Consider the following 227,373-nt stretch of genomic DNA (forward strand, 5'->3'; position numbering starts at 1 on the left):
GGCAATCCCCCGCGCCGATCAGATGCGGAATTGCTGGAGGCTTGGGCCAATAGGAACGAATATATGCGGATCAGCGCGATGGCGCCGGAGGATATTGACGTGTCCGATCTCGATCCGGCCGAGAGCGATAGCTGGGGCGATATGGACTGGGAGCGGGCATCGCGCAGCGGTCTGCTGAAAAGCAGCGGGATGCTGGACGCGGCGGATGCAGAAATGGAGGCGGATTTTCAGGCGTGGCAGAAGGGGCAAGGGCTGTGATTTGTGTGAATTTTGAACGGCCAATCGCCTGTCGCTTGAAGGTCACGGCCTTCGCCGGGATGACGAGGGTTTGAGCGGCCATTGCCAGCATCTGATCCACTAGCTAAGACATTGCTATGAAATGGCTCCTCACATTCGGGATAGTGGCGATTGCGGTCGCTGGCTTTGCCTATTGGTTTTTCCAGCAGCCCGGCCCGCGCCAGCTCGATATGGTCAATAATATCATCCCCGGTGACAGCAATGCAAAACTATTGCTCAGCAATCAGGTTTATGACGAAGAATATGGCCTTGGTCTTAACATCTGGACGCCGAAGCAGGTGTCGGAAAAGCCTTTGCCAGTGGTGATATTTATCTATGGCGGGGGGTGGCGAACGGGCTCAAAGGATGATTATGCCTTTGCCGGACGCGCCCTTGCCAGTCGGGGCTATGTGACGGTCTTGGCAGATTACCGGCTCTACCCCAAAACGAAATTTCCGGGTTTTCTGGAGGATAGCGCGAAAGCCGTCGCGTGGGTGCATGATAATATTGAAACCATGGGCGGTGATCCGGACCGGATATTCCTGTCGGGCCAATCGGCCGGGGCCTATAATGTCATGATGCTGGCGCTCGACCGGCAATGGTTGGGGCGGCTCGGCAAGACCCCCGATTTGATCAGGGGCGTTGCCGCCTTGGCTGGTCCCTATGATTTCTATCCCTTTGATACCGACATGACCAAGAACAGCTTTGGTTCCTACCATGATCCGAAAATGACCCAGCCCGTCAATTTTGTCCGCGCCGATGCGCCGCCGCTCTGGCTATCGACGGGCCTTGCCGATACGCAGGTCAAACCGCGCAACAGCCAGACATTGCGCGACAGGATATTAGAGGCAGGCGGCGATGCGGAATATACCGAATATAGCGAACTGGGCCATCTCGACATCATGATGGCCGTCGCCAAACCGTTCCGTTACAAAGGTCCGGTACTGGACGATATGATCGCCTTTTTTGAAAGTCACCAGTAACCGTGAATCAGACAAGTGGTGATAAGGCGGCGGCGTCGACGGACGCGATTATATTGGCGGGAAGCCGTCCGGACGGCGATGCCATGGCGGACAGCCGCGGCATAGCGGTGAAGGCGCTGATCCCCGTCGCTGACAAGGCGATGCTGGCCCATGTTGCGGAGGCTTTGTTACACCATAAAGCGATCAACAATCTGCATTTGCTGGCGCAGGATTTTAAGCCCTTTTGGAAGCATTTCGATACCAAGTTTCTGGAATCCGATGAGCGCGTGAAAACGCACAAAAGTTCGGCCACGATTGCCGCATCGATGAATGATGTTTTGAGCGAGGATGATGCGCGTTTTCCCGTGCTCATAACCACCGCCGATAATGTCTTGCTCAACGAGGCGATGATTGGCGAGTTTCTGGACGCAGCCGGATCATCCGATATTGCCATTGCGGTGGTCGAAAAACAGGTGCTGCTGAAAAGCTATCCCGCGTCACAGCGGACGTGGCTCACATTGCGGGGCGGCCAATATAGCGGGGCGAACCTCTTCTATTTCGGTTCGCCGCAAGCGCGTCAGATTTTGGATTATTGGGCAGAGGTCGAACAGGACCGGAAAAAGGGCTGGAAGATATTGACCATTTTCGGTCCGTGGCTGTTGTTTCTTGCGGTCACGCGGATGCTAACGGTGGACCAAATCGCGGCGCGGATCGGCAAGAGGCTCGGGCTGACCATAAAGATCGTCCGCATGTCTCAGGCCGAAGCCTGTATTGACGTCGACAAGGAAAGCGACCTTGTGATGGTCGAACAGATACTCGCCGCGCGGGGGTGATGATCCGCGCTTTTAACCTCTCGCCAAATTCCGGCGGGCGGCGATGCCGAACAAGGTTAGCCGGACGATAGCCGCGATCACCATCGCCCCTGCCGCGCCGGTTGCTCCAAAAAAGTGCAGGCCAAGGAGCAGCATCGTGATGAATAAGGACGCAATACAGGCTTGCAGGATTAACGCGGTGCGGGCGCCGCTGCCGGACAAGAGGGTGGGCTCATATATCGCGCCCGCAAGGTCGATAGACGCCGCGGTCGCGAGCAGGATGAGCAACGGATAGGCGGGAAGGAATTCGGGCCCTGACATATAAAACAGTGCGGGCTTCCCGATCACCAGCACGATCAGGATCACAGTGCCGCCGGTGATGAACAACATGCGGCTGGCCTTGCGGAACAAGACCCGCATCGCCTCTGCCCCTTGATGGGCGCGGACCAGATTGACTTCCGCAAATATCGCGCGGGATAATAAGGTGGATATTTTGGTCATCGCCACGCTCAATTGGCTCGCCAGCCGGTACAGACCGGCCGCTGTCGGCCCGACAAAATAGCCGACAATAAGCAGCGCAAAATTCTGCGACATTCCGGCAAAGGTCGACCCCAGATTGGTGATGAGCAAAAACTCGCCAATGCCTACGTTTTCACGCACCGCCTGTTTCGCGCGGGGCAGGTTGCGCAGCGACAAAATGTCACGGGCCTGCCACGCGGCAAACAGCCAATAGCCGATGGCATGGATGACTTCGGAAAGCGCCCAGACGATAAGGAAATTGATCAAGCTGGGCTCTGTGAGCCAAACAATCAGCGTTCCGATGAGCCGGACGATCGGAATAACAGCCTCGGCATAGGCGGCAAGATCAAAGCGGTTTTCGACACGTAATATGCCGGTCGGCGTGGATTTGATCGATAGCAGCATGACCAGTGCAAAGAGCAAAGCATTATGCGCCAATTCCTGATCCCAGCCAAAAAAGGGCGCAAGCCAGCGGATCGCAAAAAAGGCCAATATGCAGCCTGCCAGTGACCCTGCAATGTCGAGCAACGTGCAAAGCCCGACGAGGCGGCCAAAGCTATGCCGGTTTTCAGAGCCTGTGAGATAGCGCGAGCCGAACCGAATGACGACTTGCCACGTCTGAAAGGTAACGATGAGCGCAACAGCTTGCGCGGTTCCGGTAATCAGCGCGAATTGGCCAAATCCTGAAACGCCCAGAGTTCTGGTCAATATGGCAAGATAGAAGAGGCTCAAAAGCCCGCCGAAACCCTTGCCGCCCAATAACCAGCCGGTGTTGGCAACGATCCGCCCTATGCCGGTTTTCGTCGCTTTGGCGTCTTCAGATGCGATGCTAGCCTCCTCAGCCATGATTAATATTGCATCCGATAATGCCGCTGCGACCGGCGGTAACAGGATTGAGCTTTCTGGGCCATCGTTCTAAGTGTCTCCCCACAAAAGTTTCCTATCCCGATAAAGGCCAATTGCCAACATGATCGATAAAGTAATAATATTGAGCGCCGGTCAAGGCTCCCGGCTTTTACCGCTGACGGCAGAACGCCCTAAATGTTTGATCGATTTTTCGGGTAAAAGCCTGATCGCGTGGCAGATTGAAATGCTAGCTGCTGGCGGGGTGAGCGAGTTTCATATTGTGACCGGTTTTATGACGGATATGGTGGAAGCCGAGCTGGAACAGCTGAAGCAGGCTGGCGCTAATATTACCGTACATTTCAATCCATTCTATAAGGTTGCCGATAATCTGGGCAGCTGCTGGATTGTCCGCGATGTGATGGACGGCGATTTCATGATCCTGAACGGCGATACGCTAATCTCGCCGGAAATTATCGAAACGGCGCAAAAAGGCGGTGCTTGGCCGATTACAGTCACGGTCGATATCAAAGATCATTATGATAGCGACGATATGAAAGTCTCGCTTAGCGGTGAGCGTTTAATTGCGATTGGCAAGACTTTAACGGCAGAGCAGAGCAACGCGGAATCTATCGGATTCCTAGCGTTTCGCGGCGAAGGCGGGGTGCTATTCCGGGAGAAGGTGCGCGAATTCATGCGCACGCCAGCAGGCGTTGAAAACTGGTATCTCAAGATTATTGATGCGCTCGCCCCTAGCAAGAAGGTCGGCACGGTGTCGATCGAGGGTCATGACTGGGCCGAGGTCGATTTTCTGAATGATGTGGAAAGTGCCACAGCTCTTACCGATCAGTGGCTGGCCAAAGCGGATTAAGTTGGAAAGCCCGACTTTAACCATGTGCCCATGGCGGAAATTTGATCATCCGATAGTTTGATGGCCTCGCCAAGAGCTGGCGGGCCCGGCCATGATCCATCCGCAAAAATCTGTCCCATCCATTCGCGTGTTCCCTCATAGCGGGGAATGAGATGGAAATGGACATGCGGGTCAACCATCATCAACATCAGCCAATTGAGCTTCTCATGCGAAACCAAGCCTTCCAGCGCTGAGGAAACATCAGCGGTTACTGTCTTGAGTTCAGAGAAATGGTCAGGGGAAAGGTCACCAAAATCTTGCGCTTCGGATTTTGCCGCAACGATGAGGGAACCCAATGTTACTTGGGCGGGGCGGAGCAAGACGACCCAATGATCATATTCCCTTATCAATGTAGCAGGATAGCCGAATTTGGTGATGGTATCGTTGATCATCTGTCTATCCTTGTTCCTGTTCCAGCCATGAGACAATTTGACCGCCACGTATTCTGACCAAAACGGCTTGAAGAATCTGGACCATATGAACGGCGAGCGAGATTAAGGTCCACCAAGCCACCGCGATCAACCCGATATCTGGCCGACCAAATATCATCGACACAAATAACAATACCATATTGGGATTGCGCCTTGCCGTAATCAGGCGGAACCAGGAATCCATCGGGCGCCAGACATGGATATGCTGGCCGAAAGCGCGCATGAAAATTCCCTCGATAATGCGCTGCAAGACATAGCCGCCCAAAATGACGATCATAACCAACCGCAATTGATCTTCGGGCAGAGCCAAGCCTGCGGTGCCAAGGCCAAAGGCCCAAGCCACCCACCAGAACGGTGGGTGAACCAGATCGAGGCCATGGTCGAAAATATTGCCCCAAAAAGAGGACGTGATGGTGCAGCGGGCGAGCTTCCCATCAACCGTATCAAGGACCATGAAAACAAAGCCAGCGGCCATTCCGGTCCAGAAATAGCCATAATAGAACAGGAATATCGCCGAAATACAACCGATCGCCCCGATGCTAGTGACCATATTCGGGGTCATGCCAATACGTGCTGCAAAGCGGGTTAGAACCAATGCAAGTTCCGGCCAAAGATATTTGGTTAGAATGTCGGTTACACCCTTATAGGCGCCGAAATAGCTTTGCCGCTCAATGTCTTTCACCGTTGTCGGGGTGAGTTCGCGGACAAACGGCGTCTCCAACTTGCGCAATGAGCGATTGTAGATGCGAGGCTTGTCTTGATATTCCATCGCGTGGGCACCAGCTGGAATACGCAGTTCTGCAAGTGCCTCTGTATCTTCTTTGGCGTGAAGACTAGCGAGCACAGGTACGCCGCCTATTGTGAGCACTGTTCCCGGATTATCCTGAACATGGCGCATCCATTGCGGATCGAAGACATAGGCGAGGTTGACCCATAGGGTGCCATTCGCTCCGTCCGGCAATTTCTCCACCAACCGGCGGTTCCGTTCCGCATTGGTCATACCCCATATCAGCGTGCTATTTCCACCATGCAGCAAAAGAGTCACACTGTTCTTGGTCTGCATATATTTCATCCTGTAGTGATTTGGAATGAGAGGGTTTGTTTAATTATTAGTGAGCTAGCAGCGTTAGCAGGGAAATAGGGCATTTTAGAATCGAAAAAGAGGCAAATCGTACAAATCATATCGGAAGAGCGGCCCTGTAAAATTGCTTGCGTCACTTGTCCTGCCAGTTTTAATAGGCTTGAACGTCGCTAGACTGCTTATTTCAGGCATTGAGTTTGATGAGAAACTGGCTATGAACGGCCCCACATGATTGATAATCAACGCGACTCCTATTTTTTCGTCACAGCAAGAGAATATTGATGGCAACTTTTACGCTCCCGAAAAACAGTAAAATCCGCAAGACGGGTGAAGTGCATGAAGCGCTGAGCACCGGAACGACGCGTGCGTTTAAAGTTTATCGATATGACCCGGACAGCGGTGAGAATCCGCGCTATGACACATTTAAAATCGATACAGACGATTGTGGGCCGATGGTTCTTGATGCGCTCATCAAAATGAAAAGCGATCAGGATTCTACGCTGACCTTCCGCCGTTCTTGCCGTGAAGGTATTTGCGGGTCCTGCGCGATGAATATTGACGGTAAAAACGGCCTTGCCTGCACAACCGCGATTGAAGATTGCAGCAAGGAAGTAAAAATTACGCCATTGCCGCATATGGAAGTGATCAAGGATCTTGTTCCTGATTTTACCCATTTCTATGCACAATATGCATCGATCCAGCCTTGGTTGAAAACGGTCACTCCGACCCCATCGGGCAAAGAGCGGCTGCAGTCTCCGGAAGACCGTTCCAAGCTTGATGGACTTTACGAGTGCATATTATGCGCCTGTTGCCAGACCAGCTGCCCAAGCTATTGGTGGAATTCTGACAAATTCCTTGGCCCTGCTATCCTGTTGCAAGCCTATCGCTGGCTTGCGGATAGCCGTGATGAAATGACCGGTGAGCGGCTCGACGAACTGGAAGATCCGTTTCGTCTCTATCGTTGCCACACGATCATGAATTGTGCCAATGCCTGTCCCAAGGGCCTGTCGCCAGCAAAAGCGATTGCGGAGATCAAGAAGATGACCGCAGCCCGAGAGGTTTGATTTCTCGCCGATGCTGACAGTTAGGCAATAAGCATATGGCCGATACCGAATCTGTTTTTTCTATCAATGAACCGGACCCGGACCATCCGGGTTGGTATCAATGGAAATTGAGCGACCCGGATTGCTATAATAGCTTCTTGGGGGCCATGATCATTCGTCGCGGCGGTGATGGCATTGCTGATAATATCGCCCGGATCCGGATGTTTCCCGAGCGGCGACATCGCAATTTGACCGATGCTGTCCATGGTGGAACCATGCTGGGATTTATCGACTGTTCGTTATTTGCAGCAATGCGAGTATTGGAACTCGGACCTGCCGGTTTTGCCGTTACGATGGAATTGCAGACCCATTTTGTCGGCGCGGCGCGGCTTTACGAGCCGCTCGAAGCGCAGGTGGAGGTGGTGCGCGAAACGGGACGCTTCTTGTTCCTGCGCGGTCTGGCGGTGCAGGGTGATCAGGAAAATATGGCTTCTTATTCGGCGATTGTTAAAAAGCCTCCACCGCAAAAATCAGGACAGAAATGACAGATTTTTATGCGCGCTATCAGGCGTTGATTGCAAATGGTGAGTTAAGGCCTGACGCTGATCAGGAAGCTTGTGCGCAACGTCTGGCCCAATTGCAGACGGACCTTGAAGCTGTTCCGCCAAAGGGCAGCGTCTTATGGCGGATGTTTTCCAAGAAACCGAACGCGCCCCGCGGCATTTATATGTGGGGCGGGGTTGGCCGCGGCAAATCCATGTTGATGGATTTATTCTATGAAACGCTCCAAATTAATCGCAAGAAACGCGCGCATTTTCATGAGTTTATGCTGGATGTGCATGCACGGTTGAATGAAGAGCGCAAGAAGGAGCAAGGCGATCCGATCCTTCCAGTGGTCGAAGCGCTAGCCAGTGAAGCCCGCTTTCTCGCCTTTGACGAGATGGTCGTCAATAATAGCGCCGATGCCATGATTATGTCTCGGCTGTTTACCGGGTTGGTCGAAGCGGGTGTTACCTTGATCGCAACGTCGAATCGTCCGCCGGTTGATCTGTATAAAGACGGCCTTAACCGCGAACATTTTTTGCCTTTCATTGACCTGCTGCAAAGCCGCCTAGATGTTATTTCGCTTAACGGCCCTACCGATTATCGCCGGGAACGACTGGGGGGTGTGGAACTATGGCATTCTCCGAATGGAGAGGCCGCAACCAAGGCGCTGAGCGAAGCGTTTTTCCGTCTGACCGATTATCCGCCAGAAGATCGCGCCCATGTGCCGTCCGAAGAACTGCCAGTGCAAGGCGCGCGGTCGATACATGTGCCAAAGGCGTTAAAAGGCGTAGCGGTATTTTCGTTTAAACGGCTTTGTGCAGAAGCGCGCGGCGCGGCGGATTATCTGGCTATCGCGCGGCATTTTCATAGTGTGATCATTGTCGGCATTCCGATCCTCTCCAAGGAGAACCGCAACGAAGCCGCGCGTTTTGTGACACTGATCGATGCGCTCTACGAATATCGGGTCAAGCTGCTGGCAAGTGCTGACGCTGATCCCGACGCGCTCTATCCAGAGGGCGATGGCAGCTTTGAATTTGAACGCACCGCATCGCGTCTCTTGGAAATGCAGTCCGATGATTATCTGGGGCTCGGCCATGGCGAGACGGAAGGCGCTTGATCTAAAGTTCACACAAATCACAGGGTCTTTAGCTCTTTCTCCTGTCCTCTCGCCACGTTCAGCATGAACGGAGAGTGGGGTTTGTTGTGAGGCGACAGACAACCCAAAGTTCACACAAATCACACTTGCTTTTGCGGATTATTGTGACATTTTCGGTCGCGCTATTTTGGCGTGAAAATATATCGTGGTGATATGCAGGGCTGAGAAAGAACGGGTTGTGGTTTATCGCATATTTTATGAGCGGGTTTTTACCATAGCGTTCCTTCTGTAGGAAAGCGCTTTGCATCCGTTCAGTATTTCTAAAGACTGTGCGCGCCATATGGAAGAAATGGAGGCGAACGATAGCTTTAGTTAAATTCGCTCAATATGGCGGGTTTCACCCTTAAACCATGATGTTTCCATCCTTCTGCCCATCCCGCTAATGCTATTGCAAACCATTTGCATAAAAAGCCTGTAAAATGGTGCTTTATGCGGTTGAAATTGCGTTTGGATAGGCCTAATCCAACAGGCACGTTTTTCTACGAATCTGATTTCAGGAGATTTTTCCCAATGGCCCGTAATAAAATTGCGCTGATCGGCGCAGGCATGATTGGCGGCACGCTCGCCCACCTCGCCGCTTCCAAGGAAATGGGCGATGTCGTCCTGTTTGATATTGCCGAAGGCATGCCCTCTGGTAAGGCGCTCGACCTTTCTCAGGCGGCTCCCGTCGACGGTTTTGATTCCAATCTGAAAGGCACCAGCGATTATGCTGATATTGCCGGTGCTGACGTTGTTATCGTAACGGCCGGCATTCCGCGCAAGCCCGGCATGAGCCGCGACGATCTGCTCGGCATCAACCTGAAAGTTATGAAGGCTGTGGGCGAGGGCATTAAAGCCAATGCACCGGATGCTTTTGTTATCTGCATCACCAACCCGCTTGATGCGATGGTTTGGGCATTGCGTGAATTTTCCGGTCTGCCGCATAACAAGGTCGTCGGCATGGCTGGCGTTTTGGATAGCGCCCGCTTCCGCCACTTCCTTGCTGACGAATTTAAAGTGTCGGTTGAAGATGTCACCGCCTTCGTTCTGGGTGGCCACGGCGATACGATGGTTCCGGTTCCAGCTTACTCTACGGTTGCTGGTATCCCGATCCCTGATCTCATCAAAATGGGCTGGACCACACAGGAAAATATCGACGCAATTGTTCAGCGCACCCGTTCTGGCGGCGGCGAAATTGTTCAGCTGCTCGGCAATGGCTCGGCTTATTATGCGCCAGCAACCAGCGCGATCATGATGGCGGAAAGCTATTTAAAAGATAAGCGCCGCGTGCTTCCAGCCGCTGCGCATCTCACCGGCCAATATGGTGTTGATAATCTTTACGTTGGCGTGCCGTGCATCATCGGCAAAGACGGTGTCGAGAAGATCATCGAGATCGAACTGAGCGAAGAAGCGCAGGGCAATTTCGATGTATCGGTTGATGCAGTGAAAGAATTATTGGCAGCGTGTAAGGCGTTGGATAGCTCGCTGGCCTAAACGTGGACATCAGCTTTATACTTATCGGGCTGTCCGGATTGATGCTCGCAGGCTGTGGGATAGTGGCGGTGTTATGGATAATGTTTGTCGTTACCCGTCTTGCTTATCAATTTTCAGGAAATGAAGTGCCAAAAGCGGGAGTAGCGGCTGTCATACTGATTTTTGCAATGCCAGTGCTTACCTTCGCTGTTTTTTTCTTATCACTGGAAATCGTCAAAGACGGTCCGGGTCCTGCGCTTCTGGGCTTAATACCAGCTGCTATGCTATGGGTCCCACTAGCAATAACAAGTGTGGGTGTTTTTCGAAACGGACTTAATGAATTACCAGATAAAATATCCTAAATTGAGGAAATAGAATGAGCATATTAATCGACAAAAATACCAAAGTTATCACCCAGGGCATGACCGGTAATACCGGCACGTTCCACACCGAACAGGCAATCGCATATGGCACGCAAATGGTCGCCGGTGTGACTCCTGGCAAAGGCGGTACGACCCATATCGGCTTGCCCAACTATAATACGGTAGAAGAAGCTAAGCATGCAACCGGCGCGACTGCTTCTGTTGTGTATGTCCCGCCTCCGTTCGCAGCGGATTCAATCCTCGAAGCCATTGATGCCGAGATTGAACTGATCATCGCGATTACCGAAGGCGTTCCGGTGCTCGACATGGTTCGCGTGAAGCGCGCCCTGCAAGGCAGCAAGTCCCGCCTAATCGGTCCAAACTGCCCCGGTGTTTTGACCCCCGATGAATGCAAAATCGGCATCATGCCCGGCAGCATTTTCCAAAAGGGTTCGGTCGGCGTTGTCTCACGCTCCGGTACGCTGACTTATGAAGCCGTGCACCAGACCACAGCGGTTGGCCTTGGCCAGACCACAGCGGTTGGCATTGGCGGTGATCCGGTTAACGGCACCAACTTTATCGACATACTCGAACTCTTCCTTGCCGATGATGAAACCAAGTCGATTATCATGATCGGTGAAATCGGCGGTAGCGCAGAAGAAGAAGCGGCGCAGTTCATTGCCGACGAAGCCAAACGCGGACGTAGCAAGCCAATGGTTGGCTTTATCGCTGGTCTCACGGCTCCTCCGGGACGCCGCATGGGCCATGCTGGCGCGATTGTTTCTGGCGGCCAAGGCGGCGCAGAAGACAAGATCGCAGCGATGGAAGCCGCTGGTATTCGCGTTTCTCCAAGTCCGTCCGAACTCGGCACGACATTGGATGCGATGTTGAAAGAATTGGTCTAGATTATTTGGCCTTCTGCGCGAGCAGGGGGCCAACACCCTCCCCAAGGAAAAAATCATGGGACTAGAAGGTCAGGAATTTGGTATCGGCTCTGAACCAGAGCAAGGCCCGAGCTGGAAAAAGAAGCATTGGCCGATTGATGACGTCGATGAGCTGAACAGCGCTCTTGACCCCACGCAAATGGGCGTCGAGATCAAGGCGGCGGCGGAAAAATCCGGCAAGTCGATGTCTGATGCTGAAGTGGGCGTCGCGGCAGAAAAATCCATTCGCGCGATGATGCTAATCCGCACCTATCGGGTGCGCGGCCATCTGGGTGCCAATCTTGATCCATTGGGATTGTCCAAGCTGGAACAACCGGCCGATCTGACTCCCGAATTTCATGGATTCACCGCCGAGGAGATGAATAAGCCCATTTTTCTGGGCGGCGTTCTAGGATTTGATACCGCGTCTATTCGTGAAATCGAAGCCGTGCTGCGCGCCAATTATTGCGGCCCCGTGGGTCTGGAATATATGCATATTGCCGATATCGAGGAACGGCGTTTTCTGCAGGACCGGATGGAGGGCAAGGACGCCGAAATCCTCTTCACGCCAGAAGGCAAGAAGGCGATCCTCAACAAGGTGATCGAGGGCGAGGAATATGAAAATTTCCTCGGCAAGAAATATGTCGGCACCAAACGATTCGGCCTTGATGGCGGTGAATCGATGCTGCCCGCGCTTGAAAATATCATTAAATATGGCGGTCAGGCCGGTGTGCGTGACATTGTCTATGGCATGGCCCATCGCGGCCGTTTGAATATTTTGGCCAATGTGATGGCCAAGCCTTATAAAGTTATCTTCCACGAATTTCATGGTGGATCGGCGAACCCCGAAGATGTTGGCGGTTCCGGCGATGTGAAATATCATTTGGGCACCTCCTCTGACCGTGAATTTGACGGCATAAATGTTCATATGAGCTTAGTGCCCAATCCATCGCATTTGGAAGCGGTCGACCCCGTCGTTCTTGGCAAGGTTCGCGCCCAGCAAGTGGCGCGCGATGATCTTGAAAACCATGATCAGGTCTTGCCTGTGCTTATCCACGGCGATGCCGCGTTTGCAGGACAGGGAATCGTTTGGGAATGTCTCGGCTTCTCTGGCATTCGCGGTTATAATACCGGCGGCTGTATCCATTTTGTGATCAACAACCAGATTGGTTTTACCACCAGTCCGCAATTTGCGCGTTCTTCGCCTTATCCATCCGACGTGGCCAAAGGTGTGCAAGCGCCGATTTTCCACGTTAATGGGGATGATCCTGAAGCAGTGACTTTCGCTTGTAAGATAGCGATTGAATTTCGTCAGCGTTTTGGCCGTGATATCGTTATCGACATGTGGTGCTATCGCCGCTTTGGCCATAATGAAGGCGACGAACCAAGTTTCACCCAACCCATCATGTATGCGGCGATCAAAAACCATCCCAAAGTCAGCAAGCTTTATGAAACGCGGCTAGTTGAAGAAGGCGTGATTGATGCGGATTGGGGCAGGGCGACCCGTGACAATTTCGCAGCGCATTTGGAAACCGAATTTCAGGCTGCTGCCAATTATAAAGCTGACAAAGCCGACTGGTTCGGCGGTCGCTGGCAGGGGCTTCACATTCCTGCTGATCCGGAAACGGCGCGGCGCAATGTCGAAACGGCGATTGATACAAAATTATTCGATAGTCTTGGCCGTACGCTAACCAAGGTTCCGGACGGACTGAAAATACATAAAACCTTGGGCCGCGTTCTCGATGCCAAGGCAAAAATGTTTGAAACCGGTGAAAATTTCGACTGGGCGACCGGTGAAGCGCTGGCTTATGGATCACTGGTTTCTGAAGGGTACAACGTGCGCCTGTCCGGTCAGGACAGTGGGCGCGGAACCTTTTCCCAGCGTCATGCGGTCTGGGTCGATCAGAATACGGAAGCAAAATATGTGCCGTTGAGCACTGTCCCACATGGCCGGTTTGAGGTGCTTGATAGCCCGCTCAGCGAATATGGCGTGCTCGGCTTTGAATATGGCTATGCTGCTGCCGATCCGAAGACGCTGGTGCTATGGGAAGGGCAATTTGGCGATTTCGCCAATGGCGCGCAGATTATCATTGACCAGTTTATTGCATCGGGCGAGGCCAAATGGCTGCGTGCCAATGGTCTCGTGATGCTGCTTCCTCATGGTTATGAAGGTCAGGGTCCGGAGCATAGTTCGGCGCGGCTGGAACGTTTTCTGCAACTTTGTGCGCAGGATAATATCCAGGTTGCGAATATCACGACACCGGCGAATTATTTCCATATTTTGCGCCGTCAGATGTTGCGCAGTTTCCGTAAACCCCTTGTCATCATGACGCCAAAATCATTGCTGCGTCATAAATCGGCTGTGTCGAGCGCCGATGAGTTTCAGGGCGAACATCATTTCATGCGGATCAAGTCGGATACCAATCCGCCCGCTGACAAAGATGTGAAACGGCTGGTGCTTTGTTCGGGTAAGGTTGCTTATGACCTGATCGACGCGCGCGATGCAGCAAAAGACAAGAACACATCGATTGTCCGAATTGAACAGCTTTATCCCTTCCCGTCGGAACCATTGGTTGTGCGCCTGAAACGGATGAAAAATCTGGAAACGCTGGTCTGGGCACAAGAAGAGCCCCGCAATAATGGCAGCTGGCATTTTGTCCGCGCGTATCTGGAAGAATGTCTGAAAGAGGCGGGCGTTGGACCTGTTGATCCTGTTTATGCGGGACGTGATGCGTCGGCGTCGCCTGCAACCGGATTGGCATCACGGCACAAACAGCAGCAAGAGCAGCTGGTTGCCGAAGCTTTGGGCCATCCGATAAAAAATTGATTTGGTGCGGAACGATCCGCCGATGAAAGTGAGCGTAAGACTATGGCAACAGATGTAAAAGTCCCCGCATTGGGCGAATCGATTACCGAAGCAACTGTGGGTGAATGGCTCAAACAGCCCGGTGACACGGTTGCAGCCGATGAACCCATAGCCAGTCTGGAAACCGACAAAGTGGCGCTGGAAGTACCTGCACCGGTAGCAGGAATTATGGGCGCCCATCTGGTCGCTGTGGGCGATACGGTCGAAGTGGGTGCGATCATTACACAGATTGAAGCCGGTAGCGGCGCATCGGCATCAACTGCTGCGAAAGCGGCTCCCGCACCGGCGGCCACGCAATCAGAACCTGTTGCAGGCGACGATACAGCCTCCTCCATCACCCTGTCACCAGCGGTCCGCCGCCTGGTGCTGGAACATGGCGTGGACCCTAGCAAGATCAAAGGCTCCGGCAAAGATGGCCGCTTGACCAAAGATGATGTCGAACAATATGTGAAAACCGGCGCTGCCGCACCATCGACTGAAAAAGGCCAGACTTCCAGCGCGGAAATTCAGCCTGCAGTCGCATCAACAGCGGGCAGCCGCAATGAAGAGCGGGTGCGCATGACGCGCCTGCGTCAGACAGTCGCGAAGCGTTTGAAAGAAGCGCAGGATACTGCGGCTTTGCTGACCACTTTCAACGATGTCGATATGACGGCGGTGATGGAAACGCGCAGCAAATATAAAGATTTATTCGCCAAGAAGCATGGCGTGAAGCTCGGCTTTATGGGCTTTTTCGCCAAGGCTGCCTGTATGGCGCTGAAAGATGTGCCATCGGTCAATGCACAAATTGACGGTGATGAAATTGTCTATCATGACTATGTCGATATTTCGGTTGCGGTGAGCGCGCCCAACGGGCTCGTCGTACCGGTGATCCGCAATGCTGAAACGATGAGCTTTGCCGATGTAGAAAATACCATTGGTGATTTTGGCAAGCGCGCGACGGATGGTACGTTGACCATGGCGGATATGAAAGGCGGCACGTTCACGATTTCGAACGGCGGCGTATTTGGATCGCTTATGTCCACCCCGATTATCAACCCGCCGCAGTCGGCTGTTCTCGGTCTTCACCGGATTGAACAACGTCCCGTGGTGATGCCGGATGGTTCCATACAGGCGCGGCCGATGATGTATCTTGCGCTTAGCTATGACCACCGGTTGATTGATGGCCGCGAAGCAGTGACCTTCCTGGTGCGGATCAAAGAAGCGATTGAAGATCCGACCCGGCTTTTGATTGATTTGTAAGATACCCCCAACGTCTCGTCATGCTGAACTTGTTTCAGCATCTCGGGAGATCCTGAAACAAGTTCAGGATGACGATGAGAGAAAAGATAATGACCGATAATTTCGACTATGATGTTCTGATAATCGGCTCCGGCCCTGGTGGTTATGTGGCTGCGATCCGTGCGGCACAGCTGGGTTTGAAAACTGCTTGCGTGGAAAGCCGCGAGACATTGGGCGGCACTTGCCTGAATGTCGGGTGCATCCCTTCGAAGGCGATGCTGCACGCGTCGGAATTATTTCATGAAGCGCATAGCGGCGGTTTAGAGAAATTCGGCATCAAACTGACCGGAACCAAGCTTGACCTGAACCAGATGCTTGCGGAGAAATCCAAAGCGGTTGGAGAATTGACCGGCGGGATTGAAGGGCTGTTCAAGAAAAACAAGGTCGATTGGATTAAAGGCCGCGGCGCATTTGAAAGCGCGAATACAGTCAAAATTGGTGACAAGACCGTCACTGCGAAAAATATCGTCATCGCTACCGGCTCTTCGGTCACGCCGCTACCGGGTGTAGAGATAGACAATAGCAAGCATATCGTTGTCGACAGCACCGGCGCGCTGGAATTCCCGAAAGTGCCGAACCATCTGGTTGTCATTGGCGGCGGTGTCATCGGGCTGGAACTCGGCAGCGTATGGCTGCGCCTTGGTGCGAAAGTCACGGTCGTGGAATATCTCGACCAGATTTTGCCCGGCATGGACGGCGATATCCGCAAAGATAGCGCGCGCATCTTCAAGAAACAGGGCTTTGACATTAAAACCGGCACCAAAGTGACGGGTGTGACGGTCAAGGGCAAGAAAGCCACATTGACGGTTGAACCGGCCAAGGGCGGCGATGCTGAAACCATAGAGGCGGATGCGGTTCTGGTAGCCATTGGCCGTCGGCCCAATATTGACGGCTTGGCGCTCGAAAATTCCGGCGTGAAGACCAATGATCGTGGGCAGATCGAAGTCGGCCATGATTTCCAGACACCGGTTAAAGGTGTGTACGCGATTGGTGATGTCACCCCCGGCCCCATGCTGGCGCATAAGGCTGAGGATGAAGGTATCGCAGTGGCGGAATTTATCGCTGGTCAGCAAGGTATTGTGAACCATGACCTGATCCCCGGCGTCGTTTATACCTACCCCGAAATCGCTAGCATTGGTAAGACCGAGGAAGAGGTCAAGGAAAGCGGTGTCGCTTATAAGGTCGGGAAATTCCCGTTCTTGGCCAATAGCCGCGCAAAGACAAATCGCGATACAGAGGGCTATGTGAAAGTGATCGCGGAGGCCGATAGCGACCGCGTGCTGGGAGCGCATATCATCTCGTCATTGGCCGGAACATTAGTGTCCCAAATTACCCAAGCCATGGAATTTGGTGCGACCAGTGAGGATATTGCGTATACTTGTCACCCCCACCCAACGCACAGCGAAGCGATTAAGGAAGCGGCAATGGCGGTACAGGGCAAGCCGATCCATATGTAAGGCTTTACTATAAGCCCGGGATGTCAAATTCAGGAGACGCGTATATGTCCCAATTTATCGTTCCGCTTAAAAAATCGCTGATCTATTCACGGGCATTTGTGGTTCGTTTGGTCCTATGAATAGCGCGATGCTCTATAACGCCCTAGGCTTTTTGGACCTGTTCGGTATCGGTGTCTTTGCAATTTCAGGCGCACTCATGGCTGCGCGCAATGGCCAGACTTTGGTCACCTTTGCATTTTTCGCGCTTGTGACAGGTGTCGGCGGCGGTACGGTTCGGGATTTGTTGATCGGCGCCCCCGTATTTTGGGTGCAGGACAGCCGTGTACCGGTTTTATGTCTGGGCATAGCGCTGTTGGTCTGGGTCACGCCGGTGCGGTGGTGGAAAGAAGGCGCGGTGGATTGGTTTGATGCCATTGGCCTCGCCGCCTATTCGGTTTTTGGCGCGGCCAAAGCTTTGCAATTGGGCATAGAACCCGTCCCCGCTGCGATCATGGGGGTTATCACGGCCAGCGTTGGCGGCGTGATCCGCGATCTGATCGCCGGTGAACCATCGATCATTATTCGGCCAGAACTTTATGTGACCGCCGGCGCTCTCGCCGCCTTTACTTTCGTTGGCCTTTCCCAAACCGGCATGACTGGAATCGTCGCTGCTTCTATCGCTTTTACCGCTGGCTTTGCTTTACGCGCCTTGGCGATTGTAAAGGGCCTGTCGTTGCCCAGTTACCGCGGCGCAGAGGACAGCGAATAGCTTCTCAACAGGTCGAAAATATCCGGCGTTCCGGTTTTTATCGAACGGCCTTCGACGCCGCATTCCAGACAAAGAGCCTGCACATCTTCGCGTGCCATCAATCCGCGTGCTGTATTAAGCGCGTCGGCAAAAACGGCCTTTTGCTGTCGTGCGACCCAACCGACCATGCCGGTAACCGGCGCTTGTTCGGCTTTCGCAAATGGCAGCCCGCCTATGGGAAGCCAGTTGAAGGCCGCTTCCGCTTCCAGATATTTCGCATGATAGTCGCCTTTTTTCAGACCCGCGCGCTTAGCCGCCTCTGCCAAGGCTTCGTTCATGCCGCCAAATCCGTCAACCAGACCCAATTGCCGCGCGGTTCCGCCATCCCAGACACGGCCCTGACCAATAGTGTCGACCTCTGCATTGGTTTTGCTACGGGACTTGCCGACCAGAGATAGAAAATTCCGGTAGCTATGTTCCACGCCCGATTGCAGGACGGTGCCGAGATCTTCGCTAAATCCGCCAACAAAATCGGGCTCACCGGACAGCGGTGTTGTTTGTACGCCATCTGTGGTGACGCCCCATTTGCTCAGCGCCTTTTCAAAGCTTGGCAAGACAGCAAATACACCGATAGAACCGGTTATCGTATCGGGCTCTGCCATAATATGATCGCCCGCTGCGGCAACCCAATAGCCGCCACTGGCCGCAACATCGCCCATAGAAATGACAATCGGAATACCGGCCTTTTTAACATCCGCTAGCGCAAGCCGGATTTCTTCGCTCGCAAAGGCTGATCCGCCGGGAGAATCGACCCGTACGACCAATGCCTTGATGTCATCTTCTTCCAGCGCTTTGTAGATTTCTTCAGCGATGCGGCCACTGGCCGCGATGCCGGGACCAGCTTTGCCGCTAACAATTTCGCCCGCGACGGTAATCACGCCGATGGCTTTTCCGGATTTATCCGCCGGATGGGCAGCAACAAAATCATCATATTCAATGGCTTTGAAACTATCCGGCGATGGCCGTGTGTCTTCACCGACCTTGCTAGCAATATAGCGGCCAAAGGCGACCCGATCACCAATTTTATCGACAAGCTTCTGTTCGGTCGCGATCTTGGCATAATCGCCGCCTGCTGCTTTTACCAACGCGGCAGGATCATTCGCATAGGGTTCAATCACCGCCTGCGGCCGTGCCTTTTGGGCTTCGGAAAGCCAGTTGTCCCACAGTACTGCATAAAGCGCTTGTGACGCTTCTCTGGCTGCGGGCGACTGGTCAGCGCGCATATAGGGTTCGACGGCACTTTTATAGGTGCCGACGCGGTAAATATGGGCGGTAATGCCAAGCTGTTCGATCAGGTTCTTATAGTAAAGCCTACTGCCGCCCGGTCCGGCAAAGACTATGCCGCCCATCGGGTCCATCCAGATTTCATTGGCGTGCGCTGCCAGTTGATAGCTGTCATCGCTATAGAAATTGGCAAAGGCATAAATAGGTTTGCCGGATTTTTTGACCCGATCGAGCGCATCGCCAACGGTGGTGAGACTTGTTTGCCCGCCGCCCATAAATGCGCTCAAATCCAGTACCACTGCCTTGACACGATCATCCTCAGCGGATGCGTCAATGGCGCGGACAAGATCGCGCAGCCTATATTCGCGGGGCGTATCCTCACTACTGGTGAGCAGCGCGGTAATATCCTGTGTCGCTGGCTGTTCGACAATCACACCGTTAAGGTCGAGCAGCAATGCGCCGTCATGAATCGCGGCGACATTGGGACGAGCGGATAAAGCAGCATATAGCGCGGCAAAAAACAGCAGCATGGCGATCAGCACCAGACCGTCTTTAATCGCTACCAGAAATTTCCATGCTCCACGCGCAAATTGCATTTTCATCATTCTCCATAAACGGCGCGCTAATCGTAGCTGAACGCCCCGACCGATATGGTTATCCGTTTAGGAAATTACCAGCGGATAAGATGCGGTACGATGATACGTCCGGCGATGGCGCTCGCCAATACCGACAGAGAATACCATGTTCCGATATAATAAATGTCGTTAAACGGGCAGAATAAATTGTAAGCTGCTCCCCCCAAAGCGCCGGATGCGATGCCGACAAGCCATCCCGCACGTTCCGGAGAAGTCGGTGCCCCTTGCCGCAGCCATAGGGTCAGGCCGCCGCCAATAAGGGTCGCTGACAGGACGCTGGTCGCCAGACAGTGCAGACCCTCTGTGGGACGAAAGGCTTCTACCGGCGGCGTGTTGATCACGCTCATAATTGCTGCTGTTATCGGAAACAGGGAGGCCGTAACCAGCGCCCAAATCCATCCGCGGTTGAGATTGCCGACACCGGGCCGCGCCATATTGGCGGCGGCAAAAGCCGTCGCGACGCCCAGCATCAACAGAACGCCGCAGCGCAGGAAGAACATTGCATGCGCTATGCCCATGGAAAGATCGCTGCGTATATCCTGAAATAAAGCAATGGCAGATATGCAAACCAGTGTCAGGATTGCTGCAATACCAACCCCAATAGAAGGCTTTAACGTGCGCACCGGCGCCATGTCTTCGACCAGATCATCGATCAAGCTATTTGCTGCTTTACTCATTTCATTCGCTCTCGATTAGGGCGCTCATTTTCTTGAGCCCCCGATGAATATTGACTTTGACCAGCGATTCCGACTGGCCTGTTTGGGCAGCCGCTTCGGCAATGCTCAAGCCTTTGATTTTTACCATGGCGATGACATTGGCTTGTCGGCCGGGGATCATGCCCAGCAAGCGTTCCAGACTCACCTTTGTGGTCACATCCTCATCTTGGGGGTCCGCGACCATTTCTTCGTGCAGTTCGCCATGTTCGTGACGATAAATTTTGCGCAGACCGTCTATCCAGCGATAACGGCCAATCGCGGCAAGCCATGGCAGAAAAGCTCTGGCCGGATCATAGCTCGCCCGCTTTTTATGGAGCGAGATCAGGGTTTCCTGCACCAGATCATCGACCTCTGAGGGGTTAATCTTGCGCGCATAATAACGTCGCAACCATTTCTCGCACTCGGTCAACAGGCTGGCGTAGCAGAGCTTGTCACCGCCTTGCGCCTTGACCATTAAATGACGCAATGTCTCTTCATTGGCGATCATGGCTATTCTCCCCGATCATCTCACTTAACCCAATTTCCCGCCAAGCAGCTTGTCGATGGAAAACAAGCCGCCGCCACGGGTGATCAGGACCAGAGCAAGGGCGACCCAGATGATGTGGACCGACCACCATGCGTCAGGATAAACGAAAAACTGGATAACCAGCGTCATGACCAATAGCCCCGCTGCGCCAAAGCGGGTTGCGAGGCCTAATATCAACAAGATCGGGAAAAAATGTTCGGCATAGGTTGCGATTAATCCGGTAATTTCGGGAAAAGGCATACCATATTCATCGCGGAACAGATCAACAGTCAGGTCTTTCATAGTCAATAAGCTGCCATCCTCCACCTTGGTGCGGGCGGAGCGCCAGAATATTCCGGCCAACGCGACGCGGGCAAAGAGCAAGGCTATGGCTTCGGGAAATTTCCCGCTAACAAGTCTAGTCGCCTTTTTTATCAGTTTCGCCATGGCACTTGCCCCCGTTTGATTTCGTCATCACGCCTGTCTGTATCAGCTTTATGAGCCGTTCCATTGCAGCGTCTTCTCCACCCAGTTCGATGGCACTGGCCAAAAGGTTACCCATGGTCGCGATATATGCGATTTTTTCCGCAATATCATGTTCGACCTGCGTCAACGGGTGGAATAAAATATCGGCGTCTGGCCGTGCGACCAGCAAGGCCTCCGGGGTATCTTGGCCCAATTCTGCCAGCTCCGGTGATAGCGGGCCGGTTAGATTAATAAGCCGCATGGCCGGATGGGCGCCTATTTCGAGGCCGAGCAGGCTTGCTTCGTCCAAAGTCGCAATATCGCCCAGCGCAAGGGGTTGCGCCTCTGCGCTATGATAGCTTTTAATCCATGCCCATTCGATCCGCGCCAGATCGACTTCACTTGCCCCGACGCCTTGGCTCACCAGAAAATCGGCAAAATCAGCAGCGATATTATTCATATCGCAGGTCAGGATATGGGCCTGATCGATATAGTCCCGCGAAATCGCATGAAATGGTTCGTGCCCGATATGCGCATGTAATTTGGGATAGGAATTTTCCAGCGCGACTAGCCGCGCATGGGAAATGGTATTGGCATGGGCCTTCAGACCCAGAAGCGCACGGTCCGAACCTTGTTCAAATAGATCATCCGGGAAATGCGCCGGACCTTTTTGCAGACAGGCAATGAAGCGCAATTGGCTGTCAGCTAGCGAGGGCATTTTGCGTTCCGTTCAGCACCGCTTCGACTTTGGCAACTTCGGCCATCAGCACATCATAGGCAGGAATATCTGTATCCCATTCGATCAATGTCGGTTTGGCACCAGCCCGTTTGATGAACCGGTCATAAAGCCGCCAAGTCACGTCACTCACGATGGAGCCATGGTCGTCGATCAACAAAGGGCCGCTGTCATGTTCTTCGCGGGCATGACCGGCGAGATGTATTTCTCCGACAATATCGGGGTCAATCGCGTCAATATAGGCTTCCATATCCAGCCCGACATTCGTGGCGGTCACCTCGACGTTGTTAATGTCGAATAATAGACCGCAGCCTGATTGCTTGCACAGAGCCGAGATGAATTCGGTCTCGCTCATCTCGTCATCGCGATAGCTAAGATAGCGTGACGGGTTTTCGATCAGGATGGGCCGTTTCAACCGGTCCTGCACTTTCGCAATTTGTTCCGAGAAATGATCAAGCGCTTCGACTGTATAGGGAATGGGGAGAAGATCGGGATAGCGGTCATGGGCATTGCCGCTCCAGCTCAGATGGTCAGAAACCATGGCTGGTTCATAGCGTTCGCATAATGCGGCTATTTGTTCTAGATCATCGATATTCAAGCCTTCCGCCGAGCCGAGGGACAGGCCTACGCTGTGAAAGCTTAAAGGATAAACCCCGGCGATGGCGGTCAGCCAACGATGTAGCGGACCACCATCACCGAAGTAATTCTGCGGATGCACCTCTACCCATCCGGGTTTGTTTGATCCAGCTTCATCGGACAATATATCACTATAATGAACCGACTTCAGACCTATGCCGCCTGATGGAGGGAGGGAGTGAGGCATGGGTGCTTTCATAATGAGCAGATCAAAATTTGAGGCGTGAGAAGGGGCAACATCCGCAAAACTTAAACGATTTTGTTAGTGAAAGGAATAGAATGCCGTCTGCTCGCTTTTTCAGGGTGAGGACGGCACACTAGTTCTTAGCCTTTTTGTGGGACCGGCTTCACATTGCCTGTTTTTGCAGTCAGCGAACCACCGGCTTTAACACACGCCCCTTTGGCGGTATATTTCCAGGCGCTGCCCTGATAATCGGCAGTTGATGTTCCGGCACAGCTGGTACCGGGGCCAGCGGCGCAATCATTTTTTCCGGTCAATGCGATGCCGAAACATTTTTCTTTCGCACCGGTTGCGGCAGCGGTGGAAGGGGACATGGCAATTGTGGCAGCGGCGGCAAGGGCCGCAGCAGCGGCCGTGGCTTTGATTATGGAGTTAGACATTCGGTTTTCCTCTTTGGGTAATTTTAATGGAGGTGAACCTGTCTGGAAGGTTCATAAGGAGTTTCGAACCGCTCGCTCGCCCGGTTACATTTATTTTCAGACCAATTGAAAAAATGCGGAGCAAGATTCAGAAATGGCTTTTTTCCAGTAGGTATAGGCAGTAAAAAAGATTCAGATTTTTTTTGTCCGAAACCTTGATCCGTAATAAATATAGCCCATATGACCCCTGTTGGCACTCGACTCGATAGAGTGCTAATTCTCCATCGAAATATTCTTGATGGCTCGCGCTAAAGGAGCAGGGCCGCAGGTATCTAAGTTTGGACAAGAAAGGGAAACATATGAAATTTCGTCCATTACATGACCGTGTACTGGTTCGCCGGGTTGAGGCTGACTCAAAGACCGCTGGCGGGATTATCATTCCAGATAGCGCGCAAGAAAAGCCATCCGAAGGCGAAGTTGTCGCTGCTGGTAAAGGCCTGAAAGACGACAATGGCAAGGTAGTTGCTCTTGACGTTAAAAAAGGCGACCGCATTTTGTTCGGCAAATGGTCGGGCACAGAAGTCACCGTTGAAGGTGAAGAGCTGATCATCATGAAGGAAAGCGATATTCTCGGCATCGTCGAGAAATAAGCGCTTTTCTCCATTATAATTTCAATCATTTAAGCAGAGGAAAACAACATGGCTGCTAAAGACGTAAAATTTGGCCGCGACGCCCGCGAACGCATCCTTAAAGGTGTAAACACGCTGGCCGACGCCGTAAAAGTCACCTTGGGTCCTAAAGGGCGCAATGTGGTTCTCGACAAATCTTTCGGCGCACCGCGCATCACCAAAGACGGTGTATCGGTTGCCAAAGAAATCGAACTGAAAGACAAGTTCGAAAATATGGGCGCACAGATGCTCCGTGAAGTTGCATCAAAAACCAATGATGTTGCTGGCGACGGCACCACCACGGCGACTGTATTGGCGCAGGCGATTGTTAAGGAAGGCATGAAGTCCGTGTCTGCCGGCATGAACCCAATGGATCTGAAACGCGGTATCGACCAGGCGGTCCTAGCTGTGGTTGCAGACCTCAAGAAGCGTTCGAAAGACGTCAAGGGCAGCGAAGAAATCGCACAAGTTGGCATTATTTCTGCCAATGGCGATGTAGAAGTCGGTCAGAAAATCGCAGAAGCGATGGAAAAAGTCGGCAAAGAAGGCGTTATCACGGTTGAAGAAGCCAAAGGTCTCGACTTTGAACTCGACGTTGTTGAAGGCATGCAGTTTGACCGCGGTTACCTGTCTCCTTACTTTATCACCAACCCGGATAAGATGATTGCGGACCTCGAAAATCCTTACATTCTGATCCATGAGAAAAAGCTGACCAACTTGCAGCCTATGCTCCCAATTTTGGAAGCTGTTGTGCAAGCCGGACGTCCGCTTTTGATCATTGCTGAAGATATTGAAGGCGAAGCGCTAGCTACTCTCGTAGTGAACAAACTACGCGGCGGCCTGAAAATTGCAGCGGTGAAAGCACCTGGTTTCGGTGATCGCCGTAAAGCAATGCTGGAAGATATCGCGATCCTTACCAAAGGTGAAATGATCTCCGAAGATCTCGGCATCAAGCTGGAAAGCGTTACGCTGAACATGCTCGGTGAAGCGAAAAATGTCACGATCGACAAAGACAACACCATCATTGTTGACGGTGCTGGCAAGTCGAAAGACATTAAGGCGCGTGTTGAAGCGATCCGTGCGCAGATCGAAAACACGACTTCCGACTACGACAAAGAAAAACTGCAAGAACGTCTGGCGAAACTCGCTGGCGGTGTTGCTGTGATCAAAGTTGGCGGCGCATCTGAAGTGGAAGTGAAAGAAAAGAAAGACCGTGTCGACGACGCGCTGCACGCAACCCGTGCTGCTGTTGAAGAAGGCATTGTCCCAGGCGGCGGTGCTGCGCTTCTTTATGCTACTTCGGCTCTCAAAGGCCTTGAAGGCATCAACGACGACCAGACCCGCGGCATCGACATTGTTCGTAAAGCGCTGCAGGCTCCAGTTCGTCAGATTGCTGAAAATGCTGGTTTTGACGGCGCGGTTGTTGCTGGCAAAATGCTTGACCAGAAGAGCAAGGAATTCGGCTTCAACGCATCGACCGATGTTTATGAAGACCTTGTTAAAGCTGGTGTGATCGATCCTACTAAAGTTGTTCGCGCAGCTTTGCAGGACGCCTCATCGGTTGCTGGTCTGTTGATCACCACCGAAGCTGCTGTTGCTGAAACACCATCAGACGATAAAGCTGGTGGCGGCATGCCCGACATGGGCGGCATGGGCGGCGGCATGGGCGGAATGGGTTTCTAAATCTAAACGCTCGGCTCACGCTGAAACAATCAAGAGGGGCTGGAAGGAAACTTCCGGCCCTTTTTTGTGCCCCGCATTTAGGGCTGTTACACAGCATATTTCCAAACCAGGTCGACTATGCCATGCAGAGAAAAGCGCAGGTGGCATTAAGAATGCCGAGCGTAAAGGTGGTTCAGGAGAACAGATCATATGGTCGCCAGCACGTTTGAATTGTTTAAAATTGGCGTCGGACCATCCAGTTCCCACACAATGGGACCGATGCTTGCGGCCGCAACGTTTGTGGAGCGCCTCGCCGATCAAGGTCTTTTGCAGCGGGTGACCCGCATGGAGACCAAATTATTTGGCTCGCTTGCGCTCACTGGCAAAGGCCACGCGTCTGATCGTGCAATATTGCTGGGTTTATCTGGCGAGCGACCCGAAAATATCGAACCAGATGCCGCCGATATGTTGGTGGAGCAGATCAGACATAATTCTCGTATCGGTCTCAACGGGTTGCAGGATATCAGTTTTGATGAGGCGACTGATCTCATTTTCGACCAACGTAAACGGCTCGACTTTCACTCTAATGCCATGCGCTTCACCGCCTTTAACGGCGATGATGAGCTGGCAACCCGCGTCTATTATTCGGTGGGCGGCGGCGCGGTATTGGATGAGGACCAAATTGGTGCCAATGATCCGGAAAGCGGCCTGTGGGATGTTCCCCATCCCTTTTGTTCCGGTAACGATCTGCTCGAAATAGCGGCGACCAAGGGCCTGTCTATCGCGGATATTATGCGCAATAATGAACGCGCAGCAAAAACCGATGCAGAAATTGGTGCTGGTATCCGCCAGATTGCCGACGCGATGTCGGCCTGTATTGATCGCGGTATCAAATCGGGCGGAATATTACCCGGCGGATTGGGCGTGAAACGCCGCGCGCCGCTGATCCACGCCCGGTTGATGGAGCGGCAGGAACGGGCGTTGTCCGATCCGCTGACCGTTTTGGATTGGGTGAACCTTTGGGCGCTCGCAGTGAATGAGGAAAATGCGGCAGGCGGCAAAGTGGTCACTGCACCGACCAACGGCGCTGCCGGAATTGTCCCTTCTGTGCTGCGCTTTTATGAGAGATTCTCGCCCAAAGCCGACGATGCCGGGGTCGAGATATTCCTGCTAACAGCCGCTGCCATTGGGTCATTGTTCAAGGAAAATGCTTCTATTTCCGGTGCAGAAGTCGGTTGTCAGGGGGAAGTGGGTGTCGCTTGTTCGATGGCAGCGGCCGGTCTGACGGCAGCTTGGGGCGGGACGCCTTTGCAAGTTGAGAATGCAGCCGAAATAGGGATGGAACATAATCTTGGCCTGACCTGCGATCCGGTCGCGGGGCTGGTCCAAGTGCCCTGTATAGAGCGTAATGCGGTGGGCGCGGTAAAAGCGATAGAGGCCGCACGGCTGGCGATCATGGGGGATGGTACCCACCGCGTCAGCCTGGATGAAGTGATTGAAACAATGCGCAAAACCGGCTTGGATATGAGCGAGCGTTATAAAGAAACATCGCAGGGAGGACTGGCGGTTAATCTGGTCGAATGCTGATTTTTCCGTTCCCTGCCAACAAGAATAATATCATCAAGGACGGCTTGTTCTAGATTGCTTTCTTATCCACGAAGAGACGAGCAATGACCCCTAACCCCGTGTAACAAGCTGTTAACCGGCGGCAATATAGGCAAGCTATAGGTAAAGCTTTAGGCCGCCCCCTAGAAAGGCGGGCGGCCATCACGACATTGTGCTGATCTTGTTACCCGCAAATGAGAGGGTGACTGCCGTTTTATTTACGGCCTAATCCTATTTTGGTAGCCAATCCACTGCGAACCTTGGAATAGTTTGAGGAAACCATTGGATAATCTGCCGGCAACCCCCATTTTGCGCGATATTCCTCTGGCGTCATATTATAGCGGGTCATCAAATGGCGTTTCAGCATCTTGAATTTTTTGCCATCTTCCAGACAGACAAGATGGTCCGGCTTGATCGAATCTTTGATAGAAACAGCGGGCTCTTGTTGCGTGACGGTTGAAGCGGATTTGCCGACCAGTTCCGCCAAAGCGCTGTGAATGCTGTTAATAAGCAACGGCAGGTCTGAAACAGCCACGTTATTATTGTTAACATGTGCCACCACAATTTGTGACGTCAAAGCAATTAGTGTTTCGTCCATATCATTATCGATTTCTGCCATCTGGTCCCCCGACTAAATTTTTTCAAACATCATGTCGTGTTTGAAAAAGTAGAAATTACATCCATTATGGATATAAAAATCTGATGTGCTTCATATCACCATAAATCAAGTGATTTTCGATTATTATATTGAATACGGGATCGGCGAATGCCGATTTTGCCGTTGTTTGACAATATTCTTATATCTAAGAAGCTTTTATACGATCAGGACTAATGTTCATTACGTCGCTTTAAATATAGGAGGCAGTAGTTTTTTCCGCTACTTCATCTGCTGTTACGCCGGGCGCCAATTCTATGAGCTGGAATGGACTGTTATGATCTGAACGGCGGAACACACAGAGATCGGTTATGATCATATCGACAACATTCTTACCCGTTAGCGGCAATGTGCATTCCGGAATAAATTTGGCGCTGCCGTCCTTGGCGCAATGATCCATCACGACGATGATCTTCTTGACGCCTGCAACCAGATCCATGGCACCGCCCATGCCCTTGATCATTTTTCCGGGAATCATCCAGTTGGCAATATCACCATTTTCAGCCACTTCCATGGCCCCCAGAACGGTCAGGTCGATATGCCCACCGCGGATCATGGCAAAGCTATCCGCGCTGCCGAAATAGCTGGTAGATGGCAGCTCGCTTATCGTTTGCTTGCCAGCATTGATTAGGTCGGCGTCAATATCTTCTTCATAGGGAAACGGGCCTATGCCAAGCATACCGTTTTCCGATTGCAACGTCACCTCAACACCTTCGGGAATATTATTGGCGACTAATGTTGGGATTCCGATTCCCAAATTAACATAATAGCCGTCTTTTAGTTCTTTCGCTGCGCGTGCAGCCATTTGATTGCGATCCCAACTCATGCTGCATTCTCCCGTTCCCGCGTCATTCGGGATTCGATTTTTTTGTCATATGGTGAGCCGCAGATGAGCCGCTTCACATAGATGCTCGGCAAGTGGATCGCATCGGGTTCTAATTCCCCGACCTCGACGATTTCTTCCACTTCGGCGATGCAGATTTTTCCTGCTGTTGCCATCGGAGCGTTAAAATTGCGCGCGGTCTTACGGAAAATTAGATTGCCCGCCTTATCGGCTTTCCATCCTTTGATCAGGCATATATCTGCAAATATCCCCCGTTCGAGGATATAATCTTCGCCGTTGAATTCCTTGACTTCTTTGCCCTCGGCTACTTGTGTGCCGACACCGGTTTTGGTGTAGAATCCCGGAATGCCGGCCCCACCAGCGCGGCACCGCTCTGCCAAAGTGCCTTGCGGACAAAATTCGACTTCCAACTCACCAGCCAGATATTGCCGTTCAAATTCCTTATTTTCTCCAACATAGGAAGAGATCATTTTTTTCACTTGCCGGGACCGAAGCAGCTTACCGAGCCCTTCATTGTCTATACCGGCATTGTTCGAGGCTATGGTAAGATCTTTGACACCTGCTTCCTGCAAGGCATCAATCAACCGTTCGGGAATACCGCACAGGCCGAATCCACCCACACATAGGTGCATGCCATCAAATAATATGCCTTCCAGTGCCGACGCGGCATCGGGATAAATCTTCTTCATAAGGAGCCTTTCGGGAGTGATCGGATTTTTTCTAGCGCAACTGCATAGAAGCTGTCTAGAATAGAATATATTTGCCCATATTTATCGGTTATGTCGCGGGATATGATCAGAATATTGGCCAGTCTCTCACTATTTTTCTTCCTGGTTCCGGTAACCTATTTGCACGGCCCGGTGCCCGCGAAGAACGACAGCCAATATATCCGGTGGGAGGCGATCAGTTTTAACTCCGAAGATCCGGCGCGAACGAAAACGGGTCGCCTTGAATTTTTGCAAGGATGGAAACTGACCAGCAAAAATGCTGACTTTGGCGGGGTTTCATCCATGCTAGCCTTGCCGGATGACCGGTTTCTCATGTTAAGCGACGCGGGCGTTCTGATCGGTTTCACGCTTGATCAGAAAAAGGGGCTCGCCAAGCGGCCTTTCATCGCGCCTTTGCCGGATGGGCCGCTGGCCGAGAATAAATATGCCAAGAAAAACTGGGATTCAGAATCGCTCACCCATGATCCCGAGACAGGCCAATATTGGGTGGGGTTTGAGCATCAGCATAGCATATGGCGCTATGGCACCTCCTTTGCGCGCAAAGAGGCAGACCACAAGGTGGCGGCTATGCAGAAATGGCCAATGAACGGAGGTGCTGAGGCGCTGTTGCGTTTGCCAGGGAAGGATGATGAATCCGATCATTTTCTGGTGTTCTCAGAATCTGCTGCATTTGAAAAGGGCGGCAATCAGTTATTGATATTTGATGGTGATCCAACGGAAGCGGATGCGCAGCCCCGGCTGTCCGGATATCGCCCGCCAAAGGGATATGAGATTACCGATGCGACTTTATTGCCCGATGGCAGGGCATTGCTGCTGCATCGCCGATTCACGCCGCTTGAGGGTTTTTCTGCAATCGTCTCAATCGGTGATCTTTCAGAAATTGCGGTGGGTGATGTGTGGACATCCCAGCGGATAGCCTCGTTCAAGCCGCCGATGAAGGTCGATAATATGGAGGCTCTAACGGTCACCGTGGAAGGTGATGATATCATCATCTGGATGGCTTCAGACGATAATTTTAACGTGTTTCAAGAAACAATATTTATGAAGTTCCGATTGCTGCCGGGGCGGCAGAAACGCAAGAAGGTCACGGCAGATAAACCAAATAGCTTGTTACCGAATACAATGGTCCCAAAAGTGACGGCAGCCCCAAAAGCAAAAGCCGAGGCAAGCCCCGGCTTTTCGTCCATTCCAAATTAAAATTACCGTGTTTGCGGTATTTTAAGCAGCAACCTGCTTTTTGGAGATTTCTTTTTTGAGGCGGCGTACACGCAGGCTCAATTTTTCGTCGGATGTTTTCAGCAGCCAGTTATCCAGCCCGCCGACATGTTCGACCGAACGCAAACCATGTGTGGAAACGCGCAATTTCACACCTTTGCCGAGAGCATCGGACAACAGGGTCACGTTTTGCAGGTTCGGCAAAAAGGTTTTCTTGGTACGGTTTTTGGCGTGCGATACGTTATTGCCTACCAGCCGAGTCTTTCCTGTCAGTTCGCAAATCCGCGACATCTTTTCTGTCCAATTTCTTATTAATGAGTGATTCCCGTAGGAAAGACAGCGCAACTAACCGCAAATCGTCTGTCCGTCAAGCGCCGCGCCAAGTTTTACGCGTCCTTTTATCCCAAAAAGCATATCCGCGAATATAAATGGCGTGGCTTGCCGGTTGATCTGGTCATGATTGCCGCTTCGCGCTAATCCCTTGTTCTATGGCCCATAACCCCTTCCATTCCTATATGCCACAGGCATTGCAACTGGCCCGGCAGGCGGCAGAAGCGGGCGAAGTGCCCGTGGGAGCCATTGTCGTTCGGGGCGGAGAGATTATTGGTCGTGGTTATAATCAAACACGTACCGGCAATGATCCCAGCGCCCATGCTGAAATTGTCGCGATTCGCGAAGCGTGCACGGCGTTAAACACAGACCGGCTGGAAGATTGCGATTTGTGGGTGACGCTGGAACCGTGCACCATGTGCGCCGGTGCCATTGCCCATGCGCGAATCAAAAGGCTCTATTATGGGGCAGCAGACCCCAAAGGCGGCGCGGTGGACAGCGGCGTGAATTTCTTCACCGCCGCCACCTGCCACCATGCGCCAGAGGTCTATGCGGGGTTCGACGAAGCCGAATCCGCATTGTTGCTCCGAGATTTTTTCAAAAACCGCCGTGATTAATATATGCCGCGATTAATGGACAAAGCGGGCAACAACATCACGGTAACTGCGGCTCACCTTCACTTGTGCGCCTGACCCAAGCACCAGAAAACATTCTCCATTGGTATGGGGTTTGACTTCGCGGACCTGTCCCAAGTTTACGATGGTCGACCGGTGTACCCGCTGAAAATTGCGGGGATCCAAGCGTTTTTCGAGATCTTTCATCGTTTCGCGCAGGATCAGGCTATTATCGGCGGTATAGATGCACATATAATCGCCGGCCGCGTCGATCCGCTCTATCGTATCCACATCGACCCGGAAAATCTGGCCGCGATCCTTAACGTTGATCAGCTTTTCATAGCGGCTTGCAGCGGCCGGCTCTTCGGCATTTTCCAGATCAGCCATCGCGGCGGGCGCGACTTCGCTGAGCACATGTTTGAGTTTTTCAATTTCTTCTGCCCCGCGTTTTTCAGTGAGGCGGTTGCGTACGCGTTCAATAGCGTCGGCTAATCGGTCGATTTCTACTGGCTTCACCAGATAATCAATAGCTTCGGCTTCAAAAGCCCGGACGGCGTGGTCGGCATAGGCGGTCACGAAAATAAACAATGGGGGCTCAATTTCCATTATACCCTGAACGACGGAAAAACCGTCAAAACCTGGCATCTGGATGTCGAGAAACACCAGATCGGGCTTCAGCGTCTTGATTTTGCGAATCGCTTCGCGGCCGTTGCTGCAGGTATCGATAATTTCGATATCTTCGAATTTTTCGAGACGTATCTGAAGGCCCTGAATGGCGAGTTTTTCGTCGTCGACTAATATCGTTTTTATCGTCATGGATTCATATCCTCTTGGTGCGATGATACCACAGACGGGGCGGTGACGAGACCCCTATGGCTTTTATCGGATGCATGCTCCCCAAATATGGCTTCATTCCTGATTTGGTCTTCTGATGCGCTATCTTGCGCCGCTTCTTTCTCTATCTGTTCGCGTGTTTCAAATGGCAATGCGATGACCACAGAAAAACCGCCTCCTGCTGATGACTTAATCTCAAACTCATGCGCTTCTCCATAAGCTTGGTTTAATCGCTCCTGAATATTTCCCAAACCAACACCGGTAGAATAAGTATTTTTCGGGATCGGACCATTTTTTCCGGGTCCGGTATCTGACACGACAATCTTGACCTTATCATTTTCCAATCGGGCGGACACGGCAATATCGGCGCCCTCTTCCATCGGCGTTACCGCATATTTAATCGCGTTTTCGACCAATGGTTGCAGCAACAGCGACGGCAACAAAGCGTCGCGGACCGCCGGATCAATATCAAAGCTTGGCCGCAATCGTTCTTCGAAGCGCATTTTTTCGATATCGAGATACAGATGTAGCGTTTCAACCTCTTGCGCCAATGTTACCCTGCTATGCACTTCGTTGACCAAGGTATGGCGCAGGAACGACGACAGGCGCGATAACATGGCATTGGCTGGCTCTGTCTGCTTCAGCAGCACCAAGGTGGAAATACTGTTCAGGGTGTTGAACAGGAAATGCGGATTGAGCTGGTAACGCAGCATCGCGAGCTGCGCACGGGTTGCCTGAGTTTCGAGCCGTAATAGCTGATCATTTTGTTCCTGCACCCGCAGGAAAAAATTAATAGCATAATAGAGCGCCGACCATGCGCCGAGCATCGTGAAATCTACGAAGACATAGCCGACAAAAAGGCTGGCAAACCCGCTCTCGATCGTCGGATTTTGGATGATAAAAACCCATGCGTCGATAAATGCAAATATCGCGGTCGCTGCGGACAGGACAATAGTGGTCGTGACCCAGGTAACAATCGGCTTCTGGTGGATAATATTTTTATAGAAAACTGACAAAAGCAGGGAAATCGAATAGCCGGTAATTGTCGAGATGATGATCGGCAAAAGAAAGCTGAGCGGTTGTCCATTGGCGATGCCGGAAATGCCGCGCAGGGCCAATGCACCCGCCCAACCCGCGGATTGCAGGTTCCAGAATGCGCGGTTTTTATTACCAAAAAAAGGTTGTGGGCGAATATCCATGACAGCCATAACCTTGTCTATAGCCTGCCGTTGCCGTTTGGGAAAGAATCGCATATTGTTCGGTCCAGAGAGACGCACATCTAATAAGTGCGAACGAGGAGAGTGATATGGGCGGGCCCACCGAAATACGAGCAAAATTTTCGTCTATGGAAGAGGGCACCCAAGAGGATTGGAACATTATCGGCGGGCATTATATGCCGTTCGCCTCTAAGGTCGCCGACCGGGTGCTTGATCATTTGCGTTTGTTGGATGGGGATTATGGCGGTTTTCCTGTAGATCGGCTCCAACATAGCCTGCAGACGGCAACCCGTGCCCATCGCGACGGACGTCCCGATGATTATGTCGTCATGGCTTTATTGCATGATATTGGCGACACATTATGTACGTTTAATCATCCAGATGTTGCCGCTGCGATTCTAAAACCCTTTGTGAGCGAGAAATTGCGCTGGATCACTGAGCAGCACGGGATTTTCCAAGGTTATTATTTTTTCCACTATCTCGGCCAAGATCGCGACCTGCGGGAGCAATATCGCGGGCATGAACATTTTGAAGATTGTGCCGAATTTTGTGAAAAATATGATCAGACGGCGTTTGACGTAGATTATGACACGGCACCGCTAGAATTTTTCGAACCGATTGTCCGCAAAGTCATGACACAGCCGATAAACAGCATTTATGTAAACGAATAAGTGGAGATTTTCGCTTCAGGCCGCTGAAGATTCTCCAATTTCCTTTAGATTGCGGACCACCATATCGCCGCGGTCAGAACAGCCTTCGCCAGCCGTAGTTTCATGGTTCCGCAGTTCCGTTTCATCAATCCAGCACAGGTCGGCAAGGCCCAATATTCTGTCATCATGCGCGCGTAGTGCGATTCGGCTGATCGGTTGACGATCTCTGGCATCTGCCAATACCGGATTTGACGGCACACCCGTTTCCCATTTTTCGCCCCATTGGCGAATGGCGACGATGACGGGCAACAAATCTGTACCCTTATCGGTCAGGCGATATTCGACTTTGCGCTTGTCATGGTCACAGGGACGGCGGGACATGATGCCGGCTTCCACAAGTCTGGTCAGGCGGTTTGCCAATATATTGCGCGCAATTCCGATTTCCGAAAGAAAATCCTCAAAATGGCGGACGCCATTAAAGGAGCCGCGCAAGATCATGAAGCACCAGCGTTCTCCGATTACTTCCAAAGAAATGGGCAAGGAACAGCCCGATCCGAGTTCTGCAAGGTTTTCCGTCAATTTATCCATTCACTTTACCTAGACCAGTTTTGAGCAATCCCAAAAAAAAATATAAGTTTTAGGTTGCAACTTAAAACCCATTAAATTAAGTACCGTTTTGCAACCTAAATTGCAAGCCGATTCTTCCTCCCCGGGACGTCGGCGCAAACAAAGGTCAGATTGACCCGAAAGGAAAAGAAGATGATTATCTCCGAAAGTCCATTGCGCAACATATTCCTGCTATTCGTTGCCATTTTTACGACCGCAGTTATTTTTACCGCCAGCGGTGCTAATGCGCGAAGCGTACCCGTCGCCTATTCGGTTAAATTACAACAACCGGTAGAGCCATCCAAACATATTATCAAAGGCACGGTGATGCACTGCGCTGGAACTGAATGCAAAGGCGGTAAAAGTGGTTCATCCGTCAAAACAATATGCGCCAAATTATCTCGCGAAGTTGGTCCGATCGCTTCGTTTTCTTACAAAGGCGAAGCGATGGATGATGATGCACTGGCCAAGTGCAACGGATGAAGATGTGCCGATAAATTATTATTAAGACCGGCCTTTCTATCCCCGTACGGCCACGCAAATGGCCCGGCCGGTCACACTCAGGCGTTGGAGTCTTGCTTTCCACCCTCGAAGGCATTGGCTTCAACGCTATTTTTTTGTTGCTCCTGCACGGAAAGCCAGACAGTTTGGGTCGGTGTTAAGGCAATATGAACTTGTGGAGCGGGTGCGCAGCTATGATCCGGAGGCGGATGAGGATCTGATCAACCGTGCTTATGTGTTTTCTGTGCAGAGGCACGGAAGTCAGAAGCGCGCTAGCGGGGATCCTTATTTTAGCCATCCGATCGAGGTCGCAGGGCTCATGACCGACCTGAAGCTGGATCAGCAGACCATTGTGACGGCCCTGCTGCATGATACGGTAGAAGACACGCTGACCACCATTGAAGAGATTGAAAAGCTGTTCGGGGCCGATGTCGCCCGGCTGGTCGATGGCGTGACCAAGCTGTCCAAGATCGAAGCGCAGACCGATAATGAGCGTGCGGCGGAGAATCTACGCAAATTTCTCCTCGCTATGTCGGATGATATCCGGGTGCTTTTGGTTAAATTGGCCGACCGTTTGCATAATATGCGAACGCTGCACTTCATCAAAAGCGAAGAAAAGCGTCAACGCATCGCCCATGAGACGATGGATATTTATGCGCCGCTGGCCGAGCGAATCGGCATGTATGAATATATGCGCGAGATGCAGCTATTGGCCTTCAAGCATCTGGAGCCGGAAGCTTATGAAACAATCAACCGGCGATTAGAGGCGATCAAGGCCGGTGATGAGGGGCAGGTGGACAAAATCGCCCGGTCTCTGGAAAAGGCACTGGCATCCGGCGGGCTGGCCGCAGAGGTTAGCGGACGGGAAAAACATCCCTATTCGATCTGGCGCAAAATGCAGGAGCGCCATGTCAGTTTTGAGCAGCTGACTGACATTATGGCGTTTCGGGTGATCACCGATAATAGCGCGGAATGTTATCGCGCGCTGGGCATATTGCATCAAAAGTGGAAAATGGTGCCGGGCCGGTTCAAAGATTATATCTCGACGCCCAAACGCAACGGCTATCAATCTCTCCACAGTACGATCATGCACGGCAATAATATGCGGGTGGAGGTGCAGATTCGGTCCGAACGCATGCACCGCGACAATGAGCATGGTCTGGCTGCCCACTGGGCCTATAAACAAGGCGGCGGTCCGGATGGACAGGCAGGGTGGATCCGTGATCTTATCGAAATTCTCGAACATGCTGAAGATGCCGAAGAATTGCTCGAAAATACGCGGCTCGCCATGTATCAGGACCGGATATTTGCGTTCACGCCCAAGGGCACTTTGTTACAAATGCCGAGGGGATCAACAACGATCGACTTTGCCTATGCAGTGCATACCGATCTGGGAAATCAGGCCGTCGGGGCCAAGGTTAATGGTCGCCATGTTCCGCTCCGTACACAGCTCAACAATGGCGATGTTGTAGAGATATTGAAATCAGATGGGCAGGAACCCCAGTCGGGTTGGCTGTCCTTTGTCATATCGGGCAAGGCCCGCGCTGCGATCCGCCGCTTCGTGCGCCACAAGGAGCGCGACGAGATTGTCGAGATCGGTACGAAGCTTTTTGACGAGATTGTAGAGCGTTTGCCCGGCAAGATCGGAAAAAAAGCCATGAAGGCCGCGTTAAAACGTCTTGATATGGAAGATGATGACGCGTTGATGATCGCCATTGGTACGCGGGCGCTCAGTGACCGCGAACTGATGGAAGCGCTGATGCCCGGCAGCGTCCACGATAATGATGATGACCGCCAATGGCCGGAACAGGACCGCGCAGTCTCGATCAAGGGCCTGACACCTGGTGTCGCCTTTGACCTTGCCGACTGTTGCCATCCGGTTCCCGGCGACCGCATCGTCGGACTACGCCGCAGCGGGGCGAATGTCGAAGTGCATGCCATTGACTGCTTGAAACTGGCCGATGGTATTGACGCTGACTGGGTAGACCTCAGCTGGGGCACAGAAACCGATGGCGCGGCGGCGCGTCTAATGGTGGTGGTTCACAACAAGCCGGGTACTTTGGCGGAAATGGCGGGGATTTTTGGTTTTCACAATGCCAATATCTTACGTCTGCGCATGACCAATCGCGATGCGCCTTTTCACACCTATGAGGTTGATCTGGAAGTACATAACGTCCACCACCTGATGCGGATATTATCCGCACTCAGGGCTTCAGAAGCAGTGGCGCAAGCCGAACGGCTCTAATATTGAGATTGGCAAAGCTGCGGCATAGTTGATGCAACGCATGTTTTTACCGAGTGGAGATTATTGACCCGGAGCGCCGGCAGGTGGTCCGCCGGGTATGCCGCCTTGTTGCTGCATTTGTTGTTGCAGCGCCTGCATCTGCTCCTCGGAGATAAAGTCGAGCAGGGTGACATCAAAAATCAATATCGAATTGGCAGGCAGCTCAGGGCTGGGAGATTGTTCGCCATAGCCCAGTTCAGAAGGTATCCAAATCCGGTATTCGCCGCCTTTTTGCATCAACTGCAGGGCTTCGGAAAAACCGGGGACAACGCCGCCGACCGGCATTGGTGTTTGTTCGTTTTCGTCAAACACATTGCCGTCACGGGTTTGGCCAACATATTTGACCAGAGCTGTATCCGTGGCGGTTGGTGACGGGCCTTCACCCGGCTTCAGCACTTTAATCTGAAGTCCGGAGGCTTTTGTTTCAACGCCATCTGCCGAGGCATTGACCGCTAGAAAATCCTCGTTCGAAGCGCCCGTGGTTACTGCATCATGCGTACCGGCAAAAGCCAGCGCAGCCGCTACGGCCAATATCAAAGCAAGTCCGACCCATAATTTGGTCAGAGATCCTTTTTTGATTGGCCGGATGGGAACAGAGGTTACGGACATATCGGACTACCTATTCAGTGAAAGCCTGTATTGATCCCAAAGGGGACCAGAACCGGAAAGCAGGCGGACTTAAATCGTTCCGTCGCGTTCCATGCGCTTACGCTCCATCTTGCGGGCGCGGCGAACAGCAGCAGCTTTTTCACGAGCACGCTTTTCAGAAGGCTTTTCGTAATGCCGGCGCAATTTCATTTCGCGATAAACGCCTTCACGCTGCAATTTCTTTTTGAGCGCCCGAAGGGCTTGATCAACATTATTGTCGCGAACCATGATTTGCATAAGACTGAGTAACTCCGTTCAAAATTCTATATCTATATTCAGCGGAAAAACCGCCTTGGACCGGGTAAATTCATAACCGGCCGAAATATCATTAAGCCATAAAAAAGGGTTTGCAGATGATTCGTTCAGCTGCAGTTGAAGCGCGCCTAACAGGCTAATGCACCGATTTCAAGCATTTCCGACTCAACTATGGGGCTTTTTTACCCTTATGCGAGCCTTAATAAGCGCCGGATTCACGGGATGAAAGCCTTTTGATTATCATTCTGGCTTGTGGCATATCGGTTTCAAAGTGCAATTGAACCGAATCAGGAGAGATGGAATGGCAACTGCGATCAATGTCCAATCGAGCTGTAGTGCAGAGGAATGGAAGGTGCGGCAACGGCTTGCTGCCTGCTATCGGATATTTGCATATCTTGGCTGGGATGAAATGATTTTCAATCATATCACATTGAAAATACCAGGTGAGGATGATGCCTTTCTAATTAACCCCTATGGTCTGCATTTTAGCGAAGTGACCGCCTCGAATTTGGTGAAAATCGATATTGAAGGTAATACGCTGGATGGCTCGACCTTTCCCGTGAACAAAGCCGGCTTTACGCAGCATAGCCTGTTCCATCGTGAGCTGCCGGATGTGCATGCGATCATTCATACCCATACAACAGCGACTATGGCGGTGGCATCGCTAGAGGGCGGATTGCGACCGATAAATTTCTACGCGGCGGCAGTTGTACCGCGGCTTGCTTATCATAAATTTGAAGGCGTCACGGTACATGCCGAAGAAGGCCCCCGGTTCTTAGCCAGCCTGGGCAAGAAACGTATGATGCTGCTGGAAAATCATGGCCCGGTGGTGATGGGCCGGACCTTGGAGGAAGCGTTCCTCAACCACTGGGTGTTGCAACGCGCCTGTGAAATCCAGATGCAGACGCTGGCCATGGGCAAGCCGGTGATGATTGATGAAGAGGTGATCAAAAAGCATTTGGCAAATTTGTCGCAGACGTCGATTGATCCTGCCATTCAGGGCATTCCCGAATTTGATGCGATGGTGCGTTTGATCGACCGGGAAGACAAAAGCTGGCGGGAATAGAAAAAGGCCGTTAGGTGATGGACAAAGCTGACCACCAACGGAATTGCTGATGGCTACGATAAAATGACCAAATTTACTGTCAATAACCGCCCGGTGCACTATCGGATGGATCCGGAAACCCCGCTGTTATGGGCGTTGCGCGACGCATCAAACCTGACCGGCACCAAATATGGCTGCGGCACTGGTGATTGCGGAGCTTGCATGGTCGAAGTTGACGGAGAAGCTATTCGCAGTTGTCTGGTCACTATCGGTGAAATGGAAGGCCGGTTTATCACCACGATAGAGGCACTGTCGCGTGACCGTAGCCACCCTGTGCAACAAGCATGGGCGGCGGAAAATGTTCCCCAATGCGGATTTTGCCAGTCGGGCATGATCATGGCGGCGGCCGTGCTGCTGAAGAAAAATTCTAGCCCGTCCAATGACGAAATTGACGCGGCGATTACCAATATCTGCCGCTGCGGAACTTATCCGCGCATTAGGGAGGCCATCCAGCGCGCGGCGCGGCTTGCACGCGGGGACGACGTGTTGAGCGCGGCCCCGCCGCCCGGCATTGACTATGAGGATGCAGCCAGAGCTGTCCCTGCTCTAACGCCCAAATAATAGGCCAGAAATGATCGGCTCACTAAATTAGGGAACAATGTAATGGGCGCTTGGAGCTATTTGGCAGCTGCCATAGTTTTGGAGATATTGGCAACCACCTTGCTGAAAATGTCGGACGGCTTTGCCAAATGGCATTGGGGAATATTGTCGATTATTTTTTATTCGGCTTGCTTTTGGGTACTTGCACCCGCGCTCAAAATGTTACCCGTCGGCATTGTATATGCGATTTGGTCAGGTGCCGGAATTGTTGCGATCACGGTGATTGGCGCATTTTTTTTCGACGAGCGGCTCGCGTTGCTGCAATTCCTGTTCATAGCGATGATATTGATCGGTGCAGTCGGGCTTCAGCTAACTACCAAGGTTTAAGGTTGCCTCCGTTAGTAAAACCAAATGCGCTTAATAGCGTCTGGTTCATGCTGGAACAGTCGACGGGGTGGGGTCGGGGTTATCGACCGCACCAGCATGATAAGGTTTCCGCCACCGTTAAAAACCGAATGTGGCAGTCAGTCGGCTGAGTAATTGGTTTGCCGGTAGCGGTAATCTTATTTGTGTATAAATGCAAATAATTATCAATATCAAATTGATCACTAATTATAGTTATCATAGGCAAAGGGATTCTCCGCTATTCATAAATTTTCTTTGAAACATGTTATGAGATCGTGTTTATGGATCGTGATATTCCAAATATTCCCCCCAATTTCGGAGACGGACATGAAAGCAACGATCTGGCACAATCCTAAATGTGGCACTTCCCGCAAGACTCTGGCTTTGCTGGAGGAAACGCCAGACATCGAGGTGACGGTTGTGGAATATCTTAAAACCCCGCCTAGCCGTGCCAAGCTGGAACAGCTTTACCGTGATGCTGGCATCACACCCCAGGAGGGCTTAAGAGTCCGTGGCTCGCCCGCCGAAGAGTTGGGGCTGACAGATGATAGTGTTACTGCCGATCAGATATTGGATGCTATGGCTTCCGAACCGACGCTGATTGAACGCCCGCTGGTTGAGACCGAAAAAGGCGTTCGCCTGTGCCGGCCACAAGAACGGGTACAGGAGATTATCTGAACGCCCTGCCGTTTTTGACTATCCTTTTGGCGATCCTGTCCATTGATCATATAGGATTACTAATATGGCCGTAATCGCAATATATAGTATGAAGGGCGGCGTGGGTAAAAGCTGTACTGCAGTCAATCTTGCCTGGAATAGCGCGGTCAGATCGTCGCGGCGAACTTTGGTCTGGGATATTGATCCGCAAGGGGCGTCGTCATTCATTCTCAATGGCGACCGGCGTGAAAAAGACCGGGCCCGGGCGATGATCGCCGGGGATGTAAAGCCATCCAAGCTGATTAAGCCGACAGAAATAGAGAATATTGATTTATTAGCGGCTGACGTGTCGCTGCGCGGCATTGACCGGTTTTTTTTCGAGTTGAACAAGAAAAAGCATATCGGCAAGATCCTGCGGCAGTTGAACAAAGACTATGATCGCATCATTCTTGATTGCCCGCCGGGACTGACAGAAACCAGTGAACAGATTTTGCGCAATGCCGATCTCGTCATTGTGCCGGTCATTCCCTCACCATTATCGGAACGTGCGTTGACGGAAGTGCAGATGTTTCTAGATTCCCGGGGCCAAAAACATGCGCCGCTTTTGCCGGTCTATAATATGGTCGACCGACGCCGAAAGATCCATAACGAGATGCTTGCTAAAAACCCGGATTGGCCCGTCATACCAATGTCCAGTGATGTGGAGCGGATGACCCACATTAAAACGCCGGTTGGCGCATTTGCCCCCCGCAGTCCTGCAGCAATAGCTTATGCCCGGATTTGGCGCGGGATAGAAAAAAAACTGTCCAAACTATAGGCCGCTACATTGTAGATGGCTATATTACAGACTAAGCTGCCCGTCCCTCGATCACGGCAGCGTCAGCATTAAAATTCTTAAACAGGTCCAGCGCATCGTGCGCAGCCATGGGGCGACCGAAATAATAGCCCTGAATTTTGCTGCAACCCAGTTTCTGGATCATTTTGACTTCTTCTTCGGTCTCTGCACCTTCGGCGGTGGTTGACATGCCCAGACTATCGGCCATGGCCACCACGGCGCGGATAATCGCCAGACTTTCTGGCACATTTTTCGCTGCCCCTTGCACAAAGCTGCGATCCACTTTGATGGTAGAAAAGCGCGTCTTGCGTAAATAGCCGAGCGAAGAATAGCCGGTGCCGAAATCATCAAGCGACAGGTTGATGCCCAGTCCGATAATCTGGTCGAGTACTTGGGTTGCGCCAGTACCTTCGCGCATGAAGATGCTCTCGGTCACTTCAATTTCGAGACGTTGTGCGGGCAGATTGCTGACCTGTAGCGCGGATACGACCATATCTAGGAAATTGGGATCGGTTAGCTGATCAGCCGAGACGTTGACAGCAACCTTGATAGTCGAAGGCCATTTCATGGCTTCCTTACAGGCGGTGCGCAATACCCATTCGCCGATCGGCACAATGAGCCGCGCATCCTCGGCCAGAGGAATAAATTTTGCTGGCGAAACGACCCCAAAATCCGGATTGGTCCAGCGCAGCAGCGCTTCGAAACCCATGACACCGCCGGTATCAGCACTTACGACGGGTTGGTAGTTAAGCGTAAATTCGTCATTTCCCAACGCCTTGCGCAGGGCAATTTCCATGACCCGGCGTTCTTCGGCATGGACATGGAGTTTCGGTTCATATTGATTATGTGCGCCGCCGCCTTGGTCTTTTGAACGGTAGAGTGCAAGATCGGCGCTGCGCATCAGCATTTCGACAGTGCGGCCGTCGCGAGGACCGATGGCGGTGCCGACACTGGCGCCGATATACAGTGTATGCTGATCAACCTCATAAGGCCGTGAAATAGTGTTGATAATCTTGTCGCCCAACATGTCCATATATTGCGAATCACTGGCATCCTTGATGACGATGGCAAATTCATCACCGCCCAAGCGACCGCACAGCTCATTATCGGTCATGATAGAGCGCAAACGTTCGGACACGCGCGCGAGCAAGCGGTCGCCGACCGGATGTCCCAATGTATCGTTGACCGCCTTGAAGCGGTCGAGATCAATCATCATAAACCCGCAGCGGCCATTCCACTTGTCGGAATAATTCTGGGCTTTGCCAAGTGCTTCGGTCAGTTGCAATCGGTTGGGCAAACCTGTCAACGTATCAAAACGCGCCATATGCGAGATTTTATCGGCAGATTCGCGCTGTTCGGTCACATCGGACCCGACACCGCGAAACCCATGAAAAATGCCATTTTCGTCCAGCTTTGGCGACGCGGATATTTCCCACCAGCGGGTGACATCGTTAATCAATACCGGAACCAGCATATTGCTGAAACTATCCCGGCGCTTCAGTTTTTCTGCCAATTCATGCAGGGCAGGCGAGAATTTCCCCGAATCCCAGGATTGGCCCGCGACGAGTTGTAGGAATGGCTTGCCTTCAATATCTTCCGGCGCCCGCCCCACCGCATGGGCAAAACGCGGCGAAACATGAGACAAGCGGCGCGACGTATCCGTCTGCCACAACCAGTCGGCACCAGTATCTTCAAATTCGCGTAAGAGAAGGCTGACGACCTCTTTCTTCTCATTCAAATTTGCTTCTGCGATTTTCCGATTTATGAACGAGCGTCCGTTCATCAGGCACGATGCGATTAGCAATATCGCTATAGCGCCGGCCGCCAGCGCCAATTTATATTCATTGAGTGAATACCAGCTATAAGCCGACGAAATACCGCATAGGCCAATAAAAACGATACTGGCCAGCGGCACAGCAGACAACAACATTGCTGATCCCACCATTAAGCATAGAACTAGCGCCCATATACTGATCATGGAGGCCATGTCCGTCGTTGGGCCAAATGTTATCATCGCTATCGACCATAAAAGGCCGCCAGCTGCCGAGAATAACAGGACATTGATATTCTCGCGTCGGGAAATGCTTTTCCGTTCCCAAATCGCGTTTTTGCGGGCTTTAATGTAGGAAAAAATATATAGGCCGGAAATCGCTAGAGCCCAGCCACTTAACAGCCACCCGTTGACTTGGCCGATGGCAGACTGAACGACCAATATGGCACTTAGAATAGAGCCGATCATCTTGAACAAGCCGTGCTGGTGCATCCCCTCAAACTGGAGCACGCGGATACGGCCCCAAGCGACTCCCTCGGGATCGGTTAACCCGAGCAGTACGCTCAACGGAATTTCCTGCGGTAACCCGGACGATGATGATAATTTTTCTTCCACGCATTTCCCTTACGCGGAAAGTCTTATCGAATAGTAAGCGTCTGCTTATTTTTTTCGCTTTATGGTTAACTCATATTAACGCTCAGAAGCATTGATGTTCGGCCGTTATGTCATGCGGCAATGGCGTAAGGTCGGATGTCTCCCGAAAGATAAAGGTTGCGCGCTTTGGCCCGGCTTAATTTGCCGGAACTGGTACGCGGCAATGTGCGGGGCGGCACGAGTTCAATCACACAGTTCATGCCGGTGATCGCCCGCACTTTCTCGCGAATCTCGTCGCGCAGCCGTGATCTTTCGCTTTCGTCGGAGGTTCGGCACTGGACCAGCACGGCTGGCGTTTCATCGCCGCCCGGTGTGGTGATCGCAAAGGCGGCAATATCGCCAGCCTTGAATCCGGGCAATTGTTCAACTGCCCATTCAATGTCCTGAGGCCAATGGTTTTTGCCATTGATGATGATCATATCCTTGGCGCGGCCAACAATATATAAATAACCGTCTGACAAATATCCCATGTCACCGGTATCAAGCCAGCCATTGACCAGACAGGCATCGGTCGCCTCTTGATCCCGATAATAGCATTCCATGATCGAAGGGCTGTTCATCCATACTTTGCCAACGGCCTTATCGGGTAGGAGACTGCCATTTTCTTCGCGGATTTCCAGCAGAGTATCCCGAACCGGTTTGCCGCAATTGACAATCGCGCGATAGCGTTTGGGACGGCTACCGTCGGCTTGCTTTTCACCGGCCAGTTCGGTTTCCTCAACCAGTTCGACTTCCATACCTTCGCCCGGCGGCATGATGGTTACGGCCAAAGTCGCCTCGGCGAGACCATAGCTTGGCAAAAAGGCCTTTGCGTTGAATTTGGCGGGCGCGAAGGCATCGGTAAAGCGTTGCATGACATCGGGCCGGATCATGTCGGCACCATTGCCGGCCAGCCGCCAGCGTGACAGATCGAACCGTTCCGCCACGTTAGATTGGCTACCGATGCGTCGTGCGCAAATCTCATAGCCAAATGTCGGGGAAAAGCTGCATGATGTTCCCGGATTGCGGGAAATCAGGTCCAGCCAGGACAGGGGACGGCGGGCAAAATCGGATGTTTTCAGATAGTCGGTGGAAACCTGATTACAGACCATCGAAATGAAGCACCCAACAAGGCCCATATCATGGTAAAAAGGTAGCCAGGATACACAGCGGTCTTCTTCATTGACGTTCATGCCATAGGAATGTGATCCGACATTATGAAGCAGAGCTTTGTGCGACACAGCGACACCGTGGGGGAAGCGTGTCGAACCACTAGAATATTGCAAATAGGCAATATCGCTGCTGTTTGCTTTCGGCAATTCACAATCCAGAACATCGCGTTCGGCAAATTTATCCCAACCGAAGACGGGGATTTTCCGTGACTGCCCAGCAGCAGAAGCGAGTTCCTCAATTTCATCGGGGTAAAGCAATATCGCCGGGTCACAGCTATCAAGCTGGACGCCAATTTGATCAATATAGCTGTCTTTTCCGCCAAAAGATGTCGGTAGCGGTAGAGGCACCGGCCAGGCCCCGGCATAGATTGCGCCAAAGAATAAGGCGCAAAATTGCGGTTCCGTATCGGCAATAAGAGCAACGCGATCACCCGGCTTTACACCGAAACCGATTAGGCGGCGCGCGGCAGCCATCGCGTCGACCTGCAGTTCTTTAAACGGGTAAACGCGCGCCAATGATGCGCGCGCGTCGTAGAAATTAAAGCCTCTTTGGCCCTGCGCAGCATAATCCAGCGCTTCGCCTACAGTTTCAAAGTCGGCGAATCGACGGGGTAGTTCGTCAGCGGTTGGGGTTGGTGTCAGCTCAGTCATACAAAATCCATTTCCTAGAAGGTCCAGCCTTCTTACAAATCGTCTTTTTCCACAAATTCAGCCGAATATCGAGAAAGATTCAGCTGTCATAACCCTAATCAAACCTTAATGGTCGTAAGTGGCGTTTAAATTTCGGCTCTACTGTGGCACAAAAAGGGCAGCGCTTCTTAATGAGGGTCGAAACGTTGAAAAATAGCGGTAAAGCGTTGGATCAGAAAGGTTTGCAAGAAATCGCACTCCGCTATGTTAGTCGATATGCGACCACGCGGCACAAATTAAAATCCTATCTTTTCCGTAAATTACGGGAACGCGATTGGTCCGGCGATCCGCCATCATCCGAAGAAGCAATGGTCAATACTATGGTTGAGCGTTTTGTCGAGCTTGGTTATATCGATGATGCATTATTTGCCAAAAACCGGGCGTCGGCGCTGATTAACCGGGGCTATGGTAAGAGACGGGTCAGTCAGGCGCTCTATCAGGCGGGGATTGAAGAAGGCGATGACACGCAGGCGCTGGACCTGAGTGATGCAAATAAATGGAAGGCCGCACGGACCCATGCGCGCAAGAAATCTATTGGCCCTTTTGCGCAGGAACAAGCCGATCAGGATAAAACCCGAAAACAGCTTCAGGCCTTTTTAAGAGCCGGTCATGATTTCGATATTGCTTCCCGTTTTGTTTTTGCAAAACCTGGAGAAGAAATCGAGGCGGACAGCTAAAAAGTCGTTTCGGATAGTAAAAAATATCCCGACGATAACAAGAATCGCCAGTTTACAATAAATATGCTACATTCGTCTTACCGAGTCTTATGGGTGTTTTACATGATGATTCGGATGATGCGTTCGGAGATTTGTTGTGGCAAGCTTATATGCGGAACCCGCGAGAACTGATGATGGTTCGGATAGAGAGCGTTTGGGCGTTGATCCTTCCGTTGATGGTCGTGCGGGCGATTCTGTAGATGACGGAAAAATTCCAGCAGCACGAATTTTGCAAACAGCCGGCTATGTCAAATGGTTCGACTCCCATCGCGGTTTCGGATTCATCATTCCTGACGCGGACGATAATCCGATCGATGGTCATGATCGGCACCTATCGAAACCGGGTCAGGATATATTGGTCCACTGGACGATTTTGGAACCTTTGGGCCGCCGGGATCTCCCTGAAATGGCGCGGGTCACTTGTGAATATGTCGATGCTGCCAAAGGGTTGCAGGCAACCAAAATTATTGATTTGGATATGTCCGATTGCGATCAGCGGGTTCACCCGCAAGCCCCCGAAGTAAAGCGTAAATCTATCCACGTAGTGGATGATGACGCTGCTTTTGTTGAGGCTGAGGTAAAATGGTTTAACCGGGCTAAGGGCTATGGTTTTTTGGTCGTCGAGGGCATTGAAGGTGATATTTTTGTCCATATGGAAACGCTGCGCAATGCGGGCCTTGGGGAAATTATGCCGGGCCAATATTTGCTCGCACGGATTGACGCTGGCGAGCGCGGTCATATGGCGGTACAAGTCAGCAACCCGCAAGCGTAACAACAACGGAACTTCATTCATGACAAGTATATTCAAACAGGCTGTGATGCCCGTAATGCTGCTTTCTTGTGTTGGCATGACCGGTTGTAATGCACAGGCCAGCGATACTGAAAATAAACCTGCACAGGCACAAGCACAGCAAGATGCCGGCCTTTCTGAAGCCGGTTTACGCGTCGCCCCGCTAACTATTTCTGTGGATGGAAAAACGCATAAATTCACGGTCGAACTGGCTGTTACCAGAGAGGAACAATCGCAGGGTCTGATGTTCCGTAAGGAAATGGCACCGGATAAAGGGATGATATTTCCTTTTGAGCGCGAACGGATGGCAAGTTTCTGGATGAAAAATACGGTAATCCCTCTCGATATTATTTTCGTCCGCAGCGATGGTACTATCGAATCGATCGCTGCCAATACGACCCCTTATTCGCTTGATCCGGTCGAATCTGGCGAACCGGTTGCGGCGGTGCTCGAACTGGCTGGCGGACGGGCCGCAGAACTGGCAATCGGACCCGGCGACGTAGTGAAATGGCAGCAATAAAAACGAGCAAGGATCAGCCGCTATGTTTTCGCCGCATTTTTTAATTGCGAACCCCCCACTCGTGACGCTAAGCGGACAAACATGGGAATATTAGGCAAAATTTTTACTTGGTGGGATGGCGCAACCATTGGCACCTCTTTGTATAGCGCACGTAATGGCGCATCCGTTGGCGAGGATATTTTCGGTAATAAATATTATCAGAGCAAAAATATTCCAAAAAATGGTGATCGGCGCTGGGTGATCTACGCAGGTCCAAATGATGCCAGTCTTGTGCCGCCCGAATGGCATGGCTGGCTGCACAAAAGCTATGATGAAATTCCGGAAAGTCATTTGCCCCAGCCCCGAATTTGGGAAAAAGAACCCACCGGAAATCTGACCGGCACTGCCGCAGCCTATCGTCCAGCCGGTGCGTTGGAAGCGGGCGGCGTAAGGGCGCGCGCAACCGGCGATTATGAACCATGGAATCCGGCCGAAGCCGAATGATGGCGGTGCACGGTTTCTTTCAGGCAAATATGATACGGTTGCTGCCAGTTTTTCTTGGCGCATTATGTCTGTCTGGCTGCGGCCTGTTTGGCGATGATGTTGATGAAGAAAATACCGGACAAGCAGCAGAAAAGGCTGAAATAAAAGCTACTAATGACGAAGGATCGATACACTCGGTTGGTGAGCAGATCGGCACGCCTATGGCCGAACGGGTGGCGACACTGGGCTTTTTGAACAAGCGCAACGGTTTGACCCGTGATCTGGAACTAAAGCCGGGACAATCGATACGCATCGGCCGCGCAATTGTCCGTTTACGTGCTTGCGAACGCACGGCGCCATGGGAACTGAGACCTGAGCAGGGCGCTTTCGTGCAGCTTCTGGTCAATGATCGACCGGCAACGCGGCAAGGTGAAGATAAATGGAATAAAGTCTTTTCCGGCTGGCTATTCCGTGAATCCCCCTCGCTTAATGTCGTCGAACATCCGATTTATGATGTCTGGGTTAAAAGCTGCGCGATGAGCTTCCCTGGTGAAGAAGATCCGCCAGAGGATTCGGTTAATCCGACTGCGCCGCGTGCTTCGTCATCGAATCCTGCCAATAGCGGGTCGAGCGCCGTAAATGACGGTGGTGCAGCCGGTGCGGATGACGCAACATCAGCGCCTGCACGGCCCGCTGAACCCGTTGCAGTGCGGCCAGTCCCGCGGACGCCGCGCGCACCGGAATCTTCGGACCCGATTGGTGGTTTAATTTCGGAAAATGCCCGCGGGGAATGATTCTGCGCCGCCCGCAGTTGTTCCAGATATTCGGCCTGACTAATTTCGACCGCGCCTAGCGACGCTAGGTGATCGGTCATGAATTGGCAGTCGAGTAATTTGAAACGCCCGACAATGAGCCGGGCGACTAACCAGGCAAGGGCCACTTTGGACGCATCGCTAGCACGGGAAAACATGCTCTCTCCGCAAAAAGCCCCGCCAATAGCTAAGCCGTACAGCCCGCCGACCAATGATTTTTGTCCTTGTTCATCGACGAGCCAACATTCGACACTATGGGCACGACCCTGTTCGTGGAGGAGGCAAAATGCCTCTTCAATGTCGGCATTTATCCATGTTTCGCGTCGGTCATCGGCGGCTTCCGCGCAGATCGCGATGACGTCTGAAAATGCGGTATCTGCTGTCACGTGAAAGCGGTCGGACCGAATGGTCTTGCGCAAAGAGCGCGACATGCGAAATCCGTCAAGCGGCAGAACCGCCCGTTTTTCGGGTTCCACCCAAAAAGTTTCAGGATCGTCGCGTGCATCCGCCATAGGAAAAATGCCCGAGGCATAGGCCCTCATCAACAAGTCAATTTCGATAGTCATTAACGCGCCTGATCAACCGCTGTTGCAAGCAGCACATTGGCTTCATCGGCAATCCGCCGCGCCACGGCCATATATTCATCGGCAAAGCCCGCGCCGGTTCGCCATGCAATGCCGATGCTACGTGATGCTTTCCATCCCTCCACTTCCAGCAAGGCAATATCGCCGCCATGCGTCAGTTCGGAGCGGACATAGAGCGCAGGCAATATGCCCAGACCCAGACCAGAGGCGACCATTTGGCGGACACTGTCGAGGCTCGTGCCCTCATAATCCTGCAGGAGATGCATCCCGTGTAAGCGGCATTGTTCCGCAACATCGCGGTGCAAATGATGCCTGCGATCAAGGCTGAGAACCTGCGCGTTACGCAGATCGGATTTAGAGACGATCTTCTTGGTAGCTAACGGATGATCTGGAGGCGCTACCAGCATAAGCGGTTCGCGAAATAGCGGTTCGATGGTTAGATTCTCGCCTTCAATCGGCAGCGGGCCGAGCAGCATGTCAATCGCGCCTTTGACCAGCTCCATGGCTTGGAGGTCGGGAATGCCTTCGCGCATATAGAAGCGCAGATCGGGTTGGGCGCGGTGCAGGGCGGCAATGACAGGCGGCATCAGATAGGGGCCGAGTGTCGGGGACACACCGAATCGCAATGTCCCGGCGAGGCTATCGCTGGCGCGCTCGGCCAAATCGCGGATATCCTTGACTTGCACGAGAACCTGTCTGGCCCTTTCGGCTATCTCGCGGCCTATCGGTGAGAGCTCTGCACCATGGGTCCGCCGCTCGACCAGTGTCACACCAAGCCGCGTTTCCAGCGCGCGCAGCTGGTGACTCAAGGTCGGCTGGGACGCTCCCGCATCCTGCGCTGCGCGGCCAAAATGCCGGTGATCAGCGACGGCGACTAGATATTGGAACTGGCGTAAAGTCGGCATTATTTACCCTTTGATGTAATAGATATAAGCTATTGATACTCTACCTCTTGTTAGATTGAATATATCACCAGCCTTTGCCGATATCAAGCTCAAGCCGACCGAAAATAATATTCAATAACGAAACAAGCAAATGCCAATATCGGGGTGCTCGGGAACGTCCGCTATGCTTTGCGCGGCCTATATATCAACCGCTCCAACAACAGGCTCGGTTGAATTACATTGCTCTGCGAGGCCGCTTATATAATATCGCCTGTCCATGACACGGCATCTATATCTTTTAGGCGGTTTTATAGCACTGGCTTTGGGCAGCATAGGCGTTGTCCTGCCGCTGTTGCCAACTGTACCCTTTGTCATATTGGCCGCTTTCTGTTTTGCGCGCAGCAGCCCGCGGCTGGAGGCGTGGTTGCTCGACCACCATGTTTTCGGGTCGCATATCCGCAATTGGCGCGACCGCCGGGCGATTACCAAGCGCGGCAAGCGGGCGGCGCTCGCAGCCTTTGCGGTGAGCATAGCAATTGCGCTGATATTCCTGAAGCTTCCGTGGAATTTAATTCCGGTCGCTGCGGCGTTGATAAGCGGTTCGTGGATATGGACTCGCAACGAACCGCATCCTGAGGCGGCACTTGCTCCTGACACGCAGGTCGACGAAGAGTCTTCGCATAAAGGATAGTGTGATTCCTTTAGCATTTGGGATTCAAAGCATGGCACTTGATTGATCAGCGGCTGCTGAGTTGGACGCTATGTTTGCGCCGTGATTACAGGCTTCAGTATAGCTAAGCGTTACGATAATTGCGACTGGGCGGGAGCGCTTCCCGCCATTTGGGTCGTTCGTTCCGTAATTTTTCCAGCATTTGTTCCCAATAGGTTTCGGTTGTGCCTTTAAACTCGATGTTGAAATCTTCCGCCGTTCGAAACTCCAGAATCTCGACGCCTTTTTCGCCAATATAATAAGTATAGGGCGTATCGGCTGGCAGGAAAAATCCGTCACCCGATCCCATATGCTCTGTGCCCATGCGGATATCGCCAGCGACGATATAATAGAGGCAATCGCTGTCATGGCTGTGCAGGGGTAGCGGATATCCGGGCTTGAACCAGAAGTGGTGGAGCGAAAAGCCAAAGCCGCTGAACAGGCAGGTGCCTTTATAGCCATCGGCCATGCCTGCTTCATCCATCTTGGTCAGGCCATTCAAAATAACCGGCGCATCATCATCATAGGACATATGTCCGGCCTCGCCAAAATCCTGCGCATCTTCTTTACGGAAAATACGCAGGACTTTCAGCGGCGGGGGTTTTGCGCTTGCATTTTTGGTGCCTTTTTCTGTGGGGGAGGCATCAGTCATATCATTCTCCGGACCAAATAGGAGCCTTGATATAGCATTGCAGGCGCGCCGGGGAAACGGTTAGGCGGGAATGGGTGCGCGGGCCGGGAAGTTCGCAATAAAACGGTCCAACACAGCGGGGTTTAACATCGATTGGAACGCACAGCCGAGACCCATATTGTTGAGATGAATAACTTCGGCCTCCAACGGCGCAAGGCCGGGCAGGGTGAGCCAACATCTCGTCCCGGGATGCGCCTGTAGCAGCGCGTCACAGGCGAATCCTGCCAGCGATATATTCGCAATCTCCACCGAAAAGCTGGTCGAACCGGAAAAGCGGAGCTTTGCAGGTATCGCCACTTTATGCCGCAAGGCACAGCGATCTTCCTCTGCTGCAAAGGCATAAGGTGCGATTTTAGGCATGGTTCTGGTGGTTGGGTTTATCGTATCTTGATCAGTGAAATATGTCATAGGATATTCCTTCGTGGTGAGGGCCGCGTATCAATGCTTGGGTGTGCATCGATGGACTGCTTTTCTCATAGCCAAGTAAACCACCCCTTGTTTCGCTGGGTAAACAGAGATTCGGGAAAAATTAACTAAGTTGGTGGTTGGGAAGGCAAAGGCGGAAATGTTGGAGGCATGGAGAACAATGGCGCTTGCCCTTGGCCGCACATAACGCTAATGCGCGCGCATTGGCTTAATCAATCTCGTTGATTAGCCTGTGCAGGAGTGTAGCTCAGTTGGTAGAGCATCGGTCTCCAAAACCGAGGGCCCACGGTTCGAGTCCGTGCACTCCTGCCATTTTTTCCTTTTAAAAATGGCGATTTAGAAAATGCCCCAATTTATCTCCGCTATTTCTCTTATCGTACCCGATTATGATCAGGCGATAGAATTTTATGTCGGACTGATGGGCTTTGACCTTATCGAAGATACCGAGATTTCGGAAGATAAGCGCTGGGTATTGGTGGCCCCGCCCGGCAGCACGGAAACCCGTCTATTGCTCGCCAAGGCGACGAACGAGGCACAGGAAGAGGTGATTGGCGAGCAAGCTGGCAATCGGGTATTCCTGTTTCTCGAAACCTATGATTTTGATGGCGATATCGCGCTGATGGAACGTGCCGGTGTTGATATTATGGATGCACCCCGAGTCGAAAGCTATGGCAAAGTGGTCGTCTTTCGTGATCCTTTCGGGAATAAATGGGATTTGATTGAACGCCACTAATAAAGCCGTGCGGTAACGTCATCGCCATTAGTGGCCCTACTATCGAACAGCAGATAGCTGCGGCAGATGAGGCTATATTGGAACCTTTTATGGTTTATGCTGATGACATGCATCCGGGTACGGTGTTGACGGCTTAAACGCTCGGCAGGGTTTCGACTCGCGGTCTAACCGTTGATGTTCCAGCCCCTTCGGACCAGTAAAATCCCACTCTTTTCTTGCGGAATCAGGAATCAGGGGTTAAAGGGCTGGTTCTTTCCTAAATCGTGCATATATCCGATCCCAGTCAACAGACTGACCCCCGGAGTTTATGCCGGGCTTAGGGAAATAATTTTAGGAATCGAACCATGGCGAAAGTCAATCCCGGCGAATTTATGCGGCAAGTCCGCGCCGAAAACAGTAAGGTTGTCTGGCCGACATGGCCCGATACAGTCCGCACCGCGATTATGGTGTTGATTATGACCACGATTTTGGCGCTGTTTTTTCTGGGTGTTGATTCGCTGTTTAACGGTGTCGTTGGATGGCTTCTCGGTCTCGCCAAAGGTGGCTAGAAGCTCTCGAAACGCAATTTAGAACAGGTTATTTACATGGCACGCTGGTATATTATTCACGCTTATTCAGGCTTTGAGCATAAGGTCAAAGAAGCCATTGAGGCGGATGCCAAGCGTCTGGGCCTGACCCAGTTGGTTGAGGAAATTGAAGTCCCGACCGAAACTATCACCGAAGTGCGGCGCGGCAAAAAAGTGCAATCGGAGCGGAAATTCTTTCCCGGCTATGTACTCGCGAAGCTGACGATGAACGATGATGTCTATCACCTTGTGAAAGACCAGCCGAAAGTAACCGGCTTTCTGGGCACCACCAAGCCGCAGCCGATTAGCGAAGCCGAAGCAGCGCGTATCCTCAACACCAAAGAGGAAGCCGCCAACGCTCCGAAACAACGGATTACGGTCAATTACGAAATTGGCGACCAGATCAAGGTTCTGGATGGCCCGTTCGCAAGTTTCAACGGCATTGTCGAAGAATTGGATTTCGAGAAAAACCGCGTCAAAGTATCCGTATCGATCTTTGGCCGCGCCACTCCTGTCGAGCTTGATTTTGAGCAGGTAGAAGTCGCGAAGTAAGAAATATATCGTCATGCTGAACGTGTCTCAGCATCTCGGCGAGTCTAGACGGCTCGCGACCAGATCCTGAAACAAGTTCAGGATGACGAAGACAGAATTTGGTAGCCAGTCTCAAACGGTTGGCTACCGGATAAACCCCGATGGCTTTGAGCCACCGGATCACCAATGCGGGAGGATGGTTTTCGGACCATCTGTTTGACCGCTTAATTTGATCCGCTTTGCATTTTGCTGGCGGAGATAGAATGAAAGGACAGCCAAATGGCTAAAAAAATTGATGGCTATATCAATTTGCAAGTACCTGCCGGTATTGCAAACCCATCCCCGCCAATCGGACCTGCACTGGGTCAACGCGGCGTAAACATCATGGAATTCTGTAAGGCGTTTAACGCGGCTACAGACAAGTTGGAAAAAGGCGCGCCGATCCCGACCAAGATTACGGTTTATGCGGATCGCAGCTTTACCTTTATCACCAAATCACCACCAGCCAGCTATTTCATCAAAAAAATAGCGAAGCTGAAAAAAGGTTCGAGTGAGCCTGGCAAAGTTTCTGGCGGCACGATTAAAACATCGCAGCTGAAAGAAATTGCAGAGCTGAAAATGGCCGATCTCAACGCGAATACGCCTGAGCAAGCCATTAAAATCATCGCGGGCAGCGCCCGTTCGATGGGTATCGACGTGGTGGAGGGATAAGACATGGCTAAACTTACCAAACGCTCAAAAATTGCATCAGAAGCCGTTGATCGCGAAAAACTTTACAGCATTGATGAAGCCATCAACACGCTGAAAAAACTCGCTTCTTCTTCGAAATTTGATGAAACGCTCGACGTTGTGATCAATCTTGGTGTTGATCCTCGCCATGCAGACCAAATGGTTCGCGGCGTGGTTTCTCTTCCAGCGGGCACGGGTAAAGAAACCCGCGTTGCTGTGTTTGCCAAAGATGCAAAAGCTGACGAAGCAAAAGCAGCAGGCGCAGATGTCGTTGGTGCAGAAGATCTGATGGAATCCATGCAAAATGGCGACCTCAACTATGATCGCATCATCGCAACTCCTGACATGATGGGCCTTGTTGGCCGTCTCGGTAAGGTACTTGGTCCTAAAGGCCTGATGCCTAACCCGAAACTCGGCACGGTTACCCCTAATGTTGGGCAAGCGGTCAAGGATGCCAAAGGCGGACAGATTGAATATCGCGTTGAAAAAGCGGGTATCATTCATAACGGTCTTGGCAAGGTAAGCTTCAAAGAAGCTGATCTTCGCAAGAATTTCGATGCTCTGGTAAATGCCGTTGTACGGGCTAAACCAGCTGGCGCGAAAGGCAAATATGTCCGGAAAGTCGGTCTTAGCTCGACCATGGGCCCTGGCCTGAAAATCGACCTGAGCGAGATTGAAGGCGCTTAATAGCTGCTTTCTGTTCGACAATAAGTTAATAAAAGGCCGGGAGCGATCCCGGCCTTTTTTATTGGAAACATAATATTATCCGCCGCGTGCAGCCGTGAATTGCATTTATATTGCACTGCAACATTGAACATCCCGCCAGAAGCTTTATGACGCTGTCTATGTATGATCTGGCAATTATTGGCGGCGGTATCAACGGCGTCGGCATAGCGCGCGATGCTGTAGGCAGGGGATTGAAAGTCCTGCTGGTCGAACGGGATGATCTGGCGGCGCATACGTCGTCGGCCAGTACCAAGCTGGTCCATGGCGGTTTACGCTATCTAGAACATTATGAATTTAGTCTGGTGCGTAAAGCGCTCAAGGAACGCGAAGTGCTGTTGCGCAATGCACCCCATATCATTTGGCCAATGCGCTTTGTCCTGCCGGTCGATGAGGGTATGCGTCCTGCTTGGTTCCTTCGCCTTGGTCTATTTTTATACGATCATCTTGGTGCGCGATCGATATTGCCGGGGACAAAAAGCCTCAACCTGCTGAAGGATGTACGCGGTGCGCCCCTGCAAAAGCGGTTGAGAAAGGGATTCGCCTATTCGGATTGCTGGGTAGAGGATGCGCGGCTGGTGTCGTTGACGGCGCGCGATGCCAAAGAACGCGGCGCGGATATTCGTGTGCAGACAGAATGTGGCGGGATAGATCGCAGCGCCGACCATTGGACTTTGCAATTGCAAGGTCAGGACGGGGAAGCGACGGAACAGGCTAAAGTCCTGATTAACGCCGCTGGCCCGTGGGTTGACCCCGTGACCGCGCTTTATGATCATAGCAGCCACGCCGCGAAACTGCGCCTCGTCAAAGGCAGCCATATTGTCATTGCCCGTAAATTTGAGGGCGATCATAGCTATATTTTCCAGAATAAGGATGGCCGGATCGTCTTCGCCATTCCCTATGAAGGCACGCACACCTTGATCGGCACGACCGACCAGCCTTGGAGCTATGAGGAAGGTCCTGCGAAAATTAGCGATGGCGAAATCGACTATCTGTGCGCAGCGGCGAGCGAATATTTTACCGATCCCGTGACCCGCGAAGATATCCAATGGACCTATTCCGGTGTGCGGCCGCTATTTGACGACCATAGTCAATCTGCATCGACCGTAACGCGTGACTATGTGTTCGACTATAATGACGATGGCGGAGCGCCAGTATTGTCGGTCTTTGGCGGCAAGATTACCACCTATCGTGTGCTGGCGCGTCAGGCGATGAAGACATTAAAAACCGCTTTGCACGTCGAAACGGACGACTGGACCAAAGATGCCCCGCTTCCCGGCGGTGATTTTCCGCCTGATGGTTTCGATGCGTTGGTTGCGCAATATAAGCAAAACTGGGCATTTGTGGACCAGCCAGTGATGGTTCGGTTGGTGCGGGCCTATGGCACGAGTGTGGCGACAATATTGGCCGATGTGCCCGATAAGGCTACTTTGGGCCGCTATTTCGGTGCCGGTCTTTACGAGATAGAGCTGCGCTGGCTGATCACCCATGAATTTGCAACAACCGCCGAAGATGTGCTGTGGCGCCGCTCTAAGCTGGGCCTCCATATGAGTGAAGCGGAGAAGTCAGCGGTGGCGGCTTGGTTCACTGATCAGGCGGCAGAAAGAAAAACGGCCAAAACAATAGCTGCAACCACCGTTTCCTGATTGACGCGCCGCGATAGCAATGGCAATAGCGGCGCTTGGAAACAGGCGGGTGTAGCTCAATGGTAGAGCAGAAGCCTTCCAAGCTTACGACGAGGGTTCGATTCCCTTCACCCGCTCCACCGCTCTTCTTAAGAAATAACAGGCAGATTAAAAGGCCATGTGGCTTTTGAATATTGCAGAAACTTTGTAGTTTCAAGTACATGTTTCTCGTGCTTTTGCAGCAAGCTGTTCATTTTGCTGACAGTTTGCAGCTCTGTTGGGAATATATTGGTAAAAATATTTCGTGGATTATTACGATTGATAATATCCGGGTTTACTTCCCGTCATTGCGTCTTTCATCAAACCATCGGCGCATAATATCTGCCTGACATCCACTAAACCCGAAGCTGCCATTGACCGAACAGCTATTCGGACGTCCCGCTCTCGCCGCATCTTCATGCGATGCGACAACCGAAGTCCAGCTCTGTTCGCCCGTTTTCTCATTTTCCGTTTCGCGAAGCTCTTCGGGAATGCGATAGCGTTCGGATTCCGGCTTTTGCGCACAGACAACAATTTCATCCGCCTCTGCTACCGGACATTCATCATCACCATAGGTTATCAGGATATTGATCCGCTCAGGCCTATTATTTTGATCCGTATTTTCTGCACGCGCGGCGAAACACCAGAAACAGCCGACTAGCCCGGTTGCGAGAATTTTCAGCATATTGGCAAGCGGCATGTTGTTAAGGGGCATGGGCCTATTCTTTCAAATTATCATAAGTTCTGGCGAGATAGAAATATAATATTAGCCTCCTATTCGCGTGCCCGTTTAGGCTTCCTGAACGCTGGCCGCTTTCGCCTGAATAATATTCAACGCCTTATTAAGAATTTTTGAATGATCCGTTACTAACTGTAATGTTAGTATCAAATCCCTTGAAGTTATGGTTCCGCCAGCTTGCTGAACCTTCGTTACGGAACAAGATGCTGCTTCTTGCATGCGGCGTCTCATTATTCACCGCCTTTATCATGGTGATCTCAGCCACGGTGCGCATGGAAACTACCGTTCGTGATTTCACTGAAGGCAATGTTGCCCATGAAACGCGTCTGATGGCACAGCAGGTCAAGGGTGCTTATGACGAACTGGAAAATGATGCATTCGTCATTTCCAGAACACCGCCTATCGAAGGAATTATCCGAAGCAAAAAAAATAGCGGTATTGATCCTTTGGAGGGATCGACTGCTAAGCAATGGAACTCACGGCTAGAGACAATTTTTTCATCGATCATGGAAGAGCGTCCGAACTACACCCAGATCCGTTATATTGGCGTTGCGGATGGCGGACGCGAGTTGGTTCGCGTTAACCGCACCGAGGAAGGTATCGAGCGCGTACCTTTGGCGTCGCTACAGCAAAAAGACCAAGAGCATTATTTTCAGCGTGCTCGCACTTTGAAACGCGATGAGGCCTACTTCTCCGAAGTAAATTATAATCGGGAATTCGGCCAAGTCCAAGGCCATCTTCTTCCAACAATTCGCGTTGTTGTGCCAGTGTTTGATATGCACGATTCATTATATGGCATGATCATAATCAACGCTGACTATGGGAAAATCCTGAAAGGATATTTTGAACAACTCAACGTCGGACGGGACGTTGTGATCGCCAATGAAGCAGGCGACTATATGCGTCGTTTCGCAGATGGTTCTGTTTCGAAATTCTATTTTCACGATGCTGAAAATTATAGCTTTCCAAAATTTCTTTCTCGGCCTGACGATTCAATCAAAGAGGAGTGGGTGTCCACCAATTCCGAGGCGTTAGCATATTCGGTTCGTTTACCTATCAAGCGAGGTCTGGACGATTCCCACAATGTTATTACCATTCGTGTCCCGCAAAAGGACTTAGCTGCTTCGGTGCGCAAGACGTTGTTCGAGGGCCTATTGCTGTCGGGCATACTTGTGATCCTCGTTATAGGAGTCACAGTCTATTGGACAACCAAGATGACGATGCCCCTCAGCAATATGACCAGAACAATCGACGCGGCTATGCGCGGCGGCACTGAATTAATATTGCCGATCGAGCAAAAGGACGAAGTCGGCAAACTGGCCATAGCGTTTCAGCAACTTATCGACAGCCGTATTGAACATGATGCACTGTTCAGTGCCATTATCGACAATGTTGTCGATGCCATTATTTCCATAGACCCCTATGGTAATGTCTTGTCCTATAACAGGGCGTCGGAAACGCTTTTTGGCTATACTGCGGATGAAGTGATCAGCAAGAACGTCAAGCTGCTGATGCCGCAGGAAATCGCCGATGCGCATGATGGATTTCTTTCTACCTATAGAGAAACTAATGAGAAGCACATCATCGGAAAGACGCGCGAACTAAAAGCACGGCGCAAAGATGGCACATTTTTTCCAATGGAACTATCGGTCAGCCGAGTCGACCTAAGCGGGGGTTCTTATGTGTTTACCGGGATCGTCAGGGACATCACCGAACGGAAACAGGTCGCGGTGATGCAGAATGAATTTGTTTCGACTGTAAACCACGAACTGCGCACGCCACTCACATCAATCCGGGCTTCGCTGGGTATCTTGCAACGCAGGATCGCTGGAAATGTCGATGAAAAATCGGAACATCTGGTCAATATTTCCCTGCAGGGATGCGAGCGTCTGAGCCAGCTGGTGAACGACATTCTTGATCTGGAAAAAATCGCTGCCGGAAAAATGGATTTCCATGCAGAGGTTTGTGATATTGGCAAGCTTACCGAAGAGGTGGTTGAACGCCATCAAAGTCTTGCTGAAATCCATAATATCCACTTTGATTTACACGTGGGCCCAAAGGAACATTACTGCAGGGTGGATCCTTCGCGTTTCAACCAGGCATTGGTCAATCTCCTGTCGAACGCGGCGAAATTTTCTCCGGTCGATGGATCGGTGAAAATTGATCTTGCGACTTGCGGCGCTGATAGCGTTGTCATTTCGGTCACCGACGAGGGACCGGGCGTACCCGAAGCTTTCCGTAAAAAGATATTCCAGCGCTTTGCCCAAGCAGATGGTTCTGCAACCCGGGCCAAGGGCGGTTCCGGGCTGGGCCTCAACATCACCAAATCGATCATTGAAGCCTTTGATGGCACCATCGATTTTGAAAGTGAGGAAGGCGAAGGAGCTACCTTTATCATCACCCTGCCGATCTGCGCCGGGCCGGAGCAACAGGAAAAAATATTATGCAAGATGGCCTGAACAGAATCCTCTATGTTGAGGATGATGCGATTATCTCCGAATTGGCGATCATGGCGATGGAGGATTTCGGCGACTTCACAGTCCATCATTGCTCTTCCGGGCCTGAAGCACTGGAAGCAGTGGCCGGATTTGGTCCGGAACTTATCGTGCTGGATGTCATGATGCCTGGAATGGATGGCCTTGAAACATTGCGTTGTCTCCGCGAACTGCCCGAAAGCGAAAACATCCCTGCCATTTTTATGAGCGCAAGGGCCCAGACGCACGAACGGGAATCCTATCTCGCCACCGGTGCATGCGGGGTCATTGCTAAGCCGTTTGATCCGATCGCGCTGCCGGACATGCTTAGGGAGTTTTGGGCGGAAGCAAAAGGAGCTGAGCCAGATGCTATCGCGTTTCGCAAACTGTCAGCAAAATGAACGGTTTGCTGCATCTGATACAATTTGCGACAATTTTATCCTGTTCTGACAAACTTGCGGGACATATCACCCTTAGAACAATATTCATGACGGCCATTCAGGATCGTCTCCTACAATGAGTGGATAAGGATGAATAATATGAAAAAGACAATTTTGATTTCTAGCACAGCGGCTCTTTTGCTCGCAGGTGGTATTGCTATTGCAGCGCCCGGCGGCGGAAAAGGCATGATGCAGGCTGATGCCAATAACGACAATCAGATTACCCGTGCAGAAATGACGGCTGCGCTGGAACAGCATTGGACGAAAATGGACGTCAATAAAGACGGACAGCTTTCGCAAGCCGATCGTGACGCCCGTAAAGCAGAGCGTTTTGCGGCAATGGATGCCAATGGCGACGGCGAAGTTTCTCAAGCAGAAATGGATGCTCACCGCGCGGACCGTAAAGCGGAACGCTTTGCTCGCGCCGATGCGGACGGCAATGGCAGCCTGAGCCAGGATGAAATGCAAAAGATGCATGGTAAGCGCGGCGGCAAAGGTGGCCATGAAGGTCGCGGTAAACGCGGCGGAAGAGGCCATGATGGCGGTATGATGATGATGAAGGCCGATACCAACGGCGACAAAATGATCAGCAAAGCTGAATTCACCGCCGCCGCAACTGCGCGTTTTGATAAAGCCGACGCCAATGGCGACGGAACAGTAACCGCCGAAGAACGGAAGGCTGCACATGAAGCCCACCGCGGCGAACGGAATAAAAGAGGCGGTTAAACCCTGAGCCACTCTTTTTTAGCGAACGGATCACCGGGGAAATATCCCTCCCTTAAGCCCGGTGGTCCGTTCGTTTTCGAAACGCTCTCTTTTGGGCAAAGCTGTGCTAGGTAAGCTGCATGTCAGGACAGACACATATACTTTTGGTTGATGATGAAGCCACCTTGCGCGAGCCACTGGCTGAGTATCTCGTAAAACAGGGCTTTCGGGTCCAGCAAGCCAGCGACGCCAGCCAAGCGCGTTCAGTGATGAACGCCTTTAATTTTGACATTATATTGCTCGATATCATGATGCCCGGCGAAGATGGCCTTAGCTTCTGCCGCCATGTGCGCGAGAAAACCGAAACGCCGGTAATTTTCATCAGCGCAAAGGGTGAGGAGCTGGATCGTATTGTCGGTCTGGAACTGGGCGCGGATGATTATGTCACCAAGCCGTTTAGCCCCAGAGAATTGGTCGCGAGAATCAAAGTCGTGTTGCGGCGCGCGCAAAATGGCAACGGCAATGGCATCCGTCCCGGAAGCGGTTCTATTTACCAGTTTTCTGGCTGGACGCTGAAAACCGACCAGCGCAGTTTGATTGATCAGGAAGGCGTAGCCGTTCCGCTTTCGAGCGGCGAATATCAGATGTTGCTGGCGCTGTTATCGCGTGCGGGTCAGGTGCTTAACCGTGACCAATTGCTCGATATTACCCAAGGCCGCGAAGCCCATGCTTTTGACCGCGCTGTCGACAATCAAATCAGCCGTTTACGCCGCAAAATAGAGGTTGATGCTAAAAATCCCGAAATTATCAAAACCGTTTGGGGCGGCGGCTATGTTTTGGCTGGAGCCGTCAAAACCTTATGAAGCGCTTTCTTCCTAACAGCTTAATCGGTCAGCTTCTGGCACTGGTCGCGTTTACTTTGCTCATTGCCCAAACGATCAACGTCGTATTGCTATATCGCGGTGCGCAAAACCAGAAAATAGCAGAAGCGGCTGTGTCGGCGGTGGGCCGGATTACCGGAGAAGTCGAACGGATAAATGATCGGGGCTTTCGAGAGCGTCGCTTCCCGCCGGATGGCAATCCGCGCATGCGCAAAAGCCGTCCCAATATTTCAGCCCAAAGCATGATTGAAACGGGGCAAGTGCGATTGCCGACGGTGGAAGGCCGTGCTGCTGTCGCCTTTGAAAATATGGGCGTTGATTTGCGGGCAGTGGAAGTCGCGCGCGTAGATTTTTTGCCAACCACAATGGTGAATAGTGTGATTGGTCTCGGTCGTGGACGCGAACGGGTGCACGCCGTTGGCTATCGTGACCTTTCGGATAAAGTTGATGGATATATCATCATGTCCGCGCAAATTTCTGACGGACAATGGTTGAGCATTGCATCCGCCATTCGGGACAGAAACCCCCTGTTTGTTAGAACGCTGATCTTCCAGACTTTGGTCATCTATCTGATATTGCTGATCCCGCTTATCTGGCTTGGACGCTATATTTCGCGGCCGTTAAAGGCGTTGACCAAAGGCGCGCGGAATTTCAGTCCGGGTAACAACGACCCGATAGAAGAAAGCGGCCCTCCCGATACCCGCCAATTAATCGCGGCCTTTAATGATATGAATAGCCGCGTCGGCGCAATGCTGGACCAAAAAGATGTGATGTTGGGCGCAATAGGACATGATCTGCGCACACCGCTGGCCGCGCTGCGCGTGCGGGTGGAAAGTGTCGAGGATGATATCGAGCGCGAACGGATGATCGCCGGAATAGATGATATGGACCGGACGCTGGATGATATATTGTCGCTGGCCCGGTTGGGACGATCCCAAGGAATGGCCGAACAGACCGATATCAGTGCGCTCATCGAAACGGTAGCTGACGAATATACCGACATGGGGGAGGAGGTTTCCTTCACCCGCAGTGGCCGGATTACAGCCAACATCCGCGCCACGCTAATCCGGCGGGCTTTGCGCAACTTGATCGGCAATGCCGTCAAATATGGAAAACAAGCGGCGGTTTCTGTGGATAAAGACGGTGATAAACTGTTCATTCATATCGACGATCAAGGCCCCGGTATTCCGGCCGACACCATAGCAGCCATGTTCGAACCCTTTGCGCGCGCCGAAATTTCGCGCAATCGTGAAACGGGCGGATCGGGGTTGGGACTGACACTGGCCCGCGCGATTGTCCGTGACCATGGCGGTGATGTGGTGCTGAAAAATCGTGCGGAAGGTGGACTGCGGGCTTCGATAATCCTCAACTTGGTGTAGCCGGAGTTTGCCATCCCAAGGTAATGGAAATCCTGCGGTTGCGGGGATCGTAAATATCATCCGGGGTATAGGGCTCACGGTCGGCCACACCTTCTATCCGAAAAAATGACAGCGGGCTGATGCCATTTTGTTGCAGGGTTTTGCGCGTCGCCTCTGCTCGTGCTGTGGAAAGCATCCAGTTATTCATCGTCCGTCCCGCCGAAAAGGGCAGGGCATCGGTATGTCCCCGCACCATGAGCGGGTTAGGGGCGGGTTGTATCGCCTGAGCTACTTCGCTCAGCAATAGCCGCGCCTTGGGCAGTAATTCGTCGGTTGCCAGCGCAAACATCGAAAAATCGGCTTCATCGATAAGCTCGATCCGCAAACCTTCCCGTGTTTCGGTAAAGCGGATATTTTTGTGGAGTTTTCTGAGCTCTTCATCTTGGTTAAGCCGTTCTTCTACCCGCCGTTTGATTGCTTCAAATTGTTTGCGGTCCGCCTGTTTCGACGCGATTGTTCCTGTTTCATTGGAACTGCTACTATCTCTCGGAATGGCTATTGACCGTTCTCCCGTTTGGGCGGCGCGGCTGCGATAGTCTTTGTCGGACGTGAGGGAATCTCCGCCGAAAAAACTATCTGCGCCGGCATTGCTATCCCGCATTTCTACCAAAGTCGGCGTGAAATATTCCGCCAGTGCCTTGCGCTCTTGTTCATCGGTTGAACTGAGCAGCCACATGAGCAGGAAAAATGCCATCATCGCGGTGACAAAATCCGCATAGGCAACTTTCCATGCGCCGCCATGATGAACCGCCGCCTTGCCCGCGACTATTTTCTTGACGATAATCGGTCTAGGGTTTGGATTATTTCTACCACGCGCCATATTTAGTTCCCGCGGATGCCGTCAAAAACATCGGCAAAGGCCGGTTGGTTGACCCGGATTAAACCGGACCGCGCGGCTTCGATCACTAAGGGCTGCGGGTGACCATGGAGGGAGGCAATGATAATCTGTTTGACGATATGATAGATGGCGCCGTCCGCCTCTATAACTTGTCGCGCGCGGCCGGCCATCGGGCCGACAAATCCATAAGCGAGCAGTACGCCCAGAAACGTGCCGACCAGCGCCGACCCTATCATAGCCCCCAATATTTCGGGCGGCTGATCTATCGCGCCCATGGTTTTGACCACACCCAATACCGCCGCGACAATGCCGAGCGCGGGCAGCGCATCGGCTAGGTTTTGAAGATTATCGGCGGGCGCAATCGCTTCGTCATGGTGGGTTTTGAGGCTGTTATCCATCACCTCCTCAACCGCATGCGGGTCGAGCGTACCGGATGAGACCACCACAAGCCTGAGCGTGTCGCAGATCAGCGATATCAGCGTGTCGTCTGCCAGCAGTTTCGGATATTCAGCGAAGATCAACGACGCCTGCGGGTCTTCAATATGAGGCTCTAGCACCAGCGGCCCATCGGTTCGCCATATTTTCATCAATTTGGACAGCAGAAAGATGCAATCCAGAAAGTCGGCCTTGTTATATTTTGGTCCCTTGAAAACCTTTGCCACGCTGCCGAGCAACGCCTTGATCCCCGAGATATTATTCCCGATGATGAGACCGCCAACGGCAGCGCCGCCGATAATGCCCATTTCCACGGGAAGAGCGTGCAATACAGCTATCAAGTCTCCGCCCGACAGTGTGAAGATGCCGAACACCATGATTAAGAGAATGACGATACCAATCGCTGCAAACATTGTTATTTCCCGTCCTGAATCCACGGCCGGAATAGTCGCTATGCAGCGGTCCGCCCCTCTTGGTAAAACGACCTGTCAGGCCCGAATTTTAGCGAAGTAGATCAAAAAACGATGTCTGCTCGATCCGGGCATAGGCCGCCTGTGCTGCCTCAAGACTGATGAGCAACTTTTGTGTTTCCGTGATTGCCTGTGTGAGGTCGGTTTCTTCCAGCGACGCGCGATATTCACTGACATCAATTTGACGGTCTTCCAGACGCGCGGCACCTTGTAGCAGCCTGTCAGTCTCTATTCCGTGATTGCCCAATATATTGGCCGCTATATTGCTTTGCAGTTGCAAGGGATCGAGCAGGGCGCTGCGTTGATTGGCATCGCCCGTCCGGATCATATTTACGATATCGGCAAGCAGCGGGGCCAGGCCGTTAAACCCGTCCCGTGACGGCGCTGTGATGACGGTGATATTATCATCAACCGGCATTTTCAATGGCAGCCCGACACGGAATAAGGGACGTCCAAATCCGTTATCCTGATCAAGAATGTCTGCAATTGTTCCGGCAATATTTTCAATTTCCTGGGCTATGGTTTCGCGGTCGACGAGCGCCAATGTGTCATTGCTCGCCTGCACGAGCAGTTCGGTCGTTCGCGCCAGTTGCGTGTTAATTTCAGCCATTGCGCCGTCGGCCTGTGCCGCGATGGCAAGGCCGCGATCAATATTGCGCAACCACGCGCCCATATCGGCCTGAACTTTCGCAATATTTGAAATTTGCGACCATGCGGCAGGATCTTCCGATGCCCTGTCTATCCGGCGGCGGGTGGCGATTTGCTGTTGGCGATCCGCGATATTTTGCGCGAGCTGGCTCTGCAACATGATTTCAGGGCGCGGGCGGGTACGGTTGACAGATTGCATCGGGTTTTCCCTTATCTTTTAAAATATGGCGAGGATGGCCTGCATGGTTTCGCGGGCGACCTGAATGACGCGGGCGGCGGCATTATAGGCTTCTTGAAAACGCAGCAGGTCGGCGGCTTCCTTGTCGAGATCTACGGAGGACAGATTGTCCCGTGCCTCCCGTGCGGCTTGGTACTGGGTGGTTGCTGCGGCTTTCTCACTCTGCGCGGAAGCGGTTATAATCGCTTGGGCGCCGATGATATTTGTCCATGCCTGTTCGACGCCGCTCGCGCCCCTGAGCGCCGAGAAATTCAGGATATTACCATTGGGAGCACCGGCTGGCGTGGCCAATGCAAGGTCGGCAGCATCATGCGTCAGCATGACCAGCGCTGCAGCACCGCCCGTTGCATCGAGCAGAGGCGGCCCGGCTGCAGCGCCATCGGTTTCCCCTGCCGCTTGCCAGCCGTTTATATCGGCCGCAAATTGGGTGGCGAGATTATCCAGTTCGCTTCGCCGGTCAATCACCGTAGCGGCGCTAGATACCAAGGCAGCAAGCGATCCGCGAGACGGGGCCGTCAGGTTGATGCTGTTCGCACTATATCCGATACTGTCATTAGCGCCGACATTGACCGATAGAGGATTGACCTGCCCGATATCGACCAAAACCTGACCATCAAAGCTGATATTGGCAACGCCCTTGTCTGCAAAGCTGATCTTAACATCCATACGCTCGCTGAGCACGGCAAGCGCGGTATCGCGCTGATCCAGCAAGACGGCCTGTTGGGGGGAGCCATCGGCCGCGATACGCAGGCCGAGATTGGTTTTTGCGAGATTGTTCAAAGCCTCGTTAAAGGCCGCGACCTCTTGTTCCGCCGCTCTGATAAGCTGGCCGGAAAGATTGTTCAGGTCATTGGCGGTCCGGTTGATGGCGGTGACAGCGGACTCCATATCGTTGAGAAACTGATTGCGTAATATATCGCTATAGGGTGCCCCCGCCAGTTCCTCGCCCATTGCAAATAAGGTGGTTAGCCGGGCACCCACACCATGTTCGGTGTCGGCAAGGGTGGTTTCCAAATTGGCCATCCAGCGCGCGCGGGTTTCTGCGCCGTAAAGAGAAGCACCGGTTAACCGGACATTCGCCTCCAGAAACGGATCAGTGGCCCGCGCCACGCCATCAACCTCGACACCGGAAAAATTCATCTGATAGGTGAAATAGGGGTTTACCGCACCTGTGGCGTTAAGCTCGCTAAGGCGCAGATCACGGCGTACATAATTGGGATTTTCAGCATTGCCGATATTCGTGGAAACCGTTGCCAGAGCGCGCTGATAGGATCGGATACCCGACAGGCCAATGGAATAAAGATCAGTCATAATTTATCCTTCCATGCTGCGACCAACAGGTCGGCAATACCCAGCCCTTCATGGACCGCCATTTCGTCGGCGATATGATCGTCCATCATATCGCGAAATTGCTGCGTGCCGCTGTTGCCCATCAGGTCTTCGCCCAGACTAGGCTTCCGCATGGCGGCGATCATATTACGCATAAAAATAGCCTCGAAAGCCTGAGCGGCCTGTTCCAGTTTTTGCTGGTTCGTTGAAATAGTGGGTGAAGGGCCAGCTTGGGCTGGAAGGGGGGATATCATTGGATCAATAACTCCGCTTTCATCGCTCCTGCCTGTTTCAGGGCTTCCAATATGGCGACCAGATCGCCCGGTGTTGCACCGATGGCGTTAATCGTTTCGACGATTTCCGCGAGCGAAGCGCCGCGCTTGATATGGAACATGGGGGATTCTCGCTCTTCGATCGTGATGGTGCTGGCGGGTTCCACAGCGGTTTCGCCGCGTCCGAACGGTGCAGGCTGGACCACCCTCGGGTCTTCCTCGATTTTAACCGTCAGCTTGCCGTGGCTCACCGCCGCCGGTGTGATGCGAACCATGTCGTTAATGACAACGGTGCCTGTGCGGGCATTGACGATGACCCGCGCGGCAGCTTTTGCAGGCGTGACTTCGATATTCTCGATCAACCCCATTTGCATGATGCGGCTGGATGCGCCCGTATCGCTGCGAATTTGAATGGATATAGCATCAATGGCTTCGGCAATTCCGGTTCCGGTCTTGCTGTTAATGGCATCAGCCACTCGTAAGGCGGTCGTGAGATCGGGCTCTGCAAGATTAAATATAAGATGGGGCGTTCCAGCAAAGCCGGTCTCTACACTGCGTTCCACCGTCGCGCCGCCCGGGATGCGTCCGGCGCTGGGAATATTGACCAAGGTTTGCGAACCATCTGCTGCATCAGCGCCCAGACCGCCGACGGCCATATTGCCCTGTGCCATGGCATAAATCTGGCCATCCGCGCCGCGTAATGGCATCATTACCAGGGTTCCGCCGCGCAGGGATTTTGCTTTGCCTAGGGCGGATACCGTAATATCGAGCCGTTGCCCCGGTTTGGCAAAGGGCGGTAGTTCTGCGGTGACGATAACGGCTGCCGCATTTTTGAGAGACGGATTGACGCCCGGCGGCAAGGTCAGGCCAAATCGTGAAACCGTTCCCTTAATCCCTTGCGTGGCATAGGCCAGATTATCATCGCCGGTCCCTGCCAAACCAACAACTACGCCATAGCCTGTAAGCTGGTTGGTTCGCAGTCCTTGAAACGTTCCGATATCCTTGATGCGTGTGGCCTCAACCGGCGCAGGCCATAGCAATGCCGCGCCCATGCCCATCACAAAGAGGGTTTTGAGGACCGAAGATATTATGCTGGTTTTCATCGTCATCAGTCGCTCAGAACGGCGAGATGGTGGAGAAAAATTTCTGCAACCATCCCTGTTTGCTGGCCTGCGCGATTTCACCTGTTCCGGAATAGCTGATCTTTGCGTCGGCTACCCGCGACGATAAGATGCGGTTATCACTGCTGATATCCGCCGCTCTGATGATGCCGGTCATCTGGATATATTCCTCCCCGCGGTTCAGTTTGAGCAATTTCTCGCCTTTCACTTTCATGGTGCCATTGGGATAGACTTCCGCAATCGTGACACTGATTTCACCGAACAGACTGTTGGTTTGTGCTGCTTGTCCTGATCCAGAGAACGACTGATTGCCGCCCATATTTATGTCGCTGTTATCAAAAAACGACAGCGGGCCGGATGTCGGCGGGTTCAGGCCAAAATTTCCGCTTTTACTGGTCGAGGCACTATTGCGTTTGGTCGCGGCGGTTTGCTCGACGAGCTGGATCGTGATGAGATCACCCACCATCGACGCACGTGCGCCGCTGGTAAGTGCCGCATAGCCGTTTGCCGCCTGATATATTGCGCCATTGCTGTGTTGTAGGACGGCCATTTCTGGTGCCAGAACAGGCTCAAATCCTGGACGAGGTCCATCATCATGGCCCCCGCCGAGACAGCCGGACAAGGCGCAGCCATAGAGCAAAACGGGAACAAATTTCACCACCCGTCCGGTCACAATTGCTGGTTCACAAATTGCAGCATCTCGTCCGTGGCAGAGATCATTTTGCTATTCACCTCATAGGCGCGCTGGGTCTCGATCATGTCGACCAGTTCCTCGACAATATTGACGTTGGATTGTTCCAGTGCCTCAGCCCGCAAGCTGCCGCGCCCGTCTTGACCTGCCGCGCCCACTTGGGGGGCTCCGCTGGCTCCGCTTTCGACCAGCAAATTGTCGCCCAGCGGTTTAAGACCGGCCGGATTGACGAAAGATGCTGTTTCTATCTGTCCCAAAATCGCGATTTCGGTTTCACCGGGTAGGGCCGCGGAAACAGTACCATCGCTGCCAATTGTTATGCCGCTTGCGCCTTCGGGTATCTGGATTTCGGGGATCAGGGGCAGGCCGCCAGCGGTGACAATATTGCCTTCCGACGTCCGGCTGAAATTCCCTGCTCTGGTATAGCCGATCTGGCCATCGGGCATTTCCACCTGAAAATAGCCCGCCCCTTCAATGGCTATGTCCAGCGCGTTGCCAGTGGTTTGAAGCGGGCCCTGCGTCTCGATCTGTGCGGTGCCCTGTAAGGCAACGCCGGTGCCGAGGGACAAGCCAATGGCATATTGATTCTGTGCATCGGAAGGCGCACCCGGAGTAATATTATGTTGATAGACCAATGTTTCAAAACTGGCGCGTTGGCGTTTAAATCCGGTGGTGTTCACATTGGCCAGATTATTGGCAATGACACGCATTTTTGTATTTTGTGCATCCAGTCCGGTGCGTGCGACTTGCAGGGCTCCATTACTCATTATCTATTCCTTTCTAACTATTGGGTAATTGCATCAGGCTGGCCCCGCTGCTGTCGAGATCCTTGGCCGTGGTCAGCAATTTGACCTGTGTTTCCCACGCGCGGCTGGCCTCGATCATATCGACCAGCGATGCGGTCATATTGACGTTGGACCCTTCCAGAGATCCGGTGGTCAGCCGTGCATCGGCATCGGCTGGCAAAGCGCCGCCAGCGCGCACCCGAAACAGATTGTCATTGCCTTTGACCACATCGCTGCCAGTGAAAGACACAAGGGCTAGCCGGTCAATTTGCTGTATCTCATCGGCGGCTGCGCCTCGTGGGATGATCCAGACGCCGCCGTCTTTCGCAATGCTAATCTGGTCAGCAGGAGGGATGATAAGTGGCCCGCCTTCGCCCAGAACGGGATCGCCCGCACCGGTTGTGACCAAGCCGCTGTCGCTCAGTTGCAGATCGCCGCGTCTAGTATAGGCGGGTTCTCCGTCTGGTCCTTGGACGGTCAGCATCGCATCGCCATTGAGCGCAATGTCTAACGACCGTCCGGTTGCAATAACTGACGCAGCGGTCATATCGGCGGACATTACTCGCTCGACGGCAAGGGCGCGGCTGTCGAGTTGTTCGCTGTCCAGATGTTTTGCCTTGGCGTTGACAATTTCCGCTCGAAAGCCGGTGGTTGCAGCATTGGCCATATTATTCGCAATGGCGGTCTGCCGCGCCATGATGCCCTGCATGGCCGACAGGCTGCTATGGATCATTTTATCCATCATTCAGGCCTTTCTAATGGGATCAGACCTGCAGGTTGATGATCGTTTGGGTCAGCGTATTGGCCGTTTCAATCGCCTGCGCATTGGCCTGAAAATTACGCTGCGCCCCGATCAAAGAGACCAGTTCTTCGGTAAGGTCGACATTAGACCGCTCCACCATGCCCGACCGGACTTGACCGAGCGAGCCAGTGGCGGCAGCGTTAATCTGCGGATTGCCGCTATCGCCGGTCGCTTGCCAATGGGCATCACCAATGGGGCGCAGGCCCTCTACATTGGTGAAGGACGACATCGCAATCGATCCAACATTTTGCGTGTTGCCGTTAGCAAAAGTTGCGGTGACAAGACCAAAATTGTTGATGGATACATTGGCCAACACGGCGGTGGGGTCTAACGGATCAAATTCGGGTAGTGTGAAATCGATCATGTCGGCAATGGCGGTGGAGGTTACCATGCCGGCGGCATCGACCGGAAGCAGCTGCACTTTGCTGCCCAGCGTATCGATCACTTCGCGGTTGACGTTGATGTTAAATGCACCGTTGCGGGTGAAGCTAAGTTCTTCGCGCGGCGGTTGTCCGCGAACCACGAAAAATCCGTCGCCCGCTATGGCAAGGTCCAATGTCTTGCCGGTCTGTTCCAGCGTGCCGCCCAGAAATTGCTGGGTGATGCCATTTAACCGGACGCCTTGCCCAGCGATTGTTTTGGTCGATTGGGTCGGTGAAGCGGCAAACAGGTCGCCGAATATCGCACGGCTGCGCTTGAAGCCGATGGACCCCGCATTGGCGATATTGTTGGAAATGGTTGAAAGTTCGGTTTGCGCGCCTTTAAGGCCCGACAGGGATGTATAGAAAGACAATGAAATTCTCCTTGAGTTGAAGGGATTGAGGGCATTGCGGATTATTATTTAGCTGAGACGAAGGGCATCAGAGACTGCGAACGCGCCGCGCTCGGTCAAAAGACGGGCGTTGACGGGATCTGTGGGGGATTGCACGGCGTCCACTCTGGTCCAGGATGACAGGCCCGAAACGACACCGCCATTGACCCTGATTCTGAGCATGCCCAAATCAAGCGGTTTGCCGTCGCCGTCGAAGGCATCCCAGTCATACGCGATGGTTCCCGCTTCCTGCGGGCCCAGTTCAATAGCTTGCACAATCTCGCCGCTATCGTTGAGAAAATCGATTGAAAGTCCAGTCGAGGGAGCATCAAGAGTAAACTCTCCGGCATATTGGCCCGCGGCATTTGGCACTGCTCTGTCGCCGGGTAACAAGACATTGCGCCCCAGCCAGCTGGACACATCGCCGATCTGATTGGAATCAGCCAATTCCTTAAGCGATACGTTCATTTCCGCGATACCGGCAACCGTCGAAAATTGTGCCATTTGCGCGACCATATCGTTGCTATCCAATGGCTTGAACGGGTCCTGCATTTTAAGCTGCGCGGTCATCAGGCGCAGAAACGCGGTTTGATCGAGATTATTACTCGCCGCATTCGCCGCCGTAGTCGTTGCAGTGGCTGATAGTGTGTCAGTTATCATGGTCATTATTTACCCATCCTCACGGTTTCAAGAATTAGTGATTTCGCGGTTTGAAGGACCTGCACGACATTTTGATATTGGCGGGCAGTTTCGATCATTTCGATCATCTCGGTCGGTTCATCGACACCGGCTTCCCAGACATAGCCATCGTCATCGGCCATGGGATTGGTCGGATCATGCCGTTTTTTCGGCTGGGTATCGGATTGGACGATCCGCTCGACATCGACGGTGGCCATATCTGGACTGTCCGAATACGTCCGAAACACCGGCTTGAGCGCGCGAAAAGCTTCGGTTTCGCTGCTTGCCACCGATCTGGCATTCGCCAGATTAGATGCCGTGGTATTGAGCCGCGTCAGCTGGGCCGCCATGGCCCGTCCGGCAACATCGAAAATATTCATGGAATCCGCCATTATTCGCCCCTGATCGCGCGGCGCATGGTGCCAATATGGTCATCGAGAAAAGATAATGTCGTGCGATATTGCACCGCATTTTCCGCGAATAATGTCTGTTCGGTGGAAAGCTCTACCGTATTGCCATCCATCGCGGGTTGGAGCGGGACGCGAAAGCCGATGTGCTGCCGGGCGCTGTCACTTGGTGATCCTCCGTCCGCTATGGCAGCAATGGCCTTATCAAAATCGAGATCGCGCGCCTTGTAATGGGGCGTCGCGGCATTGGCGATATTGGATGCCAGCATATTCATCCGCTGTGCACGCAGCGCCAACGCATCACCATATATGCCGAAAATCTTGTCCATAGCCCGAACCGATGCTCCGTTTTTGCAAGGTTAAAAATGCTTCTGTGCCAACCGTTTTGAAGGACAGAGAGTCTGTTCCCTGTATCTCTCTTCGATACTCAGCAAAGGGTGTGCCAAAATCAAAATGTCCTGTAATTCAGCCAAATTTCCACCAATAGTGATGCCGAGCGTCAAAATAGCGCGCCAATTTTATGGCATCGCGCGCCATATTTTTGGCGCTACAGCGATCCAGAAATTCGCAGCACAATGTGCGGCAGATGGTTGAGCTTTTTGATCCGCTGGTTCTCGCGATGGTTTGGCTGTCTGCTATCGCTGTCGTCGGTTTACAGGAAGGCTATGCCGGTTTGCTGCGCAGCTTTTCGGCATGGAAAATTTTGCTCCGCGCTGATCCCGTGCGCGACGCCCAATTGGCGCGGCAGGCGCTCAGCCGCGTGGAATCCATGTTGGATGTAAAAGGGCTGCAATGCATTGATCAGGTCCAGTGCGATAGCGGCTATGTGTCACGCGCCGCGGCTTATCTGGCCTGCGAAAGGGATATAGGAAAATTTTCCAGGTGGGCGAGTGCCGATCTCGATGACCGGGAGATGCGCCATAACAGCGCCATTCGTTTCTGGATGGCCGTCGCTGATATTGCGCCAGCCATTGGCATGGTCGGCACGATTATCGGGCTGATCCGGCTATTTTCCGATCTTGATGATCCGCAAAATATGGGCGGGGCGATGGCGTTGGCGCTGCTCACAACGCTCTATGGATTGATATTGTCCAATCTTGTCGCCGCGCCGATAGCCGCCCGTTTATTGCGGCTTTCGTCAGAAGAGCTGAAGTGGCAGAGAATTTTGACGGACAAGCTATTGGCGCTGGCGCGGCGGGGCGAAAAGCCATGATGCAGGTGCTACGCACCAATCGCTGGGCATTGGCTTTAGCGGACCTCAGCCTGTTGATGCTGGGCTTTGTGATATTGTCCTTCGCCCATCCGGAGCCGCCAGAGGACAGACAATCGGCGAACAATCAGGAGGCTATACCGCCAACGGAGCAAGACGCTAGAAATTATGACTGGCCCGTCTCCGCGTTATTCGAACCGCGAGAGGCCATGTTGACACCTGCTGGACAGGAACAGGCCAAGCTGGTCGCGGCGGCATCAGCGAAGCGTGCGGGGCGGATAAATCTGTCGATCAGAGGCAAAGCGAACGGATCGGCGCGTCTTGACCATTGGGAATTATCCGCTGCGCGCATGGCCGCCTTTGCGCGTGCCTTAACCCACAGGGGCGTGGAGGAAGCGGCGATAATATTTGGCCGCCAATATGATGCGGAGGATGAAGGCGCACAGCGTCTGATCGTTGCGATTACCGATCATTCCCGTTCCGTTGTTTCGGCCAATGGCACAAGACTTGCTGCGAAAAGACAGGACATAAATTGAGGAGTGAATATGAAAATCTGGAAATATATATATGCCTCTGGTGCGGCGTTTTGCTGGTTGGCCGCTTGCCCCGCGCAGGCGCAGAGCGTGGAATCGCTACCGGCGCTTGAAGAACAATTGGCGCAATTTCTGGGAAAATCGCAAGGCGAGGTTGGCGGCGCGCGGCAGGCGATTGATGGGCGGCTGCGGTTAAAAAAATGCCCCCAATTGCCTGAGATCGAAAAGCGGGATGAGGGGATGGCCGTCATTCGCTGCGAGCCTTTGAACTGGCGGATTTCCATTGCGTTGGTGAAACAGGCTGCTAGCGGCTCTAGCTCTGCAAAATCACAGGTTGTGATAAAGCGCGGGCAGCCCGTTTTACTGATTGTGCGGAAAGACGGTTTCCTGGTCTCTCGGCAAATGGAGGCGGATCGCAACGGCGGTCTGGGCGATATCATCCCCGTTCGTGCAAACCGAAAGTCGCCGCCGATCATGGCCGAGATTATCGGAGAGGGGCGGGTATCCCTACCATCCACATAAATTTCGTTAACTTCGCTAAATCCAGTGACCCGATATCCGTATTCTAAGCCATATTCCAAACCCTATTTTGCGGCGAACATGCCGAACAAAGGAAGTCATGATGATAGACAAGATAAACGCGGCCCATGGCCGGTCAATCGATAGCGGATATATTGATAATATTGGGGCGTTACGCAAAACAAGTCAGCCGGACCTGTCACGCGGCGCCCCACAATTCAAAACTATGGATGGCCCCGTGGCCGGTGCCATTGCCGATATGATGCAACAGCCCATGCCGGTTGATAGGGACCATGTCACTGCGATCCGCCGGGCTATCGCCGAGGGTGAATATCCCATCAATTCGGCACTGATCGCGGAAAAAATGATCGATTTTGACCGGTCAGGCAGCCAACATCCGTGACTTCCGATTTGGTTAGCCGTTTGGAACAAGGCATAGAGGATTTGGTTAGCGCCTTGGACGGACATGATCCCGACCGTATTGTCGTGGCTGCGTCGGCCCTTCAACCGATCATTGCCGAGATGACCAAGGCGGGTGTCTGGCATGAGAGTACTGCACTTCGGAACCAGTTGCTTGTTATTGCCAAACGCATTGAGGGCGCGCGGTTCCGGGTCAATAAATTGACGGATTTAAACCAGCTACGCGCCATTAATTTGTCGCATGCCTTGGGTTCGACTAAATCTACTATCTATAAAAAATAGAGAATATCTAGCGGTTTTTCGGAGAATTTCGGGCAGTCCCAAATTATTTTAGACTGGTTGGCACGGGCTTTGCTCATCCTATCCTGAAACTCATTCGGGATTTTTTATGCCGCAAAGCCAATTCATTCATCGTCATCGGGAAATAGCCGCGTGCTAATGTTTCTGTCCTCCCGCCGCGCGCAATGGGGTGATACCGCCAAGGCCGGTATATTGCCTATGGCGACCCTGCTGCTGGTGATATTCATGATATTGCCGGTGCCGGTAACATTGCTGGATATCGGGTTTATTGCGAATATCACTATTGCGCTGGCTGTTTTAATGGTTGCGCTCAATGCCGAAAAGCCTCTCGATTTTTCCAGCTTCCCAACGGTGCTATTATTCGCGACGCTTTTGCGTCTGGCCCTCAACGTGGCTTCGACCCGCGTAGTGTTGGTCGAGGGGCATAACGGGTCCCATGCTGCTGGCCAAGTGATCGAGGCATTCGGGAATTTCCTGATTGGCGGCGATTATGTTGTTGGCATATTTGTGTTCGCCATTCTGATGATTATCAATCTGGTGGTCATTACAAAAGGCGCGGGGCGCGTATCGGAAGTGACGGCGCGTTTTACGCTCGATGCGATGCCCGGCAAGCAAATGGCGATTGATGCGGATTTAAACGCCGGATTATTATCGCCCGAAGAGGCCAAAGAGCGCCGCCGGGAAGTCGCGACCGAAGCGGATTTTTACGGGTCAATGGACGGGGCCTCCAAATTTGTGAAGGGCGACGCGGTCGCGGGCGTGCTCATATTGGTCATCAATATTATTGGCGGCATCATATTGGGCATTGTCAGCCATGACATGGCGGTTGGTGACGCGGCGCAAACTTATATATTGCTCGCCGTTGGCGATGCGCTGGTGGCACAGGTTCCCGCCTTGCTGCTGTCGATCGCCGCCGCTGCCATCGTCACCCGCGTGGCATCGCCCTTGGACCTACCCGGACAGATTGGCAGCCAATTTGGCAATCCCAAAGCATGGATACCGGTCACTGCGATTCTGACTGTCATGGGATTATTGCCGGGCATGCCGCATATCATCATCTTGCCAATCGCGGCGCTGGCGGGATTTTTCTCGTGGCGTATGTTGCGCCGCGCGGCTCAAGAAAATGCCCCCGCGCCGCCATCACAAACGCCGGAACAGAAAAACTATATTGCGTGGAATGACGTGACCGACGGCGCGGTGCTGAGCATAGAAATTGGCTATGCGCTGGTGCCGCTTGTCGATGACCGCAAGGGCGCGCCGCTGATGCAGCGGCTGACGGGGATCAGACGGCAATTGTCGCGCGAGCTGGGTTTTGTCATTCCGCTCGTCCGGCTGAAAGATAATATGGCGCTGGCCCCCAATGCCTATCAGATCAGAATTAGCGGCGTGACGCTGGGCGAGGATCAGGCTTGGCCGGATGATTTGCTGGCGCTGGATAGCGGGGATATTGACGGGGATGTCGATGGGCTGGGCTGTAAAGACCCGACCTTTGGTCTGGATGCCCTTTGGATTTCACCGGCCAAGCGCAGCGAGGCAGTGGTGGCTGGCTATACGGTGGTCGATGCCTCCACGGTCATCGCAACGCATTTCAATCATCTGGTCCGGTTACAGGCCGCGCAATTATTCGGCATGGATGAGGCGCAGGGCTTGCTCGATAATCTCAAAGAAACCGCTCCGCATCTGGTCGACGGATTGACGCCAAAGCCGCTCGGCCTGTTCCAGATCACAACCGTTTGCCGCGCGCTGCTGAATGAGGGCGTGCCGCTGAAAGACTTCCGCCGGTTAAGCGAAGCGATGGTGCAGGCGGCGGCCGAGGATGCGGCGCGTGATACGCCTTCGCTCGATAATATTGTGGACGGCGTGCGCAAGCGGATCGGGTCGCTCATCATCCAGTCGCTCGTACCGATTAACATGCCGCTGCCGGTGATTACGCTGGATGCGGAGCTGGAAAGCCTGCTCGCGCAGGCGATTGAAAGCAGCGGCGGCGCATCGCATCCGGTTGAGCCGGGGCTGGCCCAGAAAATTGTCACTGCGGTGGAGGAAGCCGCGCGCCCGATCATGGCGCAGGCGCGGCGCTTTGCGATTGTCACCTCCCCCACGGCGCGCCGGACGTTGCTGAAATTACTGAAGCCCCGCTTCCCCGAAGCGCCGGTGCTGTCGTTTGAGGAATTGCCCGATGACAAGGCGGTTGAAGTTGTTGCGGTGGTTGGCGGCCGGTCTGCGAAACGCCCCGCTCCCGATCAGATTCCACAACCCGTCACCCCCGAAACCGCGAACCATAAAAAGGACCTTGCATGACCTATCATGACCCCAATCTTGCCGAGCTGACCTATTGCGCCAGCCCGGCGGCGGTGAATCAGGAGCATCTGGTGGAGAGCCACCTGCCGCTGGTCCGCAAGCTGGCGTGGCACGTCCATGCGCGGCTTTCGAGCGCGATCGAGGTGGAGGATCTGCTGCAAATCGGCATGGTCGCGCTGGTCGAGGCCGCGCAAAGCTATCAGGATCGCGGACTGGGCTTTACCAACTATGCCAAGCTGCGCGTGCGCGGCGCGATGATTGATGAGCTGCGCAAAGCCAGTTCGGTCAGCCGCTCGGCAATGGGCTTTCAAAAGCGGTTGCGCGCGGCGAAAAAAACGCTGTCGCAACAGCTCGGCACTGCGCCCGATGAAACCGCACTGGCCGCCGCGATGGACATGGACCTGCACAGCTTTCGCGCCGCGATGGACCAAGCCCAAGCGGTCGACCTGCAATCCATCGACGAGGCTTATTCCGACCAGAATATCTGGTTTGCCGACCAAAGCGAACAGGCCGATACCGCCGTGGAGCGCCGTCAGATGCTCGAACAGCTCACCGGCGCAATAGACAGCCTGCCCGCGCGGGAGGCGATGATATTGCAGCTTTATTTTATCGAGGAAATGAATCTGGACGAGATCGGCCAGACGCTCGACATCGGGGCGTCGCGGGTGTGTCAGATTAAAAAGGCCGCGCTCGCCAAATTGCACAAACAGCTCGCCCCGCTATAGCTCCGCTGCGCCCGCTCATTGGCGCTCTGGCGGAGCGCCTTCGGGATGCTCGGCCAGAAATTCCGCCTTGGCCTGTGCAAGCTCTTCGTCGTCCTTCCATTGAAACTTTGCGGGCAGCATCACCCGTCCACCCGCGACAAAGCGCTGCACCGCATCGATAATTTCGTCGGTTATGCCCTGATTTGTGCGAATATTAAAGCTGCGTGAGCCGCCCTGGACTATCCGCACGTGAAGCTTTTGGAGCTTGTCGTCCAGTGTATCCGGCGGCTCACCCGGTCCCGGATCGTCCAGCGGTCTGGCAAGCGACCCTAATTTTGCGACCCGCCCCGCCTCTTCCGCGGCCACTTGGTCGGCCACCATTTTTGCAGCAAAACGCCCCGCTTCATCGCGGCCCGCGCCATTATCATCGCGGTTGATGAGCAGCCGCAGCATGTCATTGGCGTATTTTTTGCGTTTGCCGACAATTTTGCCATGATACCAGACATCCTCCTCCTCCCCCTCTACCGCGCGCTTCCACGCGACTTCGCCCAGCGTGACCTGTGACCGGCGCAGCGCGAGTTCCCAGCGTTCGCAAAAGCCGTCATCGCGGCGGCGATAGCGATAGGCGCTGGTCGAGCTGATCCCCACCACGCGGCACGCATCGCGCACACAGCCCGTGCGGGTCAGCGCGTCAATAAACGCGTTCTTGCGCTCCGCCGTCCAGCCATCATAGCGGACGCGATAGGGATGGAGGCTGTTGCCGCCCGAAACGGGGGCAGGGAGGTTGGGGGTGTGATTGTCTGACATGAGAATTGCCCTTTGTTGTTAAATCTCTGGTCCCCGATTCGGACAGAATTATCAAAGGGTAGGGGGTGTAGGAAAGAGCTTACTTTTTCCTCTCGATATTTATCATTCCTGCTGTATTTAATCCTTGTTGCCAAGAACGTTTGGTCCAGTAGGGGCCATCTAGCTTATTCGGTACATCCGTATTGAATGTCAAAATAGCGGCGCCAGCATGATCACTTTCATCTGTTTTTAGCGGCAAGGGTGTCGTTTGATTGTAAACATATACTAGTTGAAAATTATCTGTCTGATGATTTTTATTCAAATTAATCGATATGGGATGTGAGGAGGAGCCTGTTCGTTTCAAATTACTTTCAAACGTAATTTTAAAAAGGCTCTGCTTTATTTTCATCTCAACTTCATCAATTTGAAGTTGAGTTTCCTCAATTTCATCCAGTTTCATTTTTTCTTTTGACTCGGCAAATTCATTCAAAACTTTAATTCTCGGCCAGTTGGAGCTAGTTGTTCCCACCCAATTACCGTTTAAATCAGGCACAACTACCTTGTTTAAAATTGGTACAATTTTCCAAATAAATCGCCATGGCGCCCATGGCGCCGATGATCCCCCGATAGCTAAAAGTAAGACAAACAGCAGCAATGAGCATCCTGAAATAACCCTGAATCCCTGTAGAGCATTGTCGGGCACTCCCAAAAAATATAAGTATGTTAAGAAAATTAACATAAATGGCCATACAACTATATTGATGAGCATCTTTAGAGGTAAGTAAAAATACATAAGAATCTTTCAGTGGTGCTTGAAAATTTTTATTTTTTAACTATTTCTTGGAGATAGCAGGGCGGAGATGAAAAATGTACGATACATCAAAAATGATCAAGCAGTTTCTTAAAGACCATGTTTCTTTAAGTCAGTCAGAGTTGGACGATATTAAAAGTAAACGTGACAGAAATTTGAAACGAGTTGAAGATGGATTGGCCGAAAATGGAAAGCCATCAATAGTTCAAAGTATTAATCAAGGTAGTTATGCCATGCAGACCATGGTTCAAACGCCGGAACAAGATGACTCTCGGTATGATATTGATTTGGGAGTATCGTTCGATTCCGAAGAGTCTAAAACTCCAAAAACCACTCGTGGTTGGGTGAAAGACGCACTCGCGGCCAAGGCCTCGAATATGAAGAATGAACCAGAAGACAAAGGTAAGTGCATACGTATAGTCTATGCGGATGGGTACCAATGTGATTTTCCCGTATTTCGGAAAATAACAAATGCTGACAATACGTCGTCATATGAAGTTGCTTTGAATGATGACTGGGAGCCATCTGATCCTAACGCAATAAACAAGTGGTTTAACGATCGTGTCAGCACGCTTAGTCCCGAAATTGAGGGCCCCTATCAGTTGCGACGTGTGGTCAAATTGATTAAATTCTATTCGAAAACGTGGCAGGGTTCATCAAATACCCATTATCCTAGTGGATTGCTTCTAACCGCGATCACGGTCCAGTGTTTTAAAGCTTGTGCTGATCGTGATGATGAGGCTTTGTATGGGACGTTAAAGTCCATTTCTTTGATAAATGAAAACCTTCCGGTATTCGCAAATGGAATCCAAATCTCCCGAGAGAAGGATGTTGTAAGAATTAAGCGTCTTAAAGATCGTGCGGTTAAGGCGATTGAACATCTGGATGGCCTTCATAACGATGCCGATATGGATAATGATGAAGCCAGAAAATGTTGGAAAAAAGTTTACAAACATAGCTTTTTTGATCCGGTCGTAAATTCGTCCGAAACTTCTAAGAGCGCGAGATTTGAGAGCGCCACTAAATCATCAACCTTGCTCGGTATCGGTATAGCTGAATCCACAGCGCGCGCGGAAGCGCTCGCTAAAGCTAATCCTTCGCCCACTAAACCGTGGGGTACACAATCTTAAATTGTTTGAGAGTAAGCTGTGGAAAGAAATTAATGAAGTTGTTAGTAAGCGAAAAACATTGGAAATTATCGATTTCGATGATGACTCTGTGTTGATTGAGGGTGTGTTTGAGCTTTCTGATTCAGCTGGTGTTTTTGATGCTTTTGACACAACGATTAAGGTTTCCAGTTCATTCCCATGGAAATACCCGCGAGTATTTGAAACTTCTGGACGTGTAATTCGTGATGCTCATCACCATTGCATGCCGGAAGGTTTTGCATGTCTGTCCTCTTGGCCGGTTTGGTTGGCGGCTAATGACAACCTTTCTTTTGAAGCCGTTATTAATGGGCCGATAGCAGACTGGTTTTTGTCTCAGAGTATTTTTGAACGTAAGGGTGAATGGATATATGGTGAACTTGAACACGGAATCTATGGTCAATTACAGGCCATGGGTGATTTACTAAAAATTGAAGCTCCTATTGATATTAAGAATAAACTTGAGTTGTTAGGCTTTTCATTAAAGATCAATAGTGGACTTGTGGTCTTTCTAGAGGGGCAGAAAGGACATATTAAATGTTTTTGCGAGAGTGGTAGTCGGTATCGTGATTGTCATCGAGAACACATCAAAAAATTGAAATCTGATATCACTTTTTCACGTCGAAAATTTCTAATGGATCATGCGGTTTGGCTTTCGAAACAAGTGAATAAGCTTCCTTAGTACTATTAGAAACATTTTGTCGGTTTCTATTCTTCGTCATCCTGAACTTGTTTCAGGATCTCTATAGGTTGTGCGCGCGTCTGGATGGATCCTGAAACAAGTTCAGGATGACGGCCGGACAGTTCAGGATGACAGTCGGACAGTTCAGGATGACGGTCGGATGGTTCACGGTGACGGTCGGACGGTTCGGGGTGATGGTTGGTTAGTTCAGGATAGCGGCCGGATAATTGAGGATGGCGGTCGGGTATTTTGGGATGGCGTTGCGTGGTTCAGGATGAGGAGGCACGCATGGCGAGGCCGGTAAACATCTCGCCCCATTGCACCCTTGACAAGCTTGGTCTAAAGCGCTCCCGAACATCGATTCATTCGCTGGTTTGCGCCTTGTTGGCGGCTTTCCCAAACCGGCAAAAAATATTTTTTGACGAAGGAACCACCTCCTATGACCACCACCGGACAAGATTCACTCGGCACGCGCTCGACCCTTTCGGTTAATGGCAGCGATTATGCTTATTACAGCCTCGCGAAAGCGGCGGAAAAGCTCGGGAATATTGACAAGCTGCCTTATACGCTGAAAGTCTTGCTCGAAAATATGCTGCGTTTTGAAGATGGCGGTTTCACGGTGGATGCCAAGGACGCACAGGCGGTGGTCGATTGGCAGAAGGAAGCAAAAAGCCCGGCGGAGATTCAATATCGTCCCGCCCGCGTGCTGATGCAGGATTTTACCGGCGTGCCTGCCGTGGTCGATCTGGCCGCGATGCGCGACGGGATCAAGGCTTTGGGCGGCGACGCACAGAAAATTAACCCGCAGGTGCCGGTGCATCTGGTTATCGATCACTCGGTCATGGTGGACGAATTCGGTACGCCGCAGGCTTTTGAACATAATGTCGCGCTGGAATATCAGCGGAACATGGAACGCTATGAATTTCTGAAATGGGGATCGAAGGCGTTTGACAATTTCTCGGTTGTTCCTCCCGGAACCGGCATTTGCCATCAGGTGAACTTGGAAAATATCGCGCGCGCAGTCTGGTCTTCGAAAGATGCCGACGGCGTCGAAGTCGCCTATCCCGATACATGTGTCGGCACCGACAGCCACACGACGATGATTAACGGTCTGGGCGTGCTCGGCTGGGGCGTGGGCGGCATTGAAGCGGAAGCGGCGATGCTCGGCCAGCCGGTATCGATGTTGATCCCCGAAGTGGTCGGCTTTAAACTGACCGGCGAACTGGCCGAAGGTATTACGGCGACCGATCTGGTGCTGACCTGTGTGCAGATGCTGCGCGAAGTGGGCGTTGTGGGCCGCTTTGTTGAATTTTACGGTCCGGGCGTGGCGGCATTGTCGCTGGCGGATCGCGCGACCATCGCCAATATGGCGCCGGAATATGGCGCGACTTGCGGCTATTTCCCGATTGATGACAAAACGCTCGACTATCTGCGCCTGACAGGCCGCAGCGAAGCCGACATTGCGCTGACGGAAGCATATGCCAAGGAACAGGGTTTCTGGCGTCATGACGACGCACCAGAGGCGATTTACACGAAAACGCTGTCGCTCGACATGACCAGCGTTGTGCCATCGCTTTCCGGACCAAAATTGCCGCAGCAACGCGTGTCTATGGCCGATCTGGATGAAAGCTTTAACCGCGATATTACCGAAGTATTCGGCAGCAGCGAACCCAACAAGCGGGTTGCGGTTGATGGGTCGGACTATGATCTGGGCCACGGCGATGTGACCATTGCCGCGATTACCAGCTGCACCAACACTTCCAACCCCAGCGTGCTGATTGCCGCCGGTCTGGTTGCGCGCAAAGCGCGGGCATTTGGTTTGCAGCGGAAACCTTGGGTGAAAAGCTCGCTCGCACCGGGGTCACAGGTTGTGACCGATTATCTCGACAAAGCGGGATTGAGCGAGGATCTCAATTATCTGGGCTTTAATCTGGTCGGCTATGGCTGCACCACCTGCATCGGGAATAGCGGGCCTTTGCCGGCGCCCATTTCCAAGGCGATTAATGACAATAATCTGGTCGCGGCGTCCGTGCTTTCGGGCAACCGCAACTTTGAAGGCCGCGTGTCGCAGGATGTGCGCGCCAATTATCTTGCGTCGCCTCCGCTGGTTGTGGCCTATGCGCTGAAAGGCACGGTCCGCGAAGATATGTATGAAACGCCAATCGGGCAGGGCAAGGACGGTCAGGACGTCTATTTGAAGGATATCTGGCCCACCAATGACGAAGTGAACGAAGTCATGGGCGGCGCGGTCAACCGCGAAATGTTCATGAGCCGCTATGCCGATGTGTATAAGGGCGATGCCGCGTGGCAGGATATCGACGTGACCGGCGGCGATACCTATCAGTGGCGCGCTGGCAGCACTTATGTGGCCAATCCGCCCTACTTTGACGGCATGACCATGACACCCGTTCCGGTGGGCGATATCATCGATGCGAAGACTTTGGCTGTGCTGGGCGACAGCATCACCACCGACCATATTTCGCCAGCCGGTGCGATTAAAGAGGACTCACCCGCCGGTGAATATCTCCGCGACCATCAGGTGGCCAAGCAGGATTTCAACAGCTACGGCAGCCGCCGCGGAAACCACGAAGTTATGATGCGCGGCACTTTCGCCAATATCCGCATCAAGAACGAAATGGCAGACGGCCAAGAAGGCGGCCTAACAAAATATAACGGCGAGATCATGCCAATATATGACGCAGCCATGCGCCACAAAGCCGACGGCAATGACCTGGTCGTCATCGGCGGCGAACAATATGGCACCGGCTCTTCGCGCGACTGGGCAGCGAAAGGCACGAACCTATTGGGCGTGCGCGCTGTGATCGTGGAAAGCTACGAACGTATTCACCGCAGCAATCTGGTCGGCATGGGCGTATTGCCGCTGCAATTTGCAGAAGGTACGGACCGCGAGACACTTAGCCTCGATGGCAGCGAAAGCTTCACCATCAAGGGCGTTGCGACATTGAAACCGCTTCAGGAACTCGAAGTAGAGATGACCCGCGCCGATGGGACAACGGCGACGTTCAACACGGTCTGCCGGATCGATACGGCCAACGAGATGGAATATTTCCTCAATGGCGGTATTTTGCACTACGTACTGCGCAATCTTGCCAGTTAAACGACTGAATTAATTGGGCATAGTCGGGGCATGGGAAATACCCGTGTCCCGTCTGCGCGAAATATCTCGTTCAGAGGCCGTGATTTTTTCGTCCTAGCTCGCGATGTGCAAGGCGGCTTTCATTGGGGGCACTTTCTCGCGGGCTTTTAAGCCGGTCAGGATCGTGTCGATAACTTCCTGCAAGCGCTTTTCATCAGCCAGATGCATCATATCCATCATCAGGCTTGGGTTGCAAAAGGGTTGAACCATCGTATTCACTAGAGACACGATGTGGTCGAGTTCTAACCCCTGAAAATAGCCCTCTTCCATAGCTTCGGCGAGGATGATGGCCATATAATGATCCGTTAGATCAACATAGCCGCGAACGACTTCAAAATGTTGGTGCCCCAATTCCATGTAAGAACGGAACAGATCGGGATCTTCGTTAAAACGTGCCCGTTTGATAATTAGTCGGCGGGCAAAAAACTCGTATAGTTTTTGCCTAGCGGGCATATTTTCCTGTACCAGATTTTCGATAATTGTGATTAATTCCGCGAACCAGCGGCCGGCCATAGCTTCGGCAAGTGCATCCTTATTTTCAAAGAAGCGATAGACATTGGATTGCGACATTCCGGCCTCGACTGCCAGGTCGGTAATTGTGAAACTTATCGCACCACGCTCACGGATAAGGGTTTCTGCGATTTGGATCAGTTTTTCGCGGCCAGCATCAATATCGGTCTCGGGACGCGCCATGGCGTTGCTCCTGCTTTGGTTTACGGCTAGGTGATATATATACATCATACGGTTTTATGATAAAAGGCATGTTTTATCTTTGGAATTTGATCGGACCTAATTGTCACATCACTGTTTCCATATTGTCGTTACAGTGTTTCAGCGGCTAAAGGAGGCTATGACCGATAACTCGCAAGCGGAGACAAATGCTCCGATACCAAAGCCTGAAAAGGAAGCTGGCCCGTTTCAACCTGTAGCGGGCAGCATCCTGTTATTCCAACGCTGGTGGCGTGTCGTGGTGCGTTCCGGCGTGGACCAGCAAGCGGTTATCCAGAAAGTGAAGGAAGATAGCGACTTTAGTCCGCGTTATGCTTTCATGACCTGTATGTCGGCAGGTATCGCGATATTGGGGCTGCTGCTATCATCGCCTGCCGTGGTAATCGGCGCAATGCTGCTTTCGCCTCTTATGGGCCCGATTATGGGCGCGGGTTTCGCGTTGGCCATTGGTGATTCGGTTTGGCTTAAAGAGAGCGCGAAGGCTTTGGTTCTGGGGACTTTGGTGGCAGTGCTGTTTTCCGCATTAGTGGTAGCACTTTCGCCGTTGCAGACCGTGACGACAGAAATTGCCGCCCGGACCCGGCCCAATTTATTCGATCTGGTTGTGGCTCTATTTTCTGCTTTGGCTGGCGGCTATGCAATGATCCGGGGACGCATGGGCACGATTGTTGGAGTAGCCATCGCAACGGCGTTAATGCCGCCGCTGGCTGTCGTTGGCTTTGGTCTTGCAACAATGAATATGTCAGTCTTTGGCGGATCATTATTGCTGTTTTTCACTAACCTTATGACCATTGCTTTGACCGCCGCTGGAATGGCGCGGCTCTATGGCTTTCGCTCCAGTCTTTCAGAGCGACAGTCACAAGTACAAATTGCTATAATGGTTCTCGTGTTTATTGGTCTTGCCATTCCGCTCGGCTATTCGTTGCAGCAAATTGCTTGGGAAGCAAATGTCTCACGCCAGGCCAACGGGTATATCAAAGATCAATTTGGGAATCGGGCCCGGGTATCACAGATCGAGATCGATTTTGATGCGGATCCGATTTTGATTAGTGCTTCCGTGTTCACACCAAAAATAATCGGTGATGTTGAGCAGCAAAGTGCCCGCGTTTTGAGCCGCGCTTTTAATCGTCCGTTTTCCGTCGCGATCGAACAATATCGGGTGGATACAGGCAGTGATGCGGCCAGCGCAGAATTGGCTGCAGCGCGCGTGCAGGAACAGGTACAGGAAGCTGAAATTCGGGTAGTCAAACTGCGCGAAAGCCTAGCGTTGGTGGCAGGCGTCTCTCCGGATGATGTGACAATTGATACAACCAAGCGCAGAGCGGTTGTTTCTGCAAAGCCTTTGCAGGGCGCTACGCTTGATACCTATTATGCACTGGAAAAGCGTATCGCCGATCAGGCGAAAGGCTGGATCATCCAGATAAAACCCCCCGCGGTGGATTTACCGTCACTGGAGGTTGCAAACGGAGAAATTGCTGAAAAATCTATTGAACAGCTCCCCCTGATTGGTTGGGCTGCGGCCCGCCTGGAGCTGCCATTAGGTGCTTATGGATCGCCAGAAGATGTCGAAATTGCCCGAGAAAAGCTATTCAATGCAAGCGGAACTACAATTAGTGCTGCTGGGTCAAATGCCCCCGCTGGCACGGTGCGCCTACGCTGGCTATCGCCGCAAGATGCCGGACAAACCTCGAAATGAGTGCGGCCATGACAACGTCTTTTTCATGGCTGCACCTTTTCGCGTCCTAAACGGACCAAATCCTTATTCCCGTTTGATATCGGCAATTGTGGGATGTTATCCGGCGAGAATTGGTACCGGTGCATTGCTGGCATCCGCCATACTGAAATAAGGGATGGCAATAGCATAGGCACCCAAGCCGAGGATTACGAGCAAGGACAGCATAGTCCCGATCATCCGGCCTTTGCCAAGCTTTCCGCCATCCATGCCAATACCGTGAGCGAGCCTACCAAGCATGAATGCGCCGCCGACAATCCAGAGCCATGTTGGGGAACCGCTAGCGAGTTCTATCGCCGCGATCAAGATTAGAACGATGGGCACGCTTTCTCCGAAATTTGAATGCGCGCGCATCCGGCGGATAACCTTTTCATTCCCGCCATCACCAACGCTTACTTTCTCGGATGAGCGCACTTGCCCGACACGGATCATAAGCCAAATATTGATCAGCGCAGCAGCGCCAGCAAGGGTCAGTGTAATCGGTAAAATCATGGTTTCTCCTGATGTATATATATTTATCACACCTCTATAGAAGCAGAATGCTTGCAACGAACAGGAAAAACGTTATACGCGCCTCTTCGCGTGCAGTTGGCTGATTGCATGGGTCGACCGATTCTCTATCTTATATAGAGGTTGGCTTGCCCAAATTTCGCAATTGGTCTATTGTGCACATATATTAAATTTGAAATCTAACGAACAGGTTTAGCAATGGCTGTCCCTAAAAGAAAAACTACGCCGTCCAAGCGCGGAATGCGCCGTTCTCATGATGCTTTGAAAGTCGAAGCTTATCAGGAATGTTCCAATTGCGGTGAATTGAAGCGCCCCCACCATATGTGTGGATCTTGCGGTCATTATAATGGCCGTGAAGTAATGGCTGTTGATCTCTAGTCTTTTCGGCTTCGATCGACTAACTTCACGACTATTACACAGCTAATCAAGGGGAATAACCGGTGGGGATGAGGCCGCGAATCGCAATTGACGCGATGGGCGGCGACGTCGGCCCGCGGGTTATGGTCGCTGGCGCGGCTCTCGCCCGTCACCGGCATGAAGGCTTTCAGTTTCTTTTCGTCGGCGATGAAACGCAGATCAAGGAGGCCCTGAAAAGCCACCCGAATCTGAGCGCTGCTTCCGAGATTTTGCACACTGATGAGATCGTCTCTAGCGATGCCAAGCCCAGCCAAGCGCTGCGTGGTTCCAAGAAAACATCAATGGGTTTGGCGGTTGCTGCTGTTAAATCCGGCGAAGTGAGCGCGGCCGTGAGTGCGGGCAATACCGGTGCTCTAATGGCAATATCAAAACTCGCGTTACGCACTTTGCCCGGTATTGATCGGCCAGCGCTGGCAGCTTTGTTACCGACGATGAAAGACAGCGATGTCGTCATGTTGGATCTTGGCGCTAATGCAGAATGTGATAGCCGCAATCTTGTCCAATTTTCGGTCATGGGCGCCGCCTATAGCCGGATCATGCACGGCTTTGAAAAACCTACAGTTAAGTTGCTAAATATTGGTACTGAAGACGGTAAAGGCACGGGCACATTACAAGCCGCCGCAGATGCGCTTAGAAATGCCGACGGGTTGGCGATGAATTTTCAGGGTTTTACCGAAGCCGACAAAATATCTACCGGTGATGTCGATGTGATTGTTACGGATGGGTTTTCGGGCAATATCGCATTGAAAGCTCTTGAGGGAACGGCGCGTTTCGTAACGGATTTGTTGCGGCGCAGTTTTTTAAGTTCTCTGCGGTCCAAAATTGGATTTCTCATCTCCCGGCCCGCGACCGAATTGCTCAAAGAGCATCTTGATCCGAACAATCATAACGGCGCGGTATTTCTGGGTCTGAACGGTGTTGTGGTAAAAAGCCATGGAAGTGCCGATGAAAAAGGCGTAGCCAATGCAGTCGAAGTTGCCGCCCGGTTGGTAGAGGATAGTATCTTGGAACGCATAAGCGAAGATTTAGAGAAGATAAGCAGTTTGGCGCCGCTTGAGGGCGCAGCTAAATGAGTATTGTGGTTGCTCGCCGTGCGGTCATAAAAGGAACCGGTTCTGCACTGCCGCGGACGAAAGTGTCGAACGCAGAGCTCGCAAAAAAAGTTGATACGACGGACGAATGGATCGTTGAGCGCACAGGCATAAAATTTCGTCATATCGCGCAAGATGACGAAACCACTTCTAGTCTCGCAACCGAAGCCGCGCGAAATGCGCTGGAAGCATCGGGAATGTCGGCCAAAGACATTGACCTGATCGTACTGGCAACCGCGACGCCAGATCAAACCTTTCCTGCTACAGCGACAATCGTGCAGGATAATTTGGGCTGTAATGGGTGCGTGGCTTTTGATGTTGCAGCCGTATGTTCCGGCTTTCTTTACGCTTTATCAGTGGCGGAAAGTATGATTCGCGCCGGTAGCGCCCAAAATGCCATTGTGATTGGTGCGGAGACTTTTAGCCGTATATTGGACTGGGAAGATCGTGGGACCTGTGTGTTGTTTGGCGACGGTGCGGGCGCTGTTATATTATCGGGCGAAGAATCCACCAAAGGGGTGCTTGCCACCCGACTACATGCCGATGGAGCGCATAACCAGCTGCTATATGTCGATGGCGGAGCGGGTACGACGGGAACTGTTGGCAAGCTGCGTATGAGGGGCCGGGAGGTTTTTCGCCACGCAGTGGTTAATCTTTCATCGGTTTTGAAAGAAGCACTGGATGCCTCAGGTGAAAATATCGAGGATGTGGATTGGGTTGTGCCGCATCAGGCAAATGCCCGAATATTGGATGCAACGGCAAGAAAGCTGAAGCTATCACCAGATAAAGTCATAAAGACAGTTGATCAGCATGCAAATACATCGGCGGCTTCGGTGCCTTTGGCGCTAGACACAGCGGTACGGGACGGACGCGTGAAACCTGGCGATCTGCTGGTGCTTGAAGCAATGGGCGGCGGCTTCACATGGGGTGCAAGCGTCATCCGCTATTGATGCTTTTTATTAATGCCGGACGAGAAATAACCATTCGAATTCTGATAATGAAATGATCTGATGGAACATTAAGCGACCTGTTCGTCGCCAATTTTTCCCCCTCGTCGAAAGTTGATTGAGTTTCGAAATTCTGTACCCCTAATTATCGAAATGGGGCAGAATATATTTCAAACAACCGGTGTTTCGTCACAATTTTTATTTCAGACTTTTCGGGCCTGTCAGGAACTGGGTGCGCGAAAGCCAGTGCTTCTTTCCGCACTTAACCTTACAGAACGGCAACTGCGTGATCCACAAGCTATATTTGACAGTGAGGCGATAACGGTCCTTTGTCAGGCGACGGCGCAAGAGCTTGGACGAGAGAACATCTATAGAGACATTGGTTATGGAATTGTTCCATCCGGTTTTTCGGACATCGGCTATGGCGCGATGTTTGGAGACACTGTCGGAGATGTTTTAAAGGCTGCGGCTACAGCGATGGATTTTGGTATCAACCGGCCTATGTTCAGATGGGAGCAATCTGAGTCAGCTTGCCGTTTGCTATGGGATTCTGCTTCTCCGGTTAGTCAGCACCTCCTTTCCATAATATTTGCCACTTTATCGCATATCGGCACCGCTGTTACCGGTGAGGACCTGACGCCGGTTAAAGCTGTTTATTTCGCGCGTCGGCAGCATTGGGACGGTGACGACCCTGAGACCGCGGAGAATCACTGGCCACAAGAGACTTGGTTTTTTAATCAGACGGAAACATATCTCGATTTGCATCGGCATGTTGTTGATCTCCCCAACCCATTCCGAAACCCTGTTGTGGTAGGCGCGATGGAGGATCAGTTGAACCGGTTCCAATTTGCGGAGGGGGGACGTAGTTCGTTGGTCAACCGTTGCTATTATTACCTGCTCCCTCTGTTGGATAAGTCGGGATTGGGTATTGATGCGACAGCAGAAACTTTTGGTATGGCAGAGCGGACGTTACGCCGGAAATTCGTATCCGAGGGGACGTCTTTTCGGCGGATATTGGAGCAAGTTCGCCGCGACACCTGCCAATTATATTTTCTGGAAGGGTCGCGATCACTATCGGAAATTGCGACCAAATTGGGATATAGTGAACTCAGTGCCCTAACCCGCGCCTATACAGCGTGGTATGGCCGTGCGCCCAGCCGGGATATGGCCGCGCATATCGCGCTTGCCGCTTAGGCAAAAATAAAAGTTCGGAAAAATGGTGGGCGTAGAGAGAGTTGAACTCCCGACCCCTTCGATGTCAACGAAGTGCTCTACCACTGAGCTATACGCCCACGCTGCAGGCCGTCTAGCTAGCCGCTAGACAGGGTGCAAGACTTAATTCAATTCGCCGATACTATCCGGTTCAAATAACCGTTGCACTTCCAGTACCAGATCCTTCAGATGAAATGGTTTGGACAGGATTTTTGCTTTGGGAACCGATTCTCCCGCCCGCAAGGTTACGCCTGAAAATCCGGTAATAAACATCACTTGGGTATCGGGAGATATCTTGGCACAATGCTGTGCAAGCTCAATTCCGTCCATTTCGGGCATGACAATATCGGTTAGCAGCAGGTCAAATTTTTCTGATTCAAGAAAGGGAAGCGCAGCGGTGCCGCGATCAACTGCGACAACCTCATAGTTAGATTTTTGCAACGCACGCGTAAGATGCTCGCGCATCGACTTTTCATCTTCCGCAAGGAGAATTCTGATCATCTGGTGGGCTATTCCCTATATTAAGTCTGCAGTGTTTATGCCTAAATTTAACTATTGGCGCAAATCTGTTAATATTTTGGTTCAGCAAGTCGCTTTTATAACCTATTGAGACATGTAATGAACGGGGTATCATGGCTGATAAAATTGTTGAAAATGTAGCGCCCGCCCAGTCCCATGAGGGGCCGTTTCTGTCCCATAATATTGATGATTTGAAATTTCCACTGCTTATCAGCGTTCCCCATGCCGGACGCGTCTATCCTGAGGAAATAATGAGCAATCTGGCTGTGCCCGCCGCACATTTATTGCGTTTGGAAGATCGCTATGCCGACCGTCTGGCCAGCACGGCAATTGACAAAGGTTTTTCTGCAATCGTGGCTCATCGACCTAGGGCGTGGGTCGATTTGAACCGCAATCGATCGGAAATCGACGTTGATATGGTGAATGGCCTATCGTTATCTCAACTGCCCGCACCCAGTCTCAAAGTACGCGGTGGTCTAGGCGTTGTTCCGAGTCGTTTATATGGCATTGGTAAGCTATGGCGCCAAAAATGGCAGTGGGAGGATATAAGAAGCCGTCTCGATAGTTGCCATGAGCCCTATCATTGCACCATTGCCGCGGTTTTGGAGCGGATGCGCTTGAAATTTGGCTGTGCGATTTTGCTGGATCTGCACAGCATGCCGCCATTGGATCAACAACGCGGCAATGTGGATATTGTGATTGGTGACCGTTTCGGTCGCAGTGCGGGATCGCGTTATTCAGAGCTTGCCATGTCTTTTTTCGAACAATCCGGCATAGCGGCTCGGCTCAATCACCCTTATGCAGGTGGATATATATTGGAGCGGCACAGCGAGGTTGAGAAAGATGTTCACGCTTTACAACTGGAGGTGGATCGCAGCTACTATCTGGATACGGATTTACGAGAGCCCAGTGACCGCTTACCTGCCATGGCCGATCATATAGCAAATCTTGCAATACGGATGGTTGATCAAATAAACAGCCAGTTTCTACTAGCCGCCGAATAAGCGCTAGCATGGATGGGTTTAAAAAAAACCACCCCGCCAAGAAGGCGAGGTGGCCAAGGTTCAGGGAGGTGGCATTCAAAGAATGCCTGTACAGATCCAAATCGGGGGACGTGGACCCGTACGACTCATAATGTGGTCCTTTGGGGTGCGAGTTGCAAGTCCAAAAAACGAAATTAGTGTGTTGTTTTTGTAATTCGTAGTAAAAACTGACGGTAATCAGTGCGCGCAGGCGTTTAAATGGGCCACATCCGGCGGATCAAATTATCTTTGTCTATAAACTGGTGTTTTGCCACTGCAGCTAAATGGAGAATGACCAGAACGAGCATCGCTTTTCCGCCCAGTTCATGGCCTTCATGGAGGAATTCCCCCAATGGTTTATTGCCCTCGACCGGAAATAGAGGGATTTCGAACAATCCGAAATAGCTAACAGGGGCAGGGTAAGTCGACATCCACAGCCAGCCGCCAATAGGAAGGCCGATCATCAGTGCATAAAAGACAAAATGGCTGACTTTTGATGCCATGATCTGCCACCCGGGCATAGTGGCTGGCAGAGCTGGCGGTTTATGTCCCAGTCGCCAAATGAGCCGACCTAACGACAAAAACAGGATAGTGATGCCAAAGGCTTTGTGGAAATCCATATAGGGCCCACGCGCTTCCCGCGCCATGTCCTCGGTCAGTTCGGCTAGTCCAATATTGGCTATGATGAGGAGAGCGATGATCCAGTGAAGCCAAATTGCCGTTTTGCTATATGTGCTTTTCTGAACCATTACATTCTCCATCACCGTTGATCGTCTCTATGCTGTGGGTGCTTCTGTAACCTGTGGTACTTTTCCTGCTTCAACCTGTTTCGCGAAAACTTCGCGCATGATCTGAAGCGAGAAAAGATGAGCATAAATTAGCGGTAGCATACCATTTTGGTTGATTTTACGCAATTCATCGCCGCGCAGATCCCGCAGTTTTTCTTCATTGATCATCTGAAATCCGCGATAAATAAATGGCTTTTCAACACCTGTCTGTTGAATGGAAACTTCCCCATCCATCAAAAGGTCCAATTTCTTGAGTTCTTCGACAAATTGTCCGGTGCGTTGACCAGCTTGTTCAAAGTGCTCACAAAATTCCAAAATGCTCTTGGTTTTTTCAGATGGCTCGCCATTTTCAAATAGTGGATCGCCTTCTTTAAAGTCGCCAATCGCACCGTTTGTAGGATCAAAGCAGAGCGACAATTCATCGGCATCGGGGCGCAGCTTCGCGAGCATGAACGGATAGCGGCGCACATAGGCGGGAACATAGGCAGGTTGATTAAATCTGCCGTCTTCGCCCATAAACGTATTAACGCCTTCATTTAGCCCCATCAATATCAGCGGTACGCTGTTTTCACCCACCGAAAAAACAATCGGATAATTGCGGGCCGCATTGGGAAATTCTTCGACGGTTACTGGAATCGCATGCTGTTTTTGCATGAATGAGGCGTCATCCAGACCTTTGATTTTCCAGTCGGCATGCTCTTTCGAATTGAGCGGAACAAGATCCTGATAGAACATGGGAAGAGCTTGGGCTTGAGGCGCACTGGCCATAGGGAAATCTCCGACAGTATAACTTTATGGATAGGATAATATATTGTAATGGCTTTAAGAGGCTGGAGTGTCCGACGCAAGAGGAACTAGCTTTCCCGGATTCATTATGTTTTTCGGGTCGATAGCGCTTTTAATAGCTCTAAGGGTCATGATGCGAGCGTCATCGGACAAACGCAGCAGTTCATCGCGTTTATTCTGGCCAATTCCGTGTTCCGCAGAAATCGAGCCACCCATAGCGACAACCAGATCATATACCATTGGTGAGATGGTAGCGGAGCTTTGCACCATCCATTGTAATCCGCCAGACTTTGGGTTCACATCTGCTGGCGCCTTAACGTGAAGGTGAACGTTGCCGTCACCCATATGACCGAAAGCGGCAACTTTGGTGCCGGGGAATGATTTTTCAATCTGCACCTCTGCCTTAGAGATGAAATCCGCCATTTTTGCGACAGGTACGCTAATGTCATGCTGCAGTGCCGGACCGCTGGCGCGTTCCGCATCGGATATCGCATCACGTATTTTCCAGAAAGCCTCTGCCTGTGCTTCGTTGGCTGCGATGGCGGCATCGCTGATCAGGCCATTCTCCAGCGCCTCGGCGAGCAGCGTTTCGCCCAATTCGCGCGGATCGGGTGCCGCGGATTTATCCCGGACAATCTCGATAAGAATATTCCATGAGGCAGGCAGTTCCAGTGGAGGCCGTGTGCCCGGTATATGTTTGAGCACCGCGTCCAGGCAAGATTTGGGTATAATTTCGAAGCCCTCTAGCGACTGGCTTTCGCGGGCATCGAGAAATTTAAACAATGAATAAGCGGCTTGCGGAGTATCGACCCCGGCCCAAGCGACGCAGCGGTCAATTAAAGCCGGCACTGTTTTTAGGGTTGCAGCTGTGACGATACCAAGCGTCCCTTCCCCGCCGATGAGCAGGTGTTTCAGGTCATAACCGCGATTGTCTTTTTTCAGCGCCGATAGGCCGTTATAAATGCTTCCGTCGGGCAATACTGCTTCCACGCCGGCGACTAAGGACCGCATCGTGCCATGACGTAAAACCTGTGTGCCGCCGGCATTGGTGGACACCAGTCCCCCGATCGTTGCCGATCCCTTTCCGCCCAGCGTTAGCGGAAAACGTTGCCCATGTTGATCTAGCGCTTCGTGGAAGGTCTGCAGAATAACACCGGCATCGCAAACAGCCAATTGTTCATCGGCATCTATGCTGCGGATAGCATTCATCCGCCGGAGCGAGACTAATATAGATTGCCCCCCAGTATCCGGCGTCGCCCCGCCAACCATGCCGCTATTGCCGCCTTGCGGGACTAGCGGCACTGAATGGGCATTTGCAATTTTGACGATTGCAGCAACCTCTTCGGTGGAGGCGGGTGAGATTAAAGCGACGGATTGCCCCGTATAACGGCCCCGCCAGTCGGTTAACCACGGCTGCATTTCGTCGGCATCGCGAGTAAAGCCCTTTTGCCCGACAATTTCGGCCATGCTATTCAACCAAGGCGGTATTTCCGGCATTTAATTTCCATGTTGTTGCGAAATTTTTTCAGCATATAGTATGGCTTATACCTAAACGCCAATATGTCAGTGGAAAAGATAGTTCATCAATGGTTCAATCGGCGTTGTTATAGGTATGAAGATGGTAACTAGGGGTATTTGGTGATTCTTTCACTCTCTGCAGCATTGCTACTGGCACTGCCGGTAGCCGACGGCCGGCCTGCCCCCGATATTCCGACAGACACACCTGAACTATTTTCAGGCGGGATATTCATAAGTCCAACCGAACAAAAATTTGCCCAAGTCCGCATTCAAAAGCGCATTATCATCCGGGTGCCGCGGAGGCGACCGAGCATGACTTCTCCGATGGCCGACATCGCGGGACATTCCGAACCTACAACCTATAAAGAAAAGAAAATTGGTAAATGTTTGCCCATGGACAATATCCTTGGGGTGCAGCGATTTGGTGACCGTTATCTCGATCTGGTGACAAAGGACCGTAAGGAGATTCGGGCCCGGCTAGAAAAAAAATGCCAGGCACGCAGTTTTTATTCCGGCTTTTACATGGAAAAATCCCGTGACGGCCGAATCTGCACGGACCGCGATGTTCTGCATTCACGAACGGGTTCCAAATGTGAAATTGATCGGTTTCGTCAACTATTGCCGGAATAATGCTTGTGCCGCGCTCACCTGATAGCGCTAGATAACTTGACAAAAGCGTCGTTTAGCACCATCCCTCGCAACAGCTTTTACAGGCTCGTTGATTGTGCGCCAATGCACCGTAATTATCCGGAAAAACTATGAAATTTGCCGACCTAGGCCTCTCTGTTGAATTGTTAAAAGCGGTAGCTGATGCCGGCTATGATGAACCAACGCCCATTCAGGCGCAGGCTATTCCGTCAGTTTTAATGATGAAAGATATTATCGGGATTGCGCAGACGGGTACGGGTAAAACCGCTAGCTTCGTGCTGCCGATGATCGATATTTTAGCACATGGCCGCTCGCGTGCCCGGATGCCGCGGTCGCTGATTCTGGAGCCGACCCGGGAATTGGCCGCACAGGTCGCAGAGAATTTTGAGAAATATGGCAAAAATCATAATCTTACCATGGCACTGCTTATCGGCGGCGTGTCGATGGGAGATCAGATTAAGGCATTGGAAAAAGGTGTCGATGTCCTGATCGCTACACCAGGCCGGTTGATGGATCTGTTTGAGCGTGGCCGGATATTGATGTCAGGCTGTGAATTGCTTGTCATCGATGAAGCGGACCGGATGCTGGATATGGGTTTCATTCCCGATATTGAGCAAATTTGTTCTAAGCTGCCGTCCACCCGGCAGACGATGTTATTTTCCGCCACTATGCCGCCCCCGATTAAAAAATTGTCCGATCAGTTTCTGAACAATCCAAAATATATCGAAGCATCACGACCGGCAACCGCGAATACATCAATCGATCAATCGATCATCCATGTCGCACCAAAGGCTAAGCGTTCGTTGCTCTACGGTATATTGGACAATGACGGCGTTGATACGGCGATTATCTTTTGCAACCGTAAAACCGAAGTCCGCGATTTATGCGAAAGCTTGCGCAAAGATGGTTTTGATGCAGGGCAAATTCACGGCGATATGGATCAAGGATCGCGGCTTGCCGAGCTGGATCGTTTCAAGTCGGGTGAGATTAATATTTTATGCGCGTCCGACGTTGCCGCGCGCGGGCTGGATATCAAAGGCGTTAGCCATGTTGTGAATTATGATATTCCTTGGCACCCAGACGATTATATTCACCGGATCGGTCGAACCGGACGGGCAGGGGCGACCGGTATTGCGATCACATTTGTCACCAAGCGTGATGAAGAGCATGTCGATAGCATTGAAAAGCTGACCGGGATGAAGCTTCCGGTACGTGAAAGCAGCAGCGTTAAGCCTGAGAAAAAACAGGGCGGTAAAAAGCCATTTGTGAAGAAGACACCAGCGGAGCCGAAGGCCGACAAGCCTAAGAATCAGCAATCCCAAGAGCCGGTTGCCGACACGAGCAAAGCTACCGACACAAATAGGCGTCCTCCAAAATCTGCCGAAAAGGTTATGAAGCCAGAGAAACAGCCTTCCAAGCCGAAGTTGGTTGAAGAAACCGATGACGGTTGGAATGGGCCGGTTCCGGGTTTCCTAGACGCAAAGCTGAATCGTTAAGTCAGAAACTAGAGTATAGATTTCGGACTATTTGATCACTACATTTATTGGCCTGAGACCTATTGTAGTGTAAGGCTATCCAATATCTGGGCCGCCAACGGATCCATCGTTTTTGCATCGTCCGCTAAATAAGTTATTTTCGCGCTGATCATGGTGCCGTCGGGTTTGCGTAAGATACGCTGGGCAGTTTTGCTGCCATCGCCCATCGTGCCGGATGCGCGATATTCATTTTTGTTTACATAGGCGCCGGTCATTCCGTCTCCGGCATCTTCCAGCTCTTTGATCGTTGCGGTCAGATCACCATCATTGCGATTTTGTATCCAGACAGCGCGGAGCATCGCATCAGATCCGGTGTCGTTAAAATGCCGACCATTATCATCGCTGGTTTTTTCATCGACGGCCCAGCTTTTCGGAACCATGATCGAAAATCCGCGCAGCGCGTTTGTATAGCTGGTCATCTGCGCGCTATCCATAACGACGGGAGCATCCCCATCCGCGTTCGCAGCAGCATTTTCTTCTCGAATCGCTTTGCTGGCGGCATCGGCCTGTTTGGCTAATTCCTCACTGGATGGCACGTCGCCGACGGCTTCCTGTTTACCACAAGAGGATAGAATCAAGGCTGCGGATAAAGCAGCACTAATCGGAACGATGGATCGGATGTTTCTCATATTTGATAGACTTAGGGAGTGCAGCGTTAAACATCAACTGGGAAGATGATGGGGATTTAAACGAGCTACCTAATTAAGCGGCGTTGTCGATTCCGAGATCCGCCAATTTGCGGTAGAGGGTCGAGCGCCCAATTCCAAGGCGACGTGCGACTTCGGTCATCCGGCCACGATAATGCCCGATGGCAAGGCGTATTACATCGGCCTCAATTTCTTCCAGCGGACGCAAGTTGCCATCCTGAGAATAGAGGGTAATGCCGATGCCTTCCGGACTACTCAACAAATGCGGATGGGCATCGCCCGATTCTGCTACAAAAGACGCTATTTGGGGAAATTCATTACAGGTCAGCGCATCACGGTCGCACATTACTGCGGCGCGGAATAATACGCTTTGCAATTGGCGGACATTGCCCGGCCATTGATAGCTGCGCAGCAGCATAAGCGCTTCGTCGGTAATGCCAAGGCTGCGAAGCCCCGGTTGCAGCGCCAGTCGTGACAGGAAATGCCGGGCTAGTGCCGGAATGTCGCCGGTACGGTCCCGTAGCGGCGGGATAGTAAGTTGAACCACATTCATGCTGTAATAGAGGTCTTCGCGGAACCGCTCTTTTTTAACTTCCTGACCCAATGAGCGGTTTGTTGCGCAAATTATGCGAACATCAATCTGGTAACTATTGGGACTGCCCAGCGGCTGGATTTCGGATGTCTTCAGGAAACGTAGCAAGCGCACCTGGGTTTCGGGCGGAATACGGTCGACTTCGTCGAGGAAAATCGTGCCGCCCTCAGCTTGCTGCAACAGGCCGATCTTGCGATCAAAAGCCCCTGTGAAGGCGCCTTTTTCATGGCCGAAAAGAATGGAATCCAGCAAGTTTCCGGTAATGGCACCACAATTGACTTTGAGCATTGGCAATTTGCCGCGCGGGCTGGCTGCGTGAATGGCGTCGGCAATGACTTCCTTGCCGACGCCGCCTTCACCTTCGATCAGAATGGGCACCCGCGCGCGCGCAGCTTTTGCTGCGATGGCAAGGGCTGCGCGAAAGGCGGGAGCGGCTCCAACAATTTCTTCAAATTCGAGTGGGGCAGAGATTTTTTCGCTAAGCGGCTGTAATTCTCCGGCTTCTTTGGAATGTTCCACCGCTGAGGTTAGTGCTTGCAGCATGCGTTCGGGCGCTACAGGTTTGATGAGATAATCAATCGCACCGGCACGTACGGCGTCAACGGCTTCTGTGATGGAACCCACGGCTGTGAGCATCAAAATCGGCAGAGCCGGACGGCGGGATTTAAGCTCGGCAATCAGCTCGGTAGATTCGGAGCCGGGGATCCAATGGTCCAATATGATGGCATCCAGCATCATCCCATCCTGTGTGCCCAGCGTAGCGATTGCTGTTTCTGCGTCTCGTGCAAAGATCGTCCGATAACCGGCGCGTGATGCAAGGGCGGCGACCAACCGACATTGTGCTGGCTCATCGTCGATTAACATCAGTAATTTGGTGCCGTTTTGCGCCATTTTAATCCCATATGTGCCAGAATGAACCAATTCTGTAACAAGCAGGAGTAAAGACCAGATTAAGACATGGCGATTTTTCCTATCACTCTAATTAATTTACTAGTCTTGAGCCTTCAGACATTGTTGTTTAGAGCCCCGTCAAGCTTTGGTAGAATATTTGGAGGAATCATGACTTCTGATAATAATAATATGAAATTTGCGGAAGAGACTTATGGCCGCTTTCTTTCTTGGTTGAAGGTTGGCAGCATCATTGCCGCTCTGGTAGCGATATTGGTCATCACTCTTCTTGTTACCTGATTGGAATGTTTCTTGAAAATAGCGGTATTAAAGGAACTCACTGATGGTGAGCGGCGGGTCAGTGCTTCTCCGGAAACGGTAAAGAAGTTCAAGGCGCTGGGTGCCTCCATCGCGGTTGAAAAAGGCGCTGGTATATCGGCGTCGGTTGCGGATGCAGACTATCAGGCAGAAGGTGCTAGTATTGGTACCCGGGCTGCCATTCTGAAAGATGCCGATATCGTGTTGGGTGTGCAGGGACCGGATCCGAAATCGCTAAAGGGTATGAAAAAGGGAGCGTGGCTGGTTGCCAGCCTCAACCCCTTTGGTGAACGGGCTCGCGTTGATGAATATGCCAAGCTTGGCATTGATGCGCTGGCGATGGAATTCATGCCGCGAATCACCCGCGCGCAATCAATGGATATATTGTCATCCCAATCCAATCTATCCGGCTATAAAGCCGTTCTGGAAGCAGCATCCCATTATGGGCGCGCTTTTCCGATGATGATGACAGCTGCAGGCACAGTTTCTGCAGCGCGCTGCTTTATCATGGGGGTTGGGGTCGCTGGATTGCAAGCCATTGCCACTGCACGGCGGCTAGGCGCGCAGGTTTCCGCCACCGATGTACGGGCTGCTACTAAAGAACAGATTCAATCGCTCGGCGCAAAACCGATATTTGTGGAAGATGTCGCCGGTATCGAAGGCGAAGGCACCGGCGGTTATGCCACCGAAATGAGCGAGGAATATCAAAAGGCGCAAGCTGAACTGGTGTCCAAACATATTGCCAAGCAGGATATTGTGATTACCACCGCGTTGATTCCGGGGCGTCCGGCTCCGCGATTGATCAGCGATGCCCAGATTGCCACTATGCGTACGGGTAGCGTGATAGTTGACCTTGCAGCTGAACAAGGCGGCAACGTCGAAGGCGCTGTTGCAGGTAAAGTGGTTGAAATACACGGCGTGAAAATTGTCGGGGCCAATAATATGCCATCAAAAATGGCAGCAGATACTTCTGCGTTATTCTCCCGCAATCTATATAATTTTCTCAGCGCTTATTGGGATGAAGAGGCCAAACGGCCAGTGCTTCCTGATGACGATGAAGTGACGATTGGCATACGACTGACCAAAGATGGTAAAGTTGTCAATGAGCGCCTTCTGGCGAACTAGGGGGCGTTTAAAATGGACTTTATATCAATATTATCAATCTTCGTAATGGCCTGTTTTGTGGGCTATTATGTGGTCTGGTCGGTGACACCGGCTCTGCATACGCCATTGATGGCGGTGACCAATGCCATTTCCTCGGTGATTATCGTGGGTGCACTCATTGCAGCGGCCGCAGGATCGCAAGCCGATGGTGGTCAAACCGCTAAATGGCTGGGTCTGGTCGGCGTCGTTCTTGCCAGCGTAAACATATTTGGCGGCTTTGCCGTGACCGAGCGTATGCTCGCGATGTATAAGAAAAAGGAGCGCAAATAATGCGCGCACTATTGGCGGGCGCAGCGGCGCTATTTTTTGCGACGCCAGCAATGGCATCATCGGGTGAACCGGTAAATCCATGGGTTGCCGTGGCTTATCTGGCGTCTGGCATATTGTTCATTTTAGCACTTCGGGGATTATCATCTCCGGAAACCAGCCGTTCCGGTAACCGCTATGGCATGGTCGGCATGCTCATTGCCGTGGTCACGACTTTATGGACCCATAGTATCGCTAGTCTGCCGGAAATTGCTGGCGCCATCGCCATTGGCGGCGCGATTGGTTTCTTCACTGCTCGCCGGATCGCGATGACCGATATGCCGCAACTTGTGGCGGCTTTCCACAGCCTTGTCGGTATGGCGGCGGTGCTTGTTGGTATTGCAGCCTATCTAAACCCGGCCGCTTTCGGAATTTTGGATGCCAATAACGAGATATTGGTCGTCAGCCGCATTGAGCTGGGCCTAGGCGTTGCCATTGGTGCGATTACTTTCTCTGGCTCGGTCATCGCATTTCTGAAACTGAACGGCAATATGTCGGGTGCTCCGATCATGCTGCCGGGCCGCCATGTCCTCAATCTGGGCGTGCTGTCTGCTATCATAGGCCTTACCGCTTATTTCGCGATTTTGCCGACGGTTGAAACGGCAACAATTTTCTGGATCATTGTGGGGCTAGCCTTTGTAATCGGCTTCCTCCTGATCATCCCCATCGGCGGTGCGGATATGCCAGTGGTTGTATCTATGTTGAACAGCTATTCCGGCTGGGCTGCGGCGGCTATGGGCTTTACCCTTGGTAATACCGCGATGATTATTACGGGTGCACTTGTGGGTTCTTCCGGTGCAATCTTGTCCTACATCATGTGCAAAGCGATGAATCGCAGCTTCATCAGCGTGATTGCTGGCGGTTTTGGCGCAGATAGCAGCGGGTCTTCCGATGGCGGCGAAAAAATCGATCGTCCATGGAAACGCGGTTCGGCCGAAGATGCTGCCTATATGATGAAACAGGCGGAAAATATCATCATCATTCCAGGCTATGGCATGGCGGTGGCTCAGGCCCAGCATGCTTTGCGCGAAATGGGCGATATGCTGAAAGAAGAGGGCGTGAACGTCAAATATGCGATCCACCCTGTCGCAGGTCGGATGCCCGGTCATATGAATGTGCTGCTGGCTGAAGCCAATGTACCTTATGACGAAGTGTTTGAACTTGAGGATATTAACAGCGAATTTGCGCAGGCTGATGTCGCTTTTATCATCGGCGCCAATGATGTTGTGAACCCTGCCGCGAAAACCGACAAAGGTTCGCCAATTTACGGGATGCCGGTATTCGATGTTGAAAAAGCCAAGACCATCTTCTTTGTAAAACGCTCTATGGGCGGTGTCGGCTATGCCGGCGTCGACAATGAAGTTTTTTACATGGACCAGACGATGATGCTCTTGTCGGACGCCAAGAAAATGTGTGAGGATATCGTAAAGGCGCTATAGCCGCCTGATTCGATAATATTCAGGGATTTTCTAACGATGCGCAAAATAGGTCTTATTGGCGGGATGTCGTGGGTCTCTACGGAATCTTATTACCGCCGGATAAACAGTGAAGTGCAGCGCAAGCTGGGCGGGTATAATAGCGCACATCTGTTGATGGAAAGCGTCAACTTCTGCGAATATGCGCGGCTGCAATCGCATCATGACTGGGACGCGGCGGCAGGCCTGATGACCCGTTCTGCCAAGCGGCTGGAACAATCCGGTGCGACGGCGATCCTCATCTGCTCGAACGCAATGCATAAAGTATATGATCAGGTTGCACCCGAAATTGGTGTGCCGATTCTGCATATCGCTGATACTGTGGGTGATAAGATGGTCGCAGACGGGATCAAGACCGCGACGCTGCTCGGTACTCGCAATGTTATGACGGAAGGCTTCTATCGCAAGCGGCTGGTTTCAAAGGGTATTACGCTGACTCCGCCGGATGAAGACCGGGTCGACGAGATTGAGCGGATTATCTACGAAGAATTGATGTTCAGTAAAGTGACACGCGATTCTGAACGGACGATGAAAACCTTCATCACCAATATTGACAAAAACAATGTTGAGGCGGTCGTGCTGGGGTGTACCGAACTGAACCTGATCATTGACACCAAAGCGAATATTCTACCGATTTATGACAGCACGGAGATTCATGCGGATGCGGCCGTGGACTGGATATTGGCGGAGGAATAATCTCAAAAGCTAGCTTTTGAAGAAGCCGCTGCCTTGTTTAGTGAGTGGGTCGCGGCGACGGAACGATTATCGCGCGATGATGGTAAACTATTTTGCTCGGGTCCAATTTTGACCCTGACAGAACGGGCCGATGCAGCCTTTCATTTTGAGCTTTGATTGTGAAACCAGATTGACTTCGGAGCGGTAGATTTTTCCGCTCTTGGGATCGTAAACTTTCCCCCGCCAAATATCTCCATCCGGTTTGAAACCGGTTAAAATCGCAGTGCCGAGCAATTTGCGGTTGCGTAGATTTTTGTCGGGGTTTTTGGTGTCTTTCTGGTTCACACCATTGGGCGGTGTGACCAGATATTTGTGTATCCGTCCGCAGACCGTGTCGCCACACTGATCGATTTTGATAATCGCATCGCCGTCTTGTGTAACCCAATTGCCTTTTATTGAGTCAGAGGCCAATGCTGGGGCCGCGAGCAACATACTGCCAATCAAAAGGGTTGTTTTCGCGATGTGATACGATTTCATCTGGCCTTGCTCCGCTCATTTCAAAGATAACTATCCTCTGGGCAATAGTTGCTCTTCGGTTACCCCTGTCTGAATACGCCGAAATAACACACCTTTTTCTGCCCATAGAATGAACAGAAATGCTGCGCTGCCGCAAAAGAAAAACCCCGTGACCAGTGGCAGGGTAGATCCATCAAATTGCAGGCCAACAGTCCCACCAATAGCACCCGATATAAGGGTTCTCATGAAATTCTGGAACGAGGAGGCAACACCAGCATTTTTGCCGAACGGCTGCATGGCGATCGAACTGAAATTCGCGCCGGTAAAACCGACCATGCCCATGGATACGGCTAGCAGGACAACGAATATTGGCATAGTGATCCAACCCGCCAACGTTATAGCCAGATGGACAAGTGCCACGATGATGAAGAAAATCAGGGCCGATTGCGACACTCGCCGCGCTCCAAATCGCATGACGATGCGGGAGTTGATGAAATTGCAGAATGCCATGGCGACGGAATTGATAGCGAAAATGAAAACGAAAATATCTGCGGCGTCAAAAGTATTAAAGAATATTTGTTGTGCGGAAGCAATAAAGGCAAAAAGAGGCGCCATCATAAGGCCACTGGCAAGGACGTGGCCGACAGCGTTGCGATGCAGGATCACACCAGCCCAAGCGCTAGTCACCGATGATATGTTTATCAATGTTTTGTCATCTGGATTCAATGTTTCCGGAAGGCGGATGAATATCCAGGTCAGGACAAGCAATCCGAAACCCGACAGCACTATGAAAATCGTCTGCCATGGCGCAAAGATCAATACGAGTTGTCCGATCATTGGCGCCATGACTGGAACCGCCATGAAGACCATCATGATTGTGGACATTGTGCGCGCCATGGCATCACCGTCATAGCGGTCACGGATGATGCTGCTAGCCAGCACGCCCATGGCCGATGCAGCCAGACCCTGAATGAATCGTGCCAGCAACAGAAGGTTGTAATCCTGATTAAGCGCACAGAATATTGCAAAACCGACATAAATGGTGATCGTCGTCAACAGCACTGGTCTCCGGCCATAACGGTCCGCTAACGAGCCGTAAATGATGGATCCAATTGCCATGCCGTAAATATAGGATGTGATGATCCATTGTCGGTCATTCTCACCCGTCAGCCCAAAATCTTCGGAAATCAGACCCAGTGCCGGCAGCATGATGTCGATTGCTAGCGCATTGAGCGACATCAGGCTGGCCATCATGACGATCAGCTCAATACGACCAATTGAAAAGGGGAGGGACTTGTTGTTCACCGACGGGCTATGGCAAGGAATATTCTTCGTGGCTATAGGCTAAAATGCTATTGAAACAGAAAAGGAGTTTTGCGGCATCGTGATTAAAATGAAGATATCATGGTTTTATCATGGCATGTTGACGCTGCTTTTTGCTGCAGCGCCCGCCTCCGCGCAACTGCGTACGCCGCCGGTACCGGGCTGCCAATATGCCTATGGCAATATCTATGGCAGTGTTGATGGCGAACGTGCGGGAGAGCCCATGCGGACCTATGACGGCAGCAAAATAACTTCGCCCGAGCAACTGGCTGGCTATTCGCAAGCGGCTGGCGATAGAACTATCTTAATAGAAGGCGGCAATTTTTCTGCCTGGAATTTTACTGGCGTTAAACTGTCTAATATCTGTTTTGTGGAGAGCGATCTTAGCCAGTCGAACTGGAGCGGAATGACGGCGCCGGGTCTGGGTTTCATCAAATCTAATGTTGAAGCCGCCAACATGTCAGACGCTAAGATGTCGGACATCCTGATCCGCAGCAGTGTGTTTGCCCGGGTAGATGCCATTGGCACAGACTGGACCAGCGGAAAACTCGATGGCGGGTGGGACGGCGATGTCGAGGGCCTGAATATCGATGGCGCCGATTTGACCGGATTTAAATTCGACTGCGGGATCACCGTGAGTGATGGCTGTCCTCTGACCCGCAACGGGATTAGTGCACGCGGCGCGAAGCTGGCTTTTGCCGATATTAGCAGCTTTGGTTTTTATGATGCCGACATGACCGGAGCGATATTAAACCAGACGGTGATCAGTCCGCGCCAGCTGATCGATTTTAAGGATGCCAGCAATATGGGCGCGGTATTCTTGTCCGGCGGCGATAAAAAAGTCATGGTACTGCCCGAAACATGGGCGGTGCTGATGGCGTCTGCGTTGGGGGCCAAGGCAGATGACGTCCCTTCTTTTGACTGCGCCAAAGCCGGGACGAAAATCGAGAAAGAGATTTGCGGACCTTATAATAGCAGCATACGACAATCCGACCGGCAAATGGGCGTGCTTTATAAAGCGGCTCGAAAACAGGGTACTGACGTATTGGCCAGTCAGAAAACCTGGCTGAAACAGCGCAATGCTTGTGCTGCGCAGGAATATCCCGCGGATTGCTTGTATCAGGCTTATGACCGGCGAGTGGGTAAGTTGATCGGAATGTTAGGGGAACCAGCTTGGCTTAAAAGCGGTGAGGAAGCTCTGTTTGTCGAAGAGGTTTTGCCGCTGACCGCGGATATTATCCAGTCGCAAAGCTATACCCAACTAGTCCCGATGCTAGTCGCCGCATCGCGGTCCAGTGTGCTGATCAAGCGCAGCGCGGACGGCAGTATCGAAGCGCGAGGCGATGCAGTTGGGGCTAATGCGCATCTGTGTAGTATCAGCGTGAAGGGTTTGCACTTTGACCGGGCAACCGGCTGGTACGGCCTATCAGAAGTCAAAAATGATGGCACCCGAAACTTCCCGGTCTTGCGCTATTATGATGGACGGATCGAAATCTATAAGGGCGGGAAGTTACTGGGCGATGACGATAGCCCGATGATGGACTATGTCAGCTGCGGTGCGCGGGCGAGTTTCCCAGACATGGTACGTATGGCCGTGTCGCCGGAAACATTGGAACTATATCGCCGAGATACCGAAGACTATTAATGCCCGAGCAGCTTGGCATCCGTAAAATTATTCATATCGATATGGATGCGTTTTTTGCGAGTGTTGAACAGCGCGATCACCCGGAGCTGCGCGGTAAACCAGTGGCGGTGGGTGGTTCGGCCGCGCGCGGCGTTGTCGCCGCGGCAAGTTATGAAGCACGAGAATTTGGAGTGCGCTCGGCCATGCCATCGGTCACGGCAAAACGGCGCTGCCCCGATCTGATTTTCGTAAAGCATCGCTTTGATGTTTACCGGGAAGTGTCGCAGCAAATCCGTGCGATATTTCATACCCATAGCGATCTGGTGGAGCCGCTGTCGCTTGACGAAGCTTATATTGACGTGACGCAAGACAAGATGGGTATCGGCAATGCGACGCGGATAGCCGAAATGATTCGCGAAGAGATCAAGAAACAGACGGGACTGACCGCCAGCGCCGGGGTGAGCTATAACAAGTTTATCTCCAAAATCGCGTCTGATCAGAATAAGCCTGATGGGATTTGTGTGATTAAACCGCATCAGGGCGCCGATTTTGTCGCGCAGCTCCCAGTGCGGCGTTTCTTTGGGGTTGGACCTAAGACCGGGGAGCGGATGGCGAAGCTGGATATCCATACCGGCGCTGATTTGCGGGCGCAGTCGCAGGAGTTTCTTCGCCAGCATTTCGGTAAATCGGCAGGTTATCTCTTCCGCGCCTCTCGCGGCGTGGATCACCGTGAAGTTAAACCCAATCGCATCCGCAAATCTGTTGGTGGCGAACGCACTTATGGGGCTGATTTGGTTAGTGATACCGATCTGGAGCAGGCGATGGAGACGATCATCGATATCGTCTGGAACAGTATCGAGAAATCCGGTTCGCGCGGCCGGACGGTTACGCTCAAGGCCAAATATGCCGACTTCCGGCAGATTACCCGATCCAAATCACTGGAACGCAATGTTGAAGGCAAGGCGGAATTTTCCGATATTGGCCGCGAATTGCTCGCCAGCATCATGCCGGTTGAAAATGGAGTGCGGCTATTGGGTTTAACGCTCGCGAATCTGGAGGGAGTGGAAGACATAGAGGCAGAAGAAATCGCCAATCCCGATCAAACGACGTTTCAATTTTAGCGGCTGTCCGAAAATGTCAATAATATGGATTGCAACTTAAGCGAACAGCTCGTCATCCCTTACAATTCTGGGATGACGAGCCAAAAAACTGATCTAGAATTTCGTACCAATTTCCAAACCGTAAATACGGGGTTGATTCACAAAGGCAGTCAAATTGTTAAAATCAATTCCGCCGACGGCTGATTTGTCTCCGGTTATGTTCCGCACAAACCCGGCAATATCAAAGCGGCCATTTCCGGTACGGTAACCGACACGCAACCCGCCTTCGAGCAGCTTATCGTCGCTGAATTCAACTGAATCATAAAGGAAGAAATTGATTTTTGAACGATAATACCAGTCGGTGAACGCATAAATTTCACCGCTGCCCAGTGGGATATTATAGCCCGCGGTCCAGTTAACTGTCCACCGTGGAGATTGTGGTAAAGTGTTGCCGTCGATCGAGAAGATGCCGGGACTGCCGGGAACTTCAGGGTCCAGAACGGTACAAGGCGCGCCGCAACCTGCGACGGCTAGATCATCATCCTTTATCTCATTATGATTATAGCCAACACCAACTGTAAAGGTCAGGTTCTCGACCGGGCGTGCTTCCAGCTCAGCTTCAAAACCATAGCCTTCCACATCATTGGCGTTCAGAAGCGTCGTGAAGTTCGAACCGCCACCAACAGCTGTGAGTTGCAAGTCTTCGGTATTATAATAATAGCCGGTCAGGTTGAACCGGGCACGGCCATTTAGGAATGTTGATTTGATGCCGGCTTCATAAGACATGGTCCGCTCATCAGTAGCGGTCGAGAGCGTGCGACCAAAGGCCAACCGTCCCTGAATCGCTGGCGCGCGGTAACCGCGTGCAGCGCGTGCAAAAACATTGATGTCAGGGCTGACTTCATACAGCGCGCTCAAATCCCAAGTCAGCAAGTTTGCATCGACGCTGGTGGATAGAAACGGAACGGGTCCGCCAAATCCCAAAAAGCCGGGCCGCGTGTCAACTGTCCGTCCAGCAACAAAATCGCGCTGATCATCATTATACCGCAAGCCGCCCTGAAGTTTCAGGCCGTTATCGAACGCATAGAATACAGATCCGAAAATACCGAACGCTTCGCTGACCTGCCGTTGGCGAGCAATTGCTGCCGGAATCACATCCTGCGGATTGCTGAAATCGAGTATCGTAATGTCTAAGCGCTCGTTAAAATAGAAGCCGCCAAACTGGTATCCAAGGCCATCCTCGTTATTCGAGGCAACGCGTATTTCCTGGGTATATTGGTTGAGACTTGGGACATCATCCTGTGTCTGGGAAGAGAAGGGTATGAATCCTGGTCCCTGATCCGGTGCAAATTGATTACCAAAGCCGCCATCAATATCGCCGCGGCTTTGCAAATCGCCTTCCCAATAGGATGTAACCGAGGTCAAGGTGACGGGACCAAAGTCATATTCAACCGTGAGTCCGAGATTATAGTTATTCAACTGCTGAAAATTGCGGCCATCAGAACGCGTTTTATCGCGTTCAAATTCTGTACCGACTCCGCCCAGGCCGACCAGATCGTTGCTGCCGACGGCAAAGCTGTTCGCGCGAAAAACGATAGCGGAACCGTCCATAGTACGCACTTGCCCGACCAGCCGCGCCGTTAGCGGTCCATCTTCATATTGCAACTGCAACCGTGCGGCGATGTCGTCATATCCGCCCAGATCATTGCCGGAGCCGTTGTCAATATTGTCGATCCAGTCATCACGGTGCTGGTAAAGCGCCGATAGACGAACGGAAAAACCATTGTCATCGGCAACGCCGGCTGCGCCCTCTACCTGATAGGTACCAAAGCGCGCCACGCTGACTTTCGCATAGCCGCCGGTTTCGCCGGGTTTGACGGTATCGAATTTTACGATACCCGCTGGCGTATTACGGCCGAATAATGTGCCTTGTGGGCCGCGCAATACCTCAATGCGGTCCAGATCAAATACCGGAAATCCTTTCAAGATCGGGTTTTCCAGCACAACCTCATCATAGATCAAGCTAACCGGCTGTGATGCGTTAAGATCAAAGTCGGTATTGCCCAATCCGCGAATGAAAAAGCGTGGGAAGGTCCGGCCAAAGGAGCTTTCGATATTGAGATTAGGCACGCGTCCGGCCAAACTGCGAATATCATTGCCGCCGGATTGAACCGCGTTGAGGGCGTCTTTGCTCAGCGTTGAAACAGAAAGCGGAACGTCTTGAACATTTTCCGCACGCCGCTGTGCCGTCACAACGATTGTCCCAAGACCCTGATCGTCTTCGGCTGTTGTTTCATCTTGGGCAAAAGCAGGCTGTGACAAGCCACCTGCGAGCAAGGCTCCAGCAAGGGCGAAACGAGAAATGGCAGATATAGATATGCGGCGCATGAGGATGATCTCCGGCAATTATGTTGAAATTGGATTCGGAGACTTCCTTATTCCCCATGCCGAAACCCCTGACCATCTGACAGGCAGCGGTCAAGTTTGTGCAGGTGCGAACGGTTGGAATTCTACGAAACCCAACCGAACTGTTGCAATTTCGTTACAAAAACATGACAGTCGGCAGGAATAGGAAGCCGTTAAATGCCGTTACATAAGACGGTTATTTAAAAACTCATTTCATCATATATGCGGGAAAGGTCGCCATTCCATTCGCCATGATAGCGATCAAGCAGCTGTGCCGCCGGTGATTTGCCCTTGGCTACAACATCGCGCAACGGATCAAGAAAGCCGCTTTCATTATCGCCGCTGGTGTTCAGACGGCCGCGCGCGGTTAGGCCAGAGGATGCGATATCGAGAATCTCGCCAGCCAGATCAAGCAGTTTGCCGCCATTTGGAAGCGGCGCGCTGAGGCCTTGTTTCGGCACCGCATTACGTAGCGCTTCGCGTTCTTCCATGCTCCAGCCCTTGACTCGGTCCCATGCCGCATCCAGCGCGGTTTGATCGTATAATAATCCGACCCAGAATGCGGGTAGTGCGCAAATCCGGTTCCACGGTCCGCCATCGGCGCCGCGCATTTCGAGAAAGCTTTTCAGACGCACTTCGGGAAATGCGGTGGACATATGGTCATTCCAGTCCGAGATCGTCGGCTTTTCGCCGGGCAATACGGATAGTTCACCTTTTAGGAAGTCCCGGAAACTGAGGCCTGCGGCGTTGATATATTTGCCGTCACGAAAGACGAAATACATCGGCACGTCCAGCATATATTCGGCATAGCGTTCATAGCCAAAATCATCATCAAAGACGAACGGGAGCATGCCGGTGCGATGTGGATCCGTATCGGACCAGATATGGCTGCGGAAACTTTCATAGCCATTCGGTTTATTTTCGGTGAACGGTGAATTGGCGAACAAAGCGGTCGCAAGCGGTTGCAGCGCCAACCCAACGCGGAATTTCTGCGCCATATCCGCTTCGCTCATATAGTCGAGATTGACCTGGATCGTACAGGTTCTGAGCATCATGTCGAGGCCGAGATTGCCCACTTTCGGCATATGTTCGAGCATGATCCCGTAGCGGCCTTTAGGCATTACGGGCAATTCAGCGCGGGTTTTGTCCGGCCACATACCCATGCCCAGAAAGCCTTTGCCGGTCTTTTCACCGATGGCTTTGACCTGCTGCAAATGGCGGCCGGTTTCGTTGCATGTTTCGTGGAGATTTTCTAACGGTGCACCAGATAATTCCAGCTGTCCGGCGGGTTCCAAACTCACCGTGCCATCATCACCGGCCATGGCAATGACTTTCCCGCCTTCTTCAACAGGTTTCCAGCCAAATTCCTGTAGCGCGAGCAACAAGTCTTTAATCCCGCCGGGTTCGTCATAGCTGGGCGCATGATGGTCGGTCGTGCAATAGACGAATTTCTCGTGCTCCGTGCCGATACGCCAACGCTCCTTAGGCTTTTCGCCGCCTTGCATTGGCTCGATCAGCTGGCTGACATGCTCGATCACAGGATCGTTGCTATTTGAAACTTGTCTGGTGCTCATCGTACAGCTTTAGAAAATGATGTGGCGCTATGCCACTGAAAAAAAGCTGTGCTGCCTGAAACTATTTCTTGGCATCAGATCAACCAGCGCACGGCCGCAAAGCCGCCGACAAATAAAATGCCTACAACGGCAGTGGTTAAAGCGAAATTTTTGTCGATCCATTCTTTCATTGGTGGTCCGAAAAAGCGCAGCAAAGCCGCGACGATAAAGAAGCGCGCGGAGCGGGAAATAATCGCTGCGATGACCATGATATAGAGCGGCATCGCAGTGCTGCCTGCGGCGATGGTGACAACCTTGAATGGTAGCGGCGTGAAACCTGCCAGAAGGACAACGAGCCAGCCTTGCTCATTAAAACTTTGCGCAAAGCTATCGAACTTGTCGGCTAGCCCATAAAAATCGAGAATGGCTATACCGATAGTCTCGAACAGGAAATAGCCAATGGCATAGCCCAGCAGCGCCCCTAGTACCGAGAAAACCGAACAGATAAGGGCGTAATAGAAGGATTTTTCCGGCTTCGCCAAGCACATGGGGGCGAGCAATACATCCGGTGGAATCGGGAAAAAACTTGATTCCGTAAAGCTGAATCCGGCTAGCCATCTGGTCGCGTGGCGATGGCCTGCTTTTTCAAGCATCCAGTCATAAAGGCGTTTGAGCATGTTTGTTTTACCTCAGCAGACGACCGATTGGCCACGCTTCCGCTTTGCATCGTTTTGGTGAACCGGAGCAAATGATATTTGCGCCCATGGACTGAAAAACGGACAGGCGGAGGCCTTTGCTTGGCCCTCGTTCTGACGTCTGATCATCAATGTTCGCTCCGTTTAATGCCCTGCTGAACCGGTGACGCCCTCTTGCAACTCCTTAGGTGTTTCCCGGCCATGATCGGTACCGGCGGTGCGGTTACCTTTCGCAAGCGCAAATACCACGGTGGATAGTGCGAGCAAGGCAATGATATTGGGCAGCGTCATAACAGCGTTGGAAATATCGCCCAGACGCCATACCAGTTCCAGCGGTGCAAACGAACCGAAGAAGATCACTATGCACCACAGGACGCGCCATATGACATGCAGGATTTTTTCGCCCCTCAGGCTGGAACCCGGCAACAGGTCGTAAAGATAGGTTATCGCCCGTTCGCCATAATAGCTCCATGTCAGCAAGGTCGTGAAAACGAACAGGATCAACGCAACTGATACGATAAGCGTACCGATCGGAATACCGAGAAGCTGGAACGGGAAGGCTGCCGCATAGGCACCGGATGTCATGGCAAAGCCACCTAGATCGGATTGCCACGCATGTTCCACGACCTGCTTTACGCCATTGGCATCGGTGAAGGTGAAATCACCGGCGACGGTCAGCATAACCAAAGCGGTCATCGTGCAGATCACAACCGTATCGATAAATGTGCCCATCATCGCAAACCGGCCCTGTGCGGCTGGATCATTGGTCTGTGCGACCGCGTGGGCAATTGGGGTTGAACCCTGTCCGGCTTCGTTGGAGAATAGACCGCGTGCGACACCGGCGCGAATGGCGATAATGATCGCCGCGCCCAGAAAACCGCCAGTGGCGGATTGCGCGTTAAATGCACCGGAGAATATCCGGCCAAAGGTTTCGGGTAGATAGGGCAGGTTGATCGCCAAAGCGGCAAGCGCCATGGCGAGATAGGCAGCTGCCATCCACGGAACGATGGTTTCTGCTACTTTGCCGATGGATTTTATGCCGCCGATAATGACCGCAAATACCGCGACCGCAGCGACCGCGCCGCCGACCCATTCTTCCACGCCAAAGAGTTCGCTGGCACTATCGCCCAGACTATTAGCCTGAATACCGTTTCCGGTGACAAGCGCTGAGAACAGGGTGCCAAGGCAGAATAGTATCGCTAACCATTTCCATTTCGGGCCCAGTCCGACGGTAATATAGGTCATCGGTCCGCCACGATACGTGCCATCTTGCGCCTGTTCGCGGAAACGTACGGCCAAAGATCCCTCGGCAAACGCCAGAGCCATGCCGAACAAAGCAGTCACCCACATCCAGAAAATCGCACCGGGCCCGCCCAATGTTATGGCAGTCGCAACACCGGCCAGATTACCGGTGCCCACTTGTCCCGATAGAGCGGTGGATAGAGCAGCGAAGGGAGATATTTCACCGGCCCCTTGGCTTTTGGATTTCTTGAACAAACCGGCCAGCGCTGGGAATAGTCGGAGTAACGGATAGCCGCGCAGACCGATCATGAAGTAAACGCCAGCGCCGAGGAGCGCCACAACCATCGGAGGGAGCGGCAGAATTTCGACCCCGTTCCACGTTCCGACCCAGATGAATTCCGATATGTTGGTCACTGGCTCAATGGCTGCTTCTAGACCTGAAACTGGCGCTGTGCTCACTCAAATTCTCCCTGTTCGCGCTTTTGGGCGCTGAAACATCACCCGCATTGGAGCATGTAATCTGATTACAATTGGAACAGGATTAGCAGCCATGCTGTTTTTGGCAAATGCTTTTGCCAATCTATCCCGAATGCCTATGATGATCGGGGCGATCTAGGTTGAAAACCGTTCGAGTGCGGGGGATATGAAAAGGCCGAAAAGCATTGATTATCAACCCATAACCACAGATAACAGGCGAAACGGGGTCGCACCTGTTTGGAGATGGGATGAGCAAACCACCGGTATCTGGCCCCAATCTGGCCCGTCACGCGCTGTTTGACGGCGTGTCGGCGACGGCGATTGATGCGCTGGAGGCCGCATCCACCCTGCAAGCTGTGTCGGGCGGAGAGATACTGGTCGCGCAGGGGCATGACGCCGATGCGCTCTATTTCGTGGAATCGGGCCGGTTTCGCGTTGTGGTCAACAAGAAGCATATCGTCGCCCATATCGAAGCCGGTGAAGCCGTGGGGGAACTCGCGTTCTTTGCAGGTGGCAAGCGCACCGCCGATGTCATTGCAACCCGCGATTCCATGGTCCTGAAAGTCTCCCGCTCTGCGTTTGACGAGATTGCCCGTAACCATCCCGAATTGACGCAGGCGATGCTGAAGCTGGTGTCCGAGCGTTTGGTGGTCGCCACCAGCCGCGCCGGTGCGATTTCGACCAGCATGCCGCGCGTCATTGCCCTTATCCCCGCTGGAACCAGCCGCTTGCCCGATGGCTTGCTTGCGCGTCTCGCCACTGCCTTTGAGGCGGTTGTGAAAGCCGGCACGCCCGTTATCGCTTTGGATCAAGGGACTTGCGACGCGGCCGATGCGAGCAGCTATCAGTCATGGCTGGCGGAGCAGGAAGCCAAGGGCGCCTATGTCCTGATCGATGGCAGCGGGTCGGACGAATGGGGAGAGCAGGTCTGCCGCAACGCCGATGCGCTGGTCATGGTTGGCCGTCCCGATCGCGGCGAACCGGCGCTGAACCCGATGGAGCAAAAGGCGATGGGATGGATCGCGGAACCGCAGCGGACATTGCTGCTGATCCGTGACAAGGCGTCCCAGACGATCAGCAAGTCGGGGGAGTGGATTGATCCCAGACAACCGAAGCTGCACCATCATGTTGCGCTGGACGATGATGCCGACTTTGCCAAGGTCGCGCGTTTCCTGACCGGCCGCGCTGTGGGGTTAGTGCTTGCGGGCGGCGGCGCGCTCGGTTGCGCGCATCTCGGTGTCGTGAAGGCATTGCGCGACGCCCATGTTCCGATCGACTTCATCGGCGGCGCTAGTGCGGGTGCGGCGATGGGCGGCGCGATTGCGCGGGGCATGTCGGTGGATGAGACATTGGACCAAATGGAGGCGATGTTCATCAAAGCCAAAGCGATGCGCCGGTTGACCCTGCCTCTCTACTCGCTGCTCGACCCGACCGTGTTCGATGCAGAGCTGCGCCAGCGCTATGGCACGCGCGACATAGCCGACCAACCCATTGCATTCTTTGGAGTTTCTACCAATTTATCGACCAACGGACTGCATATCCACCGGCGCGGCCCGCTGTGGGAATGCGTCCGCGCGTCGGGCTCACTGCCGACCATTTTGCCGCCCTTTATTGATGGCGAGGGCAATATCTTGGTCGATGGCGGCGTGCTCGATAATGTGCCGGTCAAAGTGATGCACGGCCTGAAAACCGGCCCCAATATTGTCGTGTCGCTCGGCGATCCCGACGAGGTTTGGCGCACCAATGTGCAATATGACGATATCAGAGGGCGCTGGACGCTGTTGAAAGACGTGCTGCTGCGCCGCAAACGGGCCGCCGAATTCCCCTCGATTGTAGAGATTATGTCTCGTTCCATGGTGGTGGCCAGCCGGATGGCGTCAAAGGAAATGCTGGGCGAACAGGATATATTGGTCAATCCGCCGACAATTCACGGTATGCAAATACTCGACTGGCACCTGGGCCGCGAACTGGCCGATATGGCGGCGGACTATATCGCCACGCAGGTGATTGAGAGCGCGGGGTTGCGGGGGCTTTGAGTTGAGATAGGGTCAGTTTATTCAAAGAACTCCGTTATCATTCAAAGAACCCCCGTCTATATTCAAAGAACCTTGTCATCCTGAACTAAGGACGGTAGTTCTGTATTATGTTGATTTTGCATGATAAATATCGACATAATTTACCTGTGCAGGAACTGTGTAGAATAAATTAGGGTTCTGTGTAGTTTCTTGCCGCTTGAACATGTAATTGCGTCTGCCAGCGAGAGTGGCTTTTGTCCATCATTTCGTTGCTTGTAGTGCCAACAGCGGACCGATTGCTTTAAGCCAATCACGATCAGTTAAGCATCTGCGAATGGCAACAAGTGAGGTGGTTTGCTGACGGTGCGGTTTTGAGGTAACATTGCGGCGAACTGGATACTCCAACCTTACAATACTAACCAACCGCTTTCGTCCTGATTAGATTTGAACTGGCAGTTCCGGCCTTTTCTGTTATCGTAAATGTTGCTTGCGAGGTTCAAATAATGTTGATTGATCGCCGAATATTTTTGTCGCTGGTTGCTGTGGCAACCGCAGCTCCGGCATTTGCTATTGGCGGAGCGCCGCGAGGTCAAATTGAAACGCTACCCAAATTTGCCGCCGATAATTTAACCGAACCACGTATTCGAGTTTGGCTTCCCCCCGGCTATTCAGAAACCGAGCGCTCCTGCCGTACCATCTACATGCTCGACGGACAGTATGCTTTCGCAGATGATAGCGACGGAGCCAATTTCGCAGCGGATCGCCGCATCGCACGGCTCATGGAAGTGGGTAGCATTGAGCCTACTCTGATCGTTGCCATCGACAATTTGGATGAGGACCGCTTCCTGCAATACATGCCGCAGACAATCTATGATCGAGCCAATGGCGATGTACGTGCCATTATCGAACGCGAGATCAACCGTGTCGGCAAAACATCGCTGGTTTCAGGGCAGTTCATCCAGTTCCTTACTAATCAATTGAAGCCGTTTGTCGACGCGCACTATCGAACGTCCGCAGATCGTCTCGATACCGCGATATTTGGTGCGAGCATGGCTGGCGTAATGGCGGGGGCAATCTTCGTAGAAGCTCAGCAGACTTTCGGTCGTGCAGCGTGTATGTCGCCGAACTGGCCGATATATGACGAGCGTATGATCGACTACCCGAAATTGCCATCACTCTGGTCGACATACTTCGCTCAGCTCGGTAACCCCGCAGGGCGGCGGCTATGGCTGGACCATGGTACAGAGATGATGGACGCAGGGATGGCCCCGCACCAGTCCGCTATCGCAGCGAGTTTGGCTGATTTGGAGTGGAGACGTGGCTGCAATTTGCAAACCCGAGTCTATGATGCCGGTCATGCTTTTGCCCAAACAGCAACGCAGATGGACGAAGTGCTTGCTTGGTTACTTGCTTAAGTTGCACCCAATCGCAATTAAGCGGTTGAGGTGTGGAACTTACAGACATCATTATTGATCAAATTCGTTTGATCACGCGGATCGTTTCGTATCGAAAGCCCGCCTTTTCGTAAAACCGCAATCCTCGGTCGTTGCTAGCAAAAACATCCAATGCAAGACGTGCATAACCCATTTTCTTAGCCCATTGCTCAGCCTCATTCACAAGAGAATGCGCCACACCCTGTCCTTCCGCTTCTGGCTTTACTGCCAAGAGCGCAATGTAGCCGCACTTCTTGCCAGCGATCTCGTCCATGCCTTCTCGGACATTCACATAACCAATTCTCTCGCCACATTCTTTGATAGCTATAAAAGTCGCATTTTTTCCTATATCGCTATTCCAAGACGTAGCAGTATAACCGTCTTGGAATAGCTCAACGTCCCCTTTGCTGTGAGCAGGAGATTCAATAACTTCCGTTAGCCGAGGATTTAGACCTTCGATAAACTCGCGGTCGGCGTCGGTCTCTTCAGCGCGGATTGAAAATATCATGTGCGTCCTACTTGAAATATTATCTGCAAACATCGAATCTACCTTGCCAGATTCTTTCTGTATATTCAGCAGGTAAATTATGTAAGCATTCGGACAAGCGAGGCTGGACTCTGAACAGCCACCTTAGGTGGTCTATGCAAGGGCTAGTCTTGTGAGATGTGTTCAAGTAAACTGACGGTATGACTTACTGCCTGCCTCTGAAAATTTGTCAGCTTGCGTCGCTCTGGCTGCTCGCAATTGCCGCACCGGCAATCTCCCAAGCCCCAGACAGGAACGTTGGTTCGATAGAGCATCTTCCCGCCCTCAAGGGTGACTATTTTTCGTTATTTTCGAAAGAAGTCGGGCGAAACTACCATATTTATGTTCGGCTCCCTGAAGGTTACGATGATAATCCTGATCAACGCTATCCGGTTGTTTATTTGCTTGACGGTGACTCAACTTTCCCGATGCTCGCACCGCTCCATCTGTTCATGCATTACGACGATCAAATTCCCGAAGCGATCCTTGTTGGCATCGCCTATGGTGGTTTCGAACCCGGAGTAAATATGAGGCACATAGACTTTCGAACTGTCATGGATGACGGTACGCCGGGAGGCGCACCCCAGTTTCTGTCAATGCTGGAAAACGAGTTGCTTCCGCGCATTGATGACAAGTTCAGAGCCGATTCCACAAGGCGCATCATCGTTGGTCAAAGCCGTGGAGGCAGTGCGGTCTTACAAGCAGCATGGTTGAAGCCGGGCCTCTTTTGGGGCCATGTCGCCAGTAACCCAGGCCGTGAGCCAGATACTAAACTACTGTTCGGCATGGATCGCGCACCACCTGAGAAGAAGCGAAGCGGCCACCTTATTGTGGCATCAGGTTCGCGTGATCGTGATTACCTTCGGGGAACCGCGCTTGAATGGCGAGACACTGTTGCCGCCCGAGATGATTTTCCGTGGGACACAAGTTTCATCGATATTCCGGGCGGGACACATGCCGCCGACCTTGGAAATGTCTATCGTGCTGCGATGAAGACTATGTTCGCGCAAACGACCGAATCAAAAACAGAACCACAAAACTGAACGTAATTAGAGTGACCGCTTTGCAGCAACGCGGGTGCGAAGTGTTAAATCAGCTCTTGCATCATTCGCGCAATAGACGGTTTACACCGAAACAGCTAGACTGAGTGTTATGGGGAACTCCTTAGTCATTCGCGTTGCCAGTTCTGATCAAGTCGACCAGATTCGTGATCTCAGCGTGCGAGCATACGCCAAGTGGGTTCCTGTTACGCCTCGTAAACCGCGACCTATGACCGTGGACTATAATGTGTCCGTGCAGGAAAACCGGTTCGATTTGCTTTACGAGGATAACATTCTGGTCGGCCTTATCGAAACGGTCCAGCAGGACGATGAAATGATGATCGTCAATGTTGCAATTGATCCGGATCACCAAGGCAGAGGCTTTGGCACATTATTGATGAGGCATGCTGAGCAGCTAGCCAGAGCGTTATCTCTCCGGTCCACTCGGCTCTACACGAATAAGCTGATGGTAGAAAATATCGCCTTATACGAACGGCTTGGGTATTGTTTTGAAAAGGAAACTCACCACGATTTGGGAACTATTGCCGTTCACATGGTGCGGCCCGTTTCGTATAATGCATGATTTTGGAATGATAGGGACATTGCTTTCCAAGGAGGCTTTTGGCGCGGTTGCGCTGATCCTAACCTTTGCTGCATTCTACCCCTATATAGGCTCGATCTTACGCGATGAAACTCGTCCTCACGTATTTTCATGGTCTATATGGGGCATCGGTACTGTTGTAGTTTTCATTGCCCAGCTACTTGACGGCGGCGGCGTTGGAGCATGGGTGATAGGAGTGTCCGGCATCATCACACTTTACGTTGCGGTACTCGCTTGGATCAAATCTCGCGATCTGAGCATAGTAAGGATGGATTGGGTATTTCTAGTCCTCGCTTTTAGCGCGCTACCGCTTTGGTTTTTTACCGAAACTGCGCTTTCAGCTGTTATAGTTCTAACGCTCGTGGATTTGTTGGGATTTGGCCCGTCGATCCGCAAAGCTTATGAAATTCCACATGAAGAAAATGCAACGTTCTTCGGCATTGGAGCATTGCGGAACATGTTTGTTGTCTTGGCTTTAGAAAACTATTCGTGGACCACGGTATTGTTTCCAGCAGCGGTCGGCATTGCCTGCGGTCTATTCGTTTTGCTGATAACTATCCGACGAAGAGTTTTGGCCGTTGAGACATAGTTTATCATGTCCGCTTTTGATCGAAGTTCGATACGACGAGAATGACCGCTTCTGGGTGGTTTGCTGAAGGTCTGCTTCCAGATCGACAGGTGGCGATAGCGGACACAGGACCGGTGATTATTACTTAACAGCTCCGCGTGATTATGCCGCCGCGCTCGTGGTTAGGACATTGTCGTTGGCGCTCACTAATCCGGCAAGGCCGCCGCCCAGACTATGTCCGACAACAACAACGTTTTCCGGTGCGGTTAAGGCATGAACATGCTGCCCTGTGACCGAAAGATAGAATTGTGTCGCAAGATCACCCTGTGGCTGCCCTGCATAACCGAGCGCAATGCCATAGCCATTCAGCGCATCGGTAACGGTGTTTCCATCGGTCCCGCGATAGCTGATGATTGTTTCGGCGTTCCAGTCGTAAGAAGCAGCAAAAAAACCAGCTCTTACCTCATCGCTGTCCGGCCTAATGATAGACAGTGGTCCGATTTGAGCTGTTCCAAGTAAGCCAGTATCAGGCAACTGAACACTTATTCTTTGACCATAGCCGCGATTGTAAGAATCCATTGCCAAAATGGATAAAAAGAGATCTCGATTCATTCGCTATTTCCAATAAAAAAATCACCCGTTCCAATTTGCCCTGCAAGCGCTGCATTGGGACGCGTTACGCTGGCACTATTCAACAAATCGCCCCGCATTCTTGTTATCCAAGTCAACTTCTCCTTAATCCCTTCCGTCACATCCTCATCAGTAATCTCGATGGTGATGCGGTCCACACCGATGCTACCGGGCGATACCTCGCGCACAGTCTTGGGATCATCCGGATCGCGAAAGGTTACAAACATCGGCCAGCTATTCAATGTGGTGGGCTGATCGTCACGAAAGCCGAATGGGTTCGGCCGGGTACGCGGCAAATCCTGTGGCCCTTCAATTTTCACCATGGCCTGCTGCGCATCTGCCATCCGGTCGAGAGATTCGGTTCCCCGCTCGACCGCCAGATCATCTGTTTTGGGATCGCGTTTGAACTGCGGCACCAAAGGCAGCAACGCATAGCCAGCCACTTTTTGCGCATATTCTGGCTCATCCGGTTTACCCAGCAGCGCATAAACAGTCTCGCCATCTTCAAACTCGATAATAACTGCCTGTCCTTCAAGCAATCGCTTTACCGTCTGACCGGATGAATCCGCTATAGACGACACCTGCTCCTGCTTGAGCGCACGCACACTGGAGAATTGCGCGTCACCAATGTGAACCGTCATCTTGTAGTGATAGTCAGGAAACGCATCATCCCCGCAACTGGACAATAGTAAAACTGCTGCTCCAAGAATGGCGGCTTTAAAATGCTGCAAAAGGGTCATACCGAATTCTCCAAACACAACTTACAATCATCATAGAGCAAATAGGACCAAGCAACGCGCACAGCATAGCCGGTCAACGTGACACCATTCCAACAAATTTTCAGCAAAGACCCCAAAGACTCAATCACTAACTACAAACTCCCCTGATCACACCATGTCAGCAAGAATTTTATCCTAACAACAATATTTTAAGATTATTTTACCTTTGCGCGTTTTGTCTTACTGCCTGCGGTAAGCGCACCGTTTCGTCCGCTTTCGGGAAAAGTCAATCAACCACGAAACGACCAATATTGGGGCGTTAGCTGAATGTCTGCTATGACTTCAGAATAGCAAATTCCGGCTCATTGTTTGAGCGCCTCTAGCGCCCTCGTCCTTTCCCTTCGCGTTCAACACCTTGCTCCTTGGCTTTGAGCCTTCGCTCCCTCTCCTGATTGAGCAAGCTGAGAAACGCAGCCATTCGAAGGCGATTGGCGTTACTCTGATCTGCATTATCCTGTGAGCGCGCGATGAGCTTGTCTATTGTGTCGCCGGGATGGCGGTCAAGTTCACTCATTATCTGGCGGTCATGGCTCGACATGCCGATGACCGCGCCTTGCGGCCACCGCTCGATAATAGCGTCCATCACGCCCGTATTGATAATGTCATCGGGCAAAGCACTGGTCGGCTTGCTGGCATAATAAGTCCGAGTGGCAATCTCGGCGATGGTGGCAAGCGCCTCATTTACTTGGACCTGATGCGCTGCTGCATTGGCCTCCATCGCATCAACCCGCGTGGACAGCGCCGCCACACCTTCAGCAATATCGGTCAACAGCCCCAACAGTGGATCGTCCTGCGTCTCGCTCATCGTCCTGGCCCTCCTCGATCCCGATCTTTCGTGCGGTCACGATCTCGCTCATCATCCTTACGCACCTGTTTGCCAAGTTCGGCCATGCGGGCGTGAAGGCGGGACGCGGCAGAATTGGTGTCGCGACCTTTCTCCAGTTCTTTGTCCGCGCCGCGCTTAGCTTCCGGCGCTATTGACGGCTCACGCCCCAGCGCCTTGTCGAGACGGCCCCGCAACGCTTCAATCCGATCAGGATCGGCGATCAAATCACGCGCCTTGACGACCATATCGCGGGCCATTTCGCCAAACCGGAACTCGCGGCGCTCGGCAAAGCCGCGCGCGGCGGCATCGGAAAGCGGATAGTCGCTTGCCATATCCTTCGCTCGCTCGCGCGACAGGGTGCGTACAAGTTTGCTCTGATCGGCAAAATCATCGCGGCCATAATGAAGCTGCACCTCGTCACGGTGCCGCGTCAGGCCAACATAGGCCGAATGCCGGTCCATTCCTTGCGTTGCCAATATATGCGCCTGATCGACCGTCACGCCCTGTGATTTGTGGAACGTCGCCGCATAGCCATGATCGATATGGGCATAATCTTTGAGGTCGAACGCCACGTTGCGCCCGTCATCGGTGCGGACGGCCATATGTCCGGGCGAGACCTGCTCGACCGTGCCAAGCGTCCCGTTCTTTACCCCCATGCCGCGCTCATTGCGCAGGAACATCATCCGGTCGCCGCTCGCAAAGTCGCGGTTGCCGCGTTCGGTTTCGACACCAACATCTGAGCCTAGCTCACCATGATCGCGCAGCTTATCGCGGGCCGCGATATTGAGGTCCCGCACCTCGGCATTGGTATGGGTGAGGATGATCCGGCTTTTGCTTGGGTCGCTGGTGCGCGCATCATTCCAGCCCTCAACAAGCTCTGCGCGCGCATCCTCGCGTGTCTCGGCGCTATGAACCATGCCTTTCTCACCATAAGCATGAATGGCCTCGCCAGTCCGTCCGGTGGCAAGCGCGCGGGTAGCACCGCGCTGCCAGTCATCGCGCTGGCGCCTAATCTCGGTTATTTCAACCGCGCCGTGCGCTTCAGTGAGCGAACGGAACGCAGCACCCGCCTCAATCGCCTGCAACTGCTCGGGATCGCCAACCAGCACCACCTTCGCGCCCGCATCTCGTGCCGATGATAATACGCGCTCCATCTGGCGGGTTCCGGTAAGACCCGCTTCGTCGATGACCAGCACATCACGCTCGCTCAATTGCTCGCGGCCATGCTTCCACTGATATTCCAGACTTGCGATGGTCCGTGACGAAATGCTCGAACCGGCTTCAAGGTTTTCAGCGGCAATGCCAGACAGCGAAGCGCCGCGCACATTATAGCCTTCACGTTCCCAAGCATCCCGCGCAACGCCAAGCATTGCCGACTTGCCGCTCCCGGCATATCCAACGACCGAGGAAAGACCGCGCTCGCTAGTGACGTGATCGAACGCATCGCGCTGCTCGCCTGACAAGATCATGCCGCGCTCGGCTGCACTCTCAAGCGCAGCATGGCGATTATGATCCGCAACATCGTGCCGCTCGCTCGTTACCAGCATCGATGCCGACAATCCAAGCCGCTCCTCCACCGCAATCATATCGGCGCTGGTAAACCGCTCCTGATCCTGCCCGTCCTTGCCCAAAGCAACTAGCTCGGGCGAACCGCGCACCGATGCCATGACCGCATCGAACTGATCCTTGCCGTCGCTATGCCGGAATGCGAACTGGGCTAGATCGCGCTTTGTGAATGTGGCTTGGCTATGCGTGATCGCATTCAAAGCGATGGCAGGATCGACAATGATCTTGTCGCCATTCTCCCGCGCGATCCGCATATGATCGTCGGCGCGCTCGGCGTCCTCGCCGTGCATGGCGCGCCGTGATCCTGCCGCACCAATCTTGTGCTGCGGTTCAAGCGGAATGCCCTGCGCCTCCAATGTCCGGTGATCGACCCGCGCATCAAGACCCAGCTCGGCCATGCGGGTGTTCACATGATCAGCCCAACTCTCGCGCCACGTCTGCAAAAGCTCTTTGCTGTTCCAGTCGCGCTCTTTTTGACCAAAGCCATCCGGGCCGACTTCGCGCATCGACAGCATCACATGGGCATGAGGTTTGGGGCTGCCATCTGCCGCCTTGTCCCAATGGACATTGAGGTCAGCAATCATGCCGCGCGTGACAAATTCTCGCTGAACAAAGTCGCGTGCCAATTGGGTGCCGTCCTCCTCGTTCATCTCTCGTGGAATGGCAAACTCGACATCGCGCGCAAGCTGCGCGTCCTTGCGAACCTCGCCTGCCTCGACGGCATTCCAAAGCGTCTCGCGGTCGCCGAGTCGCTCCGGCGCACCCTCGGGCAACATGATCTCGGAGTGGACGACACCGGCCTTGTTGGTGAAGTCATGATCGCGCCCAAGCCGGTCGTCGGTAAGGCGTTCAGCGGCGCGGTAGGCAGCCGAGGCAACCGCGCTTGATCCGTTGGCGCGGCTCACGACTTTTGCAGAGAAATGGTAGATTGCCATTACGCAAAGCAATCTCTCACTTTTAAGCGACGTTGGCAACAACGTATAAGCGCGCACTCAAAATTACTTACGCAATTATTGTGTGACTTGGTTCGTGAATTTTATGTAGCGATTGTCTGAAAGACGATTTTCGCATATATTGCGAGTCTAAACGGCAATAAACGGAGAGACGCAATGCGTAAAGTCCGGGACTATGATGCTGAACTAAAAGCGCTCGCCGACAAGGCGAAGAAGCTCAAGGCGCGCAAAGTCGAACAGCTTGGCGCGTTGGTGGTGGCCACTGGTGCCGATGCACTTGATCTTGAAGTCATCGCTGGAATGCTTCGCCAAGGGGTGCAGGAAGCCAAGCTCGATTCCGTAAAGGAGAGCTGGCGCGCCGATGGTGCGACCTTTCTCGGAAAACGCGGGCGCAAGGGTCGCCCGAAAGCTGGTGGCAACCAATCAGGCACTTAAAAGAAACCTCTCGGCGAGACGGCGAGTTGAATCAGGTCAGCGGCGATATGACACGAGGGAGTGGGCGGTGCAGCGACGGGAACGAACAAGGCATTTGATTGAACTGGGCGGCCTCGTCCAGAAATCAGGCTTGGTCGAAATAACCGATGATGACCGTGCCACCCTTTACGGCGCGATGCTCGAACTTGCCGCGCAAGCCGGAAACGAAGATAGCAAAAATACAATGGCCCTGTGGAAGCGTCGGGGCAAGCGGGCGTTCGATAGCGAAGACGAAACTGCGGAAGACAAGAAATTATCTGCCTCCCCAAGTGGTGAGGATTGATCGGTGAGTAGCCGTCTCCACGGATGCGCATTGCTGCTGTTCGCTGGGGCGCTTCTTATCGCTTGGTGGCTGCCGAAAACACAAACTGCATTTTGGCTCATCCTGATTGGCGGCATCGCGCTCTGGATCGGCGGCATTTATCTCAAGGTCAGATTTACCCGCCCGGATGATACGCTGGGGTCGGCAAAGTTCGGATCGCGTAGCGATGTGAACGCGCTGGCGAAGAACAACGGCGACCTCCTAATTGGCCGCGACACATCGGGCCGGTTGCTCCGTTATGATGGCCCCGCCCATCTTATCACCATCGCACCGACGCGCTCGGGCAAAGGCGTTGGCACGATCATTCCCAATCTGCTCACCGCCAATCGGTCGGTGGTCTGTATTGATCCCAAGGGTGAGAATGCCCGTGTGACCGTGCGCGCCCGTGAAGCGTTCGGGCCGGTGCATTGTCTTGATCCGTTTGGTATCTCTGGAGAGGAAACGGCGCGGTATAATCCGCTCGACCGGCTTGACGCTGCCAGCCTCGATTTGGCGGAAGATGCGATGACACTTGCCGATGCGCTGGTGTTCGATGAAGCCGAAACCGAGGCGCATTGGAACGAAGAGGCCAAGGCGCTGATCTCGGGTATTATCCTTTACGTCGTCTGCCATGATGATGCCGCCCACCGAAATTTGACCAGCGTTCGGGATTATCTGACGCTGGCACCTGATGACTTCACCGCGTTGCTCACCGTCATGCAGGCGAGCGACCGCGCGGGCGGTTTGATCGCGCGCGCCGCTAATCGGTATTTGAGCAAGTCGCACCGCGAAGCGGCAGGCGTGTTGTCGGGCGCGCAGCGGCACACGCATTTTCTTGATAGTCCGCGCATCGCCGCTGTGGTGGGTGGGTCTGACTTTGCCTTTGCCGATCTCAAGGAAAACGTGGCGGCGGTGTTCTTGATCCTACCGCCTGACAGGCTCGATACCTATTCGCGCTGGCTACGCTTGCTGGTGGCGCAAGCCATAGGCGAAATGGCGCGGTCGTCCGCCAAGCCGGAACGCCCTGTTTTGTTTCTTCTCGATGAATTTGCCGCGCTTGGTCGGCTACAGCCTATTGAGCGCGCTATGGGTCTGATGGCCGGTTACGGGCTGCAACTCTGGCCAATTTTGCAGGACATACACCAACTGCGCAGCCTTTACGGAACCCGCGCGGGGACATTCCTGTCCAATGCCGGTGTCCTGCAAGCGTTTGGGGTCAATGATTTTGACACTGCCGAAATGCTATCAATGACGATGGGGCGCGAAACAATTACCTATGAAACCGGCGGACAAAGCCAAAAGGATGTGATGCTCAAAGACCCTGAACGATCCTTAAGCAAAACCCAGCACCTCGCCACCCGCAATCTCATGGATGCGAACGAGATCATGCAGCTTGCTCCTGATACGCTGCTGCTGATGCGAGTTGGCGAGAGTCCGCTGATCGTCAGGAAATTGCGCTATTACGCAGACAAGGAATTTGCGGGGCTGTTCGATAGTGAGTGATTGAAAACAACTACAATACGCACCTTGGAAATCGCAGATAGAGCGATATTGTCTCCGATTAGAGCAAGCAACACAAGAGCGGCATCGGAAGTTATTCACTCAAAGGTCAAGTTTTGACTGGCTTGCGGTCAATAGCTTGCCAATTCTCTGAGCCATACCTAATATCGAAGGACTGAATGTGCAGGAACTACAATTAATGACGCAACTTGAAGGACAGTTACCAACGTCGGAGTTAGCGCCTGACGTTATCGCGTTCACCGGCATCTTCGATTTGACCGACCCATCCATATTCTTGGAATATAAGGACGAAGGCTACGAACCAGATTGGTGTCACGTTTCGGCAAAACACCATGCTTTGAGCAAAAATGGCAAGCGCGTTCATGGCTGGGCACTCTGGCAGTTTCCATCCGGCATAATGGGCGATTTCCATAGTGTTTGGGAGGATGCTGATGGGACGCTAATCGATATTACACCGCCTAAATATGGTGGCAACCAAATTTTGTTTGTTCGTGACCGCATTTCGGAAATCTACCAAATTAATGGTGTTTTTGCATTGCCTACTAATCGAATGTCGTTGGCTAACAGCCGCTTCTGGTGGGAAGGCAAACCGACACAAGAAGAAGTATGGGGATTGTTGGAAACCAACTCTCACTTGATCAATTATTGCTCAGCCCTAGGATTTGATCTAAATAACTTAGTGACGGATCCTATCCACGGTTGATACACTCGCTCAATTATGCCGACAAAGAGTTTGCTGGGATGTTTAATCCTTTGTGAGTTGACAGGCAGGATCAGTGCCAAAATTCGATATTAGTAAGCATGCAGTCGATTGCAGAAACCTGCTATCCGACCAGACGGCGCTACGTGACTAAAATTAGAAGATCGTAGAATGACTACTGTCAAAGCAATATAGTAACGAGGCTAACTTTCTTTCTAAATTCGTTTATTTTGTTGCTTGCCGATCATACATGGGGGCGATTTAGTACAATCTGAAATCCCAAGGAGAATATCGGGCATGACCTTTAAAAGCGAAGCGGAAATGCAGAGTCTAATCGAACAACTGCTTCAAGGAGGCAGCTTTGGTGACGCGATACGGGGCAAGAAACGAATAGAGCGCCTAGCTACACCTGCACCTGATGTACTTCCATTGTTCGCAATAGATCGTGTTGCTCGTTTGGCTATGATTGTCGCGGCACGGGATGCGCTCGCTGACATTGACGACCTTATAGTGCTCACCAGCGACGATAATATTTCGATGAGCAAAGGAGAGGGTCTTCGCCCAGATTTCATATGCATCTCCCCATCGACCAATGCAGTTTACCTTATTGAGCTAAAGAAGTCCGCGCAGACTGCACGAGAAGCCATTACTGAGCTTCTTGGCTATGAACATGAAATTAAAAACTACCTTCCTTTTCTCGCAAATTACGAACTCAATTTTGTTTTGATATCATCGGAATGGTCGACCCTTTTAGACCACAGCGCGATGTCAGCATGTTGCTGGTCACGCAAAAAATTGCTTTGCCTTGAGGTCGCTTTAGAAAACGATAATGTGGTGCTGACGCCACGGATACCAGGATCGTGGTCAATTACCGGTGTTACAGCCTTTCCTCAAGATAGCTTGCAGACATTTCAGCTCACACTTGAGGGGCCTGCGGTTGATGCAGATGGTGATCCCGATCCACGCCTATTCGTCGTCATGAGCTTACTCGCGCGTTCGGGTGATCGCGTCGGGGCGCATGGATTCGCCATGTTGTGGCGAGATCGCTTCGACAAGAGTGGTCAAACGTTTCACATTACAATTGGTGGGGTCGATACGGCGGCCTTTTTCGAGACAGCAATTGGCACTGGCATGATTGACCCCGATCAAGGACATTTGACCAAGCCACTCCAAGAGGCTTTGGCGGATGGCTGTAGAACCGCTCCATCGTCTGCAATCGCACTCGCTAGTAGTATCCGTCCTATTCTTGAAGAAGTTGCACCTGTCACGATGGAGGGCTTTTTCGATTGGGACACAGCTAAAGAGACATATTTTTGCCGGGCTGAACCAGTGACTTTCGAATTTTGGGGCATGCTTGGAGATCATGCTCGTGCATATCTTACTAACCCTGCTGTACGTGAGAACCGCCAATCCCTATTGGGTGGAGGGAGAATGGATTGGACTCACCCCATTCTGGGGTTATTTCTGCTTCAATCCTTTCGCGGTATTCAGTTTCTTCGCGATGGCGAAATTCGCCTCTCAGACGCTTTTGCCTTGGGTTCCGCACTTGGGATGGACGGGGGGCTTCGCGAGATCATCAATAATGCGGATGCGGCTCCTGTACTCCCCATGCTCGAACCAGCTTTTTTGTGGAACGCGTATTCTACTGCCCACATGCTCGAAGAGCTTTTGCTGGTTGTGGCTTCAACCCAAAGCATCCAGCCGTTAGATAAAATACACTTTTCGTTTCAAACTATACAACAACCGTCTGCAGAAACCGAAAAATTGATTCAATGGCTTACGACGGAGGTATTTCGAAAGCAGGCTAAGTTTATTGAGGCTTTCAATCTTGGGATGCGCGGCGGTGTTGCTTTTTCAACACCACTCAGGAAAGCGATAGGAAATCAATTTGAAGAATTGCGCACTAAACTCGCACCGGCCCTTGCAGGTTTTCGAGACTGGGCAATGTCGCTAGTCGCTGAAGCGACTGCCGATGGTCAACTCAACCACGAGCAGCAACTCTTGGCTGAACAAATTAGGACGAATACGGATTGCGACGATCAGGGTGCGCTTCTCGTTTTTCGGCTGCTCGACACCTTTCAGCCAGCATTAGCACACGATCTGAATGCAGTTGCGCCGAGTATCCATGATTGGGACTGGCTGAAGCAAGGAGTCCGCAAAATTAGGGAAACTGGAGGCCGACCGGCTATAGTATTAGGTGCCGACGGCATGCTTGGTACAATGCAGCTTACCGCACCAGAGCTTCTAATAATAGGCGATGTCGAAGATACCGAAAAAGAGGTGCTATTCCTCAATAATCTTTCCGGTTTGCAGATGCTTCTAAAGACAAGCTGGGAGGCTTTGGCACGCGGCGAACACTTTCCAGTTTTGGATAATGATTGCCCCAGTTAGCCATCATTTCACAACGGCCGCAAACTGACGATTCGTCCCCCGGTGCGGTGACCAAGCATAGCTAAGATCTCATTATAACTTTTGTTTCCAAGTCTTGCCTATAAAATTAAATCTAAGGTCGTAACGGACAGTTTGAAACCCTTCCCACTTGCGGTCAGTTGCAACTTTGAAACGACGACTAAAGTACAACCAGTGCGGGGCGGCAAAGCCGCCCCGCTGGATAGTCATTCGCCAGCTTCATCGTCCGCAGGCTTGCCCTTGGCTTTGGCGAGGATCGCGAAACCGTCCGCGATCAGGTCAACCGAATAGCGAGTCTGGCCTTCGACCTTGTAGCTCGACTGGCCGATGCGCCCGGTGATGCGGACAAGATCACCGATTGTGGTTTTGGCGAGCCGGTCGCGCAATTTGCCGAACAGGGTGACGCGATGCCACTGCGGATCGGACTTCCATGTTTCGCCTTCACGGCGGTTGTAATTGACGGCAACCGAGATGTGCGTGACTTTCTCGGCGGCGTCGATCTTGCCGAGGCGTCCGATGATGTGAAATTCTACGATATTCTGCACTGGTTTTCTCCTGATTGAGTGTCAGGCGAAATGTCCTGACGGACATGGCATGGCCGCGCGCCGCCTGCGCGCAAGCCAAAAAACGGAGGCTCCATTTATGGAAACCGTAGGCGTGAAACGCCAGTTTTTTGCTTGCGCGCATGAAGGCGGTGCAAGCGGCCAATTTCCGTCAATCAAGGACAGAAGCTGATACGCGGTTGGGATGTTTTGTGTGGAATGTGAATTCTTATCGTTGGCACTTGATATGTCGATGCCAGTCAGACACGGCTATAATATGTCGCTTTCCCGCTGCCGTGCTGGACAAGGTGGTTATCCGATACCAGCATCTGCAAATGCTTTTTCACCGTGTTGCGGTTTGCGTCTGCCAAGCCGACAATCAGGCTGACAGTAGGCGGACGTGCTGATGAATGTCCGACGATAGACCGCCGACTGTCAGTCGTTCAACTATTGCGTGATGGAACTAAGCCTGCTCGTGAGCGACAGCCGTTAAATTGACCAGCTGCTCCATGAACGTTGGACCATCTCCGTTCGCGAAACACTGCTCGTTCTCGCAGAATAGCACGAAGGCCCTTCCACCATGCTCTCGAGAGCTGTCATAAATTATGCCATCGATCTGCTCGCCGTTTGAATCAAGGAATACGCGACGGAAATATTCGGTGGCGATTTGGGTTGGTACATAATCGATATGCTCGCGGCCATCGCGCTGGATTGGCTGAACAATATCCTGCGCGAATGCATGTAGGAAGCGAAGCGGATGGATGCCGGAGTGGCCGCTCTCGTCGAACAGGCTCGGAATATCTGGTAAGTCGGCAAGGTCAAGCATACGCAGATCCCGCAATGGCTGGAATGTCCCGATAGATAGAACCTGACCTGCATGTAGCTGGGGATCTACGGTTTCGGCCCTAGAAGTATCTATGTCGAAAGCGCCATAGAACATGGCAATGCCTGCTGGACTCATCCGGTTGGCCTGAAGCGCGTGTTCTGCCGGTGGAGAGCCGATATCATTCCCAGTCTGGTAGGGAGCGGCACCGATGCGAATGCGGAAGAGGTCGGTGCCCGCAGGAATAGTGCGGACGAGTTTGAGATCAGCCAACTCGTCGTTGATGGTTTCGCCGATCGCTGCCAGCATTTTGGACGGTGGGATTTCGCTCATACCGTCGTCATGCGGAGCGAGGAACACGAAGCGCGTCTGGTGCTTTACAACATGCTTGAACCAGTCCCAACCCCATTCTAGTCGCTGGCTCTTATCGCCGACATAAAAGTCGCGTGCCACCCAACCGTCGTTCCCGATAGAATCGACGATGGCTTGGAGAATATCGGTGTCCTCGCTGATATCATAATCACCCAACACATCCCAAGTGTCTGTGATGTCTGCCTGATAGCCTCCTTCGGCGGTAATGTAAGAGATACCTTCTGAGTCAGGGTGGTTCCAGTCGAAACCAATGCCAGTGACAATAACGCCAATGAACTCGTCAAAACTGGCAGCGATAGGCTCATCAGACTCATTGCCGCAGAACGTGCAGCAATCGCTTTCGGCCCCGTCGGTGACCCACTGTTTGAGAAATGGATCGACCACGCAATCGGCGCAGATTTGCCCCTCGGCCTCCTCGTAGCCTCGCTCCCACTGCTGGAGTTGCCATTCCTTCGCTCTTCCCATCGACTTCGACTAAGCTCCATTTTTTATCATATTATGCGACATACAGAATCCACATAGCGGACATTTGCCAGAATTGGCAGGAATGTCCGCAACAGCCCAAGCTCTGCAAGAAAGCCGTCCGTCGCAAAAACTAACCAAAGGTTGTCGGTCGGAACAGTCCTTGAACCGATAACTCACGTGAGCCGAAATTCCCCACACATCCATATTTTTATCCAAAAATATCCGCAATGCCTGCGCAATGCGCGCTATCGGCACGACAGCCACAAGCTGACGTGCCGATTTCTGGCCGGTCGAATGACCGGCCTACGGCCCGACCATCAAGTCGGGCCGCGCGCATTTCAATCAAACATCTCAATCTGGTTGCGCATCGGATTCCAGAATCCGATGTCGAGCGGCTTCTGCGTGCGGCGAGGATGCATCGGCTGCTCGGCCAGCCAGCAAAGCCGTTCGCCCATGCTGACTGGCGCAACGCCGTCAATCATAATCTGGTCGGGGTCGGGCGGGCTCAAGGTGGGAAGGTCTTTGCGCTTCATGGCTCTGCCTCCACTCAATATTCATCGGACAGCATGATGGTCAGAACGCGCCGCGTGATGGCGGGATTGGCCGCATCCTCGCTGGCGAACTGCATATCGCGGTCGTAATAATCGAGTTTCCAGAACACTCGCTCGCGTTCCTCGTCTTGGCTACGCGGGCGCTCGGTCGTCCAGCTTCCATCGCCAAGCTGATAGATCGTCCCGAAATCGCGCTCGCCGTGCGGGTCATTGTCCTCGGTGAAAGCGTCATAGGTTTCGATCAATTCGCGCACCTGTGACTGGTCATCTTCGGGCAGCGACCGAAAACCAACGGTGGCAACGGCGGTGCAAGCAATGCCCATTGCTCGCCGTGCAAGATCGTTCAATCGGGCAATCCGCGCCGTTTGTTCCCGCGCTCCGGCCCTATTCTCAATGACATTGCTCATCGGACCAACCCCCTGCGAGTTTCGCAAATCAAGACCAACGCCCCGAAATCCTCGCGCTCGCCAAGCTGGTCAGCAATTTTGCGCACACAGGCCAGCGGCAAGCCGTTCTCGTTCGCAACACCGCGCAAATAATCGTCCCGCGTTTCCGCTCCGCACTCGCGATACATTAATTGTAAATCACACATTTTCTTCCTCCTCTTTGGGCTGAAAGCCGCACTGACTGCGACATGCGGCTCTGCCTTCCGGCGAGGATGGGAGGGGGAGGGAAAGTTGAATCGTTGCCTTGGCGCGGGCCAGCGGGCGTAGCCCGCCACACGGGGGCGACTATTCTGCTTTGGGAAATGAGAGGGCGAAGCCCTTGGCATTCCCATTAAATAAGAAAACGGAGCCGATCAGACTCTATCAGCCGCAACGCGGCACAAACACGGCACCCTTGCACGGCGCGACGCCAGCCGGACGCCCTGCGCGCGGACCTGTGGGCCAGCGGGCGTCCGGCCAGTCGAGAGGCAAGAGTGCCTGCGGGTCAGAACACAAACACCGCACCCCCAAGGAGCGCAGCGGGAAAGAGTGCGACCTTAGAAAATCCCGCTCATTATCCCACGCTCCTGATCGTCACCCGAAGGGCCAAGACTACAGGCTTGGTTCGCGTAAGCGGATAGAGCGGGTCGCCGTCAGGCAGTGCCCAATCACTTCAAATCCTCGTGATTGTTAACAAGTGGACCAGATGAGCCTAATCGCAATGGAACACCTTGATTTACCTTGCAGGCTTTCTGTGGCAATCCTGAAACACTAACGACTGCGAATCCAATCATTTGGGCGTGTCGTTGGATCAAAAAAATGGTTATGAGCGGCCGTTGATAATCACAATGTAGGGGGTAACTGAAACTCAATGAAGTTGGTTCTAAAATCAATCGCCAAATCTCTGACTCCCTCATTGAAGGCTCACAAGCCATCGCGCGTCGTGTTCGACCAGTTCAAATCCGGTTTCGCGCAATATCTTGATGTAATTAATCACGAAGAATCCGAGGAGAATCTGAAAACCCATCTCATGACGTTTCTCGGAAAGCTCTATGGAAAAGAGCACCTGATCGAACAAATGGAACAGGTTGATTTTGTAATCCGGACTGGCGGCAAAACATCTCCTGCTGGCGTATTATTCGAACACAAACGCAGCAGCAACACAGCAGAGTTCATTTCGAAAGCAGATTGCAATCGTAAATCAATGCATGAGCTTGTTCTCTATTATATGCGCGAGCGATCAAAGGGTAATACCGATATAAAACACTTAGTAATTTGTTCTGAAGTAGAATTTTTCATATTTCAGGCGAAGTTCTTTGAGAGAGCATTTTTCAAAAATGCATCTTTTCAATCTGATTATACTGCTTGGGCGAACGGACTGAAATCAGATTCAACAACTGACTTCTTCTACAATCAGATTGCAAAACCTCGCATCGCGCTGCTGGATAGCGAGATTGAAGCCACATATTTCAATTTGAAGGCAGCCAAGGCGGAATTAGAATCAGGGGCGCTCGAAAAACAGCTATTGCAGCTTTTTAAAATTCTTGGGCCGCAACATTTACTGATGTCGGCGTTGGCCAACGACAGCAACAGCTTGAACAAAGCATTTTATGATGAACTGCTCTACATCATTGGTTTGGAAGAGAAAAAAGAAAGCGGAACTCGCATCATCGACCGATTGCCTGAGAGCAAGCGGAGCAGTGGTTCCCTTATTGAAAACACCATCGCAAAACTAATTTATGAGGATGATTTCACCAGCGCTAAACTGATTGAGGGTTATGGCGTAAACACTGATAAACGGGCATTTGGCGTCGGCTTGGAACTTTGCTTAACATGGATAAACAGGCTACTTTTCCTCAAATTACTAGAAGCGCAGATAGTCAAGTTTCACGGTGGTGATAACACCTACAAATTTCTCAATTTGCAATCGGTTCCTGATTTTGATGAGCTTTCAGACTTATTCTTTATGGTGTTGGCAATACCCCAAGAAGATCGGCCTGAGCATATTCAGATTAAATTTGCTAAAGTTCCGTATCTAAATAGTTCGCTTTTTGAGAAAACTGAACTTGAAAAGATTCTAGGCGTCGGTTCGCTGAATGCAAACCATCAGCTATCACCGCATGGCAAAACGGTTTTAAAAGACAGCAAGCAAAAGAAGCTGGTAACGCCATTGCCAACCCTAGGCTATGTTTTTGATTTCCTCGATTCATACGATTTTGGGGCTGTCGGAGGCAGCGACGTTCAGGAAGAAAGCAAAACGATAATTAACGCATCGGTCCTTGGTCTAATTTTTGAAAAGATCAACGGATACAAAGAAGGCGCCATATTTACCCCAGGTTATGTGACAATGCACATGAGCCGACAGGTCATCGAAAAAACAGTATTGGAAGCATTTGCAAAAACGTATCCGCAATGGACGCTTAATGAGATCGACGATCTCAACAATCAAATGGATCGTTCGAAAGAGAACATACTCAGTTACAATAAAATTATTGACGATCTGAGAATTTGCGATCCTGCGGTCGGATCGGGACATTTTCTTGTTTCATGCCTTAATGAGATCATCGCTTTAAAATCGCGTTTACGAATACTGGCAGATATTGAGGGCAAACGAATAACGGATTATGAAGTTTCTGTCGATAATGATGAGCTAATCATCCTCAAATCCGACACCGATGAAGTTTTTAACTACCAAGTGGTAAATGGCGCGGTTCCAAAAGCACTTCAATCTGTTCAAGAAACAATTTTTCATGAAAAGCAAAAGGTAATCGAGAATTGCCTTTTTGGCGTTGATATCAACCCCAATTCTGTACGCATCTGCCAGCTTCGACTTTGGATTGAGCTGCTAAAGAATGCATATTATCGCGATGGCAATGGGGTAGATCTAGAGACCCTTCCGAATATTGATATAAATATAAAGGTTGGTAACTCGTTGCTCTCTCGCTTTGAGCTTGATCAGAATTTGTCACTTGCATTCAATAAGGCTGGCTTAACGGTTACAGAGTATCGTCAACTCGTTGCAGACTACAAAGCTAGCAAGGATAAAGCCGTCAAACGGCAACTTAACGATAGGATTTCGAAGGCTAAAAAACGTTTCGAGAACGAGGCGTTGGGCAATTTAACCAAAAAGATTGATGCAGAAATTGCTCAGTTGAAGGCAGATGAGGCTCAGGCAGATTTGTTTGTTATGGGCGAAGAGCAGTTATCCAATCAGGCTGACAAAATTGACGGCATCCGGGCACAAATCGCTGCAAAGGAAGAACAAAAAACAGACGTTATTCAAAACAAAACCTTCCTATCTGCGTTAGAATGGCGATTTGAGTTTCCCGAAGTGCTTGATGACAAGGGAGCATTTCTTGGTTTTGACATCATTATTGCTAATCCGCCTTACATGCGCGTGCAAGAAATTGAGGATACCCAACCTCTGCAAAAGAAAATTTATGAATCACGCTTTAGCACGGCGAGAGGCTCATACGATTTGGCAAATTTGTTCTTTGAGCTTTCCGGGTGGTTGGCCAATCCAGTTGGTCACAACAATATCTTCATTTTTCCGCACAAGCTCTTCAATTCAGCCAATGGCGAGGCCTTGCGCGAATATTTGATGAATACCCGAGCGCTGAAGAGCCTAACGCATTTTGGTGCCAATCAGATTTTTGATAGCGTTCTAACCTATACCTGCATCGCGCTCTTTAATACGACGCCTAGCCAAACTTTTCAATTTCGGCGCTACCCTTTAGGATCAGACATTGAGATCAGTCTCGACAATGATGTGAATTTGGTCACCGTAAATCTGTCAGAAATTGCAAGTGCATCGAAGTTATATGGGAGTAACCAGTGGATATTTTTCGATAACCCTGAAGGTTTTAAGGTCTTCGAGACTATTTATAAAGAATCGGAAAGGCTAGAAGATAAACTGGATGTGTTCGTAGGACTACAAACTAGCCGCGATATTTTGTACGTCTCTCGCAAGATAGCCGAAAATGAGAACAGCTATACTTTGATTGTAAATCCAACAAATAAGAATGTAAAACCACCGATTGAATCCAAAGAATTCAAGGTTGAAAAGCAATTTTTCCGACCATTTTTGATGGGTGGCGATGTCCATCGCTATGAAACGCTGACTACGGATCGGTTGGTGTTTTTCCCTTACCTGTTAGATGTCAAAGCTGCCGCCGCAAAACTGGTCTCGATGAAAGATCTTGAAGTTGAGTATCCGCTTACTCACACATTTGTAAAACATTATGAAAAGGCGTTTGAGGCGAGAGAGAACGGCAAAGCTGCACAGGCTGACGAACCGTTTGCATATCTTCGGGTTCAGAATCTGAATAGGTTTGACCAGCCAAAGTTAACATCAATGGAGATTTGTTCCAAACATCCCAACGTAGCGTTGAACGATGGTGGAATATACCATTCCACAACGCTTTATAGCTTTGTCAAAGGGGATAGTACCTCTGAAAGCTATGAGTATTTCTCGGCAATATTGAATTCAAATTTGTTCTGGTGGTTTTTGAAAATGACTGGGGATACACTTCAGGGGGATGCACGGCGCGTAAAAACTAACTACGTCAATCCGTTCCCGTTGCCCGAAAAGCCAGATGCCGCCGTTGAAGTCCAGTTGGCTAAGCTGACTAAAGCAATGATTGCCGCAAAAGCTAAGCCGGGGAAGCCAGAGAAAATCGGTGATTTGGAAGCAAAGATAAACAATGCCGTATATGCGCTGTACGGCCTCAATGCAGATGACGTTGCAATTATAGAACGCACACTAGATCCCGATTTGGTCTTAGTTTGACACTTTTGTAATCTACTAAGGATGAAGATAAAATTAGTAAGGCGGGCTTCGTTGAAGTTCTTCAGACTCCCAATTCGATCTCATCCTCTGCAAACCAACCGTTTTCGATCATACTAGTCTTCACAGCTTCGGGGTTTTCGGAATATGCCACTAGTGCTAGGCTTTGCTCGGCCCGGCTGCACGTCACATAGAGTAGTCGCCGGGTACGGTCGATAGAGCTATCTTTACCTTCTTCAATATTTTTGAGGTCAGTGGCCGACAATTCTTTGTCACCCAATAGCTTCCCATATCCAAACATGAAACCGCGAGCCTCGTTGTCATCCATGATAACCATAACGCGCTGGAACTCCAATCCTTTCACCCCTTGATGAGTATCGAATGACGCCAAACCGGTTACATACTTTCGGTAAATGTCAATTTCAGCAAATGGAGCCTGCATTAGAGAAAGCAACGCGGCTACCCGTTCAGGGACCGGGTCTTGCTTTTCATCTTCTTCGGATGCCCTCTCAGCCTTCATGACCGCGACTACTGGGATGAGAGAATCGGGCAAATCAAAAAGTTTATGTTCTGCCACGCAGCTTAGAACAGCACCGCAAGTAGGCTCGCCATCATGCCATTGCTCCATCAGAGCCTCTACACCCGTTTGAGCTTTTTTCAATAATGTACCAGGATCGGATTCTTCTTTGAGCGCGTTTGCGGTCAGAAGCGGTGAGGCCTTCCGTAGTATACGCGCGACAGAAAATTTGTCGTCTACTCGCTGGGCTTCCACCAGCGGTAATACCGACTGTATGAAAAAACGCATTGGAGGAAGGCTGCCGTCCAGTAAACCTGTGCGCCAGTTATCAATACCGTAAAGGGGGCTGAACACATTCTCAAACCCTAGTCGCTTAGCAGACATATGATGTTCAAGCGTGAGCATTTTGCAGGTTTCGCTGTTTTTCCAATTGGTATCGTTCGTCACCTCCGCCATTCGAGTGCGAATGCTATTTTCCACACCCATGCGGTCTTCGGTGTTCGCGGTCCTGATGAAAAGTCTAACCTGACCATCAATAGCATCAGTTCTTGGCTCTTGCGTGTGAGTGTCAACGGTTTCGCGTATCTTGTTTATGAGCCGCACAACCCGTTTAGGGCAACGGTGGTTTAGCTTTTTTGACGGTTTTCCCCATGTATCAGGGAGTTCATCTTCGATACGTTCCTTCCCATCGGCGTATATCCGCTGCATAGTATCTCCAACGAGCCCTAGTGCAAATCGGTTTGAATGCTCGCGAGCAACGATGAAGAGAGAATCAATGAGATGACGATTGGTATCTTGGCTTTCATCAATCAAGAGGAAAGGGAAGCGCCCAACTAAAATCCAGCACATGGTGGGCTTCTCTGAAATGAAAGCCGAGCAGATCGATATGACTTCTGAGTGGTTGAGTGAATTCGGTTCGGAGTTTTCACCATTTGGGCTGTATGCAAAGGAACGAATGGAATCGAGCCGCTCCAACCTCTTGGATTTAGACTCGATCTTAGCTTGTCGTGTTATTGAAGCCTTAGTACCAGCGCGCCCTTTGGCCTCCTCGTCGCGAAGTTTTTGGATATCGAGACTTAGGTTCTCTCGAAGCCACTCGCGGATGTCATGGTGAAATCCCTTTATCAATTCCCAAGCGAAACTGTGAATTGTAGAGACGTAGAAAAGCGGGTGGAAGTCTATCCTTCGGTTGATTTCATCACATGCCGCATTGGTATAAGTTATCACAGCGACGCGATGGCCATCTAGCGCAAGTTCTCGTCCATAATTTTCACGAACGTAGTTCAATGCGCTAATTAGCGAGCGTGTTTTGCCCGAGCCAGCACCGGCGAAAAGGAAGAAGCTCTTCGGGCTATCGGGATTTAGGTATCCAGCGATCTCAGCATCAACCGGATCGTCCATCGTGACGTTGGAATCTACTGTTACTTCGCTTGTCATGAGGCCGGTTGTTTTGCCGTTTTGTCATCGGCAGCAGAAATCGAAATACCCAAGTCCTTTTGTCGTTCCTTTAATTGTTGCGACAGCCATTTCAAACCATCCAGAATATAGAATGGAGGCTTTAATTCTTTAGGATTTTCAAGTTCTAGCAAACTAAGCGCAAACTCAGCCTTTCCTCCATTTTCAAGCGCTTTGAGAACAGTTTTGCTCAAGCTGTCGAGATTTTCGGATTCTTCAACGGCCGACCTAAATTTTTTCCACAAGCCTTTGCCTGTAGTTTTTGCGAACAGTTCGTGATTTTCCATAACTAACGCGTCTTCTAAAGTGTTACATAAGGCCTCAGATTTATTACCTTTGAATTCGATCTCGACCGGGCATTGGTAAGCTGCACGTACTGCAAAGCGCTGACGTTCGTACCATTTGCCTTTCTTCTCCGGCGCTAGGTCAATCAGAGTATCCAAGTCATCCTCTTCTGGACACCATGATTTTAGTGTCGGATTACGTGATTTAAGGCCCGCCGCCCTTTGCGGGACCGCCTTCTTTCCATCCGCGCCCTTAGCGTCGAGATCAGAAATGAGGAGGGTGGTTAAACCAAGTTGCTCGATTAACGGTTGAAGCCTGTGAGCATGACTTCCGCCAATTTCCAACCAAGTAATGTAGCACTCATGCAATGAAGTCAGATCGGGGTGATTTCGAACAAAGAACGGCACCAATATGCGCTCTGCTGGCCCCTCAACAAGAACGGCGGCATCCGCAAAAAACAGATCGCAATGGGTCACTTTGATGTACCGGGTGACAAAACGCTTAGTCTCAACGTCTTTTCCAAAGACAGAACCCAAATCTATAACGCAAGAAAGTGGAATGATTTTTTCTGCTGCGGGTAGCCGGCGAAAATACCTAAGATGATCGAACTCGCACTCATGCGCAATATGACTTGAATGAGTACTTACAATAAGTTGGGTTTTCAGATCAGTCGGTAGCTCAAGCATTTTATGCTTACGCAGAACCTTATACGCCTGACGAATAAAAACCTGTTGTACTTGGGTGTGTAGATGGGCTTCCGGCTCTTCGATCAACACAAGATGAAGCGGCGGAATGAGCGTTTCAGATGCACTGCTTGATTGGATACCAGCTTTTCCGACGCGCATCCAAGCATCCCTGAAACTCATGAGCCGAAAAATCATAGATATTAGGTTCTGGTATCCAAGGCCGTTAGAGTCTTCCGGTAAATTCAGTTCAAACTGATTTTGTCCATCTTCGGTTGCAACAACATACTGCACAGCCGCATCATGATTTAGACCATCGACTGGCTTTAGCCGGGATGAAACTTTTAATTTTGGATCAGTTACACCGGGATATCCCATCCCTTCGACCTCTTGTATCGCCGCAGAGAACCCGTCACCTAGTCGCTCATCAAAAGCCTGCTGTGCCTGCTCAATGGCTCTCAGCGCGGCAATGTCCTTAGGGTCAGGGTTCTCAAATGGATCGAGGTGTTTGTTCCAATAACGCCTGAGTTGATCGGACATTCGTCTAGTGGAAGATGAACCAACCAAAGAATTTCCATCATCAAAATCACGCGAACCATCAGAATGCCCGAAGCCACGCTGTGCGCCAATCTCATCTATCCTAATAAGCCCTTTGAATGGCTCCCCGTCGATAAACGGCGAGTCTTCCGATAAGTACTGCGGTTTCGCTTCGCCGTGATCGGGTTTTTTTAGTTTGGCCGGGTCGAGAATGTAGGATTTTACGGTGAAATACGCACTAAACCGACGTTGAAGAAAATCAGTAAGCGAACGAGGCCAAAGGAGCAGTCTCTTTGGTTTTGCTTGGGTATCTTCAACTTTTTGGTCAACCTCATCAATCTGCCGCGCATCATCGCGTGCGGCAAGATAATTCTTCTGAAGGTTAATAGCATCCTTTGGCTCAAGTTGCAGCCGTACTCCAAGTTTTCCACCATCCCAGTCAAGCGTTGGGATCAGTTTTTGAACTAAATGTGCTTCGCTCTTTTCAGCATTGAGCCAGACATCGAGAAACGGAAGCAAAGACTCCCAGTTAGACGCGGGAAGCGGTTCATTCTCATTTTTTGCCTGTTCCCAAGACGCCCCCATTTCATCAATTACCGGCCAGTGCGAAAGAGTGAAGTCGTTGAGAGAGAACCGTACCCGTTCTTGCTCTACAAGAAAATATCTCAGAGCCAGCATCGCAGAAGTCTTGCCACTGTTGTTCGCCCCGACGAAAACTGTCGTCTCATTAGATATGCCAATTCGTACAGACTTCAGCTTTCGAAAATTTGCGATTTCTATGATTTCAATGTGCATCCGATATTTTCTTTTAAATTGCTCTTGTCAAAATAGGCTAGCTATCCAAACTGAATACAGAAATAATTCCATGAAGCTACATTATCCGCTTTCAACTCGCCAGCGGCGAAGCGAAACGGAACGAAGAAGAGCGCAAAATTGGGGGTGAATCGAGGCTCGTCTCCCCTGTTTCCCAACTCTGCTTGGCTTATATCCCGATCAAGTGCGCCAGCGGCGCATCGAGATATAGCCAAAAAGGCTTACATAGCAGGGCGCATTCAAACTTGATGCGCCACAGGTCTGCCAAGCAAGCCACACCGCTTCGCTCGACCAAGAATGCCAGCGGCATGGCGGCGAACGGCGATAATTAAGTCCGCGCTGCACATCGCAGCCCGACGCTGGTTTTATGAAAACTCATAAGAGGCGAATGATTACCCCCGTGGCGTTCGCGTTCGGCGAACGGGCTTTGTCGCGAGCCGCGCCTTTGCACCCGCCGAAGCTTTGGCCGTGCTGTCACTGTCAGCAAGATCGGTCATCATCGGTTCCCATCCGCTCATTCCCTGTAACACGCGGTCGGCATGTTTGATGGTATTCACATGGCCATAATGCTGCTCGATCATTTTGACTGAAGTGCCCATCTGCTCGGCGAGGATATAAACATCGACACCTTCACTAAGCCGGAAGGTGGCATAGGTGTGCCGGAAACAATAAGTTGAACGCGGTGTCCCGTTTGGCCCGATTTTGAGTTCCGCGTGGGTCAGTAGTTTTTCGACGGCATCTTCGAAGAGATATTTGGCAGGCTTGCCGCTGATGATTGTGAATACCGGATCATCGGGAAGAGTAGCTTTCGAGATCGCGCGAATGCGATCAAGATAATCGCCCACGCTTTTGGGGGCTACCAGCTTGCGCGATTTGGCTTTGCCTTGGACGAACAGAACAATGATTTCTTTCCCGTCGCGATCCTTGGCAGGCATGATGTCGCGCCAGCGCAAATTCTTGGCCTCGGGCGGGCGCATCCCCGTGTTGCACATGATAAGCATGAAATTGTAGCACATCGTGCGCGCCCACGTTCCGGGCGCGGTCGTGGCCTTTTTGATCCAAGCGCGTCCCGCAGTATGCAGCTTGCGATATTCCTCCAGCGTGAATTCATCACGGCGCATGGTTTTGAGTTTGGGTTTACTCTCGAAACGCTGGTTTGCTGGAACATAGCGTTTGCGGATGGCAAAGTTCATGGCCGCGTTGAAAGCGCCCATTTCAAAGCTGATAGTGGAATCGCTGATCTGGGCGCGATGGCGTCCCGTGCCGTTCTCGCGCCGCCAAGTCGGATACGCTGCCCAGCGATCTTGACCCACCAAATGAATCTGTGTGCTACCGACATAATGGTCTAGCGCACCAAGCAGCACATTTTTGAGATTTTTGACCCGCGCTTGGGAAATCTCGCCTGTATCAGCGCGGCGCTGCTGCACGGCAAGAAATTCTTCCGCGACTTGGCGGAAGGGCCGGTTGAACACCGGCACGTCATGCTTGAGCCGAAATCGCACATCGGCGTCGTGATCGAAAGCACGGTCGCGCGCGGCATCCCGGTCGGGCGTCCCCAATGATATGGTCTTATAGCGGTCGTCCTTCGGCAGCTTAATCCGGCAGTAAAAATTGCGATGCGTCACATCGCCTCGCCGGAAGATTATAAGTCCGGGTTTGAGTTCTTCCTTATCGGTGATAAACGCCATCGCCATGCTCCACTGTGCAGAATCCGTGCAGATCGGCGGGCTAAGTCATTGATTTGCCGTATCTGTGTAGGCTCTGTGTGGATGTTTATATATGTTTTTGTTGTTTATTCATAGAACTTTAGTTAGATACTCTCATCCTGAACTTGTTTCAGGATCCATCGTGCAAAAAGCGCAACCTGCGCGGCTGGTGAAATAGATCCTGAGCCGTTAGGCCACCGAAGGTAAACGGGTTCAGGATGACGAAAGAGGGAGCGGGGCGGCGCTTTACTACACTATCTCCACTCTGGATGCTGGACAACGGCCAGCATCCAGAGCTCGAAACGCAAGTCTATAACGATTGGGACCGGGGTGGCCACGCACAAAGGCGTGACGACGGATAGCAGCAGGCAAAATATCCCCCTATTCAAATGCCTACTTCGCGCGACAATGGCTAATCCCGGTATTCGCTACGAGGGCCATGGTGAGTCGAGGTGATAAAATTTACAAGATGTTACATTGTCCATAATGGATGTTTTTAGTGAAAATGGTCCGTTTTGGAGGTTTTATCGCAGGTCGAAAATATCATGGGTTGCGGATCAAATTGGTGGCGCAACCACCCTCTTGTCATGATGAACCACCCGCCGTCTATATTCGAAGAACCTCGTCATCCTGAACTTGTTTCAGGATCTCTATAGATTGTCCGCTCGTCTGATTGGATCCTGAAACGAGTTCAGGATGAGAGTATTTAACTAAAGTTCTATGATTAAACAACAAAAACATATATAAACATCCACACAGAGCCTACACAGATACGGCAAATCAATGACTTACGCCGCCAATCTGCACGGATTCTGCACAGTGGAGGATGCGATGGCGTTTATCACCGATAAGGAAGAACTCAAACCCGGACTTATTATCTTCCGGCGTGGCGATGTTGCGCATCGCAATTTCTACTGCCGGATAAAGCTGCCGAAAGACGACCGCTACAAGACCATTGCATTGGGGACGCCCGAGCGGGATGCCGCGCGCGACCGCGCTTTCGATCACGACGCCGATGTGCGTTTTCGCCTCAAGCATGACGTGCCGGTATTCAACCGGCCCTTTCGGCAAGTGGCGGAGGAATTTATTGCCGTGCAGCAGCGCCGCGCTGACACGGGCGAGATTTCCCAAGCACGCGTCAAAAATCTAAAAAATGTGCTGCTGGGTGCGCTAGACCGTTATGTGGGCAGCACACAGATTCATTTAGTGGGCCAAGATCGCTGGGCGGCTTATCCAACTTGGCGGCGCGAGAATGGCAAGGGACGGCATCGCGCACGGATCAGCGATTCCACTATCAGCTTTGAAATGGGCGCATTCAATGCGGCCATGAACTTTGCCATCCGCAAACGCTATGTTCCAGCAAACCAGCGTTTCGAGAGCAAGCCCAAACTCAAAACCATGCGCCGTGATGAATTCACGCTGGAGGAATATCGCAAGCTGCATACTGCGGGGCGCGCTTGGATTAAAAAGGCTACAAATGCCCCCGGCACATGGTCGCGCACGATGTGCTACAATTTCATGCTTATCATGTGCAACACGGGGATGCGTCCGCCCGAGGCCAAGAACCTTCGCTGGCGCGACATCATGCCTGCCAAGGATCGCGACGGGAAAGAAATCATTGTTCTGTTCGTCCAAGGTAAAGCCAAATCGCGCAAGCTGGTAGCCCCCAAAAGCGTGGGCGATTATCTTAATCGCATTCGCGCGATCTCGAAAGCTACGCAACCTGATGATCCTGTATTCACAATTATCAGCGGCAAGCCTGCCAAATATCTTTTTGAAGATGCCGTTGAAAAACTGCTGACCCACGCGGAACTCAAAATCGGACCGAATGGCACACCGCGTTCAACCTATTGCTTCCGGCACACCTATGCCACCTTCCGGCTTAGCGAAGGTGTCGATGTTTATATCCTCGCTGAGCAGATGGGCACTTCCGTCAAAATGATCGAGCAGCATTATGGGCATGTTAACACTATCAAACATGCCGACCGCGTTTTGCAGGGCATGAGCGGATGGGAACCAATGATGACCGATCTGGCTGAAAGTGACAACACGGCCAGAGCGTCGGCGGGGGCAAAGGCGCGGCTCGCGGCTAAACCCGTTCGCCGGACGCGAACGCCACGGGGGTAAATTCCTATCCCCTATCGGATAACTCCGTCAGGGTCCCTTAGCGATATTTTGTTTCTCTTATAGCCGGTCGCCGACATGCCGCTGGCATCCTTGTTCGTGCGAATGGGTTTAGCTTGCTTGGCAGACGTGTGGCGCATCGAGTTTGAATGCGATCTGCCATACAAGCATTTCAGCCTATTTCCGATGCGCCGCTGGCGAACTTGATCGGGATATAGGCCAAGCAGGATAGGGATTAAGGGGAAACGAGCCTCGATTCACCCCCAACTCTGCGCTCTTCTGCGTCCGCATCCGCTTCGCCGTTGGCGAATTAAAAGTGGATATGGACGCGACTCCCGGCAATCTATTGGCGCTCAATACCCTTCATTCCAAGGCACAGCCACCAAACCGTCTTTTCGAACTGTAATTGCGTCCTTCCCGCCCGGAATTGCTATTGATTCCATTGGCTGTGGTGATCCCACAACGACCATGCCCGAAATTGATGGCGTCTTCCCAAGGTTAAATCGCTTCTGGAGGTCTACAGCGTGCTTTCGAATATAATCGACGCGAGTTAGATGCTTCATCAAATTATCTGGCTTGCCATTCGACTTGGGCTTCCCTTGGTATTCTGACAGACGGCGTGCTGTCTCACCCAACGTCCTGCACATTTTCAAGTCCTTCGCTTCTATCACCCATACTCTGGTTTGATCGGGTGAAAGAACCAGAACATCAACATCCCCGAGCCGTTTGACATCATCTGTCCCCTTGTGATTCAGACACCACGTTAGCTTGGCAGAGGCGTGAGCTTCCAGACCCATTGAAATCAATTCGCGGGCCAATTCATCGTTGAAAGCGAGTCCGGTTTCGTCTCCACGCTTGCTGGCGAATTTCTGCATCTCCCGGCTGGACCAAAATTCATTCTGGAGGCCGCCTGTTAAGGCTCCACCCAAGTTGTGGAACACGCTTCGCTCAACCACGCCGGGCGCTATCATCAATAGTGGGTCATCATCATCATCTAAAGCGACAATCGGGCGGCCAATGAGCGAATAGCGACGGTCAAATTTAGCGAGGTCGTAGTCTCGGGGAATTGCCCCGACGTGAGTCGTAGTCCATCCAGCGCGGCAGCGAAGTGTGTAACGATCAATCAAGGGCGCGAGGTCTCGCAACTGTTCGTCCTGTCCGTTTACCGCCATTCGAAGCTCTGATCGCCGCATCGAAAAAACACTGGCATCGACAGTTTCGGCTATTAACGCGAGTGCGTTAGCAAATCCGACATATAAATCGTCTTCGACTCCGAATTCCGCGACAATGGCTGAAGTTAGTGCATCACCCGGATCAGTAATTCCCTCAGTGCCTTCTTCGGTATCGACGTGCGATTCAGATTTGGCGTCACGTTCGGATTGATGCCGTGTCTCGGCTGTTTTTTGTAGGCTTTCCTCCTCGAACGACCGGTCAAGCAGCACGTCACCAGTTGGCGCGATTCTGATCTCGGCCTTGAGCCACCCACCTTCTAGCGCTGGGATCGTGTCGGCGTTCTTGAAAAGCAGTGCCGCATGGGCTTGGAGTTCGTCGAAATCGAAATAGCCTACCGACCGTCCCCCCGAAATCGGAGATTCTGCTACTGCAAGTTCCACCAACATTGTTGCCGCACGAATGACGGCATTGGCCATACCGCCTTGATTGAAGCTTACGTCAAAATCTTCTTGCCGACCGTGGATAGATTGCAACGCCAAAGCGCTTTCCTGCCAGCCCCTTCCTTCTCCTTGAGCCGCTTGGATAGCGTTCAGACACGTGCTGACGAGGCTTTGACGGTCAAATTTCGCCACCTCGGTCAAAAGCGAACGGAGCAGCCAATTGTGTTGGTCATCAAGAAACGCGCGGCAGCCGGCCTTGCCTTCGATCAGATAGCCATCCGACCTTTGCCGACTTCGCCAACCCAGCCCCGTCTTGATCAATGCCCCAGCAGACTTAGGGATCGCCCGAAAACGCGGCACCAATCCAAGGGCCTTGAGCATATCAATCGGGCGCTGCGCGAGAAAAGAATGTCGCCATCGCGCAAATGGGCTTCCTATTCCGCGAACGGCGAAATCAATCAGATCAACAGGTGGAATCGCCGTTCCAGTCGCGCTGGCAACACCCGATAAGAAGTTTGCTATTAGCACCGCTTCAGCGATATTTTCTTTGCGCTGCAAAGCCACATGCCATGCAGGTTCTGCAAATAGCCCGATGCAACCACTTACATGGTCCCAACCGACGCTCACCGTCTCCAAGATTTCAGTATCGGTCATGTCCTGAAGGTCGCGATCTTTTTGGAAGCCGACGACAAACCTGATCAGAATAGGTTTATGCAGCTGTAAGTCGTAGTGACCCAGAAAAGGATTGAGCAAACGTCCGGCCCACGCAAGCAGCGCAGACCATGTTTCGTGTGCATCGAATGAGTTAGGGTCGTCGCGACCAGTCATTAGCTGAACCCAGACAATGCCGCGTTCGCTTTCCACCGCAGCCATCAGCACACCGGACTTTGCCGCCGCCATCGACGCATAGACAGGTTGCCGCCCCGAAAAATGGCTTTTGGGGTCCAGTCGCATCACGAGCAGCGGATCGCCTTTGGGGGTTGGCAAGCAACGCCTTCCCAGCGCTTCGACTGCCTCTCGGCGCGCTTCGAGCAGCAAGTTGGAATCGAAATAAATTGTTGTTGGCGGTTGGGCGTCCAAGACATGTTCGGGCACGAACATGTAGTTCGTGTTGCGCCACCATTCAAAAAGATTGAGCAGGCCGTTGGCGTTTTGAAAATGAAACCCTTGGCTAGTAACAAGTTCATGCTGCTTGTCCATTCGCCAGATGTCTTCGATTTTCCCGTCTTCGCAGACACCGAGAAACATTGCATCTTCGGGTTCCATGAAGATTACCCGCCAACGCGCAAATGTGCCGCTGCGAGGCCAGCTAAACGAATGTCCCGATCCCCAACCACTTAAGAACACGAAAGTGACTCCGTCTACGAAGTCGGCTTTGCTCTCGATCTCAGTCTGCGCTTTCAAAATCGTTTCGGCTAAAGCATTGCCGAAAAGGTTGTTGCCAACTTCGCTATCCGCACAAAACGCGTTCTGCGGCCATTCGCCAAAGTGATCGATCGCTTGAAGAATGTGAACATACCTTCCTGGACACAATTGCTTGATGTGCTCCCGGCAAAACCCGCTCGTTCCAAAGCCGCTAAGTGGTCCAGTTATTCGAATAAAGCTGCCGGTTTCTATGATTTCGGAATGCGCTAGCAACAATTTCCGACGGAGTGCGTTGCCTTGCCCCCCAGCTATTGCGGTGTTGATCAGATAACCGCGCACTGCGGTTGAAAGGTTAGTTGGTCCAACAATGGCAATGCCGGTCTGTGTCTCGACGAGAGGTTTAAATTCAAGCGCAGAATCACCCAACGCCTTTTCCAGCAAAGTCGCAAATTCTGATTTTTGTAATATAAACGGCGTCAGCCAATCTTTCGAAATGCCAAGTTCCGCCAATTCGTTCCAGCCAAATTCAACCCGCGCCTTCGCGTTCGACAGCAACCCCGCGCCAGTTAGAGGCATAGTCTTTCGAGGGTTACTGACGCCCATTGCATTTGGCCCGAGATTAGATCGTTGACAGACCACATCCGAAATCAACAGCAGCGCATAAGCACCCTCAATAGCCGCTTCTTTTTGATCATCATCGGGTAGGTGTTCGAACGCGCGCACGACCGATTCCGTATGATGAGCAGCTTTCTCCCAAAGCCCAGTAAGCATCAGAAATTCGCCGCGCGACGTGGGCACGGCTGAAACCATCACGTCTTCAAGAGGATCTTCGAGCCGATTCACGCGACTTTTCTCTAGCAAGACGTTCAGAAGCGTCCTGAGTTGTGGCGAATTGGGTATTGCAGCACCCGTGCCCAATGCGAGCGCGAGCCGCGTTGCCCATTCCAGTCGATAGTTTGCCTGATATTCCCGGAAAGTCTGCAATCCAGCCAAAATCGATGCGACACTCACCGGATCAAACTTCCGGAAAAAGGAAGCTAATCTTGGTGCGTTCTCAATAGCCCCCGCAGGAGTAACAGGCGGAGCGTTCGCCGCAATGATTGCATCAATATCCATCTGACTACTTGTGCCAGATTTTATTCTCGATGATAGTTCCTATTTTTACCGCACACAATAACTGTGAATAATATGGTGAAGACCAACCCCTGCTGCCAAAGCCGCGTCGCGGTTTCGCTAGCCCCTACTACGGGGGTAGATGCTATGTAGTTGTCATAAACTTTCAAACTCGCAGAATTTGATGCGTCAGGTAACCTAGCCGAACCTCTGTTTAACAAAGTCCATCACGCTATTGCCCGAAAGTTCGGTGGTAGCATTCCCGCCACGAACAAAAAAGCGTTGCTGACCTCCATCCTTGACAAAGGCAGCCTTTGGTCCCTTTTCACACCGAATAGTGAGAACTCGTTCGCCATCTTGATCCTCAAAATGTTGGTGAACATAGGGAAGGAAAACGTCCCCAATGCGGTCTTTGACGAGATTGACCAGATGCAAACCCATCTTGTCTTCATTGGCAAACCCATCGGCAGATAAGCCAAGCACCTCGCCATCATCAGAAACGCCAACCAGCAGGGTTCCACCTTGCGCATTGAGAAAACCGGCAATGGTCTTCAGAGCGGACAGGTGCATTTTCTCGTCATGTTGGCCGGTATGGAGATTAGTGCGCAGGGTCGATTTGAATTCCGTGGCACCCGTTTCACCTCCAGCGATCAGTTCGGCTACACTCGGAGGGGCTTCAGGTTCGGTTTTGGTATCGCCGATCAAGGTTTCCCAAGCTTCTTTCACAACTTGTGCCATGCGTAACCGGCGTGAGACAAGGAATTCTTCATAGGCCATGTCCCACCAGAGCGGCGGGAGCGCGTGTAGCTTGTATACCCGTTCTCTCTCAGCAGCCGACATGGCAGCATCAAGCGCAGGCACATAGTTTGCCGGAGCCTGTTTGCCGATCTTGATATTTGCAGGCCATTCAACCGGCGCAAAGTTCGCAATCTGGTTGATGACTTTGAGGTCTTTGACACCCTGATCTTCCAGAAACCCGCGCGGGAAAAGGTGATGCTGTTCCAGTGCTGCCTTTGAACCCTTGATAGCTGGGTCGACCATAGCCGCCAGTTTCATCGGACTGAAGAGCGCCGGTGCATCCAGCTTTATCAATGCAGCCTGATACGCGAACAACGACGGACTGCGCGCGGCGGAAGTGGCAAGCTGGCTTGGCAGCTCTATGTCCCAATAGTCTCCTGTCAATGTGGTCGCGCAAATCTCACGCAAGCGGGCAACAAAAGCTGCGCCATTAGCTAGATCGCGAACCTTCGAAAGGTCTGCCTCGAACCGCGTTTCAGGCGAATTTGTGTAGCGTCCAGTCATTGACGCCATGAAATAGAATTCGGCAATTACCTGCCGTATTAAGGTGCGATCAATGCCGTAATCGCGGATACCGATAAGATAAAGGACGTAACAGTATATGATCGCTGTTTCCGAGCTGATCATTTTCTGCCCGCGATAACCTGCCAGCTTTAACGTATCGAGAAAATGGTGCCAGTTCGCGAGGTTGAGCACAGCTTTTTGCGCTTCGCGCATCAGTGCAAACTGTGCATCGCGCTTTTCAGGATTATCGCCACCCTTTGACGCATCGCGGCCACGCAACGCGCCATAGACGTTTTCCAATCGCGCCCGCTTCAAAGCGAGACCAACCGTGGCGCGCAACATCTGGTCCGGCGCTGGCTTGAGGAAGTGGTTGAAAGGTGAAGACTGTCCATCACTCGGCATCGCTGCTTTCAAGGCAAAATCTTCCAGCTCGATCCGCCCTTCTTCCCAAAAGACCGACATCAACGTCATGATAAAATCAGCCTGTTTGAGCGCTTTACCTTTGCCATTGATGCGCACGAATACCTCGGCAATCGTCTCTTCATCCACCGAGGACGCGAGCGTTAGCGCTACGAAGTTGTATTTCGGCAGATTGAGCAACTCATCAATTGCACCTTCGATCTCCTCCTCATCCTCCTCGCTCAGTTCCCGGATTTCTTTGAGTTGCTTGATGAATGCTTTGCGGAAAGCGCTTGCCTTAAAATCCGCCGCCCAAAGAACTGAGATGTCCGGGATGAATGCCCGATCCTTTTTTATCGCAGCGTCGGCCACATCAAAACGGCCAGAAAGCGGATTGAACGCAATTTGAATGCGTTCCTTTTTAAAGTTGGCGCGCAACACTTCTGCGCCTTTTATTACCGCATAGAGCGAAGTCAGCCGCTGCTGCCCGTCCACAATTGCAAGCTCGGGAACCGACTGTTTTGCGTCTGTGCCGATGTTCTTTAGACCACCTTCGCTCCCGGTTTTCCAGAACAAGAGAAATCCTGCCGGATAGCCGCGATAAAGCGAGTCAAACAGATCGCGCACATTCTTGTTTGGCCACACGAACGGGCGCTGCAACTCTGGCAAACCGATCTTGCCCATATCTATATCCTCTATCAGCGAGAGGATGGGGACGTTACTTGTGGTAAAAATCGGCATGAACAGGCTTTCAGTTAATCGGTTTTGGCTTCGGTAGGCTTTCCGTCCACCCATGGCACGGCGCAGTCGCGCGCTAGCGCGTGGGCGGCGTCGAGGGCTGGACCCATGCACAGGATTTCGGTGATACGGCGTGCGGTTTTGGCGAAGTGCAGCGCTTCGTCACCGGTCAGCGCGCGACCGAGAACGTCGGATTCGCGGTAGGAAAGCCACTTCTTGAGCACCTGATATCCGCCAAGCGTATAATCCCAAACCTTGGCAGGCACTCCCTCCCATTTGGCATCGTCGTTGATTTGGACGTCCACGGCCTGCTCGCCGATGAGACCGAATAGCGTTTCGTGGTCGAGATCATGCCGCGCTGCTATTTGCGATAAGGCATTATGTTCGGCATCTGTCCACGCGCGCGCAGTGGTTTTACCACCACCGGGCATGATAAGCCGAGTTCCGTTATCGCGACGCTGGCTGTAGCCCCACCCGGCAGTCACCTCGAATGACTTGCCGCGAGGTGTCGCAACCGCTGAAAGACCCGTAAACAGCGATCCACGGGTGACTCCATCAACGTCGATTTCAGCATTGAGCAAATCCGAAAGTGCAGCACCCAATTCGGCAGACGAGGTGAATGCCTCATGGTCACCGGGAAACGGAATACGCGGCCAATCAATTCTCAGCGCGTCAATGTAGCCAACTTCGTATGTTGGCGCGTTCAGTGTTGCTAGAATGTGGTCGAATAGCTGACCGCTTGAAAGACCTCGGTTTGCAAGCTCAGTTTTGAGCGATTTGGCAACGTTCGGTTCGAGATTTTGACTGTCCTGTCGCACGGTTGACGGAAAAATGGCTACGTTGCTTTCCACAAGATGATGATCGCCAAGCACGCTAACCGATTGCGGCTTGTAAAAAACGCCCATCCGATTGCGCTCGCCCGCCGTTAGGAAGCGATTGTCAAAGCCAGTGTTTCCAAAAAATTCCGGACGCTTTTCGTCGATCAGTTTCGTCTCAGGGTCCCAATAGGTCCAGCGCACATCGAACGGTCGATAGGCATATCTGACAATGTCGCCAAGCGCGTGCTTTCGGTTCAAAAGTGCCTTTCGGGTGCTAGCGGGATCATAACGCGTAGACGCGTTCATCAGTGGCGGATATGCCTTCGCCAGATCGGCATCACTGACTTTTGCATCGAAATATCGCGCTATACGCTTTTCAAGCGCGTCGCGGTCAATATCGACAAGGAATTCGTCGCGGCTGGTTTTTACTCCCGCAAAGCTGACCGGCAGCAGTTCCGTCAAGCGCGGCCATTCGAAATAGTCCGCGCTGACATTAGCGGGCATGAACTGCAAACGCATCGGCAAAGATGGGATTACACTTTCGTAAAGCGCTACCGCGTCAGCATCCGCCGACGCTGCCAGAGTCTCTCGCTTTGCCGCTCCCCAAAGATGCCGGAAGCCAACACTTTCGGCTGGTTTGTGATCTTTTTTGCGCACCATCGTTGCAATCGCAGTGCCCACTTGAATGCCCGCCTTGTTGGCGGGCGTCGAAAAGATCGATGGATCGGGCAGCCCTTCAGGTGTTGTCTTGCCGGTCTTGTATTTGTCACCGTTGAGGCAATCGATGGCGATGCTATCGAACACCTCCAGATAGCGTTCGCGCATACCGGGACAACTAAGACTGTCCAGCCAGCTGTAGTTGGATATGAATGAAATCACGCCTTCGCCGGTCTTTTCGGCAATGCGGCGTTCGGCCATTCGGAAAAAGCGGACATACAGTTCGTTTAGGCCTTGCCCCTGTGGCGCGGCGACCTTTTCGACCGTGCGGTAAGCGCTGCTTAATGCGCGTTCTTCAGCATTATCGGATATTCCCGCAAAACCGTCATAAGGCGGATTGCCTAGAATCACCAGGATTGGGCTGGATTGCTTTATCGCATCGGCAGAAGCACGCTCGGCCTCCAACTCGGGGAAGGGCAGCGGCTTGTTGGTGTGGGGTTCCCATCCCGTCAGCGCATTGGTGAGGTAAATTGCTGGCCGCGCATCCTCGGCAAGCGGTGCATCCATTCCCGCCAGCGTCATTCCCGCCTGCATATGTGCGACAACGAACGGTGCTGGCATAATCTCAAACCCAAATACGCGATTTTGCGCCGCATCGCGCAGCCGGTCGGCCAGTGCATCTCCCAGCCCGTGGCTTGCCAGATTGGTACGGATGCGGCGAAGCACGGAATTAACAAAGCCGCCCGTGCCGCAGCACGGATCGAGCACATAGACACGCTCATCGGCGAGGCCGTCGGCAATTCCTAGCTCGTCTTTCAACGCCCGATCCACCCGCGCGACCATGTAATCAACAATTTCAGCAGGGGTATACCACACGCCGAACTGCTTGCGCAGCTTAGGATCGAAGGCTTCAAGGAACGGCTCGTAGAAATATTGAACTGCTTCGCCTTGATCGAAACGCTCCAAAAATTCCGCCGCGTCGATCCGGTTGAGCGTGTTTCCGGTCCAGTCGAGCACCTCCACCAGATCGAGTTGCTTGATATGTTGCGGCGAAGTCAGTTGCTGGAACAAAGTCTGAATGAAGGGTACATGCAGACTCCAGCCCGCCGAACGCCAATCAAAACGCGGCGGATTGCGCGGGGTGGTGCGCGCCCAAATTACCCAAGCCGAAAAAAGACCATAAAATAGCGTTTGGACGAGGGTGGAGCGGAAGAAATGATCGCCTTTTTCTTCATCGAAGGTAATGCCCAGCGCATCTTCAAGGGCTGAACGCACAGTCTTGAGAGCAGGCAGATCGCCCGCCGCATCGACCCGTGCCAGAGCGTCGCGCGCATAGGAGGCAAGGAACCACGCCACGTCTTTTGGCTGCACCAACGCCACGTTCTGCGTAAATGCTCGTCGAAGATATTCGATAAATGCAAGGCCTGCCGTTTTAGCTGATGCTGCGGGGGTTTCGACTAGCGACCAAAATTCAGCAGTAGTTTCAGCTAGCGTGAACGCTTCCAACCGCGTGGCCGATCCGTCCAGTCCCGGACCGACAAGCTGAAACGCACGCAGATTGGTCACGAAGACGAGCCCGTAGGCGTCGTAATATTTACTGAGTTGTTTAGGTGTTGAGGTAAACAGACTTTCATCTGCGACTGCCTTTACTTCGACTACACCCCGCTCAGGCATCTGTCCGGCGCGAGGTTCACCTTTTTGAATCTGGCTAGCCGCAAATAATCCGAAGTCCGGGCTGCCAGCGCCGGTGTTCGCAAGTTGCGACAATCCCAGAACCTTGGGCGAAAGTGAGCCGCCGACACGTTCAAACAAAGCGTGAAGCGCAGGATAGTAAGCAGTTTCGGGAGTTCCAGCACCAAGCGCCCGCACACGGCGCACAGACTCGAAAAATTCCTCAGCAATTTGAATTGGATCGTAAGCCACATATTCCCCTTATGATCTCACCTATCCGAGACCGAAGCCGCCGTTGCAAGGTTTTTGGGTCTGTGGGGAAAAAATATGGCAATTTTTTTGGCTAGTTGTCGGTGTTTCGCAGCAAAATACGAATCTGACTGACAGTAACAATGAACGATTTCTATTCAAGTTGAAGCATTGCAGCAAAGGCTCTTCCCAGTGTAAAGCTATGATGTGTAATTACTGGCCCGGTTTATTTAGCTCGCACCATGTGGTTGCCGACAAGACGATGCTGAGATTATGATTTAGCAATTTAGTCGAGTTGTGTTGGCGCTGCCTGACGGCAACCTGCTCTATGCGCTGCGCGCACCAAGCCTGTAGTCTTTGCCCTACGGGTAACGATCAGGAGCGTGGGATAATGAGCGGGATTTTTTAAGGTCGCACTCTTTCTCGCTGCGCTCCTTGAGGGTGCGGCTTTTTTGAGCTGACCCGCTGGCACTCTCGCCTCTCGACTGACCGGACGCCCGCTGGCCCACAGGTCCGCGCGCAGGGCGTCCGGTTGGCGTCGCGCCGTGCAAGGGTGCCGTTGTTTGTGCCGCTTTGCGGTTGTGGGAGCCTGATCGGCACCGTTTCCTTTATTGTGTGGGAACGCCAAGGGCTTCGCCCTCTCGTTTCCCAAAGCAGAATAGTTACCCCCGTGTGGCGGGCTTCGCCCGCTGGCCCGCGCCAAGGGCAACGATTCAGCTTTCCCTCCCCCTCCCATCCTCGCCGGAAGGCAGAGCCGCATGTCGCAAGGCGTTTGCGGCTTTCAGCCCAAAGAGGAGGAAGAAAATGTGTGATTTGCAATTGATGTATCGCGAGTGCGGAGCGGAAACGCGGGACGATTATTTGCGCGGCATTGCCAATGAGAACGGCTTGCCGCTGACCTGTGTGCGCAAGATTGCAGATCGGCTAGGTGAGCGCGAGGACTTCGGAGCGTTAGTTTTGATTTGTGAAACCCGCAGGGGGGCGGTCCGATGAGCGCCGCCCTTGAGAATAGTGCCAGAGCGCGGGAGCAGACGGCGCGGATTGCCCGATTGAACGACCTTGCGCGTCGCGCAATGGGAGTTGCTTGCACCGCCGTCGCCACCGCTGGTTTCCGGTCGCTGCCCGAGGCCGACCAATCACAGGTGCGTGAACTCATCGAAACCTTTGACGCTTTCACCGAAGACAATGACCCTCACGGCGAACGCGATTTCGGGTCAATCTATCAGCTTGGCGATGGTCGCTGGACGACCGAGCGCCCGCGTTTGCGCGAGGACGAGCGCGAACGGGTGTTCTGGAAACTCGATTATTATGACCGCAACTTGGAGTTTGCCAGCGAGAACGCTGCTAATCCCGCCATTACACGGCGCGTCCTGACCATCATGCTGTCCGATGAATATTGAGCGGAGCCAGAGCCATGAAACGCAAAGACCTTCCAAAAATGACCCCGCGCGACCCCGATCAGATGATGATCGACGGGGTTGCGCCGGTCAGCATGGGCGAACGGCTTGGCTGGCTTGCCGAGCAGCCAATGCAGCCCCGCCGCGCGCAGAAGCCGCTCGACATCGGATTCTGGAATCCGATGCGCGACCAGATCGAGATGTTCTGACCATCATTCTATCGCCCACAGCGCAACTTTTCGCGGCCCGTCCATGTGGGACGGGCCAAGGCCGGCTGCGTTAGCATCCGGCTTCAATCGGCGCGTCAGCTTATAGCTGCCGCGCCGATGAGCGAAAAGATTTGGATATTTATGGGCCGGTTTACGGATATATTTGCACTTATGGATATTTATGGGTATCGATATGGATATGCCTATCAATATATCCTCGCTGACGATCACGCCGCAAATGCTCTCGCTGATTGCAGAGATCGACGAGTTCAAAGGCGCTTGGCGCGCCTTGGGAACGCTTGCGCCTGATCGCCTGTCGGCGCTGCGGCGCGTGGCGACGATTGAAAGCATCGGCTCATCGACCCGCATTGAAGGCAACAAGCTGTCGGACAGCGATGTTGAGCGGTTGCTTTCCAACATTGAAATCCAGCATTTTGCCACCCGCGATGAGCAGGAAGTGGCGGGATATGCCGAGGTGATGGAAACCATCTTCGCATCGTTCGATGAGATTGCGCCGACCGAGAACCATATCAAGCAACTGCACCGCGACTTGCTGGCACACAGCAGCAAGGATGCGCGGCATCGCGGCAGCTATAAAACCAATACCAATCATGTCAGCGCCTTTGACGGTGAGGGCAAGGAAATCGGCGTCGTGTTCGAAACGGCAACGCCGTTCGACACTCCGCAATTGATGGTGGAGTTAATGGAGTGGGTCAACGAGACGCTCGATCAGAAGCAGCTTCACCCGCTCCTAGTCACCGCAATCTTCATTGTCGTTTTTCTCGAAATCCATCCGTTTCAGGATGGCAATGGCCGCTTGTCGCGGGTGCTGACCACCTTGCTCCTGCTACGCAGCGGCTATGCCTATGTGCCTTATTCCTCGCTCGAAAGTGTGATCGAGGCGAGCAAGGAAGGCTATTATCTGGGGCTACGCCGGACGCAGGGGACAATCCGCAGCGAAGCGCCCGCGTGGGAGCCGTGGATCATCTATTTCCTCCAGTCACTCCGGCAGCAGAAATCGCGGCTTGAGGCGAAGATCAAACGCGAACGGTTGATGACCCAGCGATTGCCCGAACTCTCTGTGCAAATTCTCGAACTGGCAAAAGCGCATGGGCGGATCACCAACAGCCAGGTTGTGGATATGACAGGCGCAAACCGTAACACGGTGAAAAAGCATTTACAGATGCTGGTATCAGCTAACCATCTTGTCCAGCACGGCAGCGGCAAAGCGACATATTATAGCCGCGTCTGACTGGCATCGGCATATCAAGTGCCAACGATAAGAATTCACATTCCACACAAAACATCCCGACCGCGTATCAGCTTCTGTCCTTGATTGACGGAAATTGGCCGCTTGCACCGCCTTCAAGGGCAGCGTCAAGACTGTCGATGACGATATGTGGTACCGATTTCCGGCTGCATGGACGTGACGCAGAATATGGGCTGGATTGTATTGGCTTAGTGGCACAGTGCCTCGGCGCGGCGGATGTGGCCTGTGCTGTTCCTACCGGCTATTCGATCCGCGGCGGGTCGGTTGAACAAATTGCAGAGGTCATGACGCTGGCGGGCTTTGCAGCACTGCCGCACGATGAACCGCTTTGCGACGGCGATATCGTGCTCGTGCGGCCCAGCCCGATACAATGGCATCTGATGGTCAAGACTGAGGGCGGTTTTGTCCACGCCCATGCAGGGTTCGGCCACGTGGTTTTTACCCCCGGTGGGGCGCCTTGGCCGATTGAAAATATCTTTAGAATTTTGGAGGGCTAGATGGCGACCTTGGTTTTAACGGCTGTCGGGACCGCATTGGGCGGACCGCTTGGCGGCGCTATCGGTGCGTTTATCGGACAGCAAATTGACCAGAATATCCTGTTTAAACCAAAGGGACAGGAAGGCCCGAGATTGCAGGAACTGGCGGTGCAGACATCCAGCTATGGCTCCCAGATACCGCGCATCTATGGCAAAATGCGGGTCGCGGGCACGGTAATCTGGGCGACCGATTTACAGGAAAGTAAAACGTCCAGCGGCGGCGGGAAAGGGCGGCCTAAAACCACGACCTATAGCTATTCGGTTAGTTTGGCCGTTGCATTGTCGAGCAGAAACGTAAAGGCGATTGGCCGGATATGGGCTGACGGAAAAATCTTGCGCGGCAGTGCGGGTGATTTCAAAACCCAAACCGGCTTCCGTTTCTATCAGGGCCATGAAGACCAAAGCGTCGACGGATTACTGGCCAGCGCAGAGGCGGATGGGGGAACGCCCGCCTATCGTGGGCTCGCACTAGCTATATTCGAAGATATGGACTTGTCGGATTACGGCAACCGGATTCCATCGTTGACCTTTGAAACCATTGCGGATGACGGTAGCGTCAGTCTTGGCGCGATTATCAATGATATTTCCGGTGATGCGGTTGCGGTCAATATTGACGAGCAGTTGCACGGCTTTTCCGCCAGCGGGCAAGACCGGCGGGAAGCCTTACAGGCAATTAGCGACAGTTTCGCGCTAAGCTTCACATCCTCACCGGATCGGATCGGGGTAAGCTGGCGGCAATTTTCCCAGGATGCGGTGGTAATGTTTCTTGGCGATCAGATTATATCGGACCGGAATGGCAAGCCGGTCGAACGACCTGAAGCCCATATCCTGCCGGAAACCAAGGTTCCGCGGCAATATTCGCTGCGCTATTATGATCCGGATAGAGACTATCAGTCGGGCATGCAAAATGCATTTCGGCCGGGGAAGAGCAGAGCCATCCTCCATCAGGATTTTCCGGCGGCGATGGCGGCAACCCAAGCCAAAAATATTGCTCAGGCGAAGCTATGGTCGATCTATCAGGAACGCAGCACCGCGCAGTTGCATATCATGCGCATGGCCGAACCGGTAAAGCCGGGTAGTTTTATCCGGTGGGACAAGAGTGGCGATATTTGGCTCGTTCGCAGCTGGGAATGGAATGATGGAATAATCGCGCTGACCTTGTCCAAAGCGGGTGACGGTTTGCCGAAAGCAGAAATCCCTAGCGATGGAGGGCGACCCGTAAAAGAGCAGGATGCGCTGGCTGGCATGACCCGTTTGTCTCTGGTCGATCTTCCCTTTGCCTTAGATGCCCCCATGGCGGTCTCCAGCAGCGCCAAAGTCTATGCCGCTGCGGCTGGTGGTCAGGGTTGGCGTAATGCGCAGCTATTCGTAACCGGCAGCGACGGTGTGAGCCAAGAGCTTGTCGGACAGATATCCGCACCATCAACTATCGGTTCAGCGCCCGAAGCATTGGGGGATAGCAGGCCGTATATTATTGATCGGAAAAACAAGCTGTTAATCCAGATGCACGGCGACAAGCTGATATTAAACGATGCAGATCAGGCGCAGCTATTTGCCGGTAATAATCTTGCCGCAATCGGTCGGGAAGTAATCCAATTCGGGTCAGCCCAACCGATTGGCGATAATCGCTATCTCATTTCTTATCTGCTGCGCGGTCTGGGCGGTACCGAGGTGGAAATGGGCTGCCATGGTGCGGGCGAAGATTTCATCTTATTAAAGACAGGTGATCTGACCGAGATTGATTCGAGCTATTACATCCCCTTTCAACCTCTCGCCGTCGCGGCAATGGGCAGGGGGGATGATATGCCGGTTTCCCGTTCCATAGATGTACCGGGGCGAGCGCTAAAACCTTGGTCACCGGTCCACCCCCGATATGCTTTTAATCCGGCTGGTGACCTCCGGATTAGCTGGACCCGCCGGTCTCGCGCCGGTTTGATATGGGCGGATAATGTAGAAACGCCGTTGGCAGAAGAAAGCGAAAGATACAGAATATCCGTCAATAGCCAGAATTTGGCCGAATCTGATATTGCAGTGATGATATTCTCAGCGGCTGAGCTGCAAGCTTATCGCGCCGACGGTATCTCTAGTTTGTCCTGTGAAATCCGGCAGATCGGGCAGCATAATATTTCCGACCCGTTGCCCATATTGATCGAAATATGATGGCGACCAATTGAATGTCTTGATGTAAATCCAGAGGAAAAAATATGTCTGAATATCAAACCCCGCGTTTTTCATTGCCTTTATTAGCTGTTGGACAAGCTCATAAGGAGTTATTTCATAATGAGGCTCTATTATTACTTGATTTCCTAATCGATTCAGTGGTTTTGGACGTGAGCGATGACCCGGCTTCCTTAAGCCCGGCTGAAGGGGATTATTGGCTGATAGGTCCTGTTGCTACCGCAGAATGGAGCGGCAAGTCTGACGAGATAGCCGGTTGGTCAAATGGTGGTTGGCACTATATTAAACCGCAGGAATCCATGAAGATCATTATGTCCAACAATCAGGGTATGGCCATATATCATGACGCAAGCTGGCAATTTATCGTGCAGGTAAATGGGCCAGCGGGTGGAACTATAATCGATTCAGAAGCGCGATCCGCGATTGATTCGATTCTTGATGCTCTAAGAACTGCAAGAATTTTACCGCATATCAACTAGTTTCATTATGTTTTCATTAGTAATATACGTCATTTGGACCCCCTCGAAGGTGTTTTTGTCAGCTAAAGCACGAAAATGGCGACATTTTCGCAACAGTTCTGGCATTTGCCCGCTTGCACTGTTTATAGTGAACGGTTACAAAGCGGCGTGAATTCAGAACCTAAATGAGAAGGGGAATATAAATGCGGAAGCTTGTAATAGGATTGGCTCTTGCCTCCACGGCTCTTGCTACACCTGCTCTGGCCCGTGACGGCCAGTGGTATGTTGGCGTTGAAGGCGGCGCGATGCTGGTTGAAGATGTTGAATCGGATATCGGTGTAAATAACAATGCATCATCGGTTGATCATGATTATGGTTATGATGTTGATGGTATTGTCGGTTATGATTTCGGCGGATTTCGTCTAGAATCAGAAGTTGCTTATAAATCAGCATCTGCTGACTCGCTTCAAATCGGCGCACCAGGCATTCCTAGCAACGCCGATGGTTCCGGTAACTTTACCGGCTCCACGGATATTAATGGTGAAGTCAATTCGTTGAGCTTCATGATTAACGGTATGGTCGACTTTGGTGATGATGATGGCATTCAAGGTTTCCTTGGCGGCGGTGTTGGTGTGGCTCGTACAGAGATTACCAATATTTTCGCTGGTAAATATCTTGATGATTCGGACACAGGTTTTGCTTGGCAGGCTATTGCGGGTATCCGCGCGCCACTGAGCGACAGCTGGGATGTTGGCTTGAAATATCGTTTTTTCAATGCTGAAAAAATCAACCTTGTTGACCAATCCGGTAATGATGTGAGCACCAAGTTGCGCACGCATTCTATCTTGGGTAGCTTGATCTACAACTTTGGCGGCGAACCAGCGGCACCTCCACCGCCACCGCCTCCACCACCACCGCCACCACCACCACCACCACCACCACCACCTTCGCAGGTGTGTGCGCCTGGGCCATATATTGTGTTCTTTGACTGGAATCAGTCAGCGATCACACCAGAAGCTGCTACAGTTCTGGACAATGCGGTTACAGCATATGGTGATTGTGGTTCGGCTCAGGTTATGTTGGCGGGTCACGCTGATAAATCTGGTTCAGCTAGCTATAACGTTGGTCTGTCCCAACGTCGTAACGCTTCGGTTCGTACATATCTCGAATCACGCGGCATCGGCGGCGGAGCGATCTCGAGTGAAGCCTTCGGTGAATCGCGTCCTCGCGTTGAAACCGCAGACGGCGTTCGTGAGCCACAAAACCGGCGTGTTGAAGTTATGTATGGTCCTGGTTCAGGAAACTAATAACTTTCAATCTCGATTTAATGAAAAGGGCTGGTCTTCGGACTGGCCCTTTTTTTTGTCCAAAACCTTACCCAAAAAATTATAGCCGTAATATTGAGGATAAATTGTTCGAAACCATTGTTCAAAAACATTAATGCACCCGTATAATCGCATACCGACCGGATGACAGGATGGACTAGTTGCCGTCATATCGGAGGATGAGATGACGCGCTTTTCAATGGTGAACCGTAAAAACGGGAAAGATTATCATCCGCATTACCAGCGCCACCATCTGATACCCATGCAAGCGGCAAGCATTCCAAATATTCGCGGGCCACTCGACCAGATGATTTGCGGCGGTTTCGATTTTGACAATTTTGAAAAAAACGGCGTCCTATTGCCCTCTGACGAGCAAGTTGCGTATAAAACCGGACAGCCACTGCACCGGGGCCCTCACCCGCGATATAATGAATTGGTGATTGAACGGCTACTGCTCATCATCAAGATCTGCAACCAGATCGAGAATATTATCCAGCGCAAGGCATTTTTCCATCTGAGAATTGGGTTATTACAGACGGTGCTACGCCCCGCTTTAGCAGGCCCGGCATTGCCGGTACTGCGCCTCAATAATAGAGATCCCGGGCTTGCATCATCGGCCTTTGCAGAATTGGATAGCTGTGTTGATGCGCTTTACGTCGCGACAAAATGGCCGCCACTTAAAAACCAGCTTTAATCAGAAAACCCCGATTAACTTATAAGGCTTTCAAATAGCCTCAATCCATCCGAACCACCATGTTTCGCATCGATGGCCCGTTCAGGGTGCGGCATCATGCCAAGCACATTGCCTTTATCGTTTAAAATACCCGCAATATTTCGCGCTGACCCGTTAATCGCTGAGGCATATCGAAAGGCTACGCGATCATCATTTTCTAACCGGTTCAAGGTTGCGTCATCGGCAAAATAATTGCCGTCGTGATGGGCAACAGGAATGGTGATCGCCTCGTCCTCATTATAGCGGGCGGTGAAAGTAGAATGGTTTTCGCTGACGGTAAGGGAAGCATCCTTGCATATAAATTCTATATTTTCGTTACGCATTAACACGCCCGGCAACAATCCGATTTCGGTCAATATCTGAAAACCATTGCACACGCCGAGGATTTTAACCCCCTTATCGGCGGCCTTCACCACGGCATCGATAATGTGCGATCGGGCTGCCATCGCACCAGAACGGAGATAATCGCCATAGGAAAAACCGCCCGGTATTGCGATTATATCCAGACCATCTGGCAAATCACTATCGCCATGCCAAACCATATGCGGCTTTTTTCCGGTCACTGTTTCTAAAGCCACCGCCATATCGCGATCGCAGTTAGAGCCGGGAAAGACTAGAACAGCGGAGTTCATATTCAGGCTTCTTCTTTCGCTTGGTCGGTCAGCTTTTGAATTTCGAAATTCTCGATCACTGTATTAGCCAGCAATTTTTCGCACATTTTTTGAATCTCATCATCAGTTGTGCCGCTATCGACATCAAGCTCGATGAGTTTGCCAGCGCGCACGTCATTCACACCCTTGAAATCAAGGTTTTCCAACGCGTGATGAATCGCTTTCCCTTGAGGGTCGAGGACACCGTTTTTCAGTGTGACAAAAATTCTGATCTTCATGAATCTCGCTTTTCGATTAGCCGACGTTATGCGCTATTTCCTATAGCGTTGTCGGCAAAAGGAGCAAGAGGTGGTTGTATTGTCTCGTGTCAGAACAAGGCCGAAAGCGGATAATCTTCAGAAAAACTTAGCGAATTTGAAATTCACGCGGTGCCTGTTCATTTGGTAAAGGTCATAATTGCTGTCGACGCGGGAATAATTATAATCAATCGAAGGGGAGAATCCGAGCACTTTGACTTGGCGACTGCCGATATAGGCCCGGGCAAAACTTCGCCAGTCCTGACGTTTCTCGGAAGAATAAAATATTAGTGCTTCGTCAAAGGTCGAGCGGCTGATGCTTGCGGAAATACCGGCGTTCAATCCGAAAGGCATTTCGCCGCCAATTCCCACATTCACACCATAGTTGAGGCTGGAATAGCCGTCGGAATTGAGCAAATCACGCCTTGTGAAGATGCTGGCAGATGCGATTAGTGACTTACCGATCAGATGTTCGTAAGTTGCGTTCGCGCCCAATTGCCAACCACTATAGCTGTCACTTAATCTTGATTGCGTGCGGCGACCGTCAAGTTCAATACCGACTCTTTGGCCTCGGCTAAGCGCAGTTTGAAAACCAATGCGGGCGCCATATTCACGGGTCGCCAATTGGCCGGCATACCAGCGTTGCAGGCCGACAGCCTGAAGCGACACACTGGCATAGCGGGCGATACGAAGTTCAGGACCGGCAGCTACCTGTCCGACAATATCGTCAGCAGCAGTCCCGTTATAATTTATAATCTTGCTGTCTGCGTCGAAGAGCAAAGCCAATTTATCGCTGGCTTTTAGCCGTAATCCGCCGGAAAAACCGGCAATTTGTCCAATGCCGGATTTTTGTCGCGCATTGTCATCCAATTCCAATTCACCGATCGCTTCGCCAAGTATAGGAAAAATAGCGCCAAAATTGACATCAATTGACTCTGCGTTTGTCGCACCGTTAATATTGGTATCGGGCGAGAAACCAAAATCGAAGCTGAATCGCCAAACGCGCTGATCCCGCAAGATACTACGTGTGTTCCGAATTGTTCGGGAAATTTCCTCTGGTAGATCTTCATCATTTTGTGCCAAACGAAAATGATAATCGGCGCTCGCTTCTTGTCCGCTCATCAAATAGGTGCGCGCGAGTTCCAGGCGGACCCGGGTTTGCCCGGGATTCTCGTCGAGAAGGGACCGAAATGTCTTGATCGCTTTTTTTAGGTTGCCGGTTTCAACGGCAATATAGCCTACCAAAAATTGCTGCTGCACGTGAAGGTCTGGCACTTGTCCCAGAAGTTCGACGAGCGGCAGAGCGCGGTCATATTGCTTAGCATGAACAAATGCTTCGGCCTTTGCCAGCAATTGTGCTGGTGTGACTTGAAAGCGGCATGTGCCAGCGGCGTCACATTCGGGCGAAGCTGCCGCGAAAGCCGTTTCTGCCGCCGCATCGTCTGCTGAGGCCTCGGCTGCTGCTGGAACAGAGCAAAGCGATGCTGCAAGCCCTCCACTGATAAGCAGAGCTTTTTTTGCATTGGCCGACATATTCATGACGGGTTCCTAGTTTCCTTTGCCGACAAAGGTTCCCAAAATATCAATCCGTTCATCCGGCGTTCCACCAACGATACGATAACTGCCGCCAATCTCTTGGCCTTTGGGGCCATAAAATGCGCCATCTATACTAGAGCCGGAGATGTTCAGGTCGAGCCTGCCGCCCAATGGATTGGTAAACCACGCCTCGTTAAACTGACCGAAGAAGCCACCGGCCATGACAAGATTTATGTCGCCAGCGCCATTGGCTTGAAAACGAGCCCCTTCCAAAACGCTGTGCTGACCGCTGGTGCCATCTAGGAAAGGCGCGCCAACCGTTCCGTCAAGAGCAAGTGCAAAAGTATTGGTGCCAAAATTAACATTTGTCGTTGCCTGCCCTGCAATCCATTGAAAATAAGTGTCAAAATTGCCATTTACATCTGGCTGATCGTTAAACACCATTGATGCTAGCATTGTGCCTGTAAAAGAGCCTGTACCAGAGGTCGGCACCTTATCATTGACAGTAAGTTCGCCATAAGCAAACGCACCGCGTTCAAGGGTATTTGTCTGTGTTGTTAAAGCAGTGGTTCCCGCATAAGAAACGCTAGCTTGATTGCGTAAATAGCCCGCAAAAGTGACAAATTGCGTATCAGTACCAGGAGTTTGATAGAAGAAGGTCGTCGAGTTATAACTGCCCACCTTACTTCTATCGATCAAATCGAAAACAAACTCTGTGGGAGCCGAAACAACGGGTTGAGAAAAAGTAACATTCGCCGCTGTACCAGACTCCAGATAATTTATTCCGGCAATATTCCACGGGCCCGATCCCAAATTCGGCGTGCCAATTTGCGGTTCGACTTGTCCGCCGAAATCGGTGCGATGGAGAGGGTCTTGAAAGCGGCTTGCTGCAGATGTTCCAGCCAATGCATTACTAAAGCTAACGTCAAAAATGGCATCACGAGGATTATAGGCAATGGTCAAATTTGTGTTTCTAACAGTCGTGGCGTCACCTTGATAAAGTTGATTGCCTTGCCCTGTTTGTCTTAACGATCGCTGTGTCGGGATAGTGTCCCCCGCGCCGTCCAATACTGGATTTCCGCCGGTGTCCCGAAGGATATCTCCCGAATCCTCAACTGAGTATTTATAGCTATGCGACGCGCCAACCGCCTTATAGGTTTTGGGTTCTGTCGGATTAACAAATGTATGGGTTCCTCCGCTGCCATTGGTTCCGCCCGATCCAGATGGCGCAGCGCTGCCTGCAGATTGGGGGCCTGCGCCGCCGCATGCGGCAAGCATAGTTGTACTGGCTAACAAGATCAAAAGGCGCATCGGACAAATTCCTCACATGAGTTCCACATGAGGGCGGTGCTATCAGCCTAATGGTTAAATTCGCGTAAACCATAGCAGTAATGCAGGTGATTTCCCCGCCCCTGAGGGCGATATGGCAGCCATCACCTAACGATAGCTCAAATAACTATGGTTATTTTCCGCGCTTTTTCCGTTCACTATCCAAGTCAAGCACTTCGCTTAGGCCGCCTTCGGGGAACAGGCCGAGACGCCGTGCAACCTCTTGATAGGCTTCGGTTTCCCCGCCCAAATCGCGACGAAAACGGTCTTTATCGAGCTTTTCGTTGGTTTCAATGTCCCACAAACGGCAACCGTCGGGGCTTATTTCATCCGCCAAAATGATGCGGGAGAATTCACCGTCAAAAAGACGGCCAAATTCCAGTTTGAAATCAACCAGTTTGATACCAATGCCGGCGAACATACCCGCCATGAAGTCATTGATGCGGATGGCCATTGCAGAAATGTCCTGCATTTCTTCCTGTGTGGCCCAGCCAAAGCAGGCAATATGTTCTTCGGCGACCAGCGGGTCACCCAAAGCATCGTCTTTATAGCAATATTCCAGCAATGTGTGCGGCAACGGTGTGCCTTCTTCGATGCCCAGACGTTTGCTCAACGAACCGGCGGCAACATTGCGCACGATGACTTCAATCGGAACAATCTCAACCTGCTTGACCAATTGTTCGCGCATATTGAGGCGGCGGATAAAGTGGCTGGGAATGCCGATATGGCCAAGCAACGTAAAAATATGCTCGCTTATGCGGTTGTTGATCACGCCCTTGCCGTTGATCGTGCCTTTTTTCTCCGCATTAAAAGCGGTCGCATCATCTTTGAAATATTGAATGATCGTGCCTGGCTCTGGTCCTTCGTAAAGGATTTTCGCTTTGCCTTCGTAGATTTTGCGACGACGGGTCATATCGGGTTCCTACTCACACAGAGAAGCATCAAAAACCAAGCCCCGATCGCACGAATCAGACAGACTCGGACCAATCGGGGCAACGTGTGCCCCCTATAAGCGAAAGCACATGGTGGTGCAATCAATCCTCTGTTGTCGTTACCGGTTCGATGTTCTGGCCCCAAAAACTGCGGTCTGCGCCCTTGAACCTGCGCCGCAGATAAACCGCGAGGCCGAGCAGCAATATCCACGGCAGCGTGACCGCGATCAACGTGATCGCGGCGCCCACCGAATATCCTAAAGTCGATGCAATGCCGCCAAAAGCCTCGCGGATCGGACGGCTGAAGCCGCCGGAGCCGGGTGCGCCCGACTGATAATTGACCATGACGGTGCTATAGGAAACACGCCCGCGCATTTCTTTCAGCCAGCTACGCGCCTGATCAATTTCTTCGTTTACGTTGGTCACTGCGCGTTCGGCTTCGACGAGTTCAGCCACCGTGCCTTTTCGCGTGCGCAGCAATTCGGTGAGCCGTTGGGATAATAAGACCCTACTGCGCAGACGTGCTTCGGTGTCGACAATCTTCTTGGAAAGGTCTTCGCCCTGAATAGAGGACGAGATCTGGTTTCCGCCGCTTTGATCAACGGCCTCAGCCAATTTTTCGCCAAAAGCGCGGGCTTTGGGGGCGGTCACTTCCAGATGTAAATTGCCGGTAGCATAATCCCCTTCACCGCCGCTGTTGGACATATTAAGCACGCGGCAGCCATTGGCGGGCATTTTATTGCATAAGCTTATATGCTGTTGCTGCGCCTTGGGAATTTCGGCGGCGGGCAGGCGGAAGCCATAATCATAGCTATAGGCGATCTGGGGTTGGCTAACGGGAATTTCGTTCCCGCCCTCTGCATTCTCATCCGGTGATATCAACGGGGCCATTTTCGCCTGAGTGGAGACATCTGCTGCAGACTCCATCATCCCTGCTTCTGCCATGTCATATTCAGCGGCGTTTTTATCTCCACCGCTGCACGCGGCTAGGCTTAAAATCGCGATGCTCGTGAATAAAGTCTTGCGCATTGCAGTTCCTCCTCTCGATGTTGGGACCGGTAGGACTAATGAGATACTATAACGCAGTCAACGGTAAGGCGTTTATTTTGAACGACGAACCGATATAGTGGGCGCAGAGGCGTATAATTTGCCGAAAGATTGGCTCAACCGATAATCCCTCTCCACAAGCGGAATTGACCCTGCTATCGCATCAGTCATGAGTGATGTAACCGATGTGCCGGACGCGGCTCCCGAAGATGAATTTGATGCCATAGTTGATGCGCCGTTTGATGCGGCGCTGTCCGAGCGTTATCTGATTTACGCGATGTCGACGATTACCGCCCGGTCGCTGCCCGATCTGCGTGATGGTCTGAAACCGGTGCACCGCCGGCTCTTATGGGCGATGCGGCTGCTGAAGCTGGACCCATCACAAGGGTATAAAAAATGCGCCCGTGTTGTCGGTGATGTCATTGGTAAATATCATCCGCATGGCGACCAGTCAGTCTATGATGCGATGGTCCGCCTCGCGCAGACCTTCTCGCTGCGCTACCCACTGGTCGATGGGCAGGGTAATTTTGGCAATATCGACGGCGATAATGCCGCGGCCTATCGTTATACCGAAGCGCGCCTGACCCGCACAGCGATTGAGCTGATGCAGGGCCTCGACGAAGGGACGGTTGATTTTAAGCCGACCTATAACGGCGAAGACGAAGAGCCAGAGGTCATGCCTGGCCTGTTCCCCAATCTGCTCGCCAATGGCGCCAGCGGCATTGCGGTGGGTATGGCGACCAGTATCCCGTCGCATAATGTCCACGAGATTATCGACGCGGCAAGTTTGCTGATCGACAAACCATCTGCCGAACATGCGGAAATCATGGAGATTATCAAGGGGCCGGATTTGGCCACGGGCGGGACGCTCGTTGATCCGAAATCGGTGATCGATGCAGCCTATGAAAGCGGGCGCGGCGCGATGCGCGTGCGGGCAAAGTGGGAAAAGGAAGATGCCGAAGGGCGCGGCGCGTGGCAGATTGTTGTCACCGAAATTCCCTATCAGGTCCAAAAGGGCAAGTTGATCGAGCAAATTGCCCAGATTATTGCCGACAAGAAGCTGCCGATTCTGGCCGATATTCGCGACGAGAGCGACGAACAGATTCGCATTGTGCTGGAACCGAAAAGCCGTGCGGTGGACCCCGAAGACTTGATGAATGCCTTGTTCCGGATGAGCGATCTGGAAAACCGTTTCTCGTTGAATATGAATGTCCTCGACAAGGACCGCACGCCCAAGGTCATGGGTATTACCGAAGTGCTGCAACATTGGATTGTCCATCAGATTGATGTGCTGGTGCGCCGTGCGCAGCACCGTATGGACAAGATTGACGGGCGGCTGGAGCTGCTCGAAGGCTATATTATTGCCTATCTTAACCTCGACCGCGTTATCGAGATTATCCGCAATAATGATGAACCAAAGCCGATGTTGATGGACGAGTTTAAGCTCACCGACCGTCAGGCCGAAGCGATCCTGAACATGCGGTTGCGGTCCTTGCGCAAGCTTGAAGAAATGGAGCTGCGGACCGAGCGGGACAAGCTGTTGGAAGAACGTGATGGCCTTGAAAAGCTGATCGAAAGTCCTGCGCGGCAAAGAACAAAGCTCAAAAAAGACCTTGCTGCGATGCGCAAACTTTACGCCGAGGATACGCCGCTGGGTAAACGCCGCACATTGTTGATCGAGGCCGCACCTGCGCGCGAAATTTCACTCGAAGCCTTTATCGAGAAAGAGCCGGTCACGGTGATCATGTCGCAACGTGGCTGGATCAAGGCGATGAAGGGTCATGCCGATTTGACGCAGCCGGACAGTTTCAAGTTCAAAGAAGGCGACGGCCCCAAATATGCGTTTCATGCGCAGACCACGGACAAGCTGTTGATGTGCTGTGACAATGGCCGGTTCTATACATTAGGCGCGGACAAGCTGCCCGGTGCGCGCGGCTTTGGTGAGCCGGTCGGGTCGATGGTCGATCTGGAAGGCGGCGCGGAACCAATGGCGTTGATGGTCGCCAACATGAAAGGCAAATTGCTGATCGCCTCCACATGGGGCCGTGGTTTCATAACCAATATCTCCGATGTCGTCGCAGAAACGAAAAAGGGCCGCCAGGTGGTGAACCTGAAAGGCGACGCAAAACTGCTGGTCGTCCGCCCCGTCTCGGAAGGTGCAGACCATGTCGCCGCCATTGGCGATAACCGCAAACTGGTGGTGTTCGCATTGTCCGAAATGCCGGAAATGGCAAAGGGGCAGGGCGTGATGCTGCAACGCTATAAAGACGGCGGCCTGTCCGACGCGACGGTGTTCAAGCTTGAAGAAGGCCTAAGCTGGGCGATGGGCGGCGACACCGGCCGGACGCGGACCGAAAATGACCTGACTATGTGGCGCGTAGCCCGCGGCGCGGCGGGACGTTTGCCACCGACAGGTTTCCCTAAGACGGGTAAGTTTGATTGAGGTGACGGGTATCTATGGATAATCCTCCACTCGATTCAGATTTGCATTCGCCGTTTGAGGACTATTCAAACTCACAGATTACAAAACTATATTTGTCGGAACGCTCAACATTTCGGAATTTATCAAAGCGATCTGTTTCAGTTTCAAGGGGGTCAGGCGGCATCCCATCAGTTACGAATCAGATGTTTTGGGCATCGGTATTATTTACTCGAATTGTTGTAATATCCAAGAGCTTTGAAAAGCTACTACCGAACCCGAAGCCTAAGGAGCATTGGGATTTTGGATCAGCTGCATCCATTTCACGAAATTTGAGTGAAGCATATCTCTGGTATTTTTGGTTGTGCGAGGATGATGTGGCACTACCTGTTAGTGATGGACGACTTATACTTATGCAGTTGTTTGATCATGGCTCTCGGAAAAAGATATTTCACCCAAACGAATTTCTGTCAGAAAATGACAAGGTCTTAGAAGACCTGAAGAGCAAATTTTTTAGAAACCCCTATTTAAAAACGCTTCCTGAGAAGAGACAGAAAGTCTTGCTAAAAGGTCAAAAAACACCGTTCAATCAAGATGAAGTGTTGGAGAGAATGAATACAGATAAGGACGATTTTCGAATGATGTATCGTTGGTTTTCTCAGTATACCCATACGGGGCCGGTAGCATTTTACAGAATGTTTGAGGGAACTACTAGAGGGGCAGGCGTTGAAACTCGGCTTGAAAAAATATACTATATTTTTGCGATTCAGTTCGCATCGGCTATCTTAAAAAGTGCAATCAACGGGCACCTAAAGATGTTTCCAAACGCTGAGACACGGAAGCCTTGGCTGACAGACAATCAGGTAATACGGAATGTTGAGCGAGATCAGGGGCGATAGTTGAGCGAGGATTATTAGAATTTTATTGCTCTGCATCAAGTGCGTAGCGCGATCCTCTTCGCCAGTTCTTTAATCCGCGGATCATCGGGAAACCCCTCTTCAATCCACGCCTGCTCCACTTTCGCTAAGGTCTTCGCTACAATCGGCCCCGCCTCCAATCCCATGGCAATTAAATCACCGCCTTTGATCGGAAATACAGGCTTTTCCCAATTCAGCAGTTTGGACAAGCTAGCTTGCAGATCATCATTCGCCGCAAATAATAGTGCGATGTCGTGCGCGGCCTCCGGTCCGTGATGATAGGCGAGGGCCGGTATTTCCACCGCTGTTGGCTCCCGCGCTGCCAATCGATCCGCTACCGCGCGGCGTATTTTCTTTGAGAATTTGAGGCCGGTGACGATCTCGACTGCTTTGTCCGTATCTTTGGGCAGCAAGGCGACAAGCCTTCTGATCGCAAGGGGCTTTATATCATGGGCTTGCTCACGCCGGACCAGTTGACCCAACAACGCTGCGGCGCGGCTGTCTGTTTCTGTCAGAATATGGGAGAAAATTCCGGCGTCCAACATCTTGCTGACGGCAAATAGAGGATCATCGGTGGCGAGCAGTTTCATCAATTCATCGGCGATACGTTCACGCGATAGGGAATCCAGACTAGCGGCGGCTTGGGTGCAGGCGGCATAGGCGGCATCATCGACCTTTTCCTCGGAAAAGCGCGCGAGAAAGCGGAAATAGCGCATGATCCGCAAATGGTCTTCGGCAATCCGCTGCTCGGCGGACCCGATGAAGCGGATATGGCGGGCTTCTAAATCCGTCAATCCATCGAAATAATCATATATTTCCAATGTGACGGGATCGGCAGACAGGGCGTTGATCGTAAAATCCCGCCGCGCTGCATCCTCGCGCCAGTCATCGCTATAGGCCACGGTCGCGCGCCGTCCATCGGTGGAGACATCGCGGCGCAGGGTCGTTATTTCCACCGGACCATCTTTGGTAACCGCAGTGACCGTGCCATGATCAATCCCGGTTGGAACGACCTTAAATCCGGCCTCTTTCAGACGCGCCATCACATCATCGGGTTTCAGGATGGTCGCAAGGTCGATATCCTTTACCGCTACGCCTAATAAACTGTCCCGCACCGCACCGCCAACAAAGCGGATCATGCCTTTTTGTCCGCCGAGTGCGTCGACCAGTTTTTTCAGCGATGGCCGTTGATGCCATGGTGCGTCGGGAAGCTTCATCAGAGCCAATCCAGCCGCTTGGACAGATTGACCAAAATTCCCGCAGTAATTCCCCAAATCCGGCGGTTTTCCCAGTTAATCTGATAATATTGACGCTGCACGCCGCGCCATTCGCCAGTATGAGTGGTCTGGTTTTTGGGGTCCAGAATAAAATGCAGCGGCGCCTCAAACCAGTCATCCACTTCTTCGGGGCAGGGGACGAGCGGCAGGTCCGGCGGGATAACGCCCACTATCGGCTGAATATTAAATCCGCTGCCCGAATGATAGCGGTCGGTGGGTCCGATAATATCGACCTGCGCCGGATCAAGCCGGACTTCCTCATGTGCTTCGCGCAGGGCCGCGTGAATGGCATCCTTATCCTCGGGGTCAATCTTGCCGCCGGGAAAGGCAACCTGTCCGGGATGGTTGCGCATATAATCAGGGCGCTGGACCAATATCACGCCGGGTTCGGGACGGTCGGTAATGGCGATCAGCACCGCGGCATCGCGCAAGCTGTCTAAGTCTGTGATAAAATGACGCTCATCAGCCAGACTATGGTCGAGATCATTGGCGTGACCCTCGCGCAGCGCTTGCGACAACTTTGTCCTCAGGTCCCGGCTGTTGGTCATGCCGGCCGGTCAATCGCAAAAAAGGCGCCATTGCTCCACAGGCCAAAGGGTTCAAGGTCATCGGATAGCGCATATTCGGCCAGCTCATAATATACCGGACGCGCCAACACAGCTTCCAGCCCGCCGCGCACTTTTAAATAGGGTTGGGGCGCTTTTTCAGACGCGGGGAAGCGCAGGGGGTGATCGATATCGGCAACAACCAGATGATCGGTATTGAGCCGGAATGCCATTTTGCGGTCCTCGCCTTGCCCCTCGTTTTCCATCTGGACTGCGACAAAGGGCGCATCTTCGACGATGATGCTGAGTTTTTGATAGGGCGTGACTAGCGCAAAGCTGCCATCTTCTTCGCGGCGCAACAGGGTCGAAAAGGCGCGGACCATCGCGGGCCGGTTGATCGGGTCGCCCTGATGAAGCCAGCTACCATCGGCATTAATGCGCATTTCGCTATCGCCGGTTTCTTCCGGTTGCCATTGCTCCACTGGCGGCAATTTCTGCGCTTCCACCAGTTCCGCGATTTCGGAAAGGGACAGCGAGGCTAGTTCGGGTGGAGGAGTATAGGGCATGGTGATTGCCTATTGCGAATAGCATGGCCTGTAAAGCATCTCTAACCGCCGATAGGCTTAAGTCGCGGTTGTTTTGACCCACGGCCCCAGCTTGCCTTTTTCAGGAAGCACGGCATTTTTAGGTGCGCGGACGAGCAACCGGTCGGGGTCCCAAGGTCCGGGCATTTTCCAACCACCGGTTCGCTCTGATGAGAAACCGAAGAAACGGTCATAATATGCGGGATCACCGATCAACACCAACGGCAGATCCGCATCGTTGCTCAGTTCCTTCATTAGACCCTTCATCAGCGCCTGACCAATGCCTTCCCCCTGAAAATCGGGATAGACAGCGACAGGCCCGACCATGATCATCGGGTGCATCTTGCCAGCCTTATCAGTGAGCGCCACTGGCCAGCATTGCAAGGATCCCAGCAGTTCATTTTCAGCCAGATTCACCGCCGCAAGGCTCAGCCCTTCCAGCATGTCCATGCCTTCACGAACCTTATACGCCGTTCGCTCAATACGTTGCTTACCAAAAGCGATATCGAGAAGATCCTCGACCAGCGCAGGGTCAATTTCGGCCAGAGGCATGATGGTCGTCAAGGCAGCTATCCAATTCAGTGAAGGAAATTCGAGAGCCGCGCATTTAACGTCATTGTACTGTGCTGTCGAGCGACTCAGTGTGAGGGGTAAAATCCGCTATGCGGGGTGTTGATTGCACTATGGCGTTGGCGCGTCTAAAAGATAGCGATCCAAGGGGAGTAATGCGCGTGAACATGGACCGAAACCAGCAACAAAATGATCAGCCAACCACGGAAAGTACAAAGCCGGTTACCGGTAAACTGGCGACATTGCGTAGAGACCCTAAAGGTTGGGTGACACTTGTCTTGGCCGTTGCTGCTGTAATTGCGTTTTTCGGCGCTGCATTCGGATCTGGTATCGGCCTGTGGGGCTGGAAATCTGGACTGGCAGCTTTGCCTTGGACCGGTCTAGTGGCTCTTATTGCCCTGATTATCGCGGTCATCGGGGTTTTATGGGACCGCCGCAAAAATCGTAAGACCCGTTGGCCGTTGCTCGGCCTCGGTGCGATTATTTCCCTTGCTTTTGTTGGCTATCTCGCGAGCTATGCAATGACCATTGCGTCGCTTCCAGCCATCCATGATATTACAACCGATCTGGCCGATCCGCCGCAATTTTCCGCTTTAACCTTGCGCGCCGATAATTGGGATAATATTCCCGGTGCCGATGACGGCGAATTGCGCGGTCTGAACCCGCGCCAGCGTTGGGCGACGCTTCATCAGGATGCTTATCCCGATATTCGTTCGGTCCGTATTGACCAACCCGTTGCTGTCGTGATCGAAAAAGCGAAGCGTCTGGCCGAAGATCGCGGATGGGACGTCGTCAATGTCGATCCGGCATCCGGCCATCTGGAGGCAACAGCTACTATTTCCCTGTTCCGGTTCAAGGATGACGTTGTAATCCGTGCCCGTGCTGCAGAAAACGGTTCCGCCAGTATCATCGATATGCGCTCTGTATCGCGGGTGGGAACTCACGACCTAGGTGCCAATGCCAAGCGGGTCCGTCAGTTTTTGAGCGATCTTTCAGGTACCACGACAGCCGCATCCTAGCGGCATCTTGGATATGATGGCCGATGCTAATCGCGCAAGCTGGACTTGCTTATCTGGCGGGCGTTAATTTTAGCAATTTGGCGTTTTTTCCGTCTTCCAATACCCATAGAGCGCCGTCTGGTCCTTGCTCAATTTCACGGATTCGGGAATCCATAGCAAAACGCTCGGCTTCTTCGACTTTATCGCCGTCGAAAGTAATCCGGATAATCGCCTCACTGGCGAGACCCCCGATAAATGCATTGCCTTTCCAATCGGGAAACATATCACCGGAATAGAAAATCAGACCCGATGGTGCGATGGTCGGAACCCATGCCAGAATGGGCGCTGCAAATTTGGGCCTAGTGCTATGGTTCGGTATCTTCTTGCCGTCATAATGATTGCCTTCGGACACAATGGGATAGCCATAGTTTGCGGCCCGCTGTACCAGATTTAGCTCGTCGCCATCCTTTGGCCCCATCTCCTGGTTCCAAAGCCTGCCTTCGCTATCAAAAGCGATACCGAGGATGTTACGATGCCCCAGTGACCAGATTTCCGGCAAGGCATCTTCTTGGCCCACGAAAGGATTATCCTGTGGCACTGTGCCGTCCGGATTGAGACGGACAATTTTGCCCAGATTTCCGGTCATATCCTGTGCGGGATCAAATTTCTGACGCTCGCCAGACGCGATGAACAGATATTGTCCATCCGGTGAAAAAGCCATTCGGTGAGAAAAATGACCTCTACCGGGTACTTTCGGGTTTTGTTTCCAGATGATTTTCAATTTTTGTAATGCGGGTTTGTCAGCGGTCACATCCAGAGAAGCGATGCCCACAACAGCGCCGCGTGTGTCATCATCCCCTGCTTCAACCCAGCTCAGATAGACTTTGTTGCTGGTCGCAAAATCGGGAGCCAAAACCACATCGCCAAAGCCGCCCTGTCCGCCATAATCAACTTCTGGTATATTGCTGACTTCGATTTTTTGGCCAAGTTGGCTGACGATTAGCAAATTGCCTTTTTTCTCGGTGATGAGCATCCGGCCATCGGGAAGGAAGGTCATTGCCCAAGGTTCATCAAAAGTCGCGATTTCGTTTTTCTTAAATGCGACGCGGTCGACAGGAGAAATATTGGTGGTCGGCGCTTCTTCGCCGGTCCTCGACGCTTGAGCATTATCGCCATTACTGCAGGCAATAAGAGCAACCGATAAAGTGGTCAAAAGTGTCAGATTTCTCATTTGGTTCCCCAAGGCTATAACGAAATGTGATCCGGCAATACAACGATCACGATGAGCGAAAAACATAGCCGATAAGCATGAAAATTGATAGATTATTCGAGCTTAAAAACCAATGTTCACTGGTTGCTTACCATTTCTGGTTAAAGCGCTAAGCCATGTTCGCACGTAAATCAGAAGCTCATGACCCGCGCCCGCCATCTGCGGTGTCCAGCGGTGTAGGTATCGCCGGCTTGATCGGGCTTATATGCTGGATCATGATTGCCCGGCAATATGGCATGGATGGACCTTATTCTGCGCTGGTTGCTTGTCTGTCTTGCGCTGTGCCGATGGTGCTGTGGTCGTTGCTGTATGACAAGGTGCATTTGCGGTCATCCACCGGAATCGACTGGAAAAGCCGCAAACCAATTAAACAGACCTTTGATATTAGCGTGGTCAAGCTAGCTGGGCTTTGGGCGACATGGGCCATAATCGCTTTTATTTATTGCATCGGCCGTTGGTACTGGACCGGGCAATATCAGTTTTCCATGGAAATGATGGAGATTGCTGCTCCCTATTTGCTCGGCCTGTCGATCCCCTACGTGATGTGGATGGATCGGTATTTTGTCGAACCGCGTGATGGCGCGTGGCATTTCGGACAATTTGTCATGGGTGCCGGTAGCAAGAAATTTGGCGGTGAATATGCCCGGGAACAAATTTTCCATCACCTGCGTGCATGGGCCGTAAAGGGATTTTTCCTCGCCTTTATGATTTCAATCGTACCGGGCGGCTTTGGCGACATTATTCGTCTAGATATTTCGCAGGTGATCAATAATCCGGTTGCGATAGCCCACTGGTTGATCATCGCGATGTTCGTGGTGGACGTGCAGTTCGCAACCGTTGGCTATTTGTTGACGATGAAGCCGCTGGACGCGCATATCCGTACCGCCAATCCCTATCTCGCCGGTTGGCTTGCGGCTTTAATATGCTATCCGCCGTTCATTCTCATGAACGGGCCGCTCAATTATAATGTGAACACTGCGGACTGGGCCTATTGGTTTGAAGGGCATCAAACTATATTGGCGATCTGGGGCGCGGGTTTGGTCCTTTTGACAGCGATCTACGCCTGGGCCACGGTTGCATTCGGAATACGCTTTTCCAATCTGACCCATCGCGGTATCCTGACGCACGGCCCCTATCGTTTTACCAAGCATCCCGCATATGTTGCTAAAAACACCTATTGGTGGCTTGCGACCCTGCCGTTTCTGGTGACCTCTGGAAGCCTTACCGATATGGTCCGTAATACGGTGATCATGGCTTTGGTCAGCGGCGTCTATTATTGGCGCGCAAAAACCGAAGAAAAGCATTTGCTTAGCGACCCCGCCTATAAGGAATATGCCGAATGGATGGACCGCAACGCGCCCATTCCGCGTGCGATTAACTGGGTAAAGGTTAAGATCGGCTGGTGGCCAGAGACAGACAAGGCGGGCGCCGAGATCCAACCCGCTGAATAAGTCAGTCATTGTCTCTTCCCAAATAGGGAAGTCGACCATAAGCTACACGTATGACAATAATCGGCACAGACGGAAAGCATCGCTGTTTTGGCGGACAGGCGGGCAAGGAATTTTATGGCGTCTATCATGACGAGGAATGGGGCATTCCGGAACATGATGATCAAAAGCTATTCGAAAACCTGATATTAGAAGGCGCGCAAGCCGGGCTGAGCTGGGAAACCGTATTGCGGAAGCGGGAAGGCTATCGCCGCGCCTTTCACGGTTTTGATATCAGGCGTGTATCGGTCATGACTGATCCAGAATTGGAAGCGCTGAGAGAGGATGCAGGGATTATCAGAAACAGGCTGAAAATCTATTCCGTCCGCAAAAATGCTTTGGTCTTTCTGGATATGCAAAAGGAATTTGGCAGCTTTGATAGTTGGCTTTGGCACCATGTGGATGGCAAACCGATAGTCAATCGGTCCAAGCATATGTCCGAAATGCTGGCGACATCCCCAATTAGTGACACGATCTCCAAGGATCTCAAAAAGCGAGGAATGAGTTTCGTCGGGAGCACGATTATCTATGCCTATATGCAAGCGATCGGGATGGTTGATGATCATATGGCGGGTTGCTGGCAGGCCTGATCAGCATTATTTCGTCCACACGGCCGAACTGTATAGTTGGCAAGTCTCTGCATTGCTGCGATAGGGCCGCTATGACACATTTCCAACCCACCAGAGCCGCCGCATTGTCGCGGCTCGCTGACTTCTCCGCCAATATGGGGCATAACTATGCCCACAAACGTAATTTCGACTATGGTCCGGATGCGGATGTAGAGCAGGATAAGTGGCGCGACAATGTCTCGAAACTCTCACCCTATGTCCGGCATAGATTGCTGCCCGAACGGGAGCTTATTGAGGCCGCGATAAAAGCGCATGGCGCGATGGGCGCGGACAAGTTTATCGGAGAAATATTGTGGCGGAGCTATTTCAAGGGCTGGCTGGAACAGCGGCCGGAAGCCTGGGCAGATTATGTGACCGCACGGGACGCAAAATTCAGGCAGCTTAAAGCGCAGGGTGGTCTGCGCAAAACTTATGAACAGGCGACCGAAGGGCGCACAGGCATCGATGCGTTTGACCATTGGTCCAAGGAATTGGTGGAAACCGGCTATTTGCACAATCATGCCCGGATGTGGTTTGCCAGTATCTGGATTTTCACGCTGAAACTGCCGTGGGAATTGGGCGCGGACTTTTTTCTTCAACATCTTATTGATGGTGACGCAGCGTCCAATACCCTGTCATGGCGTTCGGTGGGCGGATTACACAGCAAAGGTAAATCCTTTCTCGCGACCAAAGAGAATATCGTACAATTTACCGATGGCCGTTTCACGGCAATAGGATTGGCTGCGGAAACAATGCCATTGGAGGAAGAGAAAAATTACAAGTTCCGACCGCTGAAAGTGCCGCCAACACCGCCAGCTGCTGCGGCATTTGCGCTATTGGTCCATGAAGAGGATTGCCATCCCGAGAGCCTTACATTGGCTCAAAAGCCGTCGCTGATCATTGGTGTGAGCGGGCCGGATACAAAAAGCCCGAAAGGTGTCTCGAACAAGGTTCGCGCATTTTCTGATGGCGCAGTGGCAGATGCCATGACCCGTGCCGCTGAACATTTCGGTTGCAAAGCCGTGCGGTGGAAGAAGGGTGAAAAACTGAGCGCTGTTTTGGCTAACGAAAAACTGGAACGCTTGTTGTCGCCTTGGTTGCCGGTGGGCCCGCTCAAAGACGCTATTGGTAAGGAAATTAACGGCAACAATGTCCGCTGGGTGATGCGCGACTATGATGCGGCGATCTGGCCGCTCGCAAACAGGGGCTATTTCCCGGTGAAGAAAAAAGCGCCGGATGCGCTGCGTGCTATCGGAATGGACTTGTAATGAAAGAGCGTTTTGAACGCCATAAGCAACCTTGGGACAGCGAAGAGGTCCAGAAGCTGCATGGCTTTGCAAAAAAGGGTATGGGTTTGAAAGCGATATCCAAGGCGCTGACCCGCAGCGAGGAATCGATTAAGAAACGTGCCAAAGCGGATAAAATCAAAATCGCAAAACAGCGTTAGTGGGTCAGTAGAACTTTCATAAATCCCGAATTTTCCGCGATTATAGTCGCAGAATCCCCAGTTCCAAGGCCTTCATTGATGCGCCTGTTCTGTCGCTGACTTCCAGTTTTGCGAAAACTCTCCGGACATAAGTGTCGGCGGTGGAGCGGCTGATCTCCAGGTCAGAGGCAATTGTCTTATTAGAGTGTCCGTGGGCGATCAGCTGGATTACCTGCGCCTCCCGTTCTGATAATCGCACTTTACGTGCGTGCTTTTTTTCTATGATATTGCTTATCTTAACATGAGCAGCGCCAGCGAGCCCTGCGACCGTCGCTATGATTTGATCATCGAATATGAGTTCAGTCGGATCGAAAGTGAATGACGAATATGCATTGCGTCCCTTTGGACCAAATAAGGGGATCCCAATTCCTTGATGCAAGCCATGAGCTTCCATCTGTTTGACAAATCTTTTCTCATTCTCGTTTAATCGCCGTGATGCCAAGGCTTGCTGCCAAAACATGGGTTCGCCATGCTGCATAATAATATCCGGGATCGGATCATGCTTACGAAAATCCACATCTTCGTATAGTTTTTGCCATTCTCGAGGAAAACCGGATGACGCCAGCACAACATTGCTATCCGTTTGCGATCGTAATTTTGGGGTTAGGTGATAATTTGTCCGATTCGCGCCCAGTTTGTTAGCGGCTAAGCGAACTTCTGACAATATATCCGGTATGCTTGAAAGCGTAGCGATTTGCCGGAAAACGTCTCCTATATGCAAATCCTGATTTTCGGCCCCCATAATGTCCTGTTACCCGCCTTTCCTCTCCTTGAACTGTATAATGCGCCAAATTCGAAATTTATACAAGTTGTCCACTGTTTGCGTGACAATAACATTTGAAATAGTCTCTATTAGAACCGGCCCCCCAGTAGGTTGACAACGTAGTCATGGTGAGCCTCAGTTAGTAGTTGAGTGGAGTAAAATAATGATTCAAGAGCGCGATCACACGTTGATATTGGAAGAAATACGGCAGCGACTCGAACGATTGGAGAATCAGCGCAATACACAGGTGATTGAAAATATCGATATGGGGCAGCTTTCAATTGATCTGCGGCGGGCTAGAATCGGTTCTTTTCCTGATGGCTATTTTACAGGCAGTATCTGGGACGTTTTGCTGGAACTTTATCAGGCGAGACAATCCGGCCGAAAAATTCAGCTTGCAGAAATCTCCGCGAACGCCAGCATCCCCGAAAAAGTGGCTTTGCGTTATATCGATCTTCTCATGGCAGACGGTTATCTTTACCAAGAAGAAGGTCCGATCGATCAGGGCCAACCGCATTTATTGCTGACGAACAAAGCCATTATACAAATTGAAAAATTATTTGCACAGATTCAGGCGAAAATGTTGGGGGTTAAGGATATACTCGAACCTCAACACGATGGCACCGTGATACGGCTGAATAAACCGTCTCTAGCTGGCTGATATTTTTATAGGGTGGCCGTAGCAATAAAATCACAGGCCCCGGTCACGCCAATCTTGACGCAGCGGCTGCTTCGCAGCATGTCTGTTTCATGCGATTTTTCTCTGATAATGCAGCGTCTGTGCATCCCAAGGTGATGGCGGCTTTGGCCGCGGCCAATGGCCAAGACACCGCTTATGATGGCGATGCCCTGAGCGCGCAATTAAACGGCGCTTTTTCCGATTTATTCGGAACGGATGTCGAGGCAATGTGGGTGGCCACCGGAACGGCGGCCAATTCGCTGGCTTTGGCGGCATTGTGCCAGCCGCATCAGGGCGTGATTTGTCATGAAGAAGCGCATATCGAGCAGGATGAGGCGGGGGCGCCCGGTTTTTACACGGGCGGGGCGAAGCTGATGCTGGTGCAAGGCGAAGGTGCCAAAGTTGCCGCGGAGACGGTTGATCGGCTTTGCGCCGCGATCCGGGATGACGTGCATCAGGTGCAGCCGGCGGCGGTGTCGATTACCAACGCCTCGGAATATGGCCTGGTCTATACGCCAGACGAGGTAGCGGCGGTCTCGGAAGTTTGCACACAGCGCCGTTTAGGGTTGCACATGGATGGCGCGCGCTTTGCGAATGCGGTGGCGATGCTCGGCTGTCATCCGGCCGATGTGACATGGAAAGCGGGCGTCGATGTGTTGAGCTTTGGCTTCGTCAAAAATGGCGGCATGGGCGCGGAGGCTTTGGTGTTTTTTGATAAAGACCTTGCCCGCGAAACTCATTATCGCCGCAAGCGTGCTGGCCATCTGCAGTCAAAGGGCCGCTATCTCGCCGTGCAGATATTGGCCATGCTTGACGGCGACCTATGGCTACAAAATGCGAGGGCCGCCAATCACGGCGCTCAGATGTTAGCGCAAGCCGCCGCCAAACGGCTGCTCTACCCCGTTGAGGCCAATGAGGTTTTTATCAAGATCACGGCAACCGAAGCCGAAACGCTGCGCGGTGCCGGTTTTGATTTCTACGACTGGGGCGAGGGACAGGCCCGGCTGGTGACCAGCTGGAACCAAAGCGCCGAAGATATCCGCCCACTGGCAGAGGCTATCGCAGCGTTATGAACGCGCAGGAGGGCGGTGAGCCAAGCCTGTTGACGCCGCGTATATTATTCCCGTTCCTCTTGGTCTCCCTGATCTGGGGCTCGACCTGGCTGGTGATCAAGGACCAGATTTCCGACGTGCCGCCCAGCTGGTCGGTGAGTTACCGGTTCATCATAGCATCGGCGGCCATGTTCGTGCTGGTCGGTATCAAACGCCTGCCGGTACGATTGGGGCGCAAGGGACAGTTTTGGGCGATCCTCATCGGCATTGTCCAATTCTCGTTTAACTTTAATTTTGTTTATAATGCTGAACGATTTATCACATCCGGTCTGGTTGCGGTGCTGTTTGCGCTGCTGATGGTGCCTAACGCGATATTGGGCCGGATCTTTCTGGGTCAACGGCTCAACAGAGCTTTTCTGGCGGGTTCCGCCATTGCTGCGGTGGGGATCGCGCTGCTCTTCTGGCATGAATATAAAAGCTCACCGGCAACCATTACCGACGTCCTATTGGGCGTGACCCTGGCCGTCGGAGGGATTTTATCAGCCTCGGTTGCCAATGTGATGCAGGCTTTGCCCCGCTTGAAAAGCTATCCGATCCTCACTTTGCTGGCATGGGCGATGTTTTGGGGTGCTGCGATCAATATTCTGGTATCATGGATCACGGTCGGACCGCCGGTTATTGAAATGCGCGCTGCCTATTTGGGCGGGATTGTCTATCTTGCGATTGTCGGTTCGGTGATTACCTTTCCGCTCTATTTTACGCTGCTGCGGGAAATCGGGGCCGGAAAAGCAGCCTATTCGAGCGTGCTGGTACCGGTCGTCGCGATGATATTATCAACCCTGTTTGAGGGCTATGTGTGGACAGCATTATCAGCCGCTGGCGCAATATTGGCGATGGCGGGATTGCTGGTGGCACTTTGGGCGCGCAAACGCAAAATAGATTGATATCGCGACCGGGATGTCCGCTGTATCCAGAAAGTGGACGCTAGCTTTGATTATTTTGGAGGGGGACAATTGGGTGGTAAGCGGTCGTTTGGTCAAACGACTTATGATGACTGCAGCTGGGCCGTTTGCACACTATCTTCTTTTGGCGATCCTAGCTTTCGAGGCTGTTACTCAACTAAAACTCATTGCAGAGATATTGGGGCCAAGGCAGAAATCCGTGCGCCGCACTTTTAGAGTTCTTAAGTGCTGATTTCGGTGTTCAGTCGTTCACCCAATTGTGATGACAGGAAGGCCGTCGCGCGATGCGGGGTGAGCCTGCAGGGCAGTATCAACGTGGTACCGGATCTTCCACAACATCCGATGTATTTGATCGACCTCGTTCTCCTCGAAGTTTAACGATTCACCACCGCGCACTGCCAAGAAGTCATGAAATTTACCATCCGGAAGAGGGGTTCGCCAGATTTCCAAACCCATATTGGTGAAGTTGCTATCTGAGTGCGCGTGCAACTTGTTTCGGTATGTGAGCAGCTGCTCGTGAAGCCGCCTCTCCTCAGGTTCAAGTTCAAGCTCGGGTAACATATTCCAGTTAAAGAGTGGTGCAACCTGACCGCGCGACTGGGCAAAAGGTCGACCATATGCGACGACCATTGTTGTTTCGTAGCAATGAAACTTACGTCTCTCCGCATTGCTATAACGCTTAATCCAATCGCACTCTTCGGTCAAAAAGGTTGCAGCACTCAAGGCATGGCGAAAATCCCTCGCCGACATTGCCAGCCGCATAAGCTGCTGGTGCTCTTTTTCCTCGCGTGTCGATTTAGATTTGCTCATTGACAAAGGATGGTCGAAACCATCGAATTCAGCAAGGCATCTCATACTCCGATAGCGACCTGTCCGTATCTGGGCTTGTTGCATGAATGCCTCTTCATCCGAAATTGGGTGCGAAGCAGACATAAAATCGGGCTGCAGTGAATGTCCCCATCTGGGGCATTTCCAGACCAGCCGCTTTTATTTTCCATCCAATCAGTTTGAACGACAACAAGTGAGTGGAAAGCCGTCATACGCTCGATCCGATATCGACCGGCGTTTTTTCTGCACCAACAGCGGACTGACCGCTTTCGAAGAGACGACAGATAATAGCTACTGTCCACCTGTGAACATCGTCTTGCAAGCCTAATGGTCACCAAAAAACTATCAATTCTGGCAGATTTAATTATGGCGTAGCCCATGACAGACGCAAAACCCCATAATCGCGACAAGAACTACAGGATCAAAAGCGATAGCTTGTTTCTGAAGGCCTTGGGCGTTTCGAACGATGCCGGAGATGTTAAGCCCAATAAATATGCGAAATATCGTCAAATCTGCCGCTTTGTCGAGATTTTCATTGAGCGGATTGAACGGACACAGGCTGTAAAACAGAAACGGGTCAAGGTTTTGGACATCGGATCAGGCAAGGGTTATCTGACCTTTGCGATGTATGATCAACTGACCCAAGCGGGACTCAACCCCAAAATTGACGGTGTTGATACGCGCTCGGAGATGGTCGATTTATGCAATGAAGCGGCGCAAGCATCCGGCTTTGAAAACCTGGCGTTTCACAACATGAAGGCCGAGGATTTTGTTCAGGGCTATTATGATGCGATCATCGCTTTGCATGCGTGCGACACGGCGACGGATGACGCATTATTCTATGGAATCAGGTCGAAATCCAAATTGATCGTCTGCGCCCCTTGCTGCCAACATGAGGTTTTGGTGGACCTGCAGAAGAGCGAGACCGCGAGCCGAAAATTCATCTCGCACGGCCTGTTCCTGCAAAAACAGGCAGACCTGATCACCGACAACAGCCGTGTGATGCTGCTCAAATCACAGGGTTATCAGGTTGATGTCATCGATTTCGTTTCTACGGAGCACACACAAAAGAACACGCTTATTACAGCCATAAAGAACAGCAAGCCGTCTCCCAAACATCTCGCGGAATATGAAGCCTATAAAAAGGCCTTTGGTTTTAACGGGATAAAGCTGGAGACGCTGATGAGAGAAGCGGGATTGATCCGCTCGGAATAAAGCTTAGCCGTTCTTTCACACCATTGCTTCGAGCGCTTCTCGCTTTCTTCTCCGGTCTATCGCGTGCGCATTATTTCCTGCGTTTTTTACGCTCTGCGTAGCGCGCGTCGCGGGCGGCCTTTTTCTCGGTTTCTGTAAGTCCAAGTGCGAGCTTCGGCTTTGCTTGCTCTTTCGCGGCTTTCCGCTCTGCCTTTAATTGCTCGAATGCCGCGCGTTTCTCTTCGCGTGCGATGGCTTGTTTTTGCTCCCGTGCAAGCTGGGCTGCCTTGCGTTCGGCAATGACTTCAGGGCTGAGGGGAGGCTTTGCCTTCAGTTTTTTTAGTGCAGCTTGCTTGGCTTTGGCTGCCATTTGAGTACGTTCTTGAAAAGTTGGTTGTGAAAATGGCGGCATTTGAGTTTATTATTCCTTGATTGAGCGATGGGGCTTAGGCATCTATTAATTTCCGAAAAGCGTGGCAAGTCCTACAGTCCTTAGAGCAATCGGGCAATGTTTAAGCAACCGCACGGGATTATAACGCGTGGAAGTTGACGTAGGCTTCACGGCCAAACCGCCGAACGGCAGGAACCGGGCGACCAGCGGTCGCGGGATCGTTGATTGAACGAATGACCGGTTTTAGGCACGTCACCAACAATCTTGGATGGCAGACTTAGGGCGCAAAAGCGGGCATTTGATAGATTTAATAGCAATGACGGCGGCGCCATTATCATAGCTTACTTGCCTCTGCTTTGAGGAGCGAATAAGCAGGCGGCATGGATTTTGATGATCAGTTACAGCGATATTTCGGCACCGCCGATCTGTCGTCGGTTCACCCAGAAGCGATGAGCGCCGGTATCGAACGCATGCGCGTGGACTTTGGGTTGGAAACAGATAGCGGGCGCCGGTTCGCTCTGTGGGCGGTAATGTATATGCTCGGCACCAGTCTGGATTTGGACAGCGCTTTTGAAGATGAGGCGGACCGAAACTCGGCGCGGGATTTCATGGATTTGATGGACAGCGTTCAAGAAGAGTGATGGGGCCGGTTATCGCTGGGCCGCTTACTAGGACCCTGTGACCACTGCGATGGACAGAATTTCAATCGCGTCTTCCTGACCGGCAAAAGAAGCAAAATCTCCGGGCTCTGATCCTATGAGCGCCCGACTGATCGGTGCGGAAAATGAGACAAGTGCTTTGGCCGGATCAGCTTCATCATCTCCCACAATGGATAGAGACTTTTCAGTCCCTTTGAGCGTGAAAGTCACCTTGGTGCCAAATTCTACCGTTTCGCCGGACGGAACCGGCGCAAGCTCCGCCGTTGATTGGCGCGTATTCCAATAGCGCAGGTCACGCTTGACGATTTTCAGGGCGGTTTCGTCGGTTTCCGCAGCGACATCTATTTGCAGCGCAGCCACACGGTCTTTGATCAGTTGTAGCCCGCGCGCCGTCACCAGATTGGGACCGACCGGAATGGGAAGCTCGAACTTGGGTTCGAGATGCTCGTCATCCCCTTCTCTGCGGAAAGCGACGCTCATCGGTTAAGCCTTGGTCTTGGGCGTCACCCAGATACTTACGGGTGCAACGAACCGGCCATGGGCGGGTTTGCCGATGTCGATACGCTCGGCCGTAACCAATTCGCCGGTTTCGAGATTGAAGGATGAATAGGGCTTGGGCATCCGGCCAAAAGTCATTTTCTGGATGGGCGCGCCCGTGGCGGTGTTCATGATAGTGGCGATGATACTCATGGCTGGCCGCTTGCGATGGAAGCGGCGGACTGTCAACTGTCCCCGTTTAAAATCCCGGCTAAAATTGCCGCCATTCCGGATTTATAATCAGGATATTGTGGCTGCCAACCCAAGAGCCGCTTTGCTTTACCATTGGCGACCCGCCGGTTTTCTTCATAAAAGCCCAAGGCAGATGGCGACAGGTCGGCTTCTTCGAGCGACAATAGAGGCGGCGGCTCGACACCGATTAAACGCGCGGCATGGGCGAGTACTTCATGCTGCGGCGCGGGCAGGTCGTCGGCGATATTATAGACGCCCGCTGGCCCCTCAAAAGAGGCTATCACGGCGGCCACTATATCATCGACATGGATGCGGCTGAATACCTGTCCGGGCAAATCGATACGCTTGGCCTTGCCCTCACGGACGCGGGTGATGGGATTTCGGCCCGGACCATAAATACCGGGTAGGCGCAGCACGTGCACATCGCCGCGCAAGCTCTGCCAGCCAAGATCGGCGTCGCTACGTGCTTTGCGTCGGCCGGAACCAATGGGCGCGCTTTCATCGACCCATGCGCCGCCCACATCGCCGTAGACACCGGTCGACGAGAGATAGCCCGTCCATTGGAGCGATGCCGCTTTGATTGCCGCGCCATAATGGTCAAGCACCGGATCGCTATCGTCGCGGGCAGGCGGGACGGAGGACAGGATATGGGTTGCCTCGCCAATTGCCGCCAGCACCGCCGCTGGGTCGTCAAAGGCGATAGCGCCCTCTACGGCCTCCCGCCTTGTACCGGTTACCTGCCAGCCTTCAGCGCGCAGCCTGTCAGCCAGATGTTTCGCTGTATAGCCCAGACCAAAGATCAGCATGTTACCCATAAGTGTTATTCTTCCTTCAGCGTGCCGGGCTGGATGATCACCGGATTTTTTTTGTTTTTCGCCTTCCAGTCCATCGCCATTCCTACGCGGGTGGCACCCGATGGGTGATCGAAGAACAGCATTTCCTCAATCGGTCCCGGTTCAATCTTGCGATATTCCGAAAGCCGCATGGCAACTTTGGCAAAGCCGTCCGGTTCTTTGGCGGCTTCCAGGCCGAAGCGATCGGCATCGCTTTCATTGACGCGGATCAATGTATTAAGTGCTGGCGTCGCGGCAAAGAAATAAACTGTCAGCAACAGGCCGAATAACGGCAAAGCGGCGGGATCGGACATATCCCTTACGCCCCATTGTCCGCCATAGCGCGCGATTAATCGCGGCGCGATGCGCGCTATCAGGAAAAGACCGACTGCCATGATGAGGCTAATGATGAAGATCGTCCACCATATATGGCCCAGCACATAATGGCCAAGCTCATGGCCCATGACCGCAGCGACCTCTTCTGGGTCCGTGCGTTCCAGCAGATTGTCATTGAGCGATATGCGGATAGTAGGGCCGACGCCGGAAACATTGGCGGATATCCGTTTATGTTGTTTCGACTGGTTGAAGACATAGATATTCTCGGTCGGGACATCATGCTCGGCGGCCATGGCGACAATGCGGTCACGCAGCGGGCCGGGCTCCATGTCCTTATACTCGTTGAACAGAGGCGAGATGAACACGGGCCCCAATAGCAGGCCGATGAAAAGAAATATCGAAACCACACCGGTTCCCCAAATCCACCATGTTTTCGGTGCCCGGCGGATGACGGCGAATATGGCCATAAACAACAAGGGAAAGATCAACAGGGTTATGAGCAGTCCGATGGCTTGTTCACCGGCCCATTCCCCGAAACCCTGACTCAGCAAGTCATATTGTTTCTCGCGGAAAAAGCCCGTGTAGATGGTCCACGGCAAGGTCAGCAGAAAACTGGCAATCAAATAGGGTATGGCGGTCAGCCATGTGACGGCCCATGGGCGTTTAACTTTCCGTTCCGCCCATGCGCGAAAGCCCGATGACAGGCGCGATTTCAGTATGAAAAAATCAACCAGAAACGCGACGACTGCTCCCCATAGGGTCAGCCAATAACCGCCTTCAAAATAGCTATTGGACTTTTCCAGTTCTCCACCCTGCAATGTGTCGATATAGGCGCGGCTGGCCTGTTCGACGTCAAAGGCTGGCGCGGTGACGGCCTCCTGCGCAAAGCTGCTCTCGACTGGCAGGCTGAACAACATTAGTGCAGCCATCACTATCGCGAAAATTCGAACCATCACTTGTCCTCCTATTTCTATGGAGACGTCATAAACGCAATTGCGCGGTGTGCAAATGGCTCTTATGGCTGGGACTATGCTAGATATTCAAAAGACCGACGCAGCCATGCCTGCGACCCATCCCGCCATTATCCGCCGCGAAGATTATCGACCACCTGCCTGGTTTATTCCGACCATCGCGCTCGATTTTCAGCTTGGTCTGGATCACACTGTGGTGCGTTCGACGCTGGATGTGCGCCGTTCCAAATCGGCAACAAATAAAGAACCACTATTACTCGATGGTGACGGTCTTATTCCGGCGGCGGTTAAAGTGGATGGAGCGCCGTGGACTGATTGGAAGATGGTAGACGGCAATCTGCAATTGCCGCTGACCGATGCGGCACATGAAGTCGAAATCACTGTCGAGCTGGACCCGTCCACCAACACACAGCTGATGGGACTTTACGCTTCGCAGGGGTTGTTGTGCACACAATGCGAGGCAGAGGGATTTCGCCGGATCACATTTTTCCCAGATCGGCCCGATATATTGAGCCGCTATTCGGTGCGGATGGAGGGCGACAAGACGGCTTTCCCGATCCTGTTGTGCAATGGTGACAAGGTGGGAGAAGGCGAAGGCGAAAACGGGCGCCACTGGGCGCACTGGAATGACCCGTGGCCCAAGCCGAGCTATTTATTCGCGCTGGTTGCGGGTGATCTCGTGGCCAATACCGACAGCTTCACCACCCGCTCGGGCAAGCCGGTAGAGCTTAATATCTGGGTCCGCGATGGCGATTTGCCGCGTACCGGTCATGCGATGCAGGCACTGAAAGATTCCATGCGCTGGGATGAAGATGTCTATGGCCGCGAATATGATCTGGGATTGTTCAATATTGTCGCGGTGAGTGATTTCAACATGGGTGCGATGGAGAATAAGGGGCTTAACGTCTTCAACTCGCGCTATATTTTGGCCGACCCCGAAGTCGCGACCGACGCTGATTTCGACGGCATTGAAGGCGTTGTGGCGCATGAGTATTTCCACAATTGGTCGGGTAACCGGGTCACATGCCGTGACTGGTTTCAGCTCAGCCTGAAAGAAGGTTTTACCGTTTACCGCGACCAGAGTTTTTCGGCGGACATGGGATCGACCGCGCTCAAGCGGATTGAAGATGTACGCATCCTGCGCGCGGCGCAATTCCCCGAAGATGCCGGACCGCTGGCGCATCCGATCCGCCCGGAAAACTATCAGGAAATTTCCAACTTCTATACCGCCACCGTCTATAATAAGGGCGCAGAGGTTATTCGCATGATGGCGACTTTGCTTGGTGCGGAACGGTTTCGCAAAGGCACCGACCTTTATTTTGACCGCCATGACGGGGAAGCGGCGACCTGCGAAGATTTTGTCGTCGCGATGGAAGAGGGCGGCGATATTGACCTCAAGCAATTTCGCGGCTGGTACCGGACGCCGGGCACGCCGCGCGTCTCGGCCAAGCTCAGCCATGATTCCCAAACAGCGACGGCGACCTTGGAACTGAAACAGAGTCTGGCGGCTAGCGGAGCCAAGCAGGAGCCATCGGAAATGGTCATCCCGCTCAAAATCGCTCTGCTCGATCCCGAGACCGGCAAGCATGAAGGTGAGCAGTTAATCACGCTCGATCAGGTGGAGCAGAGCTTTACCTTTGAGGGACAGAATGTGCATCCGATCCTCTCGATCAATCGCGGATTTTCTGCGCCGATCATTCTCGAAAGTAGCCGTACGGCGGAAGAGTTGGCTTTTCTGTCATCACATGACGATGATCCGTTTGCGCGGTTCGAAGCGATGCAGCAGCTAATGACCAGCTATCTAGTCGCGCAAGTGACGGGCACGCCAACCGATCGCGACATTATTTTGCATGCCATTGGCGCGGTGTTAGCGGATGAAAATATCGATCGGGCATTTCTGGCCGAATTGATCCTGCTCCCCAGCGAAGCATTTCTGGCCGACCAGATGGTGGAAGTCGATCCGCAGGCAATCCATGATGCCCGCGAAAAATTGCGCGGCAAAATTGGTGTGCAGTTTGAACGTAAATTCCGCCGGCTTTACAAGCAATGCGTGCCGGGCGAATTTTCGCTAGACGCCGAAGCGCGGGCGGACCGCAAATTGCGCAATGTGACGCTCGGCTATATCGCTGCCTCGCAAGTTGAGGACGCGGCGGAGATGGCCTTTGACCAATTTCGCGAAGCCAATAATATGACCGCGATGCAAGGCGCATTGGGCGTATTATCGCATATGGATGACAAACAGCGGACATGGGCATTTGAAGATTTCTTCAAACGGTTCAAGGATAATGCTTTGGTGCTCGACAAATGGTTTACATTGCAGGCGATGTCCCAGCGTAGCGATACGGTGAAACGCGTCGAAAGCCTTGCGAAACATCCCGATTTCACTTTGTCCAACCCCAATCGCGTCCGTGCGCTTTACGCCGGGTTTACGAGCAATCCGGTCCGTTTCCATGACCCGTCGGGCAAAGGCTATCAGATGGTGGCCGATATGGTGATCGCGCTCGATGGGCAGAACCCGCAAACTGCCGCGCGCTTCATCCCGTCACTGGGCCGCTGGCGCCGGTTTGAACGCGGCCGGTCGGAACTGATGCGGCTGGCGCTGGAGAAAATTGCGGCCACCCCCGGTCTGTCGAAAGATGTGTCCGAGCAGGTGAGCAAGAGCCTTGCCTGATCAAAGCCATTCGGCGGTAGATGTGACCACATCGTCGCTGTTGGATGGCGCTGCCCATGGCTTTCTTGGGCGAGCAGGCGGACTTTCAACCGGCATTTACGCCGGGCTCAACGTCGGTCTTGGCAGCGATGATGACCGCGATGCCATTCTCGAAAATCGCCAGAGAGCGAAAGCGGCAGTTCTGCCGGATAGCGAACTGGTCACGCTGCATCAGGTGCATAGCGCCGATGTCGCAACCGTCACGAAACCCTTCGCCCTTGACGCGCGCCCGCATGTCGACGCGATGGTGACGGATCAGCCCGGCCTGCTCCTCGGCATATTGACGGCTGATTGCGTGCCTGTGCTGTTTTTCGATGCATCGGCACAGATTATCGGTGCGGCCCATGCCGGATGGAAGGGCGCCATTGGCGGCATTACCGACAACACGATCATAGCGATGGAAAAACTGGGCGCGTCGCGGGACAATATCGCCTGCGCCATCGGCCCTTGCATCGCGCAGGATAGCTATGAAGTGGATGCGGGCTTCCAACGGCGTTTCGTTGAGGATGATTCCGATAACGCGCGTTTTTTTGAAGCTGGTCAGCCGGATCATTTTCAGTTCGACATTGAATCCTATGTGGCGGACCGGTTGGCCAAGGCGGGCGTTACGAAAATCGATAAACTTGGCCTCGACACCTATGCGCGAGAGGGCCGCTATTATAGCTACCGCCGCAGTTGCCATCGCGGGGAAGCGGGCTATGGTCGGCAGATATCGCTTATCGGCTTACAGGCGTAGCTTTACCCTTGCTCAGATAGGGGCACGCAGACAGGGGCATCAGGGGAATAGTATATGAATGCGCAGCGGGTAGGACTTTTTGGTGGCTTGGCGGTATTTGTCGCGATGCTGCTGCTTCCCGCTCCGGCGGCGATGAGCCCAGCGGCATGGTATGTAGCCGCGCTCACGATCCTGATGGCGACATGGTGGATGACGCAGGCGGTGCCGCTAACCGCGACCGCCTTGCTGCCATTTCTTGCGCTACCGGTAATGGACGTGATGGACGTGAAAGAGACCGCCAGCCAATATTATTCGCCGATCCTGTTTCTGATCCTCGGCGGCGCGTTTATGGCGCTGGCGATTGAGCGGGTTGGCCTGCACCGGCGGCTGGCGCTCGCGATTGTCAGCATGGCGGGAAAAAGCGCGTGGGGTATTTTAATGGCCTTCATGATTGCTACGGCCTTGCTGAGCATGTTGATTTCTAACACATCATCGACCTTGATCATGATACCAATTGCGGTGGCTGTGTTGGTAGCAGGCGGGATCAAGGATGGCGAGACAGAGGGTTTTGCCGGAGCGCTGATCATGGGCGTGGCCTTTGCGGCGTCAATTGGCGGACTAGGCACTTTGGTCGGTAGCCCGACCAACGCGATTGCCGCTGGCCTGATCAACAAGACATTGGGCATGGATATCGATTTTCTGAGTTGGTTCATATTTGGCCTGCCGATAGTTATCATTGGTTTGCCGGTCTGTGCAGCGATCCTGATCACAGTTCAGAAGGTCGGCAAACATAGTTTCGACGGCATCAGCGCAAAGGCAGCAATCGGCTCCCCCGGCCCTTGGAGCATGCCGGAAAAACGCGTTGTGCCAGTGGTGGCGGTCGTCGTGCTGGGCTGGCTGTTTCTGCCGCAGATCAAGGCAGTGCTGCCTGCTGGCGCCGTGCATGATGGCAGCATCGCGATATTAGGCGGCTTGCTATTATTCATGCTGCCCGATGGCACGGGCCGGAAATTGCTCAATTGGGATGAAGCGGACCGCGCGCCATGGGGCGTGATCATGATGTTTGGCGGTGGTCTGGCGCTGGCCGCAGGTATCATTGAATCCGGCCTTGCTGACTGGCTAGGGCTGGCGCTTGCGCCGCTGAAAAATGTGTCTGTTATCGTTATCGCTATTGCTCTCGTTGCGCTGGTCATTCTCGTCACGGAATTTGCATCCAATGTTGCGACGGCCAGCGGGGTCATGCCGGTGGTTGCCAGCCTGATCCTTGCGACCGGTGTCGATCCGGTGCTACTTGCGATGCCAGCGGCGATGGCAGCCAGTTGGGGTTTCATGCTGCCTTCCGGTACGGGGCCGAATGCGATTGCTTGGTCAACCAATCACATTGAACTGCCGAAAATGCTCAAATCCGGACTGTGGCTCGATCTCGCAGGCATCCCGATCATCATTGCCTGCATCTGGATGGTTTCATTTGTAATCAATTAAGTTTTGCGGCATGTCTTTATTCAGATAGTCTATGGTGGAGAGAGAGAAAATGTCCGATCAAAATGACGCTGATAAAAATGATAATGGCCCAAAAGATACCGGCGTTCCGGTAACCCCGCGCCGTATGCCCAAAGCATCGATTGAGAAAATTGGTGGACGCAAGCTCAAGCCTGCCACTTTGATGATGGGCCATGGCTATGATCCGGTCTTGTCGGAAGGCGCGCTCAAACCGCCGATTTTTCTGACCTCCACCTTTGCCTTTGAAAATGCGGCTGCTGGCAAGCGCCATTTTGAAGGCATTACCGGCAAGCGTCCCGGCGGTTCGGAAGGCCTTGTCTATTCGCGTTTCAATGGCCCCAATCAGGAAATTCTCGAAGACCGTTTGAGCATCTGGGACGAAGCGGAAGACGCACTGGTATTTTCCAGCGGCATGTCGGCCATTACAACGGTGCTGCTCGCCAATGTCAATCAGGGCGATGTCGTGGTGCATAGCGGCCCGCTTTACGCCGCTACGGAAACGCTGATTAACAAGGTTTTAGGCCGCTTTGGCGTGACCTTTCTTGATTTTCCGGCGGGCGATAGTCCGACTCAGGTCGCGGCATTGCTGGAAAAAGCCAAGGTGCAAGCGGCTGAAAATGGCGGTAAGGTTGCGATTATCTATCTTGAAAGCCCAGCCAATCCGACCAACGCGCTGGTTGATATTGAGGGCGTAGCCGATGCGCGTCGGCAGGTTTTTGGTGATAAAGCTGCTCCTCCCATCGCAATCGACAATACGTTCCTCGGCCCCTTGTGGCAGCAGCCGTTGAAACATGGCGCAGATATTGTCATTTACAGCCTCACCAAATATGTCGGCGGGCATAGTGATCTGGTCGCTGGCGGTGTTCTGGGCTCCAAAGCGTATATGGACCCGATCCGTGCGATCCGGAACACGATTGGCACTATCTGTGATCCGAATACCTCATGGATGCTGATGCGCAGTCTCGAAACGCTGGAATTGCGTATGACGCGCGCCGGTGAAAATGCAGAGAAAGTCTGCGCTTTCTTGCGGGATCACCTAAAGGTTGATGGCTTGGGCTATCTTGGCTTTATTTCCGATGCGTCGCAGCAAGATATTTACGACCGTCATTGCAGCGGTGCGGGTTCGACCTTCTCGTTATTCATCAAGGGCGGGGAAGCCGAAGCATTCAGGTTTCTCGATTCCTTGAAAATCGCCAAACTGGCCGTTAGTTTGGGGGGAACCGAAACCTTGGCCAGTCTGCCAGCGGCGATGACCCATTTGTCGGTGCCGGAAGAGCGCAGAGCGGCGCTTGGTATTACCGACAATCTGGTGCGGATTTCGATTGGCGTCGAAGATCCAGATGACTTGATCGCTGATTTTGAACAGGCGCTGGAGGCGGTTTAGGCCCAGTCAACAATCTTCCAGCCGCGCTTTTTTGCGAGGTGGCGTAGCGGCAAGCTGGGTGTCGTCGCAATCACTTCATCGGCAAATTCCAGCATCGGTGCGTCGCTGACATGGTCGGAATAGGCACGAATATGGAGTTGTTCGCGCTCTAGCCCCTGCTCGTCGAGGAAGGTCTTGATCCGGTCGAGCTTGGCTTCGTCGTAGCAATTTTCGCCAATAATTTTCGGTAATACCCGGCCCTTGTCGTCAATCTCCAGCCGGGTTGCGATCATGTCAGCAATGCCGAGACGCCGTGCGATGGCCTCAACATATAGTTCATAAGATGCGGTCGCCAAAATGATCCTCCGGCCTTCTGCCCGGTCGGTCTCAATCTGCGCAATAGCTTTGGCATAGCTGTTCGTTTGCATCACTATATCAGCATAGCGTTCGATATGGGGTTGCAGCTTGGCGAGGCTTGGCTTGCTGCCCAATAATAGACGCTGGTTATAGGTTTTCAAACTCTTGCGACTGATCAGCTTCAGGCCATAGCCGATAAACCCGAAAGGCAAGAGCGGCAGCAGGGCAAGCCGCCAAGGCGCGCGCGCAAAAACCATGTGAAACAGGAAGGGTGTGTAGGTCCCCCGTATCGTGATTGTCCGGTCCATGTCGTAAATTGCCAGCTTTGTCATCGCGCCCCATTTCCAATATTTGGCTCTATTAGCAGTTGAGATAAAAATGCGCCAAATAAATGACTTGTTATAATGGCTTGAGCTTTTTGCGATTTTGCGTCACCAATAGCTGCGATGACAATGCCCGGCGATTTTGTTGAAGAAATAACTGAAGACGGAGTGATGACACTTCGTTTCTCCGGTGATTTATGTATTGCGGTCATCGCTGATCTGCCCGAACGGCTGCGCGATTATGATGCAGAGGTTAAAAAACTCGACCTGTCTGGCGTCGGATATATCGATACGGTGGGCGCATGGCTGATCCATCGTACAGCCCGCGATACCGGCGCTGAAATTGTCGGTGCCGATAATCAGGCAGAGCGCCTGATCGCGGCGGTGAGCACAGCCGATCAGCCAGCAGACGTCCGCCTTGAGCCACCCAATCCCGTCATTCGTATCCTGAACGAAGTGGGAGAATCGACGATCGTTGCATTCACCACATTGGCGGGGCTGGTCGGCTTTTTCGGATCGGTCATCACGGCCACTGGCTCGCTCATAATGCATCCAGGCCGGATCCGCTGGAACGCGGTCATCCAGAGATTTGATGTGGTCGGGGTCAGGGCGCTTGGAATTATTGGATTGATGAGCTTTCTTATCGGTTTGGTCATCGCGCAGCAGGGCGCTGTGCAGCTCCGGCAATTTGGCGCAGAAGTATTCACGGTCAATCTGGTCGGGCGGCTGACTTTTCGGGAACTGGGCATATTGATGACCGCAATCATGGTTGCGGGGCGCTCCGGTTCTGCCTTTGCCGCACAAATCGGAACCATGAAGCTCACCGAAGAAATTGACGCCATGCGCACGATTGGGGTGTCGCCGGTAGAGGCCTTGGTGCTGCCGCGCTTTTTTGCGGCTGTTTTCATGCTGCCTTTGCTGGGCTTTTATGCGTCGATTGTTGCTATTATCGGCGGCGGCCTGCTCAGCTGGGTAGAGCTTGATATACCGCCAGCCACTTTTTTCGCACGGATCAGGGAAGTAGTGCCGATCACCGATGTTTATGTTGGATTAGTCAAAGCGCCGGTATTTGGCGCGATCATCGCTATTTGTGGCTGCTATCAGGGAATGCAGGTTAAAGGAAATGCCGAGGAAGTCGGCAAAAGAACGACCGCAGCGGTGGTTCAGGCGATTTTTCTGGTCATTGTTCTCGATGCCTTTTTTGCCATGTTCTTTAGCTGGATCGGGTGGAATTAATGGCGGACGATAAGGCGTCAACTGGGAAACCTGAATTTGGTGAGCCGGTAATCTCTGTCAAAGGGCTGCGGAACAGCTTTGGCGATCAAGTCGTGCATGAACATCTCGATCTCGATGTCCGCAGGGGAGAAATTCTGGGCGTTGTTGGCGGTTCTGGAACCGGAAAGTCGGTCTTGATGCGCTCGATCATCGGACTGCAACAGCCAGATGAAGGCTCCATAGAGGTTTTTGGCGAGTCTTTATTAGGCCGGGCGGAATCCGAAACAATTGATTTTCGCAAACGCTGGGGCGTATTATTTCAGGGCGGCGCGCTATTTTCTACATTGACGGTGGCCGAAAATGTCATGGTGCCGATCCGTGAGTTCTACCCCGATATGGACCGTGATTTCCGGAGGGAGATTGCAAAATATAAAGTCTGTCTGTCGGGCCTACCGCCCGAGGCTTCCCCCAAATATCCATCCGAACTGTCCGGCGGCATGCGCAAACGGGCCGGGATCGCCCGCGCATTGGCGCTTGATCCTGAACTCTTATTTCTCGACGAGCCGACCGCTGGGCTTGATCCGATTGGTGCTGCGGCTTTCGATAATTTAACCCGCGAATTGCAGCAGACATTGGGCCTAACTGTGTTTCTCATCACCCACGATCTCGACACGCTGCATGCCATTTGCGACCGGGTGGCCGTACTTGCGGACCAACATGTTATAGCGGTGGGAACGGTTCCGGAACTGCTTGCCATGGACCATCCGTGGATACAGGAATATTTTAATGGTCCGCGCGGCCGTATGGCGGCATCGCAGAAATGAGGGGGCAGCGGTGAAGGGGGAAGCGAAAATGCGGTCTAAATACAGAGATTTGTTGCAGGTGCCGATGCGCCTAGCCATAAAGGTGAAATAATGGAGACACGGTCCAATCATATTCTAGTGGGTGTTTTTACCTTGACCTTGCTTGCCTTATTGGCGGCATTTCTGGTCTGGATTGTCCGCTTTGGTGACGGCGAGCAGAAGCAATATGATATTTTCTTTGCCCAGTCGGTCGGTGGTTTGGCCAAGGGAACCAATGTCACTTTTGCAGGTGTTCCTTCGGGCCAGGTTCTGAACGTCGAACTTTGGAAAAAAGATCCGAACTTCGTGCGGGTCCGTATCTCGGTCAGTGAAGAAACGCCGATATTGCAAGGCACGACCGCAACCATTCAAAGCATCAGTTTTACCGCACCGCCGAATATTCAACTGGATGGCGCAGTTAAAGGCGCGCCGCCGATTACTGACTTGGGACCGGAAGGTGTGCCCGTCATCCCAACCAAACCGGGCGCTTTGGGCGAACTGCTTAACAGCGCGCCGCTTGTGGTGGAGCGATTGGCCACTTTGACCGACCGTCTGACCTTGCTGCTGTCCGATAAAAATCAGCAATCCATCGAAGGGATTTTGGCCAATACCGAACAATTGACCGGTAGCCTTGCGAAGCAGGCACCCAATCTGGATGCATTAATGGCAGAATCGACCGTTGCTATACGCAATGCGGGCGAAACGGCTAAAAAACTATCTGTTATGGCGGATAATGCCAATCAACTTTTGAGCGATAATGGGGAGCCTTTGGCGAAAAACCTTACCAAAACTTTGGCCGCTGCTGAAAAAAGCATGGCTGCCTTGGCCGTGGTATTGGATGATGCGCGCCCCGGGGTTAGGCAATTGGGGACCAAGACATTGCCGGAAGTCGATCAACTGGTTCTGGACATGCAGGGACTAACGAAGTCACTGACATCCGTCACAGAGCGGCTAGATCAGGGCGGGGCAGGCTCGTTGCTATCCGCTCCAGCGCTGCCAGATTATGAACCAGGCAAATAGAGGGGCATCTCAATGAAACGGCAGGGATTCATGACCATATCGCATAAAGTAAAATCCTTGGGGCTATTGACTGGCCTCGGGCTCCTCAGCGCTTGCGTCAGTTTTGGCGGCGCCGAGCCACCACCCTTTCTTTTGTCGCTGACATCTGATGCTCAGGTTGATGCTGGCGCATTACGCACAGGACCGCGCGATGGCGCTTTGGTTGTCTATTTGCCTTCGACGCCGCAGAAGATCAATAATTTGCGGGTACCTGTCCAGACGAGCACGACAAACATCGCCTATCTGAAAGATGCAACATGGGTCGATAAACCCGCCCAGCTTTTTCAGGGGTTGCTCATCGAAACCATTGCGGCCAAAAATAACCGGTTGGTGCTAACCTCGGTTCAGGCCCAAGGCCAAGCGGACGTCTATCTGTCCGGCGAACTGGTCAATTTCGGCCTCGACGGGCCAAGTTTAACCGTCACTGTCACCTATGATGCGGTAAAAATTCGCGGCGGAAAACCGGTTGAAAAACGGCGTTTTGAGGCACGTGAAACTGTTTCCGCTGCAACAGCGGGCCCCGTCGGAGAGGGTTTGAACAGTGCTGCCAATAAAGTGGCGCTGGAAGTGGCCGGCTGGATCGGTTGATCGGGATTGCTCTGCTCGCCAGTGCTGTTTAATTCGTCACAGCGTCACGCTTCGCCGTAAACAAATCCTTCCGGTTCCGGCCAATCCATTGCGGTTGCAGCCATGACCCGAAATAACCGCCCCATTTCATCAATATGGGTCAGCCGATGATGGGCGGCGCGGATAGCGTCGGCTTTTGGCGGGCTGCCCTCGGCCAGTTTCTGTGTCCGCTGATCAATGCCGATAGCTTTGAGCCATTGCCCTTGTTCAGCCGGGCCATGAACCGATAATAGCCGTGTTCTGGCAATATTAGCGAGGCTGTGAAAATTGACATGGGCCGTCAGGTCAGAGGTTCCGGGGCTATCAAACGGGCTGATCGGCATATGGGCCTTTACGGCTTGCAAGGTACTGCCCGTGCCCGGATGATCATAGCCATAGTCGATGACCAATATAACGCCGCCCTGTTTAGCGACCCGGCCTGCAATCTGTTCAAAAAGCGCGGCGCTGACGGGGGATGATTCGAGGATCGTTCCGGTGGGCAAGCCAGCGGATGATTTTGAAATCTGGTCGTCGCCCGCTTGCGGGTCCGGAATGGCGATAAATTTATTGCGTTCCCGGGCGATCAGGTGCCGCCGCCATCCTGACGGCGTTGCAATAAATTGTTCAATGGGCAAGGCATCGAAAAATTCATTGGCCACGATCAGCAACGGGCCGCTTTCGGGCAGATTATCAATTGTGTCGTGCCATGTTGCGCGGGGGTGAAGCGCGACCTGTTTGGTCTTTAATAGCGGACTGGTTTCGACAAAATGGATTTCGGGATTGCAGCCAAATTTTTCCATCGTGCGAAGCGCGTCCGAGGCAAGGGTGCCTCGCCCCGGTCCCAGCTCAACATAATGGGCGTCCTCAGGGCTACCTTTGCGTAACCATAAGTCCGACAGCCAAATGCCGATCAATTCGCCGAACATCTGGCTTATCTCCGGCGCGGTAACAAAATCGCCATCCTCGCCCAGCGGGTCTTTGGCTGCATAATAAGCCGCGTTGGCGATGCCCATATATTCGCTGAGCGTTATTGGCCCCTCACGGTCGATTTTATCAGAGAGAATATGCGCTGCCGATTCGCTCTCAGGCAACGCTTTTGTCTCCGGCTGTGGGTTCAACACGAACCCGGCGGCCTTTGGAGGTGAGTATCAGGTAGATACCCAGCAGCAACATTGGCACTGTGAGCGTCTGTCCCATGGTCAGTCCCCAGCTGAGATTTTCAAGGCCTTTGTCCGGTTGCCGGAAAAATTCAACGGTGAACCGGCTGAACCCGTATACCAATAGACCAGAACCGACCAGTTTGCCTGGATGGTAGCGCGCGTCGGTTTTCCAGAAGAGAAGTGATGTGATGATGAGATAGACTATCCCTTCCAGACCGGCTTCATAAAGCTGGCTGGGATGGCGCGCGACTTCACCGCCCATGGGAAAAATAATCGCCCAAGGGACATCGGTAGCGCGGCCCCAAAGCTCACCATTGACGAAATTGGCGAGTCGGCCAAAGAATAGGCCGAATGGAACGACACAGGCGATATAGTCGCATATCCGCAGAAAACTGAGCTTTTCCTTGCGAGAAATATACCAAATTGCGAGTACCACACCCAATACTCCGCCATGGAGTGACATGCCGCCATTCCACACTTTGAAAATATCGACCGGATTGGAAAGGATCGCGGGTTGGTAGAAAAAGACGTAACCGAGCCGCCCGCCGATAATGATACCCAGTGTCGCGTAAAAAATCATATCGTCCGCATGACGCCGTGCCAGCGGCGCGCCCGGCTGAACGATCAGCTTGGTAAGATACCAATAGCCGATCAATATGCCAGCAAGATAGGCCAGTGAATACCATTTGAGCTGGAAAAAGCCGAGGTCAAGCGCGTTGGGAGACAGGCCTAATTCCTCAAATCGCGTAAAATGCGCTGCACTTGCAAGAATAATATCAATCAACTCTTTTCCCCATTCGGTTTCATCGGCATACAGTTAGGGCATATAACGGGAAATTCTCCGATACCAAGAGAGAAACCCGCAAGCCTTAATTGGGAGATATTCGAGATGTCATCGCCATTAGACGTAATGATCGACGAAACACTGGCTCTCATGACACAACCGGGACAGCTTTTGGAGCTCGATAGCATCCAAAAATATGGTGTGGATATGCCGGTGTTTAAGAACGCGCCGAGCAATTTGTCCGATTTTTTCGCTTTTTTCTGTGCCCAGCACAAGGATAAGGAATTTGTCGTTGATGGCGATATCAGGCTGACTTTTGAACAGAGCTACGCGGCAGCGCGAACCTTGGCAGGCGGATTAATTGCCGGACATGGCGTTCAGAAAGGTGACCGGATCGGGATCGCGGCTCGAAACTCGGCCAATTGGATCATTCTCGATATGGCAATCACCATGGCGGGCGGTGTCTCGACGAAATTAAATGGCTGGTGGCAAGGCGACGAACTGGCTGATGGTATAGAAGATGTGGGTTGTTCGATTGTTTTTGCTGATTCCCAACGCGCTGCTCGCTTGGCCGAATCTGGCCGTAATCATGGAGCAGAAGTCATTATTTTCTCGCATGGGGTGCTGCCGCTTGAGGGATTAAAGGCCTGTCTGGCGAAAGGCGGCGATGCGCAAACCCCGATCCCACAAATGGGGCCAGAGGATAATGCGACGATATTATTCACCTCAGGCTCTACCGGCAAGTCCAAAGGTGCCTATTCAGAGCATCGTGCGGTGGTACAGGGTGCGATGAGTTTCGTCGGCGCTTTTGCAGTGATGGCCCATTTGATGGAAAAGGCCGGTACGCTACCTGATCTTCAACCGACAACATTGGTCGCGGTTCCGCTTTTTCATGTTACTGCCTCGGTACCACTTGTTCTGGTTAGCTTTGCTATTGGCCGCAAGCTGGTGATTCTAAAAAAATGGGATGCCGAAGATGCTATGCGACTGATCGAAAAGGAAAAAGTAACCTATTTTGTCGGTGTTCCGCTGATGAGTATGGAGATTTATTCCCATCCCGAGCTTAACGACTATGATCTCAGCACCTGTGTCTCGATGGCCTCCGGTGGCGCGCCGCGACCCGTTGAACATGTCAAACGGATCAAAGAAGGCATGGGTAAAGGTTTCCCAATCATTGGTTATGGCTTGACTGAAACAAATGGGGTCGGCTGCTCTAACCAGAATGAAAATTATCTCGCCAAGCCGAATAGTACGGGCCGGGCAACGCCTCCGATCGTTGATGTCGGTATTCTAGACGATGATGGTAACAAGCTTTCACAAGGCGAACGGGGCGAAGTCTGTATTCGTACCTCCGCCAATTTTACCGGTTATTGGAACAACGAACAGGCAACCCAGGAAGCATTTACCGAAGATGGCTATTTTCGCACGGGGGATATAGGCTATCTCGACCCCGAGGGTTATCTTTACATTGTTGACCGCAAGAAAGAGATCATCATTCGTGGGGGTGAGAATATCAGCAGCCAAGAGGTTGAAGCAGCGATATATGGCCATACCGCTATAGCCGAAGCCTGTATTTTTGGCGTGGAAGATGAACGATTTGGCGAAGTCCCCGCCTTGGTTTACCACGTTAAAGCCGGTGAAAAACTGCCAAAGGATGAATTGCTCCTATTCCTGAAAGACAAGATCGCACCGTTCAAGATGCCGGTGCATATCTGGGAATATGAGGAACCGCTTCCTAAGCTTGGTACCGCAAAAATCGCAAAAATCGTTCTGGCTAAAAGGCACCGAGAGATGCTAACCGCCAACGCGTGAATATATCTAGAAACATACCCACTCCAGCCGCTGACCCGAGCAAGCGGCTTGTCAGGCAGCGGGACATTATCGATCGCCGGGATCTGGCCGAGACGATAGTAGCGCTGATCACCGAGCATGGCATGGTCAAAGCACGCCCCAAAATATTGCCATTGCTACAAAAGGCTCTTGCGGACGGCCGCGCAGAAATAAGCAAGCGACTGCTCGAAAAACCGTCTGCGGGCCATGAGGCGGCGGCGGCCCAGTCTTTTCTGATCGATCAGTTGGTACGGTTAATCCATGATATTGCCGTGAAGCATCAATATCCGGTCGGTAATCCGTCATCTGGCGAGCGCATCGCGGTGATGGCCGTTGGCGGCTATGGACGCGGTGAAATGGCACCCCATAGCGATGTTGATATCGCTTTCCTGACGCCGTTCAAGCAGACCAGCTGGACCGAACAAGCCATCGAAGCGATGCTCTATTGGTTATGGGATCTTGGCCTGAAAGTTGGCCAGAGCAGTCGTTCCATCGATGAGATGGTGCGGATGGCGAAAGAAGATCTTAGTATCCGCACGGCTTTACTTGAAGGACGTTATATCTGGGGCGATACCGGCGTTTATGAGGAATCCAAAGCCCGGTTTTTTGCAGATGTCGTGGCCGGAACGGATCGCATATTTGTTTCGGAGAAACTGGCTGAACGTGACGCGCGCCACGTTCGTATGGGCGATAGCCGCTATGTGGTTGAACCCAATGTCAAAGAAGGCAAGGGCGGTTTGCGCGATCTTCAGACGCTCTATTGGATTGGAAAATATATCCACCGCGTCGCATCGGCAGAAGAGTTGGTGGACGTAGGTTTGCTGACCGCCGATGAATTTAAGCGCTTTCGTAAAGCAGCGAATTTTCTCTGGGCTGTGCGCTGTCACATGCACGACATGACGGGGCGTGCCGAGGATCGTTTAACCTTTGATCTTCAGCCAGGTGTAGCGCAGCGGATGCGTTTCGCCGATCGGCCCGGCAAGTCTTCGGTTGAACGGTTCATGCAATATTATTTCCTGAACGCCAAAGTGGTCGGTAACCTGACCGGAGTGTTTCTCGCTCATCTTGATGAAACCCACAATGCCGGGGTTCGGCGCTTCATTCCCAAAATTACCCGGCGGCCGAAAAAGCTGAACGGCTTTACGCTGGATCGCGGGCGACTGTCTTTGCCGGATGAGCATTTCTTTGAAGAAGACCCTGTGCGGTTGATTGAAATTTTCCAGCTTGCTGACAAATATGAACTGGAAATCCATCCGCTGGCGATGCGCTCTGCACGGCGGGATGCGAAGCTGATTACCAACAAGATCCGCAAGGACAAGCGCGCCAATGCACTGTTTCTGGATGTGCTCTGTTCTCCGCGTGACCCCGAACTTGTGCTGCGATGGCTGAACGAGGCTTCGATTTTTGGCCGCTTCATTCCCGATTTTGGCCGCGTGGTCGCACAGATGCAATTTGACATGTATCACCATTATACGGTGGATGAGCATAGTATAAGAGCCATCGGCTTGCTCGCCCGAATCGGGAGCGGCGATCTGCATGAAGATCATCCCAATTCGACCGATACGATTAACAAATTGAAAAACCGGCGGGTGTTGTTCGTCGCAACCTTGCTCCATGATATTGCCAAAGGCCGGGGCGGCGATCACAGCGTCCTCGGCGCAGAAGTTGCGATGAAACTATGTCCGCGTTTGGGGCTGGAGCCCTATGAGACCGAATTGGTCGCTTGGTTGGTGCGCCATCATCTGTTGATGTCCGCCATGGCATTTAAACGCGACCTTTCCGATTTCAAAACCATTCAGGATTTTGTGAGTCAGGTTAAAAGCATTGAGCGGCTGCGCTTGCTAACCGTATTAACAGTTGTTGATATTCGCGCTGTCGGGCCAAATGTATGGAATAGTTGGAAAAGACAATTGCTGACCGACTTGTTTCGAGCGGCAGAAGAGATGTTACTCCTTGGCCACAAACAACGCGGCCGTAAGGAACGGATTGTTGAAAAAAAGGCGGTGTTGGAGGAGGCCTTGAATATACCCAAGCCGCAATTTGCAAAATTGGCCAAACGGTTGACCGACCCTTACTGGATTGCCGAACCCGACGATATTATAGCTCATAATGCCCGGCTGATGATACGCGCGGGCGATGATAATCTCGCCATATCGGCGGATGCCTATCCGGAACGCGGCGCGACCTTGGTAACGATTTATGCGGCCGATCATCCTGGACTTTTCTATCGTATCGCTGGCGGTATTCACGCCTCTGGCGGCAATATTATCGATGCCCGAATCCATACGACACGTGACGGCATGGCGCTGGATAATTTTCTGGTGCAGGATCAGCATGGCGCGCCTTTCGCAGAGGCAACGCAGCTTGAGCGGCTGAAACAAGCTGTTGAGGATGCGTTGGCTAATCGTTCGAAACTGGCCACAAAACTTGAAGCGCGGCCGCTGGCGCATGCACGCGCTGGTGCCTTTAATATTGTCCCGAATGCATCGGTGGATAATGATGCGTCCAATCGTTTCACGGTGATTGAAGTGACCGCACAGGACCGCCCGGCCTTGCTTAATGAACTGGCCTATGCGTTATTCGAATCAAAGATAACAGTTCATAGCGCGCATATTGCAACCTATGGCGAGCGGGCGGTTGATACTTTCTACATTACCGATTTGTTAGGCAGCAAAATTGCCAATAAACCTCGATTAAGCAGCTTGAAAAAGAAATTGATTGAAGCGGCTACGCAAAAAACATCTGCAAAAACATCGGCTTAACCGAGCTTGTCTTTTAAGGCCGCCAGCGCGCCGAAGGGCCCTGCCTCCTCTTCGCTTTTTAATCCCTGTTTTTCAGCGATGCTGTCTGCATCGGGACCGCGTGGATAGGGATCAAGGGCTAGATAAAGTGTTTGCGCAACGGCCTCGCCAAGATCGATTTGCGCCGCTTCATATTCAATCACGTCGCAATCCTCAGGCGCCAGTTCGATTTCTTCTTCGCTGGGCGGAATGTCGGTTTTTTCTACAAAGACGATATTAAATTCTTCAGTCAGGCTAACCGGAAAAGGCTGGCCACTAATGGCGCAAGCCTGATGCAGTTTGGAACGGATGGAGCCGGTGAAACAAATTTCGTGGACCTTGGCTTCCAGACGGTAGTCGACCACAAGTGTTTCGATGGACGGAAGCTCAAAGCGCTTGGCCAGCGCTACGCATTGATTTTCATCAGCCGTAATTTTTCCGGTCAACGGGGTTCCACCAATCTCGGACAGTTTAATAATCTTGGACAATTCCGGAGGTAGAAGCGGAGAGGATGTGCTCATGAGGAAACCTTCGCGATGTTGCCGGAAATAACCTGATCAATGCTAGTCTCGGTAAGCCGATGATGAACGTCGGCGAACCCTTTGGTTGTGAATGCCAGCGCCGCCGGTTCCGGCATCTCATCGCGATAGAGGTTGCGAGTCAGCGCTGCGTCAAGATTGGCGTTGCCGGTCAACCCCTCCCGATAGGCACCCATTCGGCCACCAAGCGCACCCATAATTTCTTTAATACGTTTGCCGACAACCATGTCGCCAATACCAATTTGGCGAAGCTGCCCCTCCATATCATCGACAAATAATTCGGTGAGCCAAGCAATTTCTTGTCGGGCTTCTTCGTCTTGATCCAACCTAATCATAACGGCGCATAATATCGCGGCAATCATATCAAAGCGGCCATCCAGCGTGTCGGGAACCGCGCCTTGCTCATACCAATCCAAATCGCGACCCTCGGCAATTATAGCCGCGTAAAGCGGCTGCATCACCAGATTGGCGTTTTTGCGACCGAATAACTCGCTTATGAATGACATTATATTTCAGACCCCGATTATTTAGTGGATGCCGCCAGATGACGGTCGCTTATGTTAAGACTACATACAGGGCATATTGATATTTATATCGCGAGATGCAATGGGCGTTACCATAAGCGGGAAATAATCTGCTATCATGATCAAGACCACCCTAATTCCGGCCCGAAGGCCATTGGGTGGTCGTTTTGGAGAATAGAGTTGATGCGTAGCCATTTGAAAATGCCCAAGATGAAAATGCACATCGTGCTGACCGGGCTGGTCACAGGCGGGCTATTACTGTCCGGTTGTTCGCAAGTGCGCGGCCATCAAGGCTATATTGTTGATCCGGTGCTGACCAATGCGATTCAACCCGGCATTGATAACCGGCAATCGGTAGAGGCTTCTCTGGGTCGCCCGACATTCACCGGCCAGTTTGACGAGAATATTTGGTATTATTTGTCACGTGAGACAAAGCAGTTCGCGTTTAACACGCCGTCACCCAAAGAGCAGATGGTCATGCGTGTAACTTTTGATTCGTCAGGTAATGTCGCTGCGATTGACCGCACTGGTCTGGAACTGGTCGCCAATGTCAGCCCAAGCGGTGATAGCACTCCGACACTGGGCCGTGAACGCTCTTTCTTTGAAGAGCTATTCGGCAATATCGGCGCGGTCGGTTCTGGTGGCGCGCAGGGTGGCAGTAACGACCCAACCCAGCCTTAACTCGATTTTGCCGCTATAAACGCTTATCTCGACAGCTTAGCTGCGAGTGGCATCGCTATTTTGCGATACCACTTGCGGCCAAAACTGCCAGCGTAACCAGCTCTGATGCTGTCGACGCCATGGTCGCAATCTGTACAGATTTCTCAAGACCGACCAACATGGGCCCGATCACCGCATCGCCGCCCAGTTCGCGGAGCAATTTTGCGGACAGATTGGCCGATTGCAAACCGGGCATGACCAGAACATTGGCAGGTCCAGATAGCCGGTTAAACGGGTAGTTCCCCATTAGTTTCGGGTTAAGTGCGACATCGGGTGCCATTTCGCCTTCATATTCGAAATTGACCCGACGATCATCCAATTCGGAAACGGCCTCGCGAATATTTTCGAGCCAACGACCCGCCGGATTTCCGAATGTTGAATAGCTCAGGAAAGCTACGCGAGGTTCATGGCCCATTTTACGCGCGACGGCAGCGGTCTGCTCTGCAATGTCGGCCAGTTCTTCGGCTGAGGGCCGTTCATTGACCGTCGTATCCGCCATGAATACCGTATGGCTTTGTCCTACCATAACGTGAATGCCGAGGGCTGTACGGCCTTTTTCGACGTCGATAACCTTCGCGATATCCTTAAATGTCTGGGAATAGGGCCGCGTTACACCGGTGATCATGGCATCGCCCTGGTCCATCGCAAGTAAAGCCGAGCCAAAGATGTTGCGGTCCTGATTGACCATGCGTTTAATGTCCCGCTCCATATGTCCTTTACGTTGCAGCCGCTCATAAAGCATGTTGACCATATCAGGGACGAGCGGACTGTTACGGGAATTGTGAATTTCAAAGCGATCCGGATCGCTGACACCCAGTTCCAGAAGCTTTGCGCGCACACGGTCATCGCGGCCGACCAGTACGGGCGTGCCATATCCGCCGTCCTGAAACTGGATCGCTGCGCGCAATACGACATCTTCTTCTGCTTCTGCAAAAATCACCCGTTTCGGCGCGATGCGACAAGCTTCATATGCCTGCGTAAGCACTGAGGTCGTCGGGTTAAGTCGCGCTTTCAAGCTCTGGCGATAAGCATCGAGATCTTCAATCGGCTTTTGGGCAACGCCGCTGTCCATGGCTGCCTTGGCAACCGCTGCGGAAACGACATCCATCAAGCGCGGATCAAAAGGCGCGGGAATGATATAGTCTACGCCGAATGTTGGCGCTTGTCCGCCATAAGCCACAGCTACTTCTTCGGGGACCTGTTCGCGTGCCAATTCCGCAATGGCATGTGCGGCAGCGATTTTCATTTCTTCGTTGATACTTGTGGCCCGAACATCCAGTGCGCCCCGGAAAATGAAAGGGAATCCGAGAACGTTATTGACCTGATTGGGGTAATCGGAGCGTCCCGTCGCCACAATTGCGTCGGGCCGTGCGGCCTTGGCATCGGGCGGAGTGATTTCAGGATCGGGATTGGCCATGGCAAAGATGATTGGCTGAGGTGCCATATCCTTGACCATTTCCGGTTTCAGCGCCCCAGCGGCCGAGAGCCCCAGAAACACGTCTGCGCCTTTCAGCGCATCATTGAGGTCGCGGGCGTCGGTATCAATCGCATGAGCGGATTTCCACTGATCAACATTGTCGCGGCCACGATAGATAACGCCGCTTCTGTCACACATGGTGAGATTATCATGCGCCACGCCCAAAGATTTAATGAGCGAAGCACAGGCAATGGCTGCCGCGCCGGCGCCGTTTACCACGACCTTAATATCTTTGATGTCACGATTGGTGAGCAGGCAGGCGTTGATAATCCCCGCTGCAGCAATAATGGCAGTACCGTGCTGGTCATCGTGAAACACTGGAATATTCATCTGGTCGCGCAAAGTCTGTTCAATGATGAAACAGGCGGGTGCCCCGATATCTTCGAGATTGATGCCGCCAAAACTAGGTTCCATGATACGAACCGCATTAATGATGGCGTCGGTATCTTCACTGTCCAGTTCGATATCAATGGCATCGACATCGGCAAAGCGCTTGAACAATACCGCCTTGCCTTCCATCACTGGCTTGGAGGCGAGGGGGCCGAGATTGCCAAGGCCCAAGATTGCGGTGCCGTTGGAGATGACGGCGACCAGATTACCTTTTGCGGTATAGTCATAAACTTTGGAAGGATCTTCGGCAATGGCGCGCACGGGCACGGCTACTCCGGGAGAGTAAGCGAGGCTCAGGTCGCGCTGCGTTGCCATCGGTTTCGAAGCGATAATTTCAATTTTTCCCGGCCGTCCGTGGGAATGGAACAATAATGCTTCGCGCTCTGAAAATTCCACGTTGCTTTTATCTTTGTCGGCCAAATTATTTCTCCATGTTTCAGATTTCGGCATGTGCTACCAAGCTGTTGCGCGTCCCGAAAACGTGCCTACTCCGAATGATAGGCGTTGGGCAAGGCCTGCTATAATGCTGATTTAGATTAATGGAATCCGATTCTGGAATCGTGGCTCTTTTATGTGTCGTCATAGTTCGCTATCGCTTCGGCCATGGCCACAAAAATACAGTCTGAAAAATCAAAGAAAACGGAAGCTGAGGCCGCTGCACTGCCAAAGCTGACTCCGATGATGGAGCAATATTTCGCTTTGAAAGAACAGGCGAAAGACTGTCTGCTTTTTTATCGGATGGGTGACTTTTTCGAATTGTTTTTCGAGGATGCCAAACTGGCTTCTGCGGCGCTTGATATTGCGCTGACCTCGCGCGGGAAAAATGCCGGAGAGCAAATTCCCATGTGCGGTGTTCCTGCCCATGCAGCGGAAAGCTATCTCGCTAAACTGATCCGTGCCGGTTTCAAGGTCGCGATTGCCGAGCAAACCGAAACACCGGCAGAGGCGAAAGCGCGCGGCGGATATAAGGCGCTGGTGGCGCGGGACATCATTCGCTTCGTTACCGCAGGTACGTTGACGGAAGACACACTATTGGATGCACGATCGGACAATATGCTGGTCGCCATTGCGGAGGTGCAGGGGCAGATCGGTATTGCGGCGGCCGATATTTCGACTGGTGATTTTGAATTGTTGGAAATTTCCGATGATGCGCTGATCGCTGAATTGTCGCGTATTTCGCCGTCGGAAATTATCTGCTCGCCTGCTCTCGTGGGGCGGTTAGATAAGGCTACGGAATGGCCGAAAGAGGATTTCGACAGTCAGAAGGCGGAGCGCAAGCTAAAGGCGCTTTTGGGTGTGTCGACCCTTGATGGATTTGGTGATTTTTCCCGTAGCGAGCTAGCTGCGGCGGGCGGCTTGATCGCTTATATCGAACATGCCGCCCAAGGGGATACGCCGTTTCTCAAGCCTCCGGTGCAGCGTCATGCCGGTGAATATCTACTGATCGACGGCGCGACACGCGGCAGTCTGGAAATTGAGCGGACGATGGCGGGGGAGCGCAAAGGCAGCTTGCTCGGCAATATTGACCGTACGGTGACGCCCGGCGGCGCGCGTCTTTTGGGGCGGGATCTTGCCGCGCCATTGTTCGACGAAGCCAAGATTAATCTGCGCCTCGGTATGGTTCAATGGTTCCACGACGCGCCAGCTATTCGCGACACGGTGCGCGATGCACTGAAAGCTATGCCGGATATTAGCCGCGCCTTGGGTCGGATATCGGCCGGTCGGGGTAGCCCGCGCGATCTAGGTCAGATACGCGACGGTCTGAGTGGTGCACGGATTTTGCGGGAACGGCTCGCGCTCGATATGGCGCTTCCTGATTTGATGAACACGTTGCTTCCCGCGCTGGATGGCCATGCCGCCATGGTGGACTTGTTGGAACGTGCTCTGGTTGAAACGCCGCCCACCGAGATGACCAAGGGCGGCTATGTCGCGATCGGCTATGATCCGGCTCTCGATGAGTTGCGCAGTGCTGGTTCCGATGGCCGCAAAGCAATTGCGATACTGGAGGCCAGTTACCGCGAAGCCACAGGGATCAATAGCCTGAAAATAAAGCACAACGCTGTGCTGGGTTATTTTGTTGAAGTACCGGCGCGCCACGGGGATGGGTTGATGGCCGAGGATTCCGGCTTTACCCATCGCCAGACTTTGGCGGGTGTGGTCCGGTTTAATTCGACTGAGTTGCACGAAGAAGCGGTGCGGGTAACGCAGGCTGGCGCGCATGCTTTGGCGGCAGAAGCGGCGCATTTCGAAGAATTGGCTGACAAGATATTGGAGCGCAAAGATGCGATAGCGATCAGCGCCGATGCACTGGCGCGGATTGATGTGGCTTCGGCGCTCGCTGAACGCGCGGTTGAGGGACAATGGTGCCGTCCGGCATTTGCCGACGGAAACGTGCTCGATATTCAAGCGGGCCGTCATCCGGTTGTCGAGGCGGCGTTAGGTGTCGCGGGCGATCCCTTCGTATCCAATGATTGCGTGCTGTCCAATGACGAACGGCTGTGGTTGGTATCCGGCCCCAATATGGGCGGTAAATCAACCTTTTTGCGGCAAAATGCGCTGATCGTGATTCTCGCGCAAGCAGGCAGTTTTGTCCCTGCCGCTTCGGCCACACTAAGTTTAGTGGACCGCCTGTTCAGCCGGGTGGGGGCGTCGGATAATCTTGCACAGGGGCGGTCTACTTTCATGGTCGAGATGGTCGAGACTGCCACCATCCTCAGTCAGGCAACGGATAAGAGCTTCGTCATTCTCGATGAGGTGGGCAGGGGAACCTCGACCTATGATGGACTGGCGCTGGCATGGGCGGTGGTTGAGGCGGTGCATGAAACTAATCAGTGCCGCTGTCTGTTCGCAACTCATTATCATGAGCTGACGCGGCTGGCGGATCGGCTCGATGCGATGTCGCTGCACCATGTGCGTGCACGCGAGTGGAAGGGCGATCTTGTTTTGATGCATGAACTCGCCAAAGGTCCTGCTGACCGCAGCTACGGTCTCGCGGTGGCGAAGCTGGCCGGTATCCCCAAACCGGTATTGAAACGTGCTAAGTCGGTGCTCGACAAGCTGGAAGCGGGCAAGGCCGAAACCGGCGGTCTTGCGGCTGGGCTGGGCGACTTGCCTTTATTTGCCGCCAGCCTTGCCGAGGATGATGAGAAAACCGATATGCTTCGGGTTGCCTTGCGCGAACTGGACATTGATGCGTTAAGCCCGCGTGATGCGCTTGATCAACTATATGCGCTAAAATCCGTTTTGGAACAGGAAGAATAATGAACCGCTGGATCATCATTATCATGTCTGCGCTGCTTCTTGCTGGCGGCCTTTATGTTTATAGTTCGCGTAGCGCTAATGCCGAACCGTTGGAGATCGGCGCGGATGCTCCCGATTTTGAAACAACCGGCGCGTTGGGAGGAAAGCCGTTTAAGATCAGCTTATCGGACAAGTTGAAAAAGGGCCCGGTAGTTCTCTATTTCTTTCCCAAAGCTTTTACAGAAGGCTGCACCATTGAAGCCAATATGTTTGCCGAAGCGACGGCCGATTTTGAAGCGGCTGGCGCGACCGTGATCGGTATGTCCGGCGACAGCATGGAAGAGCTATCCAAATTTTCAGTCGAGGAATGCCGGGACAAATTTGCCGTTGCCCGTGCCGATTCCAGCGTGATGGATGGTTATCAAGTCCGTATGGAACCGGCGCTCGCGCTGGCCAATCGTATCAGCTATGTAATTGACCAAGACCGCAAAATCGCATTGGTACATAATGCAAAAAATCCTAAGGGGCATGTGCAGATGACGCTCGAAAAAGTGAAACAATTAGCGCGTGCAAAAATAGCTGTGCCACCTGAAAATTGATAAATATGTTGCATTTGCGATGAAGCTGGATTGAAAGGCCGCATGACTGATCAAGAAAAGAACCAAGCTGGTAATCACGCGCCCGATCCTGCAATGTTGGCCAAGGCAGAAACCCTAACCGAGGCCTTGCCCTATTTGCAGCGCTATGCTGGCAAGACATTTGTCGTCAAATATGGCGGCCATGCGATGGGTGATCCAGCCTTAGCCCGAAATTTTGCCGAGGACGTGGTGTTGCTGAAAGCCGTTGGCATTAATCCGGTGGTTGTTCATGGTGGCGGCCCACAAATTGGTGCGATGCTGGAACGGATCGGCGTCGAAAGCAAATTCGTCGATGGGCTGCGGGTCACGACCAAGGAAACGGCCGAAATTGCCGAAATGGTCCTGTCTGGCGCGATCAACAAGGAGTTGGTGAGCTGGATTGAACGGGCCGGTGGCAGCGCCATTGGTATTTCCGGCAAGGATGGCGGTTTTGTGAAAGCGGCCAAGCTGCGCCGCACAGCCCGCGATCCCGACAGTAATATCGAACGGATTATTGATCTTGGCTTTGTTGGCGAACCCAAACGGGTGGACCGGAGCGTGGTCGACATGATCTCAGCCGCGGGTATGATTCCCGTCATCGCACCAATTGGTGTTGGCGAAGATGGTCATACCTATAATATTAACGCAGACACGATGGCAGGCGCGGTTGCGGCGGCGCTGCGGGCCTCGCGCCTGTTCTTACTGACCGATGTTGCCGGCGTCTTGGATAAGCAAGGCGAGTTGCTCACCGATCTTAAACCTGCTGATATCAAGCGTCTTCAAAGTGATGGGACAATATCGGGCGGAATGATCCCCAAGCTGGAAACCTGTGTTAATGCAGTGGTCAAAGGCGTCGATGCGGCCGTTATATTGGATGGCCGCGTGCCGCATGCGATGCTGCTTGAAATCTTTACCAGCAAGGGCGCTGGTACGCTGATCCGGGATGATTTCGAAACGGTTGATTAATTGCCGAACTGTATTATATTATTGATACACTAAAATACTGGCATTGATTGCTTGGCTTATTTGGCCACAATCGGTTAATGGCGGTCAATAAATAAAAAGGTTTGGGTCCATGTTTTTTGCTTTGTTTCAGATTATCGCCATATTGTTGAATGTCGCGATTACCGTCATTATCGTCCAGGCGATTATGAGCTGGTTATTGGCTTTTAACGTGATCAACCTGCAAAATGACATTGCACGGGCCATTTGGACGACAATCGATGCCCTGACGGCACCCATTTACAGGCCGATCAGACGGATTATGCCGGATTTCGGATCAATAGATTTGACGCCGATGGTGGTTATTATCAGTATCATCATTCTTCAGGATGCAATTCTTCCACCGCTGAGCGCGGCTCTTATCCCTATATTGTGAGTTTCCCTTTATGACCAAGCGCGCAGCAGCGATTATTGACGGCAAAGCCTTTGCAGCGGGCCTGCGCGAACGGATCAGAGAAGCTGTTCCGCAATTCCAGAAACAGACGGGCCGCTCCCCGGGACTGGCCGTGGTGCTGGTCGGCGACGATGCTGCTAGCCAAGTCTATGTGGCTTCTAAACATAAGGCGACAATCGCTGCGGGCATGGAAAGTTTCGAGCATCGTTTGCCAGCCGATACGGTGCAGGCAGATTTGATCGCTTTGGTTGAAAAGCTAAATGCCGATGAAACGGTGGACGGGATTTTGGTGCAATTGCCGCTGCCAGACCATCTTGACGAAAAAGCCGTCGTTATGGCGATTGATCCGGATAAGGATGTCGATGGCCTGCATGTCATAAATGCCGGTCGGCTAGCCAATGGGGAAGAAGCATTGACGCCGTGCACTCCGCTGGGCAGCCTGATGCTGCTTAAGGACCAATTGGGCGATCTTTCGGGTCTAAACGCTGTCGTCGTCGGGCGCTCCATCTTGGTGGGAAAGCCGATGGCGCAGCTTTTGCTCGCTGAAAATTGTACCGTCACCATGGCGCATAGCCGGACGCGCGATCTTCCTGATGTGGTGCGCCGCGCTGATATTGTTGTCGCTGCCGTTGGACGGGCCGAAATGGTCAAGGGCGACTGGCTGAAAGACGGTGCTGTCGTGATTGATGTCGGTATCAACCGGCTGGCCCCGGAAGCCGGGCAAGCAAAAGGCCGGTTGGTCGGTGATGTGGCGACTGCCGAGGCTATGGATCATGTGCGCGCGATTACACCCGTTCCCGGCGGCGTTGGGCCGATGACCATCGCTGTGCTATTGCGCAACACGTTGGTCGCGGCATCTGCGCGCGCGGGTCTCGCTAAGCCAGAAGGATTATAATCATGAAGCGCTTATTTGCGATATTAGGATTGTCATTATTCCTGACAAGTTGCGTTAGCAATGGCGGCCCAAATGACCGCGAACGCTTCTTGCGCGCAGCAGGCAAGCCGGTCGCCAACCCCAGCGATATTGTAAAAGTAGAGCTCTCCTTTGCACGCCTTGCCGGCGAAAAGGGCCAATGGACTGCTTTCCGTGAAACCGCTGCGGCGGATGCCATCATGTTTGTGCCTGAACTGGTAAGCGCTCCCGTCTGGTTGAAGGGCAAGGCTGACCCCGCGCAGGCAACGGATTGGCAACCCCATAAAATCTACATGTCTTGTGACGGCAGCATGGGTGTGTCGACCGGCGCTTGGCAAGGTGCCGATGGCAGCACAGGCTATTACACCACGATTTGGACCAAGCAGGATGCCGAAGACCGGCGTCAGCGCGGTAAAGCAATCGAGTGGAAATGGATTTTTGATCATGGCGTACCCTTGGATAAGCCATTGGCGGAACCGGACTTCGTGACAACACGGGTCGCGACCTGTTCTAAAGAGTCTCTTCCGATTGTGGCTGCCACATCGCATGGCGACAATAACAAAAGCGGATTTTCCAACGATCGTACGATGTTCTGGAGTGCAGAAAGTTCTGCTGATAAATCCCGGTCTTTATTGATCCGGATGTGGAATGGTACGATATGGGAAGATATTGTTTTTGACGATGTGGTCGCACCAATTAAATGATTGAGCTTTTCCTCTCTGCCTTCATTACGTTTTTCGTGGTAATTGATCCGCCGGGCTGCGCACCGATTTATGCCAGCCTGACCGGAAGCGCGCCGCCGAGGCAGCGCCGTATTATGGCGATCCGCGCGGTTATTGTCGCGGCGCTTATATTGGCAGTTTTTGCGGCCTTTGGTGAACAACTGCTCGGTGCCTTGGGTATCAGCTTAGACAGTTTCCGTATTGCAGGCGGTATCATGCTGTTCATCATTGCGCTCGAAATGGTGTTTGAGAAACGCACCCAGCGCCGCGAAGACCGCGCGCAGGAAATAATCGACCAACCGGAAATAGAAGATGTTTCGATATTCCCCATGGCCATGCCGATGATTGCTGGACCCGGATCTATCGCGGCGGTGATGTTGTTAATGTCACAAAATGAGGGATTAGAAAATTCGCTGATAATAATGGCGGCAATGGTCGCCGTATTGTCGCTGACTCTTACCGGATTATTGCTTGCAGGGCCGCTGATGCGCGTTTTAGGCGGCAATGTCGAGGCGGTGTTGACGCGGGTCTTAGGTGTGTTGCTCGGCGCTTTAGCGGTGCAGTTCGTTATCGATGGTTTGAAAGCGAGCTTTTAAGAGCATCGCATATGATTGCTGTTTCGAACCTGATCCAGCAATCGAGATTATAGTTTTCGCGCTTCTCCGATAAGCATAACCGGTACACCCTGTTTAATTGGATAAGCCACTCCAGCGGCCTCGCTGATCAGTTCCTGCGCTTCTGCATCATATACAAGCGGTGTCCGCGTCATCGGGCACACTAATATGTCGAGCAAGCCTATATCGAATAGGCCGGGCGCGGCATCATTTTCTGCGTCTTTCATTGCAGTGTGACGCGGCCTTCGTCGCCATCCTGCCGACCAAAAAACTCCAGCAATTGAATGATGAGTTCCGCCCTGTTGGACAGGCCGTCAACCTCCAGCAACGCTTGTTTGGAAGCTGCATCAAAGGGCGCTATCTGGGCAATGCCGTTGACGAAAGACATGTCATCGAGCCGCCCGATACTATCCCAATCTATTTGATAGCCTTGCAGTTCCGCAAATTTGCGCGACTCTATCTCTAGCGCGGCCCGTTCTGCGCTCGCCAGCACTTCATCGATTTCGGCATTTTCTTCCACTTCTGCCCGCACCTGTCGAAAGGCGGTGGAGGCATCAATCTCTTCAATGACCCGGAATCGGGACAGGCCTTCTAATATAATGTTGAAACACCCGTCATCCAGTGCTTCTATATCGATAATCTTGCCAACACAGCCGATATCGAATAAATCCGGTACGTCGCCATCTGTCTTGGGCTGGATCATTCCAATCTTCCGATCCCTCGCCATCGCGTCCTTAATCAGCGCACGGTAGCGATCTTCAAAAATATGCAAAGGTAAGTGCATGCCCGGAAACAGCAACGCCCCGGCCAGCGGAAAAATCGAGATACGTTTACCTTCCATCACTATCCGAACAATATCGCGGATAGCTTACGCCGGGTTGCAGATACCCATTCATCTTCAAGGCCGACGACTTCAAATAGCGAGAGCAATTTTGCCCGTGCCGCGCCGTCATTCCATTCCTTATCTGCAGCAATAATCGTAAGCAGATGTTCCGCCGCGCCATCATGGTCGCCAGATGCGATCATTGCGCTGGCAAGATCGAAACGCGCCTGATGATCTTTAGGGTTGGCCGCTACGGCTGCACGCAATGCTTCTGTTTCGCTTTCATCCGGCTTGTCTTTGGCTAGCGCAAGAGCCGCACGCGCCCGTTCGACGGCTGGATCATTGGCCAAGTCCTCCGGTACGCCGGCCAAAGCCGCTTCCGCCTCGGGTAGATGTTCAGCTAAAATCAAAGCACGGACCAATCCGCCTATCGCATCGCCATTATCAGGAGCGATATCTGCGATCTGGGCAAATATACCTGCCGCCCGTTCGCCATCACCTTCGCTGAGGACTTCTTCTCCCATGGCAAGCAGTGGGACGATATCCTGTTTGGGTTCCTCGCCATCGGTATTAACCGGAAGCTGTGCCAGCAATTGGTCCAGCATCTGTCCCAGCTGGCTTTCAGTGCGTGCAGAGGTAAGGTCGGCCACCGGCTTGCCCTGAAATATGGCATAGACGGTTGGAATGGACTGCACCTGGAACTGGGCAGCGATAAATTTATTCTCATCGACATTGAGCTTCGCGAGTACCACACCCTTGTCGGCATAAGCGGCGGCGACTTTCTCAAGCACAGGGGTCAGTGCCTTGCATGGTCCACACCATTCAGCCCAGAAATCGAGAATCACTAATTTGTTCATACTGGGGGCGACAACAGCCTGTTGAAATTCTTCAACCGCTTTTTGCTCGTCCACTGTTAATCCTGCTGTCGCCAATTGCTACTCCTGTAAACTGCTGCGCCTGATTCCCTTCATTTTGGCCGTTTCTAGGGCTATTTCAGGTAGGAATCACGGACTATTTTCTTGTATATCCGTGCTTTATGTGGGGTCGGACTCGGCAAAGCCAAGCATATTTTTTCTTTTCATGGGCCTGGATTGTAAAATGGGGCTTGCCGGACCCAATAACCCATGCTAACCGCGCGCCTCAACTGCTGATGACGATACCCATGTCACAGCCGCCGAGCGGGCGTAGCTCAGGGGTAGAGCACAACCTTGCCAAGGTTGGGGTCGAGAGTTCGAATCTCTTCGCCCGCTCCAGTTTTTTTTTGGAAACCAAAAGTTTTGGAGCCAAAGCCAGCACGCCCAATTGCTTACGCAGTTTTTACTTCAAGCATGTTATAAACAGCTGGGATCGTCGTGCAGCTCGGCATTACCCTTAGTGAAATAATTTACCCGCCATCTTGTGCTGGCAACTGACCTTGAGCGATCGGATAATCCCGAACGAGACTTGTGAATGCTGTAACCGCTACTCCCAGTCCGATCGATCCGGTTGAAAAATCAACGGGATGTTGTCCTCTGTCCCTGATGGATTGCTCCGAAGCCCGCTCAATCCGCGAAAGCGCTGCAGCTTGTCGAGGCTCTGATTAACGAAAGATAACGGATCGCGTGGAATACTGGCCCGGTATGGCGCTTCACCGCGACTTTATCATTGGGACGCAATCCGTAAAAACCAAGCTTTGCTTTGAGACCGACTAGTTTATCGGACGGCATTGCCGATCGCCAGCGCTGGCAACGATGAAAATTAGTCCCGCTGGACTGGTCTGCGTCGTTAGGCCTCTGCGTTAAATGGTGGCATATTATTATTCAGGTTTTACGACATTCTCTATCGCGCCGATTCCGTCAATCTCAACTCGCACGACATCTCCGGTTTTTAGCCATTTGGGTGGATCCATTACGGCACCGACGCCGCTAGGTGTGCCAGTAAAGGCAATGTCACCCGGCTCCAGAGTCATGGCTTGGGACAGGCAGGCGATTTGTTCATAGCAGTTAAATATGAAATGCTTGGTGTTGGAATTTTGGCGTAATTCGCCGTTTACAAGACAGCGGATATTGGCGTTGTGCGGATCGAATTCGTCGGGAGTCACAATCCACGGGCCCAATGGCCCATGACTGTCAAAGCTTTTTCCCAGATTAAACTGACTGGTTTTGAATTGCCAGTCACGCACGCTCACATCATTCCCTGCACAATAACCAAAAATGACGCTGGGAGCATCTTTTACGCTCACATGACGGCAGCGTTTGCCGATAATGAAGACCAGTTCAGCCTCATAATCGAGCGCAGAAGAAACTTTGGGAAGTTGGATGCTGTCATAAGGCCCATTGATGGATGTTGATGCCTTACAAAACCACATTTGTTCATCGGGAATTTGCATGTCTGCTTCTGCAGCGTGATCCGCATAATTAAGGCCCATTCCCATGATTTTCCCTGGGCGTGAAATGGGGTTATGCAAATGCACTTCATCTAATGAATAGTCAGCCTTTTTGAACGCTAGGGATGACAATATTGGTTCAAGTGTATCCCAGTTTTTCATGACTTCGATCATTGTGGGGGGGGCATTGTCCATATGTTTTGCCAGATCGATGATGCCATCATTTGTAACTAGTCCGACCAGACGCGTTTTGTCGGTTGAGAATATAGCGATTTTCATGAGGGCTACTCCGTGTAATATATGGACAGTGTTTATATCGTTTCAGAAGATGACCGTTTCAGCCGCCAATCAGAATGAAGACAGCTATAGCAAAAACTGACCGAATGGAAAGTGTTTTCAGCGGCAGACACTCTTGTGATCACTGCAAGCGGGGCTTTAATCAGTTTTTAGGCAGAGTGCCTGCATTCATACTGACCAATTGGAAAAAATACTTGATTGAAAAATTCACACGCTTAAGCTGCCTATTTTGAAAATCAATTTTTTTAAAAAGGGATGAAAATATGTCGAAGTTAGCCGGAAAATTTGGAATGGTTACGGGCGCTGGGTCGGGGATTGGTCGGGCATCAGCCTGTCCGTCGTCAGATAATTTGAGACATATGCTGGCTTAAAATAGGCGAGTATTTGGTTCCATCTGGTTGGTTGATATTAGGCGGCGATCTTGCGGTATTGCAAGCGCCGATGTTCGATAGTTTTTCGTTTGATCCTTTTTCGCTGTTTGATGATGGATTCTGCCCTGCCGAAGTAGGCATCGGCGGGTGTGACGTTTTTCAGGCTCTCGTGATAACGCTGGTGATTATAATGCTCGACGAACGCCTCGACCTGCGCTTCGAGATCGCCGGGCAGATAATAATTTTCGAGCAGGATGCGGTTTTTGAG

At 52.3% G+C, this 227,373-nt stretch carries 219 protein-coding genes, 4 tRNA genes and 3 pseudogenes; 124 read left to right on the plus strand and 102 right to left on the minus strand.

Annotation, left to right across the window (positions count from 1 at the left end; translation table 11 throughout):
- From V7676_RS11770 to V7676_RS11780, 3 genes are all read left to right on the plus strand, one after another.
- Positions 1–258 (plus strand): hypothetical protein (locus tag V7676_RS11770; RefSeq protein WP_335659891.1); only part of this gene is annotated, 258 nt, incomplete at its 5' end.
- 116 nt (positions 259–374) lie between these two features.
- Positions 375–1,259, plus strand: a complete 885-nt coding sequence (locus V7676_RS11775; RefSeq protein WP_335659892.1) for an alpha/beta hydrolase — start codon at positions 375–377, stop codon at positions 1,257–1,259.
- Positions 1,260–1,261: 2 nt separating this feature from the next.
- Positions 1,262–2,071 carry an NTP transferase domain-containing protein gene (locus V7676_RS11780; protein ID WP_335659893.1) on the plus strand — a complete coding sequence of 270 codons (810 nt, stop codon included), beginning with the start codon at positions 1,262–1,264 and terminating at the stop codon, positions 2,069–2,071.
- 12 nt (positions 2,072–2,083) lie between these two features.
- Here the strand turns inward: V7676_RS11780 and V7676_RS11785 are convergent, their stop codons facing one another.
- Positions 2,084–3,415, minus strand: coding sequence for a lipopolysaccharide biosynthesis protein (locus tag V7676_RS11785; protein ID WP_335659894.1), 1,332 nt, complete (start codon positions 3,413–3,415; stop codon positions 2,084–2,086).
- Positions 3,416–3,536: 121 nt separating this feature from the next.
- Between V7676_RS11785 and V7676_RS11790 the strand changes: the two genes are divergently transcribed.
- The gene (locus V7676_RS11790; RefSeq protein WP_335659895.1) at positions 3,537–4,283 is read left to right on the plus strand and encodes a phosphocholine cytidylyltransferase family protein; all 747 of its coding nucleotides are present in this window, start codon (positions 3,537–3,539) and stop codon (positions 4,281–4,283) included.
- On the opposite strand, the gene V7676_RS11795 is transcribed toward V7676_RS11790, so the two are convergent.
- Together V7676_RS11795 and V7676_RS11800 are read right to left on the minus strand one after the other, a co-directional pair.
- Positions 4,280–4,711, minus strand: a complete 432-nt coding sequence (locus V7676_RS11795; RefSeq protein ID WP_335660099.1) for an HIT family protein — start codon at positions 4,709–4,711, stop codon at positions 4,280–4,282. The two genes, V7676_RS11790 and V7676_RS11795, sit on opposite strands and share 4 nt — an antisense overlap.
- 7 nt (positions 4,712–4,718) lie before the next feature.
- Positions 4,719–5,816: a CDP-alcohol phosphatidyltransferase family protein gene (locus V7676_RS11800; protein ID WP_442955438.1), complete on the minus strand. Its 1,098-nt coding sequence runs from the start codon at positions 5,814–5,816 to the stop codon at positions 4,719–4,721.
- Between the two features lie 299 nt (positions 5,817–6,115).
- Between V7676_RS11800 and V7676_RS11805 the strand changes: the two genes are divergently transcribed.
- The 10 genes from V7676_RS11805 (at position 6,116) to V7676_RS11850 (ending at position 17,665) form a co-directional block, all read left to right on the plus strand.
- Complete coding sequence (locus V7676_RS11805) at positions 6,116–6,898, plus strand: succinate dehydrogenase iron-sulfur subunit (protein ID WP_335659897.1); 783 nt, start codon at positions 6,116–6,118, stop codon at positions 6,896–6,898.
- A gap of 35 nt (positions 6,899–6,933) precedes the next feature.
- Positions 6,934–7,422 carry a PaaI family thioesterase gene (locus V7676_RS11810; RefSeq protein WP_335659898.1) on the plus strand — a complete coding sequence of 163 codons (489 nt, stop codon included), beginning with the start codon at positions 6,934–6,936 and terminating at the stop codon, positions 7,420–7,422.
- Positions 7,419–8,540, plus strand: coding sequence for a cell division protein ZapE (gene zapE, locus V7676_RS11815; RefSeq protein ID WP_335659899.1), 1,122 nt, complete (start codon positions 7,419–7,421; stop codon positions 8,538–8,540). The genes V7676_RS11810 and zapE overlap by 4 nt, the downstream gene beginning before the upstream one ends.
- Before the next feature lie 549 nt (positions 8,541–9,089).
- Entirely contained in the window at positions 9,090–10,052 is a 963-nt protein-coding gene (gene mdh, locus V7676_RS11820) for a malate dehydrogenase (protein WP_335659900.1), read from the plus strand.
- Between the two features lie 2 nt (positions 10,053–10,054).
- Complete coding sequence (locus tag V7676_RS11825; protein WP_335659901.1) at positions 10,055–10,393, plus strand: hypothetical protein; 339 nt, start codon at positions 10,055–10,057, stop codon at positions 10,391–10,393.
- 14 nt (positions 10,394–10,407) lie between these two features.
- On the plus strand, positions 10,408–11,298 hold the full coding sequence (gene sucD / locus V7676_RS11830) for a succinate--CoA ligase subunit alpha (protein ID WP_335659902.1): 891 nt from the start codon (positions 10,408–10,410) through the stop codon (positions 11,296–11,298).
- 55 nt (positions 11,299–11,353) lie between these two features.
- Positions 11,354–14,143: a 2-oxoglutarate dehydrogenase E1 component gene (locus tag V7676_RS11835; protein WP_335659903.1), complete on the plus strand. Its 2,790-nt coding sequence runs from the start codon at positions 11,354–11,356 to the stop codon at positions 14,141–14,143.
- Positions 14,144–14,185: 42 nt separating this feature from the next.
- Positions 14,186–15,421, plus strand: a complete 1,236-nt coding sequence (odhB, locus tag V7676_RS11840; protein WP_335659904.1) for a 2-oxoglutarate dehydrogenase complex dihydrolipoyllysine-residue succinyltransferase — start codon at positions 14,186–14,188, stop codon at positions 15,419–15,421.
- A gap of 89 nt (positions 15,422–15,510) precedes the next feature.
- Complete coding sequence (lpdA, locus tag V7676_RS11845; protein ID WP_335659905.1) at positions 15,511–16,917, plus strand: dihydrolipoyl dehydrogenase; 1,407 nt, start codon at positions 15,511–15,513, stop codon at positions 16,915–16,917.
- A 127-nt stretch (positions 16,918–17,044) separates the two neighbouring features.
- On the plus strand, positions 17,045–17,665 hold the full coding sequence (locus V7676_RS11850) for a trimeric intracellular cation channel family protein (protein WP_335659906.1): 621 nt from the start codon (positions 17,045–17,047) through the stop codon (positions 17,663–17,665).
- Here the strand turns inward: V7676_RS11850 and sppA are convergent.
- From sppA to V7676_RS11885, 7 genes are all read right to left on the minus strand, one after another.
- Entirely contained in the window at positions 17,638–19,524 is a 1,887-nt protein-coding gene (gene sppA, locus V7676_RS11855) for a signal peptide peptidase SppA (protein WP_335659907.1), read from the minus strand. The two genes, V7676_RS11850 and sppA, sit on opposite strands and share 28 nt — an antisense overlap.
- Positions 19,525–19,598: 74 nt before the next feature.
- Positions 19,599–20,240, minus strand: a complete 642-nt coding sequence (locus V7676_RS11860; protein WP_335659908.1) for a DUF1109 domain-containing protein — start codon at positions 20,238–20,240, stop codon at positions 19,599–19,601.
- A 1-nt stretch (position 20,241) separates the two neighbouring features.
- Entirely contained in the window at positions 20,242–20,766 is a 525-nt protein-coding gene (locus tag V7676_RS11865; RefSeq protein ID WP_335659909.1) for a sigma-70 family RNA polymerase sigma factor, read from the minus strand.
- A gap of 24 nt (positions 20,767–20,790) precedes the next feature.
- On the minus strand, positions 20,791–21,231 hold the full coding sequence (locus V7676_RS11870; RefSeq protein ID WP_335659910.1) for a DoxX family protein: 441 nt from the start codon (positions 21,229–21,231) through the stop codon (positions 20,791–20,793).
- On the minus strand, positions 21,203–21,967 hold the full coding sequence (locus tag V7676_RS11875; RefSeq protein WP_335659911.1) for an HvfC/BufC family peptide modification chaperone: 765 nt from the start codon (positions 21,965–21,967) through the stop codon (positions 21,203–21,205). Before V7676_RS11875 ends, V7676_RS11870 begins: the two co-directional genes overlap by 29 nt.
- On the minus strand, positions 21,951–22,808 hold the full coding sequence (bufB, locus tag V7676_RS11880) for an MNIO family bufferin maturase (RefSeq protein ID WP_335659912.1): 858 nt from the start codon (positions 22,806–22,808) through the stop codon (positions 21,951–21,953). The genes V7676_RS11875 and bufB overlap by 17 nt, the downstream gene beginning before the upstream one ends.
- Positions 22,809–22,945: 137 nt before the next feature.
- Entirely contained in the window at positions 22,946–23,242 is a 297-nt protein-coding gene (locus tag V7676_RS11885; protein ID WP_335659913.1) for a BufA1 family periplasmic bufferin-type metallophore, read from the minus strand.
- Between the two features lie 338 nt (positions 23,243–23,580).
- Between V7676_RS11885 and V7676_RS11890 the strand changes: the two genes are divergently transcribed.
- The 3 genes from V7676_RS11890 to V7676_RS11900 all read left to right on the plus strand — a co-directional run bounded on the left by V7676_RS11890 (position 23,581) and on the right by V7676_RS11900 (position 27,138).
- Positions 23,581–23,871: a co-chaperone GroES gene (locus tag V7676_RS11890; protein WP_335659914.1), complete on the plus strand. Its 291-nt coding sequence runs from the start codon at positions 23,581–23,583 to the stop codon at positions 23,869–23,871.
- 48 nt (positions 23,872–23,919) lie between these two features.
- Positions 23,920–25,572, plus strand: a complete 1,653-nt coding sequence (gene groL, locus V7676_RS11895; RefSeq protein WP_335659915.1) for a chaperonin GroEL — start codon at positions 23,920–23,922, stop codon at positions 25,570–25,572.
- A gap of 189 nt (positions 25,573–25,761) precedes the next feature.
- Entirely contained in the window at positions 25,762–27,138 is a 1,377-nt protein-coding gene (locus tag V7676_RS11900; protein WP_335659916.1) for an L-serine ammonia-lyase, read from the plus strand.
- Positions 27,139–27,370: 232 nt separating this feature from the next.
- On the opposite strand, the gene V7676_RS11905 is transcribed toward V7676_RS11900, so the two are convergent.
- From V7676_RS11905 to V7676_RS11915, 3 genes are all read right to left on the minus strand, one after another.
- Positions 27,371–27,775: a MucR family transcriptional regulator gene (locus V7676_RS11905; protein ID WP_335659918.1), complete on the minus strand. Its 405-nt coding sequence runs from the start codon at positions 27,773–27,775 to the stop codon at positions 27,371–27,373.
- A 229-nt stretch (positions 27,776–28,004) separates the two neighbouring features.
- Positions 28,005–28,637: a CoA transferase subunit B gene (locus V7676_RS11910; protein WP_335659919.1), complete on the minus strand. Its 633-nt coding sequence runs from the start codon at positions 28,635–28,637 to the stop codon at positions 28,005–28,007.
- Entirely contained in the window at positions 28,634–29,344 is a 711-nt protein-coding gene (locus V7676_RS11915) for a CoA transferase subunit A (RefSeq protein WP_335659920.1), read from the minus strand. Before V7676_RS11915 ends, V7676_RS11910 begins: the two co-directional genes overlap by 4 nt.
- Before the next feature lie 102 nt (positions 29,345–29,446).
- On the opposite strand from V7676_RS11915, the gene V7676_RS11920 reads away from it, so the two are divergent.
- Complete coding sequence (locus tag V7676_RS11920) at positions 29,447–30,580, plus strand: esterase-like activity of phytase family protein (protein WP_335659921.1); 1,134 nt, start codon at positions 29,447–29,449, stop codon at positions 30,578–30,580.
- 21 nt (positions 30,581–30,601) lie between these two features.
- Here the strand turns inward: V7676_RS11920 and rpmB are convergent, their stop codons facing one another.
- Positions 30,602–30,889, minus strand: a complete 288-nt coding sequence (gene rpmB / locus V7676_RS11925) for a 50S ribosomal protein L28 (RefSeq protein WP_335659923.1) — start codon at positions 30,887–30,889, stop codon at positions 30,602–30,604.
- A gap of 197 nt (positions 30,890–31,086) precedes the next feature.
- Here rpmB and tadA point away from each other — a divergent pair, with 197 nt between their 5' ends.
- A complete protein-coding gene (gene tadA / locus V7676_RS11930; protein ID WP_335659924.1) occupies positions 31,087–31,545 on the plus strand; it encodes a tRNA adenosine(34) deaminase TadA in 459 nt (152 codons plus the stop codon).
- Between the two features lie 12 nt (positions 31,546–31,557).
- On the opposite strand, the gene V7676_RS11935 is transcribed toward tadA, so the two are convergent.
- Complete coding sequence (locus V7676_RS11935) at positions 31,558–32,358, minus strand: LytR/AlgR family response regulator transcription factor (protein WP_335659925.1); 801 nt, start codon at positions 32,356–32,358, stop codon at positions 31,558–31,560.
- Positions 32,355–33,584, minus strand: coding sequence for a sensor histidine kinase (locus tag V7676_RS11940; protein ID WP_335660100.1), 1,230 nt, complete (start codon positions 33,582–33,584; stop codon positions 32,355–32,357). Before V7676_RS11940 ends, V7676_RS11935 begins: the two co-directional genes overlap by 4 nt.
- Positions 33,585–33,682: 98 nt before the next feature.
- On the opposite strand from V7676_RS11940, the gene V7676_RS11945 reads away from it, so the two are divergent.
- Entirely contained in the window at positions 33,683–34,264 is a 582-nt protein-coding gene (locus V7676_RS11945) for an HD domain-containing protein (RefSeq protein ID WP_335659926.1), read from the plus strand.
- Between the two features lie 15 nt (positions 34,265–34,279).
- On the opposite strand, the gene V7676_RS11950 is transcribed toward V7676_RS11945, so the two are convergent.
- Positions 34,280–34,831 (minus strand): winged helix-turn-helix transcriptional regulator, encoded by a 552-nt coding sequence (locus V7676_RS11950; RefSeq protein ID WP_335659927.1) that lies wholly within the window; start codon positions 34,829–34,831, stop codon positions 34,280–34,282.
- 171 nt (positions 34,832–35,002) lie between these two features.
- Between V7676_RS11950 and V7676_RS11955 the strand changes: the two genes are divergently transcribed.
- Positions 35,003–35,332: a CC_3452 family protein gene (locus tag V7676_RS11955; protein ID WP_335659928.1), complete on the plus strand. Its 330-nt coding sequence runs from the start codon at positions 35,003–35,005 to the stop codon at positions 35,330–35,332.
- A 172-nt stretch (positions 35,333–35,504) separates the two neighbouring features.
- Positions 35,505–37,595, plus strand: a complete 2,091-nt coding sequence (locus V7676_RS11960) for a RelA/SpoT family protein (RefSeq protein WP_335659929.1) — start codon at positions 35,505–35,507, stop codon at positions 37,593–37,595.
- Positions 37,596–37,655: 60 nt separating this feature from the next.
- Here the strand turns inward: V7676_RS11960 and V7676_RS11965 are convergent, their stop codons facing one another.
- Together V7676_RS11965 and rpsU are read right to left on the minus strand one after the other, a co-directional pair.
- Entirely contained in the window at positions 37,656–38,243 is a 588-nt protein-coding gene (locus tag V7676_RS11965) for an FKBP-type peptidyl-prolyl cis-trans isomerase (protein WP_335659930.1), read from the minus strand.
- A 69-nt stretch (positions 38,244–38,312) separates the two neighbouring features.
- Entirely contained in the window at positions 38,313–38,519 is a 207-nt protein-coding gene (rpsU, locus tag V7676_RS11970) for a 30S ribosomal protein S21 (protein WP_074204042.1), read from the minus strand.
- A gap of 319 nt (positions 38,520–38,838) precedes the next feature.
- Here rpsU and V7676_RS11975 point away from each other — a divergent pair, with 319 nt between their 5' ends.
- From V7676_RS11975 to V7676_RS11995, 5 genes are all read left to right on the plus strand, one after another.
- Positions 38,839–39,603, plus strand: coding sequence for a class II aldolase/adducin family protein (locus V7676_RS11975; protein WP_335659931.1), 765 nt, complete (start codon positions 38,839–38,841; stop codon positions 39,601–39,603).
- A 63-nt stretch (positions 39,604–39,666) separates the two neighbouring features.
- The gene (locus tag V7676_RS11980; protein ID WP_335659932.1) at positions 39,667–40,203 is read left to right on the plus strand and encodes a (2Fe-2S)-binding protein; all 537 of its coding nucleotides are present in this window, start codon (positions 39,667–39,669) and stop codon (positions 40,201–40,203) included.
- 42 nt (positions 40,204–40,245) lie between these two features.
- Positions 40,246–40,569, plus strand: a complete 324-nt coding sequence (locus tag V7676_RS11985; RefSeq protein WP_335659933.1) for a DMT family transporter — start codon at positions 40,246–40,248, stop codon at positions 40,567–40,569.
- A 345-nt stretch (positions 40,570–40,914) separates the two neighbouring features.
- Complete coding sequence (gene arsC, locus V7676_RS11990) at positions 40,915–41,265, plus strand: arsenate reductase (glutaredoxin) (protein WP_335659934.1); 351 nt, start codon at positions 40,915–40,917, stop codon at positions 41,263–41,265.
- Positions 41,266–41,329: 64 nt separating this feature from the next.
- Complete coding sequence (locus tag V7676_RS11995; RefSeq protein ID WP_335659935.1) at positions 41,330–42,061, plus strand: ParA family protein; 732 nt, start codon at positions 41,330–41,332, stop codon at positions 42,059–42,061.
- Between the two features lie 31 nt (positions 42,062–42,092).
- On the opposite strand, the gene V7676_RS12000 is transcribed toward V7676_RS11995, so the two are convergent.
- Together V7676_RS12000 and V7676_RS12005 are read right to left on the minus strand one after the other, a co-directional pair.
- Positions 42,093–44,417, minus strand: a complete 2,325-nt coding sequence (locus tag V7676_RS12000; RefSeq protein WP_335659936.1) for a putative bifunctional diguanylate cyclase/phosphodiesterase — start codon at positions 44,415–44,417, stop codon at positions 42,093–42,095.
- A gap of 158 nt (positions 44,418–44,575) precedes the next feature.
- The gene (locus V7676_RS12005; protein WP_335659937.1) at positions 44,576–46,306 is read right to left on the minus strand and encodes a fatty acyl-AMP ligase; all 1,731 of its coding nucleotides are present in this window, start codon (positions 46,304–46,306) and stop codon (positions 44,576–44,578) included.
- A 170-nt stretch (positions 46,307–46,476) separates the two neighbouring features.
- Here V7676_RS12005 and V7676_RS12010 point away from each other — a divergent pair, with 170 nt between their 5' ends.
- The 5 genes and pseudogenes from V7676_RS12010 to V7676_RS12030 form a co-directional block, all read left to right on the plus strand.
- Positions 46,477–47,022, plus strand: coding sequence for a regulatory protein RecX (locus V7676_RS12010; RefSeq protein ID WP_335659938.1), 546 nt, complete (start codon positions 46,477–46,479; stop codon positions 47,020–47,022).
- 136 nt (positions 47,023–47,158) lie between these two features.
- Positions 47,159–47,833 (plus strand): cold-shock protein, encoded by a 675-nt coding sequence (locus V7676_RS12015; RefSeq protein ID WP_335659939.1) that lies wholly within the window; start codon positions 47,159–47,161, stop codon positions 47,831–47,833.
- 19 nt (positions 47,834–47,852) lie between these two features.
- The gene (locus tag V7676_RS12020) at positions 47,853–48,371 is read left to right on the plus strand and encodes a DUF192 domain-containing protein (protein ID WP_335659940.1); all 519 of its coding nucleotides are present in this window, start codon (positions 47,853–47,855) and stop codon (positions 48,369–48,371) included.
- 81 nt (positions 48,372–48,452) lie between these two features.
- A complete protein-coding gene (locus tag V7676_RS12025; protein ID WP_335659941.1) occupies positions 48,453–48,854 on the plus strand; it encodes an NADH:ubiquinone oxidoreductase subunit NDUFA12 in 402 nt (133 codons plus the stop codon).
- A gap of 200 nt (positions 48,855–49,054) precedes the next feature.
- A pseudogene (locus V7676_RS12030) lies at positions 49,055–49,306 on the plus strand (DUF2155 domain-containing protein); the annotation flags it as partial.
- Between the two features lie 35 nt (positions 49,307–49,341).
- Here V7676_RS12030 and aat read toward each other — a convergent pair.
- Together aat and V7676_RS12040 are read right to left on the minus strand one after the other, a co-directional pair.
- Positions 49,342–50,211: a leucyl/phenylalanyl-tRNA--protein transferase gene (gene aat, locus V7676_RS12035; protein WP_335659942.1), complete on the minus strand. Its 870-nt coding sequence runs from the start codon at positions 50,209–50,211 to the stop codon at positions 49,342–49,344.
- Positions 50,211–51,134: a hydrogen peroxide-inducible genes activator gene (locus tag V7676_RS12040; RefSeq protein WP_335659943.1), complete on the minus strand. Its 924-nt coding sequence runs from the start codon at positions 51,132–51,134 to the stop codon at positions 50,211–50,213. Before V7676_RS12040 ends, aat begins: the two co-directional genes overlap by 1 nt.
- A 256-nt stretch (positions 51,135–51,390) precedes the next feature.
- Between V7676_RS12040 and V7676_RS12045 the strand changes: the two are divergent.
- Positions 51,391–51,738: pseudogene (locus V7676_RS12045) on the plus strand (YbaN family protein); the annotation flags it as partial.
- 169 nt (positions 51,739–51,907) lie between these two features.
- Here the strand turns inward: V7676_RS12045 and V7676_RS12050 are convergent.
- Complete coding sequence (locus tag V7676_RS12050) at positions 51,908–52,474, minus strand: cupin domain-containing protein (protein WP_335659944.1); 567 nt, start codon at positions 52,472–52,474, stop codon at positions 51,908–51,910.
- Positions 52,475–52,534: 60 nt separating this feature from the next.
- Positions 52,535–52,921: a PilZ domain-containing protein gene (locus tag V7676_RS12055; RefSeq protein ID WP_335659945.1), complete on the minus strand. Its 387-nt coding sequence runs from the start codon at positions 52,919–52,921 to the stop codon at positions 52,535–52,537.
- A 254-nt stretch (positions 52,922–53,175) separates the two neighbouring features.
- Here V7676_RS12055 and V7676_RS12060 point away from each other — a divergent pair.
- From V7676_RS12060 to V7676_RS12095, 8 genes are all read left to right on the plus strand, one after another.
- Positions 53,176–53,251: transfer RNA gene (locus tag V7676_RS12060), tRNA-Trp, on the plus strand.
- 31 nt (positions 53,252–53,282) lie between these two features.
- Complete coding sequence (locus V7676_RS12065; protein ID WP_335659946.1) at positions 53,283–53,672, plus strand: VOC family protein; 390 nt, start codon at positions 53,283–53,285, stop codon at positions 53,670–53,672.
- A gap of 344 nt (positions 53,673–54,016) precedes the next feature.
- Positions 54,017–54,220, plus strand: coding sequence for a preprotein translocase subunit SecE (secE, locus tag V7676_RS12070; RefSeq protein WP_335659947.1), 204 nt, complete (start codon positions 54,017–54,019; stop codon positions 54,218–54,220).
- A gap of 36 nt (positions 54,221–54,256) precedes the next feature.
- Positions 54,257–54,790: a transcription termination/antitermination protein NusG gene (gene nusG / locus V7676_RS12075; RefSeq protein ID WP_335659948.1), complete on the plus strand. Its 534-nt coding sequence runs from the start codon at positions 54,257–54,259 to the stop codon at positions 54,788–54,790.
- Between the two features lie 258 nt (positions 54,791–55,048).
- Positions 55,049–55,480, plus strand: coding sequence for a 50S ribosomal protein L11 (gene rplK / locus V7676_RS12080; protein WP_335659949.1), 432 nt, complete (start codon positions 55,049–55,051; stop codon positions 55,478–55,480).
- Positions 55,481–55,483: 3 nt separating this feature from the next.
- Positions 55,484–56,185: a 50S ribosomal protein L1 gene (gene rplA / locus V7676_RS12085; protein ID WP_335659950.1), complete on the plus strand. Its 702-nt coding sequence runs from the start codon at positions 55,484–55,486 to the stop codon at positions 56,183–56,185.
- 146 nt (positions 56,186–56,331) lie between these two features.
- On the plus strand, positions 56,332–57,867 hold the full coding sequence (gene glpD, locus V7676_RS12090) for a glycerol-3-phosphate dehydrogenase (protein ID WP_335659951.1): 1,536 nt from the start codon (positions 56,332–56,334) through the stop codon (positions 57,865–57,867).
- 45 nt (positions 57,868–57,912) lie between these two features.
- A tRNA-Gly gene (locus V7676_RS12095) sits at positions 57,913–57,986 on the plus strand.
- Between the two features lie 194 nt (positions 57,987–58,180).
- Here the strand turns inward: V7676_RS12095 and V7676_RS12100 are convergent.
- Positions 58,181–58,600 carry a hypothetical protein gene (locus V7676_RS12100; protein WP_335659952.1) on the minus strand — a complete coding sequence of 140 codons (420 nt, stop codon included), beginning with the start codon at positions 58,598–58,600 and terminating at the stop codon, positions 58,181–58,183.
- A gap of 227 nt (positions 58,601–58,827) precedes the next feature.
- Here V7676_RS12100 and V7676_RS12105 point away from each other — a divergent pair, with 227 nt between their 5' ends.
- The 5 genes from V7676_RS12105 (at position 58,828) to V7676_RS12125 (ending at position 64,503) form a co-directional block, all read left to right on the plus strand.
- The gene (locus tag V7676_RS12105) at positions 58,828–61,083 is read left to right on the plus strand and encodes a PAS domain S-box protein (RefSeq protein WP_335659953.1); all 2,256 of its coding nucleotides are present in this window, start codon (positions 58,828–58,830) and stop codon (positions 61,081–61,083) included.
- Positions 61,068–61,499, plus strand: a complete 432-nt coding sequence (locus V7676_RS12110; protein ID WP_335659954.1) for a response regulator — start codon at positions 61,068–61,070, stop codon at positions 61,497–61,499. Before V7676_RS12105 ends, V7676_RS12110 begins: the two co-directional genes overlap by 16 nt.
- 138 nt (positions 61,500–61,637) lie before the next feature.
- Positions 61,638–62,264 (plus strand): hypothetical protein, encoded by a 627-nt coding sequence (locus tag V7676_RS12115; protein ID WP_335659955.1) that lies wholly within the window; start codon positions 61,638–61,640, stop codon positions 62,262–62,264.
- Positions 62,265–62,383: 119 nt separating this feature from the next.
- Positions 62,384–63,106 carry a response regulator gene (locus V7676_RS12120; protein ID WP_335659956.1) on the plus strand — a complete coding sequence of 241 codons (723 nt, stop codon included), beginning with the start codon at positions 62,384–62,386 and terminating at the stop codon, positions 63,104–63,106.
- A complete protein-coding gene (locus V7676_RS12125; RefSeq protein ID WP_335659957.1) occupies positions 63,103–64,503 on the plus strand; it encodes an ATP-binding protein in 1,401 nt (466 codons plus the stop codon). The genes V7676_RS12120 and V7676_RS12125 overlap by 4 nt, the downstream gene beginning before the upstream one ends.
- 10 nt (positions 64,504–64,513) lie before the next feature.
- Here V7676_RS12125 and V7676_RS12130 read toward each other — a convergent pair.
- The 13 genes and pseudogenes from V7676_RS12130 to flgB all read right to left on the minus strand — a co-directional run.
- Positions 64,514–65,362: pseudogene (locus tag V7676_RS12130) on the minus strand (flagellar motor protein MotB); the annotation flags it as partial.
- A gap of 2 nt (positions 65,363–65,364) precedes the next feature.
- Positions 65,365–66,228 carry a flagellar motor stator protein MotA gene (gene motA, locus V7676_RS12135; protein WP_335659958.1) on the minus strand — a complete coding sequence of 288 codons (864 nt, stop codon included), beginning with the start codon at positions 66,226–66,228 and terminating at the stop codon, positions 65,365–65,367.
- A gap of 88 nt (positions 66,229–66,316) precedes the next feature.
- The gene (locus V7676_RS12140) at positions 66,317–67,132 is read right to left on the minus strand and encodes a flagellin (RefSeq protein WP_335659959.1); all 816 of its coding nucleotides are present in this window, start codon (positions 67,130–67,132) and stop codon (positions 66,317–66,319) included.
- Between the two features lie 18 nt (positions 67,133–67,150).
- A complete protein-coding gene (gene flgK / locus V7676_RS12145; protein WP_335659960.1) occupies positions 67,151–68,482 on the minus strand; it encodes a flagellar hook-associated protein FlgK in 1,332 nt (443 codons plus the stop codon).
- Positions 68,479–68,754: a rod-binding protein gene (locus V7676_RS12150; RefSeq protein WP_335659961.1), complete on the minus strand. Its 276-nt coding sequence runs from the start codon at positions 68,752–68,754 to the stop codon at positions 68,479–68,481. Before V7676_RS12150 ends, flgK begins: the two co-directional genes overlap by 4 nt.
- Positions 68,751–69,830, minus strand: a complete 1,080-nt coding sequence (locus tag V7676_RS12155; protein ID WP_335660101.1) for a flagellar basal body P-ring protein FlgI — start codon at positions 69,828–69,830, stop codon at positions 68,751–68,753. Before V7676_RS12155 ends, V7676_RS12150 begins: the two co-directional genes overlap by 4 nt.
- 58 nt (positions 69,831–69,888) lie before the next feature.
- Complete coding sequence (locus V7676_RS12160; protein WP_442955444.1) at positions 69,889–70,515, minus strand: flagellar basal body L-ring protein FlgH; 627 nt, start codon at positions 70,513–70,515, stop codon at positions 69,889–69,891.
- Between the two features lie 47 nt (positions 70,516–70,562).
- On the minus strand, positions 70,563–71,351 hold the full coding sequence (gene flgG, locus V7676_RS12165; protein ID WP_335659963.1) for a flagellar basal-body rod protein FlgG: 789 nt from the start codon (positions 71,349–71,351) through the stop codon (positions 70,563–70,565).
- A gap of 13 nt (positions 71,352–71,364) precedes the next feature.
- Positions 71,365–72,111: a flagellar basal body rod protein FlgF gene (locus V7676_RS12170; protein WP_335660102.1), complete on the minus strand. Its 747-nt coding sequence runs from the start codon at positions 72,109–72,111 to the stop codon at positions 71,365–71,367.
- 22 nt (positions 72,112–72,133) lie between these two features.
- Positions 72,134–72,964 carry a flagellar hook-basal body complex protein gene (locus V7676_RS12175; RefSeq protein WP_335659964.1) on the minus strand — a complete coding sequence of 277 codons (831 nt, stop codon included), beginning with the start codon at positions 72,962–72,964 and terminating at the stop codon, positions 72,134–72,136.
- 48 nt (positions 72,965–73,012) lie between these two features.
- Entirely contained in the window at positions 73,013–73,648 is a 636-nt protein-coding gene (locus V7676_RS12180; protein ID WP_335659965.1) for a flagellar hook assembly protein FlgD, read from the minus strand.
- On the minus strand, positions 73,648–74,040 hold the full coding sequence (gene flgC, locus V7676_RS12185) for a flagellar basal body rod protein FlgC (RefSeq protein WP_442955445.1): 393 nt from the start codon (positions 74,038–74,040) through the stop codon (positions 73,648–73,650). The genes V7676_RS12180 and flgC overlap by 1 nt, the downstream gene beginning before the upstream one ends.
- Positions 74,041–74,051: 11 nt before the next feature.
- Entirely contained in the window at positions 74,052–74,396 is a 345-nt protein-coding gene (gene flgB, locus V7676_RS12190) for a flagellar basal body rod protein FlgB (RefSeq protein ID WP_335659967.1), read from the minus strand.
- 257 nt (positions 74,397–74,653) lie between these two features.
- Here flgB and V7676_RS12195 point away from each other — a divergent pair, with 257 nt between their 5' ends.
- The 7 genes from V7676_RS12195 (at position 74,654) to V7676_RS12225 (ending at position 80,072) form a co-directional block, all read left to right on the plus strand.
- Positions 74,654–75,280, plus strand: coding sequence for a MotA/TolQ/ExbB proton channel family protein (locus tag V7676_RS12195; RefSeq protein ID WP_335659968.1), 627 nt, complete (start codon positions 74,654–74,656; stop codon positions 75,278–75,280).
- Complete coding sequence (locus V7676_RS12200) at positions 75,220–75,813, plus strand: hypothetical protein (RefSeq protein WP_335659969.1); 594 nt, start codon at positions 75,220–75,222, stop codon at positions 75,811–75,813. Before V7676_RS12195 ends, V7676_RS12200 begins: the two co-directional genes overlap by 61 nt.
- Positions 75,814–75,822: 9 nt before the next feature.
- Positions 75,823–76,332, plus strand: coding sequence for a flagella basal body P-ring formation protein FlgA (locus V7676_RS12205; RefSeq protein ID WP_335659970.1), 510 nt, complete (start codon positions 75,823–75,825; stop codon positions 76,330–76,332).
- Positions 76,333–76,429: 97 nt separating this feature from the next.
- Positions 76,430–76,732 (plus strand): flagellar biosynthesis anti-sigma factor FlgM, encoded by a 303-nt coding sequence (gene flgM / locus V7676_RS12210; RefSeq protein WP_335659971.1) that lies wholly within the window; start codon positions 76,430–76,432, stop codon positions 76,730–76,732.
- Complete coding sequence (locus V7676_RS12215; protein WP_335659972.1) at positions 76,729–77,031, plus strand: hypothetical protein; 303 nt, start codon at positions 76,729–76,731, stop codon at positions 77,029–77,031. Before flgM ends, V7676_RS12215 begins: the two co-directional genes overlap by 4 nt.
- Positions 77,032–77,187: 156 nt before the next feature.
- On the plus strand, positions 77,188–79,347 hold the full coding sequence (flhA, locus tag V7676_RS12220; RefSeq protein WP_335659973.1) for a flagellar biosynthesis protein FlhA: 2,160 nt from the start codon (positions 77,188–77,190) through the stop codon (positions 79,345–79,347).
- A complete protein-coding gene (locus tag V7676_RS12225; RefSeq protein ID WP_335659974.1) occupies positions 79,344–80,072 on the plus strand; it encodes a sigma-70 family RNA polymerase sigma factor in 729 nt (242 codons plus the stop codon). The genes flhA and V7676_RS12225 overlap by 4 nt, the downstream gene beginning before the upstream one ends.
- A 15-nt stretch (positions 80,073–80,087) precedes the next feature.
- On the opposite strand, the gene V7676_RS12230 is transcribed toward V7676_RS12225, so the two are convergent.
- Both V7676_RS12230 and V7676_RS12235 read right to left on the minus strand, forming a co-directional pair.
- Entirely contained in the window at positions 80,088–80,858 is a 771-nt protein-coding gene (locus tag V7676_RS12230) for a hypothetical protein (RefSeq protein WP_335659975.1), read from the minus strand.
- Between the two features lie 79 nt (positions 80,859–80,937).
- Positions 80,938–81,492: a hypothetical protein gene (locus tag V7676_RS12235; protein ID WP_335659976.1), complete on the minus strand. Its 555-nt coding sequence runs from the start codon at positions 81,490–81,492 to the stop codon at positions 80,938–80,940.
- Between the two features lie 212 nt (positions 81,493–81,704).
- On the opposite strand from V7676_RS12235, the gene V7676_RS12240 reads away from it, so the two are divergent.
- From V7676_RS12240 to acnA, 4 genes are all read left to right on the plus strand, one after another.
- Positions 81,705–82,778, plus strand: coding sequence for a cyclic GMP-AMP synthase DncV-like nucleotidyltransferase (locus V7676_RS12240; RefSeq protein ID WP_335659977.1), 1,074 nt, complete (start codon positions 81,705–81,707; stop codon positions 82,776–82,778).
- Position 82,779: 1 nt separating this feature from the next.
- Positions 82,780–83,475, plus strand: coding sequence for a hypothetical protein (locus V7676_RS12245; protein WP_335659978.1), 696 nt, complete (start codon positions 82,780–82,782; stop codon positions 83,473–83,475).
- 70 nt (positions 83,476–83,545) lie between these two features.
- On the plus strand, positions 83,546–83,779 hold the full coding sequence (locus tag V7676_RS12250) for a hypothetical protein (protein WP_335659979.1): 234 nt from the start codon (positions 83,546–83,548) through the stop codon (positions 83,777–83,779).
- Positions 83,780–83,914: 135 nt separating this feature from the next.
- Positions 83,915–86,593: an aconitate hydratase AcnA gene (gene acnA / locus V7676_RS12255; RefSeq protein ID WP_335659980.1), complete on the plus strand. Its 2,679-nt coding sequence runs from the start codon at positions 83,915–83,917 to the stop codon at positions 86,591–86,593.
- 93 nt (positions 86,594–86,686) lie between these two features.
- Here acnA and V7676_RS12260 read toward each other — a convergent pair whose 3' ends face one another.
- A complete protein-coding gene (locus tag V7676_RS12260; protein ID WP_335659981.1) occupies positions 86,687–87,325 on the minus strand; it encodes a TetR/AcrR family transcriptional regulator in 639 nt (212 codons plus the stop codon).
- Between the two features lie 157 nt (positions 87,326–87,482).
- Between V7676_RS12260 and V7676_RS12265 the strand changes: the two genes are divergently transcribed.
- Positions 87,483–89,057, plus strand: coding sequence for a DUF389 domain-containing protein (locus tag V7676_RS12265; protein ID WP_335659982.1), 1,575 nt, complete (start codon positions 87,483–87,485; stop codon positions 89,055–89,057).
- Between the two features lie 96 nt (positions 89,058–89,153).
- Here the strand turns inward: V7676_RS12265 and V7676_RS12270 are convergent, their stop codons facing one another.
- Positions 89,154–89,585 (minus strand): MAPEG family protein, encoded by a 432-nt coding sequence (locus V7676_RS12270; protein WP_335659983.1) that lies wholly within the window; start codon positions 89,583–89,585, stop codon positions 89,154–89,156.
- 216 nt (positions 89,586–89,801) lie between these two features.
- Here V7676_RS12270 and rpmF point away from each other — a divergent pair, with 216 nt between their 5' ends.
- The 4 genes from rpmF (at position 89,802) to V7676_RS12290 (ending at position 93,252) form a co-directional block, all read left to right on the plus strand.
- Positions 89,802–89,981, plus strand: a complete 180-nt coding sequence (gene rpmF / locus V7676_RS12275) for a 50S ribosomal protein L32 (protein ID WP_207990200.1) — start codon at positions 89,802–89,804, stop codon at positions 89,979–89,981.
- A gap of 68 nt (positions 89,982–90,049) precedes the next feature.
- Positions 90,050–91,093, plus strand: a complete 1,044-nt coding sequence (plsX, locus tag V7676_RS12280) for a phosphate acyltransferase PlsX (protein WP_335659984.1) — start codon at positions 90,050–90,052, stop codon at positions 91,091–91,093.
- Complete coding sequence (locus V7676_RS12285; protein WP_335659985.1) at positions 91,090–92,061, plus strand: beta-ketoacyl-ACP synthase III; 972 nt, start codon at positions 91,090–91,092, stop codon at positions 92,059–92,061. The genes plsX and V7676_RS12285 overlap by 4 nt, the downstream gene beginning before the upstream one ends.
- A 150-nt stretch (positions 92,062–92,211) precedes the next feature.
- Entirely contained in the window at positions 92,212–93,252 is a 1,041-nt protein-coding gene (locus tag V7676_RS12290; protein ID WP_335659986.1) for a helix-turn-helix domain-containing protein, read from the plus strand.
- 23 nt (positions 93,253–93,275) lie between these two features.
- Here the strand turns inward: V7676_RS12290 and V7676_RS12295 are convergent.
- Positions 93,276–93,350: transfer RNA gene (locus tag V7676_RS12295), tRNA-Val, on the minus strand.
- Positions 93,351–93,393: 43 nt separating this feature from the next.
- Positions 93,394–93,771, minus strand: coding sequence for a cell cycle two-component system response regulator CpdR (cpdR, locus tag V7676_RS12300; protein ID WP_335659987.1), 378 nt, complete (start codon positions 93,769–93,771; stop codon positions 93,394–93,396).
- A 131-nt stretch (positions 93,772–93,902) separates the two neighbouring features.
- Between cpdR and V7676_RS12305 the strand changes: the two genes are divergently transcribed.
- Positions 93,903–94,793 carry an N-formylglutamate amidohydrolase gene (locus V7676_RS12305; RefSeq protein WP_335659988.1) on the plus strand — a complete coding sequence of 297 codons (891 nt, stop codon included), beginning with the start codon at positions 93,903–93,905 and terminating at the stop codon, positions 94,791–94,793.
- 233 nt (positions 94,794–95,026) lie between these two features.
- Here the strand turns inward: V7676_RS12305 and V7676_RS12310 are convergent, their stop codons facing one another.
- The 3 genes from V7676_RS12310 to V7676_RS12320 are packed head-to-tail and all read right to left on the minus strand — an operon-like array spanning position 95,027 to position 97,882.
- Positions 95,027–95,560 carry a cytochrome b gene (locus V7676_RS12310; RefSeq protein WP_335659989.1) on the minus strand — a complete coding sequence of 178 codons (534 nt, stop codon included), beginning with the start codon at positions 95,558–95,560 and terminating at the stop codon, positions 95,027–95,029.
- Between the two features lie 27 nt (positions 95,561–95,587).
- On the minus strand, positions 95,588–96,367 hold the full coding sequence (locus tag V7676_RS12315; RefSeq protein ID WP_335659991.1) for a SapC family protein: 780 nt from the start codon (positions 96,365–96,367) through the stop codon (positions 95,588–95,590).
- Positions 96,368–96,421: 54 nt separating this feature from the next.
- Positions 96,422–97,882 (minus strand): FAD-binding oxidoreductase, encoded by a 1,461-nt coding sequence (locus V7676_RS12320; protein WP_335659992.1) that lies wholly within the window; start codon positions 97,880–97,882, stop codon positions 96,422–96,424.
- A gap of 141 nt (positions 97,883–98,023) precedes the next feature.
- Between V7676_RS12320 and V7676_RS12325 the strand changes: the two genes are divergently transcribed.
- Positions 98,024–98,533, plus strand: coding sequence for a hypothetical protein (locus V7676_RS12325; protein WP_335659993.1), 510 nt, complete (start codon positions 98,024–98,026; stop codon positions 98,531–98,533).
- 128 nt (positions 98,534–98,661) lie between these two features.
- Complete coding sequence (locus V7676_RS12330; protein ID WP_335659994.1) at positions 98,662–100,047, plus strand: DEAD/DEAH box helicase; 1,386 nt, start codon at positions 98,662–98,664, stop codon at positions 100,045–100,047.
- 59 nt (positions 100,048–100,106) lie between these two features.
- Here the strand turns inward: V7676_RS12330 and V7676_RS12335 are convergent, their stop codons facing one another.
- Together V7676_RS12335 and V7676_RS12340 are read right to left on the minus strand one after the other, a co-directional pair.
- A complete protein-coding gene (locus V7676_RS12335; protein ID WP_335659995.1) occupies positions 100,107–100,715 on the minus strand; it encodes a hypothetical protein in 609 nt (202 codons plus the stop codon).
- Between the two features lie 73 nt (positions 100,716–100,788).
- On the minus strand, positions 100,789–102,216 hold the full coding sequence (locus V7676_RS12340) for a sigma-54-dependent transcriptional regulator (protein WP_335659996.1): 1,428 nt from the start codon (positions 102,214–102,216) through the stop codon (positions 100,789–100,791).
- A gap of 168 nt (positions 102,217–102,384) precedes the next feature.
- Here V7676_RS12340 and V7676_RS12345 point away from each other — a divergent pair, with 168 nt between their 5' ends.
- Genes V7676_RS12345 through V7676_RS12365 form a run of 5 tightly spaced genes read left to right on the plus strand, consistent with a single transcriptional unit; the run spans position 102,385 to position 106,172 of the window.
- Positions 102,385–102,513: an aa3-type cytochrome c oxidase subunit IV gene (locus V7676_RS12345; RefSeq protein ID WP_335659997.1), complete on the plus strand. Its 129-nt coding sequence runs from the start codon at positions 102,385–102,387 to the stop codon at positions 102,511–102,513.
- Positions 102,514–102,525: 12 nt separating this feature from the next.
- Positions 102,526–103,656: a Re/Si-specific NAD(P)(+) transhydrogenase subunit alpha gene (locus V7676_RS12350; protein ID WP_335659998.1), complete on the plus strand. Its 1,131-nt coding sequence runs from the start codon at positions 102,526–102,528 to the stop codon at positions 103,654–103,656.
- 12 nt (positions 103,657–103,668) lie between these two features.
- Positions 103,669–103,965, plus strand: a complete 297-nt coding sequence (locus tag V7676_RS12355) for an NAD(P) transhydrogenase subunit alpha (RefSeq protein WP_066743604.1) — start codon at positions 103,669–103,671, stop codon at positions 103,963–103,965.
- Between the two features lie 50 nt (positions 103,966–104,015).
- Positions 104,016–105,440: an NAD(P)(+) transhydrogenase (Re/Si-specific) subunit beta gene (locus V7676_RS12360; RefSeq protein WP_335660103.1), complete on the plus strand. Its 1,425-nt coding sequence runs from the start codon at positions 104,016–104,018 to the stop codon at positions 105,438–105,440.
- Positions 105,441–105,476: 36 nt separating this feature from the next.
- Positions 105,477–106,172 carry an aspartate/glutamate racemase family protein gene (locus V7676_RS12365; RefSeq protein ID WP_335659999.1) on the plus strand — a complete coding sequence of 232 codons (696 nt, stop codon included), beginning with the start codon at positions 105,477–105,479 and terminating at the stop codon, positions 106,170–106,172.
- A gap of 87 nt (positions 106,173–106,259) precedes the next feature.
- On the opposite strand, the gene V7676_RS12370 is transcribed toward V7676_RS12365, so the two are convergent.
- A complete protein-coding gene (locus V7676_RS12370; RefSeq protein WP_335660000.1) occupies positions 106,260–106,688 on the minus strand; it encodes a DUF2147 domain-containing protein in 429 nt (142 codons plus the stop codon).
- Between the two features lie 30 nt (positions 106,689–106,718).
- Positions 106,719–107,972 (minus strand): multidrug effflux MFS transporter, encoded by a 1,254-nt coding sequence (locus V7676_RS12375; RefSeq protein WP_335660001.1) that lies wholly within the window; start codon positions 107,970–107,972, stop codon positions 106,719–106,721.
- 79 nt (positions 107,973–108,051) lie between these two features.
- On the opposite strand from V7676_RS12375, the gene V7676_RS12380 reads away from it, so the two are divergent.
- Together V7676_RS12380 and dinB are read left to right on the plus strand one after the other, a co-directional pair.
- A complete protein-coding gene (locus tag V7676_RS12380) occupies positions 108,052–109,635 on the plus strand; it encodes a hypothetical protein (RefSeq protein ID WP_335660002.1) in 1,584 nt (527 codons plus the stop codon).
- The gene (dinB, locus tag V7676_RS12385; RefSeq protein ID WP_335660003.1) at positions 109,635–110,735 is read left to right on the plus strand and encodes a DNA polymerase IV; all 1,101 of its coding nucleotides are present in this window, start codon (positions 109,635–109,637) and stop codon (positions 110,733–110,735) included. Before V7676_RS12380 ends, dinB begins: the two co-directional genes overlap by 1 nt.
- 93 nt (positions 110,736–110,828) lie before the next feature.
- Here dinB and V7676_RS12390 read toward each other — a convergent pair whose 3' ends face one another.
- The 4 genes from V7676_RS12390 to V7676_RS12405 form a co-directional block, all read right to left on the minus strand.
- Entirely contained in the window at positions 110,829–113,102 is a 2,274-nt protein-coding gene (locus V7676_RS12390; RefSeq protein WP_335660004.1) for a TonB-dependent receptor, read from the minus strand.
- Positions 113,103–113,320: 218 nt separating this feature from the next.
- Entirely contained in the window at positions 113,321–114,694 is a 1,374-nt protein-coding gene (locus tag V7676_RS12395; RefSeq protein ID WP_335660005.1) for a glutamate--cysteine ligase, read from the minus strand.
- Between the two features lie 74 nt (positions 114,695–114,768).
- Positions 114,769–115,350, minus strand: a complete 582-nt coding sequence (locus V7676_RS12400; RefSeq protein WP_335660006.1) for a YqaA family protein — start codon at positions 115,348–115,350, stop codon at positions 114,769–114,771.
- A 162-nt stretch (positions 115,351–115,512) separates the two neighbouring features.
- The gene (locus V7676_RS12405) at positions 115,513–117,069 is read right to left on the minus strand and encodes an alanine/glycine:cation symporter family protein (protein ID WP_335660007.1); all 1,557 of its coding nucleotides are present in this window, start codon (positions 117,067–117,069) and stop codon (positions 115,513–115,515) included.
- A gap of 266 nt (positions 117,070–117,335) precedes the next feature.
- Between V7676_RS12405 and V7676_RS12410 the strand changes: the two genes are divergently transcribed.
- Positions 117,336–119,123, plus strand: a complete 1,788-nt coding sequence (locus V7676_RS12410) for a cyclic nucleotide-binding and patatin-like phospholipase domain-containing protein (RefSeq protein WP_335660008.1) — start codon at positions 117,336–117,338, stop codon at positions 119,121–119,123.
- 482 nt (positions 119,124–119,605) lie between these two features.
- Entirely contained in the window at positions 119,606–120,517 is a 912-nt protein-coding gene (locus V7676_RS12415; protein ID WP_335660009.1) for an alpha/beta hydrolase, read from the plus strand.
- 58 nt (positions 120,518–120,575) lie between these two features.
- Here the strand turns inward: V7676_RS12415 and V7676_RS12420 are convergent, their stop codons facing one another.
- Positions 120,576–121,076, minus strand: a complete 501-nt coding sequence (locus V7676_RS12420; protein ID WP_335660010.1) for a GNAT family N-acetyltransferase — start codon at positions 121,074–121,076, stop codon at positions 120,576–120,578.
- 146 nt (positions 121,077–121,222) lie between these two features.
- Between V7676_RS12420 and V7676_RS12425 the strand changes: the two genes are divergently transcribed.
- The 3 genes from V7676_RS12425 (at position 121,223) to V7676_RS12435 (ending at position 123,291) form a co-directional block, all read left to right on the plus strand.
- Positions 121,223–122,104, plus strand: coding sequence for an alpha/beta hydrolase (locus tag V7676_RS12425; RefSeq protein WP_335660011.1), 882 nt, complete (start codon positions 121,223–121,225; stop codon positions 122,102–122,104).
- A gap of 226 nt (positions 122,105–122,330) precedes the next feature.
- Positions 122,331–122,684, plus strand: a complete 354-nt coding sequence (locus tag V7676_RS12430) for a GNAT family N-acetyltransferase (protein ID WP_335660012.1) — start codon at positions 122,331–122,333, stop codon at positions 122,682–122,684.
- A 7-nt stretch (positions 122,685–122,691) separates the two neighbouring features.
- Entirely contained in the window at positions 122,692–123,291 is a 600-nt protein-coding gene (locus V7676_RS12435) for a hypothetical protein (RefSeq protein ID WP_335660013.1), read from the plus strand.
- A 141-nt stretch (positions 123,292–123,432) separates the two neighbouring features.
- Here V7676_RS12435 and V7676_RS12440 read toward each other — a convergent pair whose 3' ends face one another.
- From V7676_RS12440 to traA, 4 genes are all read right to left on the minus strand, one after another.
- Positions 123,433–123,882, minus strand: coding sequence for a hypothetical protein (locus tag V7676_RS12440; protein WP_335660014.1), 450 nt, complete (start codon positions 123,880–123,882; stop codon positions 123,433–123,435).
- Entirely contained in the window at positions 123,879–124,640 is a 762-nt protein-coding gene (locus V7676_RS12445; RefSeq protein WP_335660015.1) for a hypothetical protein, read from the minus strand. The genes V7676_RS12440 and V7676_RS12445 overlap by 4 nt, the downstream gene beginning before the upstream one ends.
- Positions 124,641–124,998: 358 nt before the next feature.
- Positions 124,999–125,484 carry a hypothetical protein gene (locus V7676_RS12450; protein ID WP_335660016.1) on the minus strand — a complete coding sequence of 162 codons (486 nt, stop codon included), beginning with the start codon at positions 125,482–125,484 and terminating at the stop codon, positions 124,999–125,001.
- Complete coding sequence (traA, locus tag V7676_RS12455) at positions 125,481–128,006, minus strand: Ti-type conjugative transfer relaxase TraA (protein WP_335660017.1); 2,526 nt, start codon at positions 128,004–128,006, stop codon at positions 125,481–125,483. Before traA ends, V7676_RS12450 begins: the two co-directional genes overlap by 4 nt.
- A gap of 174 nt (positions 128,007–128,180) precedes the next feature.
- Between traA and V7676_RS12460 the strand changes: the two genes are divergently transcribed.
- From V7676_RS12460 to V7676_RS12480, 5 genes are all read left to right on the plus strand, one after another.
- On the plus strand, positions 128,181–128,459 hold the full coding sequence (locus V7676_RS12460; protein ID WP_335660018.1) for a conjugal transfer protein TraD: 279 nt from the start codon (positions 128,181–128,183) through the stop codon (positions 128,457–128,459).
- Between the two features lie 67 nt (positions 128,460–128,526).
- A complete protein-coding gene (locus tag V7676_RS12465; RefSeq protein ID WP_335660019.1) occupies positions 128,527–128,781 on the plus strand; it encodes a conjugal transfer protein TraD in 255 nt (84 codons plus the stop codon).
- Positions 128,782–128,784: 3 nt separating this feature from the next.
- Entirely contained in the window at positions 128,785–130,302 is a 1,518-nt protein-coding gene (locus tag V7676_RS12470; protein ID WP_335660020.1) for a type IV secretory system conjugative DNA transfer family protein, read from the plus strand.
- 196 nt (positions 130,303–130,498) lie between these two features.
- The gene (locus V7676_RS12475; protein WP_335660021.1) at positions 130,499–131,023 is read left to right on the plus strand and encodes a hypothetical protein; all 525 of its coding nucleotides are present in this window, start codon (positions 130,499–130,501) and stop codon (positions 131,021–131,023) included.
- A gap of 294 nt (positions 131,024–131,317) precedes the next feature.
- The gene (locus V7676_RS12480; RefSeq protein ID WP_335660022.1) at positions 131,318–133,411 is read left to right on the plus strand and encodes a hypothetical protein; all 2,094 of its coding nucleotides are present in this window, start codon (positions 131,318–131,320) and stop codon (positions 133,409–133,411) included.
- 224 nt (positions 133,412–133,635) lie between these two features.
- On the opposite strand, the gene V7676_RS12485 is transcribed toward V7676_RS12480, so the two are convergent.
- The 5 genes from V7676_RS12485 to V7676_RS12505 all read right to left on the minus strand — a co-directional run bounded on the left by V7676_RS12485 (position 133,636) and on the right by V7676_RS12505 (position 136,774).
- Positions 133,636–133,974, minus strand: coding sequence for a single-stranded DNA-binding protein (locus tag V7676_RS12485; protein ID WP_335660023.1), 339 nt, complete (start codon positions 133,972–133,974; stop codon positions 133,636–133,638).
- A 460-nt stretch (positions 133,975–134,434) separates the two neighbouring features.
- Positions 134,435–135,631 carry a HEPN-associated N-terminal domain-containing protein gene (locus V7676_RS12490; RefSeq protein WP_335660024.1) on the minus strand — a complete coding sequence of 399 codons (1,197 nt, stop codon included), beginning with the start codon at positions 135,629–135,631 and terminating at the stop codon, positions 134,435–134,437.
- A 338-nt stretch (positions 135,632–135,969) separates the two neighbouring features.
- Complete coding sequence (locus V7676_RS12495; protein ID WP_335660025.1) at positions 135,970–136,164, minus strand: hypothetical protein; 195 nt, start codon at positions 136,162–136,164, stop codon at positions 135,970–135,972.
- A gap of 14 nt (positions 136,165–136,178) precedes the next feature.
- Positions 136,179–136,589, minus strand: a complete 411-nt coding sequence (locus tag V7676_RS12500; protein WP_335660026.1) for a DUF3768 domain-containing protein — start codon at positions 136,587–136,589, stop codon at positions 136,179–136,181.
- On the minus strand, positions 136,586–136,774 hold the full coding sequence (locus tag V7676_RS12505) for a hypothetical protein (RefSeq protein WP_335660027.1): 189 nt from the start codon (positions 136,772–136,774) through the stop codon (positions 136,586–136,588). Before V7676_RS12505 ends, V7676_RS12500 begins: the two co-directional genes overlap by 4 nt.
- A 704-nt stretch (positions 136,775–137,478) precedes the next feature.
- On the opposite strand from V7676_RS12505, the gene V7676_RS12510 reads away from it, so the two are divergent.
- Positions 137,479–141,396, plus strand: coding sequence for a type IIG restriction enzyme/methyltransferase (locus tag V7676_RS12510; RefSeq protein WP_335660028.1), 3,918 nt, complete (start codon positions 137,479–137,481; stop codon positions 141,394–141,396).
- 61 nt (positions 141,397–141,457) lie between these two features.
- Here V7676_RS12510 and V7676_RS12515 read toward each other — a convergent pair whose 3' ends face one another.
- From V7676_RS12515 to V7676_RS12525, 3 genes are all read right to left on the minus strand, one after another.
- Positions 141,458–143,347 carry a UvrD-helicase domain-containing protein gene (locus V7676_RS12515; RefSeq protein ID WP_335660029.1) on the minus strand — a complete coding sequence of 630 codons (1,890 nt, stop codon included), beginning with the start codon at positions 143,345–143,347 and terminating at the stop codon, positions 141,458–141,460.
- The gene (locus tag V7676_RS12520) at positions 143,344–145,665 is read right to left on the minus strand and encodes an AAA family ATPase (protein WP_335660030.1); all 2,322 of its coding nucleotides are present in this window, start codon (positions 145,663–145,665) and stop codon (positions 143,344–143,346) included. The genes V7676_RS12515 and V7676_RS12520 overlap by 4 nt, the downstream gene beginning before the upstream one ends.
- A gap of 410 nt (positions 145,666–146,075) precedes the next feature.
- Positions 146,076–147,371 carry a tyrosine-type recombinase/integrase gene (locus V7676_RS12525; RefSeq protein WP_335660031.1) on the minus strand — a complete coding sequence of 432 codons (1,296 nt, stop codon included), beginning with the start codon at positions 147,369–147,371 and terminating at the stop codon, positions 146,076–146,078.
- Positions 147,372–148,172: 801 nt separating this feature from the next.
- Here V7676_RS12525 and V7676_RS12530 point away from each other — a divergent pair.
- A complete protein-coding gene (locus tag V7676_RS12530) occupies positions 148,173–149,516 on the plus strand; it encodes a tyrosine-type recombinase/integrase (RefSeq protein WP_335660032.1) in 1,344 nt (447 codons plus the stop codon).
- Between the two features lie 350 nt (positions 149,517–149,866).
- On the opposite strand, the gene V7676_RS12535 is transcribed toward V7676_RS12530, so the two are convergent.
- The 3 genes from V7676_RS12535 to V7676_RS12545 form a co-directional block, all read right to left on the minus strand.
- A complete protein-coding gene (locus tag V7676_RS12535; RefSeq protein WP_335660033.1) occupies positions 149,867–153,607 on the minus strand; it encodes a hypothetical protein in 3,741 nt (1,246 codons plus the stop codon).
- 195 nt (positions 153,608–153,802) lie between these two features.
- Positions 153,803–156,046, minus strand: a complete 2,244-nt coding sequence (locus V7676_RS12540; protein ID WP_335660034.1) for a GmrSD restriction endonuclease domain-containing protein — start codon at positions 156,044–156,046, stop codon at positions 153,803–153,805.
- A gap of 14 nt (positions 156,047–156,060) precedes the next feature.
- On the minus strand, positions 156,061–159,441 hold the full coding sequence (locus V7676_RS12545; RefSeq protein WP_335660035.1) for a type ISP restriction/modification enzyme: 3,381 nt from the start codon (positions 159,439–159,441) through the stop codon (positions 156,061–156,063).
- An 801-nt stretch (positions 159,442–160,242) separates the two neighbouring features.
- Here V7676_RS12545 and V7676_RS12550 point away from each other — a divergent pair.
- The 9 genes from V7676_RS12550 to V7676_RS12590 all read left to right on the plus strand — a co-directional run bounded on the left by V7676_RS12550 (position 160,243) and on the right by V7676_RS12590 (position 167,505).
- Positions 160,243–160,431, plus strand: coding sequence for a hypothetical protein (locus V7676_RS12550; RefSeq protein ID WP_335660036.1), 189 nt, complete (start codon positions 160,243–160,245; stop codon positions 160,429–160,431).
- A complete protein-coding gene (locus tag V7676_RS12555; protein ID WP_335660037.1) occupies positions 160,428–160,838 on the plus strand; it encodes a DUF3768 domain-containing protein in 411 nt (136 codons plus the stop codon). Before V7676_RS12550 ends, V7676_RS12555 begins: the two co-directional genes overlap by 4 nt.
- A gap of 14 nt (positions 160,839–160,852) precedes the next feature.
- Positions 160,853–161,044, plus strand: a complete 192-nt coding sequence (locus tag V7676_RS12560) for a hypothetical protein (RefSeq protein WP_335660038.1) — start codon at positions 160,853–160,855, stop codon at positions 161,042–161,044.
- Positions 161,045–161,225: 181 nt separating this feature from the next.
- Positions 161,226–162,296, plus strand: a complete 1,071-nt coding sequence (locus tag V7676_RS12565) for a Fic family protein (RefSeq protein ID WP_335660039.1) — start codon at positions 161,226–161,228, stop codon at positions 162,294–162,296.
- Positions 162,297–162,433: 137 nt separating this feature from the next.
- A complete protein-coding gene (locus V7676_RS12570; RefSeq protein ID WP_335660040.1) occupies positions 162,434–162,811 on the plus strand; it encodes a peptidoglycan endopeptidase in 378 nt (125 codons plus the stop codon).
- On the plus strand, positions 162,812–165,010 hold the full coding sequence (locus tag V7676_RS12575; protein WP_335660041.1) for a phage tail protein: 2,199 nt from the start codon (positions 162,812–162,814) through the stop codon (positions 165,008–165,010).
- A gap of 44 nt (positions 165,011–165,054) precedes the next feature.
- A complete protein-coding gene (locus tag V7676_RS12580; RefSeq protein ID WP_335660042.1) occupies positions 165,055–165,507 on the plus strand; it encodes a DUF2793 domain-containing protein in 453 nt (150 codons plus the stop codon).
- Positions 165,508–165,689: 182 nt separating this feature from the next.
- Entirely contained in the window at positions 165,690–166,793 is a 1,104-nt protein-coding gene (locus V7676_RS12585) for an OmpA family protein (protein ID WP_335660043.1), read from the plus strand.
- A 202-nt stretch (positions 166,794–166,995) separates the two neighbouring features.
- On the plus strand, positions 166,996–167,505 hold the full coding sequence (locus tag V7676_RS12590; protein ID WP_335660044.1) for an AHH domain-containing protein: 510 nt from the start codon (positions 166,996–166,998) through the stop codon (positions 167,503–167,505).
- A 14-nt stretch (positions 167,506–167,519) separates the two neighbouring features.
- Here V7676_RS12590 and purQ read toward each other — a convergent pair whose 3' ends face one another.
- The 6 genes from purQ to V7676_RS12620 all read right to left on the minus strand — a co-directional run bounded on the left by purQ (position 167,520) and on the right by V7676_RS12620 (position 173,277).
- Positions 167,520–168,176, minus strand: coding sequence for a phosphoribosylformylglycinamidine synthase subunit PurQ (gene purQ / locus V7676_RS12595; RefSeq protein WP_335660045.1), 657 nt, complete (start codon positions 168,174–168,176; stop codon positions 167,520–167,522).
- A gap of 2 nt (positions 168,177–168,178) precedes the next feature.
- Entirely contained in the window at positions 168,179–168,433 is a 255-nt protein-coding gene (gene purS / locus V7676_RS12600; RefSeq protein ID WP_335660046.1) for a phosphoribosylformylglycinamidine synthase subunit PurS, read from the minus strand.
- 117 nt (positions 168,434–168,550) lie between these two features.
- Positions 168,551–169,990: a surface lipoprotein assembly modifier gene (locus tag V7676_RS12605; protein ID WP_335660047.1), complete on the minus strand. Its 1,440-nt coding sequence runs from the start codon at positions 169,988–169,990 to the stop codon at positions 168,551–168,553.
- A gap of 9 nt (positions 169,991–169,999) precedes the next feature.
- On the minus strand, positions 170,000–171,298 hold the full coding sequence (locus V7676_RS12610; protein WP_335660048.1) for a hypothetical protein: 1,299 nt from the start codon (positions 171,296–171,298) through the stop codon (positions 170,000–170,002).
- 151 nt (positions 171,299–171,449) lie between these two features.
- Positions 171,450–172,229, minus strand: a complete 780-nt coding sequence (gene purC, locus V7676_RS12615; protein ID WP_335660049.1) for a phosphoribosylaminoimidazolesuccinocarboxamide synthase — start codon at positions 172,227–172,229, stop codon at positions 171,450–171,452.
- 121 nt (positions 172,230–172,350) lie between these two features.
- The gene (locus tag V7676_RS12620) at positions 172,351–173,277 is read right to left on the minus strand and encodes a DUF4349 domain-containing protein (protein WP_335660050.1); all 927 of its coding nucleotides are present in this window, start codon (positions 173,275–173,277) and stop codon (positions 172,351–172,353) included.
- A 187-nt stretch (positions 173,278–173,464) separates the two neighbouring features.
- On the opposite strand from V7676_RS12620, the gene parC reads away from it, so the two are divergent.
- Together parC and V7676_RS12630 are read left to right on the plus strand one after the other, a co-directional pair.
- Positions 173,465–175,738, plus strand: coding sequence for a DNA topoisomerase IV subunit A (parC, locus tag V7676_RS12625; RefSeq protein ID WP_335660051.1), 2,274 nt, complete (start codon positions 173,465–173,467; stop codon positions 175,736–175,738).
- Positions 175,739–175,752: 14 nt separating this feature from the next.
- Complete coding sequence (locus V7676_RS12630) at positions 175,753–176,613, plus strand: DUF5677 domain-containing protein (protein ID WP_335660052.1); 861 nt, start codon at positions 175,753–175,755, stop codon at positions 176,611–176,613.
- 35 nt (positions 176,614–176,648) lie between these two features.
- Here the strand turns inward: V7676_RS12630 and V7676_RS12635 are convergent, their stop codons facing one another.
- Genes V7676_RS12635 through V7676_RS12650 form a run of 4 tightly spaced genes read right to left on the minus strand, consistent with a single transcriptional unit; the run spans position 176,649 to position 179,601 of the window.
- Entirely contained in the window at positions 176,649–177,848 is a 1,200-nt protein-coding gene (locus V7676_RS12635; RefSeq protein ID WP_335660053.1) for a CCA tRNA nucleotidyltransferase, read from the minus strand.
- The gene (locus tag V7676_RS12640; protein WP_335660054.1) at positions 177,848–178,456 is read right to left on the minus strand and encodes a CoA pyrophosphatase; all 609 of its coding nucleotides are present in this window, start codon (positions 178,454–178,456) and stop codon (positions 177,848–177,850) included. Before V7676_RS12640 ends, V7676_RS12635 begins: the two co-directional genes overlap by 1 nt.
- Positions 178,453–179,019, minus strand: coding sequence for a DUF1285 domain-containing protein (locus V7676_RS12645; RefSeq protein ID WP_335660055.1), 567 nt, complete (start codon positions 179,017–179,019; stop codon positions 178,453–178,455). Before V7676_RS12645 ends, V7676_RS12640 begins: the two co-directional genes overlap by 4 nt.
- A 57-nt stretch (positions 179,020–179,076) precedes the next feature.
- Positions 179,077–179,601, minus strand: a complete 525-nt coding sequence (locus tag V7676_RS12650) for a GNAT family N-acetyltransferase (RefSeq protein ID WP_335660056.1) — start codon at positions 179,599–179,601, stop codon at positions 179,077–179,079.
- A 173-nt stretch (positions 179,602–179,774) separates the two neighbouring features.
- Between V7676_RS12650 and V7676_RS12655 the strand changes: the two genes are divergently transcribed.
- Complete coding sequence (locus tag V7676_RS12655) at positions 179,775–180,626, plus strand: DUF1499 domain-containing protein (RefSeq protein WP_335660104.1); 852 nt, start codon at positions 179,775–179,777, stop codon at positions 180,624–180,626.
- Positions 180,627–180,675: 49 nt separating this feature from the next.
- On the opposite strand, the gene V7676_RS12660 is transcribed toward V7676_RS12655, so the two are convergent.
- Positions 180,676–181,836, minus strand: a complete 1,161-nt coding sequence (locus V7676_RS12660) for a PQQ-dependent sugar dehydrogenase (protein WP_335660057.1) — start codon at positions 181,834–181,836, stop codon at positions 180,676–180,678.
- Between the two features lie 155 nt (positions 181,837–181,991).
- Here V7676_RS12660 and V7676_RS12665 point away from each other — a divergent pair, with 155 nt between their 5' ends.
- The 4 genes from V7676_RS12665 (at position 181,992) to V7676_RS12680 (ending at position 185,417) form a co-directional block, all read left to right on the plus strand.
- The gene (locus V7676_RS12665) at positions 181,992–183,326 is read left to right on the plus strand and encodes a methyltransferase family protein (protein ID WP_335660058.1); all 1,335 of its coding nucleotides are present in this window, start codon (positions 181,992–181,994) and stop codon (positions 183,324–183,326) included.
- A gap of 50 nt (positions 183,327–183,376) precedes the next feature.
- The gene (locus V7676_RS12670; protein ID WP_335660059.1) at positions 183,377–183,952 is read left to right on the plus strand and encodes a DNA-3-methyladenine glycosylase I; all 576 of its coding nucleotides are present in this window, start codon (positions 183,377–183,379) and stop codon (positions 183,950–183,952) included.
- Between the two features lie 71 nt (positions 183,953–184,023).
- Positions 184,024–185,238, plus strand: a complete 1,215-nt coding sequence (locus tag V7676_RS12675; RefSeq protein WP_335660060.1) for an FAD-binding domain-containing protein — start codon at positions 184,024–184,026, stop codon at positions 185,236–185,238.
- The gene (locus tag V7676_RS12680) at positions 185,238–185,417 is read left to right on the plus strand and encodes a hypothetical protein (RefSeq protein ID WP_335660061.1); all 180 of its coding nucleotides are present in this window, start codon (positions 185,238–185,240) and stop codon (positions 185,415–185,417) included. The genes V7676_RS12675 and V7676_RS12680 overlap by 1 nt, the downstream gene beginning before the upstream one ends.
- Positions 185,418–185,457: 40 nt before the next feature.
- Here the strand turns inward: V7676_RS12680 and V7676_RS12685 are convergent, their stop codons facing one another.
- Positions 185,458–186,198, minus strand: coding sequence for a helix-turn-helix transcriptional regulator (locus tag V7676_RS12685; protein ID WP_335660062.1), 741 nt, complete (start codon positions 186,196–186,198; stop codon positions 185,458–185,460).
- Positions 186,199–186,382: 184 nt separating this feature from the next.
- Between V7676_RS12685 and V7676_RS12690 the strand changes: the two genes are divergently transcribed.
- From V7676_RS12690 to V7676_RS12700, 3 genes are all read left to right on the plus strand, one after another.
- Positions 186,383–186,880 (plus strand): hypothetical protein, encoded by a 498-nt coding sequence (locus tag V7676_RS12690; RefSeq protein WP_335660063.1) that lies wholly within the window; start codon positions 186,383–186,385, stop codon positions 186,878–186,880.
- Between the two features lie 89 nt (positions 186,881–186,969).
- On the plus strand, positions 186,970–187,971 hold the full coding sequence (locus V7676_RS12695) for a threonine aldolase family protein (RefSeq protein ID WP_335660064.1): 1,002 nt from the start codon (positions 186,970–186,972) through the stop codon (positions 187,969–187,971).
- Positions 187,968–188,894, plus strand: coding sequence for a DMT family transporter (locus V7676_RS12700; RefSeq protein WP_335660065.1), 927 nt, complete (start codon positions 187,968–187,970; stop codon positions 188,892–188,894). Before V7676_RS12695 ends, V7676_RS12700 begins: the two co-directional genes overlap by 4 nt.
- Before the next feature lie 267 nt (positions 188,895–189,161).
- On the opposite strand, the gene V7676_RS12705 is transcribed toward V7676_RS12700, so the two are convergent.
- Positions 189,162–189,806, minus strand: a complete 645-nt coding sequence (locus tag V7676_RS12705; RefSeq protein WP_335660066.1) for a hypothetical protein — start codon at positions 189,804–189,806, stop codon at positions 189,162–189,164.
- A 312-nt stretch (positions 189,807–190,118) separates the two neighbouring features.
- Here V7676_RS12705 and V7676_RS12710 point away from each other — a divergent pair, with 312 nt between their 5' ends.
- Entirely contained in the window at positions 190,119–190,955 is an 837-nt protein-coding gene (locus V7676_RS12710; RefSeq protein WP_335660067.1) for a class I SAM-dependent methyltransferase, read from the plus strand.
- A gap of 70 nt (positions 190,956–191,025) precedes the next feature.
- Here V7676_RS12710 and V7676_RS12715 read toward each other — a convergent pair whose 3' ends face one another.
- Complete coding sequence (locus V7676_RS12715) at positions 191,026–191,346, minus strand: DUF6481 family protein (protein WP_335660068.1); 321 nt, start codon at positions 191,344–191,346, stop codon at positions 191,026–191,028.
- A gap of 359 nt (positions 191,347–191,705) precedes the next feature.
- Between V7676_RS12715 and V7676_RS12720 the strand changes: the two genes are divergently transcribed.
- Positions 191,706–191,966, plus strand: a complete 261-nt coding sequence (locus V7676_RS12720) for a hypothetical protein (protein WP_335660069.1) — start codon at positions 191,706–191,708, stop codon at positions 191,964–191,966.
- Positions 191,967–191,993: 27 nt separating this feature from the next.
- Here the strand turns inward: V7676_RS12720 and V7676_RS12725 are convergent, their stop codons facing one another.
- The 4 genes from V7676_RS12725 to V7676_RS12740 are packed head-to-tail and all read right to left on the minus strand — an operon-like array spanning position 191,994 to position 194,835.
- Entirely contained in the window at positions 191,994–192,464 is a 471-nt protein-coding gene (locus V7676_RS12725) for a GreA/GreB family elongation factor (RefSeq protein WP_335660070.1), read from the minus strand.
- 3 nt (positions 192,465–192,467) lie between these two features.
- Complete coding sequence (locus tag V7676_RS12730; RefSeq protein ID WP_335660071.1) at positions 192,468–192,674, minus strand: hypothetical protein; 207 nt, start codon at positions 192,672–192,674, stop codon at positions 192,468–192,470.
- Positions 192,675–192,706: 32 nt separating this feature from the next.
- The gene (locus V7676_RS12735) at positions 192,707–193,528 is read right to left on the minus strand and encodes an SDR family oxidoreductase (protein WP_335660072.1); all 822 of its coding nucleotides are present in this window, start codon (positions 193,526–193,528) and stop codon (positions 192,707–192,709) included.
- Between the two features lie 5 nt (positions 193,529–193,533).
- Complete coding sequence (locus V7676_RS12740) at positions 193,534–194,835, minus strand: M48 family metallopeptidase (RefSeq protein ID WP_335660073.1); 1,302 nt, start codon at positions 194,833–194,835, stop codon at positions 193,534–193,536.
- Between the two features lie 76 nt (positions 194,836–194,911).
- Here V7676_RS12740 and pepN point away from each other — a divergent pair, with 76 nt between their 5' ends.
- Genes pepN through V7676_RS12760 form a run of 4 tightly spaced genes read left to right on the plus strand, consistent with a single transcriptional unit; the run spans position 194,912 to position 201,162 of the window.
- Positions 194,912–197,524, plus strand: a complete 2,613-nt coding sequence (gene pepN / locus V7676_RS12745) for an aminopeptidase N (RefSeq protein WP_335660074.1) — start codon at positions 194,912–194,914, stop codon at positions 197,522–197,524.
- The gene (gene pgeF, locus V7676_RS12750) at positions 197,517–198,299 is read left to right on the plus strand and encodes a peptidoglycan editing factor PgeF (protein WP_442955440.1); all 783 of its coding nucleotides are present in this window, start codon (positions 197,517–197,519) and stop codon (positions 198,297–198,299) included. The genes pepN and pgeF overlap by 8 nt, the downstream gene beginning before the upstream one ends.
- Before the next feature lie 54 nt (positions 198,300–198,353).
- A complete protein-coding gene (locus tag V7676_RS12755) occupies positions 198,354–199,760 on the plus strand; it encodes an SLC13 family permease (RefSeq protein ID WP_335660075.1) in 1,407 nt (468 codons plus the stop codon).
- A gap of 49 nt (positions 199,761–199,809) precedes the next feature.
- Positions 199,810–201,162 (plus strand): cystathionine gamma-synthase family protein, encoded by a 1,353-nt coding sequence (locus V7676_RS12760; protein WP_442955441.1) that lies wholly within the window; start codon positions 199,810–199,812, stop codon positions 201,160–201,162.
- On the opposite strand, the gene V7676_RS12765 is transcribed toward V7676_RS12760, so the two are convergent.
- On the minus strand, positions 201,159–201,830 hold the full coding sequence (locus V7676_RS12765; RefSeq protein WP_335660076.1) for an HAD family hydrolase: 672 nt from the start codon (positions 201,828–201,830) through the stop codon (positions 201,159–201,161). The genes V7676_RS12760 and V7676_RS12765 overlap by 4 nt on opposite strands.
- A 114-nt stretch (positions 201,831–201,944) precedes the next feature.
- Between V7676_RS12765 and V7676_RS12770 the strand changes: the two genes are divergently transcribed.
- The 4 genes from V7676_RS12770 to V7676_RS12785 all read left to right on the plus strand — a co-directional run bounded on the left by V7676_RS12770 (position 201,945) and on the right by V7676_RS12785 (position 205,525).
- Positions 201,945–203,057 carry an ABC transporter permease gene (locus V7676_RS12770; RefSeq protein WP_335660077.1) on the plus strand — a complete coding sequence of 371 codons (1,113 nt, stop codon included), beginning with the start codon at positions 201,945–201,947 and terminating at the stop codon, positions 203,055–203,057.
- The gene (locus V7676_RS12775) at positions 203,057–203,860 is read left to right on the plus strand and encodes an ABC transporter ATP-binding protein (RefSeq protein WP_335660078.1); all 804 of its coding nucleotides are present in this window, start codon (positions 203,057–203,059) and stop codon (positions 203,858–203,860) included. Before V7676_RS12770 ends, V7676_RS12775 begins: the two co-directional genes overlap by 1 nt.
- A gap of 90 nt (positions 203,861–203,950) precedes the next feature.
- Positions 203,951–204,898, plus strand: coding sequence for an MlaD family protein (locus tag V7676_RS12780; RefSeq protein ID WP_335660079.1), 948 nt, complete (start codon positions 203,951–203,953; stop codon positions 204,896–204,898).
- A gap of 12 nt (positions 204,899–204,910) precedes the next feature.
- Positions 204,911–205,525 carry an ABC-type transport auxiliary lipoprotein family protein gene (locus V7676_RS12785; RefSeq protein ID WP_335660080.1) on the plus strand — a complete coding sequence of 205 codons (615 nt, stop codon included), beginning with the start codon at positions 204,911–204,913 and terminating at the stop codon, positions 205,523–205,525.
- Between the two features lie 44 nt (positions 205,526–205,569).
- Here the strand turns inward: V7676_RS12785 and V7676_RS12790 are convergent, their stop codons facing one another.
- Entirely contained in the window at positions 205,570–206,634 is a 1,065-nt protein-coding gene (locus V7676_RS12790; RefSeq protein ID WP_335660081.1) for a class I SAM-dependent methyltransferase, read from the minus strand.
- The gene (gene lgt, locus V7676_RS12795) at positions 206,627–207,487 is read right to left on the minus strand and encodes a prolipoprotein diacylglyceryl transferase (RefSeq protein ID WP_335660082.1); all 861 of its coding nucleotides are present in this window, start codon (positions 207,485–207,487) and stop codon (positions 206,627–206,629) included. The genes V7676_RS12790 and lgt overlap by 8 nt, the downstream gene beginning before the upstream one ends.
- Positions 207,488–207,592: 105 nt before the next feature.
- Between lgt and V7676_RS12800 the strand changes: the two genes are divergently transcribed.
- A complete protein-coding gene (locus V7676_RS12800; RefSeq protein ID WP_335660083.1) occupies positions 207,593–209,299 on the plus strand; it encodes a class I adenylate-forming enzyme family protein in 1,707 nt (568 codons plus the stop codon).
- Positions 209,296–212,079: a [protein-PII] uridylyltransferase gene (locus tag V7676_RS12805; RefSeq protein WP_442955442.1), complete on the plus strand. Its 2,784-nt coding sequence runs from the start codon at positions 209,296–209,298 to the stop codon at positions 212,077–212,079. The genes V7676_RS12800 and V7676_RS12805 overlap by 4 nt, the downstream gene beginning before the upstream one ends.
- On the opposite strand, the gene V7676_RS12810 is transcribed toward V7676_RS12805, so the two are convergent.
- The gene (locus V7676_RS12810) at positions 212,076–212,618 is read right to left on the minus strand and encodes a YceD family protein (RefSeq protein WP_335660084.1); all 543 of its coding nucleotides are present in this window, start codon (positions 212,616–212,618) and stop codon (positions 212,076–212,078) included. The genes V7676_RS12805 and V7676_RS12810 overlap by 4 nt on opposite strands.
- The gene (locus tag V7676_RS12815) at positions 212,615–213,142 is read right to left on the minus strand and encodes a ubiquinol-cytochrome C chaperone family protein (protein ID WP_335660085.1); all 528 of its coding nucleotides are present in this window, start codon (positions 213,140–213,142) and stop codon (positions 212,615–212,617) included. Before V7676_RS12815 ends, V7676_RS12810 begins: the two co-directional genes overlap by 4 nt.
- 201 nt (positions 213,143–213,343) lie before the next feature.
- Here V7676_RS12815 and V7676_RS12820 point away from each other — a divergent pair, with 201 nt between their 5' ends.
- Positions 213,344–213,841, plus strand: a complete 498-nt coding sequence (locus V7676_RS12820) for an outer membrane protein assembly factor BamE (protein WP_442955443.1) — start codon at positions 213,344–213,346, stop codon at positions 213,839–213,841.
- A 55-nt stretch (positions 213,842–213,896) separates the two neighbouring features.
- Here the strand turns inward: V7676_RS12820 and V7676_RS12825 are convergent, their stop codons facing one another.
- Positions 213,897–216,167, minus strand: a complete 2,271-nt coding sequence (locus tag V7676_RS12825; RefSeq protein ID WP_335660086.1) for an NADP-dependent malic enzyme — start codon at positions 216,165–216,167, stop codon at positions 213,897–213,899.
- Positions 216,168–216,425: 258 nt separating this feature from the next.
- On the opposite strand from V7676_RS12825, the gene mutS reads away from it, so the two are divergent.
- The 7 genes from mutS to V7676_RS12860 all read left to right on the plus strand — a co-directional run bounded on the left by mutS (position 216,426) and on the right by V7676_RS12860 (position 223,231).
- Positions 216,426–219,008, plus strand: coding sequence for a DNA mismatch repair protein MutS (mutS, locus tag V7676_RS12830; RefSeq protein WP_335660109.1), 2,583 nt, complete (start codon positions 216,426–216,428; stop codon positions 219,006–219,008).
- Positions 219,008–219,586, plus strand: coding sequence for a peroxiredoxin (locus V7676_RS12835; RefSeq protein WP_335660087.1), 579 nt, complete (start codon positions 219,008–219,010; stop codon positions 219,584–219,586). The genes mutS and V7676_RS12835 overlap by 1 nt, the downstream gene beginning before the upstream one ends.
- A gap of 42 nt (positions 219,587–219,628) precedes the next feature.
- Positions 219,629–220,570 carry an acetylglutamate kinase gene (gene argB / locus V7676_RS12840; RefSeq protein ID WP_335660088.1) on the plus strand — a complete coding sequence of 314 codons (942 nt, stop codon included), beginning with the start codon at positions 219,629–219,631 and terminating at the stop codon, positions 220,568–220,570.
- A gap of 109 nt (positions 220,571–220,679) precedes the next feature.
- Positions 220,680–220,982, plus strand: coding sequence for a YggT family protein (locus tag V7676_RS12845; protein WP_335660089.1), 303 nt, complete (start codon positions 220,680–220,682; stop codon positions 220,980–220,982).
- A gap of 10 nt (positions 220,983–220,992) precedes the next feature.
- Entirely contained in the window at positions 220,993–221,895 is a 903-nt protein-coding gene (folD, locus tag V7676_RS12850; protein WP_335660090.1) for a bifunctional methylenetetrahydrofolate dehydrogenase/methenyltetrahydrofolate cyclohydrolase FolD, read from the plus strand.
- A 2-nt stretch (positions 221,896–221,897) separates the two neighbouring features.
- A complete protein-coding gene (locus V7676_RS12855; protein ID WP_335660091.1) occupies positions 221,898–222,617 on the plus strand; it encodes a hypothetical protein in 720 nt (239 codons plus the stop codon).
- Positions 222,614–223,231, plus strand: coding sequence for a MarC family protein (locus tag V7676_RS12860; protein ID WP_335660092.1), 618 nt, complete (start codon positions 222,614–222,616; stop codon positions 223,229–223,231). Before V7676_RS12855 ends, V7676_RS12860 begins: the two co-directional genes overlap by 4 nt.
- A 47-nt stretch (positions 223,232–223,278) precedes the next feature.
- Here the strand turns inward: V7676_RS12860 and V7676_RS12865 are convergent, their stop codons facing one another.
- The 3 genes from V7676_RS12865 to V7676_RS12875 are packed head-to-tail and all read right to left on the minus strand — an operon-like array spanning position 223,279 to position 225,004.
- Complete coding sequence (locus V7676_RS12865; RefSeq protein ID WP_335660093.1) at positions 223,279–223,476, minus strand: Trm112 family protein; 198 nt, start codon at positions 223,474–223,476, stop codon at positions 223,279–223,281.
- A complete protein-coding gene (locus V7676_RS12870; protein ID WP_335660094.1) occupies positions 223,473–224,090 on the minus strand; it encodes an LON peptidase substrate-binding domain-containing protein in 618 nt (205 codons plus the stop codon). Before V7676_RS12870 ends, V7676_RS12865 begins: the two co-directional genes overlap by 4 nt.
- 2 nt (positions 224,091–224,092) lie before the next feature.
- Positions 224,093–225,004 (minus strand): tetratricopeptide repeat protein, encoded by a 912-nt coding sequence (locus V7676_RS12875; RefSeq protein ID WP_335660095.1) that lies wholly within the window; start codon positions 225,002–225,004, stop codon positions 224,093–224,095.
- Positions 225,005–225,250: 246 nt separating this feature from the next.
- Between V7676_RS12875 and V7676_RS12880 the strand changes: the two genes are divergently transcribed.
- Positions 225,251–225,325 (plus strand) — tRNA-Gly (locus V7676_RS12880).
- A 288-nt stretch (positions 225,326–225,613) separates the two neighbouring features.
- On the opposite strand, the gene V7676_RS12885 is transcribed toward V7676_RS12880, so the two are convergent.
- The 3 genes from V7676_RS12885 to V7676_RS12895 all read right to left on the minus strand — a co-directional run.
- Positions 225,614–225,778: a hypothetical protein gene (locus V7676_RS12885; protein WP_335660096.1), complete on the minus strand. Its 165-nt coding sequence runs from the start codon at positions 225,776–225,778 to the stop codon at positions 225,614–225,616.
- A gap of 89 nt (positions 225,779–225,867) precedes the next feature.
- Positions 225,868–226,716 (minus strand): fumarylacetoacetate hydrolase family protein, encoded by an 849-nt coding sequence (locus V7676_RS12890; RefSeq protein WP_335660097.1) that lies wholly within the window; start codon positions 226,714–226,716, stop codon positions 225,868–225,870.
- Between the two features lie 426 nt (positions 226,717–227,142).
- A partial coding sequence (locus tag V7676_RS12895) for an integrase core domain-containing protein (RefSeq protein WP_335660098.1) occupies positions 227,143–227,373 on the minus strand: 231 nt, incomplete at its 5' end.

Origin of the sequence: Parasphingorhabdus sp. (assembly GCF_036963805.1) — a bacterium.
Taxonomy (GTDB): Bacteria; Pseudomonadota; Alphaproteobacteria; order Sphingomonadales; family Sphingomonadaceae; genus Parasphingorhabdus.

Coding starts and splice junctions, on each gene's coding strand:
- V7676_RS11775 (WP_335659892.1), top strand. CDS start 375: ATGAAATGGCTCCTCACATTCGGGATAGTGGCGATTGCGGTCGCTGGC.
- V7676_RS11785 (WP_335659894.1), bottom strand. CDS start 3,415: ATGGCTGAGGAGGCTAGCATCGCATCTGAAGACGCCAAAGCGACGAAA.
- V7676_RS11790 (WP_335659895.1), top strand. CDS start 3,537: ATGATCGATAAAGTAATAATATTGAGCGCCGGTCAAGGCTCCCGGCTT.
- V7676_RS11800 (WP_442955438.1), bottom strand. CDS start 5,816: ATGCAGACCAAGAACAGTGTGACTCTTTTGCTGCATGGTGGAAATAGC.
- V7676_RS11805 (WP_335659897.1), top strand. CDS start 6,116: ATGGCAACTTTTACGCTCCCGAAAAACAGTAAAATCCGCAAGACGGGT.
- V7676_RS11810 (WP_335659898.1), top strand. CDS start 6,934: ATGGCCGATACCGAATCTGTTTTTTCTATCAATGAACCGGACCCGGAC.
- zapE (WP_335659899.1), top strand. CDS start 7,419: ATGACAGATTTTTATGCGCGCTATCAGGCGTTGATTGCAAATGGTGAG.
- mdh (WP_335659900.1), top strand. CDS start 9,090: ATGGCCCGTAATAAAATTGCGCTGATCGGCGCAGGCATGATTGGCGGC.
- sucD (WP_335659902.1), top strand. CDS start 10,408: ATGAGCATATTAATCGACAAAAATACCAAAGTTATCACCCAGGGCATG.
- V7676_RS11835 (WP_335659903.1), top strand. CDS start 11,354: ATGGGACTAGAAGGTCAGGAATTTGGTATCGGCTCTGAACCAGAGCAA.
- odhB (WP_335659904.1), top strand. CDS start 14,186: ATGGCAACAGATGTAAAAGTCCCCGCATTGGGCGAATCGATTACCGAA.
- lpdA (WP_335659905.1), top strand. CDS start 15,511: ATGACCGATAATTTCGACTATGATGTTCTGATAATCGGCTCCGGCCCT.
- V7676_RS11850 (WP_335659906.1), top strand. CDS start 17,045: ATGCTCTATAACGCCCTAGGCTTTTTGGACCTGTTCGGTATCGGTGTC.
- sppA (WP_335659907.1), bottom strand. CDS start 19,524: ATGCAATTTGCGCGTGGAGCATGGAAATTTCTGGTAGCGATTAAAGAC.
- V7676_RS11860 (WP_335659908.1), bottom strand. CDS start 20,240: ATGAGTAAAGCAGCAAATAGCTTGATCGATGATCTGGTCGAAGACATG.
- V7676_RS11865 (WP_335659909.1), bottom strand. CDS start 20,766: ATGATCGCCAATGAAGAGACATTGCGTCATTTAATGGTCAAGGCGCAA.
- V7676_RS11870 (WP_335659910.1), bottom strand. CDS start 21,231: ATGGCGAAACTGATAAAAAAGGCGACTAGACTTGTTAGCGGGAAATTT.
- V7676_RS11875 (WP_335659911.1), bottom strand. CDS start 21,967: ATGCCCTCGCTAGCTGACAGCCAATTGCGCTTCATTGCCTGTCTGCAA.
- bufB (WP_335659912.1), bottom strand. CDS start 22,808: ATGCCTCACTCCCTCCCTCCATCAGGCGGCATAGGTCTGAAGTCGGTT.
- V7676_RS11885 (WP_335659913.1), bottom strand. CDS start 23,242: ATGTCTAACTCCATAATCAAAGCCACGGCCGCTGCTGCGGCCCTTGCC.
- V7676_RS11890 (WP_335659914.1), top strand. CDS start 23,581: ATGAAATTTCGTCCATTACATGACCGTGTACTGGTTCGCCGGGTTGAG.
- groL (WP_335659915.1), top strand. CDS start 23,920: ATGGCTGCTAAAGACGTAAAATTTGGCCGCGACGCCCGCGAACGCATC.
- V7676_RS11900 (WP_335659916.1), top strand. CDS start 25,762: ATGGTCGCCAGCACGTTTGAATTGTTTAAAATTGGCGTCGGACCATCC.
- V7676_RS11905 (WP_335659918.1), bottom strand. CDS start 27,775: ATGGCAGAAATCGATAATGATATGGACGAAACACTAATTGCTTTGACG.
- V7676_RS11910 (WP_335659919.1), bottom strand. CDS start 28,637: ATGAGTTGGGATCGCAATCAAATGGCTGCACGCGCAGCGAAAGAACTA.
- V7676_RS11915 (WP_335659920.1), bottom strand. CDS start 29,344: ATGAAGAAGATTTATCCCGATGCCGCGTCGGCACTGGAAGGCATATTA.
- V7676_RS11920 (WP_335659921.1), top strand. CDS start 29,447: ATGATCAGAATATTGGCCAGTCTCTCACTATTTTTCTTCCTGGTTCCG.
- rpmB (WP_335659923.1), bottom strand. CDS start 30,889: ATGTCGCGGATTTGCGAACTGACAGGAAAGACTCGGCTGGTAGGCAAT.
- tadA (WP_335659924.1), top strand. CDS start 31,087: ATGGCCCATAACCCCTTCCATTCCTATATGCCACAGGCATTGCAACTG.
- V7676_RS11935 (WP_335659925.1), bottom strand. CDS start 32,358: ATGACGATAAAAACGATATTAGTCGACGACGAAAAACTCGCCATTCAG.
- V7676_RS11940 (WP_335660100.1), bottom strand. CDS start 33,584: ATGGCTGTCATGGATATTCGCCCACAACCTTTTTTTGGTAATAAAAAC.
- V7676_RS11945 (WP_335659926.1), top strand. CDS start 33,683: ATGGGCGGGCCCACCGAAATACGAGCAAAATTTTCGTCTATGGAAGAG.
- V7676_RS11950 (WP_335659927.1), bottom strand. CDS start 34,831: ATGGATAAATTGACGGAAAACCTTGCAGAACTCGGATCGGGCTGTTCC.
- V7676_RS11955 (WP_335659928.1), top strand. CDS start 35,003: ATGATTATCTCCGAAAGTCCATTGCGCAACATATTCCTGCTATTCGTT.
- V7676_RS11965 (WP_335659930.1), bottom strand. CDS start 38,243: ATGTCCGTAACCTCTGTTCCCATCCGGCCAATCAAAAAAGGATCTCTG.
- rpsU (WP_074204042.1), bottom strand. CDS start 38,519: ATGCAAATCATGGTTCGCGACAATAATGTTGATCAAGCCCTTCGGGCG.
- V7676_RS11975 (WP_335659931.1), top strand. CDS start 38,839: ATGGCAACTGCGATCAATGTCCAATCGAGCTGTAGTGCAGAGGAATGG.
- V7676_RS11980 (WP_335659932.1), top strand. CDS start 39,667: ATGACCAAATTTACTGTCAATAACCGCCCGGTGCACTATCGGATGGAT.
- V7676_RS11985 (WP_335659933.1), top strand. CDS start 40,246: ATGGGCGCTTGGAGCTATTTGGCAGCTGCCATAGTTTTGGAGATATTG.
- arsC (WP_335659934.1), top strand. CDS start 40,915: ATGAAAGCAACGATCTGGCACAATCCTAAATGTGGCACTTCCCGCAAG.
- V7676_RS11995 (WP_335659935.1), top strand. CDS start 41,330: ATGGCCGTAATCGCAATATATAGTATGAAGGGCGGCGTGGGTAAAAGC.
- V7676_RS12005 (WP_335659937.1), bottom strand. CDS start 46,306: ATGACTGAGCTGACACCAACCCCAACCGCTGACGAACTACCCCGTCGA.
- V7676_RS12010 (WP_335659938.1), top strand. CDS start 46,477: ATGAGGGTCGAAACGTTGAAAAATAGCGGTAAAGCGTTGGATCAGAAA.
- V7676_RS12020 (WP_335659940.1), top strand. CDS start 47,853: ATGACAAGTATATTCAAACAGGCTGTGATGCCCGTAATGCTGCTTTCT.
- V7676_RS12025 (WP_335659941.1), top strand. CDS start 48,453: ATGGGAATATTAGGCAAAATTTTTACTTGGTGGGATGGCGCAACCATT.
- aat (WP_335659942.1), bottom strand. CDS start 50,211: ATGACTATCGAAATTGACTTGTTGATGAGGGCCTATGCCTCGGGCATT.
- V7676_RS12040 (WP_335659943.1), bottom strand. CDS start 51,134: ATGCCGACTTTACGCCAGTTCCAATATCTAGTCGCCGTCGCTGATCAC.
- V7676_RS12050 (WP_335659944.1), bottom strand. CDS start 52,474: ATGACTGATGCCTCCCCCACAGAAAAAGGCACCAAAAATGCAAGCGCA.
- V7676_RS12055 (WP_335659945.1), bottom strand. CDS start 52,921: ATGACATATTTCACTGATCAAGATACGATAAACCCAACCACCAGAACC.
- V7676_RS12065 (WP_335659946.1), top strand. CDS start 53,283: ATGCCCCAATTTATCTCCGCTATTTCTCTTATCGTACCCGATTATGAT.
- secE (WP_335659947.1), top strand. CDS start 54,017: ATGGCGAAAGTCAATCCCGGCGAATTTATGCGGCAAGTCCGCGCCGAA.
- nusG (WP_335659948.1), top strand. CDS start 54,257: ATGGCACGCTGGTATATTATTCACGCTTATTCAGGCTTTGAGCATAAG.
- rplK (WP_335659949.1), top strand. CDS start 55,049: ATGGCTAAAAAAATTGATGGCTATATCAATTTGCAAGTACCTGCCGGT.
- rplA (WP_335659950.1), top strand. CDS start 55,484: ATGGCTAAACTTACCAAACGCTCAAAAATTGCATCAGAAGCCGTTGAT.
- glpD (WP_335659951.1), top strand. CDS start 56,332: ATGACGCTGTCTATGTATGATCTGGCAATTATTGGCGGCGGTATCAAC.
- V7676_RS12100 (WP_335659952.1), bottom strand. CDS start 58,600: ATGCCCCTTAACAACATGCCGCTTGCCAATATGCTGAAAATTCTCGCA.
- V7676_RS12105 (WP_335659953.1), top strand. CDS start 58,828: ATGCTGCTTCTTGCATGCGGCGTCTCATTATTCACCGCCTTTATCATG.
- V7676_RS12110 (WP_335659954.1), top strand. CDS start 61,068: ATGCAAGATGGCCTGAACAGAATCCTCTATGTTGAGGATGATGCGATT.
- V7676_RS12115 (WP_335659955.1), top strand. CDS start 61,638: ATGAAAAAGACAATTTTGATTTCTAGCACAGCGGCTCTTTTGCTCGCA.
- V7676_RS12120 (WP_335659956.1), top strand. CDS start 62,384: ATGTCAGGACAGACACATATACTTTTGGTTGATGATGAAGCCACCTTG.
- V7676_RS12125 (WP_335659957.1), top strand. CDS start 63,103: ATGAAGCGCTTTCTTCCTAACAGCTTAATCGGTCAGCTTCTGGCACTG.
- motA (WP_335659958.1), bottom strand. CDS start 66,228: ATGTTTGCAGCGATTGGTATCGTCATTCTCTTAATCATGGTGTTCGGC.
- V7676_RS12140 (WP_335659959.1), bottom strand. CDS start 67,132: ATGCAATCTGTCAACCGTACCCGCCCGCGCCCTGAAATCATGTTGCAG.
- flgK (WP_335659960.1), bottom strand. CDS start 68,482: ATGACTGATCTTTATTCCATTGGCCTGTCGGGTATCCGATCCTATCAG.
- V7676_RS12150 (WP_335659961.1), bottom strand. CDS start 68,754: ATGATATCCCCCCTTCCAGCCCAAGCTGGCCCTTCACCCACTATTTCA.
- V7676_RS12155 (WP_335660101.1), bottom strand. CDS start 69,830: ATGGGCATGGGCGCGGCATTGCTATGGCCTGCGCCGGTTGAGGCCACA.
- flgG (WP_335659963.1), bottom strand. CDS start 71,351: ATGAGTAATGGAGCCCTGCAAGTCGCACGCACCGGACTGGATGCACAA.
- V7676_RS12170 (WP_335660102.1), bottom strand. CDS start 72,111: ATGGATAAAATGATCCATAGCAGCCTGTCGGCCATGCAGGGCATCATG.
- V7676_RS12180 (WP_335659965.1), bottom strand. CDS start 73,648: ATGACCATGATAACTGACACACTATCAGCCACTGCAACGACTACGGCG.
- flgC (WP_442955445.1), bottom strand. CDS start 74,040: ATGAATATTTTCGATGTTGCCGGACGGGCCATGGCGGCCCAGCTGACG.
- flgB (WP_335659967.1), bottom strand. CDS start 74,396: ATGGACAAGATTTTCGGCATATATGGTGATGCGTTGGCGCTGCGTGCA.
- V7676_RS12195 (WP_335659968.1), top strand. CDS start 74,654: ATGGTTGAGCTTTTTGATCCGCTGGTTCTCGCGATGGTTTGGCTGTCT.
- V7676_RS12205 (WP_335659970.1), top strand. CDS start 75,823: ATGAAAATCTGGAAATATATATATGCCTCTGGTGCGGCGTTTTGCTGG.
- flgM (WP_335659971.1), top strand. CDS start 76,430: ATGATGATAGACAAGATAAACGCGGCCCATGGCCGGTCAATCGATAGC.
- flhA (WP_335659973.1), top strand. CDS start 77,188: ATGTTTCTGTCCTCCCGCCGCGCGCAATGGGGTGATACCGCCAAGGCC.
- V7676_RS12225 (WP_335659974.1), top strand. CDS start 79,344: ATGACCTATCATGACCCCAATCTTGCCGAGCTGACCTATTGCGCCAGC.
- V7676_RS12230 (WP_335659975.1), bottom strand. CDS start 80,858: ATGTCAGACAATCACACCCCCAACCTCCCTGCCCCCGTTTCGGGCGGC.
- V7676_RS12240 (WP_335659977.1), top strand. CDS start 81,705: ATGTACGATACATCAAAAATGATCAAGCAGTTTCTTAAAGACCATGTT.
- acnA (WP_335659980.1), top strand. CDS start 83,915: ATGACCACCACCGGACAAGATTCACTCGGCACGCGCTCGACCCTTTCG.
- V7676_RS12260 (WP_335659981.1), bottom strand. CDS start 87,325: ATGGCGCGTCCCGAGACCGATATTGATGCTGGCCGCGAAAAACTGATC.
- V7676_RS12265 (WP_335659982.1), top strand. CDS start 87,483: ATGACCGATAACTCGCAAGCGGAGACAAATGCTCCGATACCAAAGCCT.
- V7676_RS12270 (WP_335659983.1), bottom strand. CDS start 89,585: ATGATTTTACCGATTACACTGACCCTTGCTGGCGCTGCTGCGCTGATC.
- rpmF (WP_207990200.1), top strand. CDS start 89,802: ATGGCTGTCCCTAAAAGAAAAACTACGCCGTCCAAGCGCGGAATGCGC.
- plsX (WP_335659984.1), top strand. CDS start 90,050: ATGAGGCCGCGAATCGCAATTGACGCGATGGGCGGCGACGTCGGCCCG.
- V7676_RS12285 (WP_335659985.1), top strand. CDS start 91,090: ATGAGTATTGTGGTTGCTCGCCGTGCGGTCATAAAAGGAACCGGTTCT.
- V7676_RS12290 (WP_335659986.1), top strand. CDS start 92,212: ATGGGGCAGAATATATTTCAAACAACCGGTGTTTCGTCACAATTTTTA.
- cpdR (WP_335659987.1), bottom strand. CDS start 93,771: ATGATCAGAATTCTCCTTGCGGAAGATGAAAAGTCGATGCGCGAGCAT.
- V7676_RS12305 (WP_335659988.1), top strand. CDS start 93,903: ATGGCTGATAAAATTGTTGAAAATGTAGCGCCCGCCCAGTCCCATGAG.
- V7676_RS12310 (WP_335659989.1), bottom strand. CDS start 95,560: ATGGTTCAGAAAAGCACATATAGCAAAACGGCAATTTGGCTTCACTGG.
- V7676_RS12315 (WP_335659991.1), bottom strand. CDS start 96,367: ATGGCCAGTGCGCCTCAAGCCCAAGCTCTTCCCATGTTCTATCAGGAT.
- V7676_RS12320 (WP_335659992.1), bottom strand. CDS start 97,882: ATGCCGGAAATACCGCCTTGGTTGAATAGCATGGCCGAAATTGTCGGG.
- V7676_RS12330 (WP_335659994.1), top strand. CDS start 98,662: ATGAAATTTGCCGACCTAGGCCTCTCTGTTGAATTGTTAAAAGCGGTA.
- V7676_RS12335 (WP_335659995.1), bottom strand. CDS start 100,715: ATGAGAAACATCCGATCCATCGTTCCGATTAGTGCTGCTTTATCCGCA.
- V7676_RS12340 (WP_335659996.1), bottom strand. CDS start 102,216: ATGGCGCAAAACGGCACCAAATTACTGATGTTAATCGACGATGAGCCA.
- V7676_RS12345 (WP_335659997.1), top strand. CDS start 102,385: ATGACTTCTGATAATAATAATATGAAATTTGCGGAAGAGACTTATGGC.
- V7676_RS12355 (WP_066743604.1), top strand. CDS start 103,669: ATGGACTTTATATCAATATTATCAATCTTCGTAATGGCCTGTTTTGTG.
- V7676_RS12360 (WP_335660103.1), top strand. CDS start 104,016: ATGGCATCATCGGGTGAACCGGTAAATCCATGGGTTGCCGTGGCTTAT.
- V7676_RS12365 (WP_335659999.1), top strand. CDS start 105,477: ATGCGCAAAATAGGTCTTATTGGCGGGATGTCGTGGGTCTCTACGGAA.
- V7676_RS12370 (WP_335660000.1), bottom strand. CDS start 106,688: ATGAAATCGTATCACATCGCGAAAACAACCCTTTTGATTGGCAGTATG.
- dinB (WP_335660003.1), top strand. CDS start 109,635: ATGCCCGAGCAGCTTGGCATCCGTAAAATTATTCATATCGATATGGAT.
- V7676_RS12390 (WP_335660004.1), bottom strand. CDS start 113,102: ATGCGCCGCATATCTATATCTGCCATTTCTCGTTTCGCCCTTGCTGGA.
- V7676_RS12395 (WP_335660005.1), bottom strand. CDS start 114,694: ATGAGCACCAGACAAGTTTCAAATAGCAACGATCCTGTGATCGAGCAT.
- V7676_RS12400 (WP_335660006.1), bottom strand. CDS start 115,350: ATGCTCAAACGCCTTTATGACTGGATGCTTGAAAAAGCAGGCCATCGC.
- V7676_RS12410 (WP_335660008.1), top strand. CDS start 117,336: ATGAGCAAACCACCGGTATCTGGCCCCAATCTGGCCCGTCACGCGCTG.
- V7676_RS12415 (WP_335660009.1), top strand. CDS start 119,606: ATGTTGATTGATCGCCGAATATTTTTGTCGCTGGTTGCTGTGGCAACC.
- V7676_RS12420 (WP_335660010.1), bottom strand. CDS start 121,076: ATGTTTGCAGATAATATTTCAAGTAGGACGCACATGATATTTTCAATC.
- V7676_RS12425 (WP_335660011.1), top strand. CDS start 121,223: ATGACTTACTGCCTGCCTCTGAAAATTTGTCAGCTTGCGTCGCTCTGG.
- V7676_RS12430 (WP_335660012.1), top strand. CDS start 122,331: ATGACCGTGGACTATAATGTGTCCGTGCAGGAAAACCGGTTCGATTTG.
- V7676_RS12435 (WP_335660013.1), top strand. CDS start 122,692: ATGATAGGGACATTGCTTTCCAAGGAGGCTTTTGGCGCGGTTGCGCTG.
- V7676_RS12440 (WP_335660014.1), bottom strand. CDS start 123,882: ATGAATCGAGATCTCTTTTTATCCATTTTGGCAATGGATTCTTACAAT.
- V7676_RS12445 (WP_335660015.1), bottom strand. CDS start 124,640: ATGACCCTTTTGCAGCATTTTAAAGCCGCCATTCTTGGAGCAGCAGTT.
- V7676_RS12450 (WP_335660016.1), bottom strand. CDS start 125,484: ATGAGCGAGACGCAGGACGATCCACTGTTGGGGCTGTTGACCGATATT.
- traA (WP_335660017.1), bottom strand. CDS start 128,006: ATGGCAATCTACCATTTCTCTGCAAAAGTCGTGAGCCGCGCCAACGGA.
- V7676_RS12460 (WP_335660018.1), top strand. CDS start 128,181: ATGCGTAAAGTCCGGGACTATGATGCTGAACTAAAAGCGCTCGCCGAC.
- V7676_RS12475 (WP_335660021.1), top strand. CDS start 130,499: ATGACGCAACTTGAAGGACAGTTACCAACGTCGGAGTTAGCGCCTGAC.
- V7676_RS12480 (WP_335660022.1), top strand. CDS start 131,318: ATGACCTTTAAAAGCGAAGCGGAAATGCAGAGTCTAATCGAACAACTG.
- V7676_RS12490 (WP_335660024.1), bottom strand. CDS start 135,631: ATGGGAAGAGCGAAGGAATGGCAACTCCAGCAGTGGGAGCGAGGCTAC.
- V7676_RS12495 (WP_335660025.1), bottom strand. CDS start 136,164: ATGAAGCGCAAAGACCTTCCCACCTTGAGCCCGCCCGACCCCGACCAG.
- V7676_RS12500 (WP_335660026.1), bottom strand. CDS start 136,589: ATGAGCAATGTCATTGAGAATAGGGCCGGAGCGCGGGAACAAACGGCG.
- V7676_RS12505 (WP_335660027.1), bottom strand. CDS start 136,774: ATGTGTGATTTACAATTAATGTATCGCGAGTGCGGAGCGGAAACGCGG.
- V7676_RS12510 (WP_335660028.1), top strand. CDS start 137,479: ATGAAGTTGGTTCTAAAATCAATCGCCAAATCTCTGACTCCCTCATTG.
- V7676_RS12515 (WP_335660029.1), bottom strand. CDS start 143,347: ATGACAAGCGAAGTAACAGTAGATTCCAACGTCACGATGGACGATCCG.
- V7676_RS12520 (WP_335660030.1), bottom strand. CDS start 145,665: ATGCACATTGAAATCATAGAAATCGCAAATTTTCGAAAGCTGAAGTCT.
- V7676_RS12525 (WP_335660031.1), bottom strand. CDS start 147,371: ATGGCGTTTATCACCGATAAGGAAGAACTCAAACCCGGACTTATAATC.
- V7676_RS12530 (WP_335660032.1), top strand. CDS start 148,173: ATGACTTACGCCGCCAATCTGCACGGATTCTGCACAGTGGAGGATGCG.
- V7676_RS12535 (WP_335660033.1), bottom strand. CDS start 153,607: ATGGATATTGATGCAATCATTGCGGCGAACGCTCCGCCTGTTACTCCT.
- V7676_RS12540 (WP_335660034.1), bottom strand. CDS start 156,046: ATGCCGATTTTTACCACAAGTAACGTCCCCATCCTCTCGCTGATAGAG.
- V7676_RS12550 (WP_335660036.1), top strand. CDS start 160,243: ATGTGTGATTTGCAATTGATGTATCGCGAGTGCGGAGCGGAAACGCGG.
- V7676_RS12555 (WP_335660037.1), top strand. CDS start 160,428: ATGAGCGCCGCCCTTGAGAATAGTGCCAGAGCGCGGGAGCAGACGGCG.
- V7676_RS12560 (WP_335660038.1), top strand. CDS start 160,853: ATGAAACGCAAAGACCTTCCAAAAATGACCCCGCGCGACCCCGATCAG.
- V7676_RS12565 (WP_335660039.1), top strand. CDS start 161,226: ATGGGTATCGATATGGATATGCCTATCAATATATCCTCGCTGACGATC.
- V7676_RS12570 (WP_335660040.1), top strand. CDS start 162,434: ATGACGATATGTGGTACCGATTTCCGGCTGCATGGACGTGACGCAGAA.
- V7676_RS12575 (WP_335660041.1), top strand. CDS start 162,812: ATGGCGACCTTGGTTTTAACGGCTGTCGGGACCGCATTGGGCGGACCG.
- V7676_RS12580 (WP_335660042.1), top strand. CDS start 165,055: ATGTCTGAATATCAAACCCCGCGTTTTTCATTGCCTTTATTAGCTGTT.
- V7676_RS12585 (WP_335660043.1), top strand. CDS start 165,690: ATGCGGAAGCTTGTAATAGGATTGGCTCTTGCCTCCACGGCTCTTGCT.
- V7676_RS12590 (WP_335660044.1), top strand. CDS start 166,996: ATGACGCGCTTTTCAATGGTGAACCGTAAAAACGGGAAAGATTATCAT.
- purQ (WP_335660045.1), bottom strand. CDS start 168,176: ATGAACTCCGCTGTTCTAGTCTTTCCCGGCTCTAACTGCGATCGCGAT.
- purS (WP_335660046.1), bottom strand. CDS start 168,433: ATGAAGATCAGAATTTTTGTCACACTGAAAAACGGTGTCCTCGACCCT.
- V7676_RS12605 (WP_335660047.1), bottom strand. CDS start 169,990: ATGAATATGTCGGCCAATGCAAAAAAAGCTCTGCTTATCAGTGGAGGG.
- V7676_RS12610 (WP_335660048.1), bottom strand. CDS start 171,298: ATGCGCCTTTTGATCTTGTTAGCCAGTACAACTATGCTTGCCGCATGC.
- purC (WP_335660049.1), bottom strand. CDS start 172,229: ATGACCCGTCGTCGCAAAATCTACGAAGGCAAAGCGAAAATCCTTTAC.
- V7676_RS12620 (WP_335660050.1), bottom strand. CDS start 173,277: ATGCGCAAGACTTTATTCACGAGCATCGCGATTTTAAGCCTAGCCGCG.
- parC (WP_335660051.1), top strand. CDS start 173,465: ATGAGTGATGTAACCGATGTGCCGGACGCGGCTCCCGAAGATGAATTT.
- V7676_RS12630 (WP_335660052.1), top strand. CDS start 175,753: ATGGATAATCCTCCACTCGATTCAGATTTGCATTCGCCGTTTGAGGAC.
- V7676_RS12635 (WP_335660053.1), bottom strand. CDS start 177,848: ATGAAGCTTCCCGACGCACCATGGCATCAACGGCCATCGCTGAAAAAA.
- V7676_RS12640 (WP_335660054.1), bottom strand. CDS start 178,456: ATGACCAACAGCCGGGACCTGAGGACAAAGTTGTCGCAAGCGCTGCGC.
- V7676_RS12645 (WP_335660055.1), bottom strand. CDS start 179,019: ATGCCCTATACTCCTCCACCCGAACTAGCCTCGCTGTCCCTTTCCGAA.
- V7676_RS12655 (WP_335660104.1), top strand. CDS start 179,775: ATGGACCGAAACCAGCAACAAAATGATCAGCCAACCACGGAAAGTACA.
- V7676_RS12660 (WP_335660057.1), bottom strand. CDS start 181,836: ATGAGAAATCTGACACTTTTGACCACTTTATCGGTTGCTCTTATTGCC.
- V7676_RS12665 (WP_335660058.1), top strand. CDS start 181,992: ATGTTCGCACGTAAATCAGAAGCTCATGACCCGCGCCCGCCATCTGCG.
- V7676_RS12670 (WP_335660059.1), top strand. CDS start 183,377: ATGACAATAATCGGCACAGACGGAAAGCATCGCTGTTTTGGCGGACAG.
- V7676_RS12675 (WP_335660060.1), top strand. CDS start 184,024: ATGACACATTTCCAACCCACCAGAGCCGCCGCATTGTCGCGGCTCGCT.
- V7676_RS12680 (WP_335660061.1), top strand. CDS start 185,238: ATGAAAGAGCGTTTTGAACGCCATAAGCAACCTTGGGACAGCGAAGAG.
- V7676_RS12685 (WP_335660062.1), bottom strand. CDS start 186,198: ATGGGGGCCGAAAATCAGGATTTGCATATAGGAGACGTTTTCCGGCAA.
- V7676_RS12690 (WP_335660063.1), top strand. CDS start 186,383: ATGATTCAAGAGCGCGATCACACGTTGATATTGGAAGAAATACGGCAG.
- V7676_RS12695 (WP_335660064.1), top strand. CDS start 186,970: ATGCGATTTTTCTCTGATAATGCAGCGTCTGTGCATCCCAAGGTGATG.
- V7676_RS12700 (WP_335660065.1), top strand. CDS start 187,968: ATGAACGCGCAGGAGGGCGGTGAGCCAAGCCTGTTGACGCCGCGTATA.
- V7676_RS12705 (WP_335660066.1), bottom strand. CDS start 189,806: ATGCAACAAGCCCAGATACGGACAGGTCGCTATCGGAGTATGAGATGC.
- V7676_RS12710 (WP_335660067.1), top strand. CDS start 190,119: ATGACAGACGCAAAACCCCATAATCGCGACAAGAACTACAGGATCAAA.
- V7676_RS12715 (WP_335660068.1), bottom strand. CDS start 191,346: ATGCCGCCATTTTCACAACCAACTTTTCAAGAACGTACTCAAATGGCA.
- V7676_RS12720 (WP_335660069.1), top strand. CDS start 191,706: ATGGATTTTGATGATCAGTTACAGCGATATTTCGGCACCGCCGATCTG.
- V7676_RS12725 (WP_335660070.1), bottom strand. CDS start 192,464: ATGAGCGTCGCTTTCCGCAGAGAAGGGGATGACGAGCATCTCGAACCC.
- V7676_RS12730 (WP_335660071.1), bottom strand. CDS start 192,674: ATGAGTATCATCGCCACTATCATGAACACCGCCACGGGCGCGCCCATC.
- V7676_RS12735 (WP_335660072.1), bottom strand. CDS start 193,528: ATGGGTAACATGCTGATCTTTGGTCTGGGCTATACAGCGAAACATCTG.
- V7676_RS12740 (WP_335660073.1), bottom strand. CDS start 194,835: ATGGTTCGAATTTTCGCGATAGTGATGGCTGCACTAATGTTGTTCAGC.
- pepN (WP_335660074.1), top strand. CDS start 194,912: ATGCTAGATATTCAAAAGACCGACGCAGCCATGCCTGCGACCCATCCC.
- V7676_RS12755 (WP_335660075.1), top strand. CDS start 198,354: ATGAATGCGCAGCGGGTAGGACTTTTTGGTGGCTTGGCGGTATTTGTC.
- V7676_RS12760 (WP_442955441.1), top strand. CDS start 199,810: ATGTCCGATCAAAATGACGCTGATAAAAATGATAATGGCCCAAAAGAT.
- V7676_RS12765 (WP_335660076.1), bottom strand. CDS start 201,830: ATGACAAAGCTGGCAATTTACGACATGGACCGGACAATCACGATACGG.
- V7676_RS12770 (WP_335660077.1), top strand. CDS start 201,945: ATGACAATGCCCGGCGATTTTGTTGAAGAAATAACTGAAGACGGAGTG.
- V7676_RS12775 (WP_335660078.1), top strand. CDS start 203,057: ATGGCGGACGATAAGGCGTCAACTGGGAAACCTGAATTTGGTGAGCCG.
- V7676_RS12780 (WP_335660079.1), top strand. CDS start 203,951: ATGGAGACACGGTCCAATCATATTCTAGTGGGTGTTTTTACCTTGACC.
- V7676_RS12785 (WP_335660080.1), top strand. CDS start 204,911: ATGAAACGGCAGGGATTCATGACCATATCGCATAAAGTAAAATCCTTG.
- V7676_RS12800 (WP_335660083.1), top strand. CDS start 207,593: ATGTCATCGCCATTAGACGTAATGATCGACGAAACACTGGCTCTCATG.
- V7676_RS12810 (WP_335660084.1), bottom strand. CDS start 212,618: ATGAGCACATCCTCTCCGCTTCTACCTCCGGAATTGTCCAAGATTATT.
- V7676_RS12815 (WP_335660085.1), bottom strand. CDS start 213,142: ATGTCATTCATAAGCGAGTTATTCGGTCGCAAAAACGCCAATCTGGTG.
- V7676_RS12820 (WP_442955443.1), top strand. CDS start 213,344: ATGCGTAGCCATTTGAAAATGCCCAAGATGAAAATGCACATCGTGCTG.
- mutS (WP_335660109.1), top strand. CDS start 216,426: ATGATGGAGCAATATTTCGCTTTGAAAGAACAGGCGAAAGACTGTCTG.
- V7676_RS12835 (WP_335660087.1), top strand. CDS start 219,008: ATGAACCGCTGGATCATCATTATCATGTCTGCGCTGCTTCTTGCTGGC.
- argB (WP_335660088.1), top strand. CDS start 219,629: ATGACTGATCAAGAAAAGAACCAAGCTGGTAATCACGCGCCCGATCCT.
- V7676_RS12845 (WP_335660089.1), top strand. CDS start 220,680: ATGTTTTTTGCTTTGTTTCAGATTATCGCCATATTGTTGAATGTCGCG.
- folD (WP_335660090.1), top strand. CDS start 220,993: ATGACCAAGCGCGCAGCAGCGATTATTGACGGCAAAGCCTTTGCAGCG.
- V7676_RS12855 (WP_335660091.1), top strand. CDS start 221,898: ATGAAGCGCTTATTTGCGATATTAGGATTGTCATTATTCCTGACAAGT.
- V7676_RS12860 (WP_335660092.1), top strand. CDS start 222,614: ATGATTGAGCTTTTCCTCTCTGCCTTCATTACGTTTTTCGTGGTAATT.
- V7676_RS12865 (WP_335660093.1), bottom strand. CDS start 223,476: ATGAAAGACGCAGAAAATGATGCCGCGCCCGGCCTATTCGATATAGGC.
- V7676_RS12870 (WP_335660094.1), bottom strand. CDS start 224,090: ATGGAAGGTAAACGTATCTCGATTTTTCCGCTGGCCGGGGCGTTGCTG.
- V7676_RS12885 (WP_335660096.1), bottom strand. CDS start 225,778: ATGCCGTCCGATAAACTAGTCGGTCTCAAAGCAAAGCTTGGTTTTTAC.
- V7676_RS12890 (WP_335660097.1), bottom strand. CDS start 226,716: ATGAAAATCGCTATATTCTCAACCGACAAAACGCGTCTGGTCGGACTA.